We start from the raw sequence: 230,686 nt of genomic DNA, 5'->3' as shown, positions 1-230,686 counted from the left end.
GGCGGTGTTGCCGCAGGCGCCCAGCCGGCTGCGGCCGGACCGCCACCCGGAAGCGGCGCGCGCGGCGCGCGACAAGGTGCTGGCGCGGATGCGGGCGCTGGGCGCGTGGTCGGCACTGGACGTGGAGGACGCGCGGATCGAGCCGGTGGTCGCGCGCTCGCTGCAGGTGCCCGTGCACGCCGCGCTGCTGGCCCAGCGCCTGCGCCAGCAACGACCGCGGGCGTCGCGCATCGTCACCACGCTCGATGCCGACCTGCAGCGGGCGCTGGAGGAGCGGGTGACCGCCTACTTCGCCGCGCTGCCGCCGCGCACGTCGGCCGCGTTGCTGGTGGTGGACAACGCGACCATGGAGGCGCGCGCCTACGTCGGCTCGGTGGCCTTCGGCGACCGCGAGCGGCTGGGCCACGTGGACATGGTCCGGGCCTGGCGCTCGCCCGGTTCCACGCTCAAGCCGTTCCTGTACGGCATGGCCCTGGACGATGGCCTGATCCATTCCGAAAGCCTGCTGGTGGACGCGCCGCAGGACTTCGGCGGATACCGGCCGGGCAATTTCGGCGAGGCGTTCAATGGCCCGGTCGGCGCGGCCACGGCGCTGCGGCTGTCGCTGAACGTGCCGGCGGTGGACCTGCTCGACCGGGTGGGCCCGGCACGCTTCGCCGCCCGGCTGAACCATGCGGGCGTGCCGCTGCGCTTCCCGCGCGGGGCGCGGCCCGGCTTGCCGCTGATCCTGGGCGGCACCGGCGTGCGCCTGGAGGAACTGGTCGGTGCCTTCGCCGCCTTCCAGCGCCAGGGCGTGGCCGCGCAGGTGCGCCACACCCCGGAACAGCCGCTGGTCGAGCGCCGCCTGCTGTCGCCGGGCGCGGCCTGGATCGTGCGCGAGATCCTGCAGGCCAACCCGAGGCCGGGCCATGCCGCCGCATTCGCCACCGGCACGCGGCCGCCGGTGGCGTGGAAGACCGGCACCAGCTACGGCTTCCGCGATGCCTGGGCGGTGGGCGGCACGCGGCGGCACACGGTCGGGGTCTGGGTCGGACGCCCGGACGGCACGCCGCTGCCGGGGCAGTACGGCGCGATCACCGCGCTGCCGCTGCTGTTTGAGGTGGTGGACAGCCTGCCGCGCGCGCCGGGCGACGCCGACCCGGTGCCGCGCCCGGCGTCGGTGGACCGTGCCGAGATCTGCTGGCCGCTGGGGCTGGCCGCCGCGCAGACGCCGGCGGCGCTGTGCCAGCGGCGCCTCGATGCGTGGCGGCTGGACGGCACCACGCCGCCCACCTTTCCCGAGCGCGATGCGCGCCTGTGGAACGCCGGCCGCGAGCGCTTCCGGGTGGACGCCGCCAGCGGCCTGCGCCTGTCCGCCGACTGCGCGCGGCCGCACCAGGCGCGCGAAGCGGAGATCGCACGCTGGCCGGCGCTGCTGTCGCCCTGGCTGCCGGCCGGCGTGCGCCGCGCCGCGACCCTGCCGCCGCTCGCGCCGGACTGCGTGGCCGACGGGCGCGAGGCGATGGAGTCGCTGCGGATCGAGGGCATCGCCGACCGTGCCACCCTGGCGCCGCCGCCAGGCAGCCCGCGCGGCCTGCGCCTGCGCGTGCGCGCCCTGGGCACCTCCGTGCGGGTGCAATGGCTACTGGACGGGCGTTGGATCGCGCAGACCGAAGGGGCGCGCGGCTTCGAGTACGACTATGCGGCGGCGGGCCGCGGCACCCACGTGCTCACCGCGCTGGCCGAGAGCGGGGCATGGGCGCAGGTGCGCTTCGGCGTGGCGCACATCGGGCCGCGGCCCGGGCCGGCCTCCATCGGGTACGTACCCGGGCACGTACCGGTCGCCGCGATGGAGGGGACCGGCGAGCCGGCCCGGGACCGGCCGGCGCCGGCCGCGCGCTGAGCGCCGCCGTCGCGCCCGCCGCGCTGCTCAGGGCAGGTGCTGCAGCACGTTCTCGGCCGAGGACACCTTGAACTCGCCCGGCGCCTCGACGAACAACTGCCGGACCACGCCATCCTCGATGTACAGCGCGAAACGGCGCGCGCGCAGGCCCATGCCGTAGCCGCTGGCGTCCATCTCCAGGCCCAGGGCGCGGGTCAGGTCGGCGTTGCCGTCGGACACCAGTTGCAGGCCGTCCGGCGCGTTCAGGGTCTTGCCCCAGGCCTGCATCACGAACGGGTCGTTGACCGCCATGCAGACCACGTCGACGCCGCGGCTGCGGAAGTCCTCGAAGTGGGCGATGAAGCCGGGCAGGTGCTTTTCCGAGCAGGTGGGGGTAAAGGCGCCGGGCACCGCGAACAGCACCGCCTTGCGGCCGTCGAACAGGGTGCGGGTGTCCACGCTCTCCACGCCCTCGCGGATGCACTTGAGCACGACTTCGGGAATACGGTCGCCGATCTGGATGGTCATTGCGGGGTTCCTCGGGGGGAAGGCCGGTCGCGGACCGGAGGCTGAACGCAGTCTAGCCGCAGTCGTGTTGCGCGGGCGTGGCGGCTGTTGAAACGCGCGCGCCCACGCCCATCTTGCGTTCATCGCCGCGGCGCAACGCGGCCAATCCGAGCCAGGAGACCGACATGACCATTGTCCGCTACAACACGCACAGCAACTTCCCGGGCCGCCACCTGCAGGACGAGTTCAAGCAGGTATTCGACCGCTTCTTCGGCGAGGCCGCCGGCGACCAGTCCGACGTGGTGACCAGCCAGTGGGCGCCGCGCGTGGACATCCGCGAGGAGGCCGATCGCTTCGTCATCCTCGCCGACATCCCTGGCGTGGACCCCAAGGAGATCGAGGTGCAGATGGACAAGGGCATCCTCAGCCTGAAGGGCGAGCGCGCCGGCGAGCAGGAACGGGAGGACGCAGGCTATTCGCGCCGCGAGCGCGCCTGGGGCAGCTTCTACCGCCGCTTCGCCCTGCCCGACAGCGCCGACCCGGACGGGGTCACCGCCAGCGGCCTCCACGGGGTGCTGCGGATCGACATCCCCAAGCGCCCGCAGGCCACGCCGCGCCGCATCCAGGTGCAGTAGCGCGCGGCGCGGGCCGTGCCGGGGACATCGGCCGGCCGGTACCGTCCTCCGCCGCCGTTGTGAGGCGGCGGAGGGCGTAGCCTTTAGAATCCAGGCCCGTGGCGTCCGCGTCACGGGCCTCTTCTTCATGGGGCCGTGCGCTTCGTGCCGCGCGGCCGCGCCTGAGCAATGGTGAACGGATGGAATTCAAGGACTACTACGCGATCCTGGGCGTGGAACCCAGCGCCGGCGAGGCCGAGATCAAGTCGGCCTACCGCCGCCTGGCGCGCAAGTACCACCCGGACGTGAGCAAGGAGCCCGGCGCCGAGGAGAAGTTCAAGGCGGTGGGCGAAGCCTACGAGGCGCTGCGCGACCCGGCCAAGCGCTCGGCCTACGACCAGTTGCGTGCGCGCGGCTACCGGCCGGGGCAGGAGTTCCACCCGCCGCCGGACGGGTTCGACGGCGCGGGATTCGACTTCGAGGAAGTGTTCGGCGATGCGGGCGGCCGCGGCGGCGGGGGCGGTTTCAGCGACTTCTTCGAGAGCATCTTCGCCCGCCAGCGCGGCGCCGGCGGGCGCGGGCCGCAGCCGCGTGGCGACACCCGGGCCAGGCTGGCGGTGCCGCTGGAGGCGGTGTACCGCGGCGACAGCGTGCGCATCACCCTCAACGGGCGGCAGCTTGAGGTGCGGGTGCCGCGGGGCATCCGCGCCGGGCAGTCGATCCGCCTGGCCGGGCAGGGCAACGGCGGCGGCAACCTGCTGTTGGAGATCGAATACCTGGCCCATCCCCAGTTCGAGGTGGACGGGCGCAACATCCTCTATGCCCTGCCGGTGCAGCCGTGGCAGGCGGCGCTGGGCACCACGCTCAGCGTGCCCACCCTGGGCGGTGCGGTGGAACTGAAGATCCCGGCCGAGTCCGATTCGGGGCGCAAGCTGCGGCTGCGCGGGCGCGGCCTGCCGGCCGGCGCGTCGGGCGAGCAGGCGGCGGGCGACCAGATCGTCGAGCTGGAGGTGCAGGCGCCGGCCCCGGCCACCGAGGCCCAGCGCAAGGCCTACCTCGACCTGGCCCGCGCCTTCGGCGAATGAGGCGCCGGCTCAGGCCGCCGAAGGGGGCGGGTCCTCGTCGCCGCCGAGCAGCCGGCCGATGACGTCGGACAGGTCGGTCTCGGAGAACGGCTTGGTCAGGTAGGCGCGCGCGCCCTGGCGCATGCCCCACATGCGGTCGGTGTCCTGGTCCTTGGTGGTGACCAGCACCACCGGGATGCCGCGGGTGGAGTTTTCGCGGCTGAGCGTGCGCGTGGCCTGGAACCCGTTGAGGTTGGGCATCACCACGTCCATCAGGATCAGGTCGGGCAGTTCGGCCTTGGCCACTTCCACGCCGGCGGCGCCGTCCTCGGCGGTCAGGGTCTCATGGCCAAGCTTCTCGACGATGCGCTGGATGCCCAGCAACTGCGACGGAGAATCGTCGACGATCAGGATGCGTGCCATGGTGCGTTTCCCCGGAGTCTTTGCCTCATCGCCGGAGTGTAGCCGCCGCACGTGGCGGCCGGAAGCCTTCCATCGGCCGTATCGCCCGCCCTGCGCTTCGCGGTGCGGCCGGCGGCCGGCGCACTGCAAAGGGAGTCCGCCGGAACGCGCCTGGACGGTGCCGGTGCGTGGCCGTCCTGGCCGTGCGGTTCGGCGCGCGCGCATGCCTGCCGAAGCTGCGCCGCAAGGACGGGCCAATGTCGGTTGCAGTTGAAACGCTGCGCACCGCGGCCGGACCGACGCGTTAGCATGCTTCGCCCCGTTCCTCCGACGACTGAATGAGCGACAGCCTGGAAACCCACCTGGTCCACGAGCGCGGCAAGCGCCCCTCGGGGCCTATGCCGGTGGACCTGGTCTCGGTGCAGTCGCAACTGGCCTATGGCCATGCCGGCAACAGCGCCGCCGTGCCGGTGCTGCGCATGCTCGGTGTGCGCGTGGCCGAGGTGCCGACCACGCTGCTCAGCAACACGCCCTTCTATCCCACCCTGCGCGGCCGGGTGCTGCCGGCCGAATGGCTGGCCGACCTGCTGCGCGGGCTGGACGAGCGCGGCGTGAGTGCGCGCGCGCCGATGCTGGTATCCGGATACTTCGGCAGCGTCGCCAACGGCGAGGCCTTCGCCGCCTGGCTGGAGGACCGCCATGCCGCCGGCGCCGCGCCGCGCTACCTGCTCGACCCGGTCATCGGCGATACCCATACCGGGGCCTACGTGGAACCGGGGCTGGAGGCGGTGTTCGCGCAGCGGCTGCTGCCGCTGGCCTGGATGGTCACGCCCAACGCCTTCGAGCTGGAAAACCTGAGCGGGCGGCCGGCGCTGGGGCAGGCCGACGCGCTGGAGGCCGCGCGCGCCTTGCTGGCGCGGGGCCCGGAATGGGTGCTGGCGCACAGCGTGGCGGGCGAGGGCGGCGACCTGCTCACCCTGCTGGTCGGCCGCGATGCCGCCTGGCGCTTGCGCTCGCCGTGCCTGGACGTGGACGTGGCCGGCACCGGCGACGTGCTGGCCGCCCTGCTGGCGGCATTCCTGCTGCGCGGCGAGGCGCCGCCGCGCGCGGCCGAGCGTGCGCTGGCGGGGGTCCACGCCGCGCTGGAATCTACCCTGGCCCATGGCTGGGAGGAACTGGACGTACTGGCCGCTCCCGCCGCGGCGCTGGCCGATGGCCCGGCGCGCTTTCCGGCGGTGCCGTTTTGAGCACCGTGCGGGAGGCCGCGCAGACACCGGTGGTGGGCATCGTGGGCAGCGACGGCGCCTACGGCCGCTGGCTGCGCCGCTTCTTCGAGCAGCGCATGGGCCTGCGGGTGCTGGGCCATGACCCGGCCGACCCCGGCAGCGACCCGCCCGAGCGCCTGCTCGACCAGGCCCAGGTACTGGTGTTCGCCACGCCGATCCGGCACACCCCGGGGCTGATCGCCGACTACGTCGCCCGCTCGGCCGGGCGCGAACGCGGCCGGCTGTGGCTGGACATCACCTCGCTCAAGCAGATGCCGGTGGAGGCGATGCTGGCCTCGCAGGCCGAGGTGGTGGGCCTGCACCCGATGACCGCGCCGCTGAAGACGCCCACCCTGAAGGGGCGCGTGGTGGTGGTCTGCGAGGCGCGCCTGGCCGCCTGGCGGCCGTGGCTGCAGGAACTGCTGGACGCGCTGCAGGGCGAGTACGTGCGCGCCGCGCCCGCGCACCACGACCGGGTGATGGCGCTGGTCCAGGCCATGGTGCACGCCACCCACCTGGGCCAGGCGGGGGTGCTGCGCAGCTTCGCCGGCGAGCTGGGCGGCCCGGCGGCGCTGATGCCGTACCGCTCGATCGGCTTCGAGATGGACGCAGCGGTGACCGCGCGCATCCTCTCGCTGAACCCGGAGATCTACGCGGACATCCAGTTCTGCAACCCACACACCGGCGAGATGCTGGCCCGGCTGGCGGCGCAGATCGCAGGCCTGCAGGGCCTGGTCGAACGCGGCGACGAGGCGGCCCGGGCCGAGTTCCGCGCGCAGTACCTGGACGGCAACCGCCAGGTGTGGGGCGAGGCGGCGATGGCCGACGGCAGCTACACCTTCGAGCGGGTCGGCTACCTGCTGGCCGACCTGACCGAAACCCGCTCCCTGAGCGTGCACCTGCCCGCGGACCGGGCCGGCTCGCTGCGCACCCTGCTGCACGTATTCGAGCGGCACGGCATCAGCCTGTCCTCGATCCACTCCTCGCGCACGCCGGCCGGCGAGGTGCATTTCCGCATCGGCTTCGAGGACGGCGCCGACGTGGACACGCTGCGCGCGGCGGCGGCGGAGATCGACCGCGACGGCCTGGGACGGGTGCTCGAAAGCCCCTGAATGGAACCGCCGGCGGCCGCCCCGGCCGCTCTCGATCAATCGGCGGTCAGCACCAGGGTGCCGTCGGCGTTGGAGAAGCGCTTGGCATCGCGCTGCAGGCGCTGCCCATCGGCCAGTTCGTAGCGCAGCGAGGCCTTCCCGTCGCGCTCCTCGTGGAACTCGATGATGATGTAGGCGTTGCCGTCGTCGCCGGTGGCGGGGAACTGGCGGAAGGACATGGCGACCTCCTTTTTCCGTGCGGTACGGGAACCGATTGTTTCCGCCACCCGGTAAGGCGACGTTGAAACGGCGTGAAAATTTGGTGGCCTCGCCGCCGCCCGGGGCCGCGTCCGGGTGGGGACGGCCCGGTACAATGCGGCCATGTCTACCCAATTCGTCCTGTCCGGGCGCGCCCGGGCGCTGACCAGCTCGGCCATCCGCGAGATCCTCAAGATCACCGAGCGCCCCGAAGTCGTTTCCTTCGCCGGCGGCCTGCCGTCACCGGCCACCTTCCCGGTCGAGCGCATGCGTGAGGCCACCGAGAAGGTGCTGCGCGAGGCACCGCACGCGGCGCTGCAGTACGGCCCCACGGAAGGCTTCGCGCCGCTGCGCGAATGGGTTGCCGCGCGCCTGAGCCGCCCCGGCGCCGCCATTCCCGCTTCGCGGGTGCTGATCACCACCGGCTCGCAGCAGGGCCTGGACCTGCTGGGCAAGGTGCTGATCGACGAGGGCAGCAAGGTGCTGGTGGAGACGCCCAGCTACCTGGGCGCGCTGCAGGCGTTCTCGCTGTTCTCGCCGCGGTTCGGCGCGCTGCCCGCCGACGCCCAGGGCATCGTCACCGATGCGCTGGACGCCGCGCGGCTGTCCGGCGCGCGCTTCCTCTACTGCCTGCCCAACTTCCAGAACCCCACCGGCCGGCGGATGCCGCTGGCGCGACGCGAGGCGCTGGTGGCGCTGGCTGCCGAGGCGGGCGTGCCGCTGGTGGAGGACGATCCCTACGGCGAGCTGTCCTACGGCGGCGAGGCCCTGCCCAGCCTGCTGTCGATGAACCCCGACGGGGTGATCTACATGGGCTCGTTCTCCAAGGTGCTGGCGCCGGGCCTGCGCCTGGGCTACGTGGTCGCGCCGGAGCAGGTGCACGCCAAGATGGTCCAGGCCAAGCAGGCCGCGGACCTGCACACGCCCTCGTTCTCGCAGCGCATCGTCCACGAGGCGCTGCGGGACGGCTTCCTCGACGCGCACATCCCCTCCATCCGCAGCCTCTACGCGCAGCAGTGCGAGCGCATGCTGGCCGCGCTGGAGCGCGAGTTCCCGCCGCAGGCGCGCTGGAACCGCCCCGAGGGCGGCATGTTCATCTGGGTCGAGTTGCCCGAGGGCCTGGACAGCGGCGTGCTGCTGGCCAAGGCGGTGGAGCGCAACGTGGCCTTCGTGCCGGGGGCGCCGTTCTACGCCATCGAGCCGCGCGCCAACACCTTGCGCCTGTCCTTCGTCACCGTGCCCGGCGAGAAGATCGACGCCGGGATCAAGGTGCTGGGCGAGCTGCTCGCGGCCGAGATCGCCGCATTGCCGGCGGTGGCCTGAAGCTTGCGGGCGTGCATCGGCGGCGAGCGGGCAGGCGGTGGCGCCGTGCATGCTGGCCCGGTCGCCGCGGGCTGGATGGACGCGCGGCGGATTCCGTGCGGCCGGAGCGCCGCGCCATCGCCCGATGGTCGCTTGCCGATGAGGTAGCGGCCGTCGACCGCCTTCAGGCGTGGGCCAGCGCCTGGCCGGCCTTGCTGCCGGTGGGCCGGCCCAGGCGCGCGGCGAGCCAGCGGCCGGTCTCGGCCAGTGCCTCCAGGTCGATGCCGGTGTCGATGCCCATGCCGTGCAGCATGTACACCAGGTCCTCGCTGGCGGCGTTGCCGCTGGCGCCGCGCGCGTAGGGGCAGCCGCCGGTGCCGGCTACGGCCGAGTCGGCCACCCGCACCCCGGCCTCGACGCAGGCGGCCACGTTGGCCAGCGCCTGCCCGTAGGTATCGTGGAAATGCACCGCCAGCGCCGCCATCGGCACCTCGGCGGCCACTGCCCGCAGCATCGCCCGCGCCTTGCGCGGGGTGCCCACGCCGATGGTATCGCCCAGCGAGATCTCGTAGCAGCCCATGGCGTGCAGGCGCCGGGCCACGCGGACCACCTCGGTCAGCGGCACCTCGCCCTGGTAGGGGCAGCCCAGCACGGTGGAGACGTAGCCGCGCACGCGCACGCCGTCGCGCGCGGCCCGCGCCAGCACCGGGGCGAAGCGGTCGATCGACGTATCGATGGAGGCGTTGATGTTCTTGCGGGCGAACGCTTCGGAAGCGGCGGTGAACACCGCCACCTCCTCGGCGCCGGCGGCGCGCGCGCGCGCGTAGCCCTGCTCGTTGGGCACCAGCACCGGGTAGGACACGCCCGGGCGACGTACGATGCCGGCCATCACCTCGGCCGCGTCGGCCAGTTGCGGCACCCACCTGGGGCTGACGAAGCTGGTGGCCTCAATGCTGCGCAGGCCGGTGGCCGACAGGCGGTCCACCAGCGCAATCTTGTCGGCGGTGGCCACGTGCCGGGCCTCGTTCTGCAGTCCGTCGCGCGGGGCGACCTCGACGATGCGGACGAAGTCGGCCATCGCTCAGGCTTCCGCCACGATGGCGAGCACGGTATCGGCCTCGACGAAGTCGCCGGCGGCCGCGCGCAGGTCCGATACCACGCCGTCGCGCGGGGACTTGATCGTCAATTCCATCTTCATCGCCTCCATCACCAGCAGCGGCTGGCCGGCCTGCACCGCCTGGCCGGCGGCGGCCAGGAGCATGGCCACCTTGCCCGGCATCGGCGCCAGCACGCGGCCGTCGCCGGCCGGGTCGGCGCCGCCGCCGGCCTGCTCGGGCGGCAGCAAGCGTACCGGCAGGCGGCGCGTGCCGTCGTGCAGTTCCAGGGTATCGCCGTCGAAGCGCGCGGCCAGCCGGCGAGCCTGTCCGTCGATGCGCAGGTCCAGCGCCGTGCCCGAAAGCCTGGCGTCGTCGATGGCTTGTACATCGCCGCCGTCGACCGTCGCCTTCCAGTCGCCGCCGTGGCCGCTGGCGGCCAGCGCATGGACGGCGTCGCCGGCCTGCAGGCGCAGCCGGCGGACGGCGCGGCCATGCAGGCGCCAGCCGTCGGCCACCGCCCAGGGCGAGTGCGGGTCGCCGGCGGCGGCGGCTTCGCCGGCCTGCAGCCGCAGCAGCCAGGCGGCGCCCGCGGCGGCGAGCAGGGGCGCGGGCACCGGCGCGGCGGCGTCGAGGAATTCGTCCAGGTGCCGGTCCAGGTAGCCGGTGTCGATCCGGCCCTCGACCACGGCCGGATGCCGCGCCAGCGCTTCGAGGAAGGCCAGGTTGGTCTTCGGCCCGGCGACGTGGCACTGCGCCAGCGCCTGGCGCAGCCGTGCCAGCGCGCGCGGCCGGTCGGCATCGTGGACGACGAGCTTGGCGATCATCGGGTCGTAGAACACGGTGACGGTGTCGCCGGCCTCCACGCCCGCGTCGATGCGCACCTGCGGTGACGGCGGCGGCAGCTCCAGCGCGCGCAGGGTGCCCGATGCGGGCAGGAAGCCGGCATCGGCGTCCTCTGCGTAGAGGCGCACCTCGATCGCGTGGCCGTGCCGCGGTACCTGTTCCTGGGCCAGCGGCAGCGGCTCGCCGGCGGCCACGCGCAACTGCCACTCGACCAGGTCCAGGCCGGCGACCATCTCGGTGACCGGGTGTTCGACCTGCAGCCGGGTGTTGATCTCCATGAAATAGAAGCCGCCGTCCGGATCGACGATGAACTCGACCGTGCCGGCGTTGACGTAGTCGATCGTGCGCGCGGCGGCCACCGCCGCCTCGCCCATGGCCCGGCGCAGTTCCGGGGTGAGGAAGGGCGAGGGCGATTCCTCCAGCACCTTCTGGTAGCGGCGCTGGGCCGAGCATTCGCGCTCGTTGAGGTGGATCAGGTTGCCGTGGCGGTCGCCGAACACCTGCACCTCGATGTGCCGGGGCGAGGCCACGTAGCGTTCCAGCAGCACGCGGTCGCGGCCGAAGGCGTTGCGCGCCTCGCGCTGGCAGCTCTCCAGCGCCGCGGCGAAGTCCTCCGCGCGGTGGACCACGCGCATGCCCTTGCCGCCGCCGCCGTGGGCGGCCTTGACCATCAGCGGGAAGCCGGTGCGCGCGGCCTCGCGCGCGAGGGTGTCCGGCGACTGGTCCTCGCCGTTGTAGCCGGGCACCACCGGCACGCCCGCCTGCGCCATCAACTGCTTGGCGCCGGCCTTGCTGCCCATGCGCCGCATCGATTCGGCGCGCGGGCCGATGAACGCCAGCCCGGCCGCGTGCACCGCCTCGGCGAAGTCCGCGTTCTCCGACAGGAAGCCGTAGCCCGGGTGGATCGCCTGCGCGCCGCTGCGCAACGCGGCCTGGATCACCGCCTCGCCGCGCAGGTAGCTGTCGGCCGGGGCGGGGCCGCCGATGCAGTGGGCCTCGTCGGCCAGGCGCACGTGTAGCGCGCCGGCGTCGGCCTGCGAGTACACCGCCACCGTGGCGATGCCCAGGCGGCGGCAGGTGCGGATGACGCGGCAGGCGATCTCGCCGCGGTTGGCGATGAGGACCTTGCCGAACATGCCCGCCGCGGGGCCGGCGGCGGCGGGACCGGCACGTTCGAGCGTCGCCATCGGCCTACTCCCGGGGACCGGCCCAGGCCGGCGGACGCTTTTCCAGGAACGCCGCCAGCCCTTCCTGGCCTTCCGCGGAAACGCGCAAGCGCGCGATCAGGTCGGCGTTGGCGCGGTCCTGCGCGGTGGCGTCGGCCCCGGGGGCGGCGTCGCGCACCAGGGCCTTGGCGGCGGCGGCGGCGCGCGGCGCGGCGCGGTCGAGCAGGGCGAGCTGGGCGGCGACCGCCTGGTCCAGGTCCTCGGCGGCCACGACCTGGTGCAGCAGGCCCAGGCGCAGGGCGGTGTCGGCGTCGAACGCCTCGCCGGTGGCGAACCAGCGCCGCGCCTGGCGCGGCCCGATGGCCGCGACCACGTACGGCGAGATCACCGCCGGCAGCAGGCCCAGGCGCACCTCGGTCAGGCCGAAGCGGGCCTGCGGCGCGCCGATGGCGATGTCGCAGCAGGCCACCAGGCCCACGCCGCCACCGAAGGCCGGCCCCTGGACGCGGGCAATGGTCGGCTTGGGCAGTTCGTCCAGGGTGCGCATCAGCCGCGCCAGCTCCAGTGCATCGGCGCGGTTGGCGTCCTGGCTGGCGGCGGCCATGCCGCGCATCCATTGCAGGTCCGCGCCGGCCGAGAACGAAGGCCCTTCGCCGGCCAGCACCACCGCTCGCACCGCGTCGTCGACGCCGGCGGCGTGCAGTGCGGCGGTCAATGCGGCGATCAGTCCGGCGTCGAAGGCGTTGTGCAACTGCGGGCGATTCAGGCGCAGGCGCAGCACCGGGCCTGCGTGCTCGATCAGCAGTGGTTGCGCCATCATCGCTCCCGGGGGATTGCTGCCCGGGATGATAGCCGCCCCCACCGCCGCGGCCATGACGCAGCGCGGCGGTACGACGGGTAAGGGGCGCCCGGCGGCGGGCAGTGCGGTGGCGGCGATGATACAATTGAGAACAGTTCTTGATAAGCGGAAGACTCCGTGCTGCTGTCCGACATGCCGCTTCGCCGTTCCGTCACCGTAGAGTCCGTGGAAGACCGCCAGCCCAACGATCCCGTCGCCCGTCGCCTGCGCGAGCTGGGCTTCGTCGCCGGCGAGCAGGTGGAAATCGTCGCCCGCGGGCCATTCGGCGCCGAGCCGCTGCTGGTCCAGGTGGGCTATACCCGCTTCGCCCTGCGCCGCAGCGAGGCCGCGCGCGTCCAGGTGGCGCCGCCGGCGCGGGAGACGGTGGCGTGAGCGCGCAGGCCGAGCCGCTGCGCCTGGCCCTGCTGGGCAACCCGAATTGCGGCAAGACCGCGCTGTTCAACCAGCTCACCGGCAGCCGGCAGAAGGTGGCCAACTACGCCGGGGTGACCGTCGAGCGCAAGGAAGGCAGGCTGCAGTCCGCTTCCGGGCGCAGTTACGCGGTGCTCGACCTGCCCGGCGCCTACAGCCTCAACCCCGCCAGCCTGGACGAGGCGATCACCCGCGACCTGTGCCGCGGCTTCTATCCGGGCGAGCCGGCGCCGGACCTGCTGGTATGCGTGGTCGACGCGACCAACCTGCGCCTGCACCTGCGCTTCGTGCTGGAGGTGCGGCAGATGGGCCGTCCGATGGTCGTGGCCCTGAACATGAGCGACGCGGCGCGGCGGCGCGGCATCGGCATCGACCGCGCCGCGCTGGAACGCGAGTTGGGCGTGCCGGTGGTGGAGACGGTGGCCGTGCGCCACCGCGGCGCGCAGGAACTGGTCGAGCGCATCGACCAACTGGCCGGGCACCTGCGGCCGCCGTCGCTGCGGCTGCCCGATCCAGCCGACTCCGACTCCGACTCCGATTCCGGCATCGGGCAGGCGCTGCACGAGGAAACCCGCCGCCTGATCGCCGCCACGGTGCGCATGCCCGCGCGCACCGCCAGGATCGACGATGCGCTGGACCGCTGGCTGCTGCACCCGCTGTTCGGCCTGCTGACCCTGGCGGCGGTGATGTTCCTGATCTTCCAGGCGGTGTACGCCTGGGCCACGCCGGTGATGGACGCCATCGAGGCGGCCACCGGCGCGCTGGGCGAATGGGTGGGCGCGCGCATGGGCGAAGGCCCGCTGGCCAGCCTGCTGGTGGACGGCATCATCGCCGGCCTGGGCGGGGTGATCGTGTTCCTGCCGCAGATCCTCATCCTGTTCGCCTTCATCCTGGCGCTGGAGGAATCGGGCTACCTGCCGCGCGCGGCGTTCCTGCTGGACCGGATGATGGCCCGCGCCGGCCTGTCCGGGCGCTCGTTCATCCCGCTGCTGTCCAGCTTCGCCTGCGCCATCCCCGGGATCATGGCCACGCGCAGTATCCAGGACCCGCGCGACCGCCTGGCCACGATCCTGGTCGCGCCGCTGATGACCTGCTCGGCGCGGCTGCCGGTGTACGCGCTGCTGATCGGCGCGTTCATCCCCGCGCGCGAGGTCTGGGGCGGCTTCAACCTGCAGGGACTGGTGCTGTTCGGCCTGTACATGGCCGGCATCCTCAGCGCGCTGGCGGTGTCTTGGGTGATGAAGAAGTGGCGCCGCGACAAGGGCGAGCACCCGCTGATGCTGGAGCTGCCGTCCTACCGCGTGCCGCACCCGCGCGACCTGCTGATCGGCCTGTGGGAGCGCGGCATGATCTTCCTCAAGCGCGTGGGCGGGATCATCTTCGCCCTGACCGTGCTGCTGTGGGTGCTGCTCTCGTTCCCCGCCGCGCCGGCCGACGCAACCCTGCCGGCCATCGACTACAGCCTGGCCGGCCGCATCGGCCACGCCATGGCGGCGGTGTTCGCCCCGCTGGGCTTCAACTGGCAGATCTGCATCGCGCTGATCCCGGGCCTGGCCGCGCGCGAGGTGGCGGTGTCCTCGCTGGCCACGGTGTACGCGCTGTCGGCCGCCAACGACGAGGCCGCCGCGCAGGCGCTGACCCCGCTGATCTCCGACGGCTGGTCGCTGGCCACCGGGCTGTCGCTGCTGGTGTGGTTCATCTACGCGCCGCAATGCATCGCCACCTGGGCGGCGATCAAGCGCGAGACCGGCTCGTGGAAGACGATGTCGATCGCGGCCGGCTACCTGTTCGTGCTGGCCTGGCTGGCCTCGCTGCTGACCTACCAGGTCGCCGTGCGCCTGGGCGGGGGCTAGCGGAGATGCGCGGATGAACCTGGACCTGCCGTTGCCGCTGCAATACGCGCTGGTCGGCGCGGTGGTGGTGCTGGCGCTGTGGATCTTCGCCAAGAAGCAGCTCCCAGGCCCCCTGCGACGGGGACGGATCGCGCTGGCCGCGCCGCTGGTGCGCGAGGGCCGGCCGGCCTGGATGCGCGCGCTGGCGCGGCGCATCGCGCCGGCCGGCACGGGCCCGGGCGCCTCCGCCTGCGGGGGGTGCGACGGCTGCGGGCCGGAGCCGAAGCGCTAGCGCCGCCCGGCCGCGGTCAGGGGGCCTGCGGCTCCGGAATCCACGCCCGGTACTGGCCGCTGCAATGGAGCAGGGCCATCAGGTAGAGCATGCCGTCGTAGTAGCGGTGGTGTCCTTCCGGCACCGGCCGCTCCCACAGCGCGCGCACGAACTCCAGCCGGCGCGGGTCGTCGGCGGCCAGCGAGGACACCGCGTTCATGGCCACCAGGCCGGTGGTCTGGCCGCCGCCCAGCGGCTTGCCCTTCAGGGTGTACAGGCTCTGGTAGCGGTCCATGCCCTGGGAGCGGAAGAACGCCTGCAGGCGGTTGCTCAGCTCCACCTGGCGCGGGTCGGCGCGCCACCAGGACCAGTCCATCGACCAGTTCATCGCCGTGCGCCAGGCGTCGTAGCGGAAATCCACCGCCTCCGGACGCCACGGGGCTGCCCAGGGCGTGCCGTCGAAGTTGCCGTAGTCGGGCGTCAGCGCGGTGCGCGGGTGCGCGGCCTTGGCGAAGTAGTCGCGGCTGACCTGCGCGGCCTCGTGCCAGAACGCACGGTCGGCCTGCGGCCCGACCCGCGCCCAGACCTCGTAGAACGCCGGCAGGTGGTAGGAGGCGTCGGTGTGCCGGGCGTTGGGCAGGTCCGGGGTGAAGCGGACCATCTTTGCCTGCCGGTCGAACAGGTTGGTGGCCGTGGCCTTGGGGTTGGTCACGGTTGCGCCGCTGATCTGGCCGCGGTGCAGGATGTCGGCCAGCAGCCGGTCGGCCTGGGCGCGGTAGGCGTGGATGCCCTCGCCCTCGCCCCAGCGCGCCGAGGCGAAGTACAGCGCGGTGATGAAGTATTCCTCGCCGTCCGGGGCGGGCATCTCGTCGTTGGGCACGCCGTCGGTGGAGACCGACCAGGCGAAGTAGCCGTACGCCGGGTGCGCCGGGTCGTCCTGGTACATGTGGGTCGTGGCCCAGTTCCAGATCGCGTCGAACTCGTGCTTCCGGTCCAGTTGCACGGCGATCATCATCCCGTAGGACATGCCCTCCGAGCGCACGTCGCCGCTGTTGACGTCGTGGATGTAGGCCAGCGGGCCGCGTGCGTTGCGGCCGGTCTCGTAGTAGACGGCCTGCTCGCGCGGATCGCCGTGGAACAACTGCGTGAACGCGGCCTGGACCTTGGCCTGGACCGCATCGCTGTCGTAGCCGGTTTCGGTGAACAGGTCCGGATAGCGCCCGGTGGCGACCGCACCGGCCGCCTCCGTGGCGGGCGCGGCGCCCGCGGCGGCGTCGAGCGGGGCATCGGCGCCGCGGGCGCAGGCCGGCAGGGCCAGCACGAAGAGCAGGGCGGCGCAGAAGCGCAGGGCGGGCGAGGGCATCGGCAGGTCCGGTTTTTCGATTCGCCGGGACCATAGCAGATAGCGGTAACATCCGGCGCCGCAAGCCATCGGACGGCATGCACGCATGCGGCGCGGGCTCCGTCCAGGAGGCGGACGAGCGCCAGGCGAGCGGCGAGGCCGGGTTCCCCGGCCCGGCCGTCCTACATCCGGAACACGCCGAACTTGGCCGGCTCGACCGGCGCGTTGAGCGAGGCCGACAGCGCCAGGGCCAGTACGCGGCGGGTATCGACCGGGTCGATGATGCCGTCGTCCCAAAGGCGCGCGGTGGCGTACCAGGGGCTGCCCTGGTGCTCGTACTGTTCGCGCACCGGCGCCTTGAACGCCTCTTCCTCTTCCACGCTCCAGTTGCCGCCACCGGCCTCGATGGCATCGCGGCGCACCGTGGCCAGCACGCTGGCGGCCTGCTCGCCGCCCATCACGCTGATCCGCGCGTTGGGCCACATCCACAGGAAGCGGGCGCCGTAGGCGCGGCCGCACATGGCGTAGTTGCCGGCGCCGAAGCTGCCGCCGATGACCACGGTGAACTTGGGTACCGACGAGCACGCCACCGCGGTGACCATCTTGGCTCCGTCCTTGGCGATGCCCGCGTTCTCGTACTTGCGGCCGACCATGAAGCCGGTGATGTTCTGCAGGAACACCAGCGGGATGCCGCGCTGGTTGCACAGCTCGATGAAGTGCGCGCCCTTGAGCGCGCTCTCGGAGAACAGGATGCCGTTGTTGGCCACGATGCCCACCGGATAGCCGTGCAGGTGGGCGAAGCCGGCGACCAGGGTCTTGCCGTAGCGCGCCTTGAACTCGTCGAGCTGGCTGCCGTCCACCAGCCGCGCGATCACCTCGCGCACGTCGAACGGGCGCCGGGTGTCGGCCGGGACGATGCCGTACAGTTCCTGCGCCGGGTACAGCGGTTCGCGCGGTTCGCGCGTGGCCAGCGCGATGGTCTTCCTGCGGTTGAAGTGGCCGACGATGCCGCGCGCGATCCGCAGCGCGTGCGCGTCGTCCTCGGCGTAGTGGTCGGCCACGCCGGACACGGCGGTATGCACGTCGGCCCCGCCCAGCGCCTCGGCGTCGACCACCTCGCCGGTGGCCGCCTTCACCAGCGGCGGGCCGCCGAGGAAGATCGTTCCCTGGCCGCGCACGATCACGCTTTCGTCGCACATCGCCGGTACATAGGCACCGCCGGCGGTGCAACTGCCCATCACCACCGCGACCTGCGGGATGTTCTCCGCGCTCAGCCGCGCCTGGTTGTAGAAGATGCGGCCGAAGTGCTCCTTGTCGGGGAACACCTCGTCCTGCAGCGGCAGGAAGGCACCGCCGGAGTCGACCAGGTAGATGCAGGGCAGCCGGTTCTCGCGCGCGATCTCCTGCGCGCGCAGGTGCTTCTTCACCGTCATCGGGAAGTAGGTGCCGCCCTTGACCGTGGCGTCGTTGGCCACGACCACCACCTCCAGCCCGCACACCGTGCCGATGCCGCAGACGATGCCCGCGCCCGGCGCGGCGCCGTCGTACATGTCCTCGGCCGCCAGCGGTGCGATTTCCAGGAACGGCGAGCCGGGGTCGAGCAGGGCGTCGATGCGCTCGCGCGCCAGCAGCTTGCCGCGTTCGCCATGGCGCTGCCGGGCCTTGTCGCCGCCGCCGCGGGAAGCCTGCCGCAGGCGGCGGTGAAGCTCGTCGGCGAGCCGGCGTTGATGCTCGGCGTGGCGGGCGAATTCGGGCGAACGGGTGTCGAGCTGGCTGCGAAGGGCAGGCATGGGGTTCCCGGCGTGCATCTGCCGGCAGAGCATACGGCAGTTGCACGCCGGGGCATTCTGGCGGCGCAGCACGACGACGCGCGCGCTTCGTGCGCCGTCGGCGGGCCAGGGCGGAACGGACGGACGCGCTTGGACGCGCCGCCGGGAAGGCCGCGCGGGATCAGGGAGTGTCGGCGTTGCGTTCGGCCTTGTCCGCCATCTCCCTCGCGCGCTCGGCGGTTTTCTCGGCCGCGTCGGCGGTGGCGTCGGCGGCGCGGGCCGCGGCATCGCGGGTGGCCGCGGCGGCGCGTTCGGCGGTATCGCGGGTCGCTTCGCCGGCCCGGTCCAGCGCCTGTTCGCTCTGGTCGGCGGCGGCCTGGGCGCGTGCCTGGGCGGTGTCGCCGGCTTCGCGCGCGGCCTCCACCGCGGAAGCGGCGGCGGTTTCGGTGGCCGCCGCGGCGCGGTCGGCGGCGGCGGCGGCATGGTCGGCCGCGCGCGCGGCCTCGTCCTGGGCCTGCTGGCGCGCAGGGCGGTCGCAGGCGACGAGCGGCATGACCAGGACGGCGGCGGCCAGCAGGAGGGGAAGGCGGTTCATGGCGATGCTCCGGAGCGTGACGGAAGAGGGGCGCCTTGGTGGCGTGCGCCCAGCATGTCCGCAGGCGGTTCAGCACGCCGTGAATTCGCTCGCGGGGACGCTTGGGGACGCCCGAACGCGGCATGCACCGTCTCCATCCGGTTTGCGCGCGGGCTGGAGCCGGGTGCGAGCGGCGATGCGTTCGTGCAGGGCCGCGCTCCTGGCACGCCGTTGCCGCAGCGAGGCGTGGCCGCGCCTGCCGCGGGGGGCAAATCATTGAAAGCGCAGCGAAACGGGTGTTGTCAGAAAGCGCGGCGGTGGGCCATAATGCGGACGGATCGAGACTTCGCACCACCCTGCGGGAAGCGTGGGTCTCGGTGAGCCGCAACGGGGCCGTTCCCCGTTCCGGCCCACAGGCCCCGGCCATGGCGCATGGCATCGACGGGGAGCGAGGAAAGGCCCCGGCGACGGGGTTTTATTTTTGCCGGATGAACGCGTGCATCGCGCACTCCCGGCATGCGTCCACCGGCCTGGTGGCAGAGTGGTTATGCAGCGGACTGCAAATCCGCGTACGCCGGTTCAATTCCGACCCAGGCCTCCATCTGACGATTCCATGTCGTCTCACCTAGTCCCGAAACCCCCTTGGAAACAAGCAGTTAAGGGGTTTTTTCGTCCCACGGCGTGCCAGCAAAATCCATGCTAGCCCGCGGCGAACACGAGTAGATTCTGGGTAGAACGGCGTTCTACTCGTCTCCCGCGCGGATTTCTACTCGTGTGGGGTCGAAAAATGCTTACCGACAAAGGACTTAGGGCGCTACGCCCGCGCGACAAGCTCTATCGCGTCGCCGATCAGGACGGCCTGTGTATCGAGGTCACCCCCGCCGGGAAAAAGCTTCTGGCGGTTCCGCTATTGCTTCGGCAAGTCCGAACGGATGATCTCGCTGGAAGCGACTATCCAGGCACCAGCCTCGCTCAAGCCCGGGAACTGCGCGACGAGCAGCGTCGCCTCCTGCGCAGCGGCGTGGATCCCACCCTCAAGCGCAAGGCGGACCGGCTCACGCGCAACATCTCGCAAGCCAATACGTTCGAGGCCGTCGGCCGGGCGTGGCTGGAGAAGATGAAGTCGGAATGGATGCCCGACCAACTGGACAAGGTCATGTGTTGGCTTGAACACCATATCTTCCCCTGGCTGGGGCCGATGCCGATCGCCGAGATCGAAGCACCGGTGGTTCTCGCCGTCCTCCAGCGCCTGGTCAAACGAGGCACCCTCAACACCGCAGGCCGCGTTCGACAGGTTGTCAGTCGGATATTCCTACGCCATTGCGACCGGAGCGGCCAAGTACGACCCCGCGGGTCCCCTGGTCTACGCCCTTCCCAAGGCTATTGGGCGCCACTACGCCGCGCTGACCGAGCCCGAGGACGTGGGGGCCTTGTTGCGCGCGATCGACGGATACCAAGGCACGGTGGTCGTGCTCAGTGCGTTGCGGCTGGCGCCGTTGGTCTTCTGCCGGCCGGGTGAACTGCGTGGCATCGCCTGGGATGAGGTCAACCTGGAGACTGGCGTTTGGCGGATACCTGCAGTCCGACGGAAGCTGCGCCGGGCTGCGAAGGAAAACCCGCACACGCCGGTGCATTTCGTGCCGCTATCGAAGCAGGCATTGGCGATCTTGCGCGACTTGCATCGTTTGACCGGTCGCGGAAAGCTCGTCTTCCCCGGTATCAGGGACAGGCATCGTCCCATGTCGGAAAACTCGATCAACGGGGCATTGCGGCGTCTTGGCTACACCAAGGAGCAGATGACGGGCCATGGCTTCCGCCATACGGCATCGACGCGACTCAATGAGCTGGGTTGGAACCCGGACGTCATCGAACGGCAACTTTCCCAAAAGGACCCCAACGAGACTCGCGGAACGTACAACCTGGCCAAGTATCTGGAGGAACGGCGGAACATGATGCAGGCGTGGGCGGACCGCCTCGACGATCTGCGTGAGAACAGTGGGCAAGCCTCCGTTCGCCTGGAAGGCGATGGCTTGGCCGCTGTCCGGTCGGGCACCGAAGGCGCCTCGTCGATGCATTCGCCACCCATCAACGTGTAGGGACCGCACGGCGTGGGCCGCGATTTGATCGCATCGATCAGAGGCGATGCGCGAAGCGCGCCTATTCGACGATACTGCCCGCTGCGGCCAAGGAGCACCGGGAACGGATGAAGACGCTGGTACTGGGCGGCTACGGAAATTTCGGTGCCCGCATCTGTCGTGCGCTTGCGGGCGATGCGAACATCGACCTGCTCGTAGCGGGACGCAATGCCGGGCGGGCCCAGCGATTCGCAGACACCCTGGACGGGCCGGCCAGCGCCGTCCCGATCGACTGCAATGCTCCCGACTTCAGCCGAACCCTGGCTGCACTGGGCGTCGACCTGGTGATTCACACGGCCGGCCCGTTCCAGGAGCAGTCGTATGCGGTGGCACGCGCGGCCGCACGCGCCGGGACGCATTACATTGACCTGGCTGACGGCCGTCGCTTCGTTTGCGATTTTCCATCAGCATTGCAGGACGCATTCCAGCAGGCTGGAAGAGTGGCCATCAGCGGTGCGAGTACGGTGCCAGCGCTGTCCTCGGCCGTCGTCGATCACCTGTCCGCTGGTTGGCGGGCCCTGCATGCGATCGATATCTGCATCGCACCTGCGCAGACTGCGCCGCGGGGCAAGGCGACGCTGGCGGCGGTGCTGAGCTACTGCGGCAAGCCGATCTGCGTCTGGCGAGGAGGGCAGTGGACGCAATCACCTGGATGGGCCACACCCGAGCGCGTTGAGTTCAAGCGCTTGCGCCCGCGCATCGGCGCGTTGTGCGACATCCCCGACCTTGAACTGTTCCCGGCGCGATACGGCGTGCGCGACCGGGTGATGTTCCGCGCGGCGCTCGAGGTTGCCGCAACGCAGTGCGCCTTCGCCGTGCTGGCGGCGCTGCGCGGCATGGGCCTGCTGAAGCGGCCGGAGCGCCTAGCCGGGCTACTGGACCGCATCAGTGGCGTGTTTGACACGCTGGGTACACCGCTGGGCGGAATGGTCGTGCACGTCGAAGGGCTCGACCATGCCGGGTGCCCCGTACGGCGCGCCTGGCATATCGCCGCCGACAACGACGATGGCCCCGAAATCCCCTGCATGGCCACAATCCTGCTGGCGAGAAAGCTTGCCGCCGGCAAGACCGTGGCCACAGGTGCCTTCACGGCCGCGGGCCTGCTCTCGCTGGACGAGTTCGAACCCGAGTTCGCCAGATGGGGGATGGCGACCGACGTCGTCGACGAAATCCTTGAAGTCTCACAGCGGGCCCTCTCCGCAAGCGCAACGGCGGCCTTGCGATGAGCACCGGAGACGTAAAGCTGCTGCGCATGGGCGTGGTATTCGTGTGGCTGGCGACGGCAGTGGTCAGCCTGTGGGAGCTCAACGGCCAGAGCATGGAGCTCCTGGCGAGGGCAGGCATCACCGACCATCGTGTCGCCACGGCCCTGATCGTCTTGGGTGCAGGCGCCGACTTCCTGATCGGTATCGCGATGGCGGTGTGGCCGTCGCGGCGCGTCTATCTGACCGCGTTGCTGCTCATGTTGGCGATGACCATGGTGGCCAGCGTGCTCGACCCTTCGCTGTGGCTGCATCCGCTAGGGCCGCTGACGAAGAATGTCCCCATTGCCGCGGCACTATGGATCCTGATCAGAGGAGCAAAATGACGATCTATTTCGTAGTGAAGTGGATCCACGTCCTGTCCAGCGTCGTCCTGGTCGGTACCGGCTTCGGTACCGCGTTCTACATGTTCTTCGCCAACCGCAGTGGGAGCCTCGAGGCGCAGGCGGTCGTGTCGCGGCTCGTGGTCCGCGCCGACTGGTGGTTCACCACCCCGGCAGTCCTGGTGCAGCCCGCCAGTGGCCTATACCTGGCGCACCTGGCAGGTTGGCCGCTCACCACACCGTGGCTGGCGCTGTCCATCGGACTCTACGTGGTTACCGGCGCGCTGTGGCTGCCCGTGGTCTGGCTGCAACTGCGCATGGCGGCGATGGCCTCCACGGCACGGGCCGGCTCCGGCGAACTGCCCGCCAGGTATTGGCGCTATGCGCGCTGCTGGGAAGCACTGGGCTACCCGGCCTTCGTCGCGATGCTGGCGGTGTTCTACCTCATGGTGGCAAAGCCGATGTGACCTCCTTCAGGATCGCCACGACCTGAGACTCGTTGCGCATTGAGGACCTCCTTCGGCCTTAAGCCTGCCAGATGTTCTCCTTACGAATGACGACCAATCAGGAGGAAGGCTACACAGGTGCACAACGAGCTTTTGGAGAAATGGTGAGTGGCGGCAGTCCTGGCTGCGGGTGCGGGCAATGAAGCCTATCTGGTTGCTTGCGGTTATCTTCGCGCTGACATTTCCTGTCGGGTGACGGATACAATCGCAACCATTCCCGCCCGGAACCGTACCGCCATGGCCCTGCCTGCCCACGACCTGTTCGATGTGCGTTCCCTGCTCAGCGAGGAGGAGCGTGCGGTCCAGGAGGCCGTGGCGCGCTTCACCGACGAGCGGGTGCTGCCGATCATCGGCGACTGCTTCGACCAGGGCCGCTTCCCGGCCGAGCTGGTACCGGAGATCGCCGCGCTGGGCCTGCTCGGCTCCTCGCTGCCCGAGGAATACGGCTGCGCCGGGCTCAACGCGGTCAGCTACGGCCTGATCTGCCAGGAACTCGAACGCGGCGACAGCGGCCTGCGCAGCTTCGTCAGCGTGCAGTCCTCGCTGTGCATGTACCCGATCTTCGCCTATGGCAGCCAGGAGCAGCGCCGCCGCTGGCTGCCGGAGATGGCCGCCGGCCGGGTGATCGGCTGCTTCGGCCTGACCGAGCCGCACGGTGGCTCGGACCCGGCCAACATGAAGACCCACGCCAGGCGCGACGGCGGCGACTGGGTGATCGACGGCTCCAAGATGTGGATCACCAACGGCGGCCTGGCCGACATCGCCATCGTCTGGGCGCAGACCGACGAGGGCATCCGCGGCTTCGTGCTGGAGAAGGGCATGCCCGGCTTCAGCGCCCAGGAGATCAAGCACAAGATGAGCCTGCGCGCCTCGGTGACCTCGGCGCTGTTCTTCGACAGCGTGCGCGTGCCCGAGGCCAACCGCCTGCCGGATGCGCACGGCCTGAAGGGCCCGCTGGGCTGCCTGACCCAGGCCCGCTACGGCATTTCCTGGGGGCCGGTCGGCGCGGCCATCGCCTGCCTGGACGAGGCATTGGGCTACAGCAAGGAGCGCATCCTGTTCGGCCGTCCGCTGGCGGCCACCCAGAGCGCGCAGATCAAGCTGGCCGACATGGCCCGCCGGATCACCCTGGCGCAGTTGCTGGCGCTGCAACTGGGCCGGCTCAAGGATGCAGGCAGCATGCGCCCGCAGCAGGTATCGCTGGCCAAGTGGAACAACTGCCGCATGGCCATCGACATCGCCCGCGAGTGCCGCGACCTGCTCGGCGGCGCCGGCATCACCACCGAGCATGGCGCCATCCGCCATGCGCTGAACCTGGAGTCGGTGATCACCTACGAGGGCACCGAGACCGTGCACCAGTTGGTGATCGGCCGCGAACTGACCGGGATCAGCGCGTTCTGACGCGGGCTCCTTGCGCGCATGATTGAAGGGGCGTCCACAGGGGCGGACGGGGGAGGCGACGCGGCTGCGCTCCTCCGGCAACGACTCGATCGGGGGGAAGAGGTGGCAGCGATGGACCTGTCCGGATTGCAGCTTGAAACCCGGCGCCTGCGGCTGCGGCTGCCGCGGCAGGACGACTTCGAGGCCTGGGCGGCGTTCCTCGCCGACGAGGAGGCCACCCGCCACATCGGCGGCGTACTGCCGCGCGCGCTGGCCTGGCGCGGCCTGGCGACCATGCGCGGGGCCTGGCACCTGCAGGGTTTCGCCATGTTCTCGGTGATCGAGAAGGACAGCGGCCAATGGGTCGGGCGGGTCGGCCCGTGGCAGCCGGACGGCTGGCCGGGCACCGAGGTCGGCTGGAGCATCGTGCGCGAACGCTGGGGCCTGGGCTATGCGCCGGAGGCGGCGGCCGCGTGCATCGACTGGGCGTTCGCCACGCTGGGCTGGGACGAGGTGATCCACACCATCGCCCCCGACAACGCCAATTCCAAGGCCGTGGCGGCCAAGCTGGGCTCGGGTTTCCTGCGCATGGGGCGCCTGCCGGAACCGCACCGCGACAAGCCGGTCGAAATCTGGGGCCAGTCGCGCGCGCAATGGTCCGCACAGAAGGAGAACCGGGGATGATCACCATCCGCGGCATGTCCCAGTCGGGCAACTGCTACAAGCTGCTCCTGCTGCTGGAGCAGATGGATTCCAACTACCGCTGGATCGAGGTCGACGCGCCGTCCGGCGCCACCCGCACGCCGGAATTCCTCGCCCGCTATCCGCAGGGCAAGGTGCCGGTGCTGGAGCTGGACGACGGCCGGGTGCTGACCGAGTCCAACGCCATCCTGTACTGGCTGGCCGGGCAGGCGACCGCTTCCGGGCCGCGCTTCCTGCCCGAGGACCCCTGGCTGCGCGCGCAGGCGCTGAGCTGGATGTTCTTCGAGCAATACAGCCACGAGCCGTACCTCGCCGTGGCCCGCTTCATCCGCGCCTGGCTGCCTCCGGACTCGCCGCGCCGCGCCGAACTGCCGCGCCTGCGCGAGCGCGGCCACCAGGCGCTGGCGTCGATGGAGCGGCACCTGGCCGCGGCGGACTGGTTCACCGGCCCCGACTACGGCATCGCCGACGTCGCCTTGTTCGCCTATACCCACTGCGCCGCCGACGGCGGCTTCGACCTGGCCTCCTATCCCTGCCTGGAGCGCTGGCTGGCGCGGGTGCGCGCCACGCCCGGCTTCGTGCCGATGCCGGCGCTCGACGCCGAGACGGCCGCGCGGCTCGCGCTCCCGGACGCGGGCGCATGAGCGGTCCGGATACCGGGCAAGGCGCCATCCCGGCCTGGCGCAGGGGCATCAACCGCGCCGAGATCTGCGACCGCAACTTCACCGAGGCGGTGCGCGCCTGGCGCGGCATGCCCGCGCCGCGTCCGCGCGACGACGCGCCGGTGTCGCCGGGCAGTGCGCTGGACGCGCGCGGCTTCGGCGAGTTGCTGGAGTCGCAACTGGTCAGCCGCCACCTGGACCTGATGGCGCGCGTGCTGCGGGTGCGCGACAAGGTCTTCTACACCATCGGCAGCAGCGGCCACGAGGGCAACGCGATGGTGGCGCGGCTGGCCCGCCACACCGATCCGGCGTTCCTGCACTACCGCAGCGGCGCCTTCATGGCCGAGCGCTTCCGCAAGCTGCCGCACGCCGACGGCACGCCGCGCGACCCGGTGATGGACGCGGCGCTGAGCCTGGCCGCCAGCGCCCAGGACCCGGCCAGCGGCGGCCGCCACAAGGTCTGGGGCAGCAAGCCGCTGTGGGTGCTGCCGCAGACCTCGACCATCGCCTCGCACCTGCCCAAGGCGTTGGGCACGGCGGTGGCCATCGAGCAGGCGCGGCGCATCGGCCACGCTTTGCCGGTGCCGGCCGACAGCATCGCCATCTGCTCCTTCGGCGATGCCAGCGCCAACCACGCCACCGCGCAGGCCGCGTTCAACGCCGCGGCCTGGACCGCCTACCAGAAGCTGCCCGCGCCGGTGCTGTTCGTGTGCGAAGACAACGGCATCGGCATCTCGGTGAAGACGCCCGAGGGCTGGATCGGGCAACGCTTCGGCACCATGCCCGGGCTGGACTACTTCCACGCCGACGGCCTGGACCTGGCCGCCGGCTACGCCCAGGTGCGGGCGGCGGTGGAGCATTGTCGGCGCACCCGGCGGCCGACCTTCCTGCACCTGCGCACCACCCGGATCATGGGCCACGCCGGCACCGACTTCGAGATCGAGTGGCGCAGCATCGAGGAGCTGTGCGCGGTGGAGGCCACCGACCCGCTGCTGCGCAGCGCGGCGATCGCGCTGGAGTCGGGGTGGATGACGGCCGGCGAGCTGCTGGAACTGTACGAAGCCACGCGCAGGCGCTGCCTGGCCGCGGCCGAGGAGGCCGACCGCCGGCCGAAGCTGGCCTCGCTGGCGCAGGTGATCGCGCCGCTGGCGCCGTACACGCCGGAGGCGGTGGCGGCCGAGGCGATGCGGCCGGCGCCGCACGCCGCGCGCGTGGCCGCGTTCGGCGGGGCGGAGCGGCTGCCGGAGAAGCAGGCGCCGCGCCACCAGGCGATCCAGATCAACCACGCCCTGCACGAGCTGATGGCCAAGTACCCCGAGGCGCTGCTGTTCGGCGAGGACGTGGCGCAGAAGGGGGGCGTGTATACCGTCACCCGCGGCCTGCACAAGGCGTTCAAGAGTGCGCGCGTGTTCAACACCCTGCTGGACGAGACCACGATCCTCGGCCTGGCCCAGGGCTACGCCAACATGGGGCTGCTGCCGCTGCCGGAGATCCAGTACCTGGCCTATTTCCACAACGCCTGCGACCAGATCCGCGGCGAGGCGTGCTCGCTGCAGTTCTTCAGCGACGGCCGCTACCGCAACCCGATGCTGGTGCGCATCGCCGGCCTGGGCTACCAGCGCGGCTTCGGCGGCCATTTCCACAACGACAATTCCATCGCCGCGCTGCGCGACATCCCGGGGCTGGTGGTCGGCTGTCCCTCGCGCGGGGACGACGCGGCGGCCATGCTGCGTACCCTGGCCGCGCTGGCCAAGGTGGATGGGCGGGTGGCGGTGTTCCTGGAGCCCATCGCCCTGTACATGGCCAAGGACCTGTACGAGGCCGGCGACGGCCAGTGGCTGTTCCCGTATCCGGAGCAGGGCCGGGCCATGACCCTGGGCGAGGGCAGGGTGTACGCGCCCAGGGCGGGAAACGGGGCCTGCGACCTGGTGGTGTTCACCTACGGCAACGGCGTGCCGATGAGCCTGCGCGCCGCGCGCCGGATCGAGGCCGCGCATGGCTGGACGGTGCGCGTGGTCGACCTGCGCTGGCTGGTGCCGCTCAACGATGGCTTCATCGTCGAGCAGGCGCGTGATGCCAAGCGTATCCTGATCGTGGACGAGGGGCGGCGCAGCGCCGGGGTGGGTGAAGGAGTGGTAACCGCGATCATCGAGGGCGGGTTCGGCGGCAGGCCCTTCGGCCGGGTGGTCGGTGCCGACACCTACACGCCGCTGGCCGGCGCCGCTTTCCTGGTGATCCCGGGTGAGGACGACATCGTTGCCGCCGCGGCGAAGCTGGAGCGCTGAGCCATGTGCGGATTGACCGGATTGCTGCTGGCGCAGCCGCGGCTGCATGGCGACGCGCTGGCCGCGCAGGCGCAGGACATGGCCGCCGCGCTGCCCCATCGCGGCCCGGACGACGCCGGGGTGTGGGTGGACGGCCAGGCCGGCGTCGCGCTGGCGCATCGGCGGCTGAGCATCCTCGACCTGTCGCCGCTGGGCCGCCAGCCGATGGCCTCGGCCGATGGCCGCTACGTGCTGGCCTGCAACGGCGAGGTCTACAACTTCGTGGCCCTGCGCGCGGCGCTGGCCGCGCTGGGCCACCGCTTCCGCGGCCGCTCGGATACCGAGGTGCTGCTGGCGGCGATCGCCGAATGGGGCGTGGAAGACGCCCTGCGGCGCTGCAACGGCATGTTCGCCATCGCCCTGTGGGACCGGCGCGAGCGCTGCCTGTGGCTGGCCCGCGACCGCGTCGGCAAGAAGACCCTGTACTACGGCTGGGCCGGTGGGGCGCTGGTGTTCGGCTCCGAGCTCAAGGCGCTGTGGCGGCACCCGGACTTCGACAACGGCGTGGACCGCGACGCGCTGACCCTGCTGCTGCGGCTGGGCTACATCCCGGCGCCGCATTGCGTCCACGAGGGGGCCTTCAAGCTGATGCCCGGCTGCCTGCTGCGGCTGGATGCGGCGGCGGTGGCCGATGGCGCCGCGGCGCACGACCCGCACCGCGACCAGCGGCGCTGGTGGGATGGGCGCGAGCGCATGCGCGCCGTGCTGGCCGAGCCGTTCGCCGGCGGGGTGGACGAGGCGGAGTCGCGGCTGGACGCCCTGCTGCACGACGCGGTCGGCTTGCGCCGGGTGGCCGACGTGCCGGTCGGCGTGTTCCTGTCCGGCGGCACCGATTCGTCCACCGTGGCCGCGCTGATGCAGGCGCAGAGCGAGCGGCCGGTACGCAGCTTCACCATCGGCTTCGCCGGCTCGCGCCACGACGAGGCGCCGCTCGCGCTGGAAGTGGCGCGGCACCTGGGTACCGACCACACCGAGCTGTACCTGAGCGGCGCGGACGCCTCGGCGCTGGTGCCGGGGCTGCCGGCGATGTTCGACGAGCCCTTCGCCGACGCCTCGCAGGTGCCTACCGCGCTGGTCTGCCAACTGGCGCGGCGGGACGTGGCCGTGGCCCTCTCCGGCGACGGCGGCGACGAGTTGTTCTTCGGCTACGGCCGCTACCAGCGGGCGTTGCGCAACTGGGCCATTCTCAACCGCATCCCGCGGCCGGTGCGCGGCCTGCTGGCCAGGCTGCCGGGTGCGCGCGGCGAGGGCTCGCGCACCGGCGGCCTGGCCGCGTTGCTGGCGGAGATGGGCGCGCGCGGCATCGGCGACGTCTACCGCAACCGCATCTCGCGCTGGCGCGACCCGGCCGCGGCCGTCGTCGGCGCGCGCGAGCCGGACAGCGTCTACGGGCAGGCCGATCCACTGGGGCTGCCGGGGCGCGAGGCCGAGGCGATGATGCTGGCCGACTTCCTCGCCTACCTGCCGGACGATCTCCTGTGCAAGGTGGACCGCGCCAGCATGGCGGTGAGCCTGGAGGCGCGCGCGCCGCTGCTGGACTGGCGCGTGGTCGAGTTCGCCTGGTCGCTGCCGCTGGACATGAAACTGCGCGACGGCACCAGCAAGTACCTGCTCAAGCGAGTGCTGCGCCGCTACCTGCCCGACGCGATGGTCGACCGCGGCAAGCGCGGCTTCGGCGCGCCGGTGGGCGACTGGCTGCGCGGCGACTTGGCCGGCTGGGCCGGCGACCTGCTGCAGGCCCAGCGCCTGCGCGGCGAGGGCCTGCTCGACCCGCGGCCGATCGCCGAGGTCTGGCGCCGCTTCCAGGGTGGCGAGCGCAAATGGCATACGCACCTGTGGACGGTGTTGATGTTCCAGGCCTGGCACGCGCACTGGCGTGCCAGCCGCGACGCGCCTCGCCCCTAGGCGCGAGGCGCGAGGCGCTGGCCGGCGCCTCACCGGCCGTCGCGCCTTCACTCCGCTTCCGCGCCGGCCCGCCTAGCATCGGCGGCCTGTCCCCCCCCATGCGAGAAACCGGCCATGGACAAGTACAAGGTCGCGGTGTTCGTCGGCAGCCTGCGCAAGGCGTCGTTCAACCGGCAACTGGCGCGCGCGCTGGAGCGGCTGGGCGAGGACCGGCTGGAATTCCACTGCGTCGAACTGGGGCGCCTGCCGCTCTACGACCAGGATTTCGACGGCGACTACCCGGCTGAGGGCACCGCGCTGAAGCAGCGGGTTCGGGGTGCGGACGCGGTGCTGTTCGTCACCCCCGAGTACAACCGCTCGGTGCCGGGCGTGCTCAAGAACGCGATCGACCTGGCCTCGCGCCCATACGGCGACAGCGCCTTCGCCGGGCTGCCGGCGGCGGTGGCCGGCGCTTCGGTCGGCGCCATCGGCACGGCCATGGCGCAGCAGCACCTGCGCAACACCCTGGCCTACCTGGACATGGCGGTGCTGCCGCAGCCGGAGGTGTACATCCACTTCAAGGAGGGGCTGGTCGACGCGGAAGGACGGGTGACCCGGCAGGACACCCGCGAGTTCCTCGAGGACTTCATCGACCGCTTCGTGGCGTGGATCGACCGCCAGCGCGGTTGAACCGCGCCGCGGGCCGGCCGGCTCAGCCCAGGCGCAACTGCGCCAGGCCCGCGCGCACGCGCTGCAGCGGCGATGGGTCCACCGGCCCGGCGTCGGTGAGCGTGGCGGCGATGGCGCGCCGGAACGGTGGCAGCGCGGCGCCCGCGTGCAGCGCCGCGCCGCGCAGCCAGCGCGCGGGCAGGCGGTCGTCGGTGTACAGGCCGACGATGGCGCGGGTGGTCTGGAACAGCGGCCGGCAGCCGAGCCGGTGGCGGCGCTGGTAGCCCGCCAGCAGGGATGGGTCGGCGATGTCGCGCCCCTGGCGCAGCGCATCGGCCAGCGTGCACGACAGGCGCTCGACCCCGGCCAGGCCCAGGTTGAACCCATGCGCGGTCACCGGATGCATGCCCACCGCCGCGTCGCCGGCCAGGGCCAGGCGCGGCCCGACGAAGCGCCGCGCCCAGGTCGCCACCAGCGGGTAGACGTGGCGGGTGCTGGCCAGTTCCATGCGACCCAGGCGGCCGTCGTAGCGGCGTTCCAGCTCGGTGGCGAAGGCGCTCTCGTCCAGGCCGGCCAGCACGCGCGCCTGTTCGCCGGGCAGGGTGATCACCGCCGAGGCCAGGTGCTCGTCCAGCGGCAGCAGGGCCCGGGTCTGGCCCAGGCCGAACCATTCCCAGGCCGCATGCTCGTGCGGCAGCTCGTGGCGCACGCGGCACACCAGCATGCTCTTGCCGAAGTCGTGCAGGTCCGCGTCGATGCCCAGCGCGCGCCGGGTCTCGGAGAAGCGGCTGTCGGCGGCCACCAGCAGCCGCGCCTGCAGCCGCGGGCCGTCCTGCAGTTGTACCCAGGCCGAGTCCGCGCCGGCGTGCAGGGCCTGGATGCGGGCGTCGGGATAGAGGGTGACCCCGGGCGTCTCCTGCACCGCCTGCCAGGCCGCGCGCCGGATCAGGTGGTTGGGCACCAGGTTGCCCAGGCGGTCGCCATCGCCCGGCAGGACGCGCATCTCGCGGGCCAGGTCGCGATCCATCACCTTGGCGCTGCGCAGCGGGTGGATCCCCTCGGCCGGCAGGTGGCGCCAGACGTCGAGTTCGCGCAGCAGGCGCATCGAGGCGTGGGTCAGGGCGATCTCGCGACCGTCGAAGGCCGGCTGCGCCAGGGCGGCCTGCGGTTGGCGCTCGACCAGGGCCACCCGCAGCGACTGCCGGCCCAGCGCCCGGGCCAGGCACAGGCCGGTGGGTCCGGCGCCGACGATCAGTACGTCGTGGTTCATCGCAACGTGCTCCTTTGGCGTGTGCTCGGCAGGTGGCGGTCCATGTCCGGCGGGATTCGTTCCGAAGGGGAGACCGGCCTAGTCTAGGCAGGCCGGGGCGGGGCGTCCTGATCCCGGTCAAGCCGGGCCGGAATGACGGCCGCGGCGGTCGCGGGCGCCCCCGTTCGCGGCACCGCACCGATTCGGGGAAAGCCGGGCCGGCGGCCCGCGAGCATGGCCCCGGTGCCGCTATACTGCCCGGTCCGGCACCGTTTCGGTGGCGCCGACGTCATTGTGACTCAATCACTTGGCGTACTTTCTGGATACACGACTTCAACCCGGTGACGCCCTGCGCCGCGCCACCTCCCGGGGAACCGATCGCCGCATGCGCCTGTCCACGATCAAGCTGTCCGGATTCAAGTCCTTCGTCGACCCGACCACCCTGCACCTGCCGACCAACCTGACCGGCGTGGTCGGGCCCAACGGCTGCGGCAAGTCCAACATCATCGACGCGGTGCGCTGGGTGATGGGCGAAAGCTCGGCCAGCCGTCTGCGCGGCGACTCGCTGACCGACGTGATCTTCTCCGGCTCGGCCGCGCGCAAGCCGGTGTCGCAGGCCACGGTCGAGCTGATCTTCGACAACACCGACCACGCCATCGCCGGCGAGTACGCCGCGTTCAACGAGATCTCGGTCAAGCGCACGGTCAGCCGCGACGGCCAGAGCCAGTACTACCTCAACGGCACCAAGTGCCGCCGCCGCGACATCACCGACCTGTTCCTGGGCACGGGCCTGGGGCCGCGCAGCTACTCGATCATCGAGCAGGGCATGATCAGCCAGATCATCGAGGCCCGGCCCGAGGACCTGCGCGTCTACCTGGAGGAGGCCGCCGGCATCTCCAAGTACAAGGAGCGGCGCAAGGAGACCGAGACCCGCATCCGCCACACCCGCGAGAACCTGGACCGGCTCAACGACCTGCGCGAGGAAGTCGACAAGCAGCTCGATCACCTGCGCCGCCAGGCCCGCCAGGCCGAGCAGTACCAGGCGCTGGCCGCAGAGCGCAAGGTCAAGGACGCCGAGTGGAAGGCGCTGCAGTTCCGCACCCTGGACGTACAGTTGCAGGGCCTGCGCGAACGCCTGGCGCAGGAAGAGACCCGGCTGGAGCAGATCGTCGCCGGCCAGCGCGAGGCCGAGCGCGAGATCGAGACCGGCCGGGTGCGCCGCGAGGCCGCCGCCGAGGCGCTGGGCAAGGCCCAGGCCGAGGTCTACCAGGTCGGCGGCGTGTTGGCCCGGATCGAACAGCAGATCCAGCACCAGCGCGAGATGGCCAGCCGCCTGAACCAGGCCCGCGACGAGGCCGCCACCGCGCTGGACGAGCTGGACCGGCACATCGGCGATGACCGGCAGAAGCTGGAAGCGCTGCAGGCAACGGTGGAGGAGGCCGCGCCGCGCCTGGAGCAGTTGCGCGAGGACGACCTGTTCCGCCAGGACGCCCTGCGCGAGGCCGAGGCCGCGCTGTCGGACTGGCAGCAGCGCTGGGAGACGCACGGCCGCCAGGCCGCCGAGGCCACTCGCGCCGGCGAGGTCGAGCGCACCCGCGTGGACTACCTGGACCGGCAGTCGCTGGAGGCCGAGCGCCGCCGCGAGGCGCTCTCCGGCGAGCGTGCCGGGCTGGACCTGGACACGCTGGCGCAGGCCTTCGAGCAGGCGCAGGTCCAGCACGAGACCCAGAAGGCCGCGCTGGACGGCCTCAACGAACAACTGGAAGCCCGCAAGCAGGGCGTGGCCGGCCTGCAGGAACAACAGCGCACGGCGCAGGGCGAACTGGCCGAGGTGCGCAAGCAGGCCCAGGCCGCACGCGGCCGCCTGTCTTCGCTGGAGACCCTGCAGCAGGCCGCGCTGGGCCAGGAGCAGGGCGCGGCGGTGGCCTGGCTGAAGGCGCGCGGGCTGGATTCGGCCGCGCGCGTGGGCGAGCGGCTGAGCGTCGAGGACGGCTGGGAGAATGCGGTCGAAAGCGCGCTGGGCCAGTTGATCGAAGGCGTGCTGGTCGATGCCCCGGAGCAACTGGTGGAAGCGCTGGCCGACCTCGGCGACGGCCGCATCGCGCTGGTCGCCGACGACAACGGCGACGCCGTGTTCGCGCCGACCTCGCTGGCGGCCAAGGTGCGCGGCCCGCTGGCGGTGCGCCGCCTGCTGTCCCGCCTGCACGCGGCCGAGGACCTGGCGCAGGCGCGTGGCCTGCTGCCGCAACTGGGCGAAGGCGACTCGATCATCACCCGCGCCGGCGAGCGCCTGGGCGAGGGCTGGGTGCGGGTGTCGCGCTCCGGCGCGGCCAGGCAGGGCGCGCTGCTGCGCGAGCGCCAGATCCAGTCGCTGCGCACCGGCATCGAGGAGCTGCAGCAGCGCGAGGCCGAGCTGGAAGAACGCCTGGCCCGCCTGCGCGACCAGTCGCTGGCCGCCGAGCAGCAACGCGAGGACGCCCAGCGCCAGTTGTACATGGCCCATCGCAGCGTCTCCGAGCTGGCCGGCCAGTTGCAGAGCCAGCAAGGCCGGATGGACAGTGCGCGCCAGCGCATCGAGCGCATCGAGACCGAACTGGCGCAACTGGCCCAGACCCTGGACGACAGCCGCGAGCAGGCCCGGCAGGCGCGTGCGCGGCTGGAGGACGCGGTGGTCGCCATGGGCGACCTGGAGACCGCGCGCCAGGCGCTGGAGGCCGAGCGCCGCCAGCGCATCGACGCCCGCGACCTGGCCCGCGACGCGGCCCGCGCCAGCCGCGACGCCAGCCACGCGCTGGCCCTGGGCCTGGAATCGCAGCGCACCCAGATCGCCGCGCTCACCCAGGCCCTGCAGCGCATGGATGCCCAGCGCAGCCAGTTGGACTCGCGCCTGGGCGACCTGGCCGCGCAACTGAGCACCGGCGACTCGCCGGTGCAGGCGCTGGAGGCCGAGCACCAGGCCGCGCTGGCCGAGCGCGTGCGCGCCGACCGCGCCCTGGGCGAGGCGCGCGCGGTGCTGGAAGGCGTCGACCACGAGCTGCGCGGCTTCGAGCAGTCGCGCCAGCAGCGCGACGAACAGTCGCTGGCCCAGCGCGAGCGCATCGCCCAGCGGCGCATGGAACAGCAGGCGCTGGCGCTGAAGGCCGAGCAGTTGGTGCAGGCCATCGTCGCCGACGGGCTGGCGATGGAGGACGTGGTCAACACCTTGCCGGAGGTGGCCGACGCGCGCGAATGGGAGCAGGCGGTCGGCCAGATCGACGCGCGCATGCGCCGGCTGGAGCCGGTCAACCTGGCCGCGATCCAGGAATGCGGCGAGGCGGAGCAGCGCAAGGAATACCTGGACGCGCAGAACACCGACCTGACCACCGCGCTGGACACCCTGGAGGAGGCGATCCGCAAGATCGACCGCGAGACCCGCGGCCGCTTCAAGGATACCTTCGACCGGGTCAACTCCGGCATCCAGCAACTGTACCCGCGCCTGTTCGGCGGCGGCCACGCCTACCTGGAGCTGACCGGCGAGGACTTGCTGGACACGGGCGTGGCGATCATGGCCCGCCCGCCGGGCAAGCGCGTGTCCAACATCTCGCTGCTGTCCGGCGGCGAGAAGGCCATGACCGCGGTGGCCCTGGTGTTCGCCATCTTCCAGCTCAATCCCGCGCCGTTCTGCCTGCTGGACGAGGTGGACGCGCCGCTGGACGAGGCCAACGTCGGCCGCCTGGCCAGCCTGGTCAAGGAGATGAGCGAGAAGGTGCAGTTCCTGTTCGTCAGCCACAACAAGGCGACGATGGAGGCCGCGCACCAGCTCTCCGGCGTGACCATGCGCGAGCCGGGCGTGTCGCGCCTGGTCAGCGTGGACCTGGAGGAGGCCGCGCGCCTGGCCGGCGCGGCATAGCAGCGCGCGCGCCGATTCCGGCGGCCGTGTCGTGGATCTTCACGACATCCGTGCAGCCGAGTCCAGGCCGGCGACCGGCCCGGGGAGCGGAGAAGGCCCGGCGCTCCCCCGGCCGTTCCCTGTTCTCCATTCCCGGCTCTATGTCATCCTTGGGCCTTGATCCGACTCCGCGGAGACGCGCTTCATGTCCGACATCGCCTGGCTGCGCATCGGTATCCTGGCTGCCGGCCTGCTGCTGATCGCGGCGATCTTCTGGTTCGGCCGGCCGCGCAAGGAGCAGCAGGGGCGCCGCCGGGAATCGCCGGCGATGACGTCCGAGTACGGCCCCGCGCGCCACGAGCCTTCCCTGGGCGGCGCCGATGCGGCGCCTGCGGGCGCCGACAGCCGCACCGACGGCGACAGCCAGCCCGACCTGGGCCTGGCGCCGGACCCGGCTTCGTCCGGCAACACCCTGGGCCGGCGCGAGAGCCAGGACTTCGACAAGATCGTCTCGCTGTACGTGGCCGCGCGCGCCGGCAACACCCTGCGCGGCGAGGACATCGTGGTGGCCGCGGAGAAGACCGGCATGGTGTTCGGCCACATGAACGTGTTCCACCGGCTGCTGGAGGCCCACCCCGAGCGCGGCCCGGTGTTCAGCATGGCCAGCATCATCAAGCCCGGCAGCTTCGACATGGCCACCATCCGCGACCTGGAGACGCCGGCCATCGCCTTCTTCCTCACCCTGCCCGCGCCGGCCCCGGCGCTGGACGCCTGGGAGAAGATGCTGCCCACGGTGCAGCGCATGGCCGAACTGCTCGACGGCGTGGTCCTGGACGACAGCCGCAACGCTTTGGGCCGCCAGCGCATCGCCCACATCCGCGACGAACTGCGCGCCTACGACCGCCAGCACGACGCGCCGCCGCTGACCAAGGCGCCGCGCTGGTGAGGCGCGGGCCGGACGGGAAGGCGAACGGCCCGGACAGCCGGATGGGAGGGCACAGGGAGGGGAACAATCGTGGATGAGCGGTGCCTGCGTCTGCTGGAGGCGGCCCGCCGGGCGGACGTGGCCGCCGTGGACGCCTGCCTGGTGGCCGGTGCCGATCCGGCCGCCGTGGACAGCAATGGCTTCAACCCGCTGCACCATGCGGCGATGGGCGCCAACGGCGCGGAACCTTCCACGGTGGTGGCGGTCATGCGCCGCTTGCTCGATGCCGGCTCGCCGGCCGAGGCGCGCAGTGCCGACAGCCGTACGCCGTTGTACCTGGCCGCGGAGTTCTCGTCGTCGCCCGAGCCGGTGCTTTGCCTGCTCGACGCCGGCGCCGATCCGCGGGTTCGCGACAGGCACGGCAACAGCATCGTCGTCAACGCGATGGATCCGGACGTGCGGGCGCTGTTATCGGCGGCGACCGGCATCGTGGTGGAACCGCCGCCAGCCGCCCCGCCCTCGAGCCGACGGGGCGCGTGGAAGTGGAAGGCGACCAAGGCCAGGATCGAGGCGGTGTTCGAGGCGCTGCGCGGGGCCGGGATGGTGGCGCTGCACGAGGCCGGCAACACCCAGGAGGACGGTTTCGCCGACTGCGCCCAGGCCGGCGCGGCGAGTGGCGGCCTGGCCCCGGGCATCGACGGTTTCTGCTGGTACACCCGGCAGGACCGCGCTCGCGCTCGCCGCAATGGCGTTTTGCCGCTGGCGTTCTGGGGTGCGCCCGAGGGCGGCGAACCCGATATGCGACGGGTCGGGCGAAGGATCGTGGACGCCTTCCGTGCCGCCGGCTTCACCGTGGACTGGGACGGCTCGTCCGCAACCCGGCCGCTACTGCACCTGTAGCCGGCGTGCCGGCGGCCGCCATGGCCGACGGATCGCAGGCAGGCGGTTTCCCCGTGCAGTCGCCGGCAAGTCGGCGCCTGCACGCCACGGCGGGTAAAATCGCGGCCCCGACCCACGCCGCCGCCCGATGACCTCCAGCCCGGCTCCCGCCGACCGCGCCGCTGCCCTGCGCGCCCGCATCGAAGACGCCAACCGCCGCTACCACCAGCTCGACGCGCCGGACATCGCCGACGCCGAGTACGACGCGCTGGTGCGCGAACTGGAGGCGCTGGAGGCGGCGCATCCGGAGTTGGCCTCGGCCGACTCGCCGACCCAGCGGGTCGGCGCCGCGCCGGCGGGGCGCTTCCCCCCGGTCGTGCATGCGGTGCCGATGCTGTCGCTGGGCAATGCCTTCGGCGACGAGGAAGTGGTCGACTTCGCCCGCCGCATCCGCGAGCGCCTGGACCGCGACGAACTGGTCTTCTCGGCCGAGCCCAAGCTCGACGGCCTGGCCATCAGCCTGCGCTACGAGGACGGCGCGTTCGTGCAGGGCGCCACCCGCGGCGACGGCGCCACCGGCGAGGACGTGACCGCCAACCTGCGCACGATTTCCGGCATCCCGCAGGCGCTGCGGGACGGCGGCTGGCCGAAGGTGCTGGAGGTGCGCGGCGAGGTCTACATGGCTCGCGCCGACTTCGAGCGCTGGAACGAGAACGCGCGCCTGCACGGTGGCAAGGTGCTGGCCAACCCGCGCAACGGCGCGGCCGGCTCGCTGCGCCAGATCGATCCGAAGCTGACCGCGCAGCGGCCGCTGAGCTTCTTCGCCTACGGCGTGGGCCAGGCGGAGGCCGGCGCGCTGCCGGCCACCCATTCGGCCACGCTGGCCCGGCTGCGCGAGTGGGGCTTCCCGGTCAGCGAGTTGGCCACGGTGGTCCGGGGCGTGGACGGGTTGCTGGACTACTACCGCCGGATCGGCGAGGCCCGCGACGGCCTGCCGTTCGACATCGACGGGGTGGTCTATAAGCTGGACGACTACGCCGGCCAGCGCGAAATGGGCTTCGTCTCGCGCGCGCCGCGCTGGGCGCTGGCGCACAAGTTCCCGGCCCAGGAACAGACCACGGTGGTCGAATCGATCGAGGTCAACGTCGGCCGCACCGGCGCGGTCACGCCGTGGGCGCTGATGCAGCCGGTGCAGGTGGGCGGGGTGACCGTCACCCGCGCCACCCTGCACAACGCCGACCACGTCGCCCGCCTGGACGTGCGCAACGGCGACACGGTGATCGTGCGCCGCGCCGGCGACGTGATCCCGGAAGTGGTGCAGGTGGTGGCCGACCGGCGCCCGCCGGACGCGCGGCCATGGTCGATGCCCGCGGCCTGCCCGGTGTGCGGCTCGGAACTGGTGCGCGAGGAGGGCGCGGCGGCGTGGCGCTGCTCGGGCGAGCTGTCCTGCCCGGCCCAGCTCAAGGAGACCCTGTTCCACTTCGCCTCGCGCCGCGCGATGGACATCGAGGGCATGGGCGAGAAGTTCGTCGACCTGATGGTGGAGACCGGCGTGGTCGCTTCGCCGGCCGACATCTATGCGCTGTCGCGGGACGACCTGCTGCTGGTCCGGCTGGTGCTGGACGCCGCGCCGGAGGATGTGGAGGCGCAGGTGCGCACCCATCTGGCCGCCGGGCAGGAGGCGGCCGCGGCGGTGGCCGCCGCGTTCGCGCCGCAGGCGCTGCAGGCGCCGGACTGGGACAGGCACGTGATCCGCGCGCTGCGCCAGGGCCGGGCCGCGTTCGCCTGGAACGAAAAGAAGATCGCGACCCGGGCGGCGGACAACCTGATCGAGGCCATCGACCGCAGCCGCGACACCACCCTGGCCCGCTTCCTGTACGCGCTGGGCATCCAGCACGTGGGCGAGAGCACCGCCAAGACGCTGGCGCTATGGTTCGGCGACCTGGAACTCATCCGCCGCCTGCCGTGGCCGCTGTTCAAGCGCGTGCCCGACATCGGCGGCGAGGTGGCGCGCGCGCTGGGCCATTTCCTCGACCAGCCGGGCAACCAGCAGGCGATCGACCGGCTGCTGGAGCGCGGCGTGCGCATCGGCGGCGCGCATGCGCCCGATCCGCGCCTGGGCGAGGCGCTGGACCTGGCCACGCTGCTGGTGGACCTGGAAATCCCGAAGGTGACCCCGGTGCGCGCGGCGCAGGTGGGGGCCGCCTTCGCCGACGCGCAGGCGCTGCTCGACGCGCCGGTGCACAACCTGGTCACCGCCGGCCTCCCGAGCGAGACCGCCGCCGCACTGGTCGCCTGGCTGGAGGATGCCGCCCATGCCGGCCTGCTGCTGAGCGGTGCGCAGGCGCAAGCACGCCTGCGCGGCCTGCTGCCGCAACGCGCCGCGCGTGCGGCCGGGCCGTTGGACGGGAAGACGGTGGTGCTGACCGGCACGCTGTCGGCGATGGGACGCGAGGAAGCCAAGGAGAGGCTGGAAGCGCTGGGGGCGAAGGCCGCCGGCAGCGTGTCGAAGAAGACCAGCCTGGTGGTGGCGGGCGAGGCCGCCGGCTCCAAGCTGGCCAAGGCCGAGGAGCTGGGCGTCGAGGTCTGGGACGAGGCGCGGCTGCTGGCGTTCCTCCACGAGCACGAGTGAGGCGATGGAGCGCGTACGACAGTCCTGCGGCGATGCGTTGGCGTACGCGCGCGGCCGCCGTGGCCTCCCGCCGCGAGCGGCCCGCATCGGTGGCATGGCCGGCCCGGGGGCGGTCGCTGGTTCCATGCGCCTGACCCGTGGACCGGCGACAGTGCCGGGCGGCGGATGGCGGCAGCCCCGGCGTTGCCCGCGCCGCCGCGCCGCGGACCTGCGCGGGAGCGATTCGTGAACCGGAACCAAGGCGACTGGCAACCCAGTGCCGGCATCCAGGCGCTGCGCCTGCGCGCGCGGGCGTATGCGCTGTTCCGTGCGTTCTTCGCCGAGCGCGGCGTGCTGGAGGTGGAGACGCCGGTGCTGTCGGCGGCCGGCAACACCGAGCCGAACATCGACAGCTTCACCGCCCGCTTCGACGGCCACCGCGACGCCGGCGCGGCGGAGCGCTGGCTGCGCACCTCGCCCGAGTACCCGCTCAAGCGCCTGCTGGCGGCCGGCATCGGCGACTGCTACGAACTGGGCCGGGTGTTCCGCAACGGCGAGGCCGGCGGCCGCCACAACCCCGAGTTCACGATGCTGGAGTGGTACCGGGTCGGCTGGGACCACCGGCGCCTGGCCGAGGAGACGGTCGAACTGGTCCAGCGATCGCTGGCGCTGGTCGGTCGCCGCGCCGAGGTGGTGTCGCTGGGCTATCGCGACCTGTTCGTGCAGGCCGCCGGCGTGGACCCGTTCGCCGACGACGAGGCGCGGCTGCGCGCGCCGCTGGCCGGCATCGGCATCGATGGCCAGGGCCTGGGCCGCGACGACTGGCTGGACCTGCTCATGACCCATCGCATCCAGCCGCATTTTCCCGCCGACCGCATCACCGTGGTCCATGACTGGCCGGCCACCCAATGCGCGCTGGCGCGGATCAGGGCGGGCGACCCGCCGGTGGCCGAGCGCTTCGAGCTGTACCTGGGCCGTTTCGAGCTGGCCAACGGCTACCACGAACTGACCGACGCCGCCGAGCAGGGCGCGCGTTTCCAGCGCGACCGGCAGGTTCGCGCCGCGCGCGGCGGCGTGCCGCCGCCGGTGGACGCGCGCCTGCTGGCTGCGCTGCAGGCCGGCATGCCCGATTGCGCCGGCGTGGCCCTGGGGGTGGAACGACTGCTAATGGCGCTGTGCGGCACCGACCGGATCGGCGACGTGCTCGCCTTCGATTTCGCCCGCGCCTGAACGCGAGTTCACGCCGTTCACCGCACACTGTCCGGCGCCGGGCCAGAATCGGCCCGACGTGGACCGTAGCGGGGGTAGGGTGCATGCAGCCGGTGCGTGTGGCGGGCAGGATGGGAGCGGCGGTGATGGGACTGGCCTGTGCGAGCCTGTGGCTGGTGGCCGAGGCCACCGTCCCAGCGGCGGCGGCGACCGCCGGCGAAGTGGTGCGCTGCGAGTCGGAAGACCTTCGGCGCACCTATTGCGCGATGGAAGCCGGCGGCGGCGTCGACCTGGTGAGGCAGTTGTCCGAGACCCCGTGCATCCGCGAATCGGACTGGGGCGTGGATGGGCAGGGCGTATGGGTGACCCGCGGCTGCCGCGCCGAGTTCCGCGCGCGCGGCGCGTCGTCGTCGGCCAGCCGCCACGTGATCCGTTGCGAGTCGCCCAGCGGCCGCAGCCGCAGTTGCGCGGTGGCGCTGCGTGGCGCGCCGGTGCGGCTGCTGCGGCAACTGTCCTCGCCGCCCTGCCGGTTCGGCGAGAGCTGGGGCGTGGGCCGCAACGAGATCTGGGTCGCGCGCGGCTGCAAAGGCGAGTTCGAGGTCGGCGACCGGGATGCCGGCTTCCCGCCGGGCCCGCGGCTGCTCACCTGCGAATCGAAGGGCTTGATCAAGCGCACCTGCGGCACCACCATCGACCAGGAGGTGTTCCTGGTGCGGCAGTTGTCCGATACGGCCTGCGAGGAAGGGCGCAACTGGGGATGGGACGAACACGGCGTCTGGGTCGACGACGGCTGCCGCGCCGAGTTCGCCGTGCAGTAGCCGGGCGGCGTTCGCACGCCGGGTAGAATGCGCATCATGGACATCGCCTTCGACTTCGATCGCTACGACCACATCCGCCCGATCCTCTGGACCGGCGACACCCTGGAGCTGCTCGACCAGCGCAAGCTGCCGTTCGCGGTCGAGCACGTGGCCTGCGGCGACAGCGACGCGGTCGCGCAGGCCATCGCCGACCTGACCGTGCGCGGCGCGCCCGCCATCGGCATCGCCGCCGCCTGGGGCACGGTCCTGGCCGGGCGCGCGGCCGAGGCGCAGGATGGCGACCAGGCGTTGCAGAAGCTGGAACCGGCGCTGCAGCGGCTCGGCGCCGCGCGCCCGACGGCGGTCAACCTGGCCTGGGCGCTGGCGCGGATGCGCCGCGCGCTGGCCGGCGCCGGCGCCGATTGGCGCCAGGTTCTGGAGCGCGAAGCGCAGGCCATCGCCGACGAGGACCTGGCCGCCAACCGGCACATGGGCGCGCTGGGCGCCGCGCTCGTGGCCCCGGGCAGCGGCGTGCTGACCCATTGCAACACCGGCTCGCTGGCCACCGCGGGCTTCGGCACCGCGCTGGGCGTGATCCGCGCGGGCATGGCCCAGGGCCGCATCGCCCGGGTGTTCGCCGGCGAGACGCGGCCGTGGCTGCAGGGCGCGCGCCTGACCGTGTGGGAGCTGCAGCAGGACGGCATCGACGCCACCCTGATCGCCGACTCGGCCGCCGCACACCTGATGAAGACCGGCGCAGTGCAGTGGGTGGTGGTCGGCGCCGACCGGATCTGCGCCAACGGCGACACCGCCAACAAGATCGGCACCTACCAACTGGCCATCGCCGCGCGCCACCACGCGGTGAGGTTCATGGTGGTGGCGCCGTCCTCGACCGTGGACATGGGCACGGCGGACGGCGCGGCCATCGAGATCGAGCAGCGCGACCCGGGCGAGCTGCACGGCGTGGGCGGGGTGCGCACCGTGGCCGAGGGCATCGCCGCCTGGAACCCGGTGTTCGACGTCACCCCGGGCACGCTGATCGACGCGATCGTGACCGAGAAGGGCGTGGTCGAGCGCCCCGACGCGGCGAAGATGCGGGCGCTGTTCGGCGGCTGACGCCGGGGATGCCACGCTGCGGCGTTCCGGCACGATGCCTGCCGCCGCTCATGTCCCCCGATCCTGGCTTGCAGCCAGGATCTCCTCCTTTACTTCCCGTCGGCAGGCATCGCACCGGAATGCTTCGGCCCGGCCGGCCGCTCCTGCATGGGCAAGCCACACGAGGGCGGCTTCAGCCCTTGCGCGCCAGCCGCCAGATCGCCACCGCGCTGAACAGCACCGTGAACCCGACCATCCCGCCCGCCGCCGTCAGCACCGGCTCGAACTGCAGCTTGTCCACGCCGCCGGCGTGCATGGCCAGCTGGCCGACGTGGAACTGCGGCCACAAAGGCACCTGCCAGTACATCGACGGCGGCAAAGGGAAGAACATTCCCGACAGGTAGCAGCCGGGCAGGTAGGCGAGGTTGGCATAGCCGGGCGCGGCGCCGCCGCGGAACAGGGTGCCGATCATCAGCCCCATCGCGCAGAACGGGATGGCGCCGGCCAGCAGCGCCGCGCTCATCGCGGCGATGCGCCACGGTTCCAGCGGCAGCCGGTCCGCGGCCAGCGCGGCTCCCAGAACGGGAGCGTAGGCGATCGCGCCGAAGGCCAGCCCGCAGGCGATCTTGGCCACCAGCCAGGATCCGGCCGGCGCGGGCTGGGCACGCTTCAGGCGCAGCAGTCCCATCTCCCGCTCCATGGCCAGCGAGGTGCCGATGCCGAACAGCGCCGGCATGCTGACCGCCATCACCGAGAACGCCGAGAACAGGAACACCGCGGTGGCAGGCTCCCTGGCCGTGGCCTCGCCGGTGACCACCAGCGCGATCAGCGCGTACAGCGCCACCGGCATGACCAGGGTCGGGAAGGCCAGGCCCGGGTTGCGCAGCAGCCGCAAGGCCTCGCAGCGGATCTCCTCCAGGTAGGCGACGGCGACCCGTCGCGGCGAAGGCGCCGCCGTGGCGGCGGGGTGGTCCAGGGTATGGGCGTTCATGCGGCCTCCCGGGTGAGTGCGTCGAATGCTTCGTTGAGTCCGGCCTGGCGTACTTCCAGTCCGGCAAGGGTGGGGTCTTCGGCCAGCAGGCGACGCACCACCGCCTCGGCATCGCTGGCGGTCAGGTGCAGGCGGTCGGATTCGGAGCGGGCATCGAGCACGCCCGGCCAGCCGCCGACCTGCGCGGCCGTGAGCCGGGACTCGCAGCTGATCCGGCGCCGGGCCACTAGTGCGCGCATCTCGTCCACGCTGCCGGAGGCGACCAGCCGGCCCCTGGCAATCACCGCGACCCGGTCGGCCAGGGCCTCGGCCTCTTCCAGGTAATGGGTGGTCAGCACCACCGAGCACCCGGCCGCGAGCAGCCCGCGGATGCTGGCCCACAGCGCCTGGCGCGCCTGTATGTCCAGCCCGACCGTCGGTTCGTCCAGGAACAGCACCCGCGGCTGGCCGCAGATGGCCACGGCGAACTGGACCAGGCGTTTCTGCCCGCCGGAGAGCTTGCCGTAGGGCCGGGCGGCGAAGTCGGCGATGCCGGCCCGGCGCAGGGTCTCCTCGACCGGCAAGGGATCGGCGTAGTAGCTGGAGGCCAGCCGCACCAGGTCGCGCGGGCTCAGTTCCCGCGGCAGTTCCACGTCCTGCAGCATCGCGCCCAGGCCCTGCCGGCGCACGCTTTCCCGCGGCGGGCCGCCCAGCAGGACCGCGTCGCCGGCGTCGGCTTCGATCAGGCCCAGCCACAAGGCGATGGCGGTGGACTTGCCGGCGCCGTTGGGCCCGAGCATGGCCAGCAGTTCGCCGGCGCGCAGCTGCAGGTCGATCCGGTCCAGCGCGGTGACCCCGGCGAAGGTCCGGGTGACGCCGCGCAGCTCGGCCACGGGCGGGCCGTCGACCCGGCCGCCGCGCGTCGGCCACGGGGCGGGCGAAGGCGTGGAGGGCGGCAAGGGTGCGCCGCCGCCACGCGGATACCGGCGGCCATTGAGCAGCTGGCCGATGACCGTCGGCCGCACCAACCAGTGATAGCTGGCGAACAGCACGGCCAGGCTCACCGCCAGGATCAGCGGGAACTTGATGCCCCAGGAGAGCGGCCAGTGGCCCACCCAGACCTGCAGGGCGGCCACCAGCGGCAGGTGCGCCAGGTACACCCAGTACGAGGCATCGGCGAGGTAGCGGCGGACCGGGCTGTAGCCGGACAGGAAGCGCAAGGCGGCGCCGGTGATGCCCAGCGACAAGCCCCACGCCGCCACGCCGTGCATGAAGGCGAAGCCGGACTTGGTCAGGGTGGCGCCGTCGACCAGGGCAAACGGGTTGGCCGGGAATTCCGGCGGCGCCATCGGCGAGACGCGCAGGCCCAGCAGCATCCAGCCGGCGGCCAGCCCGCCCAGCGAAAGGTTCGGCAGCCAGGTCCGGGCGATCAGGGCCAGCGCGTCGCGGGACCGGTGCACCAGCCAGCCGAAGCCGAAGGCCACGCCATAACCCACCAGCGGTGCCGGCTGCGGGACCAGCGTCTGGTCAGGGGCGGGAATGCCCGACCAGTAGAACCATCCCGGCAGCGCCATCAGCGCCAGCGCCACCGGGATGGCGAGCACGAAGGCCGCCAGCGGGAACCTGAGCGCGCCGACGACCAGCGCATCGATCGCGCTGCGCAGCTTCTGCCCACGGTCGATACCTGCGACCGCGGCGCGGACCAGCAGGGCGACCGCGTACAGCTGCAGCAGCTGGTACAGGAACCACAGGTGCGCCAGCGGGAAGGCGCCGGCCACCCTGGGCAGTTCCGGCATCGGCGGCAGTTGGCCGCCGAAGGCCTTGGCCAGGCCGGCCATCCAGGCCGCGGAGATCAGCGGGTACAGCACCGGCCAGGCCACCAGCATCGGCACGGCGATGCGCATCAGACGGTTGCGGCAGAAGCCCGCGGTGCCCAGCCTTTGCAGCAGCAGGCGGGCGAAGAACCCAGCGATGAAGAAGAACAGGGTCATCCGAAAGCTGTGGGCGACGAACGCCGCGTCGCCCAGGAACGCGCTGGGCGAGTTGTCGACCATGGCCCACAGGCCCGGCGGCCATCCGGGCATGAAGGAGAGCGCGGCATGGAAGCCCACGCCGAGCAGGAGGGCGAAGCCGCGTACGGCGTCCAGCGCGTGCAGGCGCCGGGAATCGGGGGTGTCCATGGAGGCGATCCTTCAGATGAAGTCGCGGCGCCGCGCCGCGGTGAGTTGCGGCAGGACGAGGGCGATGGCGAGGACGGCGAGTTCGACCAGCAGGACGCCGAGGACGGTCCCGTTCCAGACCGGGACCGGGCCATCCAGGTGGTCCTTGATCCCGGGCAGGGCGCCGACGAGGAACAAGAACAGGCTGACCGCCATGTTGGTGACGATGATCAGCGCCGTGACCAGCGCCTCGGAGCGCGCATGCAGCGCGCCGCACAGCACCACCGCGAAGTTGGCCAGCAGGAAGCCGCAAAGCGCGACCACGTAGGGCAGCAGGCCGTCGTTGATGCCGGGCGAGAGCAGCACCAGCGCCACCGCCGAGGCGGTGGCCGCCAGCCAGGGGACCATGTAGCTGAGCAGCAGGCCGATGGTCTTGGCCAGCACGTACTGGCCGATGGAGATGGGCAGGCTGAGCACGAACTGCAGCGACTGCTCCTTGCGCTCGTTCATGACCCCGTAGATGGCCAGCATCACCCCGCATGCGATCAGCGCGGTCATCCAGGCCAGGGCACCGACGTTGAAGGCGGTCCTGCCGAAGGCGCAGAGGAAGGCGGAGGCAGCCGCGCCCGTGGCGGTGACCGTGATCATCCAGCGGTTGACGTACAGCTCCTTGAGCACGAGCTTGCGGACGACGATGTTCATTGGCCGCGCGCCTCCCGGTGGTGCATCACGTTGGCGACGAAGATCTCTTCCAGGCTCATGCGTTGCACGTTGGCCACGGCGGCGCCCAGCCGCGCCAGCTGCAGCTCGCTGAAGCGGTTGGTGGTGAGGGTGTGGAACCGGCCATCCCCGGCACGCTCGACGACGTCGGGGATGTCGGGCAGGGCCGCGCCGGCCGGCAGCTGGACCTCGATCCGGCGCCAGCGCTCCAGGAACTGCTCCTTGTCGCCGCTGTCCACGATCCGGCCGCGGTCGAGGAACACGATCCGGTCGCAGATCCGTTCCACGTCCACGGTGTTGTGCGAGGAGAACAGGATCGAGCGCTCCTCGTCGCGGACCACGTCCATGAACTCGGTGAGCAGTTCGTGGCGGGCCACCGGGTCAAGGCCGTTGCTGGGCTCGTCCAGGATCAGCAGGCGCGGGCGGCGGGCCAGCGCCAGCAGCAGGGCGGCCTTGACCTGCTCGCCGTGCGAGAGGCTGCGCGCCATCTGTTCCGGACGCAGGTTGAAGCGGCGGACGAGCAGGGCGGCGTAGTCCGCGTCCCATTCCGGATGGATCGAGGCCACCAGCCGCATGTGCCAGTCCAGGGTGGCATTGGGCATCAGCCGCATGTCCGCCGAGACGTAGCCGACGTCGCGCTTGGCCGTGGCCTGCGCCTCGGGCATGGGCTGGCCGAGCACGCGGATCTGCCCGGCATCCGGGGCCAACATGCCCATGGCCATGCGCAGGGTGGTGCTCTTGCCGGCGCCGTTGGGGCCGACGAAGCCCATGACCTGGCCCGGCTCGAGCCCGAACGAGAGGTCCTGAAGGGCGAAGAAGCGGAACGTCTTGCTGACACCGTGCATCTCGATGTGCCGGGTGGCGGTCATTTGGGTTCGGGCTTCCTCTGCGCGCGGCGCAGGCGCGCCGCCAGGTTTTCGGGGGACATGCCCAGTTGCCGGGCGATCCCCGCCGCGGCCTCCAGGTGTTCGTCCAGCTTCTGGTGCTGCAGTTCGCCGGCGAGGTGGCCGTCGTCGGCGACGAAGGAGCCCTTGCCGTGGCGGGTGACGATCAGGCCTTCCGATTCCAAGTCCAGGTAGGCGCGCTTGACCGTGATCACGCTGACGCTGAGCCCGGCCGCCAGCGCCCGGATCGACGGCAGCTCCCTGCCGGGCGGCCAGTCGCCCGCGGCGATGCGGGCCCGGATCTGTTCCATGATCTGGGCGTACATCGGACGGGCGTCCGTTTGCGAGATGTGGATTCCACTGTACATACTGTACATATAGTGTATGCACAGTTGGGCGGGCATGGGAAGCCCCCGGTGCAATCGTGTCGCCCACGGCGGGGAAATCCGGTTCTGCTCCCAAGGGCGGGGAGCCTCCGGATACAGGGCCGCGGCGCTTTGGCCCGCGGCCTGCTGCCGCTCATGTCCTCCGGTCCCGGCAAGCCGGGACCTCCCCCTTTACTTCCCGGCAGCAGGCCGCGGACCAAAGCGCTCCAGCCTGGCTGGCGGCCCAGGGAAAGCCGGAACCCGTCGGCCTTTCGTCTGGCGGCCGATGACCGTGAAGCGGTGCGGTGCGATGCCTGCTGACGGGAAGCAAAGGAGGAGACTGCGGCCGCAGGCCGCAGCCGGGGGACATGAGCGGCTGCAGGCATCGTGCCGCATCGCCGCGCCCCCACCTTCCGTCTTCTTGCTTTCGGCGTGTACCCCAGTCGGCAGAAGCGCCAAGCATCCGGCCCGGCCCGTTCCCGGCAACCTCTGCGGGCATACAAGTGCTTGTTTCTACGTGGAATGCGGGGCTTCGGGGTGCTGGGTTGTGCTACAATCCTGCGGTTCCGCAAATGCCTGCCGCCGCTCCATGGCGCGGGCGCCGATCCGCCCCAACGAAGCGTCCTGAATGACCGATCTCGCCAAAGAAATCATCCCGGTCAACCTCGAAGACGAAATGCGCCGCAGCTACCTCGACTACGCCATGAGCGTGATCGTGGGCCGCGCATTGCCCGACGTGCGCGATGGCCTCAAGCCGGTCCACCGCCGGGTCCTGTTCGCCATGCACGAGCTGGGCGCGCACAGCAACAAGCCGTACTACAAGTCCGCGCGCATCGTCGGCGACGTCATCGGCAAGTACCACCCGCACGGCGACCAGTCGGTGTACGACACCCTGGTGCGCATGGCCCAGCCGTTCTCGCTGCGCTACCTGCTGGTGGACGGGCAGGGCAACTTCGGCTCGGTCGACGGCGACTCGGCCGCGGCGATGCGCTACACCGAGGCGCGCATGTCGCGCCTGACCCACGAGCTGATGGCCGACATCGACAAGGAAACCGTCGATTTCCAGCCCAACTACGACGAGAAGGAACATGAGCCGACGGTCATGCCGACCCGGTTCCCGACCCTGCTGGTCAACGGCTCGGCCGGTATCGCGGTGGGCATGGCCACCAACATCCCGCCGCACAACCTCACCGAGGTGGTGAACGGCCTGCTGGCCCTGATCGACGATCCGGACATGGATATCGACGGCCTGATGCAGTACATCCCCGGCCCGGACTTCCCCACCGCCGGCATCATCAACGGCATCGGCGGCATCCAGCTCGCCTACCGTACCGGCCGCGGCCGCGTGCGCATGCGCGCCAAGGCCGAGGTCGAGGTGGCCGACAACGGCCGCGAGTCGATCATCGTCACCGAGATCCCCTACCAGGTGAACAAGGCGCGGCTGATCGAGAAGATCGCCGAGCTGGTCAAGGAAAAGAAGATCGAGGGCATCTCCGAGCTGCGCGACGAGTCCGACAAGGACGGCATGCGCATCTACATCGAGATCAAGCGCGGCGACTCGGCCGAGGTGGTGCTCAACAACCTCTACCAGCAGACCCAACTGGAGTCGGTGTTCGGCATCAACATGGTGGCCCTGGTCGACGGCCGCCCGCAGTTGGTCAACCTGCGCCAGATCCTGGACGCGTTCCTGCGCCACCGCCGCGAGGTGGTGACCCGCCGGACCATCTTCGAACTGCGCAAGGCGCGCGCGCGCGCCCACGTGCTGGAAGGCCTGACCGTCGCCCTGGCCAACATCGACGAGATGATCGAGCTGATCAAGACCTCGGAAAGCCCGCAGGTGGCCAAGGAGCGCATGCTCGGCCGCACCTGGGAGCCGGGCCTGGTCGGCGCGCTGCTGGCCGCGGCCGGCGCCGAGGCCTCCAAGCCAGACGACCTGCCGGCCGGCGTCGGCCTGGTCGAGGGGATGTACCAGCTCACCGAGGTCCAGGCCCAGCAGATCCTGGAAATGCGCCTGCATCGCCTCACCGGGCTGGAGCAGGACAAGCTCACCGACGAATACCGCCAGTTGCTGGAGACCATCCGCGGCCTGATCGAGATCCTGGAGGACCCCGACGTGCTGCTGGCGGTGATCCGCACCGAGCTGAACAACCTCAAGGAAGAATTCGGCGACGCTCGCCGCAGCGAGATCCGCGCCAGCGAGGAGGACCTGGACATCCTCGACCTGATCGAGCCGGAGGACGTGGTGGTCACCCTGTCCCGCGCCGGCTACGCCAAGCGCCAGCCGGTATCGGCCTACCGCGCGCAGAAGCGCGGCGGCCGCGGGCGCAGCGCGGCGGCGACCAAGGAAGAGGATTCCATCGAGCAGCTCTGGCTGGTCAACACCCACGACACCCTGCTCACCTTCACCAGCAGCGGCAAGGTCTTCTGGCTGCCGGTGCACCAGTTGCCCGAGGCGGGCTCCAACGCGCGCGGCCGGCCGATCGTCAACTGGATCCGGCTGGAGGAGGGCGAGCGGGTGCAGGCGGTGCTGCCGGTGCGCGAATACGCCGAAGGCTGGCACGTGTTCTTCGCCACCCGCCACGGCACGGTGAAGAAGACCCCGCTGGCCGAGTTCGCCTACCGCCTGGCGCGCGGCAAGATCGCCATCCACCTGGACGAGGGCGACGCCCTGGTCGGCGTGGCCCTGACCGACGGCGGCCGCGACATCATGCTGTTCGCCTCCAACGGCAAGGCGGTGCGCTTCGACGAGGGCGAGGTGCGGGCGATGGGCCGCACCGCCACCGGCGTGCGTGGCATCCGCCTGGCGCCGGGCGAGAGCGTGGTCAGCCTGGTGGTGCCGGAGGGCGAGGGCGACATCCTCACCGCCAGCCAGCGCGGCTACGGCAAGCGCACCCCGCTGGCCGACTATCCGAAGAAGGGCCGCGGCACCCAGGGCGTGATCGCGATCCAGACCAGCGAGCGCAACGGCCAACTGGTCGGCGCGATCCAGTTGTCCGAGCAGCACGAGGTGCTTCTGATCTCCGACGCCGGCACCATGGTCCGCACCCGCGCCTGCGAGATCTCGCAGGTCGGCCGCAACACCCAGGGCGTGACCCTGATCCGCCTGGCCGAGGGCGAATCGCTGCAGGCGGTCGAGCGCGTGGACGCGTCGCTGGAGGACGAGGACGCCGCCCCGGCCGACGAGTACGCCGAACGCACGTCCGAGGCGCCGCCGCCGCCGGCCGGCTGATCGCCGGTCTCCGGCTTATCGATCGGGAACCACGACGCCGGCCACGCGCCGGCGTCGTGCCATCCGGATCACATCGTGTAGCACTGCCGCCAGCGCACCGCCTCGCCACTGTCCGGGCGGGGGTTGAGCTGCACGCGCACGGTGCGCAGCGGCGTCGGATAGCGTTCGAGCTCGCCGCAGACCAGTGGCCAGATGAGCTTGCTGCTGCCGCTGCCGCTGCGGTCGATCACCAGCGTGGTGCGGGTTAGCCAATAGGCGCGGGAAATGCCCGCGCGGGTGGACAGCGTGCGCGCGATCTCGGCCTGGTGGCGGGCCATGGTGGTGGCGTCCGGGGTCTCGTCGACGGCATGGCCGGCCACGTCCGCGGGACCGGCGTCGGCGGCGGGTGTCGGCGGCGCGGGTGCGGCGGCCGCTTCGGACATCAGGGGCGGCGGTGCGCGTTCGCCGAGCATCAGGCGCGGCAACAGCAGCGCGACCAGCAGGCCCAGGGTCAGTGCGGCGAGCACGGCGATGATGCTGTGCCGGCGTGCCTGCGCATCGGCGTCGGCGACGATCCGGCGGGTGGTCGCCGACGCCAGGAACGGCTTGAGCAACAGCCACAGGCGGCGCCCGTCGATGACTTCGATGCCCAGCCGTTCGGCGGCGGCCAGCGCCTCGCGGTCGGCGCGCCCCTGAGTGAGCAGGATGCCGGCGCCGGCGCCGGCCAGATCCATCTCGGCGGCCAGCTCGTCGATGTTCGCGGCCTGGATGCGATAGGCCATCCCGTGCTTGCACGACAGCAGCCAGCGCCCGCTGCCGTCGCTCATCAGCATCTGGCTGCCGCCGTCGCCGCGCTTTTCGTCGGGCGCGTTGCCGCCGGTGTCGCGCAGCCCGCGCTGCTGCATGGCCTGCGCCACGAGGGTGGAGAATTCGCGCCAACGCAGTGCGGCGAGCGCCCGCAGGCCGGCCGCGTTTTCGACGTCCACGCGTCGCACGAGCCACAGGTAAAGCAACGCAAGGGTGGCTGCCAGTACGGTCAGTGCCGATCCCACTATCCAGCCTGAAAACATGCGTGTCCCTTGCAGACCATCCCCAAAACGAGAGGGATGTTACAGGTTTGGCGCAGCGCAGCGGAGGCGCGATCGCGGACACGAGAAGGCCCGCCTGCCCAGGAGCCGAGAGGGGAGGGGAGCAAACGGCAACGTATGGACAGGCGGGCCGGTTCCGATTCTGCCGCAACTTAATTGTGCTTTGCAACAAATTTGTTTCCGGAGCGGATTCAGCCAGCCGGAGGCGGGGGTCCGGCGCTGGATTCGGCAGCGTTGCGCTGCCGCAGTTCCATTGCCAGGGCGTCGATGCGGGCGCCCAGCAGGTCCAGGTCCTGGCGCGTGGGCACGTCCATCAGGCGCAGGCTCTGGCGGATGCGGCGCTCGAATACGCGGCTGACGCTGTCCCACGTCTCGTCCGCGCGCACGCGGGTGCGTTCCATCGCCGCGTCCAGGGCCTGGCGCAGGCCTTCCAGCCGGGCGGCGGCGCCCTTGGCATCGGCGGGCGACTGGGCGACGCCGCGGCCTTCCTCGGCCAGTTGTTCGAACAGGCGGCTGCCCTCGGCCTGGGCCCGGGCGAGTGCGCCGATCCCGGCCAGCCAGATCTGCCGCGCCGAGTCGCCGAGTTCGCCGACGATGCCGGCGGGGGTGTCGGCCAAGGTTTCGGTATCGTGCGGTTGATGCATGTCCGTTCCTCGCGGTGGTGGAGCCACCGCAGTATGGGAACGGCGCTGGAAAGACGGCGTGAGGCCGCCCGGCCCGCTCAGCCCAGCTTTTCGCGCAGGACGCGGCGGATCTCGTCTTCCACCAGGTCCTTCATCGCCGAGAACAGCAGGCCCAGCTCGGCCACCACCTGCACCTGGCCGGGCTGCATCCGGATGCGGCCCTGGATGCCGGTGCCCGACAGGCGGATCGCATCGTCGCCGTCGGCGGTGGACGCGACGCCGTAGCGCTCCTGCAGCTTGGCGGCGATGTCCGCCACCAGCCGGCGCACGTCCTCGGGCCTGCGCGCATGGGGATGGAGGATTTCGATGCGGGACAAGCGATGCTCCGAGCGGCGGGCGGGGGCGTGGTCCGGGTTGCCACCGGTGCCGGAACCCGGCCGCAGGCGCGGCTGGCGCCCCCGGCGACGGCGCTGATAGGCTGCCAAGCATGCCGGAACTACGCCTTCATTTCAGCCATCGCCAGCAGCCGGACCATCCGCTGCTGCCGGGCGTGCACCGCCTGGTCCGCCAGGCGTCCGGCATGGTCGCCATCGGCGACGCGGTGCCCGGGGCGCTGCTGGCCCAGTTCTGCGTGGACCGGCGCGGGCTGTGGCTGCAGGTCGCCAACGGCGCCCGCGGCATCCACGTCAACGGGCGCCCGGTGCGGCGCATGGCCCTGTTGCGCGCCGGCGACGCGGTGTACGCCGACGGCATGGAGCTGATGGTGCAGGCGCCGTTGCCGGCGTTCGAGATGCCGCCAGCGCCGCCGGAGGGCCATGCCCACGACATGCGGGGGGTACTGCGCGGCATCGGCGGCCAGCACCATGGCCGCAGTTTCACCCTGGGGCCGCCGCGCCTGGTCGGGTCGGCGCGCGAGGCCGACATCCGCATCGATGACGCCTCCTTCGCGGCGCGCCATGCCCGCTTCGAGCGCCATGGCGAGCGGGTGCTGCTGCGCGGCCTCGGTCCGGCCCAGGGCAGCGTGGTCAACGGTGTGGCGGTGAGCGAGGCGATCCTCTCGGCGGGGGACCAGGTGGTGTTCGGCGGCCAGCATCGTTTCGTGGTCGAATTCCCGACGGCGCCGGATTCGCCGCGCTTCCCGCCGCCGGCCGACGACCTGCCGCCGGCCGCGCCGGCGCCGGAAGCCGTGCCCGATGCCGGCGACGCGCGCCTGCCCTGGCTGTTGCTGGCCGCGCTGCTGCTGGCGGTCGGGTTCAGCGCGCTGCTCTGGTTCGGCGCGCGCTGAGCGGGCTCCGCTGCTTGCCGCTGGCCGGTATTGGCCAGTAACGGAGGCCGGCCCGCCCGGCATGCGCGGCGGGCCTGGCGGAGCAACGGCCGCGCGAACGATCCGCATCGCCGGCCGGCGTCATTTCCCGCGCCGGCTCCGGCCGTCACACGGCACGGATCGGGGTGTCGGTTGCGCCAGCAACCGCTGCACTGCGGCATACTACGAGCCCTTTTGCGATGGGTGGTTCATGGCGCGCGTCTACAACTTCAGTGCCGGCCCCGCGACGTTGCCGGAAACCGTCCTGCGCCAGGCGCAGGCCGAGATGCTGGACTGGAACGGAGTGGGCGCCTCGATCGTCGAACTGAGCCACCGCGGGGCCGAGTTCATGGGCGTGGCCGCGCAGGCCGAGGCCGACCTGCGCCGGCTGCTGTCGGTCCCGGACGACTACGCGGTGCTGTTCATGGCCGGCGGCGCCACCACCCAGCAGGCGCTGCTGGCGCTGAACTTCGCCGCCCCCGGCCAGACCGCCGACTACGTGGTCAGCGGCCACTGGGGCAAGACCGCCATCCGCCAGGTCAAGCCCTACGTGGACGTGCACGTGGCCGCCGACGGCGAGCCGGGCGGCTTCCGCCACATCCCGCCGCGCGAGGCTTGGTCGTTGAGCGAGGGCGCGGCCTACGTCCACATCACCGCCAACGAGACCATCCATGGCGTGGAGTACCGCGGCACGCCGCAGGTGGATACCGCGCCGCTGTTCGCCGACTTCAGCTCCTCCATCGCCTCCGAGCCGGTGGACGTGTCCAGGTACGGGCTGATCTACGCCGGGGCGCAGAAGAACCTCGGCCCGGTCGGCATCTCGGTGGTCATCGTGCGCCGCGAACTGCTGCAGCGCGCCGGCCAGCCGCGCGCGGACATCTTCACCTACGCCTCGCATGCGGCGCGCGACTCGATGCTCAACACGCCGCCGACCTGGAACTGGTACCTGCTCGGGCTGACCGTGAAGTGGATGCTGGACGAGGGCGGGGTGGAGGAATTCGCCCGCCGCAACGCGGCCAAGTCGGCGCTGGTCTATGGCGCCATCGATGCCTCCGGCGGCTTCTACCGCAACGAGGTCGCCCCGGCCGCGCGTTCGCGCATGAACATCCCCTTCTTCCTGCCCGACGACACCCTGACCGCGCGCTTCGTCGGCGAATCCAAGGCCGCCGGCCTGCTGGCGCTGAAGGGCCACAAGTCCGTCGGCGGGCTGCGCGCATCGCTGTACAACGCGCTGCCGCTGGAGGGCGCGCAGGCGCTGGTCGACTTCATGCGCGACTTCCAGCAGCGCAACGGCTGAAGCCGGCGCCTCGTGCCGGCGCGCGCGCATAATGCGCGGCCGCCGGCGAGCCACAGCACACGGACAACCGCACAGATGGCATCGAAGAAACCCGCCAAGCCCGCCCCCCGCAAACCGGCCGCCCGCACGGGCAAGGCGGCGCGGACGACGGCTCCCCCCGCGCCGGCGCTGGCCGACGTGCGCGCGCAGATCGACGGCATCGACCGCCACATCCAGGAGCTGATCGCGCAGCGCGCGCGCTTCGCCCTGCAGGTGGGCAAGGCCAAGGGCAAGCTGGCCGCGGCGGTGGACTACTACCGGCCCGAGCGCGAGGCGCAGGTGCTGCGCATGGTGGTGGACCGCAACGAGGGCCCGCTCAGCGACGAGGTGCTGGTCCACGTGTTCCGCGAGATCATGTCGGCCTGCCTGGCTCAGCAGGAGCCGCTGAAGATCGGCTATCTCGGGCCGGAGGGCACCTTCAGCCAGCAGGCCGTGCTCAAGCATTTCGGCCGCTCGGCGCACGGGCTGCCGCTGGCCAGCATCGAGGAAGTGTTCCAGGAAGTGGAGGCCGGCAACGCCGACTTCGGCGTGGTGCCGGTGGAGAACTCCGGCCAGGGCACCATCCAGGTCACGCTGGACATGTTCCTGACCTCGCAACTGAAGATCTGCGGCGAGGTGGAGCTGAAGGTGCACCAGTACCTGCTCTCGCGCAGCGGCCGGATCGAGGACATCGAGCGCATCTACGCCCATCCCCAGGCGTTCGCGCAGACCTCCGGCTGGCTGCGCGCCAACCTGCCCAAGGCGGAGAAGGTGCCGGTGTCCAGCAACGCCGAGGGCGCGCGCCGGGCGCGCGGCTCGGACGACGCGGCGGCGGTGGCCGGCGAGAGCGCGGCGCACGTGTACGGCCTCAAGAAGGTCATCATGCAGCCGATCCAGGACGACCGCGACAACACCACGCGCTTCCTGGTGATCGGCCGGCGCATCTTCCCGCCGTCGGGTCACGACCGCACCTCGATTCTGGTCTTCATCCACGACAAGCCGGGCGCGCTGTTCGACGTGCTCAGCCCGTTCGCGCGGCACGGCATCAGCATGAACCGGATCGAATCGCGGCCCTCGCACCAGGCCAAGTGGGGCTATGCGTTCTTCATCGACCTGGCCGGGCACGTGGAGGACGAGGCGATGAAGCAGGCGCTGGCCGAGCTGCAGGAGCACGTGGCGCAGGTGAAGGTGCTGGGGTCGTACCCGGTGGCGGTGCCCTAAAGGCAGAAGCAGGGACGGCGTTGGGGTGCAACGGATGGAGAGCGCCATGCCCCTCGCGGGACGCGCCGTGAATCCATCCATGGAGGTCCGGCGGCGCCATCCGCGGTGCCGGCGGTCCCGCCAGGCGCATGGCCGCTCTCCCACGACAGGGGAGCGGCAGTTCGCCTGAGGCGGTAACGGGCGGGCGGCTTGCGTCGCGCCCGCGGATTACGGGAGGCGTCCCCGAGACGCCCGGAAGTGTTCAAGCGGCCACGCCGCAGCGAAAGGTACGGAGCAGAGATGTCGCAGCAGTCGCAGCATTGGGTCGCAACCGCCGGGCAGCCGTTGCGCGGCACCCTGGATATCCCGGGGGACAAGTCGGTCTCGCACCGCTCGGTGATGTTCGCCGCGCTGGCCGATGGCGTGTCCACCATCGACGGGTTCCTGGAGGGCGAGGACACGCGCGCCACCGCGGCGATCTTCTCGCAGTTGGGCGTGCGCATCGAGACGCCTTCGCCCTCGCGCCGCATCGTGCACGGCGTCGGCGTCGACGGGCTCAAGGCGGCCGACGGCCCGCTGGATTGCGGCAACGCCGGCACCGGCATGCGCCTGCTGGCGGGATTGCTGGCCGCGCAGGCGTTCGACAGCGTGCTGGTCGGCGACGCGTCGCTGTCCGGGCGGCCGATGCGCCGGATCACCGGGCCGCTGGCGCAGATGGGCGCGAAGATCGACACCGAGGCCGACGGTACGCCGCCGCTGCGCATCCATGGCGGGCAGGCCCTGGCCGGGATCGACTTCGCCTCGCCGGTGGCCAGCGCGCAGGTGAAGTCGGCGGTATTGCTGGCCGGCCTGTACGCGCACGGGCACACCTCGGTGGTGGAGCCGCACCCCACCCGCGACTACACCGAGCGCATGCTGTCCGCCTTCGGGGCGGAAATCGAATTCTCGCCCGGCTACGCCCGGCTGCGCGGCGGCCAGCGCCTGCGCGCCACCGACATCGCGGTGCCGGCGGATTTTTCCTCGGCGGCATTCTTCCTGGTGGCCGCCAGCATCGTGCCGGGGTCGGAACTGCGCCTGCGCGCGGTCGGGCTGAACCCGCGCCGGACCGGCCTGCTGCAGGCGCTGCGGCTGATGGGGGCCGATATCCGCGAGGAGAACCCGTCTACCCACGGCGGCGAGCCGGTGGCCGACCTGGTCGTGCGGCACGCGCCGCTGCAGGGCATCCAGGTGCCGGAGGAATTGGTGCCGGACATGATCGACGAGTTCCCGGCCCTGTTCGTGGCCGCGGCCTGCGCGCAGGGGCCGACCGTGGTGACTGGCGCGGCCGAGCTGCGGGTCAAGGAATCGGACCGCCTGGCGGCGATGGCCACGGGCCTGCGCACCCTGGGCGTGCGCGTGGACGAGACGCCGGACGGCGCCACGATCCACCCCGGCCCGCTCGGCGCCGGCACCATCGAGAGCCATCACGACCACCGCATCTCGATGGCCTTCGCGGTGGCCGCGCAGCGTGCGAGCGGCGAGGTGCGGGTGAACGACGTGGCCAACGTGGCCACGTCGTTCCCGGACTTCGACCGGCTGGCCCGGGGCTGCGGGTTCGGCCTGCATCGCTGAGCCGCGGCACGCGGGGGAACGGCACTGCCGGTCCCCCGCGCATGGCCGTCGGGCCCGCCCGATCAGTCGTGGCGGAAGTCGACCGGAAGCCTGACCGTCGCCGCCACCGCGCGGCCGTCCCGCATGGCCGGCTCGAACCGCCACTGGCGCGCGGCCTGGACCGCGGCGCGGTCGAGCTCGCGGTCGCGGGCACCGTCGCGCTCGGCCACCTGCACGTCGGTGGGCACGCCGTTGGCGTCGACTGCGATGTTCAGCACCACGCGGGCCTCGGCGCCGTTGCGCAGCGCGGCGGGCGGATAGCGGGGGACGGGGTTGTCGGCCAGCGGTCGAGGCGCGCGGTCGGGCACGGACGCGCTTGCACGCTGGCTCCCGGCAGGTGCGGTGGAACGCGCAGTGGCGGCCGGAGCCGCAGTCCGGCCTGGCGCCGGTTCGACCAGCACCGGCGAAGTGGGAAGGACGGCCTGTGGCGCCTGCTGCGTGCGCTGGGCGTACCACCATGCCCCGAAGGCGATGAGCGCGACGGCCAGCGCGGCCAGCAGCACGGGCGAGGTGCGGCGTGCGGTATCGGCCCGCTGCGGTTCGGCCGGCGCGGCGGGGTGCGAAGGGGTGTGAATGGCCATGACGATCTCCTGTTGGGTGTGACGCGACCCGAGTCTCGGCCAGGGCGATGTGTGCAGGGAGTGGTTTGGCGGTGAACGCGGCGCGAACCGCCAGTGCCGGTTCACCTGCATCAGCGCAGCGTGCAGGCCAAGGCGGCGCGGTTCAGCGGGGAGCGGGCTTGCGCGAGGCGGCGGTCATTGCGCCTTGAAGTCGATCGGCACCGACACGCTGCCGGGTACCGGCTGGCCGGCGGCGTCGCGCGCCGGCTCGAAGCGCCAGCGCGCCACCGCCTCGACGGCGGCGCGGTCGAGGTCGCGCGATCCGCTGTTGCGTTCGATCCGGATCGAGGCCGGGTGGCCGTCGGTGCCGACCTCCACCTGCACCACCACCGTGCCGCTCTCGCCGCGCCGCAGCGCGCCGGCGGGGTAGCGCGGCGGCGGCTGATCGGGCAGGCGCCGCGCCGGCTGCACCGCCACCGGCGTGGCCGGTACCGGCTCGATGCTGGGGGGCAGCACCGGCGCGGCGTCGCCGGGCATCGGCGGTGGCGCGGGCGCCGGCTCCTCGACCAGGCGCGCGCCCGTGTCGTACGCGGGCAAAGGCGTGGCCGCACCGGCCGGCGCCGGCCCGGGCAGCGGATCGAAGGCGGGCTGCGCGGCCGCCGGCTGCACCGGCTGCGCCGCCGGTGCGGCGGCACGTTCGCGCGCACCCAGCCACACCAGCACGAACAGCAGCAGGCCCAGCACGAACGCGTAGCCGGCCATGGCCCAGCGGCCGTGCGGCACGTGCCGGAACCAACCGGGCAGGGAGCGGGCGATGGCAGCCATGCGCGGGGAAGCAGTCGCATCCATGGGGAGGAACCATGCCGATTCTGGCACAGCCGGAGCGAACCCGAGGCCGCGCACGCCGCCGATTGACGGATAATGGCCGGCCCATTCCATCCGCCGTGCCCGCCATGCTCGATCCCGCGCTGCTCCGCCACCAGACCTCCGCCCTGGCCCAACGCCTGGCCGCCCGCGGCTATGCGCTGGACGTCGCCGCGCTGGAGGCGCTGGAGACCGAGCGCAAGGCGATCCAGGCCCGCACCCAGGAACTGCAGAACCTGCGCAACACCCGCTCCAAGGCGATCGGCCAGGCCAAGGCCAAGGGCGAGGATGTTTCGGCGCTGATGGCCGAGGTGGCCGGCTTCGGCGACGAGCTGAAGGCCTCAGAGGCGCGCCTGGAGGAAATCCGCGGCCGCATCGATGCCATCGCCCTGGGCATCCCCAACCTGCCGGCCGAGGACGTGCCGCCGGGCGCCGACGAGAACGCCAACGTCGAGCAGCACCGCTGGGGGACGCCGCGCGCGTTCGATTTCCCGGTCAGGGACCACGTCGAACTGGGCGCGCGCCACGGCTGGCTGGATGGCGACACCGCGGCCAAGCTGTCCGGCGCGCGCTTCACCGTGCTGCGCGGCCAGCTCGCGCGCCTGCACCGTGCGCTGGCCCAGTTCATGCTGGACCTGCACACCGGCGAGCATGGCTACGAGGAAACCAACGTGCCGCTGATCGTCAACGCCGACGCCCTGTACGGCACCGGGCAGTTGCCCAAGTTCGAGGAGGACATGTTCGCCACCGAGCTGGGCGAACACCGGCGCTACCTGATCTCGACCTCCGAGATCCCGCTGACCAACACCGTGCGCGACGACATCCTCGAGGCCGAGCGCCTGCCGCTGCGCATGACCGCGCACTCGCTGTGCTTCCGCTCCGAGGCCGGCAGCGGCGGCCGTGACACCCGCGGCATGATCCGCCAGCACCAGTTCGAGAAGGTGGAACTGGTCTCGGTGGTCCGGCCGGAGGACAGCGACGCCGAGCACCAGCGCATGACCCGCGCCGCCGAGACCGTGCTGGAGAAGCTGGGCCTGCCGTACCGCAAGATGCTGCTGTGCACCGGCGACATGGGCTTCGCGGCGCGCCGCACCTACGACCTGGAAGTATGGCTGCCCTCGCAGGAGACCTACCGCGAGATCTCCTCGTGCTCGACCTGCGGCGACTTCCAGGCCCGGCGCATGCAGGCGCGCTGGCGCAACCCGGCCACCGGCAAGCCGGAACTGGTGCACACGCTCAACGGCTCGGGTGTGGCCGTGGGCCGCGCGCTGATCGCGGTGATGGAGAACCACCAGCAGGCCGACGGCTCGATCGCCGTGCCGGACGTGTTGCGCCCGTACATGGGCGGGGCCGAGCGCATCGCCTGAAACCGCGCGGCCGCGATGCGGCCGGCCATGGAACCGAAGTTCTGCCGGCGAGAGGATTTCCCGCTGCCGGGAAGCACTGAAGCTGGGTGAGCGCGGGGTGTCCCGTAGGAGCCGGTTTGCCGGTCGCCGCCGTGCTTCCGTCACGCAGATATCCGGCCATGCGATGAAAGCGGGCGCCCCGCTGTAGGAGCCGGGTATGGCCGGCGACCGCCAGGGCAGGGGAGGTCATCACCCTATCGTTTCATCACCACGGCTGGCGCATGACACGGCGGCCCCATCCGAAGCCGGCGCGCTTTTGTGCCTTTAAGCTTTTGCTCCTGGAGCGATCTTCGAGCCAGCCACCGGCGTTCCGGCGGCCGCAAAACCGGGCGTCAATCCAGGAACTGCAGCCGTGCCAGCTCCGCGTACAGGCCATCCTGGGCCAGCAGTTGCTCGTGGGTACCCTCGGCCACCACCCGGCCACGGTCCATCACCACGATGCGGTCGGCCTTGAGCACGGTGGCCAGGCGGTGGGCGACCACCAACGTGGTGCGGCCGCGCATCAGGTTCTCCAGCGCGTGCTGCACCGCGCGCTCGCTCTGCGCATCCAGCGCGCTGGTGGCCTCGTCCAGCAGCAGCACCGGCGCATCCTTCAACAATGCCCGGGCGATGGCCACGCGCTGCTGCTGGCCGCCGGAAAGGCGCGCGCCGCGTTCGCCCAGCTCGCTGGCGTAGCCCTGCGGCAAGGCGGAGATGAAGGCGTCGGCCTCGGCCGCGCGCGCGGCGGCATGCACGTCCTCGTCGGACGCGCCGAGCCGGCCGTAGCGGATGTTGTCCATCGCGCTGGCCGCGAACAGCACCGGCTGCTGCGGCACCAGCGCCAGCCGCTCGCGCAGCCGCGCCGGGTCGGTGTCGCGCAGGTCGACGCCGTCCAGACACACGGTGCCCGACTGCGGGTCGTGGAAGCGCAGCAGCAGCGAGAGCACCGTGCTCTTGCCCGCACCGGAAGGGCCGACCAGGGCCACGGTCTCGCCCGGGCGCACGTGCAGGTCGAAGCCGTCCAGCGCGGGAGCGTCCTCGCGTTCGGCATAGTGAAAGACGGTCCGTTCGAAGCGGATCTCGCCGCGCAGCGGCACCGGCAACGCCACCGGCTGCGCGGGCGCGGCCACCTGCGTGCGTTCCTGCAGCAGCTCCGAGATCCGGCCCATGCCGCCGGCCGCGCGCTGCAGTTCGTTCCAGACCTCGGCCAGCGCGCCGACCGAGCCGCCGCCGATCAGCGCGTACAGCACGAACTGGCCCAGGGTGCCGGCGCTCATCGTGCCGTCCACCACCTGGTGCGCGCCCAGCCATAGCACCAGCACGATGGCGCCGAACACCAGCACGATGGCCGCGGCGGTGACCGCGGCCTGGGCGCCGATGCGACGCCGCGCGGTGGCTACCGCCACTTCGAGCGCCGCGCCGAAGCGGCCGCGCTCGTAGGGTTCGCGCGCATAGGCCTGCACCGTGCGTACCGCGCCCAGGGTCTCGGCGGCCAGCGCGTTGGCGTCGGCCACGCGGTCCTGGCTGGCGCGCGAGGCCTTTTGCAGGCGGCGCGCGCCCAGGACAATGGGCAGCACCGACAGCGGGATGCCGAGCAGCGACCAGGCGGCCAGGTGCGGGCTGGTGACGAACAACATCGCCAGGCTGCCGACCACCGTGACCGTGCTGCGCAGCGCCACCGACATGGTGGTGCCGATCACGCTGCGCAGCAGCTCGCTGTCGGCGGACAGGCGCGAGACCAGTTCGCCGCTGCGGCTGCGGTCGTGGAAGGCAGGGTCCAGCGCCAGCAGGTGCGCGTAGAGCCGGCCGCGCAGGTCGGCCACGACCTTCTCCGACAGCAGCGACACGAAGAAGAACCGTGCCGCGGTGGCGATGGACAGGACCACCGCGACCACGAACAACAGGCCGAAGGCCTGGTTGATCTGGCTGCCGCCGCCGAAGCCGCGGTCGATCATGTACCGGACCGCCACCGGCAGGCTCAGGGTGGCAGTGGAAGAGGCGGCCAGCGCCACCAGCCAGGCGCCGAACAGGCCGCCGTGGCGACGCACGAAAGGCCACAGCGTGCGCAGGCTGCCGAGCTTGCGCAGGCGCCCGTCGCGCTCGTTCGATCCGTCGGCCATCAGTGGGTGCCTCCGGAGACGGGGGGGTGGAAGCGCACGCGGTCGCGGGTGCCGTCGCGCAGCCGCGCCTGCAGGGCTTCGGCCTGGGCCGCGGGCAGGCGCAGGGACAGGCGCGCGCCGTCGGCGTGGAAGGATTCCCCGGTCTTCTCGGCCGCGTGCGCGGGCAGCGCCGCGTGCACCGCGCCCAGGTCCTCGAAGGCGCAGCTCAGGGCCAGTTCGACCATCGGCACCAGCGGCCGGCGGGTGGCCAGGCGCAGGCATTCGGCGGCCGCACCGCCATAGGCGCGCACCAGCCCGCCGGCGCCAAGCTTGATCCCGCCGAACCAGCGGGTCACCACCACCGCGACGCGGTCGTAGCCCTGGCCGTCGATGGCCGCCAGGATCGGGCGCCCGGCGGTGCCGGCCGGCTCGCCGTCGTCGCTGGAGCGGTAGTCCTGGCCGATGCGGTACGCCCAGCAGTTGTGGGTGGCGGCGGGATCGGAAACGCCGGCGACGAAGGACAGCGCGGTGTCCGGGGTGTCGACGGGCGCGGCCTGGGCAAGGAAGCGGCTGTGCCGGACCTCGGTCTGGAGCGAGGCCGGCGCGGCGAGAGTGTCGGTCATCGCTGCAATTCTACATCCGACCGCCTCGCGGCCCTGGCGGCCGGGGCGATGCGATGCCCGGCATGCGCGATACGGGCATGGCCGGCCCGCGCCCTACGGGGGCGCGGGCGGCAGCAGCGGGCGCAGGTCGTGCGGGATGGGATAGCCCGGATGGCTGCGGGCGAAGCGGGCGAGGCTGGCCCTCGCGCCGTCCAGGTCCCCGTGTTCGCGCTGCTCGCGGATGCGCTGCAGCCAGTGCGCGGCCGGGCCGTCGTCATCGGCATGGAACGCGTCCGCCTGCAGCGCGCGGGCGGGCGCCGGAGCGGAAGCCGCGGGGGGCGGTTCCGCCATGTCCATCGGCGGCGGCGGGGCGGCCATCCGTGCGGTGTCCTCGGCGGCTCGCATCGTCGTGTCCGGGGCGGGCCGTGGTCTGGCCATGACGTCCGCCCGTGGCGACGGTACGGGCGCGGCCGGAGAGGGGACCGGTGCCGCCGGAGCAATGGGAGCCGGTGGCGGGGGGGGAGGTACGGGAAGGGCCCGTTCCGCCACGGCCTCGGCCGCGGCCTTCCCGGCGCTTCCGGCGGAGCGGGCCGCCGTCGCCTTTTCCGCGCCGGCGGGCGAGGGTGCAGTGGGCTCGATGGCGATGGGTGCCGCCGCACGCGTTGGCGCGCGTGCCGGCGCGATGGCCGATGGGATGTCCGCGGCCACGGCCTCGTCCCTGGCCGATGGCGCCCGCCGTGCGTCGCCGTTCACCGCCGCCGCCGGCAAGTCGGCGGCCGCCTCGGTGGCGGCTTGCGGCCGTGGCGGTTCGCGCAGTTGCCAGGCCACGCCCACGGCCAGCGCCACCGAGGCAGCCAGGCCCATGGCGGTCGGCCAGGCCCGACGCCGGCGCCGGTGCCGGGCAAGCGGGATGGGTGCGGCATGGCCGGTGGCCGCCTGCGTCGTATCCGTGTCCGCCCCGACCGCCTGGCGCGCGGCGGCCAGGATGCGGGCGTCGGCGGCCGGCGAAGGGCCGGCGTCGGCGGCCTGCGCCAGCCACGTGGCCAGCTCGCGTTCCTCGGGCGTCAGCGGGTCGTTGTGGTTCATGTCCCCAGCCTCGTGCGCAGCTTGTCCATCGCGTAGCGCAACCGCGACTTGACGGTTTCCCGCCCGACGCCGGTGATCCGGCCGATCTCCTCCAGGCTCAGTTCGCCCTGCAGGCGCAGCAGCACCACCTCGCGCTGTTCCTCGGGCAACTCGGCCAGCGCCCGGCGCAGCCGGAGCCCGGCCTCCTGGCCGGCGGCATGGCGCTCGGGGGTGTCGGGGTCGACGACCTCGGCGGTGCGGCGCTCGGCATCGGCCGGTGCCGGCGGGCGGTGCTTGAGCGCGCGCCAGTGGTCGTTCATGCGATTGTGCGCGATCCGGTACAGCCAGGTGCCGAACGGCGCATCCGGGCGCCAGTTCGCGCGCGCGGCGATTACCCGCTGCCATACGTCCTGGAACAGTTCCTCGGCCAGCGCGCGGTCGCGCAGGTGGCCCAGGAGGAAGCGGAACAGCCGGTCGCGGTGGCGCGCGTACAGCGCCTCGAAGGCGGCGGTGTCGCCGCCGGCATAGGCCAGCATCAGGGTTTCGTCGTCGGGAGCGGCGCTCACTGCCTGGTCCATGGCCGCCAGACTACGTGGATGCGGGGCCCGCGCAAAGCGGGGGCGGGCGGGCAGGGACAGGGCGAGTTGCATGCCGATGCAACGGATGACGGGCCCCGAAGGGGTCGACGGGGTGGCAGGGATGCGATAGGAGGGCATTATGCAGAGGCGGCCATGCGCTCGTTCGCGGCCCTTACGACCCGGGGAGCCATGATTTCAGCCAACTCAGCCGAAAGCACGGGTACGGGCGCCGCCGATGGCGGCCATGCGGCATTGGCCGAGGCGGCGGCGGCCCTGGACCGGGCGCTGCCGGGCGCCGCGGTGCTGGCGCTGGGCTGGAACGACCCGGCGCTGGGCGTGTGCACCTGGCTCGGGCCGGGTGCGGCCGCGCAGGCGGGACTGCTGCGCACGGCCCTGGAGTGCGCGGCTACGGAGCACGCGGCTACGGAGCACGGGACGGCGCCGCCGCCGGAACTGTGGGTCCACGCCTGGCGGGACGTCCCCGGCGGCGCGTGCCTGGCGCTGGTGGCGCATGCCGCCACGCTGCCGGGCGGCGACATGCGCGACGCCTGGCTGGTCACCGCGCGCGCGGTGCTGGCGCCGGTGCTGGAAGCGGCCCGCCTGCGGTCGCGGCTCGCGGCGCTGGAGAAGTCGCAGCGCGCGCTGTACGAGATCGCCGACCTGGCCGGCAGCGACGTCGGGGTGGAACCGATGCTGCACCGCCTGCACGCCATCGTCGCCTCGCTGATGCATGCCCCGGAGTGCAGCATCGTCCAGTACGACGAGGCGTGCGACACGGTGCGCGTCCTCTACCAGGCCGGCCTGACCAGCGCAGCGGACGCCGACCCTGCCCGCCAATGGCGGCGCGAGGAATTGCAGGACGACCTGGTCTTCGCCCTGCTGCGGCACGGGCGCGCGGTGCGCGGGCCGCCGGAACGCGTGCGCCGGGACCTGGGGCTTGCGCCCGATGCGGCGCACGGGCCGGACAGCCAGGACTGGCTGGGCGTGCCGATGCGCTGCGGCGGCCGGGTCTGCGGCGCCATCGTGGTGCGCAGCCCCGACCGCGCCGATTGCTACGGCGAGGAGGAGGGCGCGCTGCTGGGCTACGTCGTCCAGCACGTGCTCGATCCGCTGGGCTGGCGCCAGGCCCAGGTGCACCTGGAACAGCGCGTGCTGGAGCGCACCCTGGAACTGGAGCACGCCAACCGCGAACTCCAGGAAGAGGTGGTCGAGCGCGAGCGCGCCGAGAAGCTGCAGCACGCCCTGTTCCGCATCGCCGAGATGGCGATGAGTTCGGAGAGCCTGGAGCAGTACTACGCCAAGGTCCATGCCGCGGTGGACGAGCTGATCTATGCGCGCAACTTCTACATCGCCATGCTCAGCGAGTCGCAGGACGAGATCGAGTTCGTCTATTCGGTGGACGAGACCGGCGACCACCGGCCCGTGCGCCGGCTCAGCAATGGCCTGACCGAGTACGTGGTCCGCAGCCGCGAGGCGCTGCTGGTCGACCGCGAGGGCATCGACCGGCTGATCGCCGCCGGCCAGGTACGCGAGTTCGGCCAGCAGGCGCACAGTTGGCTGGGCGTGCCGCTCAAGCGCGACGGCGAGGTGGTCGGCGTGATCACCGCGCAGAGCTACAGCCCCGGCATCCGCTTCACCGCCGACGACCAGCGCCTGCTGGCCTTCATCGCCCACAACATCGGCAACGGCCTGGCCCGGCAGAAGGCGCAGGAACGGCTCAAGGCCGCCCACGCCGAACTGGAGCGGCGCGTCGCCGAGCGCACCGCCGAGCTGGAGGAGGCCAACCGGCAACTGGTCGCGCAGATCGGCGAGCGCCTGCGCGCCGAACGGCAGCTCACCCACCAGGCCCTGCACGACACCCTGACCGGGCTGCCCAACCGCGCCTACCTGCTGGACTGCCTGGCCGCGGCCATCGAGCGCGCCCGGCATGGCGACGGCCGGGCCTTCGCGGTGCTGTTCATGGACCTGGACCGGTTCAAGCTGGTCAACGACAGCATCGGCCACGTCGCCGGCGACGAACTGCTGGTGGAGGTGGGCAAGCGGATCGTCTCGGTGGTGCGCGCCGACGACATCGTCGCCCGCCTGGGCGGCGACGAGTTCGCCATCCTGGCCCGTTCGCCGCCCGGCAGCGACGGCAGCGCCGGGATGCGCGACCTGGCCCGGCGCCTGCTGGAAACGCTGGGCAGCCCGCTGTGGGTGGCCGGCCGCGAGCTGTTCCCTTCGGCCAGCATGGGCATCGCCCTGTGGCACCCGCGCTATCGCACCGGCGAGGAGCTGCTGCGCGACGCCGACGCGGCCATGTACCGGGCCAAGAACCAGGGCCGCGGCCGCCATGCCGTGTTCGACGAGGCCATGCGCGAGCAGGCGGTGCGCAGCCTGGACCTGGAGGCGGACCTGCGCCGCGCCATCAACCGCCGTCAGTTCCTGCCGTACTACCAGCCCATCGTGCGCCTGGACGACGGCGCGGTGGTCGGGCACGAGGCGCTGCTGCGCTGGCGCCACGAACGGCGCGGCATCCTGGCGCCGGCCGCGTTCATCAGCCTGGGCGAGGAGAGCGGGCTGATCGAGCAGGTGGACTGGCTGCTGTACGAGCAGGTCATCGCCGACCTGGCCCAGGGCGGCGAGGGCTATGTCTCGGTCAACGTCTCGCCGCTGCATTTCCGCTCGCCGGACTTCGCCGAGCGGCTGCTGGGCCTGCTCGGCGCGGCTGGCGCGGCGCCCGACCGGCTGCGGGTGGAGATCACCGAGGTGGCGCTGCTGGACGACGCCCCGCGCACGCTGCGCATCCTCGACACCCTGCGCGAGCACGGCGTGCTGGTGCAACTGGACGATTTCGGCACCGGCTTCTCGGCGCTGTCGTACCTGCACCGCTTCCCGATCTCCGGGCTGAAGATCGACCGCAGCTTCGTGGCCGGGCTGGGCGAGGAGGGCGGGCGCCAGGAGAGCCTGGCCCTGTTGCGCGCGATCCTGGCCCTGGCCGGCACGCTCGGCATCGAGACGGTGGGCGAGGGCGTGGAACTGGAGGTCCAGCGCCGGCTGCTGCAGGCGCTGGGCTGCCGCTACGGCCAGGGCTTCCTGCTTGGCCGCCCGCAGCCCCAGCGGGTCGAATGAGCGAGGGCGCGCGGCGCCCTCACGCCTTGAGCACCAGCAGCCGCACCTCGCTCATGTCCTCGATGGCGAAGCGCACGCCCTCGCGGCCCAGGCCCGAGCCCTTCACCCCGCCGTAGGGCATGTTGTCCATGCGGAAGCTGGGCACGTCGCCGACCACCACGCCGCCCACTTCGAGCCTGTCCCAGGCGCGCATGGCGTGGGCCAGGCTGTCGGTGAACACGCCCGCCTGCAGGCCGAATTCCGAATCGTTGACGGACTCCAGCGCCGCCTCGAAATCGTCGAAGCGCTGCAGCACGGCGACCGGGCCGAAGGCTTCCTCGCGCTGCAGCTCGCAGTGGCGCGGCACGTCTTCCAGCAAGGTGGCCTCGAGCATGTTGCCGCGGCGGGTACCGCCGGCGACCAGGCGGGCGCCGGCGCCGCGCGCGGCGGCGATCCAGGCTTCGAGCCTTTGCGCGGCAGCCTCGTCGATCAACGGGCCGATGAAGGTGGCCTCGTCCTTCGGGTCGCCGGCGGCCAGGCCGCGTACCTTCGCCGCGAGCCTTTCCCGGAGCGCGTCGTACACCGCGGCGTGGACCAGGATGCGCTGCACGCCGATGCAGCTCTGCCCGGACTGGTAGTAGGCGCCGAAGGCCAGCCGCTCGACCACCTGGTCGAGCTTGCCGCCCTGGTCGGCATCGACGATGCAGGCGGCGTTGCCGCCCAGTTCCAGGGTGACCTTCTTGCGCCCGGCGCGGGCCTTGAAGTCCCAGCCCACCGCGCCGCCGGTGAAGGACAGCAGCTTGATCCGCTCGTCCTCGACCAGCGGCGCGGCGTCCTCGTTGCTGCAGGCGAACACCGAGAAGGCCCCCTCGGGCAGGTCGGTCCCGGCCAGCACCTCGGCGATGATCAGCGCGCCCACCGGGGTCTTGGCGGCGGGCTTGAGCACGAACGGGCAGCCGGCGGCGATCGCCGGGGCGACCTTGTGCGCCACCAGGTTGAGCGGGAAGTTGAACGGCGTGATGAAGCTGCACGGCCCCACCGGCACGCGCTTCCAGACGCCGCGGTAGCCATGCCCGCGCTCGGAGATCTCCATCTCCACGGTCCGGCCCTCGATGCGCACCGACTCCTCGGCGGCGATGCGGAAGGTGTCGACCAGACGGGCGACTTCGCCCCGGGCGTCCTTGATCGGCTTGCCGGCCTCGATGCACAGCGCCAGGGCCAGTTCCTCGGCGCGCTCGCGGAAGCGCGCCACGCAGTGTTCCAGGATCGCCTGGCGCTTGTACGGGGGCAGGGCGGCCATGGCCGGCGCAGCGGCGGCGGCGGCGGCGATGGCGCGCTCCACCGTGGCCGCGTCGGCCATCGCCACCCGGGTGGCGGCCCGGCCGGAATACTTGTCCAGCACGGCCAGGTCGGCGTTGGGGGCTTCGGCGACGTTGGCGATGTAGAGGGGGTAGCGGGGTTCGAGCATGGGGGACGTCCTGTACGCGACGGCGCCGCGAGTATGCCGCGGGTGGGGGAAAGGCGGCGTGGGGATGAGCCGCGGGAGGCGTGGGAACACGGTGTGGGAAGCACGCGGCCTTCGGGGCGCCCGGGCCCTGGCTCCCTGAAGGCAAACCCACGGCCGATGCGCCCGCCGCGCACTGGGTTCGGCCGCGTTCGGCCGCGGGCGTCTAGAATGCGCAGATGCAGCACGATGCCGTCACCCGCCCCACGCCGCCTGCCTCGGCCGCGCCATGGCCGCGCAAGTCCACCCGCCAGGTCATGGTCGGGGGCGTGGCGGTCGGCGGCGGTGCGCCGGTGGTGGTGCAGTCGATGACCAACACCGACACCGCGGACGTGGCCGCCTCGGTCAAGCAGGTGGCCGAACTGTGGCGCGCCGGCTCGGAGCTGGTGCGGCTGACGGTGAACACCGCCGAGGCGGCGGCGGCGATTCCGCGCATCCGCGACAAGCTGGCGCTGATGGGCGTGGACGTGCCGCTGATCGGCGACTTCCACTACAACGGCCACCAGTTGCTGGCCGGCGAGCCGGCCTGCGCGGAAGCCTTGGCCAAGTACCGGATCAACCCCGGCAACGTCGGCTTCGGCAAGAAGAAGGACACCCAGTTCGCCGAGATCATCGAAAAGGCGCTGGAGTACGGCAAGCCGGTGCGCATCGGCGCCAACTGGGGTTCCCTGGACCAGTCGCTGGCGGCGCGCCTGATGGACGAGAACAGCGCCCGCGCCGAGCCCTGGGACGCCGGGCGGGTATTGCGCGAGGCGCTGATCCTGTCGGCGCTGGACTCGGCCGCGCGCGCGGTCGAGCTGGGCCTGCCGGCCGAGCGCATCGTGCTCAGTTGCAAGGTCAGCGGCGTGCAGGAATTGATCGCGGTGTACCGCGACCTGTCCGCACGCTGCGACTACGCGCTGCACCTGGGCCTGACCGAGGCCGGCATCGGCAGCAAGGGCATCGTCGCCTCGGCCGCCGCACTGTCGGTGCTGCTGCAGGAAGGCATCGGCGACACCATCCGCATCTCGCTCACCCCCGAGCCGGGCCAGTCGCGCACCGCCGAAGTGGTGGTGGCGCAGGAACTTCTGCAGACCACCGGCCAGCGCGCCTTCACCCCCATGGTCATCGCCTGCCCGGGCTGCGGCCGCACCACCAGCACCTTCTTCCAGGAACTGGCCAAGACCGTGCAGGAACACGTGCGGGCGCGGATGCCCGAGTGGCGCGTGTCCCACCCCGGCGCGGAGAACCTGTCGCTGGCGGTGATGGGCTGCGTGGTCAACGGGCCGGGCGAGTCGCGCCACGCCGACATCGGCATTTCACTGCCCGGCACCGGCGAGGCGCCGTCCGCGCCGGTGTTCGTCGACGGGCGCAAGACGGTGACGCTGAAGGGCGAGAACATCGCCGCCGAGTTCGTGGCCCTGATCGACGACTACGTCCGGACCCGCTATGCCCGCAAGGCCGGCTGAGGGCCTTCCGCAAGCCGCATCGCCCATCGCCACGCTGCGCGGCACGCTGCAACCGCTCGCGTTGCTGTTCGCCGGCGTGCTGCTGCCACTGTGGCTGTTCGCTGCGCTGGCCGGGCGGGTGCACGCGCTCGAGGACATGGGCCTGGACGACGCGCTGCTGCGGTGGCTCGACGGCCTGGCGAGCCCGGGCCTGGACGTCCTGGTCGTCGCGGTCACCCGGGCCGGCTACGAGTACGGGGTGATTCCCGCGGACGTGCTGCTCGCGCTCGGCCTGCTGGCGTGGCGGCGCTGGCGCGAGGCGGTGTTCGCCATCGCCGCGTTCGCCGGCTCGGCCGTGCTGAACGTGGCGACCAAGCAGGCGTTCCAGCGCGAGCGGCCCTCGCTGTGGGCGTCGGTCGCGCCGGAGGACACCTTCAGTTTTCCCAGCGGGCACGCGATGGGGTCGATGACCCTGGCCGTGGTCTGCGTGCTGCTGGCCTGGCATACGCGCTGGCGCTGGCCGGTGCTGGCGCTGGCCTCGGCGTTCACCGTGGCGGTGGGCGTGTCGCGGCTGTACCTGGGCGTGCATTATCCGTCCGACGTGATCGCCGGCTGGGCCGCCGGCCTGGCCTGGGCGGCAGGGGCCTACCTGGTGCTGTTCCGGCGATGCCGGCCGTGGCGCCGACGGGCGTCCTAGAACCTGACCCGGTTCACGAAACCGTTATCGTCCGGGAGCACGATCCGGCGACGCCGCACACCAGCTCCAACGTAGCCCTATGCTGGAACACCGGCGCGCTGAAGACCGCGTTCTGGTGCCTGAACACCGGCCTGGCGCTGATGGCGGCTGACCCTGCTGCCGCTGGGCACCCTGCAACTGCTGGCCGCGATCGAGCACGGCTACTACTACGCACGCCCGGCCGAGTTCATGCAGAAGCCCATCGTCGACATGCTGGTGTGGATGCGGGTGCCCGGCGGCGACGTCTTCAGCATCGGCGCGGTGGCGCTGGCCTGGCTCGTCGTGCGGCTGTGGATCGGGCCCCGCCCGGCGGCGGCCTGCCGGAGGACTCCCGCTGACCCCGGTCTTGGGGAAGGGCGGCCAGGGACGGCCACCCGACCGCGGATGGAGCAGGAACCGTCAGGCCGGAAAAGCGAAGGCCCGGGCTTGCCCGGGCCTTCGCTGGAAGATGGTGGGCCAGGGGCTACCTAACATTTCAAATAAATTTAAATAAAATCAATAGAATAGGATTATTGAATATTTTTAGTTGCCCCCGGTGTTGCCCCCGTTACAACTCGGGCTTTGCTGGACGATGTCGGACGATCCTGGAACCGGAGCGAGCACGAGCGGGAATCAGGGGAGACGTCGCCACTGGGGGTCATCCTGTGCATCGGCAAGAAGTCCGAACAGATCGAACTGCTTTAGTTGGACAAGTCGCGGATCCACGTCGCCGAGTACCTGACAACCCTGCCGCCGCGATCTGTGCTTATGGAGCGTTTGAAGCAGGCGACCCAGCGGGCACAGTCGCAGGTTGAACGGTGAACGCTTAGCCACACAGTGCCGGGGCCGGGGTGCGCCCGCGGACCGCAGCCCGTGGCTGGCGCAGGAGGGAGGAAGATTTTGTCCGTCTCGTTATTTATTGAGATTAGATGCTGGCGGGATGGGGTGTTGATGTGTTCTCCATAATGGAGTGCATATGTTCTCCATGAAGAAACTCAGTGATCGCAGACTCGCCGTACTGGCCTTTATCCAGGAACGGGTGGCCCGCCAGGGCCAGCCGCCGACCCTTGCCGAGATCGCGGAGGCCTGTGGGCTGGCCTCACGCAGCGCAGCCCGCAAGCACGTCGTGGCGCTGGAGGAGGCCGGGCTGATCGAAGTCGCACCCGGCCAGGCGCGCGGTGCGCGGCCGCCGCGTGCCAGGACCCGCAGCGACCTGATTCGGGAGAGCAGCTTGTTCGAGATCACCCCTCGCGATGTCGCCGAACTGGATGACAGCGCCCTACGTGAACTCCTCGCTAGGCTGTGCGACGCAAGTCTGGCGGCGAGCCGGCACCCGTCGCAGCACGTGACCTGGGGTGGCGATCAGCGCGCTTCGGACGGCGGGGTGGACGTGCGACTCGACGCACCGCAGGCAGTCGCGAACGAAGCGGGCTTCCCCCGGCCCGTGGTCGGCTACCAAGTGAAGAAAATGCGGATGCCCCGGTCCGAGATTCAGGGCGAGATGTGCCCGGGCGGCGTGCTGCGTCCGTCGATTCGCAACATCGTCCAGGCCGGTGGCGCTTACATCATCGTCAGCTCGGAAAGCACCTCCGACAGCAGCTATCAGGAACGCAAGAAGGCCATGCAGGAGGCCGTGGCCGGGGTGGAGGGCGCGGATGCCGCGCTCGTCGACTTCTACGACGCGCGACGGATCGCCGACTGGACCAATCGGCACCCCGGCGTCGTCACGTGGGTCCGGGAGCGTCTCGGCAAACCGCTGCAGGGATGGCGCCCCCATGGACAGTGGGTGATCAACCGAGGAGGCAAGGCCCATCCCTTCGTCGACGACGAATCCCCGCGCCTAGTCGACCCCGCGGATCGCGAACAGCATCGGTACTCGCTGCAGGAGGGACTCCAATACGTGCGCACGCTGCTGCGCAGGGGAGGCGCGTCCGTACGGGTCGCGGGTCTGTCCGGGGTGGGGAAGACCCGGTTCGCCCAGGCCTTGTTCGAGGGGGAGGCCGCGGAGAACGCCATTGATCCGTCACTGGCGGTGTACTGCGACGTCTCCGACGAGCCTTTGCCGGCGCCGCAGGTGCTGCTGGACGAGCTGGTCGCCGCCGGGCGCCGGGTCGTCCTCGTGGTCGACAACTGTTCGTCCGAGCTACACGCGAAGCTGGCGGCGAAGTGCAAGGGCTCCGATACCGTCAGCCTGCTGACCATCGAATACGACATCCGCGAGGATACGCCGAACGAGACGAGCGTCTTCCGCCTGGAGCCGGCGTCTTCGGAGCTGATCACCGAGGTGATCAAGCAGCAGTTCCCGCATATCTCGCTGGTCGACGCTGCGACGATCACTCGCTTCTCGGAAGGAAATTCCAGGGTGGCCATCGCCCTGGCCGACACGGTGGGAAAGGGTGAGTCGCTGGGCCGACTGAGCGACGACGCGCTCTTCAACCGGCTGTTCTGGCAGAAGCATGACAAGAACGACTCGCTGCTCCGCGCCGCACGAGCCTGTGCGCTGGTGTACTCGTTCGACGGCGAAAACGAGGCGAACGAGCTCCCCCGATTGGCCGTGCTGGCCGACATGGGGGTGCTCGCGCTCCACGGCGAAGTGGCCACGTTGCTCCAACGCGGCTTGGCACAGAAGCGTGGTCCCTGGCGCGCAGTGCTGCCGCATGCCATCGCGACCCGCCTGGCGAAGCAGGCGCTTTCGGCGATTCCCTACAGCTTCATCGCCCCGCAGCTGGTGGAGGGTAAGGGGCGGTTGCTCCGCTCGTTCTCGCGCCGGCTGGGCTACCTGCACGACAGCGAAGAGGCCGTCACCATCGTCCGCGGATGGTTGGCGGAAGAAGGACTCCTCGGTGACGTCGCCGGGCTCAACGAGCCGCTGGTTGAGGTGCTTCGCAACGTGGCGCCGGTGGATCGCAAGGCAGCGCTTGAATCGATCGAGCGTGCGGCGAACGGTGATGATGCCGAACAGTTCCTGGCTGTGGACAACTCGGCCAGGAGCACCATTACGCACCTGCTCAGGTCCATCGCGTACGAGGCCGAGCATTTCGATCGGTGCCTGGCGGTGCTCGTGCTGTTCGCGCTGGCCGAGCCAGCCGGGAACCGGATGGACCGTACCGACGAGCTCATCAAGTCGATGTTTACCATCTACCTGTCCGGCACGCACGCCACTAGGGACCAGCGCGCGTCATGGATCCGTGCGCACCTGGAGTCGGCAGACGAGCGCGTGCAGGGGCTGGCGATCCAGTGCCTGGATTCCGCCTTGGAGACAAACCATTTCTCCTCGCACTACGGTTTCGACTTCGGGGCGTGGTCGCGGAACTATGGATACACGCCCAAGCGCGGGCCGGAGGCGTTGGCGTGGTTCGAGTCTTTCATCGCGCTTGCGGTGGAGTTCGGCATGCACGAGTCTGCACTGGGCGCGAGGGTCCGGAACATGCTGGCAAGCAACTTTCGGTCCCTGTGGACCAATGTCCGCCGGTACGACCAGTTGGAGGATGCCGTCGCGAGGCTGATGCCGCTCGGCTGGGAAAAGGGGTGGTTGGCCATTCGCCAGACGATGCGGTTCGACAAGGACGAGAAGAATCCGGAGGGGGCGCGTCGCTTGGCGGCTCTTGAGCAACGAATCCGGCCAACGACCCTGGTCGCACAGACCAAGGCCGTGGTGTTGACCTCGTTCTCGGCCGGACTGGATATCACCGACGGGGACGAATACGACGGCCTGAAGCCCTATGAGCGTGCCGAGCGCTACGCGGAGGATCTTGGGCGGGCGGTGGCGACGGACGCCGAATCGCTGGAGGTACTGCTCCCGATGCTGGTCGAGAACAAGCAGGCACGCCAGTCGAGGTTCGGGTTCGGGCTCGCGAAGGGGTCGAACCAGCCGGAGCAACTTTGGCGTGCACTCGTGTCCTCCTTCGAATCGACCGATGCTGATGTCCGCGGCGTGCAGGTGCTGCTTGGGTTTCTGGGAGGCCTCCACGAGGTCGACAGGCCGCTGTTCGAACGACTTCTTGATGAAGCTCTAGACAGCCCGACGCTTTCCGAGTGGGTGCCCGTCCTGCAGACCTGTGCGCCACTGGACGAGCGCGGCAGCGACAGGCTCATGCGATCACTTGAGCGCGGCGCCGCACCTGCGCACCAGTACCAGTACCTCGCCTACGGGCGTGTAACGGAAGGATTGACCGATCAGGACATGGCGCGGCTGCTTCGTGGCATCGCCGACAAGGACGATGGCCTGCTGGTCGCGTTGGACGTGATGGCGATGCACCTATACGGCAAGCCGCAGGCAGGCCCAGGTATTACTGCCGCCGCCCGTGAGCTCGTGCCCAAGGTGCCGCTGACCGTACGGCGGAACCACCAGCTCGACTTTTCCCTCAAGTCATTGGTGGAGAAGTGCATGGCCGGCCCTGACGGAGAGCCGGCGGCCAGAGCGCTACTCCGGAGCCTCCGTGCAGGCATGGCGGACCATACGCTGTCTTCGTACGACTTCGAAGACGTTATTGGCGCACTGTTTTCGGTTCATCCGGTTACCGCGCTTGACGAACTAGTGGACGCCAGCGAGGACGACCCTCGAGGGTTCATCCGGACATTGACGCTCGAAGGCCTGCACGGTGGGAAGCACCCGCTTGCCAACGTCCCGTTGGAAACATTGCTGGCATGGTGCCGTGGTGGTGATTCCGAGCGTTGGGCACTACTGGCCGATTCGATTCTGGCGTTCGCCGAGGACGATGACAAACATGTGGTTTGGACCGAAGCCGCGTTGGAACTGATCCGGAACTCACCCGAGCAGATAAAGGTGATCCGGGCGTTGGCCCGCCGGATTAAGCCCATGAGTTGGAGCGGATCCCGGGCCACCATCATGTCCAAACGGTTGCCGTTGTTCGATGCGCTCGAGGTCTTCCTTCAAGGCGAGGATCCCGCTGCGCTCAGGCAGTATCGCGAGAACTTCGAGCGCCAGATTGAGCGCGAGCGTGCGTGGGAACAGCAGGAACGAAACCCTCGGGATAACAGCTTCGAGTAGTTCGGGTTTCCCGAGGCCCGGTCATGCAACATCAACTTTCACGGGAGCGTCCTGGGAGAGCGGGGATGAATGAAGAGTCCAAAGAGGCATCGGACGCGACAGCCAGCGACAATCCTGGGGGACAGCAGCCCCGGCTTGCTCCGCCAAAGCGAGTAGATCCTACTGAGGTTGCCGCCGGCCCGATCTTCGATCTCACCACGGCAGAAGGTGAGACCGAATCGGAACGTTTTCTCGCGCATCTTTGTAGGCACTCCTTTTTGAGTCTGTGGTCCTATCCAAATACCTTTACTGACGAAGGCGTTCGCGAGGACGGTGCCTCGAGTGGGAACGAGTTCGCTGACGTTCTCGTGGTTTTTGGAGATGACGTCATTCTGTTTTCCGACAAGCACATTCGCTTCAGAGAGGGCGTTGCACTCGATGTTGCGTGGCCGCGTTGGTTCAAGAGCGCGATAACGAAATCGGTGCGGCAGCTCTATGGCGCGATGAACTGGGCCAAGCGCTTTCCTGTCCGCGTCTATCAGGATGCAGCCTGCAAGAAACCCTTGCCGGTCCCGCTTCCTTCGCCAGATCGTGCGCGGTTCCATCTTGTCGCAACGACGCGTGGATCGTTTGTCCCTTGTTCAAAGCATTTTAAAGGGAGTCTTGGCACACATCAGATCAATACGGGGATTGTCGGAAAGGATCATCACCAGCACCCCTTTACCATTGGCGTAGTTGAGCCGCGCAAACAGTTTGTGCACGTCTTTGACGAATTCTCTCTCGAGGCGGTCCTACGCGAGCGCGATACGGCTGCTGACTTCATCGCTTATCTGAAGGCACGAGAGGAACTGCTTACATCGGGAACAGTTGTCATCGCCGCTGGGGAAGAGCAGATCCTTGCCGCGTACATGACGAACATGAGGGACGGTGAGCACTGGTTCTTGCCGCCACAAGACGGGAAGTCACTTCCCGGCATTATTTGGTTCGACGAATCTCATTGGCCAGGCCTCCACGAACGACCCGAGTACAAAGCAAAGAAGGTCGCCGATAGAACAAGCTATCTCTGGGACCGATTGGTTGATCGGTTCATCAAGGAAGGCAACCCAGGAATCATGGGTGCCACCACGAGCAACCAGGATCTGGAGGTCGCACTCCGCATCATCGCGTCTAAGAGTCGGTTCGAGAGGAGGCTTCTTTCGGATGTCTTACTGGCTGTATTCGAGATGGCCAAGGCACGGCCAGATGCCAGGCGGACGAGACTGTTCTCTACGTTGCAGCAGCCAGAGGTGGCGTACGCCTTCCTGATTGATCCGCTACCGCCTGGAGAAGGCTATGCCGAGTACCGCAGGCGGCGTGCTTCGTTCCTCCAGATTTATTTGCAATGCGCAAAGCTGCGCATGCCTGAAGCAACGACATTCATTGGTATGGCGTTCGATCATCCGGTGAAGGATTACGCTGGCTATTCCGAGGATTTGGCGGTTTACCTTTTGCCCGAAGATGCGGAGGTCGACTTGGTGGAATTGCGACGGTTGGCCGATGGGATGGGCATACTTGCTGAGGATCTGCCGTTGCAGCGCAGTTGGACTCAGGACTTCCCCCGCCAACGTCCGGAATCACCAGCGGCGCCTGTTCCACGATCGCAGAAGAAGGCGAAGAGCCGAAATAGAATGGCGAAGGCTTCTAGACGCAAGAATCGTCGAAAGTGAGGAGCTGATTCTGCTGACGGCTTCTAGCAGAGATCGGCGATTGATGGGGTCGATCTAAGTACGGATGCTGCTGGAGTGGCTGAAGACAACCTCTCTACCTGAAATCCCGCGACCTGGTTTCCAGCGTCCCCAGCAGTGGCGTCATGTCGTGCAGCCGACTGGCAATCAGGTGCTCGACTCCGTCGACCCGCTCCCATTTGCCATCCACGGCGAGCAGGCGCGAGCCGACCAGTTCCCGCCGCTGGCGCTCGGCCAGGTCGCGCCAGACCACGACGTTGATGACGCCGGCCTCGTCCTCGAGCGTCACGAATACGGCACCGCTGGCGGTGGCGGGACGCTGGCGCATGGTCACCAGGCCTGCGGCGCGCAGGCGGCTGCCGTGTTTGCGACTCTGCAGGTCGGCGCTGCCCAGGCAGCGTTCGCGGCGGAGCCGGTCGCGCAGCAGTGAGACCGGGTGGGTGCCGAGCGTGAGGCCCAGGCTGCGGTAATCGGCGACGACGTCCTGGCCGGCTGTGGGGACGGGCAGGGCGACGGCGTCCTCCTCGGGGCTGCCGTCGAACAGGGGTCGCTGCGGTTCAAGGCCCGCGACGGTCCAGTGGGCGTCGTGGCGATGGCCGGCCAAGGACTTGAGGGCGCCGGCCTCGGCCAGCAGGGAGGATGTGCGCTCGTCCAGTGCCGCGCGCATACACAGGTCTGCGACGCCGGCGAAGGGACGCTGCCGCCGGGCTTCGCTGATGCGATGGCCGGCATCTTCGGGGAACCCCTTGATCTGCCGGAAGCCCAGCCGGATTGCCGGCTGTTCGCCGCCAGGGATGCCGTCCTCGAGCGTATTGCCCCAGTCGCTGCGGGTGGCATCGACCTCCCGAATCTCGACGCCATGGCGGCGGATGTCCTGCAGCAGGCTGCTGGCGCTGTAGAAGCCCATCGGCTGCGCGTTGAGCAGCGCGCAGGTGAAGGCGGCCGGCTCGTGGCACTTGAGCCAGCACGAGACGTAGGTGATCAGCGCGAACGAGCAGGCGTGGCTTTCCGGGAAGCCGTAACTAGCGAAGCCCTTGATCTGCTCGAAAATTTGCGCGGCGAACTCGGGGGAGTAACCGCGGGCGAGCATGCCCTCGGTGATGCGCTGGTGGTGGATCTCCATGTCGCCGTGGCGCTTCCATGCCGCCATCGAACGCCGCAGCTGGTCGGCCTCGCCGGGCGTGTAGCCCGCGGCGACGATGGCCAGCTTCATCACTTGTTCCTGAAACAATGGCACTCCGAGCGTACGCTCGAACACCTCGCGCAGGTCCTCGGACGGGTAGGAGACCGGCTCCAGCCCCTGCCGGCGGCGCAGATAGGGATGCACCATCTTTCCCTGGATCGGGCCGGGGCGGACGATCGCCACCTCGATGACGAGGTCGTAGAACGTCTTCGGCTTCATCCGCGGCAGCATCGACATCTGCGCGCGCGACTCGATCTGGAACACGCCGACGGTGTCCGCCTTCTGGATCATGGCGTAGGTGGCCGGATCGTCGGCGGGGATCGTGGCCGGGGTCAGGTTGTGGCCACGGTGCTGGCGCAGCAGGTCCAGCGCCTTGCGCACGCAGGTCAGCATGCCAAGCGCGAGGCAATCCACCTTGAGCAGCCCGAGCACGTCGAGGTCATCCTTGTTCCACTGGATGACGGTGCGGTTCTCCATCGCCGCGGGCTCGGTCGGCACCAGTGTCGATAGAGGGGCATCGGAGATGACGAACCCGCCGACGTGCTGGGACAGGTGGCGGGGGTGGTCGATGAGCTCGCCGACGAGGTAGACCAGACGGCGCATAACCGGTGTCTCGGGATCGAACCCGGCTTCGATCAGCCGCTCGGCCGGTGGCGCCTCAGATTGCCACCAGTCGAAGCAATGGCTGAGCGCGTTGACCTGGTCGCGCGGAAAGCCCAAAGCCTTCGCCACGTCGCGGGCGGCGCTGCGGCCGCGGTAGCAGATAACGTTTGCGGTCAGTGCGGCACGGTCGCGGCCGTACTTAGCGTAGATGTACTGGATGACCTCCTCGCGGCGCTCGTGCTCGAAGTCGATGTCGATATCCGGCGGCTCGTTGCGCTCCTTGCTGATGAAACGCTCCATGAGCAGCTGCATGTGGGTCGGGTCGACCTCGGTCACGCCTAGCGCGAAGCACACCGCGGAGTTCGCGGCCGAGCCGCGCCCTTGGCAGAGGATGCCGAGGCTGCGGGCATGCCGGACCAGGTCGTGGACGGTGAGGAAATATGCTTCGTACTGCAGTTCGCCGATGAGCTGCAGTTCGTACTCGATTAGGCCACGCACCTTGGACGATTCGCCCTTTGGCCAGCGCCAGCGAATGCCGTCTTCGGTCAGTTTGCGTAGCCAGGAGGCCGGCGTCTCGCCATTGGGAACCAGTTCCTTCGGATAGCGGTACTTCAGCTGGCCGAGCTGAAACGTGCAGCGTGCTGCGACGGCGAGCGTCTCGGCGAGCAGGTCGGGTGGATAGACCTCGGCCAGCACCTCGCGCCGGCGCAGGTGGCGCTCGCCGTTGCGGAACAGGTGGGCGCCGGCCTCGGCGACCGGGACGCTTTGGCGGATCGAGGTGATCGTGTCCTGCAGCGCCCGGCGACGCTTGATGTCCATGTGGACGTCGCCGGTGGCGATCGGGCGCAGGCCGGTCTGGTCCGCGAGCGCGAGCAGTTCTCGCAGGCGCGCGACATCGTCGCGATCACGGTGCAGTTCGACCGCGAGCCAGGCGTGGGAGAAGGTGCGGCGGACCCAGTAGCCCTGCTCGGGATCGGGCCGGCTGCCGGGCACCCACAGCGCCAGCAGGCCGGGCAGGGGACGATCAAAATCCTCGCGCATCAGCCGGTACTCGCTCTTCTTCGCGCCGTGGCGGCCGAGGGTGATCAGCACGCACAGGGTTTCGTAGCCGGCCTGGTCCTCGACCAGCAGCACGAACTTGGTGCCGTCAGTCAGGGTGAACTCGCTGCCCACGATCAGCGGCACGCCGGTTTCCTGTGCGGCCTCGAACGCGCGCACGATGCCGGCCAGCGAACACTCGTCGGTGATCGCCAGCGCGGCGTAGCTGCAGGCCTTGGCGCGACGGAACAGTTGCTTGGCCGTCGCGGCGCCGCGCAGGAAGCTGAAGTCCGACAGGCAGTGCAGTTCGGCATAGGCGGGCGCACTCATGCGAACCACCCGTGCAGCATCCAGTTGCCCTGTTCACCCACCGGCGCGAAGGCCCAGGCGCGCTGGCCGAGGGCGAGTTCCAGCACGTAATAGTCGCGCTTGGCGTCCCCGCCGTCCCACCAGCCCGATTCCAGGCGCTCCGGGCCGCTGAGGATGCGGGGAGCGGGACCGCGCAACGGGATGGGCTGAGGCAACAACCAGGTCGGGCGTGGCGGCCGGTCCTCAACCCCATCGGCTGAACTGCCGTCGTCGCGTTGCCAGGCGCGCTCCGGGCGCGGGTCGGTGGCCTCGGCGATGCGGTACACCGCATCCGGACCCAGCCGCGCGCGCAGCCGTTCGCGCAGCTGTTCCCAAGGCACCCCGCCGACTGGCTGCTCGTCGAACAGGTCGCGGCCGGCCGGCACGAACGGCGGAAGGTGACTTGCGATCAGGCGCAGCGCGACCACCGGCGCGGGAATCTCGGCGCGTTCGAGCCGGCTGCGGGTCAGCTCGAACAGCAGCGCCGGATCGCGCTCGGCAGCGAGCAGGCCGATCTCGACCGGCGTGGACGGATGCTCTTCGTGTTCGAGCCGCAGCACGAACCGCTGTACGCCGCCGTCGCGGCCGGCGAGGTAGGCGGCCAGGTCCGCGGTGAGCCGGCGCACCGGGAACAGCAGGGCCTGGTGCTGTTCGACCTCATAGGCCAGTTCGATCCGGACATCGAAGGTATCCGGGGGGCGGTAACAATCGAGCAGCTCCGGCGCATCGCCGAGCATGCGATCGACCTGGTCGAGCAGGCCCTGCCCGAAACGGCGGCGTAGGCCATCGCGGGGCAAGGCAAACAGTTGCCGCAGCTCGCGCAGGCCGACATGGTGCAAGCGCATGCCGGCATCGTCCGGCAACGCCGCGCGCCGGATCTGCACGGCACCGAGCGCGTTGCGCAGGTGCTCGCGCTGCAGGATCGCGAGGCCGTCGCGCACGCCCGCCAGGACTCGCGCGCCATGCGCCGTCGGCGCCAAGGCGATGCGGTGGCGGAAGCCGAGCGCGGTGAGATCGGCGCGCAACTGGGCCTCGAACCGCGGCCAGTCGCCGACCAGGCTGAAGCTGCCCTGCGCCTCGAGCACGATCGCGTCGGGCCAGCCGGCGTAGACCTGCGAACTGTAGCGGTAGGCCCAGGCGGCGAGGAAGCGCTGCCAGCGCTCGGCTTCGCGTGGGTCTTGCTCGACCACGGCGAAGTCATGCAGGATCGCCTGCGCCAGCGTCATCCGCTGGCCGGCGTGGAGCCCGGCTTGTGCGGCCGCGTCGTTGACCGCGATCAGTTCGCGGCGCTGCGGGTGGCCGCCGACGATCGCGAACGGCTTATCCGGCTCAGGGTGGCGGCGGAGGACGCTGTCCAGCGCCAGGTGCGGCAGCACGATGCAGGCCCACAACATGGCCGGGCCTCACTGCAGCAACGCGAAGCTGCGCGCCGGCGGATTGCCGCCGCGGCACTTGCGGATGCGGACCTGTCGATCGTGGCCGAGTTCCAGCCGCAGCGCGGCGGGTGAGGCCTGTTCGGCATGGCGGCGGTCGCGCAGGGCGAAGCCGAGCGCCTGTCCGGTGTCGGCCGCGACCTGCAACCGGCGCAGGGCGTGGTGGTCGGCCTTGCGCGGCCAGCCGACCACGGCCGTGCAGCTGCCCGAGCGCAGGCACTGCTCGTAGGCCCACAGCGCCTGCTTGGGTTCGGCCTCGATGATGTCCAGGTAAGGGAGGCGCACGCCGCCTGCGCGCCACGCCGGCGCATAGGGGATGTAGGGTGGGGCGACCAGCACCACGCGCTGGCCGGCCTGGGTCAGCCGCGCGAACGTCGGCAGCAGCAGCGCGAGTTCGCCGAGGCCGTCGGCCGGCAGCAGCAGTTCGGTCAGCGCGCCTTTCGGCCAACCGCCCAGCGGCAACGCCTCGTCGAGCGCCGTGAAGCCGGTCGCAACGCCCTGGTCGAGCGGCCGGGCGCTGCGCCCGTGCCACACGCGCTGGGCGGCGACCAGCTCGTGCAGGGTGACGACCTGTCCCATCAGGCCCGCCTCAGCAGTCCGCAGTAGATCCCCTCGATCGCGAAGTCCTCGGTCGGATCGGGATCGATTGGCGCGTGGTGGGGGTTGCGCGGCAGCAGGCGCAGCGTGCGGCCACGCTTGTGCAGGCGCTTGATGGTGATGCCGGCATCGCCCAGGCGGGCGATCACGATCTGGCCGTGCTCGGCGTCGGGCGTGGCCTTGCCGGCAACCAGGTCGCCGTCGAGGATGCCGTCGTCGATCATCGAGTCGCCCTCGACCCGCAGCAGGAAGTCGGGGCTGGGCCGGAACATCCAGCGGTCGACGGCGACGGTGCGCTCGACCGAGCCGTCGGACAGGATCGGCTCGCCGGCGGCGACCCGGCCGACCAGCGGCAGTTCCAGGGTGTCCGGGCGACGCCGGGCGCCCGCCAGCTGGATGGTGCGAGCCTTGTGTGGGGCCATCTCGATGGCGCCGGCGGCGATCAGGGCTTCCAGGTGCTTACTGGCCGCCCGCGGGCTGGCCCAGCCGAAGGCCTGCATCAGCTCGTGGATGGTCGGGGGCAGGCCGGTGGTGTCGATCTGCTGGCGCAGGTAGTCGAGGACCTGTTGCTGGCGGTCAGTGAGGGTCATGGGTATAAATATTTATACCTTTTGGGGTGGGACTGCCAGCCATAGCGAAGCCAGTCTTCGTCTCAGGGGTGGAGACCGCTGTGCGATCAACTGTTTGCGCCCAGGAGCTGCAGCCTGGCCGCGAGCCCGTTCAGGCGGCCGGAACCGCGGATTGCGCGAACCCCGCCCGTTCAAGAAATGAGGATGAGATTCCGGACCTGCTACCTCTACGTGCTGCCGTTGGCTTACGAGGACATCCTCAAGCTCGGGATCTCGCACGACCCGCTAGCGCGGGCGCAGGCGTTCTCGCGACGCTACTACGAGTTCTTCGATCTCTCGCGCAGCCTGCTGGTGGAGTTCGACTCGCGGCGCGAAGCGCAGGCGCGCGAAACCGAACTGCATCGAAAGCTGCGCGATTGGAACGCAGTCCAGCCCATCACGGTGCCAGGCGTAGCGGAGGGGAAGACCGAGTGGTACCGCGGCGCTTATGCCGCACTGCTCGCCGACATCTCGGATGACGCCGCATCGGGCTATACAGTCCACGCACCCGCCTTGGGCTGGTGGTGAGCGCGCTTGTCCGAAGAGCGCGAGATGCTGCACGAGTGGGCCAGCCTGTTGTGACCAAGACCAAGACCAAGACCAAGGCGACGGACGACGGACGACGGACGACGGGCGCGCATTGGTTGCCGATGCACTGGATGCCTATGCTGCCCTTGGCGTAGCGTTGGATGATGCGTTGCCGCAGGATTTCGGACTATTGCGCGCGTATCGCGATGTGACTGGGCCTGGCAGCCGGATTTGTTAGACGAACTTCAACCTAGCGGAGAGGCCACGGGCCATGCGTCGTCCAACCTTCTTTATCTCTTCCACGATCTACGACTTTCGCGATCTTCGTTCCGCCTTGAAGTTCTACCTCGAAGACCATGGTTGCAAGGTGCTCGCATCGGAATGCAACGACTTCGAGAAGCCTCTGGACAAGCACTCTTACGATGCATGCCTGGAAGCGTTGCGCTCGGCCGACTACTTCATCTTGCTCATCGGCACGAGGGTCGGCGGGTGGTACGACCAAACCAACCAGGTCTCGATCACGCAACGGGAGTACCGAGAGGCGTACCAGATGCATCAGGCCGGCAAGCTAAAACTGCTCAACTTCGTCCGGTCCGAGGTGTGGCAGGCCAAGGAGGACAGGCGCGAGCTCGCCAAGTACCTGGAGACCATCGATCTTGAGCCGTCGACCCGGAAGGACATTGCGAACTACAGCGGAAAGACCGCTGCCAATGCCGAATTCCTGAGCAAGTTCATCGAGGAAGTCAGCCGGAACGAGGAAACCAAGCGGGCGGTCCGAGGCCAAGGCGCCGCCCCGTCGGGCAACTGGATTCACGTATTCCATGGGTTCAGGGACATCGTCGACGTCCTGAATGGCCATGTCTTCGCATCGATTCCGGTCGAGGACATGACCGCGCGCAGGCTGCTTCGTGGGGAACTCCGCGAGTTCTTGAGTCAAGGTCTGGTCAAGTCCAGGGGCGAAGTATTCTCGCCGAAGTTTCATATCGAGCTCTTCCACAAAGAACATCCGATCACCATGGCAACGAAAGGGAATGAGTTCACGAGCGTCGGTGCACGGAGGTGGGACATACTTTCCAGTTACGGCATACATCTACTGGACCGGAAGTTTCATCCGGTCGTGCTTCCGCAGGTGCTGTCCCGCCCGACGTTCCTTGAATTTGATCTTGGGTCCAACTCGTACGTGGAAACGCCAGTGCACAATGCACTGGTCCGGCTTCAGAAGGAGATCCGCAGATTCAATCGGTCGAGCACCGTGGACAATCTGGATGTTATTTTCGAGTACGGTCCCAAGCGGCGTCCGCCTGGAACGACTGTGGTCCATATCGAGACTATCAAGCTCGCCACTCTGCTTCACCTGTTCGACAGGTGGTCGAACATCGTCGATCTGTCGGCGGCCATCCTTCGGTACCTCGACGGGGCGCCATTTGTGCTTCCCGATCTCAGGTTGGATTCTCCCGTCCAAGGAATGCAGGAGCAGCTTGATGCGGAACGTCCCACGGAAAGCGACATCAGTGCATTCGTGGCGAATCCTGGGTAACAACCAGCCTGCTTGCAGGGAACTGCCGCGGGTTTTTGCTGAAGCAGATGGATGAAAGCGGCGCAATGAATGGAATGGAACGTATCCCCATGACGCAGCTTCCCGGTGCACTGCATGACGAGGCGATCGGGAGAATCGCCGGATTCAGCGTCGGGATTACTGGGATCGACATACGCGACAACAAGGAAGTGGCGTACCAGTCCGGTTCCGGAACGCTAGTCAATCTCGATGGCGCCTTGTGCATCGTCACCGCAGATCACGTCATTGAGGACATCATGCGACGCGATCGCATCGGCTTGCTCACCGACTGGCACGGTGGTCTCAGGCGGTGTGTTTTCGACAGGAACCACCTCAGATTCGTTAGGTTGGGACGTGGGGATGTCGTGGCTGATGGGCCTGATCTCGGCGCGATTCTTCTGCCAGACAGTGGCGAGGCGATCGCGTCCCTCAAGTCGCACAAGGTGTTCTACGACCTGGGCCAACGTGTTGCCCGCTTTTCCACAGGATATCTGCCGCTCGAGGAAGGCGTCTGGATGCCATGCGGGGTTCTCGGCGAAGGTTCGCACGCATTGCCATCGACAGGAGGCTTCGACACCGTTACCGGACATTGGGGGATGGTAGGTATCGCTCCTGCCCCCGATGAAACGCTTCGTGACGGATTCGATTACCTCGAACTGCGCGGGCGCCCCGGTGTTGATCCCGATATGCCGGGCACCTTCGGCGGCGCCAGCGGAGGCGGCCTGTGGCAGGCGCGGATTGCAAGGCGTGCGGATGGATCGCTGGCGCTGCAGGAAGTCATCTTGTCAGGCGTCATCTTTTACGAAACCGCTGTCAAGGACGGCGTTCGCGGACTTCGCTGCCACGGCCGGGCTTCCGTCCACGAACGCCTCGTCTCTGCAATTCGGCACTGCCTGTCCGGCGGTCCCGATTGACCAGGGACCCTAGTCCTTCTTCTGGGCCCCGTCTTCGCTGGCTGGATCCTTGTCGGGCGGCGGAGGCGGCTGATTGCCCCATCCGGGCTTCAATCTCATGGCCCTGATTTCGGCCAGCGAGATTCCCGGGGAGTCGATGTTGCCCAGACCAATGGCGCGCCAGCCTACCTGTTGAATCGGACCCTTGTCCCTGGCAACGCGGAGCAACCAGGACCGGAATGCCTCTGCGCTCTCCGACGTTGGAAACACCAAAGGCTCGTACTGGGGTCTGGCCTCCGGCGCCTCGATGACCACGGGCCGGCACACGTTTCCCTTGGCCGAGGATGCGCACGATTCGAGCGAGAAGAGCTGTACCTTAAGCTCGTTCGCCGGAACAAGCACAATGGTCTTCTCGGCGGTGGTGTGCGGCTTGTAGAAGACGGTATCGTCGCCCTCCATCACGGTGCTATCGCCCTCGAAGACGAGCCGCAGGTCGGCCTTGCTGGAGAGGGTTGCAGCCACATCCTTGGCTTGGGCCGGGAACAATGCGGCGCAGCGCTCCGTTTTGGCTGCGGCCGGATCGCTCATCGCTTGCGAGGTGTCGACCAGGTAAGCGATTCGGGTATCCGGTTGAGCTTGCAGCTTCAGCGTCACCGTTGCCGAGGCCGCTCCGAACAAGTTGAGGTTGGGCCCGCCCTCTTGGATGACCGTTGCCGTCCCGGCATCGAGCACGCCTGACAACGCCAGCCGTCTGGATGCGTACGCCACGGATTCGGTGAGCTGATCGGTCGTTTCGGCGCCAAGCTTGAGCAGGTTGACATCCGAGCCGGCGGAGGCAGGAAGATTCCGGGTGCCGGTTTCGTCCCGGCCGATGCTGAGTTTGTCGGTCTGGACGAAGGTGGCCGAGCCGAAGTTGAAGTTCGCGTAGACGGCGTCGAACTTGTCCCAGGATTCGAACGAGGCGCTGGCCGGGTCGTTCAATGCAATGGTTGTTTCGATCCTGTCGATGCGGTCGGCGACTTTGTCCAGGTTGCCCTTGACCGCCAGCACGAGGCGTCTGGAATGGGTCAGGCGGTTGGCCCAACCGCATGCCGGGGCGCCATCGCGCGTCCCGGAAAGAGCGGAAATCAGCTGGGCGGGAGCCAGCTTGCCCGAGCCGTCAGCGACGGAGGCAACCAACTGCGCCTGTCCCCGGTCCGACAGGCGGGTGATCAGGGGTGGTTGCGCCGCTTCCCGTGCGGGAAGGCTGAACACCGATACGTCGATGCTGCTGCCGGCATCCTTGGCCTTCGTCTTCTGTTCTTCACTGGCGGTTGCCTTGTAGTGCCGCAGCAACTGCGGCTTCGCGCCGCAGGCCGCCAGTGAGATTATGACTACCACAACGATGGGTCTGGCGATCATCTACCGGGCCTCCAGCAGGTACACCCACATCACGTAGCTGTTGTTGTTCGGCAACTCGACGCGGCGCTTGGTACCCGCCACCACGATGGCCTCGTAGTCGCCCTTGCTGATAGGGATAGGAGCGGTACCCACGTACTCGATGCCGTCGAGATCCTCGGCCTGGTCAGCGATCTCATAGGCTTGGTAGTAATTTGTGTCGCTATCGACCGACCGGCGCAGTACGTACTTCCCCGTATAGTCCAACGGCATGTCCCTTTCCCCATGTGCCGATTTCCCCTCCCAACGATGATAGAGCAATCACGAGGACACCGATGGTCGGCCAGTCATGCCGGGGGATTGCATGGTGGGACGGTCCCGGCCGACTGCGGCGGTGTGCTGGATCGGTCGCATGCACCCCTGCTTGGCGGCCGACGCAATCGTGCGAATCTAGTCGTTGATCTCGGATGTCTCGATGATCAGCGTGGAGACTCCTCCTTCTCCTGCCTGACCAGGTGATCGGGGCAAGTCGTCGATCCTGTCGCCGCCGTTGTCAGCCAAGGGGGCGGCTGCGAAGAAGCGACGCGAGAATGACCGAACGTGGGCCTGCGGAGGCACGCGGGCGGGAAGTGTTCCCGACGCCATGAACATGAGTCCGGCCGCGGCCGTTGGCCCGGCCGCGAGCCGAGGCGTATCGCCACGACCGATGTTCGTTCGCTTGTAGGTGCGCTTGCCGGTGACGCGCAGGAGTTCCAGGATCATCCTTGACCATTGATCGCGGGGTCTGTCCTGCCGGAACGGGCGGCCCTCCTTCCCGAGCAGCATGTCGCCGAGCAGCTTCGCCAGGGAACTGGCGGCGGAGAGCTGGCGGTTGGCCACGCTGGCCGCCCACGGGCACTGGTCGGCCCATGTGATCTGCTCGGGGTAGGCGCTGCCTTGAAGAATCAGCGCGTATCGGGAGCCTTTTCCTTTCTCGTTGAGATCCCTATCACCAGAGGCGAGGCCGCCGGTAACAAACCGGAATGGGGGCCATTTCGAATAGAGTTCCAACTGCTTGTCGTCCGATGCGAGCGCTAGCGTTCCATCCGTTGACATCTTCGCTTGCAGCAGGATTGCGCGCGCTGTGCTGCGGTTCCTGGATGCGTGTCGATGGACGATCAGCAGGTCAGCCAGTTCCACCTGGCTGCTCGAGTTGCCGAACGCGACCTGGGGATGCCCGTGGCAAAAGACGCCCGCGACGTGAATCGCGATCCGTCTGGGTTCCAGCAATTTGGACCATCGTTCGGCGAGGTGCAGCAAGCCATCAGTCACCAGCGTTGCAACATAGTCCTCTTCTCGTGCCGCCACCTTGGCCAGTCGGTTGGCCAGATGATGCGAGTACCAAATCGCTGCGTTGGCGCCTGAGTAAAGGCTGGCCTTTTCGTATGAGTCCAGGAGGCTGGAGATCGACATGGTCCTAGATTCGTTCCTTCTGTATGTGGTCTAGTTTTGTCAGCATACGCTCGATCGAGCATCGCAGACCTCCGAAGACGCCCCGGCGCAGCTTGACGACTTGCTCAAGGTCGCGACCAGTTTCCGTTGCTGAGCGGCGTCCGTGTTAGGCGCAAAGGTCGGGCTGCCGGGACGCAGACAGATTGCCGCAGGGGTAGGACTAGAGCAGTCGGCGGGAACCGTGGTGACTTGTAGGGATTCCCCGATGCATCCAACTGTCACCGTCGGCCCCATACCCACACATGACCATTCGGCGCTAATTTCCATCCTTCCGAGTCGGTCGAGCCTACGCGATCCGCTTGCCGTGGCGATGCTGGTCAGTAACTGTCCATTCTTACGGTACTACGGCGATCTTGCTATCGGGGGTGCCGACAGCAAGATCGCAGAACCTTAGTGGGTAGATTAGATCAATGAAATAAATCTGAAATCTATAATACTCTCTTGAAGCCAGTGTTACTGACTTCGCGTCCGGGCGCTGCGCCGTTAGCGTCTTTGCGAGAGCCCTTGAAGATGAAAAGCAAGGTCGAGCTGATCTATTGCGTGATGGTTGTGGCCACGGCGATCCTGGCCGGCGTCATGAAATGCACGGCGAGCACGACCTGCGGCAGATGCGGTGAATTGGTCGATCCGTTTGACTGATCCACCAATACCCTTGGTACCTCACACAAGGCCCGGCACCATCCGGGCCTTGTGCGTTATGTCGTCTACAACGAGGAAACGGCAATGCATTTAGTGGAGATGATGGCCTATACCGGTGAGAGGCCTTGGCATGGTATGGGTAACCAACTGGCGCCGCGGCAGTCGATTGATGTCTGGAAAAGGCAAGCTGGCATGGACTGGAAAATCGAGGAGGCGGAAGTCCGTTATGTGGCCGGCAACAATGCCATCGGTGCCATTCACGCCTTCCCGGAACAGAAGGTGCTGTACCGCTCCGACACCCGCATGCCGCTGTCGGTGGTATCTAAGCGCTTCCAGGTCGTGCAGCCGGGCCAGATCCTGGAGTTCTACCGGGACCTGACCGCCAGCAATGGCTTCGAGCTGGAAACCGCCGGCGTGTTGCGCCAGGGTCGCAAGTTCTGGGCGCTGGCCCGGACCGGACAGAGCACCACGCTCAAGGGCCGGGACAAGGTGGACGGCTACCTGCTGCTGGCCACCGCCTGTGACGGCACGCTGGCCACCACCGCGCAATTCACCTCGGTCCGGGTGGTCTGCAACAACACCCTGTCCATCGCATTGGGCAACGCCACCGGGGCGATCAAGGTGCCGCACCGCAGCCAGTTCGACCCGGATGTGGTGAAGCGGCAGCTGGGTATCACAGTGTCGTCCTGGGATGGGTTCGTGGCCCGGATGAAGGCGCTGGTGGAACGGCCGGTGGATCCGGATTCGGTGGAAGGGCTGCTGCGCCGGGTGCTCACCTACGCCGCACCGGACGGCAAGGCCATGGTGGTCAACGAGCAGGCCATGGCCAACGTGCGCTCGCTGTACGAGGGCAGTGGACGGGGTGCTCTGATGGCCTCCAGCCGTGGTACGGCGTGGGGCCTGCTCAACAGCGTGACCGAGTTCGTCGACCACCATCGCCGCGCACGCAGCGACGATCATCGCCGGGATGCAGCTTGGTTCGGGGCCGGTGCCCAGATCAAGCAGCGGGCCTGGGATGAAGTGATGAAGCTGGTGGCCTGATGCAGGCCCGGTCACGTGTACGTGCGCCGACCGCCGTCCGGGTGGTCTCCTCAATCGAGGCCCGGGCGCGGGAGGACCGGGCTATTGCCCGGGCGCTGCGGCTGCTGGAGCGGAGGATCCTGGGCCAAGGGGCTTGCCTGGGTGATGTGGCCACCTGCAGCGCCTTTTTCCGCATGCGGTTGGGAGGTGAGGGGCGGGAGCACTTCGAGGTCGCCTTCCTCGATACCCGGCATCGTCTGCTCGCGGTGGAGCGGCTGTTCTCCGGTTCCATCGATGGGGCCGAGGTGCATCCGCGCATCGTGGTCCAGCGGGCGTTGGCGTTGAACGCTGCTGCGGTCCTGCTGGCCCACAACCATCCCAGCGGCCACGCCGAGCCCTCCGAGGCCGATCGTGTCCTGACGACCCGGCTGAAGGCGGCCTTGGGGCTGGTGGATATCCGGTTGCTGGATCACTTCGTGGTGACGGCGGGGGATGCGATCTCGATGGCGGCCCGGGGACTGATATAGGACTGCAATCCGGGTACGGCATAGCGCCCGGCCTGCGGGCCGGGCACTTCTTGGGACAGAACGATGGTGAAGGTGGCCCATACGCTCGATCTGGCCTACGTGGCCATCGGAGCCAGGCAAGCGCTGGTCGACTATGGCGACATCGATAGCTCCCGCTTCGAGGGCGAGCTGGGATTCATCCAGGCATGCATCGATCCGGTCGAGTGCCTGGATCAGGCCTGGCAGGCAAAGGAGGGGCAGTTCCCGGGCATGTGGTGCTACGAGGTGGCCGAGCCGTTCGGATACGCCTACGGCACCCATCTGCTGCGGGGTGGTGAGTTGGCGGAGGCGGGGCGAACCTGCGTGGCATTGTGGATGCCGCGATTGAGCGGGGCTGACCTGCCGTCAGTCCTTGTCGGCCAAATCCTTCAGTGCCTTGGTCTGGTCCCGCTTGGGCAGCTGCAGCAGCTGGGCCAGCTTGGGCAACAGGGCTGGATCCTGAAGCAGCGCCGGGATCAATGCGGCCAGGACATCGCGCTGGCCTTCATCGGCCTGGGCCAGCGCCAGGATGGCATCGGCCATGGCGGCATCGTCGGCCAGCAGGTAGGCCACGGGCACGTCTAGCAGTTGGGCCAGCAGGCCCAGGTTGTCGAAGCCGATCGCCGTGACCTGGTGCTCGTAGCGGTTGATCCGCGACGAGCCCTTGTCCTTACCCAGGCCCATGCGATCGCCCAGTGCACGTTGGCTCAGGCCACGCAGCTGCCGCGCCTGGATCAGGCGAGCGGCGAACAGGGAGCGGGGCGAGGAATCGGGCACCGGGCGCAGGTGGGGTGGGTACGCCCCGGATCATGACGAAGCCTCTATTGGTGTGGCAGACTCTATTTTTGAGATAGAGGTCTGGATCGTGTCAAGCAGAGAGCCCGCCTGGCTGTAGCTGGGTGGGCGATGAGAAACAGGGGGAAGAAAGTCAGCATGGATCCTTACGACATTCTGGGCGTCCGTCCGAACGCTGGGCGCGATGAGATCGAACTGGCCTACAAGGGCCGACGCAGTCAGTACCACCCGGACCGCTACGCCCAATCCGACGCCGAAACCCAGGCGTGGGCGACGGGGAAGATGCAGGAGGTTAACCAAGCCTACCGGGTGCTCAACGAGCCGCAGACGCGGGCGGAGTTCGACCAGCGCGCGGCTTCAGCGCGTTCCGGGAGTCGGTCGCCTCCGGTGCCCGAGCCACAGACCTCCGCCGAGGTCGGTATTCCGGATGTGGCGTCCATTCTGTTGAAGCCGGAGTGGGAGTGGTTCCACGACAACATGTATGCGCGGCCCAAGATCCCACGCAAGAAGCTGGAAGGGGCTATTTCCTCTTATGCGCCGACTGTCTCGCCGCGTGATGTGCTTGTCCTTCTGGACGACACCGTATTCGGAGGGGCCAAAGAGGGCCTGCTGGTCACCGGTGATGCGATCTACTGCAAGCAGAAGTTCGAAGCACCGCGTCGGATCCTGTTCCGGGACATCCGGTTGGTGGAGCCGGGATCGCACAGCCGGGTGATGATCAACGGTGAGGAGTTCTTCAAGGCCGACGTGGTCGAACACCTGGCGATGCTGACCTTTTCCGCACGCCTGGCTAACGCGCTCAGCTCGTCACCGTCGTCGTCACCCACGGGTCGCGCCTCAGGCGAGGCGAATAGCCCATATGCCGGTTCGAGCGCAGAACGTCTATTGACCATCCATCGTCAAGCCTTAGGGGCGTTGCGGTCTGGGCTTGAGGATGGAGCGCTTCTCATTGATACGCTGATCGATCGCCAGATGCTCTGCGTTGCCGAGCATTCTTCTGAATTGAAGGCTGCACTTGAGGCTTTCCAGAAACAGAGGCGCGGACCAATTGATGCGTATGTCGTCGAGCTTTCATTGGCCATCTTGCTGATGTTGCACTACTACGGACTCTCCGGGCTTCCCCGGTCATTCAAGGAACTATTCGGGGAGGACTTCTCAGATCTACATGAGTTCAGCAATGCCTACAAGGGAGAGTTCCAAAAGGCTTTCTCCCGAGTATTCGGAAGAGGGCTTGAGACGGAAGAAGATATCCGAATGACGTCCCTCATGTTCTTTCATCGGGACGGAGAGGCGGATGGGATCGATCTGAAGAAGCCGCGCAGGGATGTCTTGTTTCACATCATGTCAAGTATGGGGTTGTCGGAGGTAAGTTGTCAGAAGCTTATCCGACAGTGTGAAGGCCACACCGGGGCGTGGCTCGAAGCTTTTATTGAGGGTGACAAAGGCCCTGAGAACTGGTCCAAGCATGACCGTGCGCAGGGACGTCGGTCTTCGCGCTCTGAGTCACCGCCTCCACAATCGCCGCCGCCGCGGCAGACGACTCTCCGGGAGGCGCTGAAGGGAATGAGATTCAATGCAGAACCTCTAGAGCGGGTGTTCGTAACCCCGAACATTCCGCTGAAGAAACTCAATGGCGCTTTGGGCAGCTATGGCTACGGGCTACACCCGAAAGAGGTCATCGCGCTGATTGACAACACCCTGTTCGGCGGGGCAGCCGACGGCGTGCTGATTACCGAATCGGAGATCCGGACCAAGGCACCTTTCGAGCCATCCGATGCGCGACTTTGGATGGATGTGTCCGAGATCGCCGCCGAAGGAAAGTACGTCTACATCGAAGGCCGTCGCTTCGCCGAACTGAACATGCCCGATCAGCGCGATCTCAGGCAGCTGTTCGGGGTCGTGAACCGGCATCTGCAGGACAGAAATTGATCAAAAGCCAATAGGGGGACGAATGAAGGCATTCTTCAAGATCTACGGCGTTACTGTAGTGATTGCGTTGATCTATTTCGAGATCTTCAGCAGGCATTCCCACGATGGATTCTTTGCCAACCTGGGTAGTGCCGTGGTGTGGCCGGCCGTCATGTTCCCGGCGCTCGGCCGCCTGATAGGTGGCGTTTTGATGCTCGTGGTGGTTACAGCAATCTTGCTGCATGGTCGGAGAAGGTGAATGAACGGAAGCAACGTGAAATTTTCTGCTGTAGCAGTGTTGATTCTACTTCTTTCGGGTTGTTGGAGTGGTCCAGAGGACAAGGTATACGAAGCCTTCAAATGCGCTAAGGCAGCGACACTTCTAGAGCAACCAAGGGAGGGTGACATTGCCATGCAGAAGGTCATTCCCTATATGAAGCAGATGGAAGCCGAAGGCGGAAGCCTTGCTCGCCGTGCGATGCTGATGAGTGAAAGGTTCCAAGACGATGTTCCACTGTATCGGATGACGACGGAGAGCCAGGTGGCTGTTCTTTCCCGCATCTATCATTCGGGCAAGTGCCAATCGTTCTATAAGGTCGAAGAGGTGCCGGTCTCCGCCAAGGCCAGCCCCGCCGATCTGTCCGGATGCGAAGTTCCGCTAGGGATGACGTTGGACGAGTCCAAGCAGTCCGAATGTTCCAAGATTGAAACTGTTGTCAATTCGTCCGAGTCGGCCGCCTCCGCCGAGCCGAAGCCGGTACAGGTAGCTACACCCGATGATGCGGTCATCGAGAGTGCCATTGCGGTCACGGCCAGTACCGTGATGGGCGATGAGTTCAAGGATGCCCGCCAAGTAGTGGCAGGAGACATCAACGGCGACAAGGTTGACGACTCGGCCGTCCTGTTCTCGGTCGAGATACCTTCGGAGAACATCTCGACACAGTACCTGGCCGTGTTCCTACGACAAGCCGATGGATTGCTGAAGTTTGCCAACGCCTTGCCGGTGGGTGGGACTGGGAACTCGACCAGCGACTTCATCATCGAGAATGAGACGATCAAACTGACGTCCCTGACACTCGGTCCGGATGATTCCGACTGCTGCCCCACGCTGAAACAGAAGACCCAGTACCTGCTGCACAACGGCAAGCTCAAGCCCGTCAACTGAGTCGGGGTGCTGCAGCCTTATTCTTAGCTAATGGCACCTTCAGCGTTCAGACTCCAACACCAAGGCCGCCTCGTGCGGCCTTTCTTCTTTCAGGAACTTCCTATGGCCCCGATCTGTGTTGTAGTCCAGGCCGGCAGCGGCGCGGACGGTGGTAGTGGTCAGTGGATCGAGGTGGATGACGCGGACGCGGTGCGCTGTGCGGTTGCCAAGGGGTGTCCAGCACTGGGGCAGGAAGATGCCCATACCTGGTCTGTGCTGGCCTACGACGGCCTGCCCGACTTTGGTCCGCGGCCGGACTTAGATGAACTGCTGGCCTGGCTGGACGCCGTGGGTGAATACGGCCTGCCGTTCCAGGCGCTCTGGGCCTCCGGCTCCTTCGGCTGCGTGTTGCAGGCGACCGGGGCGTTCGTCGACAGCTATCAGGGCATCTATTGGATGAGGTCGCGCGGGAGGGGATCGCGAAGGGGGCGTTCGAGGAGTTCTATCCAGAGGGTGGGGCGGCGGTGGATACCGACGTCGCGCAGCCAGTCTCGCCGACGAACCTGCGGGGCAAGCTGGAAGGCAAGGTTTCCTGCATGGCGACCGGGTAGGACGGCGCCATGGCGACAGCGGGAAGGGACCCAGATCCAAAGGGATGGTGCCAGAGGGAGGGGAAACGTTGAAGGTGATTGGCGTTTTCGTGGTGTACGAGTACGCCCTGTTCGGACTTGACGTGTATCTGCACTGCGTGCGTGTCTAGCGAAATGAAAAGCAAGCGCCATAGTTGAGTCTGCCGGTCCGCCTTCGGGCGGGCTGGCGGGAGTGATCGAATTCATCTATTTTTTGCGGGCGACGGCGCGTTCTACCCGGGTTCACCCTAACTTTCCGGACACCTGCGAGAAGGCCGATCCAGGCTATGGCGAGTATCGCCGCTTTGGCCAGTGGCTATCGCTGATTGCGAGCATGGGTTTAGGCAGGCTTATCGGGGGTAGGGAGGGCGGCTTCCGACCCGAGGAGGATAAGAAATTTCTCGCACTCGATGGCGAGCCATCCCGGCAGATGCCGCGGGTAGACAGTGGGAATCTGGTATCGGTCCGGAAGACCGTCGCCGTGATCACCGCCCCTCAGCCTGAGAAAGCGATCTGCCCTCGAGCAAGGCCAGGCTTCGCGGGCATCCCTTGCTTCCGACCTTCGGAAAAGTCGGGCACACTGACGCCGACTGCAGGGGGGGGCAGCACCATGGATGAACTTGGGATTGATTTCGTGGACGCCGTGCCGTGGTTCGCACACGCGCAGGACCAGCCATACGTCCTAATCCATGTCAGCCCGGCGAGTGCCGCGCAACTGGCGGAAAGCATCGGCGTGCCACTCAGGCGTTGCTACATCACCGACGCCGATCTCGATGCCGCCGCGCAGCGACCAGGCGTGACGCGTGCCGAGATCGTCCATTCGAAGCTTCCCGACGCCGGGGCGACCATGTCCGGCGATTTCGGCGAGGTGCTCGGCTATTTCTATCAGGCGGCCCGCGAACTGCCGGCCACCGCCATCGGTCCGAAGAAGTGGCGCCTGAAGCAGGACCGGACCAAGCCGGCGCCCAAGTCGGACGTGGTGCATTTCGTGATGCCGAACCGTCCGCATCCCAGTGAGGCGGACGCGATCCTGTGTGCCGAGGTCAAGGCCAAGGCCACCGCCGGCACGTCCACCCCGATCGCGGATGCCATTGCCGACTGCAAGAAGGATCGAACCAGCCGCCTGGCCAGCACGTTGGTGTGGTTGCGCGAGCGGGCCCTGACCACGGACCTCGGGGATGTCGACCTGCCGCTGCTGGATCGATTCATCCAAGCCGTGGACAGCCCGCCGGTCGCCAAGCGTTTTCGCGCGGTGGCTGTCATCTGCAACGCGCTGTTGACCAACGAGCTGGTCGCGGCGCCGAGCGTGGCCGATCCGGAGTTCACCCTCGTCGTGATCGGCGTGCCAAACCTGCATCAGACGTACACGGCGGCATTCGCTGCCGCGCAGGCCTCGGCTTAGTCATGCGCCCGTCCCTGCAGCGGTGGATCAACAATGCCGATACCGCCCGGCACCTGCGTCACTTCCAGTTCGCGCAACTGCCAATCGAGCTTGGGGCCATCGACCATCGCCTCGACGATTACTACATATCCCTGGTCGGGGAGCTGTTCGCCAACCTGCACCAACCCCAGGTCGTTCCCGCGGACTGGGCGCAGCTGGGTAACGCGTTCTTGCAGTTCTCAGTTGAGATGACCGAGGACCAATTGGGTGATCGGGGAATTTCCCGCGAGGACGCAACGTTGTTCGCCGCGGCGGCGTTCTATTTCGGCGATTTCCCCGCATCGGCGTGCTTGGTGATGCGGCGTTCTGCACGGCCGGCCAACCCGGCCAGCCTGCGCGCTGCCTGCTATGACTTTCTGGCGCGACCTGGGACGTTGCAGTCCGATTTTTCGCGTGCGGTCCAGGACGAGCTCAAAGCTGGCGACCTAGATCGCATTGCGTTGCGGGGCGCGGCACTGCGGGAGCGAGAGGCCCGCGCCTTGGAAGAGGGCCCCGAGATTTGGATCGTGGCGCGGCTGCTGCGCGGCCTGCTCGAGCGTTTCCAGCAGACCAACTTGCGTGCGGTCCTGCCTCAGGGCGCCAGCCCGTTCTGGACGCCGCTGGTGCGTTCGCTGGTCGACCGACAGCCCTCGAGCTGGGAGTTCTTTCCCTCGCAGATCCAGGCCATTCACGGCGGGTTGCTGACCAACGCGAACAGCTACGCGATGCAAATGCCAACCGGCGCCGGCAAGACGACGCTGTGCGAGACCCTGCTCTACTGGCACCTGAGCGCCCATCCCAATGATGTCGCTGTGCTGCTCGTGCCATTCCGCTCCCTCGCCTCGGAACTGAAAGGAACCCTCGTCACCCGCTTGAACGCGATGGGCTTGCCTGCGCGTTGCGCGTACGGTGGCACGGTGCCCTCGGGCGACGAAGTCCACGGCCTGGACCAGATCCGGGCAATGGTGGCGACGCCCGAGTCGCTGTCGGGAATCCTCAGCGCCGAGCCGGCCTTCGCCCAGCGCATTTCATTGGTGATCTGCGACGAGGGCCACTTGTTGGACAGCGATGCGCGGGGCATCGGCCTCGAGTTGCTGCTGGCGCGCATGAAGTCACGTGCCGGGGCCGCACCGCGCTTCGTCTTCGTATCCGCCATCGTGCCCAACATTGAGGAGATCAATGCGTGGCTCGGCGGCACCGACCAGACGGTCATTCGTAGCGCCTATCGCCCTGCGACCGCCGAGTTCGCCGTGCTTCAGCCGCTGGGCACCGGCGCGGCCGCGACCATTCGCTTGGCCATGCACCCGCACGAAGCGCCCGAGCGGCGTTTCACCCTCGATCGCTTCCTGGATCGCAACAGCTTCACCTTCGCCAATCCACTTACGCGGCGCCAGAACACCTACGGCTTCGCCTCTGTCAAGACTCAGGCTGTCGCCGCCGCCCGAAAGCTCCTGCCGATGGGGACCACCGCGATCTTCGCCGCCAACAAGCGAGGCGACCAGGGAGCCGAGGGCCTCGCGAGAGAACTCGTCAACCAGTTGGCGCAACCGCTGCCGTTGCCAGCGCCTATGAACTACGCGCAACCCGGGGCCTTGCCACCGTGCATCGCCTACATAGAGGCCGAGTACGGGGCCGCGTGGATCGGCTCGCAAGCCGTGCGCCATGGTGCAGTGCTTCATCACGGCGACATTCCGCAAGAGACACGCGAAGTCCTGGAGGCGTTGATCCGGGACAACGCGGTTCGTCTGGTGATCTGCACAAGCACGCTGGCCGAGGGCGTCAACCTACCCATCCGGAGCCTAGTCCTATACTCGGTGCAGCGTCGCAGACCCGGTAGGCAGCAGCCCGAAGCCATGCTCGCGCGGGACATCAAGAATCTGGTTGGCCGCGCCGGTCGCGCGGGCGTGAACACCAAGGGCTTGGTGATCTGTGCCAACCCCAGCCAATGGGGGCTGGTGCTGCCGGTCGCGGCGCAAGGCGCCGGTGAGTCGGTGCGCGGCTCATTGGTGAGCCTGGTTCGGCAATTGAGCAACTTCCTCGCACGACAGGGAATGGCGCTGAGCAACGAGTTCCTCGAGGGCGTCGGTGCCGTCTACCCCGTCGTGGACGGCGTCGACTCGACGTTGATCGACCTCATTTCCGAGGAGGTGGGAGAAGATCTGTTCGTCGCACGCGCTCGGGAACTCGCCGAGCAGACCTTTGCGGCTAGGCAGTTGGAACCCGCCCAGGCGGAGTTGCTGCGCGATGTCTTCGAGCTACGGGCTCGCCGGCTCATTGGCTTGCGACCTACCGGCCAGTTGGCATGGGTACGCGAGACGGGCGCTAAGGTGCGCATGCTCGCATCGGTATCGGCCGGGCTGTGGCCGGCTCGGCCGAATTGGCAGGATCCGGTCGATGTCCTGGATGATGGATTGCGCACGGTCATCCTAGAATGGGCCTGGACGCACGACGAACTGCAGCACGCGGTGCTGCAGGGGTTTCGTGTCGAGGCAGATCAGGCGGAAGTCGCGAAGCCGCGTTTCTTCGAGATCGTCCGACGCTGGATGTTGGGAGAGTCGTTCGTCGAGATCGGTCAACGACTGCAGATCGACATGGACGACTTGCTGGCCCTTCACACGCGAGCAATCACCTACACCCTGCAAACGCTGGTGGAGCAGGGCCTGAGCCTGCTGGCGCGCCGCCTGCAGGCCGATGGCTTGGAACTCGCGGCGGGCGTGTCGAACTTCACGCAACAGCTGCGCTTTGGTGCGCCGAATGTCGCTGCGCGATTGCTCGCGGAGTTGGGCGTGCGTCACCGTCGAGCCTACGTGGCGCTGGGCAACGCCATCTCTCAACGTGCGCCGCCGCCGGATCTCACGAATATCAAGGCCAACGCGCGCGACGGGCTTCGCCAGCATGAGGCCGAGTGGCGCGCCTATTTGGGCGACCTGATCTACGCCAACACGCTCAAGGATCTGGCCTGAGCCGAGTGATTCGGCTCAGGCCTTACGGGCACGAGTCGCTTTCGCGCGGAAGGCCGTCACGGTCTCGAGCCACTTCGCGTACTGCACCAGAAAAGCGCGTCGGCTGTCTCGCGGCCCAGCGCGGTGCGGTGCACGAGGGTCTCGGGACTGAGGCCCAATAGATCGCCCAAGCTTCCGGCAGTAGGATATTGATTACCTGCGGAACGGGTCGTCGCGCCACGGCACGCGTATGAGCGCGGAAGTGCAGGACTCTGGTGTTGCCTGCTCATCGATCTGAATGGCCGCTTGTGGCCGAGAGTGGCCTGTCGATTCGAATAGCGGCTAATCCATTAGCGGCCGTGCGATTTCAGTCAAGTTTGCTGCTTGCCCACCGGGCGCAGTCCAAATGAATCCACATCTAGAGTCTCACGCTTGGTCGACTGATCACTGATCGCGGCCGGTGTCTAGAGGCGCATGGGAGGGCGCATTAGCGCCTTCTAGGAGGTGGACGCATTGACTTGGAAGTTCACGTGCAGGGCCGAGGCCCGGCTTGGCTTGTATAGATGAAGGATTTGTGCTGAAATGATATGATATAACATTAAATATAAACAAGGGTCAATCTGATGCGTGGCGCACTATTCCTGCTGGCGTTTTGCACCTGTGCTGCAGTCGCCCGTGAACCGTCGGCCACCGATCTGGAACGTGTTGTCGTCACCGCCACACGTACCGAGCAGAACCTGGACGACGCACCTGCCTCGATCTCTGTCATAACCCGGGAGGAACTGCGCCAGCGGCCGGTGCAGGATCTGTCCGACGCACTGCGCGGGACGCCCGGTGTGGTCCTGAGCGGTATCGGCCTGACCCGCCGCGGCGTTCGAGTCCGCGGCATGGACAGCGAGTACACCCTGACGCTGGTCGACGGCCGCCGGATCAACGCCGCCAGCGATGCGATCGCCCATGCCGACTTCGACTTGGGCTGGATTCCAGCCGAGGCGATCGAGCGCATCGAGGTGGTGCGCGGGCCGATGTCGTCGCTCTATGGCTCCGAGGCGCTCGGCGGCGTGGTCAACGTCATCACCCGCCGTGCAACCGACGATTGGCGGGGCAGCGCCACCTGGAATGGCGGCAGTGTTGCCGGCGGGCGTGGCGGCAATACCTACCAGGGAGCCTTCTATGCGGGCGGCCCGCTGGTCGAGAACCAGCTTGGCCTGAGCTTCTACGGTGAGACCCGGCACAAGGGTGACATCGCCGATCCGGCCGACGAACGCGTCTCCGAGCAGGAGGGCCGAGACTCGCATAGCGGCAACCTGGTCCTGACCTGGACCCCGGGCGAGGCGCAGCGCATCGATTTCAGCCACCTTCAGGGCAAGGACAAGCGCTGGCGCAATGCATTGCAGGCAGGTGGCGCGCCCTACGTCTATGAAACCATCGACGACGTCGAGCGCAGGCAGACCTCGCTCACGCACCGCGGGCAATGGCGCTGGGGCGAGAGCGTCGCCCGCGCGTACCGGTCGACCCTGGACCGCGAGAACCGGCGCTCCCGTGGCGATGCCACACGCCCCCAGAGCCTGCTCGAGGACATCGTCGACGGGCACTTGAGCGTACCGCTGGGTGACCGCCACCGCGTCACGGTCGGTGGAGAATGGCGCCAGGAGCAGCTCGATGACAACACCGTGGCCGCCAGCGGCCATGCCGAAACCATCCAGCGCGCGGTGTTCGCCCAGGACGAGATCGACCTGACCGAGGCATGGTCGCTGGTTCTCGGCAGCCGTGCCGACCTCCACGAGAAGTTCGGCTGGCACCACAGCCCGCGTGCCTACAGCGTCTATCACGTCAACGACCGCTTGCTGATCAAGGGCGGCGTGGGCAGCGGCTTCAAGGCGCCGAGCCTGAAGCAGCTCTCCCCGGAGTACTCCGCGGTCGGCGGTGGTGGACGCTTCACCATCTACGGCAACCCGGACCTGAAGCCCGAGACTGTCACTACCTACGAACTGGCCGCCGGCTGGCGGCAGGGCGCATGGCAGCTGGAGGCTGCACTGTTCCGCAATGATCTGGAGGACCTGGTTCAGACACTGTGCGTGGCCCGTTGCGGCATCCGTGGCGCGGAGGTGCGCAACTACATCAACGTGGCTGAAGCCCGGATCCAGGGTCTGGAAATTTCGGCGAAGGCCGAGTTTTCGGCCGGGTTCGTCCTGGATGCCAACTACTCCTGGCTGGATCCGGAGGATCGCAGCACCGGCCTGCCGCTGGCCGAGCGTTCCCGTCACAGTGGTGCGGCGCGACTGGGCTGGAATGGCACCAACCTGCGTGCCGGCCTGCGCGGCGAGTACCACGGGACGCAGTGGCAGACCTCCGGCATGACCCAGGTGAAGCTGCCGGCCTACGCCCTGTGGTCGCTGGATCTGGGCTATCGCATCACCGACCGCGTGCGCCTGCGGGCCAGCGTCGAGAACCTGGCCGACGAGCGTCCGACCGAGCACTCGGCACTGTACGCCTACGCGGAGACCGGGCGCTACTTCAATGTCGGCATCGACCTGGGCTTCTGATGCGCAGGTGCTGGCACGCATTGGGCCATCCGGCGCCTGTATGGCTGTTGCTCCTGCTCGGATGGTGCTGGGCGGCGTCGGCGGCCGAGCCGCCGGTGCGGGTCAAGGTGCTCAGCAACGATTTCGTGCTGCCGGGCAAGGTCGCGCGGCTGCACGAATGGGGAGCTGAAGCCGGCGTGGCCTTCGAGCGCGTCGCCATCGAGCATGGTGGCGACCCGGGCGGGCGCGTCGCCGGTGCCGACCTGCTGCTGCTGGATACGCCACGTCCGTCCGACCGCGCCCAGGTGCAGGCCTGGTTGGACGGTGCGCTGGAGTCGACCCGGACGCCCTGGATCCAGGTCGGTGGCGGTCGCCCGGCCGCCGGTGGGCTGCCCGAGGACGTGGCGATGCGGCTTGCGGGCTATTACGCCGCCGGCGGCGAGGCGAACTTCCGCCATCTGGTCGACGCCATCGCGCGCTGGCGCCGCGGCGGCGACCTGGCCGCGGTGCCGCCTCCGCGGCCGTTGCCGCGTACCGGCTACTACGATCCAGCCGCGCCGACCGTGTTCGCCAGCGCCGCGGAATACCTGGCATGGCGTGGCGGCCCGGCCACCGACGACGGCGCCCGCGTGGCCGTGCTCGTGTCGCCGGGGTCGGTGGCTTCCATGCAGACCGCGGTGGTGGATGCGCTGATCCAGCGCGGTGCCGCGCACGGGGTACAGGTGTTCGGCCTGTGGTTCGACGACGACGATCCGCAGGGGCTGACCCAGGCGCTGCGCGGTCTTCCGGTCGCGGTGATCGTCAACCTCACCCACCTGCAGAACGACAAGGCGCGCGCTGAGGAATTCCTCGCGTTGGACGTGCCGGTGCTGCAGGCACTGAATTACCGCCAGGGCGATCCGGCGCACTGGCGCGGTGCCGCCAGTGGCGTCAGCCCGTCGCTGGTGGCCACCTTCCTGGCGGTGCCGGAAGGCTGGGGCGCGAGCGATCCAATGGTGCTAGGCGCGGTGGAGCACGGCGAGTCGGTGGCCATCCCCGAACAGGTCGAGGCGCTGGCCGCCAAGCTCGCCCGGCTGGTGGCGCTGAGGGCCAAGCCAGCGGCCGACAAGCACGTCGCGCTCATGTTCTGGAACGCGCCGGAAGGCGAGAAGAACCTGTCCGCCTCGCATCTCAACGTGCCGCGCAGCCTGGTCCGGCTGGGCCAGGACCTGCGGGCGGCGGGCTACCAGGTGCAGCCGATGGCCGAAGCCGATCTGATCGAAAAGGCGCAGGCGATGCTCGGCGGCTACTACCGTCCGCAGTCGCTGGATGCGCTGCTCGCGCGCGGCCTGGCGGCCGCCTTCCCGGTCGCGCGCTACCGCCGGTGGCTCGACACCCTGCCGCCGGCGCAGCGCCAGGCGCTGCTGCAGCGCTGGGGCGAGCCGGAAACCCACCCGGCGGTGCGCCGGATCGACGGCGAGCCGGCTTTCGTGTTCCCGCGCCTGCAGCTGGGACAGCTGCTGGTGATGCCGCAGCCGCCCCGCGCTGGGCAGGTCGGCCAGGCCACCCACGACACCGCCTCGCTGCCGAGCCACTACTACCTGGCCGCCTACCAATTCGTGCGCGAAGGCTTCGCCGCCGACGCCCTGATCCACTTCGGCACCCATGGCACCCAGGAATGGACCCCGGGCAAGGACCGCGGGCTGTGGGTCAACGATTACCCGTTCCTCGCCGTCGGCGACCTGCCGGTGTTCTACCCCTACATCCAGGACAACGTCGGCGAAGCGGTACAGGCCAAGCGGCGCGGCCGCGCGGTGACGATCAGCCACCAGACCCCGGCGTTCGCCCCGGCCGGGCTGTACGACGAACTGCGCGACCTCCACGCGCTGGTGCACGAGTACCAGCAACTGGACGAAGGGGACGTGCGTGAGCGCACCCGGGATGCGCTGCGCGACGCTGCGCTCGCGGCCGGGATCGCCGGCGACATCGGCTGGAGCCGCGCGGCGATCGATGCCGACTTCCCGAGGTTCTTCGGCGTCCTGCACGAGCAGCTGCACGAGCTGGCGCGCGGCGCGATGCCGCTGGGCCTGCACACCTTCGGCGAAGCGGCCATGCCCGATCACCGCCTGGGCATGGTCCTGCAGCAGCTGGGCGAACCCTACCTGCGCGCGCTGGGCGTCGATCCAGCCGAAGCGTTCGCCGAGGACTTCCAGGTGCTGGCGCAGGGCGAGCCGTACCGCCTGCTGCGAAGCCACCTGCGCGAGGGTATTCCGCTGGACACGGTGTCCGATCCGGCGCTGCGCGCGCAGTTGCAGCGCGCGCTGGAGCTGGACCGGGCCCTGGCCGATCCGCAGGAAGCCGAATCGCTGCTGCGCGGCCTGGCCGGCGGCTTCGTGCCTCCCGGCGCCGGCGGCGACCCGGTGCGCAACCCGGACCTGCGCAGCGGCCGCAACCTCTATCCGTTCGAGCCGGACCGGATCCCGACCCGGGCCGCCTACGAGGCCGGCGGCCAGGCGCTGGAGCAGCTGCTCGCGACCTACCGGGACGCGCATGGTGGCCGCGCGCCGGACAAGCTCGCCTTCAGCCTGTGGTCGTCCGAGGCGATCCGCCACCTGGGCGTGCTCGAAAGCCAGGTGCTGCACGCCCTCGGCCTGCGCCCGGTATGGGACCCCGGCGGCCGGGTGACGGCGCTGGAGATCGTGCCCGAGGTCGAGCTGGCGCGGCCCCGGATCGACGCGGTGGTGCAGGTCACCAGCGTCTACCGCGACCAGTTCGACGGTTTCATGCGCCTGCTGGCCGACGCGATCGACCGCCTCGCGGCGCAGCAGGCGCCGCACGCGATCGCACGCAATACCGGGGCCGTGGCCCGGGCGCTCGCCGCCCGCGGCCTGGACCCCGGCCGCGCGCGCCAGCTGGCGGCGCTGCGGATCTTCAGCAACGCGCCTGGCGAGTACGGCAGCGGCCTGCCCGATGCGGTCCTGAGCGAACGCACGGACAAGAGCGACGCCGCGCTGGCTGACCAGTTCCTCTCGCGGCTGCAGTACGCCTACGGCGCCCGCGACTGGGGCCTGAAGCTGGACACGCCGGGGCAGGGCAACCTGTTCGCCGAGCAACTGCGCGGGGTGCAGGCGGCGGTGCTGGCGCGTTCCTCCAACACCCACGGTCTGCTGTCGACCGACCATCCATTCGAGTACCTGGGTGGCCTGTCGCTGGCGGTGCGCCATCTCGATGGTGCCAGCCCGGACCTGTACGTCTCCGACCTGCGCGGCGGAACAGCCAAGACCACCACCGCCGCCCGCTTCATCGCGGACGAACTGCGCAGCCGCCAACTCAACCCGCACTGGATCGGCGAGATGCAGAAGGAGGGCTACGCCGGCACCCTGGCGGTGCTGGACACGGTGGACAACCTGTTCGGCTGGCAGGTGACCGATCCGGGTTCGGTACGCGCGGAGCAATGGCAGGCCCTGCATGACACCTACGTGCGCGACGTCCGCCGGCTGGGCGTGGACGCCTGGTTCGGGAAGCACAATCCGACCGCGCAGGCGCAGCTGATCGTGCGCATGCGCGAGGCGATCGCGCGTGGCTACTGGCAGGCGGATGCAGCGACTGTGGCGGAGCTGGAACAGCGCCTGCAGATGCTGACCCGGGCGAGCGCCGAGGCGGTGCAGTCCGCCGCACGCGGCTATGGCACCGCGCAGGTCCGCGCGCAGGTACCGCGCGCCGCGCAGCCCCCGGCCGATGCGTCTCCGGCCGCTGCCCCCGACGACACGCCCGCCGCCGCCGCCGACCCGGCCACCCCGGTGCGCGGCCGGATCATGCAGGAAACGCCGCTCGATCCACCGCCTGCGAGGTCGGCCTGGCACCCTCTGGCAGGCCTGCTGGCACTGGCGCTGTGCCTGCTCGCCGGAGTGCTGGCCCAGGCACGTGGCAACGCCCGACTTCCCCACCCGCAACCGCTCCGATGAACAGCCTCGAATCCAGCCTCTACGAACTCTCCCGCCTCTTCCTCGCGCCTGTACTGGTGCTGATCCTGGCCTCGCTGGCCTATGCCTTCTACGCGCTGGGGGCGTTCGCGCTGGAGGCTTGGCAGCGCCTGCGCGGGCGCTACCGTTCGCGTCTGGCCGCGCACCAGGCCGACCGCGGCGGGACCAGCGACGATCTCGAACTGTGGATCCTCAGGCGCTTGGAAGCCCTGCGCATCGTGTCCCGCACGGCGCCGATGCTGGGCTTGGTCGCGACCATGATCCCGATGGGGCCTGCCTTGCTGGCGCTGACCCGCAGCGACGCGCAGGCAGTGGGCGAAAACCTAGTGGTGGCGTTCTCGTCGGTGATCCTGGCGCTGGTCGCAGCCAGCATCGCCTTCCTGGTGCTGACCGTGCGCCGGCGCTGGCTGCTGGAGGAGATGCGCGCCATAGAGCGCGGCGGGGAGGGTAGCTGATGCGCTTCCTCGAGCATGACGAAATCGATGATCCGATCCTGTCCGTGGTCAACCTGGTCGACCTGTTCCTGGTGGTGATCGGGATCCTGATGGTGGTGGTGGTGCGGAACCCGCTCAACCCGTTCTCGCAGGACAAGGTGGTGGTGGTCGAGAATCCTGGAGAGGCGGATATGCGCATCACCGTGAAGGACGGCCAGGACCTGACCCGCTACGAATCGACCGGAGAGATCGGAGAGGGCGGCGGCGTGCGCGCCGGGGTCGCGTACAAACTGCCGGATGGGCGCATGATCTACGTGCCGGAAGAGGACGCCGCAGCCGCTCCAGAGCAATAGGCGTGGGCTAAACCACAGGGACCGCGGCACATGGAAATGCCTTCGCCTGCGAGTCAGCGCGTCCTAGGAACCGTCGTCTCCGGAGATGGCGATTCGGCGCCGCGGATCAGCTCACCTAGCAGAAGAGCTGTTTCCGTCGCAGCCGCGTCAGCCGCCTCGGTGATTGCCGTGAGCTGGAAGAACCCATGGGTCAGTGTGGGGTACTCGCGATACCAGGTCCGAACCCCGGATTCCCGTAAGCGCTTCGCATAGGCCCGATTCGAGTCGCGCAGTGGGTCGAAACCCGAAGCGGCTATCAGGGTGGGCGGCAGTTGCGCAATGCTCTTGGAAAAGAATGGTGAGATCTCACTGTGCTCCAGGTCCAGGCCAGGGAACACGCGTGCGAGGACGTACTCGGTGAATCCGTAGTCGAGCCCGAATCCGTCGCCGAACATTCGCGAAGACGCGTAATCAGTACGCATCGACGGAACTGCACGATTGTCGACGGCGGGATAGTAGAGGAGCTGGCAGGTCGGAGGTTTCTCCTTGGCCCGCAGCCGACGGGTACTCACGGAGATCGCCAGGTTGCCGCCAGCGCTGTCACCGCCGACGCAGATCCGGGACGCGTCGCCCCTGAGTTCGCCGGCGTTGGTGGTGACCGAGCGGTAAACGCTCTAGACGCTCACCTGACGCTCAAGGGGTAAGGCGACTTGCATCTTCGAGGACTGGAATCGGCGTGGATAGGGCTGAATCGACCGCGGTTCGACTCCAAGCGATGCGCTGCGGGGGCGTTCGCCTATCGGAAGAGATCGTACTCGACCTCATCAAGGCGGGGTGCAAGCCCAATAATTTCACAAATTATTGATTTTTAAATAAAAAATTGCCGGCGGCCTCCGGTCAGGAAGCTGACGAGGATAGTTCAACAAAACCTTGATTTTTCTTCCCTCGGCTTCTGCCACGACCTGAGATGGAATAAGCCCGGCTGGACCAGCTCCAGCCAGGAAATCCGGCCGGATTCCTTCAATCCAGAACATCAACTCGAAGGAATCCACTGTGGAACTTCATGCAAACCATCCGCGCTCGGTTGCGGACAGCACTCAACTCGCACCTGAACCCATGCCAGCTGGCGCCCGCTGGCCGGATAGCCCGACTCTGCGCTTCAAAGACCTACTCAAGGTGCTCTCAGTGAGCAGGAGCAAGGCCTACGAACTGATGAAGATCGACCCGGACTTCCCGAAAGGAATTCCGCTCTACGACAGCGACCAATCTCCCAAATTCTATTGGACGCACGAGGCGATCGCCTGGGTCGAAGGTCGTGCGAACAAGGTTAGCATCCGGCGCGAGGGCCGCTGATATGAACATCAGCGATGAAGCCTTCGCAGGCGCGAATAGCCCCCTAGAGAAACTGGAGCTAGCCCTGAAGCTGGAGTTGACCGGCGACAAGAGCAGGCTCGAACTCGACTTCAGGGAGGCCTATCCGGTCCTCGAGACACATCTTGCCCAAAAGAGGCGTAAGAGGACGCTGATGGAGCAGTTCAACGCCGCTTACAGGCACGACGTGAACCTGGTTCAGTTCCGCAAGCTGCTGAATGCAGAGCGCAATCGCCGTGGGGCAACCGGCGACTTGGTGGTTTGTACTGCCTGCGGGCAGCCGCTGCACTCGGTAACGGGTACGAATACCATGGAGGATGCGCGATGACCAGCATGTTTGTCAGGCAGACCCCTCAGTATCCGCTGGACGCGTTTCTGGTGGTCGCGCGGGATGCCGGGCACGAACTCGTCCGCAATGTACAGGCACCGGATGCGTTGATTGGCATGGGACTCATCAATGCGATTTCGATGGCCTGCCAAGGGCTGATTGACGTGAAGTTGCCGACGGGACAGGTACGGCCTGTTTCGCAGAACCTGCTGCTTGTGGCCGAATCGGGCGAACGCAAGACGACGGTGGCGTCGCTGTTGCTTGCCCCATTTCGAGAAGCCGACACGCAGGCACTGGTAGGCCACGCGCTGAAGATGGAACAGTATCGCGCGGAGCTCGGATCTTGGGTGGCCAAGGCCAAGGGGATACGTAGCGCCATTAGCCGGGCGACTGGCAAAGGCAAGGCAACAGCCGAGTTGGACCGTCAACTGTTGGAGCACGCCCGGTCCAAGCCTCGAGAGCCGCGTCTTCGTTGCTTCCTGCGGCAGGACATCACTGGTAAGGCTGTTATGGAGGCCTTGCAGGGCGATGGCGAGTCAATTGCGATCACCTCCGACGAGGGCCACTTGCTGTTCAAGAGCGAGGCCATGGCCCATCTTGGGCTGCTTAACCGCCTGTGGGACTCCCCGGAAGTGCTGCCTCGGGATCGGGCAGATCACGAACACCTACTGGCAATGAATCCTCGCGTCTCGATTAGCATCATGACGCAGCACGCGCCACTGAAGGCGTTCCTGGACAAGCGTGGATCGGTCGCCAGGGGAAGCGGGCATTGGGCGCGCTATCTCGTGGGGCGTCCCCAGTCGATGATGGGTTATCGCCAGGTCGATACCGAACCTGTATGGCAACGCCTGCCGATCTTCCAAACACGCATCCGGGAGTTGCTCGTCAAATACCGAACGATGATCGAATCGGGTGCGATCGAGCGCGAGCAGATCGGCTTCTCGGCTGATGCGAAGGCGCGCTGGGTTGAGGTGGCGGGCCAAACCGAAGGGATGTTGCGTGAGGGTGGCTATCTCAGCGAGATCAATGATTTTGCTTCCAAGGTGATGGAGATCCTTGCCCGGCTTGCAGCGGCGATGCACTACTTTGGCGGCGAGCGCGGGGATATCACGCTCGACACGTTCGAGCGAGCGTTTGCCGTCGTCCGTTGGCACGTAGAAGAGTATAGGTACCTGTTCTCACCGCAGTTCGTGGTCCCCCAAGACCTGGTCGATGCCCAGGCAGTCGCGGCATACCTCCGGTCTCGCCTCTGGCAAGGCCCGGCATCGGACACCCATGTTCCGAAGAACCACGTCTTGCGCAATGGACCCGTGCGAGATAGCGGGCGATTGAATGCGGCCCTGAGTATGTTGGAAGTTAGGGGGGCGATCTGGTTATCCAGAGGCTATCGGGACAAGAGGACCTACCTGCGGTTGAGCAATGCCTTCTTCAGCCAGAATCCCATGGCACTATAAGGACTACGCCAAGTGAGATGCTCCTGGTCCCGGCTCCGTGCCGGGACCTTTTTTGTGTCGGCTGGGGGCAGCGCGAAGCGCGATTCTGCGACTTAGTCGCAGAATCGCGCTGTTTCCGGGCCGAGGGCAGGCAACTCAGGTATCCAGGCCTGCCGCCGCACCATGGGCTCGGCACTCGGCATACCGCGCCTTCTCGAGGCCAGCCATGCCCTTGATGAAGCGTGGACCCAGGTGGTGTTCGGCGCGCCGTCGGACGCCCTGGTCACGCAGCGTGCGGTGGTCGACCCGGGCTTCGTGCCCGTGCTCGGCAAGTGCCTGGTTCTGAATGTCGGCAACCAGCTTGCGGCTGGCGATCACCTGCTGACGCAATTCCATCGGGCTCCTGCCTCCGCTGTCCTTGCGGCACCCTCCGGCACTCGGCTGCAAGGCGTTATAGCGCGCAAACATCCGATCCGGTGATCGATCGATCCCATCGGGGATCCTGTCCGAATGCATTAGATGGACATGGGGGTTCTGGATGCCCCCGAGCTTTCCCTCCGGCGCGTGGATCGCGTACTGGAACGGCTTGTTTCCGACTAGTTTGCGACTTAATCTTTCAGCCAGTTCGATCAGTTGCGCCACGGTCAGTTCGTTCGGTAGTGCGACCTCATGTTCGCGGTAGGCTGCGCCGTTGGCTCTCTCGTGCTGGTCGGCCATGCCCCAGAACAGGCTCGGGTCGTTCATAGCCCAAGTCGGCATGTTTCCGTAGCTTGAGTGGATCAGGTCTTCTTGTGCGCTGTGTGATCCTCGGCGCTCGATGTACATGGAGTGTCTGCGTGCACTGCCTTTCTTGCCGCTCTTGATGCTGTAGTGGAAGCTTGCCATCTGTGTATCACCTTTTCCCCGTGAATAAATAAAAAAGCCGGCCAGATCACTCTAGCCAGCTGCTTCGGAGATGGATTCCGGACCGATTCTGGATGCATTGGAAGAAAAGGTAAGTGCGCGTGCACACTCCCACCATTAGACGCATCAGTTCGTGGTCTGCCTTTACTGTCAGGTTGCGGTACATCTCCATACACTAAAGGATATGGAGTTGAAAAATTACATTCCTGCCCACGTAGTCATTTGCAATTTCCTTTGCTTTATTCCGGCATAGCGAGTCTAGGTCGAGCCAGCACGATGACATGGAGTAGATGTTATTGAGTTGGATGCAACGAGCGAATGCCTCCAGTCGAGACGCTTGGTACTTCACCCATGCCCTATGGCTTGCCGCTGCGCCAGTGAAGACGGCTCTGAACTCATAGAACCGATTGAGATAGGTGAAAATCACTCCTTGAGCCTGGTGCGGGTCGCCGGGCCTCAGGCCTTTGTCGAATTGGCGCTGCAGGTTCTTTCCTTGCTGGAGCTGTCCTTGGCGACGTGGTTCATATTTATCACCGGATTTTTGCTGATATCGGAATGAGCACAATGCGGCAACAATGTCGTATATGGACAGAATCTTGGCGTCAGGATTCGACTCGTCGAATGATCGGTATCCGTACGACGCAAGTAGTGCGCGTGCTCGCTTTGTGTTGTCCCTATGTTGTCGGTACGGAGTGTCGAAACCTGTGGCTCTTCTCACTAGGGAGACAAACTGTTTCGAGTGTTCTTGCACGAGCTCTCGGACTTCATTGACTGAATACTTCTGATCTGAGGGGTCAAGATTCCAAGCTATGCTCTGGCAAAGCCTATTGGCTTCGTCACGAATGTCTCCGATCTCGCGCTTAATCCATGTGTCTTCCAGAAGCTTCCGGTGATGTAGGGTGAAGTGCCGGAATGCCAGCAGTTCCACGTAGACGAACATTGCCTCGTCTGCAGGTGTGATGACCTCGAAGGTGTCATCGAAGGTTGCGGTGTCCATCACCTCGGTGAGTTTTAGGTACGCGTCGGCAAGCGCGTTGTCATCGTCTGAAATCACGTCTATCAGGATGTCCATCACATCGTCGTTTGTTATCTCTACGTACTTTTGCAAACTTTCCGTAGAAGTTTGTCTTGCCTTTTGGCCAATCATCAAAGAGAAGAGCTTCCATTTCTCTGGATCAATGCCGGCGGACAGCGTCTTACTCATGGAGTCTATGAGTGCATAGGTTTCCCTATCGCGATGGCGAGGAAGCGTATGGGTGGTAATAAACTCCATTGTGGCTTTTCCGACATCATCGGGCGGCGCGAGCAGGCGGAACAGCTGCTTTTTTGTACTTTCTTTCGTGAGATAGAGCAGCCTGATTGTCTTGAGCGTCGACATGGGTAGTGGCTGATCCTTGCTCTCTACCGTGAACCCGATGGCCTTCTCCATGAATTCGAGCGTGCTCTTGAGTGTGCGATAGCTGATTAGCTCGCCATTCTCTTTTTTTTGTTCGATGTTTAGCTCTGCAATGAGATCAGCAATGGTTCCAGTCTCGTCAGGCTGCTTGAAGTCGATGCGCCGGATATGCGGTGGGGGGGCTGCTTTTTTCTTGATCCGTGTCGCCATCATTTGACTCCATGTGATATGGGACGAGCAGCTTCGGGATCCGGGAGTGGGAAGCTAGGCCACTTCGCGCTTGATCGGGATGACATTGGTTCCGGTGCGGAGGGCGTCCAAATAGTCCGCCCACGCTTGCATCATTCGTCGCCGCTCATCTAGGTACTGAGCGCGCCCGGCATACACGCCACGGACGCCGGGCATCTTGTGCGTGAGCGCGGCCTCGATCGCATCCGTGTTCCATGTGCTCATTTCGTTCAGTCGCACGCTGGCGGTGTGCCGGTAGCCATGGATGGTCTGCTCTTCTTTGGAGATCCCCGCCCGGCGCAGCGCCTGGAGGATGGCATTGCTGGAAATCGGTTCCTTCCGATCCCTGCCTTTGCCCGGGAACACGTACTGGTGATGCCCGGTCAATGGCTTCAACTCGGTCAGGATTGCCACGGCCTGTGATGAAAGCGAAGCGATGTGCTGCCGTCGGGTCTTGCTGACCGTGTAGCACCATTGCCCGGCCTCAAGGTCGAGGTCTGTCCAGCGCATGTGCCGCAGTTCGCCTGTACGGGCAAACAGCAGGGGCACTAGACGCAGTGCGCAGAGCACCGGAAAGGTGCCCTTGCAGGCGTGGATCTTCCGCAGCTGTACGGCAATCTCCGCCGGCTCGACCACGTGCGCATACTGCTGGGTACGGTGAGGGGTGAGGGCGCCCTTCAGGTCATAGGTCGGGTCACGCTCGGCGCGGCCGGTCTGAATGGCGTAGCGGAAGATCTGCCCGCAGTTTTGTAGCGCGCGGTGGGCGGTTTCGACCGCGCCGCGCTTTTCGATGCGATCCAAGTGCTTCAGGAGCTCGGGAGCGGTGATCTCGGCGACAGGGCGGCTGCCGAGCCATGGGAGGATGTCGTTTTCCAGCCGGGCGATGACCTTGTCGGCATGGCTGGGTGCCCAGCCAACCTGTTGTTTCGCGAACCATTCGCGTGCCACGACTTCGAAGCTGTTAGCAGCGCGCTCCGCGCCCGCCGCCGTTGCCGCCTTGCGGTGCTGCCCAGGATCAACGCCTGCCGAGAGCAGCTTCTTGTGCTCGGCTCTCTTGTCGCGAGCCTCCACGAGACTGACTTCGGGATAAGTTCCTAGGGATAAGCGCTTTTCCTTGCCGCCGTGTCTGAACTTGAGACGCCACCACTTGCCCCCGTTGGGGGAGATTTCCAGATACAAGCCGCCTGCATCGAACAGGCGCTGAGTCTTTCCGTTCGCCTTGGCCTTGCGGATGGTCAGATCGGTGAGCATTGGGGGCAACTCCCTTGGCGGGACGGTCAGTTGCCCCCAAAGTTGCCCCCGGGCCTGCCGAATTGCAAGGGAGTGCCCGGGATGGTGCTGGACGCCAAGGGCGAAAAAAAACCCCTGATTTCTCAGGGGTTTTTTTCTCCCCGGACTACCCGGGATGGGATAAGTGGTGGAGCCAGGGAGGATCGAACTCCCGACCTCGTCATTGCGAACGACGCGCTCTCCCAGCTGAGCTATGGCCCCACGGTGTTGCAGGCTCGCGCGGGCAGGTGGCGCTGGATCGGCTGCGGTGGATGGGCTTGCGCCCGGCGACCGCCCCACGCGAGGCGCGGATTTTAGCCTGTCGCGGGTGCGCCTGCCAACAGGGGGGCGAGTACCGGTTCCAGCTCGTCGCGGCGCCAGCCCTGCAGCGCGGCCGGCCAGGGCCCGCCCTCGAGCAGGGCTTCCAGGTGCCGGCGCGAGGCCAGCACGCCATCGGGCAGGCCGCGTTCGGCGCTGCGCCGGGCCACGGCGTCCTGCAGCCGGCGCACGGCGTTGCGGTCGGGCTCGGCTGGGGGCGCGGGCATGTCGGCCTCGTCGGCCAGCGGCGTGGACAGGGCCTGCCAGATCGCGCTGCCCAGCCGGCGCGGCGACTTGGGCAAGGCGTCCAGGCGGCGCTGCAAGTCCGTGGCGTCGATGGGCGGGTCGCGGGCCAGGGCCGCGGCCAGTTCGTTGTCCAGTACCCAGTTGCGGGGGTGGTCGTGTTCGCGCGCATAGCGTTCGCGCCAGCGCAGCAGGCGCAGCAGGCGATGCTGGCCGTCCTCGTCCAGGAACTGGGCCATGCGCAGGGACAGGTGCGGCCAGCGCTCGCCCTCGTCGCGCGCGGCCTGGCCCAGCAGGCGCTGCACGTCCTCTTCCAGCCAGGCCTGGCGGCCCAGCTCGTGCAGGCGCTGGCCGGTGGCGTCGTGCACGGCGGCGAGGTGGCGTACGTCGTCCGCGGCGTAGTCGAGCTGGGCCGGGCTGAGCGGGCGGCGCAGCCAGTCCGAGCGCGTCTCGCCCTTGGGCAGGACCGTGCCGGTGATCCGCTCGACCAGCTTCTGGTAGCCCAGCCCGGCGCCGAACCCGGCCAGCGCGGCGGCGATCTGGGTGTCGTACATCGGCCGCGGCAGGGTGCCGCAGGTGCACTTGAACGCGACCAGGTCCTCGCTGGCGCTGTGCATCACCTTCAGCACGCCGGGCGCGTCCAGCCAGGCGGCCAGTGCCTGGGGCATGCCGGGCACCAGGGGGTCGACCAGGAGAATGTCCTCGCCCAGCGCCATCTGCACCAGGGCCAGGCGCGGCCAGTAGGTGCGCTCGCGGATGAACTCGGTGTCCAGGCCGATGCGGGCCGGGGCCGATTGCAGGCGGCCGAGGAGTTCGTCGGGGTGTTCGATCCAGATGGGTGAGGGCACGTGGGTTCCGGTGGTTTTCGCGATTGCCGTTGCGGGCTGCGATAGCCTAACGTCAAACCGGTGGATGCGGACCGGATACGAGGAGGGATCTTGCGCGCGAGCGGCCGGGCGATGATGTGGGCGATGCTGGCGCTGGCCTGCGCGTGCGGGCGTGCGCCGTCCGTGCCGGGAGACGCCGCGCGCGATGCGCCTTCCCGCGAGGCGCTGCCCGGCTCCGCGCGGGTCACCGCGGATGCGGTCGAGGGCGTCGACGAAGCCCGCCCGGCGCCGGCGCGCTGGGTGCCGCCGCCGGTGGCGTTGCCGCCCGAGGCGGATCGCGGGCAGTGGCGGCGCCAGGCGGAGCAGGCGCTGGAAGAGGGCCGCCTGTACCAGGATGCGCAGGCGGCGGTGCCGATCTACCTGGCTCTGCTCCAGGCCGATCCGGACGATGCGGTGGCCCGGCGGGGGCTGCAGCGCGCGCAGGGGGCGGTAGTGGCGGCCGGCACCCAGGCACTGGCCGCCGCCGCGGGCGGCGACGACGAGCAAGCGCTGCGACGTGCCCGGCAACTGGCCGCGGTGGCGCAGGCGCTGGACCCGGCGGACGAGGCGGTCGGCGCACTGGCGCGGGAAGTGGAGAGGGCGCAGCAAGTGGCCGTGCTCGCCGGCGCCGGAGAAGCGCAACTGCGCGCCGGCCAGTTGGGCGAGGCGGGCGAGGGTGCCCTGGCCTGGTTTCGCAATGCGCTGGCCCTGGCCCCGGGCGACGCGCGCGCGCGCCAGGGCGTGGCGGCGGTGGAGAGCGCGATGCTGGACCGGGCCGAGGCGGCCGCCCGCGCGCTGGACTTCGACGAGGCCGAGCGCTGGCTGGCGCATGCCCGCGCCACGCGCGAGGACGAGGCCGGGGCGGTCGCCGATGCGCGCCACCGGGTGGACGCGGTCCGCAGCCGTCACGTGGCCATGCTGCGCGATGCCGCATTGAGCGATCTGCTGCGCCCCGGGGGCCTGCGCGATGCGCGCGCGCGCCTGGCCGAAGTGCTGCGCATCGCCCCGCCGGGCGATCCGGTGGCGGTGCAACTGCGCGAGCGCGTCGTCCTGTTCACCCACTACGGCGCGTTCCGGCCGGGCCAGGTGTTCACCGACGCGCTGGCCGACGGCAGCCGCGGCCCGCAGATGGCGGTGGTGCCGCACGGCGCGTTCCGGATGGGCGCGGAGGCGACCGACCCGCTGGCCTCCGACGCGGAGCAGCCGGCGCACTACGTGCGCTTCGACCGGGGTTTCGCGATGTCGCTCACCGAGGTGACGGTGGCCGAGTTCGGCCGCTTCGTGGAGCTGGCCGGCGCGCGTCCGCGGGCGACCCGGCGCGGCAATTCCATCGTCTACGACGAGCGCAGCGGCAACTTCGTCCGGCGCAGCGGGGTGGACTGGCGTTCGGGGTACGACGGGCGCCCGGCCGCGCCCGGCGACCCGGTGCTGCACGTGAGCGTGCGCGACGCCGAGGCCTACGCGGCGTGGCTTTCGGAACAGACCGGCCGCCATTACCGCCTGCCGAGCGAGGCCGAGTTCGAATACGCCCTGCGCGCCGGCAGCCCGGGACGCTATCCGTGGGGCGATGCCGGGCTGCCGCCGGAGAACAGCGGCAACTTCACCGGCGGCAACGACGTCTCGCCCAGCGGGCGCACCTGGAACAACGCTTTCGTGGGCTACGGCGACGGCTACTGGGGGGTGGCGCCGGTGGGTCGCTTCCAGGCCAATGCATGGGGCCTTCACGACCTGGCGGGCAATGTCAGCGAATGGGTGGGCGATTGCTGGCATGCCAGCTACCGGCGCGCGCCGGCCGACGGCGCGGCCTGGTTCAACCCGGGCTGCCGCACCCGCGTGGTCCGTGGCGGCTCCTGGGCCGGGTCGCCGGTGCAGACGCGCTCGGCATGGCGTTCGCGCATGGATTCGGATATCACTAGCGGGCGCATCGGCTTCCGCCTGGTGCGGGGCATCTGAGCCGGGAGGGACCATGCGCAGGCAGTCATTCGGCGATTCCGGCGCCGCGCCGCGGCGCGGCGGCGGGCTGTTCGGCAACGTACGCTGGCTGGTGCTGCTGGGCTTCCTGGTGTACGGCGGCTGCTACTACCTCTCCAACCGCACCGAGGACCCCTACACCGGGCAGACCGTGCTGATCGACGGCGCCATCGGTCCGGAACAGGAGCGCGCCCTGGGCCTGCAGGCCTACCGGGAAATCCTGGCGCAGGAGCGGCCGCTGGACCCGGCCGATCCGGCGTCGCAGGAAATCCGCGAGATCGCCAGTCGCCTGATCGCCAAGGTCGACGTGGTCTCGGCCGCGCTGGCGAGCGAGCACGGGATGCGCGCGCAGGACCACTGGCGCCAGTTCGAGTGGGACGTCAACGTCATCCCGTCCGAGCAGGCCAATGCGTTCTGCCTGCCGGGCGGCAAGATGGCCGTCTACACCGGGCTGATCCCGGTGGCCCGGACCCGCGATGCGATGGCGGTGGTCATGGGCCACGAGATCGCCCACGCACTGCTGCGCCACGGCGCGCAGCGGATGAGCCAGCAGAAGCTGGCGCAGATCGGGCAGATGGCCGGCGCCGCCGGCGGGCTGGACGCGCAACAGCAGCAGATGATGATGGCGGCCATGGGCTACGGCTACCTGTTGCCGTACGCGCGCAGCCACGAGACCCAGGCCGACGAGGTGGGGCTGATGCTGGCCGCGGCGGCCTGCTACGACCCGAACGAGGCCATCGGCCTATGGGAGCGCATGGGCCAGTCCTCGGGCGGGCAGGCGCCCCCCGAGTTCTCCTCGACCCATCCCAACCCCGGCTCGCGCATCCAGAACCTGCAGGCGCTGATGCCCAAGGCGCTGGAATACAGGCAGCGCTTTTGCGCGCCGCCGCCGTCCTGAGCCCGGCGGCTCAGCGGTTGCGCGTCTTCGGGGCGTCCTTGCCGGCGCCGGCGGACGCGTCGCGGCCGCCAGCGAGGCTGCGCTGGAACTCCTGCCACAGCTCCATGTTGCGCTCGGTCAACTGGTTCATCGCCGTCCACGGCGTCTGCCCGAGCAGGTTGCCCATCTGCTGGCGGAAGGTCTGCTGCTGCTCCATGAACAACTGCATGCTGCGCTCCAGGTAGTTGCCCATGAAGCCCTGCAGCGAGTCACCGTAGAAGCGGATGATCTGGCTCAGCAACTGGGTGGAGAGCATCGGCTCCCCGTCCTGTTCCTGCTCGGCGATGATCTGCAGCAGCACCGAGCGGGTCAGGTCGTCGCCGCTCTTGGCGTCGCGCACCTCGAACGACTCGCCGTCGAGGATGAGCTGGCGCACGTCCTCGATGGTGATGTAGCTGGAGATCTCGGTGTCGTACAACCGTCGGTTCGGGTATTTCTTGATGATGCGGGTGGCGGCCATCTATAGCGCTCACTCATGGCTTCATGTGTCAGCGAGCATGGCGCACCGCAGCAGCGCATGCAACTGCCGCAAGTGCGCTTGACTTTCGTCACCAACCCATGTGGTGGCCGCCGTTGATGTCCAGGTTGGAGCCGGTGATCCACGCCGCCTCGTCGGCCACCAGGAAGCCCACCGCGTAGGCGATCTCCTCCGGCTTGCCCAGGCGCCCGGTGGGGATGTCGGCCACGATCTTGGCGCGCACTTCCTCGGGCACGGCCATGACCATGTCGGTGGCCACGTAGCCGGGCGAGACGGTGTTGACGGTGATGCCCAGCTTGGCGTTCTCGCGCGCCAGGGAAATGGTGAAGCCGTGCATGCCGGCCTTGGCCGCGGCGTAGTTGGCCTGGCCATACTGGCCCTTGAGGCCGTTGATCGAACTGATCTGGATGACCCGGCCCCACTTGCGCTCGCGCATGCCCTCGATCACCGGCCGGGTGACGTTGAACACCGAGTTGAGGTTGGTGTTGATGACCTCGTGCCACTGCTCCGGGGTCATCCGGTGGAAGGTGGTGTCGCGGGTGATGCCGGCGTTGTTGACCAGGATCTCGACCGGGCCCAGCTTCTCCTCCACCCCCTTGACCAGGGCCTGCGCCGCCTCGGGCGAGCCCACGTCGCCGGGCACGACGACGATGTCGTAGCCCTCGGCCTGCATCTTCTGCTGCCAGGCGCGCGCCTTTTCCTCGCTGCGGTAGTTGGTCGCCACGCGATGGCCCATGTCGGCCAGGCGCTTGCAGATGGAGGTGCCGATGCCTCCGGTACCGCCGGTGACGAGTGCGACGCGACTGCTCATGGTTTCCCTCCCGGGGATTGCGTTGTTCGATGTCGATGGGGCCGTCAGGCAGTTGTAGTGTCGCCTCGGCGAAAGTGCAAGCGCGCCGGAAGCAGTGCCGGATCGAAGCGCGCGCGGGCCTGGCGCAGCAGCGCATCGACGTCGCCGCAGCCGCGCACGTGCGCCGGGTCCTGGCCCAGCAGCGACCAGCAGGCACGCAGTGCCGGCAGCGGGTCGGCCGGGTCCAGCGGCGGCGCGGCGCTGGACTTGGAGAGCTTGTGCCCGTCCTCGTCCAGAAGCAGCGGCAGGTGCAGGTAGCGCGGCACGGGCAGGCCCAGCGCGCGCTGCAGCAGGATCTGGCGCGGGGTGGAGTCGAGCAGGTCGGCGCCGCGGACCACGTCGGTGATGCCCTGATCGGCATCGTCCACCACCACCGCCAGTTGATAGGCCCAGCAGCCGTCGGCGCGCAGCAGGACGAAGTCGCCCACCTCGGCGGCGACGTCCTGGCCCACCGTGCCCTGCAGGCCGTCCTCGAACGCGACCGTGGCGCCGTCGGCCACGCGCAGGCGGATGGCCGGGTGCGGCCGCGGCACGCCGGCTACGCAGCGGCGATGGATGCCGCCCTGCGCGGCCAGCGCGCTGCGGCTGCAGGAGCAGGCGAAGGCGTGGCCGGCGGCGAGCAGCCGGTCCAGCGCGGCGCGGTACAGCGCATGCCGCCGGCTCTGCCATGCCGGCGGCCGGTCGCCGGCCAGGCCGAAGGCGGCCAGCGCGGCCAGTTGCGCGGCGGCGGCGCCGGGCACCTCGCGCGGCGGATCGATGTCCTCGATCCGCACCAGCCATTCGCCGCCCGCATGCCGGGCCAGCAGCCATCCGCCGAAGGCGGCCAGCAGCGAGCCCAGGTGCAGGGGGCCGGTGGGCGAGGGTGCGAAGCGGCCGCGGTAGCCGGTCGCGGCAGGCTGAACGGAAGGGCCGGGCATCGCCGCATGGTCGCGGCATGCATGGCTTGATTTCAAGCCGCCACGCACCCATTGCAGCAGCGACAAGCCCGTTCCTCCACAGGAGACTTGCCGTGTTCGGCCGCATTGCCCTGTTCCTCGCCACCAACCTGGCCGTGCTGTTCCTGGCCGGCATCGTCATGTCGCTGTTCGGCGTCCACCCCGGGCAGATGGGGAGCCTGCTGGTGTTCGCCGCGCTGTTCGGCTTCGGCGGCTCGCTGGTGTCGCTGCTGCTCTCCAAGTGGATGGCCAGGCGCGCCACCGGTGCGCAGGTGATCGTACAGCCGCGCAACGAGACCGAGCGCTGGCTGCTGGCCACGGTGCGCCGGCAGGCCCAGGCCGCCGGCATCGGCATGCCGGAAGTGGCCGTCTACGACGCGCCCGAGATCAACGCCTTCGCCACCGGCGCCAACCGCAACAACGCGCTGGTCGCGGTGTCCACCGGCCTGCTGCGGCAGATGCAGGCCGACGAGGCCGAGGCCGTGCTCGGCCACGAGGTCGCGCACGTGGCCAATGGCGACATGGTGACCATGGCCCTGCTGCAGGGCGTGCTCAATACGTTCGTGATCGTGCTGGCGCGGGTGGTGGGCGGGCTGGTCGATGGCTACCTGTCGGGCAATCGCGACAACGGCGGCGGCCGCGGCCTGGCGTACTACGCCATCGTGATGGTGCTGGAACTGGCGTTCGGCCTGTTCGCGACCATGATCGCGATGTGGTTCTCGCGCCATCGCGAATTCCGCGCCGATGCGGGCGGCGCGAGGCTGGCCGGCCGCCAGAAGATGATCGCCGCGCTGGAGCGGTTGTCGCTCAACCAGGGCCGGAGCACGCTGCCGGCGCAGGTGGAGGCCTTCGGCATCTCCGGCGGCATCGGCCAGGGGCTGCGCCGCCTGTTCCTGAGCCACCCGCCGTTGTCCGAGCGTATCGCCGCGCTGCGCGCGGCCGGCTGAGCAGGCGCTGGTTTCCGCGCGGTGACGCGCACGCAACCGTCCGCCACGGACGAGGCCGCGGCGGGACGTTTCCCTGCCCTCGCGACGGTGCCGCGGCGCTCAATCGGCGGCGCCCACCTGCATGCATTCGCGTGCGGGGGTGCCGGAAAGGGTCAGCGTCCCGGCGGGGCCCTTGCTCCAGAATTCGTTGCCGTTGGCATCGGCATAGCGCGCACCGGAGGCGGCAACCGCTTGCGGCAGCATCAACTGGCCGCGGTCGTGGGTCAGGGTCACGGTGCCGGCATCGTTGTCGAAGCGCGCGGCCACGTGCTGGTCGTCGCACTGCCAATGGGTTTCCAGCACGGAGGCGACGGGGTCGGCGATGGCGGTGGGCGGGGTGGGCGCCGGCATCGGATCGACGCCGGCGGTCTCCGGCGCGCCTGCGGGATGGCAGGCGCCCGGCGCCAGGACCATGGCCGCGAACACGAGAACGGGCAGGCGGCGGCCGGTGCGGCCGGCGGCGTGCGTGCCGCTCATGCCGACCGGGCCTGTTGCGGATGGCGGCCTTCGGCGATCTCTTCCACCAGCTTGGCGCAGAACGCCGGCAGGTCCTTGGGCGTGCGGCTGGTCACCAGGCCCTGGTCGACCACCACTTCGCGGTCGACCCAGCGCGCACCGGCGTTCTCCAGGTCGCGGCGGATGTTGGGCACCGAGGTCAGTTCGCGCTGGTCGACCACCTCGGCATCCACCAGCACCCACGGCCCATGGCAGATGGCGCCTACCGGCTTGCCGGCCTCGAAGAAGGCGCGGGTGAAGCGGATGGCGTTGTCGTCGTGGCGCAGCGCGTCCGGGTTGAACAGGCCGCCCGGGATGACCAGGGCGTCGTAGTCGGCGGCGTCGGCGCCGGCCAGGTCGCGGTCCACGTCCACCGATCGGCCCTTGTCGAAATGCCGCAGCCCCTGGATGGAACCTCGCTCCGGCGAGACCACCTCGACCGTGGCGCCGTGTTCGCGCAGCGCGTTCATCGGTTCCAGCAACTCGGATTCCTCGAAGCCGTCGCTGGCGAGGATGGCGACACGTTTTCCGGTGAGATGGCTCATGCGTGGATTCCTTGGCGGGGCGGGGAGCGGCCAAGGTAGGGCGGTATGCGCGTGCGCGGTGCGAAGGCCGCGTGTGCGAATCATTAAGTCCCGTGCGGGGCGGGGGACGCTGGCTCGGCATCGTCCCGATCCTTGCCGTCTCCAGGATCGACGGCGAGTACGCGTATCAGCAGCCCGGGAGTCGGCGGGAGGCGGCCGGCGTCGCGCGTGTCGCTGCCTTCCTGGTCGGCGCGATTGCCATCGCCATCTCCATCGCTGTCGTTGGCGGCACTCGCATCCACGGCGACCTGGCCGGCATCGGCGTCGTCCGCGGCGGGGTCGGCCGCGTGCAGCATCAGTACGCTGGCTGCCAGCGGCAGCAAGCGCTCGCGTTCCACGAAGGCGTGGAGGGTTGCCGGTGCGGCGGCATCGGGATGGCCGGCTGCCGCGTGCAGCGGGCCGCAGGCCTCGTCCCAGCCGGCGCGCAGCAGCGCCAGTTCGGGCGCGTCGGCGGCGGCGCCGAAGTCGCCGGCGATCAGGCTCGGAGCGCTGCCCGCGGTGGCCCGGACCCAGGACAACAGGTCCTCGACCTGGCGCGCGCGTACGGCGCCGCCTTCGGCTGTGCCGTGCAGGCGGACCACGTAGAGGTTGAGCGGCCGTCCATCGGCCAGCACCGTGACCATGCCCGCCACCCGCCGGTCGTGCAGGGGATGCAGCAGGGTCTCGCCGCGCCCGGCCACGGGGGCGCGGGTCAGCAGCGCGTTGCCTTCGCGGCGCGGCCGGCTGGGCGGGTCGATGGTGGCGAAGTGCCAGTCGTAGCCCAGCTTCCGGGCCAGCCATGCGCCCTGGTTGAGCGTCGTCCCGTCCTGCAGCACGCCCTGCAGCGCCACCGCATCCGGCTGCAGCCCGCGCAGCGTCCCGGCGATGCGCGCCCGGTTCGCCGGCCAGTCGTCGCGCTCGCGGTGGAGATCGAGGACGGCCAGGGCGAATCCGGCGGCCATGCCCGCATCGTCCGCCGCCGCCACGGGCATGGCGCCCGCATGCGCGCCCGCCGTGCCGGCGGCGAGCACGAGCGCGAGCAGCGGGGCGAAGGACCTTCGCATGGCGTCAATCCGCGGCCGCCGTTTCCGGCGGCGGCTGCTCCAGCCGCAGGACCGGATAGAGGCCATGGCGTTCGTCCCAGGAACTATGGCGGCGATAGAAGAAGTCCAGGCGCGCGGCCGGGTCGCCGGCGAAGGCCGCATCCTCGGCCAGGCGCCGCTGGAAGCGGGCACGCAGCGCCGGGTCGGCATCCAGCATCTGCCGGGCGACGTCCTCGGCCACGTAGTCCTCCATGTATTCCTTGCGCTCGAAGGCGTTGTTGAACGCACCCCACGCGGCCATCGAGTCCGGCGCCTGCGGTTCGAGCAGGGCCAGCACCAGCCGCGAAAGCGGCTGGGTGATGGGGACGTAGAGCGCACCGGCACCGACGTCGCGGGTTTCCGCTCGCCAGCTACCGTCCAGTGCCAGGCGCTGGCGGCCTTCGCTGGAGCTGCCGGCGAACCTGGCCGCGTCCGCGCGGAAGGCCGCCACCGGCGCCTGCGTCCAGGCCGCCTCCAGGCGCTGGAAGATCACCCCATGCGTCTCCAGCAAAGGCCGCACCCGTGCCGCCCAGGCCGGTGGCACCAGGTAGCCGGCACCGGGTGCGGCGACGACGAGCGACGGCGCCAACTGGTCGCGCAGCGGCACGCGCCACAGTTGCGGGGTGGATTCGTCGTAGCGGGTCATCGGCGCGCCGGAAACCTCCGATGGCGTGTGGGTGTAGGCGTAGCCGCGGAATCGGATGGTCCGCGAGCGGTCGGTGGCCGCCCAGTCCAGCGGCGACGCGGTGCCGCCCAGCCGTGCGGCGCGGGCGTCGGCCGCCTCGGCCAGCCGCCGCCATTGCGCGCCGTGCGCGGCCATCCGCTCCAGCACCGAGACGATGGTGTTGCGGGTGATCCGCACGCGCTCGGGGTAGGGCTTCCACGAGTGGGTCTCCACCAGCATCCCGAGGCGGTTGCGCAGCAGGAAATAGCCGTGCGAGAAGCGCGGCGGCGGCACGTCGTCGACGAAGCCGGAGGCCGGGTCGTCCTCGACCACGAAGGAGGGGTAGAAATCCAGCGGCAGCGAACCCTGCCGGGCCAGGTCGGCGATCACCCCGTCGCGCCAGGCACGGCCGGCGGTGCGCAGTGCCTCGTCGCCGGCGTGCAGCGGCTCGACCTGGATGGACACGTCGTGCTCGAACTGGGCGCCGTCGGTCGCGTGCAGGTCGACCATGGCCAGCGGGTCCCACTCGCGCACCAGGCGCAGCATGGCCTGCATCTCGGGCGAGTCGGCCTTCAGGTAGTCGCGGTTGAGGTTGTAGCCCTGGGCGGTGGTGCGCCAGCCCATTTCCTCCGGGCCGCGCTGGTTGGGCCGGTTCCAGGCGCCGAAACGCTCGTGGCCATCGACGTTGAACACCGGCACGAACAGCCACACCAGGCGGTCCATTGCCCCCCGGGCGGCCTGGCCTTCCAGTACCTGGCGCAGGGCCAGAAACCCCGCATCCTTGCCGTCGATCTCGCCGGCGTGGATGCCGCCCTGGACCAGCACCACCGGCAATCCGCGGCGGCGCGCCTGGGCCGGGTCGAACGCGCCGGTGGCGGTGACCACCAGCACCTGCATTGGCCGCCCTTCCGGGGTGGTGCCGAAATCGAACGCGCGGACCCGGTCCGGCCATCGCGCCTGGAACGCGGCCGCCAGCGCCGGTACTTCCCCGTAGCGGCCGGTGCGCTGGAAGCCGGAGCGCTCGGCCACCGTGGACAGGGAAGCGTCGGCCATGGCCGGTGCCATGGCCGCCAGGCCGAACACCAGGCCGAACACCAGGCCGGACAACACCGGCAACGGGCGGAAGAACCGGAACACGGAACGCGACATGGGGGGCGGCACGGTGGGGAAAGCCGCCATGATGCCAGTGCGGCGCGGCATGGGCCGTGGCGCCGCGCACGGTTCCGGTGGCAACCGCCGATCGGGTACCCTCGGTTTCTTTTGCGACCGACCATCCGATGGCCACCACCACCGCCGGGCCGGGGCGCATGCCCCGCCAGATCGCCTACATCATCGGCAACGAGGCCTGCGAGCGCTTCAGCTTCTACGGGATGCGCAACATCCTGGTGCCGTTCCTGATCAGTTCGGTCCTGCTGGCCTACCTGCCCGAGGGTGCGCAGCGCGACGGCGCGGCCAAGGACATCTTCCACAGCTTCGTCATCGGCGTGTACTTCTTCCCGCTGCTCGGCGGCTGGCTGTCGGACCGCTTCTTCGGCAAGTACAACACCATCCTGTGGTTCTCGCTGGTGTACTGCGCCGGCCATGCCTGCCTGGCGCTGTTCGAGAGCCATGCCGGCGGCTTCTACACCGGCCTGTTCCTGATCGCGCTGGGCTCGGGCGGAATCAAGCCGCTGGTGGTGTCCTTCTGCGGCGACCAGTTCGACCGGAGCAACAAGGACAAGGCGCGGGTGGTCTTCGACGCGTTCTACTGGATCATCAACTTCGGCTCGTTCTTCGCCTCGCTGCTGGCGCCGCTGTTCCTGCGCCACTGGGGGCCGGCGGTGGCCTTCGGCATCCCGGGCGTGCTGATGTTCATCGCCACCGTCGTGTTCTGGCTGGGGCGCCGGCGCTACGTCAACGTGCCGCCGTCGGGCGACGATCCGCACGGTTTCCTGGAGGTGGTCAAGACCGCGCTGCGCACCCGGCGGCCCGGGCAGGGACGGCCCGGCTACGCGGTGGCCATGGCCGGCCTGGCGGCGGCGGCGGCGCTGCTGGGGCTGTGGGCGCTGTCGCTGGCCGGCCTGGTGCCGTGGTGGCCGGACTTCGGCTTCGTCATCTCCGCCTGCCTGGCGCTGGGCGCGGTGATCGCGCTGGGCGGCTGGGGCGCCTCGCTGCAGTTGGAGCGCGCCCGCGGCGCGCACCCGGACGCGGCGGTGGACGGCGTGCGCGCGGTGCTGCGGATCCTGATCGTGTTCGCGCTGGTGACCCCGTTCTGGTCGCTGTTCGACCAGAAGGCCTCGACCTGGATCATCCAGGGCCGGGAGATGACCATCCCGCACGGGGCGGCGTGGTGGCCGAGCTGGCTGGTGCAGGACGCGGCGCAGATGCAGGCGCTGAACCCGCTGCTGGTGATGCTGCTGATTCCGTTCAACAACCTGGTGCTGTACCCGGCCCTGCGCCGGCTGGGCTGGGAACCCACCGCGCTGCGGCGGATGGGCTGGGGCATCGCCATCTCCGGCGTGTCGTGGATCGTGGCCGGCGCGCTGCAACTGTGGCTGGACGGCGGCGCGCCGGTCTCGCTGGCCTGGCAGGCGCTGCCCTACCTGATGCTGACCTTCGGCGAGGTCCTGGTCTCGGCCACCGCGCTGGAGTTCGCCTACAGCCAGGCGCCGCACGCGATGAAGGGCGTGATCATGGCCTTCTGGTACCTGACCAGCACCTTCGGCAGCCTGTGGGTGCTGCTGACCAACTTCGGCGTGCGCAACGAGGCCGTGCTGGGCCGCATCGCCGGCACCGGGCTGAGCGAGAACGCGTTCCTGATGTTCTTCTTCGCCGGCTTCGCGTTCGCCGCCGCGCTGGCCTTCGCCGCCTACGCGCGCCGCTACCCGATGCAGGACAACTACCGCGCCGCCTGAGGAATGCCATGCCTTATCCCGTTACCCTCGTGCTGATCGCCGCCACCGCGCTGGTGTCCTGGCGCGCCTTCCACGACCGCCGCCTGGCCGACCGGCTGATCCTGTGGCCGCCGGCGATCTCGCAGCGGCACGAATACTGGCGCCTGGCCAGCTACGGCCTCCTGCACGCGGACCTGGCCCACCTGCTGTTCAACATGGTCACCCTGTTCTTCTTCGGGCGCCTGATCGAGCAGGTGATGGGGCAGCTCACCGGCAGCATGCTGACCTATCCGCTGTTCTACGTGGGCGCGCTGGTGGTCTCCATCCTGCCCAGCTACCTGAAGAACCAGAAGAACGCCGGCTATTTCAGCCTCGGCGCGTCGGGCGCGGTGTCGGCGGTGCTGTTCGCCTTCATCCTGATCTCGCCGTGGTCGCTGATCTTCGTGTTCTTCATCCCCGCGCCGGCGATCCTGTACGCGGTCTTCTACGTGGGCTACAGCCTGTGGATGGACCACCGCGGGGGCGACCGCATCAACCACAGCGCGCACCTGGCCGGGGCGGCCTTCGGGGTCATGTTCATGCTGGCGATGGAGCCGCGCCTGGCGCAGGTGTTCCTGGAGCAGTTGATGAATCCGCGCTTCGGCTGAACTGCGACGCTCACCGCGCCTGCATGTGGGGCGTGCCAGTCTGCCTGCGTCCCCCCAAGACGGAGGCGAAGATGGCAACCCGTACCGCATCCATCACCCATGCCGGAAAGGCCGCCGCGCGCAAGGCCGCCACCGGGCGCCGCCCGGCCGCGAAGGCCGGCACGCCCAAGGCGGCTGCGAAGACGGCCGCGGCCCGCAAAGCGGCTTCGAAGAAGTCGCCCGCCAGGAAGGCCGCAGCGAAGACGGGCACGAAGGCGATGCCGAAGAAGACGGCAGCGAAAAAGGTCACGACGACCCGCCAGGCGGCGAAGGAGAAATCGCCCGCGCGCAGCGCCGTGGCCGGGAAAGCCGCATCGAAGAAAGCCACAGGCGAAAAGACCGTGTCGAAGAAAGCCGTGGTGAAGAAGACTGCGGCGAAGAAGGCCGTGACGAAGAAAACCGCGACCGCCCAGGCGACGGCACGCCGCACCGCAGCCCCCAGGGCCGTGGCGGGGACGTCCCCGGCCAGGACGACGGCCGCTGCCCGCGGCGGCCATGCGGCGCAGGCGGCGACTGCCGGGCGCACTGCAACCCCGCGCCGCGCCGGCGCGCGCGCGCCGACCCCGAAGCAGGCGCTGGCCGCGACCCGCACGCTGTTGCAGGCCCAGCAGGAACAGGCGCGCCAGACCCCGCCCTGGCGCCAACTGGACCCGCAGGCGCAACCGCTCCAGGCCGAGGGCTACGTATCGCCGGAGGCCGCGGCCAAGGCGCAGGAACTGCATGCCGGCGAGAGCCGGATGCGCGCGATCCAGGGCAGCGCCAGCACCCACGACCGGCGCAACCAGCGCAAGCGCGACCACCGCTGAAGCGGCGTGGCATCGGAAAGGTGCGCGCCCGAGGGTGCGGGGCGGGGAGGAAGGGGCGTGCGCCCAGGCGCGCCCCGTGTGGCGTCAGACGGCTACCGAGTAGGTGGTCTTGAGACGCTCGTACACTTCGTGGGTCAGTTGCTCGAACTCCCAACTGTCGGTATGCCCGTCCATGACCAACTGGTACAGCCCTTCGAGCAGCGAGGCATCGCTGGCGGAATCGTTGGCGGCGTAGGCGTCGAGAACGTTCATGCTGGCTCCGTCACGGCGGCGGTACTGTCCCGGTGGGTCGCAGGACGCGTGCCAACCGCGGTGGCGGGCCCGGAAACCCATGCGGCGGACCGGATTCCTCACATGCCATTGCGCGGATGCCCGCCATAATGTGACGCTACACGTCGCCTTTTGCCGCATTCCACGGAGGCCCGACATGACCGATTCCCCCCCATCCCCCGCGATCGGGCACGATCCGGACCGGCACCGCTTCCACGTCCGGATGGACGGCCACGAAGCCGAACTGCTCTACCGGCTGGAGGACGGGGCCATGGTCATCGACCATACCGGCGTGCCCTTGGCCATCGGCGGTCGCGGCGTGGCCGGGCACCTGGTGCGCGAGGCCTTCGAGCATGCCAAGGCCCAGGGGTGGCGCGTGGTCCCGGCGTGTTCCTATGCTGCCGTCTGGGTGGCCAGGCATCCGGAATACGCCACCCAGGTAGCGGGATGATGCCGCGCAGCGCCGGGGTCGCGGCGCAATGACGGCCGGCGCCGCCCTGCGGCTATGTACGCGAAGATGCATGCGGCACAACGGAGGTCCGCAGACATGATCCGAACCAAGCTTCCCTTCCTGGTGCTGTCCGTGCTGGTGCTGCTGCCGTCCGCCTGCGGACGGCAGGCGGAGGCGCCGGCGCCGTCCATCGAGGCACCGCCCGTGGCGGAGGCCGCCGTGCCGGAAATGCCGGCGCCGGTATCGATGGAGGACGTGATCGAGCACGACCCGCGCTATGTGGTCGGCATCAGCTATCCGCCTTCGGCGGCGGCCTATCCCGGCCTGGCCAGTGCGCTGCACGCCTATGCCGCCGCGGCCCGCGCGGAACTGATGCAGGCGGTCGAGGGCCTGGACGGGCCGCCCAGGGCGCCCTACGAGTTGTCGCTGGGGTTCCGCGGCCTGATGGAGACGCCGGACGTGGTGGCGGTGGCGGCCGAGGGCAGCCTCTACACCGGGGGCGCCCACGGCCAGCCCCTGGTGGCGCGTTTCGTCTGGTTGCCGCGGCACGAGCAGATGCTGACCTCGGACCGGCTGCTGGCCTCGCCGGCGGGATGGCGCACGATCGCCGACCATGCGGCCGAGCAATTGGGCACGGCGGCCCATACCCGGGCCGCGGACGAGTCGCTGGAGCCGGGCGACCGCCAGCGCCTGCTGGGCGCGGCACTGAAGACCATCGCCCAGGGCACCGAGCCGCGGCCCGAGAACTTCGCCCAGTTCGAGCCGGTGCCGGCGCAGGACGGCAGGATCGCCGCGCTGCGCTTCGTGTTCGCGCCCTACCAGGTGGGGCCGTACGCGGACGGGGTGCAGTACGCCGAGGTCCCGGCCGCGGTACTGCTGCCGTACCTGGCCCCGGACTACCGCGAGCTGTTCGCGCAATAGGCGGCGGGCATGGCACGCGCCTCCCTCGCCGGGCGTCGCGTCGAAGCGCTGCTGGGCGAGGCGGGCGTGCGCATCGGCGGCGACCGCGACTGGGACATGCAGGTCCATGACGCGCGCCTGCACGCGCGGTTGCTGGTCCACGGATCGTTGGGGCTGGGCGAGTCGTACATGGACGGCTGGTGGGACGCGCGCGCGCTGGACGGCCTGCTGGAGCGGCTGATGCGTGCGCGCCTGGACGAGCGCGTGCACGGCATCGGCGAGCTCCGGCGCGCCCTGCTGGCGCGGCTGACCAATCCGCAGACGCGCGGCCGCAGCGGCGAGGTCGGGCGCCGGCATTACGACCTGGGCAACGACCTGTATGCGGCGATGCTGGGCCGGCGGCTGGTCTACAGTTGCGGCTACTGGCGCCAGGCCGGCGATCTGGACGCGGCGCAGGAGGCCAAGCTGGACCTGGTCTGCCGCAAGCTCGGCCTGCGCCCGGGCATGCGCGTGCTGGACATCGGCTGCGGCTGGGGCGAGGCGCTGGAGTATGCGGCGCGGCGCTACGGCGTGAGCGGGGTGGGGGCGACCATCTCGCGCGAACAGGCCGGCTACGCGCGCCGGCTGTGCGCCGACCTGCCGGTGGAGATCCGCCTGCAGGACTACCGCGAGCTGGACGAGCGGTTCGACGCGGTGTTCTCGATCGGCATGTTCGAGCACGTGGGCGTGCGCAATTATCGCGACTATTTCCGGGTGGCGAGGCGCTGCCTGGCCGACGACGGCCTGTTCCTGCTGCACAGCATCGGCCGCGACGTCTCGGCCCGGCGCACCGATCCGTGGATCGCCCGCTATATCTTCCCCAACTCGATGCTGCCTTCGGCCGCGCAACTCACGCATGCCTGCGAGGGCGCCTTCGTGATCGAGGACTGGCACAACTTCGGGGCCGACTACGACCGCACCCTGCAGGCCTGGCGCGACAACGTCGAGGCGGCCTGGGAACGGCTGGACCCGCGCTACGACGAGCGCTTCCGGCGGATGTGGCGGTTCTACCTGGCCGGGTCGATGGCGGCCTTCCGCACCCGCCGTGCGCAGTTGTGGCAGGTCGTGCTCTCGCCGCGGGGTGTGCCCGGCGGCTACGTCGCGCCGCGTTGAGCGCACCGGCGCGGAAAGCACCGCGCCGCCCGGAGGCGGCGCGGTGGCAGGTCGCCCCGGGAGGCGGGATCAGGGCGCGGCGGCGTCCAGCCCGCGCTTGGCCAGCAGCGGCTCGATCCTCGGATCGTGGCCGGCGAAGTCGCGGAACAACTGCATCGCGTCCTTGCTGCCGCCGCGCGAGAGCAGGGTGGCGCGGAAGCGGTCGCCGTTCTCGCGCTTCAGGCCGCCGTGCTCGCGCATCCACGCCTGGGTGTTGGCGTCCAGGACCTCGGACCAGATGTAGGCGTAGTAGCCGGCCGAGTAGCCGCCCATGATGTGGCTGAAGTACGGCGTGCGGTAGCGCGGCGGCACCGGGGCATAGGCGATGCCGTCGGCGGCCAGCGCGTCGGCCTCGAACTTCATCACCCCGTCGGCGGCCGGTACCTGCCCGGCGTCCATCTGGTGCCAGCGCTGGTCGAGCATGGCCGCGCCCAGGTACTCGGTGGTGGCGAAGCCCTGGTTGAACCTGCCCGTGGCCAGCACCTTGTCCAGCAGCGCCTGCGGCATCGGCTCGCCGGTGTCGTGGTGCTTGGCGTAGTTGGCCAGCACGCTCGGCCAGTCGGCCCACATCTCGTTGACCTGCGAGGGGAACTCGACGAAGTCGCGCGGCACGCTGGTGCCGCTGAAATACGGGTAGGCGACATCCGAGAACATGCCGTGCAGGGCGTGGCCGAACTCGTGGAACGCGGTGGTGACCTCGTCCCAGGTCATCAGCGTGGGCTCGCCGGCCGGCGGCTTGGCGATGTTGAGGTGGTTGGCCACCACCGACCGCGTGCCGCGCAGGCCGGACTGGGACACGTACGAGTTCATCCAGGCGCCGCCGCGCTTGGAGGCGCGCGCGTAGGGGTCGAAGATGAAGATCGCCAACAGGCTGCCGTCGGCGTCGAACACGTCGTAGGTCCAGGTGTCCGGGTGGTACTTGGGCAGGTCGGTGCGTTCCTTGAAGGCGATCCCGTAGAGCTGGCTGGCGGCGAAGAACACGCCGTTCTCCAGCACGTTCTTCATCTCGAAGTAGGGCTTGAGCTGGGATTCGTCGAAATCGTACTTTTCCTGGCGCACCTTCTCGGTGTAGAACGCCCAGTCCCAGGGCTCGAGCCGGAAGCTCGGCTCGCCCTTGGCGGCCTGCTCCCGGTCGATGGTCTTCTGCAGCTCGGCGGCCTCGCGCCTGGCATTGGCCACCGCCGCCGGGGCCAGCTTGGCGAGCATGTCGTTGACCGCCTGCGGCGTCCTGGCGGTGGCCTCCTCCAACTGGTAGGCGGCGTGGTTGGGGTAGCCGAGCAGGGCGGCGCGCTCGGCGCGCAGCTTCGCCACCTGGGCTACGATGGCGGTGTTGTCGAATTCGCCGCCGCGGCTGCCGCGGGCGATGGACGCCTCGAAGATCTTCTGCCGCGCCTGGCGGTCGGTCAGGTAGCTCAGCGGCGGCTGGCCGGTGGTGTTGAGCAGGGCGACCACGTACTTGCCGTCCAGCCCCCGCTGCCCGGCTTCATCGGCGGCCGCGGCGATCTGCGCTTCGGTCGAGCCGGCAAGCGCCTGCGCGTCGTCGAAGACCACGGCCGAGGCGTTGACCTCGTTGAGCACGTTCTGGTCGAACCGGGTGCCCAGCCGGGCCAGTTCGCCGTTCATTTCCTTCAGCCTGGTCTTGTCGGCGTCGGACAGCCTGGCGCCGGCGCGGACGTAGTCGGTGTAGTAGCGCTCGACCAGGCGCAGGCCCTCGGCGTCCAGGCCCAGCGAGTCGCGGGTGTCGTACAGGGCCTGGATGCGGGCGAATAGCGGGCCGTTGAGCACGATCGCGTCGCGGTGCGCGGCGAACCGGGGCGAGTAGTCGGCCTGCAACCGCTTGCGGGCGTCGTTGGTGTCGGTGCCGACCAGGTTGGAGAACACCGCGCGCGCGCGGTTCAGGGTCTGGCCGCTGTTCTCCAGGGCGACGATGGTGTTGTCGAACGTGGGGGCCTGGGGATTGCCGGCGATCGCCTCGATCTCCTGCAGTTGCTCGGCCATGCCCGCGTCGAAGGCCGGCGCGAAATCGCCGTCCTGGATCCGGTCGAAATGCGGGTATTGCAGCGGCAGGTCGCTCTGGACGAGGAACGGGTTGTCCTGGCGGGCGGTGGCGGCCGCCTGTCCGGCCTCGGTGCCGGCCGCGGGGGCGTCGGTTCGGTTGCACGCGGTCATGTTCAATCCAAGGGCGGCGGCCAGGGCCAGGGAAAGTCCGGTTCTCATCATCACAACGGTTCCTGCGGAAACGAATCCGGCCAGCGTAGCGCAGCAACCGGGTGCGGACCCGTGACAAAAGGCACGGGCGGCCGCACGGGCCGCGACTTGGCGTGGAGAGGGTCGACCCCAAAAGGAGCCGCGCCGGGCCGGCGGTCGCTGGCTTCAGTTGCCGGCGCAGGCGCATGGCCGCCATCGCCGGAAGCGCCAAAATCTCTTTTTGGCATGAGACGTGGGGCGTGGCTTTCGCACCGCGCCACGCCACAGGGGCATCCCGCCATCGCTGCCGCGACCGGGTCCGGACTACTTCTCGACGAAGGCGCGCTCGAACACGTACTGGCCAAGGCTGCCGATCCGCGGCGAGGCGGCGAATCCACGGCCGTCCAGCAGGGCGCGGAAGTCGGCCAGCATCTGCGGGCTGCCGCAGACCATGGCGCGGTCGTACGCGGGGTCCAGCGGTTCCAGGCCCAGGGCGCGCATCATTTCGCCGCTGTCCATCAGGTCGGTGAGGCGGCCGCGGTTCGGGAAGTCCTCGCGGCTGACCGCAGGGTAGTACAGCAGCTTCTGCCGCACCGCCTCGCCGAGGAACTCGTGCCGCGGCAGCTCCTTCTCGAAGTAGTCGCGGTAGGCCAGGTCCTTCGCGTTGCGCACGCCGTGGCACAGGACCACGCGCTCGAAGCGCTCGTAGGTCTCCGGGTCCTTGATCACCGACAGCCATGGCGCCAGGCCGGTGCCGGTGCCCAGCAGGTACAGGTTGCGTCCCGGGTGCAGGTCGCTGATCAGCAGGGTGCCGGTGGGCTTGCGCCCCACCAGCAGGCCGTCGCCGGGCCTGATGTGCTGCAGGCGCGAGGTCAGCGGGCCGTCCGGCACCTTGATGCTGAAGAACTCCAGTTGTTCTTCCCAGTTGGCGCTGGCGATGGAGTAGGCGCGCAGGATCGGCTTGCCGCCCTCGGTGGGCAGCCCGATCATCACGAACTGGCCGTTCTCGAAGCGGAAACCGTCGTTGCGGGTGGTGGTGAAGCTGAAGTAGTCGTCGGTCCAGTGACGGACGTCGAGCACCGTTTCGGTGCCGTAGGCGGAGGACATCGGCAGGGCGTCGTGGGGAGGCTGTTCGCCGCTCATTGTAGCCGACGGCCGCCCCACGGCCTTGCGCTGGATCAACTCCGCGCCACGGCAGCGCCTGCTCAGGCCTGCGGCGGCTCCAGCCTCAGCAGCTTGCCGTCGTCCTCGTCGGTGACCAGGTACAGGTTGCCGTCGGCGGCCACGCGCACGTCGCGGATGCGCTCGCCCAGGTCCTGCAGCAGGCGCTCCTCGGCGACGACGCGGTCGCCCTCCAACTGCAGGCGGATCAGGTTGCGCTGGGCCAGCGCACCGAGGAACAGGCTGTCGTTCCACGGCTTGCCCGGCCGGCCGGTGTAGAAGGCCATGCCCGACAGGCCGGGCGAGACCTCGAACACGAAGTGGGCCGGTTCCATCCCCGCCCGCTCCTTGCCCACCGCCTCGGGAATCGGCTGGCCGGAATAGTCGATTCCGTGGGTGACCACGGGCCAGCCATAGTTCAGGCCCGGCCGGGGCAGGTTGATCTCGTCGCCGCCGCGCGGGCCGTGCTCGCTTTCCCACAGCTTGCCGGTGCGCGGGTCGAACGCCAGGCCCTGGGAATTGCGGTGGCCGTAGCTCCAGATCTCCGGGCGCGCGTCCTGGCGGCCGACGAAGGGGTTGTCCTTGGGCACGCTGCCGTCCAGGTGCAGGCGCACCAGCTTGCCCTGCAGCTTGTCCAGCTCCTGCGACATCGCCCGCAGGGTGCGCTCGCCTTGGCTGATGAACACGTGGCCCTGGTCGTCGAAGGCAAAGCGCGAGCCGTAGTGGTTCTCGGTATTGACCTTCGGCTCCTGGCGGTAGATCACGCTCACGTCCGTGAGGCCATCGTCGCCCAGGGTGGCGTAGGCCGCGGCGGTGCCGGACAGGCCGCCGTCGCCGGGCTCGGCGTAGCTGAGGTAGATGCGCCGGCTCTGCGCGAAGTCGGGCGCCAGGGCCACGTCGAGCAGTCCGCCCTGGCCGCGCGCGGAAACTTCCGGCACTCCGGCCAGCGGCGCCGAGACGCTGCCGTCGGCGCTTACCCGGCGCAGCGCGCCGCCGCGCTCGGTGACCAGGAAGCTCCCGTCCGGCAGCGGCGCCACGGCCCAGGGATGGGACAGGCCGCGCGCGACCACGGTGAGGTTGGCGTCGCCCTGGTCGCTGGAAACCTCCTGCGCCGGTGCTTCGGCGGCGGAGGCCGGTGCCGGCGCGGGCTGGCAGGCCGACAGGGCGGCGGCGAGGACGAGGGCGGCGGGTACGGGCGAGGACGGACGCATGCGGGGACTTCCGGTCGGCGACGAAGGCTCAACGATAGCCGGCGGCCTGCAGTTCGAACAACTCCGCATAGCGCCCGCCCTGGGCCATCAGCTCCGTATGGGTGCCGCTGGCCTCCACCCGGCCGCCGGCCAGCACCAGGATCCGGTCGGCCATGCGCACGCTGGAGAACCGGTGCGAGATCAGCACCGCGGTGCGCCGGTGGGACAATTCCTTGAAACGCTGGAACACCTCGAACTCGCTGCGCGCGTCCAGCGCGGCGGTGGGTTCGTCCAGGATCATCACCTGGGCATCGCGCATGTAGGCGCGGGCGATGGCGATCTTCTGCCACTGGCCGCCGGACAGGTCCACGCCGGTCTTGAAGCGGCGCCCGATCAACTGTTCGTAGCCCTGCGGCAGCGCGTCGATCACCTCGTCGGCCATGGCCCGGCGCGCGGCGCCGTGGACGCGGGCGTCGTCGTCCATCGCCTCCACCCGGCCCACGCCGATGTTCTCCCCGGCCGACAGGTGGTAGCGCACGAAGTCCTGGAAGATCACCCCGGTATTGGCGCGCAGGTCGTCCAGGTCGTAGTCGCGCAGGTCGCGGCCGTCGAGCAGGATGCGGCCCTCGTCCGGGTCGTACAGCCGCGCCAGCAGCTTGACCAGGGTGGTCTTGCCGGCGCCGTTCTCGCCGACCAGGGCCAGCACCTCGCCGGCGCGCAGCTCGAACTCCAGCCCGCGCAGCGCCCAGTGCTCGGCGCCCGGGTAGCGGAAGCCGACGTTCTCGAACGCGAAGCCGCGCTCGATCGGGCGCGGCACCGGCAGCGCGCCGGGCCGTGAGGCGATCTCCGGCTCGATCTCGAAGAAGGAGAACAGGTCGTCCAGGTAGAGCGCCTGCCCGGCCACCTGCGAGAAGCCGACCAGCAGGCCTTCCAGCAACTGGCGCAGGCGACGGAAGCTGCCGGCCAGGAAGGTGAGGTCGCCGATGCTGAAATCGCCCTTGACCGTGCGCCAGGCGATGTAGCCGTAGGCCACGTAGTAGCCCAGCGTGCCCAGCGCGGTCAGCGCCGCGCCCCACAGCGCGCGGCGCCGGGCCAGGGCGCGGTTGGCCAGGTAGAACCTGTCCGCCAGTACCCGGTAGCGGTCGATCAGGAAGCGGTGGAGGTTGAAGATCTTCACCTCCTTGGCCGTTTCCACGCTGGCGCCGGTCTGGCGCAGGTACTCGAGCTGGCGGCGCTCCGGCGTCCACTGGTGGTTGAGCGAATAGCCCAGCGCGTTGAAGTGCGCCTCGCCGACGAACGCCGGCACCAGGGCCACGGCCAGCAACCCGATCAGCCAGGGCGCGTAGACCAGCAGGCCGATGCCGAAGCTGACCACGGTGATGGCGTCCTGGAGCTGGCCGAACAACTGGCTCATCAGGTTCATCCGGCTCATGGTCTGGCGCCGGGCGCGGTCGAGCTTGTCCTGCAGGTCCGGGTCCTCGAAGTCCTCCAGGTCCAGGGTCGCCGCGTGCTCCATCAGGCGCACGCTGCTGGCGTTGGTGAACAGTTCCGAGAGCAGGCCGTCGGCGTAGCTCACCAATCGGCCCAGCAGGTCCGAGCCCACCGCCAGCACGAGCTCCAGGCCCAGCAGCCACAACAAGGAGTCGAGTCGGCCTTCGCGCAGGGCTGCGCCCAGGCTCTCGAACTCCAGCCCCAGCCCGACCAGCCGGATGGCCTCGTCGATGATCAGCTTGCCGATGTACAGGGTGACCACCGGCATCAGCGCGCGTACCAGGCGCAGGCCGAGGCTGGCCAGGGTCAGGCCCGGGCTGGTCTGCCAGATCTGGCGCAGGAACGGTGGCAGGTTGCGCATCGCATCGAAGCGCTCGCGCAGGCTGGGGGTGGAGCGCTCGCGGCGCGGCGCGGCGGAAGGGGGTGTCGAGGGAGAGGCCATCGGCCCATTGTGCCGGCTCGCGGCGCCGGAGGGTCATGGCCGCGGGCGGCGGAAGCGCCCGGCGGCGCGATGGAGCTTTCCCGGGATGCCGGACGCACGCCGTCGCGGCCCAGGCCATCCCTGTGACCCGGGCACGGGCGGAAAAAGCGAAGGCCCGCCGAGGCGGGCCTTCCGCTGTCCTGCTGGCGCCGCCGGCCGCGGCCGGTCAGTAGACGCCGTGCAGGTCGCGCAACTGCGAGGGGCGCGAGGCGAACCACGCGGCCAGGTCGGCGATGTCCTGGTCGCTCAGGCCGGTGGCCTGCGGCGTCATCAGTGCGTGGTCGCGGTCGCCCTTGCGGTAGTCCTGCAGGGCGCGGGCCAGGTAGTCGGCGTACTGGCCGCCGAGCTTGGGGTAGGTGGCGTCGATCGGCACGTTGCCGTCCGGGCCGTGGCAGTCGATGCAGCTCTGCCCGGTGGCCTTGCCCTTGGCGTTGGCCAGTTGCTCGCCGATGGCGATGCGGCCATCGGGCAGGCCAGCCGAGGAACTGCGGGTACCGCCCTCGGCGGCATGGGAACCGTCCTGTCCGGAACAGGCCGCCAGGGCGAGAAGGGCGGTCAGGGCGATGGCGAGACGCGAGGCGTGCACGGCTGTCGACATGGGTTGCTTACTTGAGGGTGGACAGGAAGGCGGTGATGTCGGCGATGTCCTGGGCCGAGAAGCTCTCGGCCTGGGCGCGCATCGTCGGGTGCTTGCGCTTGCCCTGCTGGTACTCGTGCAGGGCCTGCGACAGGTACTCGGCCGACTGGCCGGCGATCTTCGGCACCTTGTAGCTGGGGTAGGCGTTCTTGTAGCCGGTGATGCCGTGGCAGCCATGGCAGGTGTAGCTCAGCAGGCGCCCGTGTTCCACGTCGCCGGCCGTGGCCGCGGCGGGAGCGGCGGCGGCCGGCGGCGCGTCGGCCGGAGCCGGGTCGGCCTCCTGGGCGGCGGTGGCGAAGGGCAGGGCGGTGACCAGGGCAAGGCAGGCGGCTAGCGGCAGCGGGCGCATCATTCTGTGGTCCGGATCGGTCTCGGATGGAGTCGTTCGCGGCGATCAACCCCTCCACCGCGCAGTTCAGCCAGTATAGCCGCGCGTCACCGCAACCGGAAACTCGCGGGCTCGCGCTCGATCCCGCACCATCCCCCGGCGGTCACCATGACCTTCGGCGCATGGCGTCGATCCGGGTGGGTGATCTACTTGCATACAACACCTGATCACATCGCTTCGGACCTACCCCGCATGCATATCGCCACGGCCCGTCCCGCCCTCCGCCACTTCCGCGCAGGGATGCGCATCGCTGTCCTCGCATCGGCCGTGGCCGTGCTGGCGGCCTGCAAGGGCGCGCCGGGCGACGCCCAGCCCGGGGCCGCCGACAAGGCCGCCGACGCGATCCCGGTGGAGGTGGCCACCGCCAGCCACCGTCCGATCGCCGCCAGCTACACCGGCACCGCCGCGCTGGAACCGCGCGCCGAGGCGCAGGTGGTGGCCAAGACCTCCGGCGTGGCGCTGGCGGTGCTGGTGGAGGAGGGGCAGCAGGTCAAGGCGGGCCAGCCGCTGGTGCGGCTGGACCCGGACCGCGCGCGCCTGGCCATGGCCCAGGGCGAGGCGCAACTGCGCAAGCTGGAGAACAACTACAGCCGCGCGCGGCAACTGGTTGCGCAGCAACTGATCAGCGCCGGCGAGGTGGACCAGATGCGCTACGACCTGGAGAACGTGCGCGCCCAGTACAACCTGGCCGCGCTGGAGCTGTCCTACACCACCGTGGTGGCGCCGATCTCCGGCATCGTGGCCTCGCGCGACATCAAGCCCGGCAACTTCGTGCAGATCAACTCGCCGATCATCCGCATCGTCGACGGCAGCAGGCTGGAGGCCACGCTCAACGTGCCCGAGCGCGAGATCGCCAAGCTCAAGCCCGGGCAGAAGGTGGAACTGTCGGCCGACGCGCTGCCCGGCCGCAGCTTCGCCGGCGCCGTGGACCGGGTCTCGCCCGTGGTCGATGTCGGCACCGGCACCTTCCGCGTGGTCGCCGCCTTCCCGGGGGACGGGGAGCTGCAGCCCGGCATGTTCAGCCGCTTGAGCATCGGCTACGACCAGCGTGCCGATGCGCTGGTGGTGCCGCGCACCGCGTTGCTGGAGGACGGCGGCGTGCCGGCGGTCTACGTGGTGCGCGACGGCAAGGCGTCGCGCACCGAGCTGAAGCTGGGATACGACGACGCGGGCTGGGTCGAGGTGCGCGAAGGCCTGAAGGCGGGCGACGCGGTGGTGGTGGCGGGCAAGGCCGCGCTGCGCGAAGGCAGCGCGGTGCAGGTGCTGGAGCACGACGGCCAGGGCAAGGCGGTGGTCGCCTCTCCCGCCGGCCAGGCGGTGCGCTGATGCCGGCGCACGACCTGCGGGCCGCGGCGGGCGGGTTCGACCTGGTCGAGTTCTCCACTCGCCGCCGCGTCACCGTCGCGATGATGACGCTCACCCTGGTGCTGTTTGGCCTGATCTCGCTGTCCAGCCTGAAGGTCGAGCTGCTGCCGGACCTGAGCTATCCCACGCTGACCGTGCGCACCGACTACGAGGGCGCGGCGCCGGCCGAGGTCGAGACCCTGATCTCGCGGCCTGCCGAGGAGGCGCTGGGCATCGTCAAGGGCCTGCGCAGGCTGAAGTCGATCTCGCGCACCGGCCAGAGCGACGTGGTCCTGGAATTCGCCTGGGGCACGGACATGCAGCAGGCCGGCCTGGACGTGCGCGACAAGATGGAGACGCTGGAACTGCCGCTGGATGCCAAGCCGCCGATGCTGCTGCGCTTCAATCCATCGACCCAGCCGATCATGCGCCTGGCGCTGTCCTCCAGGGAGGAGGGTGGCAGCGAGGCCGATGCGGTGCGCCGGCTGATGGAGCTGCGCCGCTACGCCGAGGACGATCTCAAGCGCAAGCTGGAGCCGGTCAGCGGCGTGGCCGCGGTAAAGGTGGGCGGCGGCCTGGAGGACGAGGTCCAGGTCGAGATCGACCAGCGCAAGCTGGCGCAACTGGGCCTGTCGCTGGACACCGTCATCCAGCGCCTGCAGCAGGAGAACGTCAACCTGTCGGGCGGCCGGCTGGAAGAGGGCACCCAGCGCTACCTCGTGCGCACCGTCAATCAGTTCGCCACGGTCGAGCAGATGCGCGAGCTGCTGCTGACCACGGCCGGCGGCTCGGCCGCTTCCGCCTCGTCGGCCGGCGAGAACCAGCAGTTGATGTCGGCCATCCTCGGCAGCCGCGACCCTACGGTGATCGCGGCCCTGCGCGGAGGCGGAGGCGGCAGCGCTACCGTGCCGGTGCGCCTGAAGGACGTGGCGCAGGTGCGCCAGGGCTACAAGGAGCGCGAGGCGGTGATCCGCAGCGGCGGCCACGAGGCGGTGGAGCTGGCGGTCTACAAGGAGGGCGACGCCAACACCGTTTCCACCGCCGATGCGCTGGAGGCGAGGCTGGCCTCCATCCGCGGCGAAATGCCCAAGGACATCGAGCTGACGGTGGTGGAGGACCAATCCGTATTCATCCGCCATGCCATCAGCGACGTCAAGCTGGACGCGGTGATCGGCGGGATGCTCTCGATCCTGGTCATCTTCCTGTTCCTGCGCGATGGCTGGAGCACCTTCGTCATCTCGCTCTCGCTGCCGATCTCGATCATCACCACGTTCTTCTTCATGGGCCGGCTGGGGCTGAGCCTGAACGTGATGTCCCTGGGCGGCCTGGCCCTGGCCACGGGCCTGGTGGTGGACGATTCGATCGTGGTCCTGGAATCCATCGCCAAGGCCCGCGAGCGCGGGATGGGCGTGCTGCAGGCGGCCATCGCCGGCACCCGCGAAGTGTTCATGGCGGTGGTGGCCTCCACCCTTACCACCATCGCGGTGTTCCTGCCGCTGGTCTTCGTCGAGGGCATCGCCGGGCAGTTGTTCCGCGACCAGGCGCTCACCGTGTCCATCGCCATCGCGGTGTCGCTGGCGGTGTCGATGACCCTGATCCCGATGCTAAGCGCGTTGAAGGGGCGGCCGCCGCTGGAGTTCCCGCCGGAGACGCCGGCATCGCCGTGGCGCCCGGAAAGCCGCTGGCAGAAGCCCGTGGCGCTGGCCGGCCGCGGGATCGGCGCCCTGGTCCGCGGCGGCTTCTACGCGGTGGTCTGGACCGTGGTCCGCGTCTTCCGCGGCATCGTCGCGGTGGTCGGGCCGGTCATGGGCAAGGCCAGCGACCTGGCGATGGCCCCGTACCGGCGCGCCGAGGCGGCCTACCTGCGCGCGTTGCCTGCCGCATTGGTGCGGCCCTGGCCGGTGCTGGGCATCGCCGCGCTGGCCTTCGCGGCGACCTTGGCGGTGGTCCCGCTGCTGGGCATGGACCTGATCCCGCAGTTGGCCCAGGACCGCTTCGAGATGACCGCCAAGCTGCCGCCCGGCACGCCCCTGGCGCAGACCGACGCGCTGGTCCGCAGCGTACAGCACGCGCATGCGGACGAGGCGGGCGTGCGGCTGCTGTACGGCGTGTCCGGCACCGGCACGCGCCTGGATGCCAGCCCGACCGAGAGCGGCGAGAACATCGGCAAGCTGTCGGTGGTGATGAGCGACACCTCGCGCGAGGCCGAGCTGGTCGGCCGACTGCGCGAGACGGTGCGCGCCTGGCCCGCCGCGCAGGTGGACTTCGCCCGGCCGGAACTGTTCTCGCTGTCGCCGCCGCTGGAGATCGAGGTCGAGGGCGACAACCTTGAGGAGATCCGGGTGGCGGGCACGCGCCTGGCCGGGCTGCTGCGCGGCAACTCGCACTACGCCGACGTGAAGTCCACGGTTGAGCAGGGCTTCCCCGAGATCCAGGTGGTGTTCGACCAGGAACGCGCCGCCGCGCTGGGCCTGACCACCCGCCAGATCGCCGATGCGGTAGTCAACAAGGTGCGCGGCAGCGTGGCCACCCGCTACAGCTTCCGTGACCGCAAGATCGACGTGCTGGTGCGGGTGCGCGAGTCGGAGCGCTCCTCGGTCGAGGACATCCGCCGCCTGGTGGTCAACCCCACCGGCAGCACCCCGGTGGAACTGGCCTCGGTGGCGCAGGTGGTCTCCACCACCGGGCCCAGCGAGATCCACCGGGTCAACCAGCGCCGGGTGGCCATCGTCTCGGCCAACCTGCGCGGCATCGACCTGGGCACGGCCATCGCCGAAGTGCAGAAGATGGTGGCCGACGCGCCGCTGGGCACCGGCGTGGACATGCACATCGGCGGCCAGGGCGAGGAACTGGACGCGTCGATGCGCTCGCTGGTGTTCGCCTTCGGGCTGGCGGTGTTCCTGGTCTACCTGGTGATGGCCTCGCAGTTCGAGTCGCTGCTGCACCCGTTCGTGATCCTGTTCACCATCCCCCTGGCGCTGGTCGGCGCGGTGGCCGCGCTGCTGCTGTCGCGCTCGCCGGTGTCGGTGGTGGTGTTCATCGGCCTGATCCTGCTGGTCGGCCTGGTGGTGAAGAACGCGATCATCCTGGTCGACAAGGTCAACCAGTCGCGCGAGCAGGGCCTGGCCAAGCGCGCGGCCATCGTCGAGGGCGCGCGCTCGCGCCTGCGCCCGATCATGATGACCACCCTGTGCGCGGTGTTCGGCTTCCTGCCGCTGGCGCTGGCCTTCGGCGAGGGTGCCGAGGTGCGCTCGCCGATGGCCATCACCGTCATCGGCGGCCTGCTGGTGTCGACCCTGCTGACCCTGCTGGTGATCCCGGTGGTCTACGACCTGCTGGATCGCAAGCCCGATGCGTACTACGCCGAGCGCGGCCGGCGCGCCCGCAGGGACGCCGAGCAGGCAGCGCAGGTGCTGGCGCACGAGCACGACGCCCTGGGCGGCGACGCGCGCGGGGGCTGACGCGGATGAACATCACCGAGTTGTCCATCCGCCGGCCGGTCACCACCATCATGCTGTTCGTGTCGATGGTGGCGATCGGCCTGATCGCCACGTTCCGGCTGCCGCTGGAGGCCGAGCCGGAGGCCACCATCCCGTTCTTCTTCGTCTCCCTGCCCTATGCCGGCTCCACTCCGGAGGAAGTCGAGCGCAACCTGCTGCGCCCGGTCGAGGAAGCCATCGCCACGATGCCGGGCATCAAGTCGATGAACTCGCGCGCCAACGCCGAGGGTGCGCAGATCCAGGTGGAATTCAGCGACTGGAGCCGCGACATCGCCATGGCGGCCTCCGAGGCGCGCGAGCGGATCGATGCCATCCGCGACCAGCTCCCGGACGACTTCCGACGCTACTACGTGCAGCGCTGGAGCACCGGCGACCGCGAGGCCATCAGCCTGCGCCTGACCAGCGACGTCGACCTCACCACGCGCGCCGACCTGATCGAGCGCAGCATGAAGCAGCGCCTAGAGCGCCTGCCCGGCGTGGCCCGCGTCGAGGTGGAGGGCGTGGCCAGCCGCGAGGTGCTGGTGGCTCTGGACAAGGATCGCCTGAGCGCGCACGGGATCGCGCTCAACGACCTGGTGCAGCGGCTGCAGGCGGCCAACTTCTCGGTGTCGGCCGGCCAGATCACCGAGGCCGGGCGGCGCCTGCGGGTGCAGCCCCGCGGCGAGCTGCAGGAACTGCAGGCGCTGCGCGACCTGCGCGTGAACGATTCCGGCACGCGGCTCTCGGACATCGCCACGGTCGGCCTGCGGCCGCAGCGCATGAGCTACGTGCGCCAGATGGAAGGCAAGCCCAGCGTCGGGGTGGACATCTACAAGGAGCGCTCGGCCAACCTGGTCGACCTGTCGCGCGCGGTGCGCGCCGAGATCCAGGCGCTGGAACAGGACCCGGCCATGCACGGCGTCGGCATCGAGGTCACCGACGACCAGGGCCAGGCCGTGACCGGCTCGCTGATGGCCCTGGCCGAGGCCGGGGCCATCGGCCTGCTGCTGTCGGTGATCGTGCTCTACGGCTTCCTGCGGCACTGGCCGTCGACGCTGATGGTCAGCCTGGCCATCCCGATCTGCTTCATCATGACCCTGGGCTTCATGTACTTCGTCGGCATCTCGCTGAACATCATCTCGATGATGGGCCTGCTGCTGGCGGTGGGCATGCTGGTGGACAACGCCGTGGTGGTGGTGGAGAGCATCTACCAGGAGCGGGAGAAGTTCCCCGGGCGGCCCTCGCTGGCCTCCATCGTCGGCACCCGCCACGTGGCCATCGCCCTGTCCGCCGGCACCTTGTGCCACTGCGTGGTGTTCATGCCGATGATGTTCGGCGAGAAGAACATCATCACCATCTACCTGTCGCAGCTCGCGGTGACCATCTCGTTCTCGCTGCTGGCCTCCTGGCTGGTGGCGGTGAGCCTGATCCCGATGCTGTCCGCGCGGATGAAAACCCCGCCGGCGGTGAATTCGCCGATGATCTCGCGCCTGCAGGACCGCTATGCGCGCGCCCTGCGCTGGACCCTGAAGCATCGTGGCTGGAGCGTGGCCGGCATCCTCGTCATCTCCCTGGCCAGCCTCTGGCCCATGACCCACACCCAGGGCGGCGGCGACGACAGCGACCCCAGCCAGATCAACATCTACTACCAGTGGCGCGGCGCCTACTCCAAGGAGGAGATGGGCAGGGAGGTGGCCCGGGTGGAAGCCTTCGTCAACGCGCACCGCGAGCAATTCCACATCGAGCGCGTCTACAGCCGCTATGCGGAGCAGGGCTGGTCGCAGACCCGCCTGTTCCTGGACATCAAGGACCGGGAGCTGAGCCGGAAGATCGCCGAGGAGGTGCGCAAGGGCCTGCCGCAATCGGCGCGCGCCAAGATCGGCATCGGCTGGCCGGGCGGCATGGGCAGCGACGGGCAGGGCATCCGCTTCAGCCTGGTCGGCGACTCGACCCGGACCCTGCAGGAACTGGCCGACGACATCGTCCCGCTGCTGGCGCGCAACCCAAAGCTGCGCGACGTGCGGGTGGACACCGGCGACGCCAACACCGAGCTGTCGGTGCGGGTCGACCGCGAGCGCGCGGCCGCCTACGGGTTCAACGCGCAGCAGGTGGCGCAGTTCGTCGGCATGGCGCTGCGCGGCGCGTCGTTGCGGGATTTTCACATGGACGGCGTGGAGATCCCGGTCAACGTGCGCTTCGCCGGCTCGGAGGACTATGGCGTCGAGGACCTGTCCACGTTCATGGTGCGCGCCGGCAACGGCGTGGAGGTGCCCCTGCTGGCGATGGTGGACGTGGGCATCGACCCGGCGGCCACCTCGATCCAGCGCCTGAACCGGCAGACCATGCTGCGCGTGGAGTCCGGCGTGGCCCCGGACGTGCCGATGGAGGAGGCGCGCAAGTCCATCGAGGCCATGCTCGACGGCGTGCAGTTCCCGCCGGGGTACGGCTACACCTTCGCCGGCGGCGGGTTCAACATCAACTTCGATGGCACGGACCAGATGCTCAGGAGCATCGTCATCGCGCTGGTGCTGATGCTGGTGATCATGGCGGCGGTGTTCGAATCCATGCTGTTCCCGGCCGCGATCATGTCCTGCGTGCTGTTCTCGATCTTCGGCGTGTACTGGCTGTTCTGGATCACCGGCACCGAGATGAACATCATGGCCGTGATCGGCATCCTGGTGCTGATGGGGGTGGTGGTGAACAACGGCATCGTGATGATCGAGCACATCAACAACCTGCGCCGGCGCGGGCTGTCGCGGCTGGACGCGCTGGTGGAGGGCAGCCGCGAGCGCCTGCGCCCGATCATGATGACCATGGGCACGGCGATCCTGGCGATGATCCCCATCGCCCTGCATACCGACACGGTCAGCGGCATGCCGCCGTACTACCCGATGGCGCGTGCCATCGCCGGGGGGCTGGCCTTCTCCACGGTGGTCAGCCTGCTGTTCCTGCCCACCATCTACGCGATCCTGGACGACCTGCGCAGCGGCACGTCGCGCCTGGTGGCGCGCGCACGCGGCGTGCGCGCCAGCGGCAAGACAGCGGCGGTGCCGACGCAGCCGGCCTGAACCGGCACCGGGCCCGTCCCGCAGACCCGTAACGGGGCATGGACGCGGCGCGGCGGTGATCCGGCCAGTGCGTGTCGCGCGGGCTTTTCCAGGGAAGGCGTCCCCGGCGGCGGCGGGCAACCGCGCGGGTCCGGGCGCCGCAAGAGGGGGCTATACGCATCCCGCCCCCTGATCGATGCGCTGCGCCAGCTCACCGGGCTGACGAACCTGGTCCTGGAGCCGATCGACGCCGCGTCCCGATCGTCGCCCGGCCCGGAGCGGCTGCAGGGCCGTCTCTGGCCAGGGGGCGCGATCAGCCGAACAGGCGCGCCAGCATCCTCGCGCCGCCGGTCCACACGCCGATGGCGGTACCCAGCGAGGTCAGGAAAAAGTTGAGCAGGGTGCGGGCCACCCGGTTGCGCCACCAGCCCTTCAGGTGCTGCACGTCGTCGCGCAGGGCCATGAAGTCGGCGTAGGTCGGCTTGCGCAGGCTGGCCTCGACCAGCGCGCTGACCGTGCCGGAGGCCAGCGCCGGATGCAGCGGCGTCAGCGGCGAGGCGATGAAGGCCGCCAGGATGCTCAGCGGATGCCCCCCGGCGATGGCGCAGCCCAGTGCGCCGAGCACGCCGGTGGCCAGCACCCATTGCACGATCAGCTCCGAGCCCACGTCCACGCCGCCGCGCCAGAAGCCCCAGGCGAACCCGCCGAGCAGGAACGCGCCGATGATCGTCTCCATCCACGGGAAGCGCGACTTGCGCTTGACCGATTCCAGCTCGGCCAGCGCCTGTTCCGGCGCATCGGTGTCCTGCGCCAGGTGCCGGGCCAGCCCGGGCAGGTGGCCGGCGCCGACCACGGCCAGCACCCGGCGCGCCTCGCCGGTGTCCTGGCGCAGGCGCGCGGCCATGTAGCGGTCGCGCTCGGCGATCACGGCTTCGTAGAGGGCAGGGCTGTGCGAGGCGAACTCGCCGAAGCTGGCTTCGAGCATGTCGCCCTGCTTGAGCTTCTCGATCTCCTCGTCGCCCACTTCCTCGTCGCCGAACATCGCCATCAGGATGCCGGCGCCGGTCTTGGCCCGGCTCCACCAGCCCAGCCGCTGCATCGCCCGGCGGAAGGTCAGGCCGACCTCGCGGTCGATCAGGTGCACCGGCAGGCCGCGTTCGCGCGCGTCCATGACCGCGGCCTTCAGTTCCGCGCCCGGCTCCACGTCCAGTTGCTCGGCCAGGCGGCGCTGGTAGGCGGACAGGGCCAGGTTGGCGGCGAACAGGTGGGTCTTGCCCTCGCGCAGCACGCGCACGATGTCCAGCCGCGCCAGAGCGTCGGGATCGGCCAGCGATTGCAGGCGGCCGCTGTCGAGCTCGACCGCCACCGCGTCGTAGCCGCCGCTGGCCACCGCCGTGCGGACGGCCTCCACGCTGGCGCGCGAGATGTGCGCGGTGCCGAGCAGGGTGTAGCGCACTCCATCGCGCTCGACGATCCGGTGCGGCTGGTCGTGCAGCGGATCGGCCTGCGGTGCGGGAGCGGCGTCGGCGGCCATCGTGCCGTCGTTCGTGTCGTGGCTCATGCGGAGGCTTCCTGCCGGCGGGGTCCGATGTGTTCCATGCGGTATCCGATCGGCAAGGACGCCCTCGGGCGGTCCGGCCGGTAGCGTGGGGCGGGCCAGGGCCGGGGGCCGCGGTCACCGGCCCTGCGGATGCGGGCCGTTGCGGCCTGGCGTGAGGAGAGGGACACGCGGCGGCTCAGTCGATGTAGCGCTTGAGCAAGTCGCCGTAGGCGTCGATCCGGCGGTCGCGCAGGAACGGCCAGATCCGGCGCACGTGCTCGCTGCGCTCCAGGTCGACGTCGCAGACCAGCACGGCCGGCCCGGTGCCGGCCTGCGCGATGAACTCGCCCTGCGGGCCGAGCACGTGGCTGTGGCCCCAGAAGTCGATGCCCGACGCGCCCACGGGCTTTTCCGAAGCCAGCGGGGAGGGCTCGTGGCCGACGCGGTTGCAGCTCAGCACGGGCAGGCCGTTGGCTACCGCGTGGCCGCGATGGCTCAGCACCCAGGCGTCGCGCTGGCGGTCCTTCTCGTCCTGGACGTCGTCCGGGTCCCAGCCGATGGCGGTGGGGTAGAGCAGCAGTTCGGCGCCGGCCAGGGCCATCAGCCGCGCCGCTTCCGGGTACCACTGGTCCCAGCACACCAGCACGCCGAGGCGGCCGACCGAAGTGTCGATCGGGTTGAAGCCCATGTCGCCGGGGGTGAAGTAGAACTTCTCGTAGAACCCCGGGTCGTCCGGGATGTGCATCTTGCGGTACTTGCCCAGCAGGGTGCCGTCCTTCTCCAGGACCACGGCGGTGTTGTGGTAGAGGCCGGCGGCGCGGCGCTCGAACAGGGAGCCGACGACGACCACGCCATGCTTCTTCGCCAGCGCGCCCAGGCGCTGGGTGCTCGGGCCGGGGATCGGCTCGGCCAGGTCGAACTCGCCCACCGCCTCGTGCTGGCAGAAGTAGGCGCCGTTGTGCAGTTCCTGCAGCAGCACCAGCCGGGCGCCCTGCGCCGCGGCCTCGGCCACGCGCTGCTCGATCACCGACAGGTTGGCTTCGGCATCGCCGTGGTTGCGCTCCTGGATCAGGGCGACGGAGAGGGTCTTGGTCTTCATGGGGGGGATTGTAGAGCGATACGCCCCTGGGCAAGGGCGATCCGTGCCGGATGGCACGAAGGCGGGGCCCGAAGTTTGCGCTGTGAACCTCGGGGGCTTTCCGGCTCAGCCGGGAAGCCCGCTCGGCAACTGCATGGTGATGCAGTGCAGGCTGCCGTTCTGCCAGATCAGCGGGCGGCAGGGCACCTGCACGATCTCGCGGCCGGGGAAGGCCTCGGCCAGGACGGCGGCGGCGCGCGCGTCGGCCGGGTCGCCGTAGGCGGGCATCAGTACCGCGCCGTTGAGGATCAGGAAGTTGGCGTAGGAGGCGGCCAGGCGCCGGCCCTGGTCCAGGATCGGCGCCGGCCAGGGCAGGGAGTGGAGCCGGTATGGCCGGCCGTCGGCGGTGCGCAGGGTGGCGATCTGCGCGGCCATGGCCTGCAGTTCCCGGTAGTGGCTGTCGGCCGGGTCGTCGCAGGACTGGAACACGATGGCGTCGCCGGGCGCGAAGCGGGCGAGGGTGTCGATGTGGGCGTCGGTGTCGTCGCCTTCGAGGTAGCCGTGGTCCAGCCACAGCACCCTGTCCTGGGCCAGCCACCGGCGCAGCTTCGCGTCCAGCTCCTCGCGGCTGGCCTGGGGGTGGCGTTCGTGCAGGCAGTGCCAGGTGGTCAGCAGGGTGCCGGCGCCATCGGTCTCGATGCCGCCTCCCTCCAGGGCGAAGTCGATCCGCTGCCGCGGCGCGTCGCCGAACAGGCCCTGCGCGGCGAGCGATTCCACCAGGCGGTCGTCGCGCCCGGCCTCGAACTTGCCGCCCCAGGCGGTGAAGCGGAAATCCAGCACGCGGAAGCCGCCGCCCTGGCGCAGGACGATCGGGCCGGAATCGCGCAGCCAGGTGTCGTCGTAGTCGAACGGGACGAAGCGGACCCGTCCCATGTCGATCCGGGCCGAGCGCAGGCGTACCTCGGCATAGATCTGCAGGTCGTCGTCGGCCACGCAGATCCAGGCGTCCTGGAAGCGGGTGATCGCCGCGATCAGGGCGATGTAGGTGTCCTCGACCTCGGCCAGGCGCTCGGCCCAGTCGGTGCCCGGGTGCGGCCAGGCGATCAGGATTGCGGACTGGGGTTCCCATTCCGCGGGGAAGCGCAGGGGGGCGGTCATTCCGAACGGATGCTCACATCACGCCGGATCGAGACCCGGGCTTTTCAATGGAATCCCGCAGGGGACGTGCGGGCTGGTGCGGGAGGGGCTCGCGGCGTTCGATTCCCGCACACGGATGCGCGGGCCATGGCGCCGGGCCCGCATCAACGAATCGGCGGCTTCGGCCCGACCTCGTTGGGACTGGCCTTGTGCGCGACCACGTCGATCACCCGGTTCTTCTCGAAGTAGACGACGTAGTCGGGGTAGACCCAGCGGTTGATGGTCGGCCACTGCCGCTTCTGCCCGCCACGCGGGTCCAGCTTCTGCTGCGGGGTGCCGTAGCGGGCCTCCACCTCGGCCATGGTCAGGCCGCGCGCCGGCTCGTCGCCGGTGGGCTGGTGCACGCGCTCGATCAGCAGGGTATCGGCCTGGGCGGCGGCGGGCAGGGCCAGCAGGGCCAGCAGCGGCAGGATGTACAGGCGGTGCTTCATCGCGGTGTCTCCCCGGTTGGACCGCCGCCGGCGGCGGTGGCGTGGTCGAGCGGCGATTGTAAGCAGAACCGGGCGCGCCGCGCTGCGGCGACGATCATGGTCCCGGCGACCGGGACACGGACCGGAGCGATGGCGGGCATGCCGGATCGCCGCGCCCCTTCCTGCGCCGGAGCCGGTGTCCGCGCCGCAAACGCGAAAGGCCGCATCGCTGCGGCCTTTCCGTCGGTCCGCGGCCCGCGGAGGCGGGCCACCGTCCGCTTCAGCGCTGGCGGGCCTTGAAGCGCGGGTTGGACTTGCAGATCACGAAGACCTTTCCGCGGCGGCGGATCACCTTGCAGTCGCGGTGACGGGTCTTCGCCGACTTCAGGGAGGACAGGACTTTCATGACACACCTCGGAGGACGACGGATGGGAAGCCAGGGCCGGCATGGCCGAGGCGTTGCAGACAAGCCCGCCATTCTAGCGGCCTTTCCCCTGGCGCTTCAAGTGTTTGCACGGCCGTGCGGGCGGGTGCCCGGGCCCGCGCTACAATCCCGCCCCCCCTGCAGCCGCCCGGAACCGCCATGACGCCTCCCGCCCCGGTCCTCACCATCGATGGCCCTTCGGGCGCGGGGAAGGGCACGGTAAGCCGGATCGCGGCCTCGCGCCTGGGCTGGCACTACCTGGACTCGGGCGCGCTGTACCGGGCGGTCGGGGTGGCGGCCAGTTGGGCGGACCTGGACCTGTCCGATCCGGCCGCCCTGGTGCGCTGCACCTTCGACACCTCCATCGAGTTCCGCGACGGCGCCGAGGGCCTGAGGGTGCTGGTCAACGGCACCGACGCCACCGGCGAGCTGCGCCTGGAGACCACCGGCACCCTGGCCTCGGCGATCGCCGCGATCCCCGAGGTGAGGGCCGCGCTGAAGGAGCGCCAGCGCGCTTTCCGCCGGCCGCCGGGCCTGGTGGCCGACGGCCGCGACATGGGCACGGTCATTTTCCCCGACGCCACGGCCAAGGTGTTCCTGACCGCCAGCGCCGAGGAACGCGCCCGCAGGCGCCATAAGCAGTTGAAGGAAAAAGGAGTTCCGGTTACATTCGCCGGTCTGCTGCGGGAGATCCTCGCCCGCGACGCCCGCGATGCCCAGCGCGCGGTGGCGCCCCTGAGGCCGGCCGAAGACGCCGTCCTCATCGATACCACCGGCCTGTCCATCGAGGCGGCCGTCGAGCGCGTGCTGGCCCTGGTGCCGGTCCGTTCCGTCTGACCGTCGCGCCCGGCGTCGCATGGCCGGGTATACGCAGCAGGTGGCGCGCAGGCGCCAAAAGGCGCCGCCGTGGATTCCCCTCGGCGGTTTTTCCAATCCAACCACACAAGGCGCCCGTACGGGCCTGACAGGGGGACGGGGAGCGCGGCCCGAATGCCGCTTTTTCGCCGTCCGTGTGTTCAACCGAGTATTCACTAATGACCGAATCTTTTGCCGAGCTGTTCGAACAGAGCCAGACCAACCTGGCCAAGCTGAAGCCGGGCGCCATCGTCACCGGTACCGTCGTGGAAGTCCGCAGCGACGTGGTGGTGATCAACGCCGGCCTGAAGTCCGAAGGCATCGTGCCGATCGAGCAGTTCCGTAACGACGCCGGCGAGATCGACGTCGCCGAGGGCGACCTGGTCAAGGTCGCGCTGGACTCCATCGAGAACGGCTTCGGCGAGACCGTGCTGTCGCGCGAGAAGGCCAAGCGCGCGATGGTGTGGGACGAGCTGGAAGAGGCGCTGGAGAAGAACGAGACCATCACCGGCCGGATCAGCGGCAAGGTCAAGGGCGGCTTCACCGTCGACATCAAGGACGTCCGCGCGTTCCTGCCCGGTTCGCTGGTCGATGTGCGCCCCGTGCGCGACCCGGCCTACCTGGAAGGCAAGGAGCTGGAGTTCAAGCTCATCAAGCTGGACCGCAAGCGCAACAACGTGGTCGTCTCCCGCCGCGCGGTGGTCGAGAGCGAGCACTCGGAAGAGCGCGAGCAGTTGATGGAGAAGCTGCAGGAAGGCGCCGTGCTGAAGGGCGTGGTCAAGAACCTGACCGACTACGGCGCGTTCGTGGACCTGGGCGGCATCGACGGCCTGCTGCACATCACCGACATGGCCTGGAAGCGCGTGCGCCATCCGTCCGAGGTGGTCAACGTCGGCGACGAGCTGGACGTGCGCGTGCTGAAGTTCGACCGCGAGCGCAACCGCGTCTCGCTGGGCCTGAAGCAGTTGGGCGAGGATCCGTGGGACAACATCGCCCGCCGCTACCCGGCCAACAGCCGCGTCTACGGCAAGGTCTCCAACGTCACCGATTACGGCGCGTTCGTCGAGATCGAGCCGGGCGTCGAGGGCCTGGTGCACGTGTCCGAGATGGACTGGACCAACAAGAACGTCAACCCGTCCAAGGTCGTGCAGGTCGGCGACGAGGTCGAGGTCATGGTCCTGGATGTGGACGAGGAGCGCCGCCGCATCTCGCTGGGCATGAAGCAGGTCGCCGCCAACCCGTGGGAGACCTTCGCCGCGATCCACAAGAAGAACGACAAGGTGTCCGGCCAGATCAAGTCGATCACCGACTTCGGCATCTTCATCGGCCTGGACGGCGGCATCGACGGCCTGGTCCACCTGTCCGACATCAGTTGGAACACCACCGGCGAGGACATCCTGCGCAACTACAAGAAGGGCGACACGCTCGAGGCGGTGGTACTGGCGGTCGACCCGGAGCGCGAGCGCATCAGCCTGGGCCTGAAGCAGATGGAGCAGGACCCGTTCGGCCAGTACATGGCCGCGCACCCGAAGGGCTCCAAGGTCGAGGGCACGGTCCGCGAAGTGGACGCCAAGGGCGCCACCATCGAGCTGGCCGACGGCATCGAGGGCTACGTCGCCGCGCGCGACATCAGCCACGATCGCGTGGACGATGCCAGCCAGCACCTGAAGGTCGGCGACAAGGTCGAGGCCAAGTTCGTGGGCATGGACCGCAAGGGCCGCAGCCTGCAGCTTTCGATCAAGGCCAAGGACGAAGCCGAGACCGCCGAGGCGCTGGCCGAGTACAACAAGTCCGCCGCCGAGGCCGCCGCCGGCACCACCAGCCTGGGCGCGCTGCTGCGTGCGCAGTTGGGCGGCAAGTCCGAGTGATGCCCGCGGTAACCTGAAGTGGTACCACGGCGGCCCGGAGACCCCGGGCCGCCGTGGCGCATCGTCCTGTCGCAGCCATGCCGAGATGACCAAGTCCGAACTGATCGAGATTCTGGCCCGCCGCCAGTCGCACCTGAAGGCCGAGGACGTGGACCTGGCCGTCAAGTCGCTGCTGGAGATGATGGCCGGTTCGCTGGCCTCGGGCGAACGCATCGAGATCCGCGGTTTCGGCAGCTTTTCGCTGCACTACCGCCCGCCGCGCATGGGCCGCAACCCCAAGACCGGCGACTCGGTGGCACTGCCGGGCAAGCACGTGCCCCATTTCAAGCCGGGCAAGGAACTGCGCGAGAAGGTCAGCGAGGTCGTTCCCGCCCCGGCCGAGCCGTAACGCGCCCGGGTCGTATCCCTCCTCCGCCCGCGCTCGGCTAAGCTTGTGCGCGACCGTCCCGGGAGAAGCGGGTCATGAATATCCTTCGTTTGCTGGTCCTGCTGGCCTTCCTGGTCGCGGGTCTGGTCGTGGGTTCGCTCAATTCGCAGCGCATCCTGCTCGATTTCGGCATTGCGGAGCTGGTGACCACCTCGGGGATCGCCATCGTCGTGGCCTTGCTGGCCGGCGTGCTGCTGGGCGGCGGGCTGGTGGTGGCGACCACCGTCATCCCTCTGCACGCCCGCCTGCGCCGCGCCTGCCGCCCGCCGGCGCCGGCCGCTCCCATCGCACCGGAGGCCGAAGACGCCCGCCCCCGGGTTCCCTACCCGGAAGGCGACTGAGCCGATGGAATTCCTCAACGAGTGGTTCTGGTTCTTCCTGTTCCTGCCGCTGGCCGCGCTGACCGGCTGGGTGGTGGGGCGCCGCGGCGGCCAGCGCCACGGCGACACCCAGGTCAGCCGCCTGTCCACCACCTATTTCCGCGGCCTGAACTACCTGCTCAACGAGCAGCCGGACAAGGCCATCGAGCTGTTCCTGCACATCGCCGAACTGGACAAGGAAACCTTCGAGACCCAGGTCGCACTGGGCCACCTGTTCCGTCGCCGCGGCGAGGTCGACCGCGCCATCCGTCTGCACCAGGGGCTGGTCCAGCGCCACGACCTCAGCGACGCGCAGCGGGTGCAGGCGCTGCTGGCGCTGGGCGAGGACTACATGAAGTCCGGGCTGCTGGACCGCGCCGAGACCGTGTTCACCGACCTGGCCAGGATCGACCAGCGCGCGCCGCAGGCGCTCAAGCACCTGATCGGCATCTACCAGGCCGAGCGCGACTGGGAGCGGGCGATCGACAACGCCACCCGCTACGAGGAGGCCACGGGCGAGCCGATGGGCAAGCTGGTGGCGCAGTTCGAGTGCGAGCTGGCCGAACGCCACCGCGGCAACGGCAACCTCGACGACGCGCGCGCGGCCATCGGCCGTGCCTACCAGGCCGATGCGACCTGCGTGCGCGCCGGCATCCTGGAAGGACGGATCGAGTCCGACGCCGGCCATCCCGAGGCGGCGATCCGCGCGTTCGAGCGCGCCGCAAGGCACGATCCGGACTACCTGCCGGAAGTGCTGCCCAGCCTGCTGGCCTGCCATGCGCAAGTGGGCGACATCGCCGGCGCGCGCGCGTTCCTGGCCGAGATGAGCGAGCACTACCGCGGCATCGCCCCGGTGCTGGCCCTGACCCGGCTGATCGAGCAGCAGGAGGGGACCCAGGCGGCCCGCGACTACCTCGGGCGCCAGCTCAAGGACCGTCCTTCGGTCCGTGGCGAGGCGGCGCTGATCGACCTGACCCTGGCGGTGGGCGCCGACAGCACCGCCACCCTGCACGACCTCAAGCACATCACCGACCAGTTGCTGGTGCGCAACCCCAGTTATCGCTGCACGCGTTGCGGTTTCGGTGCACGCACCCACCATTGGCAGTGTCCCAGTTGCAAGGAATGGGGGACGGTCAAGCCGCTGCTGAACTACGCGGTGGTCTGATGCCCGCATCGGCGTGGCCGCTGCTGGCGCTGTGGGCCGCCGCCGCGCTCGGCACCTGGGCGACCCTGCGCTACGCACGCCGGCGGCGGCTGATCGACCTGCCCGGCGAACGGCGCAGCCATGCGGTGCCGACCCCGCGCGGCGGCGGCCTGGGCATCGCATCGGCATTGCTGCTGGGGTGCGCGTGGGCCACGGCGGCCGGCATGGTCGCGCCGGTGGCCGCGCTGGCCTTCGCCGCGGGCCTGGTGCTGGTGGCGGGGATCGGCTGGGTCGACGACCACCGGCCGCTCTCGCCCGCGCTCCGGTTGCTGGTGCAGTGCCTGGCCGGTGCCGTCCTGGCGCTGGGCCTGTTCGGCGCGGATGGGTGCCGGGGCTGGGCGCTGCTGGCGTTCGCCGCGGTCCCGGTGCTGGTCAACGTCTGGAACTTCATGGACGGCATCGACGGGCTGGCCACCACCCAGGCGCTGATCTGCGCCTGCGTGCTGGCGTTGCTGGCCCCCGCGCAGGCCGGCCTGCCCGGCTGGGCGCTGGCGGCGGCCTGCTGCGGGTTCCTGCCCTTCAATTTCCCCAAGGCCCGCATCTTCCTCGGTGACGTGGGCAGCGGCGCGCTGGGCTACGCGCTGGCCGCGATTGCGGTCGCGGCCGCGGCGCGGACGGGTCGCATCGACGGGGCGACGCCGGTCGTGCTGCTGCCGCTGTCGGCCTTCCTCGTCGATGCCTCGATGACCCTGGGCGGACGCATCCTGGCTGGCGAGCGCTGGTGGCTGCCGCACGTCTCGCATCTGTACCAGCGCTGGGTCCGGGCCGGGCGCAGCCACGTCGCCGTCACTCTCGTCTACGCTTCGTTCAGCCTGATGGCTGGTATCCTTGCGCTCGCTTTGAATCAGGCCGAACCGTGGCTCGCAGGGGGAGTGGCGGTTCTCTGGCTGCTGCTGGCAGCCATCACGTGGCTCCTGCTGCGCAGGACCGCAACGCACTGACAGGAACGTCTAAGCAGGATGAAATTCTGGGACAAGCTGCCGACGCTGCTCCCCCGTGGCGCGATCGTGCTCCACGACATGTTCATGGTCCTGCTGGGCTGGCAGTTGCTGCACGTGCTGCGCTACGCGACCCGGCACGAGCGCTACGACTGGATCGACTTCGCCCCGACGCTGGCCATCGTCCTGATCGCGCAGGCGCTGGTGTTCTGGCGCGTGGGCCTGTACCGGGGCCTGTGGCGCTTCGCCAGCGTCCCGGACCTGTGGAACATCCTCAAGGCCAGCCTGTTCGGGCTGGTGGCCATCGTCCTTGGGCTGGCGATCTACAACCGCCTGGAGACGGTGCCGCGCACGGTGCTGGTGCTGTATCCGCTGGCCCTGACCGTGTTGCTGGGCATGCCGCGCCTGCTGTACCGGGTATGGAAGGACTACCACGTCGGCCGCGGCGACTTCGTCGTGCGCCGGGTGCTGATCATGGGCGCGGGCCGCGCCGGCGAGGCCCTGGTCCGCGACCTGCGGCGTTCGGGCGCCTACCAGCCGGTCGGCTTCCTCGACGATGCACCGCAGCTCAAGGGTTCCTACCTGCAGGGCCTGCCGATCCTGGGCCGCCTGGAGGAAGCTCCCGGCGTGGCCAAGGAGGTGGCCGCGGGCATGCTGGTCATCGCCATCCCGTCGCTCGACGCGGCCGGCATGCAGCGCGCGGTGTCCATCTGCGAGCGCACCGGGCTTGCGTTCCGCACAGTCCCGCGCCTGACCGACGTGCTCGAAGGACAGGCGCTGCCGGGCGAACTGAAGGAAGTGGCCATCGAGGACCTGCTCGGCCGCAAGCCGGTCACGCCCGACTGGAAGCTGATCCGGGGCTGGCTGGGCGGACGCACGGTGATGGTGACCGGCGCCGGCGGGTCGATCGGTTCCGAGCTGTGCCGGCAGTGCGCCCGCCATGGCGCGCGCAAGATCGCGCTGCTGGAAGTGGACGAGCTGGCCCTGACCACCATCCATACCGAACTGCTGCGCGCCTTCCCCGACCTTGAGGTGGAGGCGGTGCTGGGCGACTGCGGCGACCCGGCGGTCACCGCCCACGCCCTGCGCCTGGCCCAGCCGGACGCGGTGTTCCATGCCGCGGCCTACAAGCAGGTGCCGCTGCTGGAGCGGCAACTGCGCGAGGCGGTGCGCAACAATGTGCTGTCCACCGAGACCGTGGCGGGCCTGTGCCGCGACATGGGCGTGGGCACGTTCGTGTTCATCTCCACCGACAAGGCGGTCGACCCGGCCAACGTGCTGGGCGCGACCAAGCGCTTCGCCGAGATGATCGCCCAGTCGCTGGACGCCAAGGTCGAGGGCACCCGCTACGTGACGGTGCGCTTCGGCAACGTGCTCGACTCGGCCGGCAGCGTGGTGCCGCTGTTCCGCGAGCAGATCCGCCAGGGCGGCCCGGTGACGGTGACCGACCCGGAGGTCAGCCGCTACTTCATGACAATCCCGGAGGCTTGCCAGTTGATCGTGCAGGCCGCCGCCTCCGCTTCGCACGCGGCCATCTACACCCTGGACATGGGCGAGCCGGTGCCGATCCGGCTGCTGGCCGAGCAGATGATCCGCCTGGCCGGCAAGCAGCCGGGCCGCGACATCGCCATCGTCTACACCGGCCTGCGTCCGGGCGAGAAGCTGCACGAGACCTTGTTCTACGCCGACGAGCACTACCGTCCGACCTCGCACTCCAAGATCCTGGAGGCCGGCCCGCGGCAATGCCCCGCCGAGCTGGTGCGCACCGGCGTGGAGCGCATGCGCGACGCGGTGGCCCGCTACGACGAGGTGGCGCTGCGCCAGGTGCTGCGCGAGGTCATTCCCGAATTCACTCCCATGGACACGGCGCAGCCGCAGCTTCCCGGTGCCATCGTCGTCCCGTTCCCGGCCCGCGAGGCCAGAAGGACCCGATGACCAGCAAGCGCATTCGCAAGGCGGTATTCCCCGTGGCCGGGCTGGGCACGCGTTTCCTGCCGGCCACCAAGACCGTGCCCAAGGAGATGCTGCCGATCATCGACAAGCCGCTGATCCAGTACGCGGTCGACGAGGCCATCGAGGCCGGCTGCGACACGCTGGTGTTCATCACCAACCGCTACAAGCATGCGGTGGCCGACTACTTCGACAAGGCCTACGAACTGGAGCAGAAGCTCGAGCGCGCGGGCAAGCTGGTGCAGTTGGAGCAGGTGCGCAACCCGCTGCCGTCCCATGTGCGCACGGTCTTCGTGACCCAGCAGGAGGCCCTGGGCCTCGGGCATGCCGTGCTCTGCGCCAAGGAGGTGATCGGCGACGAGCCGTTCGCGGTGCTGTTGCCGGACGACCTGATCTGGAACCGTGGCGAGGGCGCGCTCAAGCAGATGGCCGACCACGCCGAGCGCATCGGCGGCGGCGTGATCGCGGTGCAGGACGTTCCTCGGGAAAAGACGTCCAGCTACGGCATCGTGGCCACCCGTGGCTTCGAGGGCCGTGCGGGCCGGATCGAGGCGATGGTGGAGAAGCCGGCGCCGGAAGATGCGCCCAGCACGCTGGCCGTGGTCGGGCGCTACGTGCTGCCGCCGGGCATCTTCGGGGCGCTGGAATCCACCGGCCGCGGGGCGGGCGGGGAAATCCAGCTTACCGATGCGATCGCCTCGATGCTCGCGTCAGGCAGTCATTATGATGCCTACCGCTTCCGGGGCACGCGGTTCGACTGCGGCACGCACATCGGCCTGATCGAGGCCACGATCCGCTTCGCGCTCGACCACGAGAAGCTGAGCGAGCCTGCGCGCATCAGCATGCAGAAGGCCCTGGACGAACTGGGCGTGACCGACAACGGCTGAGCCGGTCCGTTCTAACAACGACGGCGCCAAGGGGCGCCGTTGTGGTTGATACCGCCGGCTGGGCGGGCATCACAATGCCTCGAAGATGCCTGCCGCCCCCATGCCGGTGCCGATGCACATGGTCACCATGCCGTACTTCTGCCTGCGCCTGCGCAGGCCGTGGACGAGAGTCGCGGTACGGATCGCGCCGGTCGCGCCGAGCGGATGGCCCAGGGCGATGGCGCCGCCCAGCGGGTTGACCTTGGCCGGATCGAGCCGGCTGTCGCCGATCACCGCCAGCGCCTGCGCGGCGAAGGCCTCGTTGAGTTCGATCCAGTCCAACCGGTCCTTGGTCAGGCCGGCCTGCTTCAGCGCCTTGGGGATCGCCGCGATCGGCCCGATACCCATCACTTCCGGGCGCACGCCGGCCACCGAGAAGCTGACGAAGCGGGCGAGGGGCGTCAGCCCGTAGTCCTTGATCGCCTGCTCGGAGGCCAGCAGCACCGCGCCGGCGCCGTCGCTCATCTGCGAGGCGTTGCCGGCGGTGACGCTGCCGCCGAACTGGCCGTTGCGGAACACCGGGCGCAGCCTCGCCAGCCCTTCCAGCGAGGTATCCGCGCGCGGCCCCTCGTCGGTGTCGACGAGCCGCTTCTGCAGCCGGATGGTGTTGCCGGCCAGGTCGGGCACGTGCGAATGGATCTCGTACGGGCTGATCTCGTCGCGGAATTCGCCGGCCGCGATCGCCGCCAGCGCCTTCCGGTGCGAGGCCAGGGCGAAGGCATCCTGCGCCTCGCGCGAGACCTTCCATTCCTCGGCCACCTTCTCGGCGGTGATGCCCATGCCGTAGGCAATGGCGACGTGGTCGTCGCGGAATACCGACGGCGACAGCGCGACCTTGTTGCCCATCATCGGCACCATCGACATCGACTCGGTGCCGCCGGCCAGCATCAGCTCGGCGTTGCCCAGGCGGATCTGGTCGGCGGCCAGGGCCACCGCCTGCAGGCCCGAGGAGCAGAAGCGATTGACGGTCTGCGCGGCGATGGTGTCGGGCAGGCCGGCCAGCAGCACGCCGATGCGCGCCACGTTCATGCCCTGCTCGCCCTCGGGCATGGCGCAGCCGATGATGGCGTCGTCGATGCGGCCGACGTCGATGCCCGGCGCCTGCGCGACCACGGCCCGGAGCACGTGGGCGAGCATGTCGTCCGGACGGGTGTTGCGGAACACGCCCTTGGGCGCCTTGCCGACCGGGGTACGGGTGGCGGCGACGATGTAGGCGTCCTGTACTTGCTTGCTCATTGGAATTCTCCGGAGTCTGTAGTCGGCGTCGATCGGGGAGGGCGCGCCGGCGGCGCGCCACGGTTCCGGATCAGTTCCTCAACGGCTTGCCCGTCTTGAGCATGTGGCCGATGCGCGCCTGGGTCTTTTCCTGCTGCGCCAGCTCGACGAAGTGCTTGCGCTCCAGGCTAAGCAGCCATTCCTCGTCCACCCCCGCGCCGCGGTCGATCCCGCCGCCGCTCAGGACGGTGGCGATGCGGGTGGCGATCTCGTCGTCGTACGGACTGATGAAGCAGCCCTCGAGCATGTTGACCAGCAGCATGCGGAAGGTGGCGATGCCGACGTCGCCGGCGGCCTGGATGCGGCGCGCCGGCAGCGGCGGCCGGTAGCTGGCCTCGGCCAGCGCGCGCGCCTGCGCCTTGGCCACGTGCAGCAGCTCGAAGGCGTTGAACACGACCACGTCGTCCGGGCGCAGCAGGCCCAGCTCCTTGGCTTCCAGCGCCGAGGCCGAGACCTTGGCCATGGCCACCGTCTCGAAGGTCTTCTTCAGTTCGGCGAACACGTCGCCGCCCGGGCCGGCCGCGCGCGAGGCGCGCACCGCCAGTTCCTTCAGCCCGCCGCCGGCCGGCAGCAGGCCCACGCCGGCCTCGACCAGGCCGATGTAGCTCTCCAGGTGGGCCACGGTGCGGGCGGCGTGCATCTGGAACTCGCAGCCGCCGCCCAGGGCCAGGCCGCGCACCGCCGCGACCACCGGCACCAGCGCGTACTTGATCCGCTGGCTGGTGCGCTGGAAGTTGGCGACCATCGCCTCGAACGCGTCGACCTTGCCGGCCTGCAGCAGGCCCAGCGCGCCGGCCAGGTCGGCGCCGGCGGAGAAGGGCTCCTTGTGCTGCCAGATCACCAGGCCCCGGAAGTCGCGCTCGGCAATGGCGATCGCTTCCTGCAGGCCGTCGAGCACCTGGTCGGAGACGGTGTTCATCTTGGTCTTGAACGAGACCACGGCGATGCCGTCGCCGTCGTGCCACAGGCGCACGCCGTCGTTCTCGAACACGGTCTTGCCGGGGTCGAAAGCCTCGCCCAGCAGCGGGTCGGGAAAGCGCTGGCGCTGGTACACGGGCAGGCTGGAGCGGGGGATCAGCGCGTTCTCCGACGGGCTGTAGCTGCCGGCGTCGGCATGCACGCCGTCGCGGCCGTCCAGCACCCAGGCGGGCAGCGGCGCGTCGCTCATGGCCTTGCCGGCGGCGATGTCGTCGGCGATCCATTGCGCCACCTGCTTCCAGCCGGCGGCCTGCCAGGTCTCGAACGGGCCCAGCGACCAGCCGTAGCCCCAGCGAATGGCCAGGTCGACGTCGCGCGCGGTCTGCGCGATGTCGGCCAGGTGGTAGGCGCTGTAGTGGAACAGGTCGCGGAACGCGGCCCACAGGAACCGCGCCTGCGGATGCGCGCTCTCGCGCAACCTGGCGAACTTCTCTGCCGGGTTCCTGATCTTCAGGATATCGACCACTTCGGCGGCGGCGGTGCGGTCGGCCGCACGATAGTCCTGCTTCTCCAGGTCGAGGACGACGATGTCCTTGCCGACCTTGCGGAAGATCCCGGCGCCGGTCTTCTGGCCCAGCGCGCCCTTGGCGATCAGCGCGGCCAGCCAGTCCGGCGACTGGAAGTACCGGTGCCAGGGATCGTCGGGCAGGGTGTCGGCCATGGTCTTGACGACGTGGGCCATGGTGTCCAGGCCGACCACGTCGGAGGTACGGTAGGTGGCCGACTTCGGCCGCCCGACCAGCGGGCCGGTGAGGGCGTCGACCTCGTCGAAGCCCAGGCCGAACTGGCGGGTGTGGTGGATCACCGACAGGATCGAGAACACGCCGATGCGGTTGCCGATGAAGTTCGGGGTGTCCTTGGCGTAGACCACGCCCTTGCCGAGCTGGGTGGTCAGGAACGTTTCCAGGCCTTCCAGCACGGCCTTGTCGGTCGTCTTCGCCGGGATCAGCTCGGCCAGGTGCATGTAGCGCGGCGGGTTGAAGAAGTGCACGCCGCAGAAGCGGTGGCGCAATTGCTCGGGCAGCACCCCGGCCAGGGCGTTGATGCCCAGGCCGGAGGTGTTGGAGGCCAGCACCGCGTGGGCGGCCACGAACGGGGCGATCTTGCGGTACAGGTCCTGCTTCCAGTCCATCCGTTCGGCGATGGCCTCGATGATGAGGTCGCAGTCCCTGAGCGCGTCCAGGCCAGTGTCGTAGTTGGCCGGGGCGATGGCCTCGGCCAGGGCCTTGCTCGCCAGCGGGGCGGGGCTGAGCTTGCCCAGGTGGGCGATGGCCTTCAGAACCACGCCGTCGGCGGGGCCCTCCTTGGCGGCCAGGTCGAACAGGACGGTATCCACGCCCGCATTGGTGAGGTGGGCGGCGATCTGCGCGCCCATGACACCGGCGCCGAGGACGGCGGCACGGCGTACAAGCAATTTCTCGGACATGTCTTTCAACCTATTGATTGCAAATTCAATTTGCGGGTGCCTGCAGCCCCGCGGCGGCGAACCGGATCAGTTCGCGCGCCGCGCGGGCACGGTGATTGGACTCGCTGGCGCCAGGGGGGCGCTTGATCAGGCCGAAGTCGGACATGGCATAGGTCAGCGCGCCGGCGAGGAAGTCCAGGCGCCAGTACAGGGTCTGCTTGTCCAGCGCGGGCAGGCAGGCCGACAGCGCCTTGCCGAACTCGCGCAGGACGTGGCCGTAGTGGTCCGACAGGAACTTGCGCAGGCTCTCGTTGTGCTCGGCGTAGGCGCGGGCGATGACCCGCACGAACGAAGCCCCGCCGTTGCGGTCCTGGGCCAGGGCCAGGGCCGGCTCGATGAAGGCGGCCAGGACCGGCTCGAGTTGGCCGGGATGCTCGCGCAGGGCCGCTTCCAACTGTTCCAGGCGCTGCGCGGTCATCCCGTCCATGCGCCGGCGGAAGACCTCGTTGACCAGGTTTTCCTTGGAGCCGAAGTGGTAGTTGACCGCCGCGATGTTGACCGCCGCCAGGCTGGTCACCTGGCGCAGCGAGGTCCCGGCGAAGCCGTGCTGGGCGAACAGTTCCTCGGCCGCGCCCAGGATACGGTCCTTGGTGGAAAAGTGTGCTGGCCTGCCCATGACACCTGAATGAATCAAACGATTGTTTAATTCTAGGCCAGGGCGGAGGCGGGGTCATTTTGCGTCGCAGCATTCCTGCCGCTGCACACCTGCCGGGCCGGATGCTAGAATCCCGCTACGCATTAGATGCTAAGCCCGCGTCCCCACGCGGGTTTTTTGACCCCCAGCTTCGGGCCGTCCCGGTCCGGAATACCCCGTCCGTCAGCAGAAGAAGTGAAGTCCAATGGCGCTGGAGCGCACCCTTTCGATCGTCAAGCCCGATGCCGTCGCCAAGAACGTCATCGGCGAAATCTATTCCCGCTTCGAGAAGGCCGGCCTGAAGGTCGTGGCCGCCAAGTACAAGCAGTTGTCGCGCCGCGAGGCCGAGGGCTTCTACGCCGTGCATCGCGAGCGCCCGTTCTTCAACGCGCTGGTGGAGTTCATGATCTCCGGCCCGGTGATGATCCAGGTGCTGCAAGGCGAGAACGCCGTGGCCGCGCACCGCGAGCTGCTGGGCGCCACCAACCCGAAGGACGCCGCGCCGGGCACCATCCGCGCCGACTTCGCCGAGTCGATCGACGCCAATGCCGCGCACGGCTCGGACTCGGTCGAAAACGCCGCGATCGAGGTCGCCTATTTCTTCGCTGCCACGGAAGTGGTTTCGCGCTGAGCGAGGCATAGCGACGTGGCCGGCCTGCAGTCCCTTCCCGTCATTCCGAGCGTCACCACCGCCGGCGAGCCGATCGTCGGCGGCGGGTTGCGCCAGAACCTGCTGGAACTGGACCGCGCCGGGCTGGAGCGTTTCTTCGAGGAGATCCTCGGCGAGAAGCGCTACCGCGCCCACCAGGTGATGAAGTGGATCCATCACCGCTACGTCACCGACTTCGACCGGATGACCGACCTGGGCAAGGCGCTGCGGGCCAAGCTGCACGCGCATGCCGAGGTCGTCGTCCCCAACGTCGTATTCGACAAGCCCTCCGCCGACGGCACCCACAAGTGGCTGCTGGCGATGGGCGAGGATGGCCGCAACGCCATCGAGACCGTGTACATCCCCGACAAGGGGCGCGGCACCCTGTGCGTGTCCTCGCAGGTGGGCTGCGGCCTGAACTGCACCTTCTGCTCCACCGCCACCCAGGGCTTCAACCGCAACCTGACCGCCGCCGAGATCGTCGGCCAGGTCTGGGTGGCCGCCCGCCACCTGGGCAACGTGCCGCACCAGCAGCGCCGCCTCACCAACGTGGTGATGATGGGCATGGGCGAGCCGCTGATGAACTTCGACAACGTCGTGCGCGCGATGAGCGTGATGCGCGACGACCTGGGCTACGGCCTGGCCAACAAGCGGGTCACCCTGTCCACCTCCGGCCTGGTGCCGATGATCGACCGCCTCTCCACCGAGAGCGACGTGTCGCTGGCCGTATCCCTGCACGCGCCGACCGACGAATTGCGCGAGACGCTGGTGCCGCTCAACCGCAAGTACCCGATCGCCGAGCTGATGGCCTCCTGCGCCCGCTACCTGCAGGCCAACCGCCGCCGCGAATCGGTCACCTTCGAATACACCCTGATGAAGGGCGTCAACGACCAGCCCGAACATGCCCGCCAACTGGCCAGGCTGATGCGCCAGTTCGACAACGTGGTGCAGGCGCGCGATTCGGGCAAGGTCAACCTGATCCCGTTCAACCCGTTCCCGGGCACCCGCTACGAGCGCTCGGACGAGGCGCAGATCCGCGCCTTCCAGAAGATCCTGCTCGACTCGCAGGTGCTGACCATGGTCCGCCGCACCCGCGGCGACGACATCGACGCGGCCTGCGGCCAGCTCAAGGGGCAGGTGATGGACCGCACCCGGCGCCAGGCGGAATTCCAGCGCAGCCTCGTCGAGCAGGGGCAAGGCCCCGCACAGGCCGGGGGCCATGCGCCGGCCTGAGCTGCCGGCGCTCCTTTCCTGCTGCGCGCTGCTGCTGGCGGCCTGCGCCACGCCTGCCACGATCAAGCCGCCCAAGATCAAGGGCAGCGAGCGGATCGCACCGACGTACCAGTTGGAGGACAGCGCCGCGACCAAGCGCCGCGTCCAGGTCGGCGACTTGCTGGGCCGGGCGGCGCAGCGCTATGCAGGCGGCGAGTTCGCCGAGGCGGAGAAGCTGGCCCTGCGGGCGCTCAAGCTGGAGCCGTCGGCGGTCGATGCGCTGTCGCTGCTGGGTGCGGTCGATTCGGTGCAGGGCAATGCCGCGCGCGCGGGCGAACGTTACCGGCGTGCCGCCGAGCTGGCGCCGCAGCGGGGCGACGCGCTCAACAACTACGGTGCCTGGCTCTGCGCCAACCAGCATCCGGCCGAGGCCCTGATCTGGTTCGATCGCGCCCTGGCCGCGCCGGGCTACGCCACGCCGGCCGCGGCCCTGGCCAATGCGGGCGGCTGCGCACTGGAGAGCGGGCAGGTGGAGCGCGCCGGCCAGGACCTGGACCGCGCCCTGGAGCTGGACCCGGCCAATGCCTACGCCCTGGCCAGCATGGCCCGGCTGCAGTTCCGCCAAGGGCGTTACCTGCATGCACGCGCTTTCAACGAGCGCCGGTTGGCGGCTGCACCCGCGGACGCATCCGTGTTACAACTCGCTGTCAAGATCGAAGAAAGGCTCGGCGACAGGGTGGCCGCCAGCCGATATCAACAGCGGCTGAGGGAGGAGTTCCCCCATGCCGTCACTGCGAATCCCGGGGAAGATCCAACGTGATCCAAGAATCCAACGCGAACGTCGGCGGCGACGCGCGAGGCTGTGGGGAACGGCTGCGCGAAGCGCGTCTGGCCGCCGGGCTGGGCCTGCAGGAAGTGGCTGCGCGCCTGCACATGCCTTTGCGCGTGGTGGAGGCGCTGGAGCAGGGCAGGTGGCAGTTCATAGGCGCGCCGGTATTCGTGCGCGGCCAGTTGCGCAGCTACGCCAGGCTGCTGGGCATCGACCTGGAATCCCTCCTGGAGACCGAGGTCGCCCCGGTGGTGCCGGTGGAGCTGGTCAGCCATTCCCATACCTCGCGTGTGCGGCGGGTGATGGAGAGCGCTGGCCGCCGCGCGGTCTACGTGGTCATCACCGCGGCCATCGTGGTGCCGGTCTGGCTCGCCACCCGCTCGCACTTCATCGAGCAGCCGCCGGCCACCGCCTCGCTGGATGCCGTGCCGCCGGCCGTCTCTCCCGAGGACGCCCGCCCGCAGCCGGCGACGACCGTCGCCCCGGCCGTGCCGCCTCGGGCCAGCGACCGCTCGCCCTATGTCGCCTCCCTGGCGCCGCCGGTGGGCCGCAGCCAGCAGGCCGCGACCGCCAGCGCGGCGCTCAAGCTGGATTTCGAGGGCGACAGTTGGATGCAGGCGACCGGCAAGGACGGCCGGGTGATCGAGCAAGGCCTGATGCGCGGCGGCGACGAGCGCAGTTTCGAGGCCGGCCAGGTGCAGGGCATCGTGCTGGGCAACGCCGCGGTGGTACGTGTTCAGCAAGGCGGAAGTATCGTCGATTTGACGCCGTACCAGCGGGCGAACGTGGCCCGCTTTGCGGTATCCTCTGACGGTTCCGTGGCGCCGGCCCAGTAGCCGGCGCGCGGTTCGCCATTCCATTGGTACACACGACCCCGCCGCCCACGGCGCGGGGCAGGATTTCGCATGGCAATCGACGACCTTCTGGACGAGCATGAACAGGGCGAACGCGTCCGTAGCTGGCTGCGCAACAACGCCCTGACCCTGGTCGGCGGCGTGGTGCTTGGCATCGCCGTCATCTACGGCTGGCGCTGGTGGGGCGAGCACCGGCTCAAGCAGGACCATCAGGTGCATGCGGCCTACGAACAGGCCATCAGGCAGACCGAGGCGGGCGCGGACGGTGCCAGCGCCGCGCTCTCGGGCCAGGAGGGCGTCTATGCCACCCTGGCGGCGCTGCGCGTGGCCAAGGTCCAGGTGGAGGCCGGCAAGGTCGACGAGGCGGTCGCCACCCTGCGCGGGATCGACGCCGACCCGACGCTGCAGCCGCTGGTGACCCAGCGCCTCGCGCAACTGCTCAACGCCACCGGCAAGCAGGACGAGGCGCTGAAGCTGCTGGAGGGCGAGACCGACAGCGCCGCGCTGGAACTTCGCGGCGATGCCCTGCTGGCGTCGGGCAAGCGCGACGAGGCGCGCGGGGAATACGGCAAGGCGCTGACCGCGCTGGACGTGGCCTCGCCGGCGCGCCGGCGCCTGGAACTGAAACTGCAGGACGCCGGCGGGCACGTGCCCGACCCGGCCGAGCCGATCTGACATGGGACGCACCGACATGATGAAGCGGATGGCGGTGGTCGCAGCCCTGGTACTGGCGCTGGGCGGCTGCAGCACGATCAAGGGCTGGTTCGGCGGCAAGGATGCGTCGGCCAAGAAGGCGGCCGAGCCTGCCGAACTGGTGGATTTCCAGCCGACCGTGCGCCCGGCCAAGCTCTGGTCGGTCGGCCTGGGCGATGGCGAGCGGCGCTTGGGCGCCCGGCAGGTGCCGGTGGTGGCCGATGGCCGGGTCTATGCCGCCGCGGCCGAGGGCAGCGTATTCGCGCTGGACCTGCAGACCGGCAGGCAGGCCTGGAACCACAAGACCGACAAGAAAGAAGGCCTGCGCCTGGCCGGTGGCCCCGGCGTGGGCGACGGCCTGGTGGCGGTGGGCAGCCTGGGTGGCGACGTGATCGTGCTGGATGCCGCCGACGGCAGCGAGCGCTGGCGCGCGCAGGTGAGCAGCGAGGTGATCGCGCCGCCCGCGGTGTCCCAGGGCCTGGTGTTCGTGCGCAGCAACGATGGCCGCATCACCGCCTTCGACGCCGCCAGCGGCGAGCGCCGCTGGTTCCACGAGCACGAGCTTCCGAGCCTGACCGTGCGCGGCAACGCGCCCCTGGTCGTCGGCCCCGGCGTGTTGTTCTCCGGCAACGACGACGGCACCCTGACCGCCTTGACCATGCAGGACGGCCGCGTGCTGTGGGAACAGGCGATCGGCCTGCCGGAAGGCCGCAGCGAGCTGGAGCGCATGGCCGACGTGGACGGCGCGCCGGTGCTGGAAGGCACGACCCTCTACGCCGCCAGCTTCAAGAGCCGTACCCTGGCCATCGACGGTCCCAGCGGCCGCCCGATGTGGCAGAGCGACCACGGCGGCGCCGGCGGCATGGGGGTGACCTCGTCCAGCCTGCTGGTCTCCACCGCCGCCGGCAGCGTCTACGCGCTGGACAAGACCAACGGCACCGCGACCTGGTCGCAGCCGGCGCTGGCGCGGCGCTCGCTGACCGGTGCGGCGGTGCAGGGCGACTATGCCGTGGTCGGCGATTTCGACGGCTACGTCCATTGGCTGCGCCTGGACAACGGCGAGTTCGCCGCGCGCGCGCGGGTGGGCCGCAAGCCCATCAAGGGCCAGCCCCTGGTGGCCGACGGCATCCTCCTGGTGCAGAGCGTCCAGGGCGAGCTGACCGCCTTCCGCCTCGACTGACCCCAGGCAGGCGAACGCCATGCTGCCGCTGGTCGCACTGGTGGGACGGCCGAACGTCGGCAAGTCCACCCTGTTCAATGCGCTCACGCGCAGCCGCGACGCGCTGGTCCACGACCAGCCGGGCGTCACCCGCGACCGCCACTACGGCGTGTGCCGACTCGACCCGGATCGCCCCTTCCTCCTGGTCGACACCGGCGGCATCGCGGGCGACGAGGAAGGGCTGGCGGGGGCGACGGCGCGCCAGGCGCGCGCGGCCGCCGCCGAGGCTGACCTGGTCCTGTTCGTGGTCGACGGGCGCGAAGGCGCCTCGGCGCTGGACGACGAGATCCTGGCCTGGCTGCGCAAGCTGGCACGGCCGACGCTGCTGGTGATCAACAAGATCGACGGCACCCACGAGGATGCGGTGCGGGCCGACTTCGCCCGCTACGGCCTGCCCGAGATGCTCACGGTATCGGCGGCGCACCGGCAGGGGCTGGATGACCTGCACGACGAGGTCCAGGCGCGGCTGCCGGAGGAAGGCACGACCGAGGCGCTGGACTCGGACCCGGCACGCCTGCGCATCGCCTTCGTCGGCCGCCCCAACGTGGGCAAGTCCACCCTGGTCAACCGCCTGCTGGGCGAAGAGCGGATGATCGCCTCGGAAGTGCCGGGTACCACCCGCGACTCGATCGCCGCCGACCTGGAGCGCGACGGGCGCCTGTACCGGCTGGTCGATACCGCCGGCCTGCGCCGCCGCGGCAAGGTCGAGGAGGCGGTGGAGAAGTTCAGCGTGGTCAAGACCATGCAGTCGATCGAGCGCTGCCAGGTGGCGGTGCTGATGCTGGACGCCACCGAGGGCGTGACCGACCAGGACGCCACCGTCCTGGGCGCGGTGCTGGATGCCGGGCGCGCGCTGGTGGTGGCGGTCAACAAGTGGGACGGCCTGACCACCTACCAGCGCGAACAGGCCGAGACGATGCTGGAACGCAAGCTGGTCTTCGTGCCGTGGGCCGAATCGGTGCGGATCTCGGCCACGCACGGTTCGGGCCTGCGCGAGCTGTTCCGCGCCATCCATCGCGCCCATGCCTCGGCCATCCGCAGCTTCAGCACCAGCGAGGTCAACAAGGCGCTCGAGGCCGCCTGCGAGGCCAACCCGCCGCCGAGCGTGCGCGGCCACGTCTCCAAGCTGCGGTACGTCCATCCGGGCGGGGAGAACCCGCCCACCTTCGTGATCCACGGCACCCGCCTCAAGGCCCTGCCGGACTCCTACAAGCGCTACCTGGAGAACTTCTTCCGCAAGCGCTTCAAGCTGGTCGGCACGCCCGTCCGGCTGCAGTTCCGTGAGGGCGCCAATCCCTACGAAGGCAAGAAGAACGAGCTGACCGATCGCCAGGTCGCGCGCAAGCGCAGGCTGATACGCCACGTCAAGCGCGGCAAGTGATGCGCGAGCTGCCGGCCGCCGGGGAGATCACCCTGGGCCTGCTGGCAGGAGGTCGCGGCGGGCAGCGGGACGGGGCCCCCGGGGTGCCGGAGCACGAGGACGATCTGGCGCGGGCGCTGCGGTTCTCGCGGCGCTTTCCCGGCGAGACCGGCCCGGTCCTGATCCGTGTGCACGGCGATGCTCGGCGCTATGCCGAGGCGGGTATGCAGGCGGTCGCCAGCCATGCCGGCGCGGATGCGGGCCCGTTCGCGGACGTCGCCGCGTTGGCCGCCGCCTGCGTCACTCCTTGGCTGCTTACCTTGCCGGTGGACGTGTTCGACGTGAACGACTGCCTGGTGCGCACGCTCGTGCGGTGCGCCGCCGGGAACGGGGCGGTGGCCGAGGACGATGAGGGCGTCCAGCCACGGGTCGCGCTGTACCGGAGCCAGGCGCTGCGCGCGCTTCTTTCGGCATCGTCCGCCGGCGCGGGCCGGTCGCTGTCGGCCCTGCAGGAACGGTTGGGATTGGCGCCGGTGCGCCTGGCAGGGGTGCGTTTCGGCCAGGCCTGCAGGGCGGGCGGACCGCCTCGGCCGCTCGTCGCGCTGCCGAGGCGTGCCCGGGATGCGTAGGCGCTTCCCGGCGGCATCGGTGCGGCCATAACGGATGCTGCTTGCCGGACATGCCGCTTTCGCGGCCGCGACATGCAGCCGATAATCCATCCATGTCCATTCCCGAGATCCCGCCGCGGCAGGCGCGCGAACGCCAGCGCCAGGGTGCGCTGCTGGTCGACATCCGGCAGGCGCACGAGCGCGTCTCCGGCCAGGCCGAGGGCGCGCTGGCGATCGAGCGCGATGCGCTGGAAGCCGAGCCGGCCCGGCACCTGCCCGCCCCCGATGCCGAGGTGCTGCTGATCTGCCAGGTGGGCAAGCGCTCGCAGGCCGCCGCCGGGGCGTTGCGCGCGGCCGGCTACGCCCGGGTCGCGTCGGTGGCCGGCGGCACCGTGCGCTGGGGCGAGGAAGGGCTGCCGCTGGTACGGCCGTCGCTGGACGCGGACGAGGCCGACTTCCTGGAGCGCTACTCCCGCCACCTGCGCTTGCCCGAGGTGGGGATGGAGGGGCAGCGCCGGCTGCAGGAGTCCCGCATCCTGGTGGTGGGGGCCGGCGGGCTGGGTTCGCCGGCGGCGTTCTACCTGGCCGCGGCCGGTGTCGGCCATTTGCGCCTGGTGGACGACGACGTGGTCGACCGCAGCAACCTGCAGCGCCAGATCCTGCACACCGAGGCGTCCATCGGATCGGCCAAGGTCGACTCGGCCCGCGAGCGGCTGGGCGCGCTCAATCCGCGGGTGCGGGTGGAGGCGGTCGCCGAGCGGGTGACCTCGGCCAACGTCGAGGCGCTGCTGGAGGGGATGGACGCGGTGCTGGACGGCTCGGACAACTTCCCGCTGCGCTACCTGCTCAACGATGCTTGCGTGAAGCTGAGCAAGCCGCTGGTGTACGGCGCGGTGCAGCGCTTCGAGGGCCAGGTGAGCGTGTTCGACGCGGGCCGCCACCGCGGACTGTGCCCGTGCTATCGCTGCCTGTTCCCGGAGCCACCGCCGCCGCAGTTCGCGCCCAATTGTTCCGATGCCGGGGTGCTGGGCCTGCTGCCGGGCATCGTCGGCCTGCTGCAGGCCACCGAGGTGGTCAAGCTGCTGCTGGGAATCGGCCGGCCGCTGGCCGGGCGCCTGCTGCAGTTCGACGCGCTGGCCATGCGCTTCCGCGAGGTCGGCCTGGCGCCCGACTCGGACTGCGCGCTCTGTGCGCCGGGGCGGCCGTTCCCCGGCTACATCGACTACGCACGCTTCTGCGCGGGCGGCGGCTGACGCGCGGACGCACCGCGGCCGATGGGGCGCGGGGAGCGGGATCGGCCCCGCTCGCTACCTCGCCGCCGCCGAATCGGGGACAATGCGCAATCCCGTGCAACGCCACCCAAGCATTTCCCCGATGACCGCCCGCATCCTCGATGGCCGCCGCGTCGCCGACGCCCTGCTCGACCAGCTCAAGGCCCGGGTCGACGCCCGGCTCGCTTCCGGACGGCCGCGGCCGGGCTTGGCGGTGGTACTGGTGGGCGAGGACCCGGCCTCGGCCGTATACGTGCGCAACAAGCGGCTGGCGGCGGAGAAGGTGGGCATCGAGGCGTTCGACCACGACCTGCCGGCGGGCACCTCGCAGGCGCAGATCCTGGCGCTGATCGACCGGCTCAACGCCGACCCGAAGATCCACGGCATCCTGGTGCAGTTGCCGCTGCCGGGCATCGCCGATGCGTCCGGCCTGATCCGCCGGATCGACCCGCGCAAGGACGTGGACGGCTTCCACCCGGAGAACGTCGGCCACCTGGCCCTGCGCCAGTTCGGCCTGCGCCCGTGCACGCCGCGCGGGGTCATGACCCTGCTCGCGCATACCGACCGCCCGGTGCGCGGCCGCAACGCGACCATCGTCGGCGTCAGCAACCACGTCGGCCGGCCGATGGCGCTGGAACTGCTGATCGCAGGCTGCACCGTGACCAGTTGCCACAAGTTCACTCCGCCGCAGGTGCTGGAGGCGCGCGTGCGCGATGCCGACGTCCTGGTGGTGGCGGTGGGGCGGCCCGGGATCGTCCCGGGCGAGTGGGTCAAGCCGGGCGCGGTGGTGGTGGACGTGGGCATCAATCGCCTGGAGGACGGCCGCCTGGTCGGCGACGTCGGCTACGAAGCGGCGGCGCAACGGGCAAGCTGGATCACCCCGGTGCCCGGCGGCGTCGGCCCGATGACCGTGGCCACCTTGATGCAGAACACCCTGGAAGCGGCCGAGGCGCTGGAAGCGCTCGCCTGAGGCGCGTGTGGCCGGGCCCCGGTGCGGCCTCCGGCCCCGGCCGGCCGGCGGAATCGGCCATGCCGCCATCAAAGGCAGGCGAGGGCGCCTGGATCGCAGGTATAATGGCGCGCTTCCCCACTTTCCGGGTATGCCGATGCTGCGCATCCAGGCCGAAGCGCTCACCTACGACGACGTCTCGCTCGTCCCCGCCCATTCCACCGTGCTGCCCAAGGACGTGTCCCTGGCGACCCGGTTCACCCGCGACCTGCGCATCAACCTGCCGATCGTCTCGGCGGCGATGGACACAGTCACCGAGGCCCGCCTGGCCGTGGCCCTGGCGCAACTGGGCGGCATCGGCATCCTGCACAAGAACATGGGCGCCGAGCAGCAGGCGGCCGAGGTGGCGAAGGTCAAGAAGTTCGAGTCCGGCGTGATCCGCGACCCGATCACGGTACGGCCCGACACCACCATCCGCGAGGTGCTGGCCCTGACCCGCGCCCGCAACATCTCCGGCGTGCCGGTGGTGGATGCCGACGGCCAGCTCACCGGCATCGTCACCCGCCGCGACATGCGCTTCGAGACCGAGCTGGACGACCCGGTCCGCCACATCATGACCAAGAAGGACCGGCTGGTCACGGTGGGCGAGGACGCCAGCGACGAGGACGTGCTCAAGCTGCTGCACCGGCACCGCATCGAGAAGGTGCTGGTGGTCAACGGCGATTACGCCCTGCGCGGCCTGATCACGGTCAAGGACATCCAGAAGAAGACCGACAACCCCAACGCCTCCAAGGACAGCGCCTCGCGCCTGCTGGTCGGCGCCGCGGTGGGCGTGGCCGGCGACACCGAGCAGCGCGTGGAAGCGCTGGTGGCCGCCGGGGTGGACGTGATCGTGGTCGACACCGCCCACGGCCATTCGCAGGCGGTGGTCGATCGCGTGGCCTGGGTGAAGAAGAACTTCCCGCAGGTGCAGGTGATCGGCGGCAACATCGTCACCGGCGAGGCCGCGCTGGCGCTGTACGACGTCGGCGCCGACGCGGTGAAGGTCGGCGTGGGCCCGGGCTCGATCTGCACCACGCGGGTGGTCGCCGGCGTGGGCGTGCCGCAGATCACCGCCATCGACCTGGTCGCCGAGGCGCTGCAGGACCGCATCCCGCTGATCGCCGACGGCGGCATCCGCTATTCGGGCGACATCGGCAAGGCGATCGTGGCCGGCGCCTCGACGGTGATGATCGGCGGCCTGTTCGCCGGCACCGACGAGTCGCCGGGCGAGACCGAGCTGTTCCAGGGCCGCACCTACAAGAGCTATCGCGGCATGGGCAGCCTGGGCGCGATGGAGCAGGGCTCCAAGGACCGCTACTTCCAGGATGCTTCCGACGCCGACAAGCTGGTGCCGGAAGGCATCGAGGGCCGGGTGCCGGTGCGCGGCCCGCTGTCGGGCGTGGTCCACCAGTTGATCGGCGGCCTGCGCGCCACCATGGGCTACGTCGGCTGCGCCGACATCGAGCAGATGCGCAGCAAGCCCAAGTTCGTGGTCATCACCGGCGCCGGCCAGCGCGAGAGCCACGTCCACGACGTGCAGATCACCAAGGAACCGCCGAACTACCGGATGGGGTGAGCGGACGCGCTTGCGAGGCACCGCCTCGCGCGTCCGCGAACGCCCGGCCAAGGATGGCCGGGCCGGGCTTCCCGGAGCCGACCACGTCCCGCCATGGATGGCCACCACCACTCCAAACGAAGCCGAGCCCCGGCCGCCGATGACCGACATCCACAGCGACAAGATCCTCATCCTCGACTTCGGCGCGCAGTACACCCAACTGATCGCCCGCCGCATCCGCGAGCTTGGCGTCTACTGCGAGATATGGGCCTGGGACCATGATCCGGCACAGATCGCGGCGTTCGCGCCCAAGGGCATCGTCCTTTCCGGCGGCCCGGAATCGACCACCGTCGAGGGCTCGCCGCGCGCGCCGCAGCAGGTGTTCGACGCCGGCGTGCCGATCCTGGGCATCTGCTACGGCATGCAGGCCATGGCCAAGCAGTTGGGCGGCGAAACCGAGGCGGCCGACCAGCGCGAGTTCGGCCATGCGGAGGTCGCGCTGGTGGCGGCCGACCGCCTGTTCGAGGGGCTGAAGGACCACCCGGGCTCGCCGCCGCGGCTGGACGTGTGGATGAGCCATGGCGACCACGTTTCCGTGCCGCCGCCCGGCTTCACCGTCACCGCCCGCACCGACCGCATCCCGGTGGCCGCCTTCGCCGACGACGCGCGCCGCTGGTACGGCGTGCAGTTCCATCCCGAGGTCACCCACACCAAGCAGGGCCAGGCGCTGTTGCGCCGCTTCGTGGTCGACATCTGCGGCAGCCGCACGCTGTGGAACGCCGCGCAGATCGTCGAGGACCAGGTCGCGCGCGTGCGTGCGCTGGTCGGCCGGGACGAGGTGATCCTGGGCCTGTCCGGCGGCGTGGATTCCTCGGTGGTCGCCGCGCTGCTGCACAAGGCCATCGGCGACCAGCTCACCTGCGTGTTCGTCGATACCGGCCTGCTGCGCTGGCAGGAAGGCGACCAGGTGATGGCCACCTTCGCCGGCGCCTCCGACACCCACGGCCTGGGCGTGAAGGTGGTCCGGGTGGATGCCGCCGAGCGCTATTTCGATGCCCTGGCCGGCGTGCAGGACCCGGAGGCCAAGCGCAAGATCATCGGCAACCTCTTCGTGGAGATCTTCGAGGAGGAATCGCACAAGCTGAAGAACGCCAAGTGGCTGGCGCAGGGCACCATCTACCCGGACGTCATCGAATCGGCCGGCAGCAAGACCGGCAAGGCCCACGTCATCAAGAGCCACCACAACGTCGGCGGGTTGCCCGAGCACATGAAGCTGGGCCTGGTCGAGCCGCTGCGCGAGCTGTTCAAGGACGAGGTGCGGCGGCTGGGCGTGGAACTGGGCCTGCCGCGGGAGATGGTCTACCGCCATCCGTTCCCGGGCCCGGGGCTGGGCGTGCGCATCCTCGGCGAGGTCAAGGCCGAGTACGCCGAGCTGCTGGCGCGCGCCGACGCGATCTTCATCGAGGAACTGCGCAAGGCCGACCTGTACGACAAGACCAGCCAGGCCTTCGCCGTGTTCCTGCCGGTCAAGTCGGTGGGCGTGGTCGGCGACGCGCGCGCCTACGAGTGGGTGATCGCGCTACGCGCGGTGGAGACGGTCGACTTCATGACCGCGCACTGGGCGCACCTGCCGTACGAGTTCCTGGGCAGGGTGTCCAACCGCATCATCAACGAGGTCCGCGGCGTCTCGCGCGTGGTCTACGACGTCAGCGGCAAGCCGCCGGCGACCATCGAGTGGGAGTGAATTGACGTCCTTCGAGGACTATCGCCAGCTATCGAAAAATCGTCGTAACGTGTTGATTGTTTGATAAAATACGTCGCGGCATCTATCGGTGGCTATCACCGGCCAGCAAAAAAGATTGACGGTAGCGCTGACGGTAAGAATCGAGGCCGGATTAAGACATTCTCGTTCACTATTCAGACTTTTACCGTCTTTGACGGTAAAAGTTTTCTCGGCAAAGCTTGTTTCATGCGGCTTTCCGGGCATCAGCAGGTCTCCAGTCCTTAGACGGTAAAACCCGACGGTAAAGCCGTCAATGACCTCCTCCCCGTATTAGGCCCGAGCAGAACTGGAAAATTCGGCCTTGGGTTGGGGGGTGAATCGGGCGGCGAGCTCGGCGGGCGGGACGTCGCCGATCGAGGCATTCGTCCCTGAAGCTGCCGTTGAACGACTCGATGAACGGATTGTCGGTGGGCTTGCTCGGGCGGGAATAGTCCATGGTCACGCCGTGGTCGTAGGCCCAGCGATCCATCGTGATCGAGATGAACTCGCTGCCATTGTCCGTCTGGATCCGCTGCGGCACCCCACGTGGGTGCCTGAGCCGTTCCATGACCGCCACGACGTCCTCGCCCTTGAGTTGCTGGTCGACTTCGATGGCTAGGCTCTCCTTGGTGAAGTTGTCCACGACTTGCGCCAGGCATAGAACGTGGCTTGGCTGATGCCCATCTTGCGGCAGATCTCCTCCACGGTCGTGCCGCTCTGGGCCTGCTTCAGGGCAAACGCGATCTGCTCTTCGGTGAACTTCGACTTCTTCATGGCGACGGGCCCTCCTCGGGGCGGAGTGTCGCCGAATCCTCTACTTCTGGATGGTCCAAATTACAGGGAGGAAGTCACGGCTCCGGCGCGCTCCACGCTGCCGCTCAGCCTTGCGGCACCGGTCCGGTCGAATGGCGGATCTGCAACTGGTAGGGGACGCGTACCATCCGCGCCGGGTCGTGGCCGGCGATGGCATTGAGCAGTTGCTGGGCGGCGATGCGGCCCATCTCGCGGCTGGGCTGGCGCACCGTGCTCAGGCTGGGCCAGACCTGGCGCGACATCGGGGTGTCGTCGAAGCCGAACACCGACAGGTGCTCGGGCACCTTCAGGCCGCGCGCGGCCGCTTCGTACAGCACGCCGCAGGCGGTGTCGTCGTTGGCGCCGAAGATCGCGGTGGGCGGGTCGTCCATGTCCAGCAGGCGGCGCGCGCCGGCGATGCCGGACTCGAACGAGAATTCGCCCTCCACCACCAGCTCCGGGTCGGCCTCGATCCCGGACCGGCGCAGGCCGTCCAGGTAGCCGGCCAGGCGCCAGACCCGCGCGCCATGGCTGCGGTGGCCGGTGATGTGGCCGATGCGCCGGTGCCCCAGCGAGGCCACGTGGGCGGTCATGTCCGCCACGGCCGCGCGCTCGTCCAGGGTGGCGCCGATGCCGGCGTTGTCGCGCTTGGCCGAGATGGTCGCGTAGCGCACGTCCATTTCGCGCAGGCGCCGCAGCAGCGGGCCGTCGTCGGTCAGCGGCGGGGTGAGCACCAGGCCGTCGGGGCGGTACTGGGCGATCAGCGTCTCCACCGATTCCACGTGGCCGCGGCGGCTGAAGTCTATCGGGCGCAGGGTCAGCCCGTAGTGCGCCTGCTCGCAGGCCGCCAGCACGCCCTCGATGACTTCCATGACGTAGTTCGGCGAGGGGTTGTCGTATAGCAGCGAGATCAGGTACGAGCGGCGGCCGGCCAGGCTGCGCGCGGAGGAATTGGGCCGGTACTTGAGCTGGCGCGCGGCTTCCTCGACCTTGAGCCGGGTCTCCTCGCGGACGTTGGGCTCGCGGTTGAACACGCGCGAGACGGTCTTGATGGACACGCCCGCTGCCGCGGCGACATCCTCGATTCTGGCGCGCATGCCTTGGCTTCTCCGCTGCCCGCCGGACATCCCTCGGGACCGGCGGCATTCTAGCAATGCGCGGCCGTGCGCGCGCCGGTGGCACAATGGCGGCGCCGTCGCCTCCGCCCGGGTGGTGAAACTGGCAGACACAGGGGACTTAAAATCCCCCACCCGAAAGGGTATGCGGGTTCGAGCCCCGCCCCGGGCATTCTCGCGGCGCGCGTTTTCATGTGGTCCCTCTGGACGGCGGGGCGTCCGGGCGGCATCGGGCGGCGGCTAGACTGGCCGGCATCCGCGCCGCCCGGGAGGACCCATGAGTCGATACCTCGCCTATGCCGCCAGTTGGCTGTTGCTGCTTGTCTCCCTGCCGCTCGCGCTGCGCTGGCCGCAGTGGGGATGGGGCGCGGCGGTCGCTGGCGCGATGGTGGCGCTGGGCACCTGGGACCTGCTGCAGCGGCGCAGCACCTTGCGCCGCAACTATCCGATCCTGGCCCATTTCCGCTACGGGCTGGAATCGGTCGGGCCGGAAGTGCGGCAGTACTTCATCGAGAGCGACACCGCCGAGGCGCCGTTCTCGCGCCAGCAGCGGTCGCTGGTGTACCGCCGCGCCAAGGGCGTGATGGACGTGGTCCCGTTCGGCACGCTGCAGGACACCTACGCGGTGGACTACGAATGGATCAACCATTCGCTGGCGCCCGCCCAGGTCGAGGACCACGACTTCCGGGTGACGATCGGCGCCGATGCCGCGCAGCCGTATTCGGCCAGCGTGTTCAACATCTCGGCGATGAGCTTCGGCTCGCTGTCGGCCAACGCGATCCGCGCGCTCAACGCGGGCGCGCGCCGCGGCGGTTTCTACCACGACACCGGCGAAGGCTCGATCTCGCCCTACCACCTGGAGCACGGCGGCGACCTGGTCTGGGAGCTCGGCTCGGGCTATTTCGGCTGCCGCGACGCCGACGGCCGCTTCGACCCGGCGCGCTTCGCCGAACAGGCCGCGCGGCCGCAGGTGCGGATGATCGAGGTCAAGCTCTCGCAGGGCGCCAAGCCCGGCCACGGCGGGGTACTGCCGGCGGCCAAGGTCAGCACCGAGATCTCGGTCACCCGCGGCGTGCCGATGGGCGTGGACTGCGTGTCCCCGGCCCGGCACTCGGCGTTCGACACGCCGCTGGGCCTGCTGCGGTTCGTCGCCCGCCTGCGCGAGCTGTCCGGCGGCAAGCCGGTGGGCTTCAAGCTGGCCATCGGCCATCCCTGGGAATGGTTCGGCATCGCCAAGGCCATGAGCGAGAGCGCCTCGCGGGAGCCGGGCCTGTTGCCGGACTTCATCGTGGTCGACGGCGCTGAGGGCGGCACCGGCGCGGCGCCGGCCGAGTTCATGGACCACATCGGCGTGCCGATGCACGAGGCGCTGCTGCTGGTGCACAACACCCTGGTCGGGCTGGAGCTGCGCGACCGGGTGCGCGTGGCCGCGGCCGGCAAGATCACCAGCGCCTTCGACATGGCGCGCACGCTGGCGATGGGCGCGGACTGGTGCAACGCCGGGCGCGGCTTCATGTTCGCGCTGGGCTGCATCCAGTCGCTGAGCTGCCATACCGACCGCTGCCCCACCGGGATCGCCACCCAGGATCCGCGGCGCTGGAAGCACCTGGACCCGGCCGACAAGGCCACCCGCGTGCACCAGTACCACGCCAACACCCTGCGCGCGCTGCGCGACCTGCTGTGCGCGGCCGGGCTGTCGCATCCATCGGAGCTGGGGCCTGAGCACGTTCTGCGCCGGGTGTCCCCGGTGGAGATCCGCTCGCTGGCCGCCCTGTATCGCTACCTGCGGCCGGGGGAGCTGCTGCGGGGCATTCCCGACCACGCGGTATTCCAGGCGTTCTGGGCCGAGGCCCGGTCCGACGCCTTCCTGCCGCCCGGGCGGGTGGATGCATTGCGCCGCAGCAAGCTGAGCTGAGGGCGATGTTGCACTGCAGCTTGCTTGTCTTATATATGCACGTAAATTTCATTAGAGAAACGGAGGCGTGGCGAGGGGCGCAATGGGGGTCATCGCGAAGGAGGCTGCCCAGAACGGGGAAGAAGGGCAGCGTGCGTCCGTACCGGCGGCCGCGCGGGTGGCCCGGCTCGGCTTCGGCGGGGCGCCCATCGGCAATCTCTATGCACCGGTAACCGAGGCCGATGCGCGGGCCGCGGTCCAGGCCGCGTGGGAGGCCGGCGTCCGTCATTTCGACACCGCGCCGTTCTACGGCTACGGCCTGAGCGAGCAGCGGCTGGGGCGCGCGCTGGCCGGCCGCGACCTGGGCGATCTGTACCTGTCGACCAAGGTCGGCCGCCGCATCGAGGACGACGCCTCCGCCGCGCCGGGAAGCGACGGCTTCGCCGTGGCCGGGCGCCGCGCGGTGTTCGACTACAGCCGCGACGGCGTGCTGCGCTCGTTCGAGGGCAGCCTGCAGCGGCTGGGAGTGGAGCGGGTCGGAGCGCTGCTGTTGCACGACATCGGCCACGATACCCATGGCCGGCGCCACCCGGACGTACTGCGCCAGGCGCTGGCCGAAGCGCTGCCGGCGATGGCCGAACTGAAGGCCGCCGGCGCCTGCACCGCGATCGGCCTGGGCGTGAACGAGGAAGCGGTGTGCCTGGAGGTGATGGAGCGCTTCCCGCTGGATTGCATCCTGCTGGCCGGCCGCTACACCGTGCTGGAGCAGGCCGGCTCGGCGCGCCTGCTGGAACAGGCGCTGTACCGCGGCGTGGCCGTGTACGCGGCCGGGCCCTACAACTCCGGCCTGCTGGCCGACCCGCAACGGCCCGGCGACACCTACGACTACCGCCCGGTCGGCGCCGGCATGCTGGCCCGCGCCCGCCAGGCCTACGACATCTGCGCCGGCCATGGCCTGGAACCGGGCACGGCGGCGCTGCAGTTCCCGCTGGCGCACCCGGCGGTGGCGGGCGTGGTCGCCGGCATGCGCAGCGCCGCCGAGGCGCAGTGCGCGCTGCGGCGCATGCGCGTCCCGGTGCCGGCGGCGCTGTGGGACGCATTGCGCCAGGCCGGCCTGATCGCCGGCGGCGTGGCGGTGCCGGCATGAACAGGCTCGACGCCCACCAGCACTACTGGCGCCCGGCGCGCGGCGACTACGGCTGGCTGACGCCGGCGATGGACGTGCTCTACCGGAACTGGCAGCCCTCGGACCTGCGCCCGCTGCTGGCCGCGCACGACGTGGCTGCCACGGTCCTGGTGCAGGCCGCGCCGACCGAGGCGGAGACCGAGGAACTGCTGCGCATCGCCAGCGAGGAACCGACCGTTGCCGGCGTGGTCGGCTGGGTGGACCTGGAAGCCGGCGATGCGCCGGCGCGGATCGGGGCGCTGGCGGCGCGCGCCGGAGGCCGCCTGCTGGGCCTGCGCCCGATGCTGCAGGACCTCGACGACCCGGACTGGGTGGCGCGCCCGGCCCTGGATGCGGCCTTCGAGGCGATGGCCGCGCACGGCCTGGTGCTGGACATCCTGGCGCGGCCGTCGCACCTGGCCGCCGCGCGCACCCGCCTGCTGAGGCATCCGCACTTGCGCGCGGTGCTGGACCATTGCGGCAAGCCGGACATCGCCGCCGGCGAAGATCCGGCCTGGAGGGCAGGCGTGGCCGCGCTGGCGCGCGACACCGGCGCGTACTGCAAGTTGTCCGGCCTGCTCACCCAGGCCCCGGCCGGCGCCGGCATCGAGGACCTGTCGCCATGGGTGGAGCACGTGTTCGCCTGCTTCGGGCCGCAGCGCGTGCTGTGGGGCAGCGACTGGCCGGTGCTGAACCTGGCCGGCGACTACGCCGGCTGGCTGCGGCTGGCCACCGGGCTGGTGAGGCGCCACGCGCCGGGTGCGGAGCGGGCGGTGTTCGCCGGCAACGCGCGGGCGCTGTATCGGCTTGAAGAAAGGGAACGCGCGTGAGCGGACGCCTGTGGGACAAGTCCGTGCTGATCACCGCCGCCGGCGCCGGCATCGGCCGCGCCAGCGCGCTGGCCTGCGCGGCCGAAGGCGCGCGCGTGCTGGCGGCGGACATCGATACCGCCGCGCTGGCCTCCCTCCGCGACGAGCGGCCGGCCATCGCCACGGCCGTGCTGGACGTCACCGACGCGGCGGCCATCGCCGCGCTGGCCGCCGCGCATCCGCACGTCGACGTGCTGTTCAACTGCGCCGGCTACGTCCACCAGGGCGGCATCCTGGAATGCGGCGAGGACGCCTGGCGGCGCACCTTCGACATCAACGTCGATGCCATGTACCGCCTGTGCCGCGCCCTGCTGCCGGGGATGGTCGCCCGCGGCAGCGGCAGCATCGTCAACATGTCCTCGGTGGCCTCCAGCATCAAGGGCGTGGCCAACCGCTTCGCCTATGGCGCCAGCAAAGCGGCGGTGATCGGCCTGACCAAGGCGATCGCCGCCGACCACGTGGGCGATGGCGTGCGCTGCAACGCGATCTGCCCGGGCACCGTGCGCACGCCCTCGCTGGCCGCGCGGGTGGCTGCGCTGGGCGGCGACGAGGACGCGGTATGGCGCGCCTTCGCCCAGCGCCAGCCGATGGGCCGGCTGGGCCGGCCGGAGGAGATCGCCGCGCTGCTGGTCTACCTGGCTTCGGACGAATCGGCCTTCACCACCGGCCAGATCCACGTCGTCGACGGCGGCTGGACCAACTGATCCCCTGAAATGCAAGACGTACCTTCGAGGAAATCCGCATGAAGCTGCTGCGCTATGGAGAGCCGGGACGCGAACGTCCGGGAATGCTGGACGCCGCCGGTCGCATCCGCGACCTGGGCGGCGTGGTCGAGGACATCGCCGGCGATGTCCTCACCGCCGCCGGCCTGGCGCGGCTGCGCGCGCTGGATGCCGAGTCGCTGCCGCAGGCCGCGGGACGGCCGCGCCATGGCGCGGCCGTCGGCCGGGTGGGCAAGTTCATCTGCGTGGGCCTGAACTATTCCGACCATGCCGCCGAGACCGGCGCGGCGGTGCCCGAGCAGCCGATCCTGTTCATGAAGGCCACCAGCGCCATCTGCGGCCCCGACGACGACGTGGTGCTGCCGCGCGGCTCGGTCAAGAGCGACTGGGAAGTGGAACTGGGCGTGGTGATCGGCGACCTCGCCCGCGACGTGCCGGTGGAGCGCGCGCTGGAGCACGTGGCCGGCTACCTGGTGGTCAACGACCTGTCCGAGCGCGAGTTCCAGCTCGAGCACGGCGGGCAGTGGGTGAAGGGCAAAAGCTGCGACACCTTCGGCCCCATCGGCCCGTGGCTGGTCACCCGCGACGAGGTGCCCGACCCGCAGGACCTGGCGATGTCGCTCGCCGTCAACGGTTACCGCTACCAGGACGGCAACACCCGTACCATGGTGTTCGGCGTGGCCGAGCTGGTCAGCTACATCAGCCGCTACATGAGCTTGCACCCGGGCGACATCATCAGCACCGGCACCCCGCCGGGCGTGGGCCTGGGGCAGAAGCCGCCGGTGTACCTGAAGCCCGGCGACGTGATGGAGCTGCAGATCGCCGGCCTGGGCCGGCAGCGGCAGCGCGTGGTGGCATGCCCGTGACCCGGATCGTCGCGCTGGATACTTTCGACGTCCGCTTCCCGACCTCGCGGATGCTGGATGGCTCGGATGCGATGAACCCGGACCCGGACTATTCGGCGGCCTACGTGGTCCTGCGCACCGACGACCCGGGCCTGAGCGGCCACGGCCTGGTGTTCACCATCGGCCGCGGCAACGACGTGCAGGCCGCCGCGCTGGCCGCACTGGCCCCGCACGTGGTCGGCCGCCGGGTGGACGCGCTGGCCGCCGACCTGGGCGGCTTCGCGCGCGCGCTCACCGACGATTCGCAACTGCGCTGGCTCGGCCCGGAAAAGGGCGTGATGCACATGGCCATCGGCGCGGTGGTCAACGCCGCCTGGGACCTGGCCGCGCGCCGCGCCGGCAAGCCGGTGTGGCGCCTGATCGCGGAGATGGCGCCGGAGCGGATCGCCGACCTGGTCGACTACCGCTACCTCGGCGACGCGCTCACCCGCCAGGAGGCACTGGACATCCTGCGCCGGGCCGAGCCGGGCAGGGCGGCGCGCACCGCGCAACTGCTGGAGGAAGGCTACCCGGCCTACACCACGTCGCCGGGCTGGCTGGGCTATCCGGACGAGAAGCTGGCGCGGCTCGCGCGCGAGGCGGTGGACGCGGGTTTCCGCACCATCAAGATCAAGGTCGGCGCCAGCCTCGACGACGACGTGCGCCGCTGCCGCATCGCCCGCCAGGCGATCGGCCCGGACGTGGCGCTGGCGGTGGACGCCAACCAGCGCTGGGACGTGGGCCCGGCGATCGAATGGATGCGCGCGCTGGCGCCGTTCGGCATCGCCTGGATCGAGGAGCCGACCAGCCCGGACGACATCCTCGGCCACGCGGCCATCCGCCGCGGCATCGCGCCGGTGCCGGTATCCACCGGCGAGCACGCCCACAACCGGGTGATGTTCAAGCAGTTGTTCCAGGCCGGTGCGGTGGACCTGGTGCAGATCGACGCGGCGAGGGTGGGCGGGGTCAACGAGAACCTGGCGATCCTGCTGCTGGCGGCCAAGTTCGGCGTGCGCGTGTTCCCGCATGCGGGCGGGGTGGGCCTGTGCGAGCTGGTCCAGCACCTGGCGATGGCCGACTTCGTGGCCATCAGCGCGGCCAAGGAGGACCGCGCCATCGAGTTCGTCGACCACCTGCACCAGCACTTCGACGACCCGGTGCGGATCGAGCGCGGCCGCTACCGGGCGCCGACCGCGCCGGGATTCTCCGCGCGCATGCGCGAGGACTCGGTGCGCGACCACCTGTTCCCCGGCGGCCGCGCCTGGCGCGAGGCGGACGCACCGCTGCCGGCCCGCGTGGGCACCTGACAAGCCGGGCCACGGCCCGCGGGAGGATTCCATGGCCGAGCCGATCACCTGCGTCGAGGACCTGCGCCGGCTGGCGAAGCGCCGGGTGCCGCGCGCCTTCTTCGAGTACGCCGACCGCGGCGCCTACGACGAGACGACCCTGCGCGACAACCGCGCCGCGCTGGAGGCGATCCGCCTGCGCCAGCGGGTGATGATCGACGTGGACCGGCGCACGCTGGCCACCACCCTGGCCGGCCAGCCGGCCTCGCTGCCGCTGGCCATCGCGCCCACCGGTCTGACCGGGTTGCAGCACGGTGCCGGCGAGATCCTCGGCGCGCGCGCCGCGGCGCGTGCCGGGGTGCCGTTCTGCCTGAGCACGATGTCGATCTGCTCGATCGAGCAGGTGCGCGCCGCCTCGCCCGAGCCGTTCTGGTTTCAGGTATACGTGATGCGCGACCGCGGCTTCGCCCGCGAGCTGATCCAGCGCGCCGCCGACGCGCGATGCCCGGTGCTGATGCTCACCGCCGATCTCACCGTGCAGGGCCAGCGCCACCGCGAGATCAAGAACGGGCTGACGGTGCCGCCGAGGCTGACTTTGCACAACCTGCTGGACATCGCCGGCAAGCCGCGCTGGGCCTGGAGCGTGCTGCGCGCGCCCGGCCGCTCCTTCGGCAACCTGCACGGGCGCATCGGCGGCGACAGCCTGAGCACGCTGGCGCAGTGGATCGCCCGCCAGTTCGATCCCACGTTGAACTGGAGCGACCTGGAGTGGATCCGAGCATTGTGGCCGGGAAAGCTGGTGCTCAAGGGCATCCTCGACCCGGAGGACGCGCGCCTGGCCGCCGAGCATGGGGTGGACGCCCTCGTCGTCTCCAACCACGGCGGCCGCCAGCTCGACGGTGCGCCGGCCAGCATCCACATGCTGCCGCGCGTGGTCGAGGCGGTGGGCGGGCGCTGCGAGGTCATGTTCGACGGCGGCGTGACCAGTGGCCAGTCGCTGCTCAAGGCGTTGGCCCTGGGCGCGCGCGGCGCGCTGATCGGCAAGGCCTTCCTCTACGGCCTGGGTGCGATGGGCGAGGCCGGCGTCGACTACGCCATCGACATCATCCGCCGCGAGCTGGACGTGAGCATGGCCCTGACCGGCCAGACCGACGCGCGGCGGATCGGCCCGGATATCCTGCTGAAGGCCGACGGCAGCCCGTGGCTGGCGTGATCGCCTTCCCGCAACAGGCCAAGGCAACAAAGGGCGACCCAGGGCAGCGAAGGCAACGGACGGCGCGACCGCCACGCCATCGTCCGGCCGAGCGGCATCTGCGTGGGCTGCGGCTGGGGGCTGCTGGATTGGGTTGCGTCGGCTTCGGAAGGAGCCGCGCCAGTGCCGGGGTGTCGCGCTCCCCTCGGGCGGGCATCCAGCCCGCACTCGGGGTCGCGGGCCATCCATGGCCCGCTTGCCGCGCTGCCCCGGCACTGACGCGTCTTCGCAGGTGTTAGGAGCTTGGATTTCGTTGCCGGCGGACCCCGGAAGAAAACCGGCCCGCACGCGCTACCGGCCCCGCCGCCGCGCGCGCAATGCGAATGCCAGGATCACGGCAAAGCAGCCCAGCGGCACCGCCACCGCCTTGTGGATGCCGGCCAGGTCCGACACCAGGCCCATCAGCGCGGTCAGCGCCGCACCGCCGACGATGGACATCACCAGCAGCGAGGCGCCCAGCTTGCGTGCGTCGTCGCCCAGCCCCTCCAGGCCCAGGGCAAAGATGGTCGGGAACATCACCGACATGAAGAAGCTCAGCGCGACCATGGCGTACAGCCCCGTCATCCCGGGCACGAGGACGGCGAGGGCGGCCAGCGGCACGTTGGCCGCGGCGAAGGCGGCCAGCAGCGGCGCCGCGGCCACCTTGCGCAGCAGCGCGGTGCCGGCGAAGCGGCCGATCATGAACAGCACCAGCGAGACGGTGAGGTAGTCGGCGGCGGTCTTCTCCGGCATCCCCGGCACGCTGTCCTGCGCATAGCGGATCAGGAAGCTCCACACGCACACCTGCGCGCCCACGTAGAAGAACTGCGCGGCCACGGAGAACACGAAGCGGCCGTTGCCCAGCAGCCGGCGCAGGGTGGTGGCCGGGCCGCCCTGCATGGCGGTGGACGCGGCAGCATCCGCGTCGGCCCGCGTGCGCGGGAATCGCGCCAGCAGCACCAGCACCGCCCACAGGCACACCACCAGGCCGATCACCAGGTAGGGCACCTGCACCGCCGCCGATTCCGAGGCCAGGTAGGCCTCGCGCGCGGCTGGCGCCATCGCCGCCAGTTGCGCGGGCGTGTGCTCCACCCCCGACAGGATGAAGTGCCGCCCGACCAGCACCCCGGTGATCGCCCCCAGCGGGTTGAACGCCTGGGCCAGGTTGAGCCTGCGTGCCGCGCCCTCGGGCGGGCCGAGCACGGTCATCAGCGGGTTGGCCGAGGTCTCCAGGAAGGCCAGGCCGCTGGCCAGCACGAACAGCGCCAGCAGGAACATGCCGTAGGTATGCACGCTGGCCGCCGGCCAGAACAGGAAGGCGCCGGCGGCGTACAGCGCCAGCCCGGCCACGACCGCGCCCTTGTAGCCGTAGCGGCGCATGAACATGCCCGCGGGCAGCGCGAACACGAAGTAGCCCAGGTAGAAAGCGCTCTGCACCAGCCCGGCCTGGAAGTCGGACAGCTCGAAGGCCTTCTTGAACTGCTTGATGAGGATGTCGTTGAGGCTGTTGGCCACGCCCCACAGGAAGAACAGGCTGACGATCAACGCCAGCGGAATCACGGCCGCGCGTGCGGCACGGGCGATGCGCGTACGCGCCGCGACCACGCTCTCCTGCATGCCACCCCTCCCAAGGTCCGCCGCAGCGATGTCCTGGCCGAGGATACGGAGGTCGAGGGGGTTATATCAAATATGGAAATATGTTTTATATGTGCCCCGGGCGCCGGGGTGGCTATCCTCGACGCATCGTCTTTATGCCTTAGCCGGCAACATCGAGAGGAGAGGGTTCTGGCCAGTTCCGAATACGCCGACGCACCGACGGCCAAGTATCGGGCACCGGCCCTGGAGAAGGGCCTGGACATCCTGGAACTGCTCGCCCGGTCGCCGGCGCCCCTGAGCATGGCCGAGATCTCCGAGGGCATGGGCCGTTCCAAGGGCGAGATCTTCCGCATGCTGCAGGTGCTGGAGGACCGCGGCTACATCGCCCGCGCCACCGGCGAGAGCGGCTATGCGCTGACCCACCGGCTGTTCATGCTGGGCATGGAGCAGCCGCCGGTGAAGGGCATGATGGAAGCCGCGCTGCCGGTGATGCATCGCCTGGCCGACGCCATCCAGCAGCCCTGCCACCTGAGCGTGACCTCGCGCGAGGAGATCGTGGTGGTGGCGCGGGTGGACGCGCCTGGCGAGATCGGGCTGGTGGTCCGGGTCGGCCACCGCCGGCCGATGGCGCACTCCACCTCGGGCGTGGTCCTGTTCGCCTTCCAGGGCCCGGCCATCCGCGAGCGCTGGCTGGCCCTGCTGCGCGAGGCCGAACCGGGCCTGGACGCCGACGCCTTCCGCAAGCGCACCGAGCAGGCGCGCGCCGACGGCTACGCCAGCGCAGCCAGCGACGTGGTCCATGGCGTGGTCGACCTGTCTGCCCCCGTGCTGCGGCACGACCATGCGGTCTGCGCCCTGACCGTGCCGTTCCTGGAAACCAGCAATGCCCGCTCCAGGGCGACGGCGGCGCTGGCCCCGCTGCGCGAGGCGGCCGCGGCCATCTCGCGGGCGCTGACCTACGGCGGCCACGATTGAGGCTGCCACCGGCGTTGACCGGATCGCCACGCCCCATTAACATGCGCAGCCCGCACCGGCCGGTGCGGATCGGGCGGTTAGCTCAGCGGTAGAGCATTGCCTTCACACGGCAAGGGTCGCAGGTTCGATCCCTGCACCGCCCACCAGATACTTCAACGACTTAGACCACCTTTCCGGGTGGTCTTTGTCGTTTTCTGAAGAGTACTGGTTCCGGAGTCTCGGGTAACCCTCGGCTCCTCACCATTGGCCTACGCGCCCTCAGCAGCCGGATCTGGCTAGCGCGGTCTACGACACCGGCGAGGCATTGCTGCAAGCGCCGCGCACCACTGGGGTTTGTTGACCGATCCGAAAACTGATGAGGGCATCATCGCCCCTTCCCGCCAGTGCGCGGTCTGCCCCGTGCCCCCATGAGCCCCTGCGGATTGCCGATGGAAGCACGCGAGGCGAATCGGTCGCAAAGAGCCGTCCCGATTTTGTGATTTCGTTTCACGAAACTGCATTTCAGATTCGAAGAACAGCCTGTGGAGTGACCTAGGCACTTCGTTCGGGTGGCGGTGGCCATTGGCCGCATGGCTTGGCCGGCACGCCGGGTGACCATGCATGCCGTACACACGGTTTTAACGCAAAACATGATGGGATAAAAATGTTCTCGCCGCGCCATCGATGGTGGGCGATGGACAGGGAAGTCAAGTTGGCCTTGGATATGGCTTAGGGGGCGAGAGTTGGCCGGGATATGCACCGTGCGTCGTTACGCAGGGTCGTCCGTGCTTATCGGTGCGGCGGGCCAAGATATTCCGTTTATAGACGAAGCAGGTGCAGCACGCATGCTGCGGCCGGAGCGTGCGCGTTCCGTAAAGCGGTAAGGCTTTCTGCGTCTCAAAGGCCGAAGGTCGTTCGTACTCGATGATGTCGGAATCCGGGTCTGGCTTGACACCGATCACTCACGGAAAGTCAGCAAAAGAGGGCTATCATGAGCACCACTGAGCAAGAGATCATTGGCGAGATCAGTAGGGCCAGCGCCGGAGCAACGCAGTTCAACCAGTACATGACCGCCAATGTGACGGTAACCGGCACCGCCGTTGGGCCGGGCGTCACTATCTACGTTAAGTCTGATAACTCGCTCTATCCGATCGCATTTAGCTCCGGTCCGCCGTCGGACAACACCAGCGGGCTGCAACTGACCTCCACGTCCTCCAGCGGTGCTCTGCCTCTGTCGCAGATCAACGTGACGCCGGACAACGTCTATTTCCAGACGGCTTCCAGCGGAAGCGGCGGCAATCAGTGGAGCTTCGTGCTGCAATGCTACCTGGCTGGCGAGTCGGGCTTGAGTAGCTTCGAAATGAGCACGAACGCAGATTCGACCGTAGCCGTCAGCATCTCGTTGAACAGCGGCATTCCGCAGACGCTGGGGCGCGGCTGGACCACCTTCAAGTGGCAGCCTAAGTAAGCGCGCTTTCCAACTGCGCCTCTTGTAGCACGCCCGAGGCAGGGGCGGTTCATCCGCACGGCCAGCCCGTGCGGATTGGACTGATCGTGGACATGGACATCAAGGAGGATGACGGCCGTGCAGACCTATCAAGTCGCATTCAAGTTCCAGTTCCAGCAAGACTTCACCAATCAGCAGGTGCAGATTCAGATCGCCGACACGAACAATTTCGTGATGCAGAGCAACGAGCGGGTGCAATTGCAGCCGTATCAAGACAGCTATACGCCGCCGCTATTGAATTTCAGTGTGTCCAACAAGCTGATGTTCTTCAATATCGCCAAAGGTTCGGCAGCCCAGGGGCTGCAAGGCCTGGCTTGGGCGACGTTCACGGATGCGGGTAACAACGAGACCTTGAATCTCGATCTGCAAGTGCCGGGCGGCCTGATGAACGTCTACTACGCGGTGCTGAACACCTCGTCGAGTGGGCAGTTGAAGCCCGGGCAAAACACTATTTCCGTGGTGCAATAATCATGGCCGCTTCCAGGTCAACGTCAGTGCCGGGAGGGACGAATCCTGCGGCCGAAGCGCCCATCATCGCGCCGCCGCACGTGGGGCCTGCTGCAGCACAGCAACCAAACGAGGAAGAAGACGCCGGGCTCGTCGCCGCAGTGCGCGAGGCTCCGCCTCTAACCCCGGAGCAACGACAGCATCTTCGCTCGTATTTGGGCGAAGAGGCTTTGTTTGCCAGCCTGTTCCGGCCCGGTGCGGGGGTGAACTACCAGCCGTTGACTGTCGTGCTGCAAAACGTCCGCGCCAACAGCAAGGTTTTCGTCACCATTCGCGATGATCAGCATGCGGTCTGGAGTGAAGGCAAGGGCCGGGGCCTGGTGGGGCTCAGTTTTTCCGCGACGCGCGATCCTGCCCTGTATGTGCGCAATTTTTTGATCAATGCACGGGAGTTCTTCGTGCAGACGTACAACAACAGTCAGGAGATCCAGGTGCAGCTTTACGTGCGAACCGCACAATCCGATTTGCGCGGACGCGTGGATTTGCCGCCCGGCGCCACTGTAACCCTGCAGACCCGCGCCGATCGGACCAGTCTCATCGGTTTGAGCGCTTTCGCCATCGACTTCTGAACCTGAGGAACGAGGGTCATGCCCAATAACGTGATTCCCGTGGTGCTGCAGTTCAGCAACGTGGCCAGTGATTCCAACCTCAGCCTTACTTTCACCACACCGGGCGTGCGCTGGTCGCTGGGTCATCGCATCGGCGACAGTCTTGGCTTCTCCTACAACGTTCTGCCGGACGGCGTGTACGATTCCGCGCCTTGTCTGCAGAGCGTCTCGTTCAACGACGACCTGTTGTCGCTGACGACATCGAGCGCTGCATCGTCGCTGATGGGCTTCACTCTGACTTTGTTTATCGAGGTCGACGAAGGAATCAACTCCCTAGCTGGCTATTGCACGCTCAACAACGAGGCGGTGGTGCTGGCCTACTTGGGCAATCAGCGCCCGGCCTTGTGGCGCAATGGCCGAATCAGCGCGGTGATCGGTGTGCCAACGGCAAGTTACCGCAGCGTGCTTTTCACCATCAAAGGGCTCAAGCCGAGCACGCAGGTGGACATCGCTCTGGGAACTGATTCCAGCATCAAGGGTGGGGCATCATGGGTGCTGGGATCCGCCAATGGAAATGCGCTTGGTGTCTCGATAGGCAGCAAAGACGGCGGCAGTGTTCCCTTGTCCATGCTCTCCTACACGGACAACCGCATCGTGATGCAAAGCGGGGCCGAGAGCGGCAGCAGTGCCACCGCCGTGGTCATGCTTGCCTACGTGGCTTGGCAGCCGGAAGATCTAAAGCACATCTACTTGAGGGCTTCCGCCGACCCGGCTGTATCCGTGTACGCGCAGGTCGGGGCCCGCCAGCCGCAGTGGGTGAGTCCTGCCTATACGTTATTCACCCTGTAGTCGGGCTGCCCAGACAGATGCCAGTTGCCGAGCCAGCCCAGCCGCGGACGAATCCGCCCGCTTGTGACAGCGGCCAAGTCGTGCGCTGGGTGAGCGAATCGCTGCGCAATCTGGTGCGTGAGCACATTCCTCTGCTGTCCTCCGAATCGGCCGTGGTATTCGATTCGCCTGCTGAAATCGAGGCGGTCGGTGAAAACAAGCTGTCGCTATTCCTGTACCAGATCGAGCACAACACCTGGTTGCGAAACCTGCCGCCTGGCCTGAGCAGGCGGCAGCAACAGCCGCCCCGAGTGGAAGTTGCGCCGCCGCCGATGGCGGTCGATCTGGTCTACGCGATGGTGCCATACGCCAAATCGGCTTCGATTGAATTGGTGCTGGCCAACGAATTGATGCGCCTGTTCCACAATGCCCCGGTGTTGCGCGGCCCATTGTTGCATCCGGGGCTGCGAAAATCCGGCAATGAGCACATCGAAATCGTACCGCGCGATGCCTCTATCGACACCTTACGCGACCTGTGGGCTGGGTTCGGCGGTAAGCCATACAAGCTGACCAAGCTGTACCTGGCCTCGCCCGTGCGCATTCCGTCCAGGGAGCCGTTCGAGACCGGCATGGTGACCCAGACCGAGTGGTCTATCGCCAATACCCGGCCCTTGCCGCCCAGTTTTCGGGATCAGGAGCCATGAGACGCGCGAGCACAGCCAGATGCGTGCCGTACGGACGACGAGCCGTCGTAAGCCGCGCTTCTGCATCGTCCAGAGCAAAGGCCCTTGCGGACAGAGCCGAACGCAGAACCCACTCATGCAAGGAAGAGGATCGTGGCTAATTACCTGCATCCCGGTATCTATATCGAAGAAATACCGAGCATCCGGAGCATCCAGGGCGCTCCGACCTCCGTTGCCGCCTTCGTCGGCGTGACGGAGAGCGGGCCCTTCAATACGCCCACGCTGATTACCAGTTGGAACGCCTACACGCGTCAATTCGGCAACCTGATCTGGTTCGGAATGAACTCCTGGGCGGTCTACGAGTTCTTTATGGAGGGCGGCGCCAGCTGCTACGTCGTGCGAGTCGGCGATCTCGGCAACGGCAAGGTGGCCGCCGTCACGCTCCCTTCTTCCGGCAGCGGTACCAAGATCAACACCGCCAGCGCCGGCGACTGGGGCAACAGCCTGCTGATCAACATCAGCAACAACACGTCGACGACTCCCAGCGGTGGCAAGACCACCCAGTCGCCGGTATTCAACCTGCAGGTGGTGGTCGAAGCCCAGACGATCGATGCGGCGGGCGCCAATCCTTCGCTGGCGACGCATATGCTGGTCGCCTACGTGACTCAAAACGGTTTGACGACGACCGTCATCAACGGCCAGAACTATTACGTGCTGGAGTCGTTCAACGGTTTTACCGATGCCGGTGCGGGCTTTGTCGGTCGGATCAATAGCCATTCCATGTTTATTCGAGTGGAGACCACCGACGGAAAACGCCCCAACAACACAGCCTCTCCGACCAAACTGCAAGGCGGTGCGGCGTCCAACTGGGACCTGCTCAGCGGCATGAACGCGCTCAAGACGGTCCAGGGCCTGAGCCTGCTGGCCGTCCCGGACACCGTCACTATTGTCAAAAACGGCGTTACCGATACCGCCGCACAGAGTCAGATGATCAATCAGGGACTGTCGCTCTGTCAGGATATGGGAAGCCTGTTCTACGCCACTGACCCGCCTTACGGACAGAGCGTGCAGAACATCGTCGCTTTCAAAACCGGCACGCTGCAGAACGGCCAGGCGCTCAATTCCAGCTACGGCACGCTGTACTATCCCTGGGCTTGGATCTTCAATCCGCTGAGCAACAGCAATGTTCCGATACCGCCGTCAGGACCGGCCCTGGGGCGCTACGCCTACACCGACGGCACGATAGGGGTATGGAAATCGCCGGCCGGTGTAAATGACGGCGCCATGCGTTCGGTGGTGTCGCTTGCGCTGCCGCTCACCGATGCCGATCAGGATACGCTCAATCCCAACGGCATCAACACGCTGCGCAACCTGATCAACTACGGAAACGTCATCTATGGCGCCCGCACCGTGTCGCAAGACACACAGTGGACCTACTTGAGCGTGCGCAGGCTCTTCATATTCGTCGAGCAAAGCCTGAAAAATAGCTTGCAATGGGTGGTGTTCGAACCCAACGACCAACAGCTCTGGGCCGGAGTGACGCGTGATGTCAGCGCCTTCCTGAACACCTTGTGGCAGCAGGGCGCGCTATTCGGCGCCACACCACAGGAAGCGTTCTTCGTCACCTGCGACTCCTCCAATAATCCGCCGGAGACGCGCATGCTGGGACAGCTCTACATCGACATCGGCCTGGCGCCGGTGTACCCGGCCGAGTTCGTCATCATCCGAATTACGCAGAAGACCGCCGGCCCGGATTCGGGCGGCTGAGGAAGAGGCGATAACGCATGGCTACCGAACTGACCAACCCCTACCGCGGCTTCCGCTTCCGCGTCGAGATTTCCGGCATTCAAGTCGCCGCGTTTTCGGAAGCAAGCGTGCCGGATGTCAACGTCGAGACCGTCGATTACCGCGAAGGCACCGACCCCAACTACAAGCGTCCCCTGTCCGGGCTGACCAGCTACGGCCGGCTCAACCTCAAGAAGGGGCTAACCGACGGCCTGGACCTGTACAACTGGCAGCAACAGATATCTCAACTCGGCTCCGGCAGCCCCGGCGCGCGCAAGAACATCTCGCTGGTATTGATGGATGCCGACGGCAGCGAAAAGGTGCGCTGGAACATCATCAACGCCTGGCCGGTGAAGTACGAGACCAGCGGGCTCAACGCCGGCAGCAGCGATGTGATGGTGGAAACGCTGGAGCTGGCGATGGAGTACATGAACCGCATAAAGTAAGGTGGTGCCGCGCCATATTTTGCCAAGGGGAAGGACACCAATGAGCATAATCAGTACGGAAGTCGAGTTCACTTTGCCGATCGGCTACCGCGACGAGGACGGCAACCTGCATCGCAACGGCGTGATGCGGCTGGCTACCGCCGGCGATGAGATCCTGCCGCTGAAAGATCACCGCGTGCAGGCCAATCCGGCCTACCTCTCCATCATCGTCCTGGCGCGTGTGGTAGTGAAGCTGGGCACGCTGGACATGATCAGCACGCGGGTCATCGAGGACCTGTTCTCCGCGGATTTCGCTTATCTGCAAGATCACTACAACCGCATCAATCAAGTAGAAGGCGCCGGTGCCAACGTTGCCGAGGAGGCGGCCGCCCCGCAGGGAAAAGCGGAAGTGGGCAGGGTAGATGGCCGGCTGCATCCGATCAGCTCTATGCAGAGATAGCCTTCCTTGCCTACCACTTTCATTGGTCGCTAGACGACGTGCTGTCGCTGGATCACCAGGAGCGCCGCCGTTACTGCGATCACATCAGCCGCATCAACAAGACGGTGAGCGCCGAGCAGGAACGGCGCGGCATCGAACTGGGGGAATGACATGGCACTCGGTGTCAACACCGCGGCTGCGGCGGCGCAACGGATGGGCGTGCACCTGGATCCGTTCAAGGCCTACAACTTCTTCGTCGAAGTCGAGGGCATCCTGGTTGGCGGCTTTACCTCGGTGCGTGGCCTGGAATCGAAGATGGAAGTGCGCACCGTGCGCGAGGGCGGCGTGAACGACAAGGAGTACAAGCTGGGCGGACAGGTGACCTACAGCGACATCACCCTGGAGTCCGGCATAACCGCGCTCGATCCGGTATGGCTGTGGTACCAGTCCACCTTGCAAGGCCAGATCAAGCGCAGGAATGGCTCGATCTACATGCTCAACGACATGGGCATTCCTTACGTCTGGTACGACTTCTACAACGCCTGGCCGATCTCGTGGGAAGGGCCGGCACTCGACGCCAGCCAAACCTTGGTGGCAACCCAGCGTTTCGTCCTTGCGCACGAAGGCATCAAGAAGAGCCTGGCCGCCACGGGCTATGCCGCGGCGGCCGGCACAGCCGGTGCAGTAGCCGGAGCGATCTGAATGCTACGCAAGCTTACCGGTCGCTGGCTTTCACCAAGGCAGCATCTGTCGATCAGGCAGGGCATGCGGTTCTTGACGCATCGCCCGTGGACGGGTGTTCCGGACTCTCGGCTGGAGCTTCATTACCTGGAGCAATCCGCGCCGTCATTGCTGATCCACTATCGCGCCGATTGGCGGCTTCAATGGCGTCTCATCGCGGCGGAACGTTTTGCATCAGGACCTTGGCGGCGCGAGTCACGAGGCACGTCGCACGAACGTTGGGATGTGCGACCAGGTCGTCCCGCGCGTGCTCCGTCAAACAGGCGCGGAAAGTTGAATTCATCGGCGTTTGCTCTAAGCTGCGCCGCGCCGGGCTTCTTCACGAATTCAAATCTGGCATCCCGAGGGGAGTCCGCAACGCTTTGGTTCCGCTGCGCATCGGCGGGTGCAAGTTGGCTTCAGCGCCAGCAAAGTTCAGCCATGCAGGTCGGGATCGGACGCTGGCTCACGTTCGGTCTGAACTACGCTGACTCGCTGAGCTCGTTCGCCAGTGGTGCTCGCCCACCAAGGGATGCTTTCGGAATTCGAAGTTCCCGTGGCGCATCGGTGAACGTGTACCGGCGAAGTTCCATGCCTGCGGCGCGAGCAGGCTACGGAGTCCGGAATTCGCATGGGCTCGAATCAGACTACGCTGCCGTGGTTTCGGATGGGCCACGGCTAGGCCAAGGTGGGCGCACAAGCAATGCGCGCGGGCGGGGGGCGGTTCCAAGTCGCCATCGCCTGTCTCAGTTCGTACTCGGGCGTAGTGCGGATGCTCGAAACGCCTCATCCGTTGCAGATCACGACCTGCGGGCCATGCCTGCTCCCGGCACGCCGCAACTTGAGTCGAGACCGCAACACGCGATGCTGGTTCGCGCATCTTCAATCGTTTTTCGACACGGTGTGGACGTGCGCAACCAATTCGTCGCAGGTCGCCGCCGGCAGTTGCAAGGCATGAAACGGAGCTACCGGTTTGCACGGGAGCCTTTGAGTTCGCCAGCGCTTGCCCAAGTTGCCGTCGCGGAATCCAGGCGCATCTCCGGCATGGCGGAAGCAAGCAAGCCGTCATCCGGGCCGGGCAGGGGCATTCGCCATTATGGCGTCGTCGGGCCTGTCGCAGGGTTTGTCTATCGCAAGCCGGCGGTAACGCCGACGGCGACTCCCGAGCACCAAGTCCAGCGCATCGAACAGCAGATCACCCGTAAGGTCATCCAGGAGATCGCGCAGACGGCGCCATGGCGCGCCCAGATGGAACAGGCGGTGGTCACGCCGCGGCTGCTCCATACGCTCGCCGATCAGGTCGCCGGGGAGCTGAATCGGCGGGTCGGGCTCCAGCGTTATCGACGGGGGCTGTGATGCTGGAGAAGGCAAAGATCATCGTGCAGCCGACCGGAGAGAGCATCCCGGTGATGTACAACCCCACCGAGCTGTCATTGAACAAATCGGTGGTGGTGCAGGGCGAAGGATCGAACATCCAGTTCCAGCGGGTCAACGACGACGACCTGGTGGTCAACCTGTTTTTCGATACCTACGACAGTAAAACCGACGTGCGCCGCTACACCAACCGCATTGCTGCTCTGACGCAGCCCACGGCGGGAACGGGCATGCGCAAGGAGCCGCCCACTGTGGTGTTCTCCTGGGCAGGTGCCTTGTTCACCGGCTTGATCGTGCGATTGGAGCAAAAGTTCACGCTGTTCCTCGAATCAGGCATTCCGGTACGGGCCGAATTGGGCGTGACCTTCAAATCGGTGCTGACCCCGCAACAGGATCTGACCGCGCGTGGCTACTTCAACTGCCGTCAGTTCTGGACGGTGGCGGAGAACGACCGGCTCTATCTGATCGCCCATAAGACCCTGGGGGATGCTTCGCTATGGCGGCTGATCGCCGACGCCAACGGCATCTACGACCCGCTCGATTTCCCCACGCCGGCAGACATCGGCAAGACCCTCGTGATCATCGACGTGCACAACGAGTCCTATTCGCCGTCGGCGAGGGTATGACCATGGTCAATGGCGCACGCGCGGAAACCGCCGCCTTTCAACTGCTGCTCAACCGCTCGCCGCTGCCTTCGTCCATGCTGGCTGCGGTGCATTCGGTCGAAGTGTCCAACGAGATCGATGTGCCGGGCATGTTTAGCTTCAAATTCAACATGCTGTCTCAGCAGGGCAATTGGCAGGGCGCGGATCTCGACACCTTCAAGCCCGGCGATCAGGTGAGCGTGCAGATGGGCGTCGGCCAGCCCAGGACGCTGATCAATGCGCAGATCTATTCGATCGACCCGGATTTCGATGCCTATTCGCTGGCCACCATCAGCGGATTCGACACCATGGCCAGTCTTCGCTTCGGCAATCACAGCCGCGTGTTCAAGGGGCGAAACGAAAATCAGATCGCGGAGGAAGTGGCCGCATCTTCGCGCGTGCGCATCTCCGCACAAGGCCCGCCGGTGACGCTCAATGCCTGCGTTTGGCAGCGCCAGCAGACCAATTACCACTTCCTGCTCAGTCGCAGCAAGCTGCTCAATTACGAGTTGGTCGTGGACGGACTTACCCTGCTGTACCGGCCCAGCGCGGCGGGGCTGAGTCCGGTGAAAACTCTGAACTTTCCACGCGACGTAAAGCGAGTGAATCTTCGTCTGCGCGTACCTACCGAGGGCAGCGAAGTGAAGATGCTGGGTTTCGATCCCGCCACCAATCGTGCGATCAGCGCGCAAAGCAATCCCAATACGGTGCGGGCGCGCATGGGCGGCAGCGAATCGGGCTACGATTTCATCGACTCCTTTCCGAGCGCGGCGATCACCGTCATGGACCCGACCATCACCCGGGTCGAGGCACTGCAGTCGCGCGCCAATGCCGAGTACATGCAGAACCTGAATGGCTTTATCGAAGGCGATGCGGAGCTGGAGGGCGATCCCAGTCTGGTCGCAGGAGTGAACGTGCGTCTGTCGGGCCTGAGCCAGCGTTTCGACGGCATCTACTACGTGCGCGCGAGCAGGCATCGCTACGACGACAGCACCGGATACCACACCAGTCTTCAGTTGAGGAGAACAGGTGCATGAATACGGAATTCGCCATGCCGCGAGTCGAGCCGGGTCGGTCGTTGGGAGGTATCACCGTGGCGCAGGTCAACCGTACCGATGACCCGCAGGGCCTGGGGCGCATCACCGTCAATTTCCTGGTCGACGGCGCACTGATCGAGTCGGACTGGCTGCAGGTGATGAGTTTCCACGGCGGGGCGGATTACGGTGCGTTCTTTCTCCCGCGCAAAGACGATTCCGTGCTGGTGGCTTTTGCCGATGGAGATGTCAATCAGCCTTTCGTGCTCGGTTCCCTGTGGAACGGCGGGATCAAGCCGCCGGTGGTCGGCGCGGAGCGGCAGCAGGATGTGCGTGTGATCAAGACCAAGCAGGGAAAGCAGTTGATTTTCGACGACAGCAAGGAGGGCGAACTCACCTTGATCGACGAAAAGCAGAACAAAGTGAAGATCGACACGGCAAACAACCGCATCGTGGTGGAGAGCAAGGGCGAAGTCACCATTACCGCCACGACCAAGATTACCTTGAAGGCGAATGAAGTGGTGATCCAAAACACGGCCGGCTCGGTGAAGCTGGATTTGAGCGGAGCCGGATTGAAAGCGAGCGGCGGGCCGAACATCAAGCTCAACGCCGCGATGATCGAGCTCAACTGATACGACGGAGCATCGCAGATGGGAAAACCGGCCGCTCGCTTCGGTGACAGCATCGTCAATTCTGGCGATATCCATATCGTATTGATCCCTTCGCCGGGAGGGCCGGTGCCCACACCGCAGCCTTGCCCGTTCAATGGCAGGATCGCCCTCAACGTGAGCCCCAACGTGCGCATCAACGGTCAGCCGGCCGCGCTGCTCGGTTCGATGGCGCAGAACATGCCGCCGCACGTCCCGCAAGGTGGGCCGTTTCAGGTGCCGCCGACCAATATGGGGCGGGTGATTCTGGCCAGCATGAGCGTGCGCATCAATGGCCGCGGCGCAGCACGCGCCGGCGATTTTTGCGAGACCTGCCACGACATTCCGCCTGCCGGGCCACAGGCGCCCATGCCGGTAGTGGTGGTCGCAGGCGCTGCGAACGTGTTGATCGGATGAACACGACCCGCAACCGAGGCGACGATTTCCTGGGCCGCGGCTGGGCCTTTCCGGTCCAGGTGCAAGGCGGGCGTGTGCAATTCGCTGTCGATGCCGAAGACATCCGACAGGCGATCCTGCTGATTCTGCAGACGGCACCGGGCGAGCGGGCGCTGCTGCCGAACTTCGGATGCCGCATCAATGAGCTGGTATTCGCGGCCGGGAATGCATCTACCTTGAGCCTGGGTGAGCTGTACGCGAGAGAAGCGCTGGAGCAATGGGAGCCGCGCATTCAAGTCATCGCCGTGACCGCAGCCATCGATCCGCGCCAGACCAACTGCATGCTGATCACCATCGAATATCTGATCCGCGACCGAAATCGTCCGGACAACCTGGTCTATCCGTTTTATCTGAAGAGCTGACGTGACAAGGAGCGAGTCGATGGAAGCGAGCGAGGCAAGCATTCTGAAAGAACTCCACTGGGAGCCAGTTTCGGGTTCCGAGAGAATTGAGCGAAAACTGGCCGCACTGCGGCAGGAGTACTTGTCCGGACAGGATCAGGCGCGAGCGCTGGATGCGCGCACGCGTGAGTTGCAACAAGTCATGCTGCGCATCCAAGGGGCGATTGCGGTATTGGAGGAATTGCTGAGCCAGGAGCAGCCCCTGAGGGGCTGATGCAAGCAGCAGCGTGAACGATCCCACTCTCGACTTCCGCACGGCCGAGCAGTTCTACCGGCAGGCACTGGCGCTGGCGCGCACCTATGCGCCGGAGTGGACCGATCCGTGGGTCGGCGCTGAGCCCACCGCCGAGGACGTCAACCAGGACCCGGGTTTGGTGCTGCTGAACCTGTTCTCGTTGCTGGCGCGCTACATCGGCGAGATGGAGAACCAACTGCCCCGGCAGCGTCAATTGGCATTCTACCAATTTCTCAATTTGCAGCTGCGGCCGCCGCTGGCGGCCAAGGTACCGCTCACCTTCACTCTGCAGGAGGGGCAGGGGCCGTGCGAGGTGCCGCAAGACAGCGCCGTGCTGGACACCGAGACGCAGAAGATCCGCTTCGAGACCAATGAATCGTTGCTGGTGGTGCCAGCCACCTTGAGTGCCCTGCTGACCATGATTCCGTCGCAGGATCGCTACATCAATGCCTTCGATTCCCTGGGTGGCGGATGCGCGGTGCCCTTGTTTCTGGCGCAGCAGAACGACGCGTTGGAGATCCCCTTGTCGCACTGGTTCATGCTCGGCGATCCGGAACTGTTCAAACCCGATCCGGCCTTGCAGCGCATCACCGTGAACCTCAGCGGCGTGCGGCTGGCGCCGGAATATTTCGAGCAATGGGCAGACGGTGCACTCAATCCGCTGGGCGCCACCGTCACCGGCACGCACGACGGCTTGAATCTGCAGATCGAGTTGCACCAGCCGCCAAGCAGTGCCGCACTGAGCCCGACTCAACTGGAAGCCGAGCTGTATGCCGCCGATGGCCGCCTCAGCGGATTCACCGAAACGGTGCAGACAGGTGCGCAGCAAGGTGCCACGGATAGCCAGACCCGGCAGGCAACGGATGGGCAGGACGCCTCGGAACCTTGCTATTGGCTGCTGACGCAGCCTGCACCGATGCTGCGTATCACCAACAGCATGCTCAATCAGCTACCGGTGATCACCGGCTTGAGCTGCACGCTGTCTGGAGACGGCATCATGCCCGAGCAGGCCGCCAGCGGTCAGGTGCAGATCAATATCCGCAATGGCGCGTATCCGTTCGGGCAGACCCCGGCAGCGGAGGATGCGTTCTATCTGCGTTCGGATACGCTGTTCACACGCCAGGGCGCCGAGATCGCGCTCAATTTCGACCTCGGCGATGTGGCCGCCGACTACCCTGTGACCTTGTACTGGCAATACTGGGATGGCTCGGCTTGGCAGTCCTTCAACGAGACGCCGACGCAGATCAGCACCTATCGTTTCGTCGACACCACCAATGCCCTGCGCAATGACAATCCGCTGGGGCCGACGTGGGTGCGCTTTCTGTGTCCGGACATCCAGCCCACCACGGTGGCCGGTGTCGAAGGCTATTGGATCCGGGTAGTGATCGCCTCAGGCGGATACGGCGATATCGGCGGCATCACCACGCAGGGCGTGGCTGCCACGATCAATGCCATTCCCGACACCATCCTCACGACCGAGCAAAAGCAGCAGGTAACGGCCTATCTCAAGGATGTGGAGGGCGCGAATTTTTCCTACAGCTACACACCCAGCAGCTATGCGCCGCCCTACATTAAATCGCTGTGCCTGAGCTACGCCTATACCGCTGTTCCCAGCAACTTGTGGTCGTATAACGCGTTCACCCTGAGCCGCTTTCTGTTCAGTCCGTTCAAGCCGATGGAGGAGCGCTACACCGGTTGCTACCTCGGCTTCGCGCCGGACGATTTCAATCGCTACACGCTGGGGCAAAGGCTGTGCTTGTATTTCCACCTGGCGCAGGAATCGGCCGGCGAGTCGCCGGCCTTGCCGTGGCAGTACTACGACGGGTTGAACTGGCGCGCCTTGGCGGTGGACGACGCTACGGCGGGACTGACGCGTTCGGGCATCGTCAGCTTCACCGTGCCTGAGGATCTGCGCGCGGCCACGCTGTATGCGCAGGCGGCTTGCTGGTTGCGGATTCAAAGCGCGCGTCCGAGCCAGGATGTCACGGTGTACGGGGTCTATCCGAACACCGTGATGGGAAGCAACCGCAGCACGGTGCTGGACGAGACGCTGGGTTCGAGCAACGAACAGCCCAGCCAGGTGTTCGAAATGGCGTATACGCCCGTGCTGGCCGGCATGGAATTGGAGGTCGGCGAACCCGCAGGCATGGAGCCTGCGCCGGGCGAGGAAGAGGATCTGTCGCTCACCGTCACCTCGCCCGGTACCTCGGTGCAATCCAGCGACGTAGTGTGGCGGCGCTGGGATCTGGTGGACAGTTTCAGTTTCAGCGGACCCGCCGATCGGGTGTACACGCTGGACAACGAAAACGGGATGATCCGCTTCGGTGACGGATGTCACGGCATGATTCCGCCACGTGGCTACAACAACATCGTCGCTGCTTTCTACCAATACACACAGGGCCTGGCCGGCAACGTCGGGGCTGACGAGCTCACTGTGCTGCGTCCTGGCTTCAACGCGATCGCCTCGGTGAGCAATCCGGCCGCGGCCCTTGGGGGCGTCAATGGCGACACCCGGCACGAACTTCTGGCTACGGCGCCGCCGCAGGTGAAGGCCAACGGCCGTGCAGTGCAATTGGACGATTTCGACACGCTTGCGCGCGCCGCCAGTTCCGAGGTGAGCCGCGCGCACGCCGTGATCGCCGCCGACGGTCGCATCGCGGTCGGCGTTCTGGCGATTTCGCAGGCGGCGCAACCTTATGCATCGCCTGCGTTGCTCGACGAGGTGGCGAACTACCTGCGCGAGCGTTGCCTCGCCCCGTTGGCCACGCGCATCTATACCTGCGAGCCGCGCTACCTTCCCATCGACGTGGTCGCCCAAGTCGGCGTGAATGTCGCGCCCGACCAGCGTCTGACGGTCCAGCAGGATTTGACCCGGCAGTTGCAGGCCTTTCTGCAGCCTGTATTCGGAGGGCCGGAAGGGCAGGGATGGGACTTCGGGCAGACCGTGCAGGCTGCTCAGGCGACTCGTTTCCTGCGGCGTGACCCTCGTGTGACCGAGGTGATGGGCCTGTCTTTGAACGGCGTACAAGGCGGCAACATCGCGCTGGCACCGGACCAGGTACCGGTGGCGGGAAGCATCAGCGTGCTCGCATATGCGCGGCCGGGTGGCGAGGTGGCGCGATGAGCTTCGAGCTACCCGATCTCGACACGCGCGACAGAGCTGCGCTCCAAGCCGAGCTGATCCGACGCATACCGCAATACACACGGCTGTGGACCGACTACAACGACTCCGACCCCGGTATCACGTTCTTGCAGATGTTGTGCTGGATCGGAGAGTCGCTGCTGTATCAGGCCAATGCCATTCCGAACGAAACGCAGCAGAACTTCCTGCGCGAGGTGCTCGGCCTTGCGTATACCACCAACAGCACGCCTTATAGCGAAGCGGCCGATGCCGACTGCGACTTTGCCTTCCAGCGCCTGCGCGCGGTGCTGGGACAGGTGGAAACGGGCGCGGCGCTCGATCGCGCGCAACTTCAGAACGCGGTGTTGGAGTACCTGGATAATCCGTATCTGGCCTTGTCCCTGAGCGATGTCGAGACTCTGGCGCGGGAAACCAACCAGATGATCGCGTACAAAAATATGCAGCATGCCTCGTCATCGGCGCCGTTGCTTGTCAAGCGCGCCGACGCGAAGGCGCGCGACGAAGCAATCAGCGTGTACGTGCTCAGCGACGCACACTGGGCCTATCAATATCCGCCCTATCCGAATAGCGAGGCGACCGATGCGCGTGGCGGAATGAGCCGCGTGCTGATCCTGCAAAAGCCAAGCGGCAGCGCCGCGCAGGAGGCGGACAAGGCCGAACGGACCCTGCTCGAAAACGTGAGGGCTTACCTGGCGCCGCGGGTGCTGCTGGGCAACCGGGTCAACGTCGCACCGGCCCAGCTCACCGAGATAAATCTGAGCGTGGCCGTGCGCTGCCCGCCGCAGGTGCAGCTTGATTTCGTACTCGATACCCTGCTGGCGACCTTGTTCGCCTACTTTAAACCGGATCAGATTTGGGCTTATGACCAGCCGCCGGCAATCGATCGGTTGCAGTGGATTATCGAGACGGTACCGGGCGTGGCGGCGTTGGAGCGGATCGAGCTGAACTACGCACCCACCGTGCGGCTGCCGAGCTATGCCCGGCTGGGCGTCAATTGCTTGCTCGCCGATCTGCCGCCAGGTCCGCCTGCCATGCTTTACCGCGGCCTGCCACAGTTGCGTTGCCTGGAGCTGTACGCGAGGAACGCGCAATGAACGATGTCGCACAGATCGTCACATCCGGGTACCTGCGCTACCTGCCGTCGGTGTTCGCCAAAGCCGACAACGGTTTCGTCGCGGGCTACCTGAAGATATTCGAGAAGCTACTGACCGGACTCAACGACGACACGCTGGACGGACGGCGCGGCATCCAGGAGCTTCTCGCCGCCGGAGTTGTCGGCAACCTGTTCTACAGCCGCTTCAGCTTCCTGTTTCCCGCCGGCGATGAACAATTCATTCCGCCAATCTCCGGTCTTCCTCAGGAGCAGCGTGACGTACTGCTCACCTTGTTCAACAGCTATATCGGCGTGCCAAAGCGACCCGATCCCCTGGCCAACCACGTTGCCGCACGGTCGGGCGACGACGACTTGGAAGCCTTCACCGTCTGGCTGAACGAATTCCTCGGCTGGCTGGCGAGCTGGGTTGACCTGGTGCTCGATCAGGCATGGAGCCTGGATAAGAAGCGTACGGTAATTGCCCAGATCATGGCTTTGTACCGACTGCGTGGCACGGCACAAGGCATGAGCATGCTGCTCAACCTGATGCTCGATTTGCCGTGGGCCGAGGTGGAGTGCTACCAGCCCGGCAGCAGCGCGCCCGTCAAGATCGGCCAGTTGAGCGTGAACGTGTTCAACCCGTCTCCGCCACCCATCGTGGTCAATGGGCGGGCCGATGTGCCTGGCACGTTCGTATTGCATGCGTCCTACCAGCCAGGATTTCCACTGGTTTCCGGTTACGCGCCCTGGCTGTTCGTAGTGCAGGTGCTGTTGCCCGCAAAGGTCGATACCGATCTGGTGCTTGCTCCCGCTGGCGCGCAGAAAGTGCAGTGGTTGTTCGGCCAGCTCGCCATCCTGCTCGATGCGCTCAAGCCGGCAACCAGTCGCTACCAGTGGCAGATTCAAGGCGGCATGTGCCTGCGTGCCGACGACACGGGCCTGTCCGCGGAATGTCCGCGGCCCAGGGCGCCGCAACTCAACATCAATGCCGTTCTCGGAACACGGATGCCCTCATGACACAACCGCCAAGTCCGACCATTCCGCAAGACACTGCCTACACCCTGAAGTACGAGGACGGCATGTTCCTGACTTCCGGGGAAATGACCCTGGCGCAGAACTACTTCGTCAACTGGTTGCAACTGCAGAACCAGTTGTTGTTCACCCCGGGTGTGCTGAGCGGCTTGATGGTTACCAATCCGAGCGGCAACACCTTGGCCGTCGAAAGCGGCGCGGGTTTCGATTCGGCAGGACATTTCGTGATCCTCCCGGAGGGGGCGGGCAACACCATCACCGTGCCGGCCAATGCGGCCAACCCCAGTTTCATCGGCCTGGTTTATCCCAGCACGCCCCAATCCGTAAGTGGACAGCCCTATGTCGTGGACATGGCGGGCACGCTACAAGTAGCCAACAGCGTCGACCAGCTTCCCGGCGGCAGCATCGTGTTGGCGCAAATCAACCTACAGAACGGCGGCATCGAATCGTTGCAGGATATGCGCGCGCCGGTGACCAGCCGCCTGCCGGCCGATCTGGGCGTCGAGCCGGTAGCGAATCGAGCGACGGCGCTTGCGATCCCGGGTACCCATGGCGTTGCCAGCATTCCCGCGACTGGCTTGCGCCGACAGGGCGATAGCGTGACACAGTCCGTCTACTACCGTTCGCAACAGACGGCGGCCTTCGACCGTAATCCGCAAGTGCTGATCACAGTGTTGGGCAACTTGCCTTACGCCACGTCGGTAAGCGACGTCGGCCCGGAGAAATTCTCCCTCACGCTGACCTCCGTGCTCGCACCGAGCGCGGACAGCGAAGATCCTATTCGTGTCAGGTGGTTTGCCTATGTCTGATCCCAACAATACACCGGTAGCCCGCACGAATTATTTTTCAGGCGAATCGTTGCTCACTGCCGACTTCGTGTGCGAGCAACAATACAACATGGGCATGCGAGCCCTGCTCAACAGCAGCCTGCGCACCTACGGCATCGCCAGCGGACTGGAGGTGGTCTGGCAGCCCGGCTCTGACCAGGTGAGGGTGGGCGCGGGCATGGCCATTGATCGGCTGGGGCGGCAGATCGTGCTCGCCGGTGCCCAAGTGCTGCGGCTTGCCGACGTAACCGCGCGCGAGGTGGTCTATTTGACGATCCGCTACCACGAGGTCTATGCCGATTACAGCGTGGAGAGCGGGGTTCCCGGTTACAAGCGTATCGTGCAGCAGCCGCTCATCGAATACCTGCCCACGCTGCAAGATCCTGGCATCAACATACTCCTGGCCATTGTGAACTTCTCCACCCAAGGCGGCGTCGACACGCTGAGCTTCAAGCTGGGCCAGAACGAGCGGCGCTATGTCGGCTCTCGATTGGGCGTGGTGGAACTGGTCACCGAGGGGAACGGAATTCGAGCGCAAAACGGCGCGATGTCCGACGTGGCCGGCGAACCTTTCATCGGCATCAGGATGCTGGCCTTGAGGGAGGACGGAAGCCAGAGCGATTACCTGGATGTGCAGGCCAGGCGCAGCCAGTTCGACGGCATGCTTACGACACGAGACAGCCTGGGTGTCGGCATCGATCAGCCACAGGCTACCTTGCAGGTTCAGCGCATTGTCGCCAAGGGCGTGGGCACACTTACGACGCGCGGCCGCTTGCTCACGCTGCAGAGTCCGTTGTATCCGTCGTTGCAAGTCGGCGATGTGATCATTCCCGAGCTGCCCGTCGGCACGGCGGCGCTGGTGCCGCGCCAGGCTGTGGTCGAGAGGATAACCGGAGAGGGGCAGTACCAGATCGAGCAGGCATTTCAGCAGGACATTCTGCTGCCTTGTCGCTTCAGCTACATCCGCATGACCCTGGTGCGCTTCACCGCGGGCGATGTGGGCGAAGTGCTCAGCATCGACGGTCAGGGCAAGGTGGAATTGGGAGTGAGGTCCGCGGTGCAAAGCGGCACGCCGGGTCCGGCTGCATTGCAAATTACCTCGGGCCGGCGCGTGGGCATTGGGCTCACCAGCGACGTGGGGCCGCAGGCCGCGCTGGACGTGAACGGCAGCGTGCTGGCCGACAGCCTCACTTGCACCGGCGCAGTCAAGGCGCAGTCCTTTGAAGGCAATGGATCCAAGTTGCAGAACCTGCCCATCCTCAGCTATTGGACCAAACAGGATGTCACCGCAACTTATAGCAGTATCTACTACGCCTCGGGCAATGTAGGCGTGCAGGCACTCGATCCGCCGGCATCGCTGACCGTCGGCACGGGCCCTGGATTCATAGGTTCCGGAACCGTAACGGCCGACAGCAAGGACATTGCGAAGCTCAACGGCTTTCAAACCGCTTTCAAGTCGCAGGTCGGCTACGGCGATTGCATCGTGCTGGGCAGTCTGATGCAGCAGGCGCATCAAATCAGAACGATCACCAGCAATACCACGCTTGAACTGACCGATCAGTTCGCGACTATCCTGCAGAAGTCGGCCTACAAATTCCGAGTCAATGGCAGCAGCGAAGCAAAGCCAGGCAACGGCACTATCAGCAGCAGCGGCACCGTCGTCACCGGCACGGACCCGGAATTCACCAAGAATCTCAGGAGCGGCGACTGGCTGGTGGTGGATCAGTTCAAACCCGATACCGTCGTGGGCTACCAGCGGCAATGGGTGGTCGACGAGGTGATCGACGACATCACGCTGATCGTGATCAACAAGAGCGGCAACCCGCTTCCGGCCAATATCTCTGCGTACATGGTGGTGCCCACGCTGATGGGCATGTTTCGCAGCAATGTCGACTCAGCCGTGCCTGCTCCACCGCCTGCGATGTTGTTGCAAAGCAATGGTCCGGATTGGCAAACGAACAAACTTGCGGCCAATACGGTAGGTATTAATGCCGAGCTTGACGAGCTTGATCCCAAATATTCGCTTCAGGTCAATGGCGATGTGAACTTCAGCGGTTCCAGCAATTTCAACCAGCTTGGCGCCAAACGGCTGACCGTGACGGAATGGGCCAGCATCACGGGTGCCGGAAATGGCGGCACAGTGCTGATGGTTGGACCGACTAGCAGCACGCCGCTGTTGAGCGTGACCCAAAGCAATGTCGTGATCGGCCCCACGGCGGGTGCCGGTACAAGCATGCTTGAAGTAAGCGGCGATGCGAACGCGACGGGCAACATCATTGCTGCCAAGCAACTGCAAGGCGCCAGCGTGAAGGTGACGGGCGCCGTTTCCGCTGGCTCGCTGGAAGCGAAGTCGATGGATGTGTCGGGCGTGCAAGTGGACGAGGGCGGGAACGTGGCCTTGTTCGGGGCCCGGGTCCAGATCGGCATCAGTAGCAGCTCTCCAATCCAGAGCCAGGTGGCCAAGACCGATGGCTTCATCGTGGCAACCCTCTATCCAAACGGCAACCCGTTCGCCGGTTCGCTCACCTGCACGACGTCGACGCAGCAGGGGGGCAACGCGATCAGCTATTACGCCTCTGCCAGCACTACCTCTTATATCACCTCGTCCGAGAAGGGCGGAACCAGCTCAGTTACGATTCAACAATCAACGTCACTGTGCGTACCAGTGCGCAATGGTGAGCTATGGCGGCTGCAATTCTCTTTCGACAGCCGCATAAACCCTGCCAACATTCAGGCGTATTGGGTGCCGCTTGGGCCCGGCAACAGCCAGATGCTGAATGCCATGGCTGCGGGCACGCCGACACAGCCGTCAATGGCTGCGGCTCCAGCCTTCGATCCGGCGACGCAGTTGGTTCACGAGATTCGTTCGCTTCCGGTAGGGGGCGGGGCGTACGGGCAGGGGTCATCGCTTGCCGATGCCCAGCGCGAGATCGATCAACGCGTGGGCGATCTCACCCAAATCCTTGGCGATGCAACGAATATGCCAGCGGACCAGGCCGCACGCGAGGATTTCATCCAGAAGCTGCAGAAGATCGTCTGCTCCGCTTCGCCGCCCGGCACGCAACCCCATAATCGCGTCGACCCGAAGCTCATTGCTGACCTTATCGACACGTTTGCCCGGATCACCAAACTAGAGTTCACGTCCACGCAGAAAGCATTGCTCGCCCTGGGCGTGCGCGCCCTGGTGGCGATCAACGACAACGAGAAGAATCGCAACGACCTGAACCTGATCCGAAACAACATCAACATATTCCAGGAGAATTTGCAGAAGGCCACCGGAATTACGCTCGATAACGGGCAAAGGCGTCTGATGACACGTGCTTTGGTGAGGCTGGTTGGCAATGGCACGCAGGACCCGAACAAGGTGGGTTCGGATGCGCCATCTGTTTAGTCGGTCTGTCGACGCGCCCGTCGTCGAAGATGGAATGCTGCCGGTGTGCAGTACGGATGATTGCGCGAAACACTACGAGCAACTACTGGATCTGCAGGCCTTCTGGATAGCCCGCCATCCGCGGCTTCCTTTTTATACGCTTGGCGCAACCAACTACTACGATCTAGTGGGCAGCGTCAGTGGGCCGTATTTGCAATTGGCGCGGCAATACAACGCCTTGCTGCGGGAGTGCTTTGCCAAATTGTACGAACAACTCCGGGAGGCACTTGAAACGCACCTGAGGCAGCCTGTCGGCTGGTTGGCCGATGTCCGGCCGTCGGCATTGCCAGGCTTCCATCTGTTCCTGGGCCATCAACGCTTCACGGCTGGCGAAAAAATGGACGTGACCCATGCGCATTGGTTCGCGCGGCGCGACGGCGAGGACTTTCCCGGAAATCCTGTGCATGCGGACACGGCACACATGGCATTGGGTCTGGACGGGCTAACGCTATCGTTCACTTTGCCGATTGCGCTGCCTCGATTGGGGTCGGGTATGCGCATATGGCGAATGTGCCGGGCAGAGGCGCAAGGTCTGGCTGACGCCGAATTCCTGGCGAAGCTGGCCGAGCGTGCATGCGCCGACGTGAGCTACACGCCCGGTCATCTGTGGCTGCACGACGGCAACGCCTACCACAAGGCGCTTGGCCTTCCGCGGCATGAGAAGGAGGTGCGCTTTACGTTGCAAGGCCACGGTGTGTGGGATGGCGACCACTGGCAACTTTTCTGGTGATGACCATGTTCTTTCCGACCGGCAACGTGATAGCCGCCGCGGTATTGGAAGCGCATTGGCAGTCGATACGCGACGAATGCCTGGCCTTGCCCCGCGGCGAATTCACCGCCTGGCCGGAACAATCTATCTACAACCAGGGCTGGGACGTTTACGGCCTGTACGCCAATGGGTGCACGTTGAGGGAGAACTGCGTGTTCTGCCCGCGCTCGGCCACCTTGCTGGGTGGGCTGCATGGCGTCGTCAATGCGGGATTTTCACGCATGGCGCCGGGCGCGCGCATCCTGCCGCATGTCGGTTACACGCGCGCGGTATTGCGCCTGCACCTGGCACTGTACGTGAAGGGCGATTGCGGTCTGCGCGTGGGGTTCGAACGAAGGACGTGGCAGGAAGGGCGCTGTCTGTTGTTCGATGACACAGTGGAGCACGAGGCCTGGAACAACGGTGCGCACGATCGCCTGGTGCTGCTGCTGGACCTCTCGCGCACCGCACTGGAGAGCGCAGCATGATGAACTATGCTATTCCGCCCTTTGCCGACAACGCGGCCTTTCTCGAAGCGTTGTGTCACTATGCCGATCTGCTGATCGATCGGGCGCTCTCGCGGCGGCAGGCGGTATCCATGTCCAAGACGCCTGGGTCAACGGCGGCCCGTCAAGTCAGCTTGCGCGAGCAGCACGCACGCGAGCTCGACGTCGTGCTGCAAACGAACTGGCGACAACTCGACGATCGCATGCAGGCCACGCTGGCGCACGATTGCTTCATCCCCTGGATTCACCTGGCACAGCTCTTCCAGCTAACGCCGCTGGAGCAGCAGGTGGTATTGATAGCGCTGCTCCCGGACATCGACCCCGAGTATCGCGGCATACTGGCCGAACTCTCCGATGGCGAAGCAGTGGCGGAACCGGATCTCCCGCTCTCGGTCGTGGCCCATCTGTTGGGTGTCCCGTTCGCGTTGCAGGCGTCATTCTTGGCGGATGGTGCGCTGCGGCATTGGCGCTTGCTTGAGATCGGCCCTCAATGCGACGTGCTCCGGCTGCGGGGCGCGTTTCACATCGATGCGACGCTGGCAGCGTACCTGTCCGGGCGCGCCGTCCCACAACTTCGGCTTTATGAAGCACTTCCGGAATTGCCGGCCGCCGATATGCTGGAGACACTGCAGGTCGACGACTCGTCGCGTCAGCTCGCCGAGCGCTTCGTGCAACGGTGCGGTGCCGGTGCCCCTCAAGACGCTGCCTTCCTGTTGCAGCTGCAAGGGCCCGACGCGCGCATGCTGGAACGGCTGTGCGCGGCGATCTTCACCCCCCTTCGCATGGGTTGTGCGCGCCTGGACTGCGGTCTGCTGACGGGAAGGGCGGCAGGGGAAGGGCGCGCGGCGATGCTGGATCGTTTGCGTCAGTTGTGCCGGGACGCGTTGCTTTGCAATCGAGTGCTGGTGCTGGTCGATTGTCATCGCATGAGTGGAAACGCGGTAGATGATGAGACACAAGCGCTGTTCTCGGCGACATTGGATACGCTCATGGAGAGTCAACGGTATGTGGTTGCCATCAATGGGCCGGCGCGCGTGCTGAGCGAGCATGCGCACCGGTTCACGCGGCACCGGATGACGCCGTTGACGATCCAGGTGCCGATGCCGGACGCTGCTCTGCGCCGAAGCCTTTGGCAGGTCGGTGCAAAGCAGCAGGCGATCGATGTATCGGAGGCCCTGCTCGGAAAACTGGTGAACAGCTACCTGTTCACCCAGTCGCAGATCGACTCGGTGTTGAAAGAAGCAGCCAGCCGTCGCGTGCTCGATGGCGGCGACAGCGCACCTGAAACATTGCTGATCGATGCCTGTCGCGATGCCAGCGTGACCGAGCAGTTCAGCGTGGCCGAAGAGGTCAAGACACGCTACCGCCTGGATGACATCGTGCTGCCAGAACCCACGCGAGGCTGGCTGGAAGAGGTGCTGCAATATGCCACGCACCGGCACCGAGTGATCGAGGACTGGGGATTCGATCGCCATAACCCGAACAGCCGGAATCTATGCGTGCTGTTCTACGGGCCGTCCGGCACCGGCAAGACCATGGCGGCCTCGATCGTCGCCAATGAGCTCAATCTTGGCCTGTATCGGGTGGATCTGGCCGGCGTGATGAGCAAGTACATCGGCGAGACCGAGAAGCACTTGGCGCAGTTGTTCGACCAGGCTGAGTCGATGAACGTGGTGCTGTACTTCGACGAGGCCGAAAGCCTGTTCTCCAAGCGCACAGAAACCCACGATGCACACGACCGCTACGCCAATATCCAGACCGGATATTTGCTGCAACGGATCGAGACCTATCCGGGCATCGTCATCCTCTCCACCAACATGCTCAAGAACCTGGACCAGGCCTTCACGAGGCGCTTCAAGTTCATGATCGAGTATCCGTTCCCGGGCGCTGCCCAGCGCCGCCAACTGTGGCACAAAGCCTTTCCGCCCGATGCGCCGTTGGCCGCCGATCTGGATTTCGAGCTGCTGGCTGCGAAGGCGGCCCTCAGCGGCGGCAACATCAACAACATCGCCCTGCGCGCGGCCTTCTACGCGGCGGCCGGCCAGCGGGCGGTAGGTATGGAAGACGTGATGCGCGCATTGGAGCGCGAGTACGACAAACTGGGCAAGGTGTTTGCGCCCGCCGACTTCGTCTTGACTGAGACCGAATGAATGCTCGCGCGGCCGTTTCGATCCTTGCAAGACCCTCGCCGCCAAGACCCCGGCGGCCGCCTGCGACAAAAAATTCAAGCAACAGGGTTGAAGCGCCGGAACTTCCACATGCCTACGCTGTACACCTTTACCAATGCCGGGACCCACGACAAGTTGAGTCGTGAGCTGTGGGGTCCGCACGCGGTTGCGCATCGCCTGATCCTAAAGGCGATGCGGGGTGCGAAGTCCATCGGCGACCTAAAGATCGTCTTCGACAGCCAAGTACTATCGCCCGACGACGTAGACGAGGTGATCGGCGACGAGGCTCCTGCCAGCGATTACGACGCGCAGATGCTGCCGCGCATCAGACGCCGCCTCTACGAAGATACCTTCTGATGAAGCATGCAACGCTAGAAGCATCGCCGCGAACGACGGCCACGCGATCTTACCCATCGGACCTGTCCGTTCCGGCCACGCCGGTCTTCCAGAAGCGCGCGCAAGGTGAATTGGTTTCTGTGGGGAGCTTGCACTACTCCAGCGGTCCCCGCCGCCATGCCGCGGCAACCGACGCCGTGGTGCAGCGGATCAGGGCAGTGAGAGACGAGGAATGGGACAAGCTCGAGGCCATCTACGAAGTGTTGGATCACTTCGATGACGTGCTCAGCTACAGTTCGTCGATCCCACCACGCCTGCAGAGGGAGTTCTTCGAACTGTACGCCAGGGCAGAAGACGCGTACTGGGCCATCCACGATAGCGGGGAAGTACAGGACGAGGAGAGTATAGGCAGCCTGGAAGCCATGGTAACCAGCCTCTGCGAGATGATGAATTCCGCCAAACAGCAAGCAGCGTTCGATCGCGCGGCGCTGACGCGAGGTATAGACCGGCCGCCGTCGAAGCTGTCGAGATACATGCCGGACAACGCGAAGTCCAAGGCGATGGAAAAGGCCGAAGATCTGAACCTAAATCTGAACGCCCTAACCAATTTCGAGCGAAATCTGGCGACGCTCAAGCTCAACCCCAAAGCCATCTACTACGTGATGGGCAAGAGTGCGATGGGGCAGGGCGACACGGCATTCGTAGTCCGCACCGTCACCATGCTAAATCGCCTAGGTTTAAGCGCTTTTGGCGTGAAATATGCCAAGGAAACCCATGGCGGAGGTACATCCTTCAGCGGCAGTCTCGCGTTCATTACGCCCCAGCGAATGAAGGAGTTGGCGCGTCCGGGCGACTTCATCATCGAGGGGCCGCTATCCGATCCAGTACTTCCGCCGATTGGGTCGGAGATGTCCGCCTTAGCCGTCTCCACGGTGTTCGACACCATGGAAGGATTCACCGAAGACAAGCGCAGCATCCACAACCTGCGCCTGTACGAGTACGGCACGTTGGGTTACAGGGGCGGGCAGGCCGTGTCGAATCCCGGCGACAAGAATAACGTCATTTACCACGCTGACCGCATCCACCATGGCTTCATGGGAATGGGGCATGGCGAAATGGGTGCATTCTACAACGCCAGCGATACGCGCTCGATCGGGTCGCTGGATCGAGTGCTCCATGACTACGCCGCCGAAAACATGGCATCAGCAGTACTGCTTGAGCTGATCGCGAAATACCCGGATGCCGAGATCTATATCGGATACGCCAATCAGCGCACTTCCGTTGCAGGCTGGGTCACGGCTGTCAGCGCCGTCGCCCCGCAGCGGGCTCCGTTCGCCATCGTGGTAGGAATCTACGGCGAGCTACGCCCTCCCGAGGAAACTCCGGTGAAGGGGGCGCAAAGCACTACCTACATTCGTAGTAAGTCGGATCACCACGCCGAGCCCGGTGTGAGAGCCCTGACGGGAGAGGGAGGCCGATGCGCTGTGGTGATTGCCGATGGCGTGCCGGCGCCTGTGATGGCGGCTTTGCAGGCACGTGCCATGCCGCTCACCCTGACGACAGGCAACTACTCTCTATCGGAGGCTGTGGAGAACAGTCATTTCCCGATTTACGAGACGTTGGCGTTCAATGCTAGTGTTGAGACCGCGCTCCAATTCCAGATTGCAAACGCCTTGAACAGACTTGGCCTGACAGGCACCGCATTCGGCCGGGCTGCCATTGCGTTGTCCAAGAGCAGCCCGGAGTCGATCCAAAAGATGACCGATGAGATTGCCGTGATACTCGCTCATCCTTACGAGATCCGGTTGGTCATGGGGGTGATCCGCGCCAATACCGATATCAAGGAGAATCTGATCGCCCGTTTGGCGGCATTGTCAATGCACTGACATCGCTTTCGAGGAGCATCGTGTGATACGCAGCGTTCATCAGCAAACTGCCACAAGGGCTGCCGACGTCCATACGACAGCAGCACCTGCATTGCAGCGCTGGGCCGCGCATGCCGCCAGCACTCCGCCTGGCTTACATTATTCGCCGGGCATGGTGCAGCACGCCTCGGGAAGAGGGCAGGCACTTCCCGATGGTTTGCGCACCGGCATCGAGTCGCTCTCGGGCTTGGATATGAGCGGCGTGCGCGTGCATTACACGTCGCCATTGCCTGCGCGATTGAACGCGCTTGCCTACGCGCAAGGCTCGGACATTCATCTGGCCCGTGGCCAGGAAAAGCACCTGCCGCACGAAGCCTGGCACGTGGTGCAGCAGCACATGGGACGCGTTAGGCCGACCTGGAGTGCCCAGGGTGTGGCGATCAACGACGATCCAGCATTGGAGCGCGAGGCAGATGCGATGGGCGCGCGCGCCATGCAATTCAAGGCCGACGATAGCGCCCCGCGAGCGCTTGGCCGCGGCCATCAGGAAGGGAGGGTCGTTCAACGCTACCTCATCGTCAATGGCACCGATTTCACCGACGAGGTCAAAACCAACGGCGCCAATATCGATGTCGAAACCGCCGCTGTTCTGGGCCAGATGGAGGCCGCGGTTTCGCCAGCGAGTTTTGCATTGGGAACGCTGGAGAACACCGCCTATAACTTCCTGGTTGCCGATACCGGCGGCCTGGTATCACGACAGGTAAAGAAGTGGATAGAAGACAACCAAGGTGAAATGGGCGGTGCCAGTCGAAACACCGTTTTTGGCCGCAAGCAGCAAGCGCGCGCGTATACCAATTATCGTGATCTTGCCATGGCGATCTACGGCTGGGTGTCGTCGAAAGAAGGGCGACGTGAGGAGAAGCGCCTGGCGCACATGACCTATGCGAGCCCGATCATCGAAGAGCGCCTCAACAGTGTGTTGGGCAGGATAGTGACGTGGATCGGTACGCAAGCTGCCAGCGCGGGCATCTCCGCTGAACTGAATACGGTCACGCCAGCGGGAACGCGTTGGGCCGATTATGCGAACTGGTTCAATCATATCCGTGCTGCGGATAGGCGGCCGATACCGCCGAGTTTCTACCCGGTACTGCAGAATCCGGGAAACTATTCCATGCGCGAAAAAATCGCAACGCTGCACGACGTGATGAGATATTTCATGGCTGGCACTGGTACGCAGGGTCAAGGCTTGCTCGACGAAAGCAACGCGGGAGGCCGCGCAGATTTTACTACTTTCGAGAGTACGAACATTGGTGGAAGGGCTGGCTACGCTCGTCCCGATAGCACGATTATTCACCGCGATCCGCTGGCGCGTGAACTGGCCACCGGGAAATTTTTCAGGCCGGCCAATGAAGAGCAACACGCCAGCTATATCTATGCCCGCACGCACCAGATTCCCATGTGGGCTAGGCACTCCTACACCGCGGCACGCATGATGCGCCTGGCCGAACAGGCTGGTGCCACCGTGCCCGAGATCACCGCCGTGGCGTATTCGATCATGTCGTTTTGGCGTAAGGATTACGACCATCGTTCCTTGCCTTACCACACCATGCACGAAATCATGGATTTCCTGCCGCATTTCGGCGGCGCGTACAACCCATTGACGCGATATGCCGATATGCGCACGGCCATCGACCCCTTGCCGCGGCTCATGCCCAGGTTGACCGCGGTCGTCAACTCGGCCAACTGGAACGGCAGAGCCAAATTCAACAAGGGCAGCAAGGCCCCCGAATCGATTGTGGCCATCCGCGGCTTCTTGGGGGGAGCCTTGACAGATGTGGACAAGCTGCTGCAGATCAAGAACGAGATCAGGGACAAGACCGGATGGAGCCTGTTGCGCAGCACGAAGGCGCGCGACCTCTACACCATCCTGGCGAAGATTCCCGACAACGTGAACGTATATCAGCAAGGTGGTACGAGCGCTTATGAAAATTCGCGGATCGCGATTCGACTCAGCGGTGTGCTGCGGGAATTGCAGGCGTTCAATCCATGAAGGTTTCCATGGTTCGATCAGGCCGAGGTATGCAGGGTTCATACGAAAAGCGAAAGGCCGGTTTCGGCCGTCTTTTTTTGGCGGCAGCCGTCCTTTCCTATGGCTGCCGATCAGCATGGGCCAGTTGATCGGATCCGCCCTCCGCCCGGCTATCGGCCGACCACGGTGAAGTGGTGGGACGATCGATACCCCGGATGTGGTGGCGGATCGGGCTGAGCCCTTATCCGCCGAAGTTCGATCGGCGGGTACGCCAGAGTGGAGAGGGGTGGGCGGTGCGGCTTCTGATGGCCCCGTATGAGGCGGCCTGAAAGGTCATGAAGGCAGACCCCCGTTACCGGTTGTTGCCGTCCTCCTGGGGTGGCTGCCACCACGAGGAGACTTCGGCACGGATGCGGGACAGGCATGAGCCGTTCGCCGACCCGTGGGCCCCGGGCACACTAAAAACACACCGCCGAGCTTCAGATTCGGCTGGGTCCTTGCAAGTCCTGATCAGGCGTGGAATATTTCACAAAATTATTACAGAACAATGGGTTGGGAAATGGTGCCGGCCCGGGATCGTGTGTTGTTTCAAGGGGCTGAGAAGGGTGGGCTGGTTTCGTCCGGCAAGGGTCGCAGGTTCGATCCCTGCATCACCACCAGGTTTTCCTCCAAGACCGGCGGCCGGCGGCAGGCTTAACAGCGCGGGACTTTGCCTGCATCATCGCCCGGCCGGTGCCGCGCGCGGCGCACGGCCCGTCTCCCGCAGCCAAGGAGGTCGACTCCCATGCAGGCCAACGTGCTGGAACGTTCCTTCGTCCGTTGGCGCCTGCCGATCCTGTTCTCGGTGATGGTGCTGATCCTGCTGGTGCCGTACCTGCTGGTCAGGCAGTGGACGGCCTACAGCCGCCAGGCCGATACCTGGGTCACCCATACCCTGCAGGTGGAGGCCAGCGCGCAGCGCCTGCAGGCCGCCATCCGCGAGATCGACTCGCTGGGCCTGGCCATCGGCGGCGGCCACGGCGACGACGAGCTGAAGCGGCGCCTGGAGGCGGCGGTCGCGGCGGTGGACCCGATCCTGCGGCAACTGGCGGCGATGACCCGGGACAACCCCGAGCAGCAGGTGCTGATCGGGCGCCTGCAGAACACCGTGGAGCGGCGCGCGGAGATCGCCCGCCTGTTCTCGATGGGCGTGTCGGGCGACCGGCGCGCCGACCTGGTGGATGAGGTCCACGGCCGCTACCGGGTGAACGACCTGTTCGAGGAATTCGCGCGCAACGAGCGCGAGCTGATGGCCGAGCGCGCCGGCTACGCCGAGACCCAGCGGCTGCGGGTGCGCTGGGTGAGCCTGGGCGCGATGCTGCTGCAACTGCTGCTGATGGGCGGCGTGATCTGGCTGCTGCACCGGGTGGAGCGGCGGCAGTCGGCCTCCGAGCTGGAACTGCGCCGCGCCAGCGCACGCGCGCTGGCGGTGCTGCAGACCGTGCGCGAGCCGATCGTGCTGCTGGACGGGGGCATGCGCCTGCTGATGCACAACGCCGCCTTCTCCGAACTGTATGCCGAGGAGGAGGGCGGGGACGAGCGCCAGGAGCGGCTGGAGGACGTCGGCCAGGGCGCCTGGAGCGACCCGGTGGTCCGCCAGCGCCTGTCCGACGTGCTCACCCGCGACCGCGAGCTGTGGGACTACGAGCACGTCCAGCGCACCATCGACGGGCAGACCCGGACGATGCTGGTCAATGCCCGGCGCATGCAACTGCCCGACCGCGACGACGACGTGGTGCTCATGACCGTCAGCGACATCAGCGCGCAGAAGGCGGCCCAGCAGCGCATCGGCGACCTCAACCGCCAGCTCGAGGGCAAGATCGAGCAGGTGTCCGAGGTCAACCGGGAACTTGAAGCGTTCAGCTATTCGGTATCGCACGACCTGCGCGCGCCCCTGCGCCATGTGGCAGGATTCGCCGACAAATTGTCGCGGCACCTGGGGGAGGGCATCGACGCCAAGGGACGGCACTATCTGGAGGTGATCGGCGGCTCCGCGCGACGGATGTCCACCCTGATCGACGACCTGCTGGTGTACTCGCGCCTGGGCCGCAGCGCGCTCAAGCTGCAGGCGGTGGACATGCAATCGCTGGCCGAGGAGACGCGCGCGGTGCTGGACGCCAACCTCGCCAGCGACGCCGCCGACGCCGGGACGGCCGAGCATCGCATCGAGTGGAATATCGCGCCCCTGCCCATCGTCATCGCCGACGAGAACATGATGCGCCAGCTCTGGCTCAACCTGCTCGGCAACGCGGTGAAGTATTCGTTCCAGCGCGAACCGGCGGTGATCGAGGTCGCCCACCAGACCATGGCCGACGGCAGCCACCATTTCAGCGTCTGCGACAACGGCGTGGGCTTCGACATGGACTATGCCGACAAGCTGTTCGGCGTGTTCCAGCGCTTGCACAAGGCCAGCGAGTACCCCGGCACCGGCATTGGCCTGGCCAGCGTGCGCCGCGTGCTGGGCCGCCACGGCGGCCGCATCTGGGCCGATGCCGAGCCCGGGCGCGGCGCCACCTTCCATTTCGTCCTGCCGCCGGCGCAGGATTCCGCCATTACCCGAAGGAGCATGACCGCATGAGCGCGATCCGCACCATCCTGCTGGCCGAAGACAGTCCCGCCGATGCCGAGATGGCCATCGACGCGCTGCGCGAGGCCAACCTGGCCAACCCCATCGTCCATGTGGAGGACGGGGTGGAGGCGATCGAGTACCTGGAGCGGAAGGGCCGCTTCGCCAACCGCACCGACGAGGAGCCGGCGGTGCTGCTGCTGGACATCAAGATGCCGCGCATGGACGGCCTCGAGGTGCTGCGCCGCATCCGCGCCAACGAGAACCTGCGGCGCCTGCCGGTGGTGATCCTGTCCTCCTCGCGCGAGGAAAGCGACCTGGCCCGGAGCTGGGACCTGGGCGTGAACGCCTACGTGGTCAAGCCGGTGGACGTGGACCAGTTCTTCGCCGCGGTGAAGACCCTGGGCAAGTTCTGGGCGGTGATCAACACCACGGTCGACGGCGAGGGCTGAAGCCGTGCCGCTGAGCGCGATCGGCCGCGACGCCCCGGTCCGGGTCCTGTTCGTCGAGGACTCGGCCGAGGACGCCGAGCTGATCCAGGCGCAACTGGAGGATGCGCACCTGCGGGCGGAGTTCGTGCGCGTGGAGGACGCGCCCGGCCTGCGCGAGGCGCTGGAGTCGTTCGGCCCGGACATCGTCCTGTCCGACCTGAGCATGCCGGGGTTCTCCGGGCACGAGGCCCTGTCCATCGTGCGCGCCCATTCGCAGGCGCTGCCCTTCATCTTCGTATCCGGGACCATCGGCGAGGACGTGGCGGTGGCGGCCCTGCACGAGGGCGCCAGCGACTACATCCTCAAGCACAGCAGCGCGCGCCTGCCGATGGCGGTGGAGCGCGCCCTGCGCGAGGCGCGCACGGATGCCGAACGCCAACGGGTGGAACAGGAGCTGATGCGCAGCCAGCGCCTGGAGAGCCTTTCGCTGCTGGCCGCGGGGCTCAGCCACGACCTGCGCAACATCCTGCAGCCGTTGCTGATCGTCCCGGACCTCATCGCCCAGCGCAGCGACGACCCGCGGCTGCGGCAACTGGCCACGGTGGTCGCCGAGTGCGGACGCCGCGGCCACGAAATGGCCGAGTCGATGCTGTCGTTCGTGCGCGGTTCGCGGCGCGCCAGCGAACGCTGCCGCGTGGCCGACCTGTTCCATGCCGTGCAACTGCTGCTCAAGGGCAGCATGCCGCCGCGGGTGCGGCTGAAGGTCCGCCTGGCCGACCCGGCGCTGGCGCTGGACGGCAACTACACCGAGCTGCAGCAGTGCCTGCTCAACCTGTCGCTCAATGCCATCCAGGCGATGCCGTCCGGCGGCCTGCTGGAGCTGACCGCCGAAAGCGTGGACGGGCGGGTCTGCCTGTCCGTGTCGGACACGGGCGCCGGCATGGACAGGCAGACGCTGGAGCAACTGTTCACCCCGTTCTTCACCACCAAGCCCAACGGCACCGGCCTGGGGCTGGTGTCGTGCAAGCGGATCGTCAACGCGATGGGTGGGCAGGTGGAGGTCTCCAGCCGCCCCGGGCAGGGCACGCGCATCGTGTTGTGGCTGCCGCTGCCCGGCGAGGAGGCGGTCGAGGTGCGTCCCGTTGCGGTGGCCGGGCATGGCGAACGCATCCTGCTGGTGTTCCGCGAGGCGGCGCGCCTGTCGCTGGTCGGCAATGCCCTGGCCAGCCAGGGTTACCGGCCCGACCCGGTCGGCGACGGCGCCGCCGCCCTGCGGCGCTGGGCCGAGTCCGGGGCGCCCGATGCGGTGGTACTGGACAACGGCATCGCGCTGTTCCCGGCGGCGGCGTTGCTGTCCACCATGCACGAGTCGGGCTACACCGGCCCGGCGATCGTGATCGAGGACCGGGCCGCGCCGTTCGATCCCTCCCAGGTGCCGGCCTCCCTGCCGGTGCGCTGCCTGCAGCATCCGCTGGACATGCATCGCTTGTTCGCGGCGGTGGCCGAGGCCATCGCGACCCAGGGCTAGGGCGCGCCAGGCGGGCGCGCCCTTTCGCGCGTGCCCCGCCTGCCGCGCGACTACGGCGGCGGCAGCGCGAACAGGCGTTCGGCGTTGGCGCCGGTGGCGGCGGCGATCTCGTCCGCCGCCTGGCCGCGCAGCGCGGCCACCGCATCGAGCACCGCGCGCAGCCGCGCCGGCTCGTTGCGCTGGCCACGGATGCCGGCGTCCGGCTGGTCGGGTGCGTCGGTTTCCAGCAGCAGGCAGTCCAGCGGCATGCCGGCGACCAGGCGATGCAGGCGTTGCGCCCGCGCATAGGTGAGCGGGCCACCCAGGCCGATGAGGAAGCCGAGCTTCCACAACTGCCGGGCCTGCTCCTCGCTGCCGGAGAAGCTGTGGACCACCCCGCGCAGGCGCGCTCCACCGTGCCCGTCACCGCCGATGCGGCGGATCGAGGCGATCACCGCATCCACCGCCCGGCGCGCATGCACGATCAGCGGCAGGCCGGTGTCCAGCGCCAGCCGCAACTGGCCCTCGAAATACCCGGTCTGCGCATCCCGGTCCAGGTCCTGGGCGAAGAAGTCCAGCCCGCACTCGCCGATCGCCAGCGGCCGCTCGCGTTCGACCCACGCGTGCAGTTCGCGCAGGTGCGAGGGACGGTGCCGGGCCAGGAACACCGGATGCAGCCCGTAGGCCGGATACAGCCCCGGCGCGGCGGCGCAGACCTCGCGCAGCTTCGGCCAGCCGGCCGCGTCCACCGCCGGCACCACCTGCCTGAGCACGCCGGCCGCGCGGGCGCGCTGCACGACCTGGGCGCGGTCGGGGTCGAACTCCTCCGCGTCCAGATGGCAGTGGCTGTCGACCAGGTCCATGGCGGCGGCGCTAGCGAGGCGGTTCGCGTCCCTGGCCGGGCAGCGGCGGGGGCTTGCGCTGCTTCCAGTTGGCCAGCAGCAGCGTACCCAGGCCGAGCACGATCTCGTCGATGAAGGGGATCGGATCGAACGGCCACAGCACGCTGACCGCGAAGGCCGCGGCGGTCAGCTTGAACAGGGTAGGGAAGCGCAGGCGGCGTGCCCATTCCATGAAAGGCAGGATCAGCGGATTGGTCATGGCGCGGTCGTGGCCTCCCGGGTGCGTGCAGGAAAGCTAGCACGCCGCGCGCGCGGCCGAGGCGCGGATCGTTCCGGGTGCGGTTCAGCTTGGCCGTGATGCAATGCGGCCAACGAACACGCGGGGCCACCCCGCCAGGAGTGCGACCATGAAGCAAGCTTCCACCGTGTTGATCGCGGCCGGTGCCCTGCTGGTCGGCGGCATCGCCACCGCCGCCTTCATGAACGGCCGCGAGCGCCAGCCCGAGGCGACCGCCCCCCTATCCGCCGAGGCGGCGCAGGCCGGGCCGGATACGGCCGGCGACGCCAGCGTCGACGACGTGCTGGAAACCGCGGGCCTGCAGTACGCCGACGTGCTCAAGGTCGAGCCGGTCACCGAGAAGGAGAAGGTCTACGCCACCGTGATCGGCACCGAGCCGGTGCGCGAAACCACCCAGACCAGCGTGCCGCACGAGGTGTGCGAGGACGTGGTGGTGCAGGAACGCCTGCCCGAGAAGGACGGCAACGTCGGCGGCACCGTGGCCGGCGCGGTCATCGGCGGCCTGCTGGGCAACCAGGTTGGCGGCGGCAGCGGCAAGAAGGCCGCCACCGCGGCCGGTGCCGTGGCCGGCGGCGTGATCGGCAACCAGGTGGACAAGCGCCACGTCGGCGGCAAGGTGGTCACCCGTACCGAGCGCCAGTGCCATACCGAGAACGCCGTGTCCGAATCGACCCGGGTGACCGGCTACAACGTTACCTATCGCAACGCCGACGGTACCACCGGCACCATGCGCATGGCCTCCAAGCCCGGCACCCGGGTGGCGATGGGCAACGCCGACAAGGTGGTCGGCTACCAGGTGACCTACCGCTACAATGACCAGGACGGCACCTTGCGCCTGGACGAGAAGCCGGAAAGCGACCGCCTGCCGGTGGTCGACGGCAAGATCGTCACCTCCACCGCGGTGGTCGAGGTGCCGCAGGCCGCCATCCGCCAGTAGTCCGCATGCAATTGCGTCCCGCAAAAGGCCGGCCCAGCGCCGGCCTTTTGCGTTGCGGGCGCTATTCGAACCCCGCATACGTGGGCGGCCTTGCGGTGCTTGCCGTCCGGAATCGGCCAGTAAGGAATTTCCTACAAGAAGGCAGGGGATTCTCTCCAGAGTCCGAAGATCGCAAGCCGATAGACTTGTCCGCGTCCAATCAAAGGAATGAGCCTCATGCGGGCCGGGATCTTCAGTACGGGATTGGTAGTGTCTTCAGCTATGCTGCTCGCAGCGTTCGTGCCCGGCGATGCCTCTGCGCAGTCCACACGGGTCGCTACTCTTCCCGCTGCGCACGCAACTCCGGGCCCCGTCTTGGGAACCGTGGAGGTAAGAGGCGTCAGGCCCCCCAACAATGAAAGCATTCACGGCACGTTTTCCTATCGTCCGTTCGTGCAGGATCAATTGGCCCAGCTCAGGTATCCCATCTCGTTTACGCAGCGTCCTTACATTCCGGCTACCGACGCGTTTGGCGCGGCCGAAAATTGCGAAGAAATCTCAGGAAACCCGGTTGTCCTGTCGAGCGGCAACAAGATCGATGTGGAGTACCTGTTTGAAATTCCCGAAGAGATGGGGCTCTATGCGCGGCTTGCCTGGAACGGTCGATCTGCCCAGCGCGGGATCTTTGGCCAGAATTTCCTCAGCAATTTCGACAAGAAGCTGATCTTCCAGTTCACGGATGGCTCCCAGTGCCTGCCGGCCCCGGGCGAAGGTCCCTGTCCACACTCAGGCAAGACATTGAAGCTGGCGTTTGCGGTCCGGCCCGATGGTGCCGTCAGGGAGGTCTATACATCGTCCGGGTATAACGATCCGAATGGAATGTACAAGCTGGATGGAAATTTCAGCAGTGGCTGGACGCTCAGGGTCGATGGCGAATCCATCGAGACGTACTCCGGGAATGGATTCATCACGGAGGAAGCGAACCCCCAAGGCATCAAATGGACCTACGGGTACGACGTAACCGGCACTTACCTGCAAAGCGTGACTCATGGCAACGGACGGATTGTGCAGTTCACCTGGTCCTCCGGGCGGCTGGCGTCGATGATCGATCCTGCGGGAGGCACGTATCTGCTGTCGGAGACGTCCACGCAGACGCAGTTGACGTACCCGGGGTCTCCTTCCACGACGGTGACCTATCATCTCACGGGTAATGGGACATCGACACGGCTGCTGGGGAAGTCGTACAACGGTATCCGGTACTCGACGTTCACCTATGACGGTGCGAAGCATGTCCTCAGCGGGGTGCATGCAGGGGGTGTCGACAAGTACGAGTATGTCTACACGTTCAACAACTATGGTGAGGTAACCAAGGTCGTAGAGACCAATCCCTTGGGAAAGAAGGCGACCTACACGGTTAGCTCGGGAAGAATCGTGAAGGTGGAGGGGCATGCCAGTACGCACTGCGCGGCGACGGTAAGGAGCCGATCGTTCGATGCATCGGGTAGGGCTGTACAGCTCGGCAACGGCAATGGCGGCATTATCAGTCTCAACCACAATGGCCATGGCCAGTTGCTCAGTACCACCGAGGGAATCGGTTCCCCATTGATACGGGTGACGTCCAACACCTGGGACGCGGCACCGAAGAACCGGATGCTCAAGGAGACGCTCCCGAACCAGTGGGAGCGCGCGTACACCTATACGACCAATGGCCGGATAGCGTCGTATTCGGAGCGCAACCTGAGCAGTGTCGGTATTGCCAACCAGACCAGGACCACCACCTACAGCTACACCCTGCACGGCAACGGCCTGGTCAAGACCATGATCGTGGAGGGGCCGGTCGACAAGCTGACCTATACCTACACCGCAAAGGGCGAGCTGCAGTCGGTCAGCAATCGCCTGGGGCATACCACCACCTACCAGGACTTCAATGGCCTGGGCCAGCCGGGCCGGGTGACCGGCGCCAACGGCGAGGTGACGGAGTATCTCTACGATGCCCGTGGTCGCGTGACGCGGGTGCGGACCTTCCCGAATGGAAGTTCAGCGGCGGACACGACGTATGCGTATGCCGCCTCGGGGCTGCTGGATTCCGTCACCCGCCCCGATGGCGTGCAGCAAAAGTACATCTACGATGCCGCGCGCAGGCTGATGGTCGAGTACGAGGTCAATGGCTCCGGCCTGTATCCCTATCGCCTGCTGACCCGGGACCTGGCCTCGAACATCACCGTGGAACGCATCGGCGCATCGTCCACCGTCCCGACGCTCGGGACCACGGAGGGGCTGACCGGCAGGTCCTACTTCGACTACGACGAGCTCAGCCGGGTGATGGCGGTCAGGGGCAACAACGGCCAAAACGTCAGGTACACCTATGACCTGTACGACAACATCAAGACCATTACCGATTCTTTGGGCAAAGTCACCGAGCTTACCTACGACATCATGGGCCGGATCACCCAATCCAAGGACCCTCTTGGAGGACTGGCGGAATACGAGTACGACGCGGCCGATCACCTGACCCAGGTCAGCGACCCGCGCGGCAACGTCACCACGTATGCCTACGATGGCCTCGGCCAGATGTGGAGCCGGACCAGCCCGGAGACGGGTACCACCACCTTCACCCACACCGCCAGCGGCCTGATGACCCAGATGACCCGCTCCGGGGGCGGTGTCACCGACTACGCCTATGATTCCGTGGGACG

At 68.4% G+C, this 230,686-nt stretch carries 192 protein-coding genes, 4 tRNA genes and 5 pseudogenes (1 of these 201 cut by a window edge); 132 read left to right on the top strand and 69 right to left on the bottom strand.

Going from position 1 to position 230,686, the window contains the following annotated elements; translation table 11 throughout:
• On the top strand, positions 1–1,882 hold the 3' portion of the coding sequence (gene pbpC / locus HNR76_RS08015; protein WP_162309588.1) for a penicillin-binding protein 1C. 623 nt of this gene lie to the left of the window's left edge; 1,882 of the gene's 2,505 nt are visible here — the last part of the coding sequence; the start codon falls outside the window, past its left edge; its stop codon occupies positions 1,880–1,882.
• Between the two features lie 27 nt (positions 1,883–1,909).
• On the opposite strand, the gene HNR76_RS08010 is transcribed toward pbpC, so the two are convergent.
• Complete coding sequence (locus tag HNR76_RS08010; protein ID WP_162309587.1) at positions 1,910–2,389, bottom strand: peroxiredoxin; 480 nt, start codon at positions 2,387–2,389, stop codon at positions 1,910–1,912.
• Between the two features lie 164 nt (positions 2,390–2,553).
• Between HNR76_RS08010 and HNR76_RS08005 the strand changes: the two genes are divergently transcribed.
• Both HNR76_RS08005 and HNR76_RS08000 read left to right on the top strand, forming a co-directional pair.
• Complete coding sequence (locus tag HNR76_RS08005) at positions 2,554–3,003, top strand: Hsp20/alpha crystallin family protein (RefSeq protein ID WP_162309586.1); 450 nt, start codon at positions 2,554–2,556, stop codon at positions 3,001–3,003.
• A gap of 179 nt (positions 3,004–3,182) precedes the next feature.
• Positions 3,183–4,067 carry a DnaJ C-terminal domain-containing protein gene (locus HNR76_RS08000; protein ID WP_162309585.1) on the top strand — a complete coding sequence of 295 codons (885 nt, stop codon included), beginning with the start codon at positions 3,183–3,185 and terminating at the stop codon, positions 4,065–4,067.
• A 9-nt stretch (positions 4,068–4,076) separates the two neighbouring features.
• Here the strand turns inward: HNR76_RS08000 and pilH are convergent, their stop codons facing one another.
• Positions 4,077–4,469: a twitching motility response regulator PilH gene (pilH, locus tag HNR76_RS07995; RefSeq protein WP_162309584.1), complete on the bottom strand. Its 393-nt coding sequence runs from the start codon at positions 4,467–4,469 to the stop codon at positions 4,077–4,079.
• A 317-nt stretch (positions 4,470–4,786) separates the two neighbouring features.
• Between pilH and pdxY the strand changes: the two genes are divergently transcribed.
• Positions 4,787–5,695, top strand: a complete 909-nt coding sequence (pdxY, locus tag HNR76_RS07990; protein WP_162309583.1) for a pyridoxal kinase — start codon at positions 4,787–4,789, stop codon at positions 5,693–5,695.
• 5 nt (positions 5,696–5,700) lie between these two features.
• Positions 5,701–6,825 carry a prephenate dehydrogenase gene (locus HNR76_RS07985; RefSeq protein WP_162309765.1) on the top strand — a complete coding sequence of 375 codons (1,125 nt, stop codon included), beginning with the start codon at positions 5,701–5,703 and terminating at the stop codon, positions 6,823–6,825.
• A 35-nt stretch (positions 6,826–6,860) separates the two neighbouring features.
• Here the strand turns inward: HNR76_RS07985 and HNR76_RS07980 are convergent, their stop codons facing one another.
• Positions 6,861–7,043 (bottom strand): hypothetical protein, encoded by a 183-nt coding sequence (locus HNR76_RS07980; protein ID WP_162309582.1) that lies wholly within the window; start codon positions 7,041–7,043, stop codon positions 6,861–6,863.
• A gap of 142 nt (positions 7,044–7,185) precedes the next feature.
• On the opposite strand from HNR76_RS07980, the gene HNR76_RS07975 reads away from it, so the two are divergent.
• Positions 7,186–8,385 (top strand): aminotransferase-like domain-containing protein, encoded by a 1,200-nt coding sequence (locus HNR76_RS07975; protein WP_162309581.1) that lies wholly within the window; start codon positions 7,186–7,188, stop codon positions 8,383–8,385.
• A gap of 163 nt (positions 8,386–8,548) precedes the next feature.
• Here the strand turns inward: HNR76_RS07975 and HNR76_RS07970 are convergent, their stop codons facing one another.
• Genes HNR76_RS07970 through HNR76_RS07960 form a run of 3 tightly spaced genes read right to left on the bottom strand, consistent with a single transcriptional unit; the run spans position 8,549 to position 12,287 of the window.
• A complete protein-coding gene (locus HNR76_RS07970) occupies positions 8,549–9,442 on the bottom strand; it encodes a hydroxymethylglutaryl-CoA lyase (RefSeq protein WP_162309580.1) in 894 nt (297 codons plus the stop codon).
• A gap of 3 nt (positions 9,443–9,445) precedes the next feature.
• Entirely contained in the window at positions 9,446–11,440 is a 1,995-nt protein-coding gene (locus HNR76_RS07965; RefSeq protein WP_162309764.1) for an acetyl/propionyl/methylcrotonyl-CoA carboxylase subunit alpha, read from the bottom strand.
• A gap of 55 nt (positions 11,441–11,495) precedes the next feature.
• Positions 11,496–12,287 carry an enoyl-CoA hydratase-related protein gene (locus tag HNR76_RS07960; protein WP_162309579.1) on the bottom strand — a complete coding sequence of 264 codons (792 nt, stop codon included), beginning with the start codon at positions 12,285–12,287 and terminating at the stop codon, positions 11,496–11,498.
• Positions 12,288–12,446: 159 nt separating this feature from the next.
• Here HNR76_RS07960 and HNR76_RS07955 point away from each other — a divergent pair, with 159 nt between their 5' ends.
• Genes HNR76_RS07955 through HNR76_RS07945 form a run of 3 tightly spaced genes read left to right on the top strand, consistent with a single transcriptional unit; the run spans position 12,447 to position 14,864 of the window.
• The gene (locus HNR76_RS07955) at positions 12,447–12,701 is read left to right on the top strand and encodes a FeoA family protein (RefSeq protein ID WP_162309578.1); all 255 of its coding nucleotides are present in this window, start codon (positions 12,447–12,449) and stop codon (positions 12,699–12,701) included.
• Positions 12,698–14,593, top strand: a complete 1,896-nt coding sequence (gene feoB / locus HNR76_RS07950; protein WP_162309577.1) for a ferrous iron transport protein B — start codon at positions 12,698–12,700, stop codon at positions 14,591–14,593. Before HNR76_RS07955 ends, feoB begins: the two co-directional genes overlap by 4 nt.
• A 13-nt stretch (positions 14,594–14,606) precedes the next feature.
• A complete protein-coding gene (locus HNR76_RS07945; RefSeq protein WP_425501747.1) occupies positions 14,607–14,864 on the top strand; it encodes a DUF6587 family protein in 258 nt (85 codons plus the stop codon).
• A gap of 16 nt (positions 14,865–14,880) precedes the next feature.
• Here HNR76_RS07945 and HNR76_RS07940 read toward each other — a convergent pair whose 3' ends face one another.
• The 3 genes from HNR76_RS07940 to HNR76_RS07930 form a co-directional block, all read right to left on the bottom strand.
• Positions 14,881–16,206 (bottom strand): family 8 glycosyl hydrolase, encoded by a 1,326-nt coding sequence (locus HNR76_RS07940; RefSeq protein WP_162309576.1) that lies wholly within the window; start codon positions 16,204–16,206, stop codon positions 14,881–14,883.
• Between the two features lie 161 nt (positions 16,207–16,367).
• Positions 16,368–17,975, bottom strand: a complete 1,608-nt coding sequence (locus HNR76_RS07935) for a carboxyl transferase domain-containing protein (RefSeq protein ID WP_162309575.1) — start codon at positions 17,973–17,975, stop codon at positions 16,368–16,370.
• 160 nt (positions 17,976–18,135) lie between these two features.
• Entirely contained in the window at positions 18,136–18,549 is a 414-nt protein-coding gene (locus HNR76_RS07930) for a hypothetical protein (protein ID WP_183982186.1), read from the bottom strand.
• 506 nt (positions 18,550–19,055) lie between these two features.
• On the opposite strand from HNR76_RS07930, the gene HNR76_RS07925 reads away from it, so the two are divergent.
• From HNR76_RS07925 to HNR76_RS07875, 12 genes are all read left to right on the top strand, one after another.
• Positions 19,056–19,129 (top strand) — tRNA-Cys (locus HNR76_RS07925).
• Between the two features lie 186 nt (positions 19,130–19,315).
• Entirely contained in the window at positions 19,316–20,047 is a 732-nt protein-coding gene (locus HNR76_RS15745; protein WP_211373150.1) for a tyrosine-type recombinase/integrase, read from the top strand.
• Positions 19,950–20,624: a tyrosine-type recombinase/integrase gene (locus HNR76_RS15290; protein WP_282959738.1), complete on the top strand. Its 675-nt coding sequence runs from the start codon at positions 19,950–19,952 to the stop codon at positions 20,622–20,624. Before HNR76_RS15745 ends, HNR76_RS15290 begins: the two co-directional genes overlap by 98 nt.
• A gap of 107 nt (positions 20,625–20,731) precedes the next feature.
• Complete coding sequence (locus tag HNR76_RS07915; RefSeq protein ID WP_162309573.1) at positions 20,732–21,889, top strand: saccharopine dehydrogenase family protein; 1,158 nt, start codon at positions 20,732–20,734, stop codon at positions 21,887–21,889.
• Entirely contained in the window at positions 21,886–22,251 is a 366-nt protein-coding gene (locus tag HNR76_RS07910; RefSeq protein WP_162309572.1) for a DoxX-like family protein, read from the top strand. The genes HNR76_RS07915 and HNR76_RS07910 overlap by 4 nt, the downstream gene beginning before the upstream one ends.
• A complete protein-coding gene (locus tag HNR76_RS07905) occupies positions 22,248–22,715 on the top strand; it encodes a DUF2269 family protein (protein ID WP_162309571.1) in 468 nt (155 codons plus the stop codon). The genes HNR76_RS07910 and HNR76_RS07905 overlap by 4 nt, the downstream gene beginning before the upstream one ends.
• A gap of 276 nt (positions 22,716–22,991) precedes the next feature.
• Positions 22,992–24,155: an acyl-CoA dehydrogenase family protein gene (locus HNR76_RS07900; RefSeq protein WP_162309570.1), complete on the top strand. Its 1,164-nt coding sequence runs from the start codon at positions 22,992–22,994 to the stop codon at positions 24,153–24,155.
• Positions 24,156–24,266: 111 nt separating this feature from the next.
• Positions 24,267–24,818, top strand: a complete 552-nt coding sequence (locus tag HNR76_RS07895; protein WP_162309569.1) for a GNAT family N-acetyltransferase — start codon at positions 24,267–24,269, stop codon at positions 24,816–24,818.
• On the top strand, positions 24,815–25,480 hold the full coding sequence (locus tag HNR76_RS07890) for a glutathione S-transferase family protein (RefSeq protein WP_162309568.1): 666 nt from the start codon (positions 24,815–24,817) through the stop codon (positions 25,478–25,480). The genes HNR76_RS07895 and HNR76_RS07890 overlap by 4 nt, the downstream gene beginning before the upstream one ends.
• Positions 25,477–27,783, top strand: coding sequence for a thiamine pyrophosphate-dependent enzyme (locus tag HNR76_RS07885; protein WP_162309567.1), 2,307 nt, complete (start codon positions 25,477–25,479; stop codon positions 27,781–27,783). The genes HNR76_RS07890 and HNR76_RS07885 overlap by 4 nt, the downstream gene beginning before the upstream one ends.
• 3 nt (positions 27,784–27,786) lie before the next feature.
• A complete protein-coding gene (asnB, locus tag HNR76_RS07880) occupies positions 27,787–29,727 on the top strand; it encodes an asparagine synthase (glutamine-hydrolyzing) (protein WP_162309566.1) in 1,941 nt (646 codons plus the stop codon).
• Between the two features lie 114 nt (positions 29,728–29,841).
• Entirely contained in the window at positions 29,842–30,396 is a 555-nt protein-coding gene (locus tag HNR76_RS07875; protein ID WP_162309565.1) for an NADPH-dependent FMN reductase, read from the top strand.
• 22 nt (positions 30,397–30,418) lie between these two features.
• Here HNR76_RS07875 and ubiM read toward each other — a convergent pair whose 3' ends face one another.
• Positions 30,419–31,645: a 5-demethoxyubiquinol-8 5-hydroxylase UbiM gene (ubiM, locus tag HNR76_RS07870; protein WP_162309564.1), complete on the bottom strand. Its 1,227-nt coding sequence runs from the start codon at positions 31,643–31,645 to the stop codon at positions 30,419–30,421.
• 364 nt (positions 31,646–32,009) lie between these two features.
• Here ubiM and smc point away from each other — a divergent pair, with 364 nt between their 5' ends.
• The 7 genes from smc to mtnA all read left to right on the top strand — a co-directional run bounded on the left by smc (position 32,010) and on the right by mtnA (position 43,029).
• Positions 32,010–35,513 (top strand): chromosome segregation protein SMC, encoded by a 3,504-nt coding sequence (smc, locus tag HNR76_RS07865; RefSeq protein ID WP_162309563.1) that lies wholly within the window; start codon positions 32,010–32,012, stop codon positions 35,511–35,513.
• A 184-nt stretch (positions 35,514–35,697) separates the two neighbouring features.
• On the top strand, positions 35,698–36,438 hold the full coding sequence (zipA, locus tag HNR76_RS07860; RefSeq protein ID WP_162309562.1) for a cell division protein ZipA: 741 nt from the start codon (positions 35,698–35,700) through the stop codon (positions 36,436–36,438).
• A 69-nt stretch (positions 36,439–36,507) separates the two neighbouring features.
• The gene (locus HNR76_RS07855; RefSeq protein WP_211373148.1) at positions 36,508–37,317 is read left to right on the top strand and encodes an ankyrin repeat domain-containing protein; all 810 of its coding nucleotides are present in this window, start codon (positions 36,508–36,510) and stop codon (positions 37,315–37,317) included.
• A gap of 127 nt (positions 37,318–37,444) precedes the next feature.
• Positions 37,445–39,928: an NAD-dependent DNA ligase LigA gene (ligA, locus tag HNR76_RS07850; protein ID WP_162309561.1), complete on the top strand. Its 2,484-nt coding sequence runs from the start codon at positions 37,445–37,447 to the stop codon at positions 39,926–39,928.
• 225 nt (positions 39,929–40,153) lie between these two features.
• A complete protein-coding gene (epmA, locus tag HNR76_RS07845) occupies positions 40,154–41,137 on the top strand; it encodes an EF-P lysine aminoacylase EpmA (protein ID WP_249065562.1) in 984 nt (327 codons plus the stop codon).
• Between the two features lie 110 nt (positions 41,138–41,247).
• Positions 41,248–41,934 carry a DUF3011 domain-containing protein gene (locus HNR76_RS07840; protein ID WP_162309761.1) on the top strand — a complete coding sequence of 229 codons (687 nt, stop codon included), beginning with the start codon at positions 41,248–41,250 and terminating at the stop codon, positions 41,932–41,934.
• 36 nt (positions 41,935–41,970) lie between these two features.
• Complete coding sequence (gene mtnA / locus HNR76_RS07835) at positions 41,971–43,029, top strand: S-methyl-5-thioribose-1-phosphate isomerase (RefSeq protein WP_162309559.1); 1,059 nt, start codon at positions 41,971–41,973, stop codon at positions 43,027–43,029.
• Positions 43,030–43,201: 172 nt separating this feature from the next.
• Here the strand turns inward: mtnA and HNR76_RS07830 are convergent, their stop codons facing one another.
• The 6 genes and pseudogenes from HNR76_RS07830 to HNR76_RS07810 all read right to left on the bottom strand — a co-directional run bounded on the left by HNR76_RS07830 (position 43,202) and on the right by HNR76_RS07810 (position 48,067).
• The gene (locus HNR76_RS07830; RefSeq protein WP_162309558.1) at positions 43,202–43,999 is read right to left on the bottom strand and encodes an ABC transporter permease; all 798 of its coding nucleotides are present in this window, start codon (positions 43,997–43,999) and stop codon (positions 43,202–43,204) included.
• Positions 43,996–44,871 carry an ABC transporter ATP-binding protein gene (locus tag HNR76_RS15740; RefSeq protein ID WP_249065573.1) on the bottom strand — a complete coding sequence of 292 codons (876 nt, stop codon included), beginning with the start codon at positions 44,869–44,871 and terminating at the stop codon, positions 43,996–43,998. Before HNR76_RS15740 ends, HNR76_RS07830 begins: the two co-directional genes overlap by 4 nt.
• Positions 44,872–45,030: 159 nt before the next feature.
• Positions 45,031–46,158, bottom strand: a pseudogene (locus HNR76_RS15735) (acyltransferase family protein); the annotation flags it as partial.
• A 12-nt stretch (positions 46,159–46,170) separates the two neighbouring features.
• A complete protein-coding gene (locus HNR76_RS07820) occupies positions 46,171–46,839 on the bottom strand; it encodes an ABC-2 transporter permease (RefSeq protein WP_162309556.1) in 669 nt (222 codons plus the stop codon).
• Complete coding sequence (locus tag HNR76_RS07815; protein ID WP_162309555.1) at positions 46,836–47,726, bottom strand: ABC transporter ATP-binding protein; 891 nt, start codon at positions 47,724–47,726, stop codon at positions 46,836–46,838. The genes HNR76_RS07820 and HNR76_RS07815 overlap by 4 nt, the downstream gene beginning before the upstream one ends.
• A complete protein-coding gene (locus tag HNR76_RS07810; RefSeq protein WP_170298585.1) occupies positions 47,723–48,067 on the bottom strand; it encodes a GntR family transcriptional regulator in 345 nt (114 codons plus the stop codon). The genes HNR76_RS07815 and HNR76_RS07810 overlap by 4 nt, the downstream gene beginning before the upstream one ends.
• 667 nt (positions 48,068–48,734) lie before the next feature.
• Here HNR76_RS07810 and gyrA point away from each other — a divergent pair.
• The gene (gene gyrA, locus HNR76_RS07805; RefSeq protein WP_162309553.1) at positions 48,735–51,335 is read left to right on the top strand and encodes a DNA gyrase subunit A; all 2,601 of its coding nucleotides are present in this window, start codon (positions 48,735–48,737) and stop codon (positions 51,333–51,335) included.
• A 68-nt stretch (positions 51,336–51,403) separates the two neighbouring features.
• Here the strand turns inward: gyrA and HNR76_RS07800 are convergent, their stop codons facing one another.
• The 3 genes from HNR76_RS07800 to HNR76_RS07790 all read right to left on the bottom strand — a co-directional run bounded on the left by HNR76_RS07800 (position 51,404) and on the right by HNR76_RS07790 (position 53,402).
• Positions 51,404–52,300: a restriction endonuclease gene (locus HNR76_RS07800; RefSeq protein WP_249065558.1), complete on the bottom strand. Its 897-nt coding sequence runs from the start codon at positions 52,298–52,300 to the stop codon at positions 51,404–51,406.
• 293 nt (positions 52,301–52,593) lie between these two features.
• A complete protein-coding gene (locus HNR76_RS07795; protein WP_162309551.1) occupies positions 52,594–53,046 on the bottom strand; it encodes a phasin family protein in 453 nt (150 codons plus the stop codon).
• 77 nt (positions 53,047–53,123) lie between these two features.
• Positions 53,124–53,402, bottom strand: a complete 279-nt coding sequence (locus HNR76_RS07790; RefSeq protein ID WP_162309550.1) for a polyhydroxyalkanoic acid system family protein — start codon at positions 53,400–53,402, stop codon at positions 53,124–53,126.
• A gap of 110 nt (positions 53,403–53,512) precedes the next feature.
• Here HNR76_RS07790 and HNR76_RS07785 point away from each other — a divergent pair, with 110 nt between their 5' ends.
• From HNR76_RS07785 to aroA, 4 genes are all read left to right on the top strand, one after another.
• Entirely contained in the window at positions 53,513–54,310 is a 798-nt protein-coding gene (locus tag HNR76_RS07785) for an FHA domain-containing protein (protein ID WP_162309549.1), read from the top strand.
• Between the two features lie 229 nt (positions 54,311–54,539).
• Positions 54,540–55,625: a phosphoserine transaminase gene (gene serC / locus HNR76_RS07780; RefSeq protein ID WP_162309548.1), complete on the top strand. Its 1,086-nt coding sequence runs from the start codon at positions 54,540–54,542 to the stop codon at positions 55,623–55,625.
• 75 nt (positions 55,626–55,700) lie between these two features.
• On the top strand, positions 55,701–56,864 hold the full coding sequence (gene pheA, locus HNR76_RS07775) for a prephenate dehydratase (protein ID WP_162309547.1): 1,164 nt from the start codon (positions 55,701–55,703) through the stop codon (positions 56,862–56,864).
• Between the two features lie 279 nt (positions 56,865–57,143).
• Positions 57,144–58,454, top strand: a complete 1,311-nt coding sequence (gene aroA, locus HNR76_RS07770) for a 3-phosphoshikimate 1-carboxyvinyltransferase (protein ID WP_162309546.1) — start codon at positions 57,144–57,146, stop codon at positions 58,452–58,454.
• Between the two features lie 62 nt (positions 58,455–58,516).
• Here aroA and HNR76_RS07765 read toward each other — a convergent pair whose 3' ends face one another.
• On the bottom strand, positions 58,517–59,074 hold the full coding sequence (locus HNR76_RS07765) for an energy transducer TonB (protein WP_162309545.1): 558 nt from the start codon (positions 59,072–59,074) through the stop codon (positions 58,517–58,519).
• A gap of 174 nt (positions 59,075–59,248) precedes the next feature.
• Entirely contained in the window at positions 59,249–59,878 is a 630-nt protein-coding gene (locus tag HNR76_RS07760; protein WP_183982184.1) for an energy transducer TonB, read from the bottom strand.
• 128 nt (positions 59,879–60,006) lie between these two features.
• On the opposite strand from HNR76_RS07760, the gene serS reads away from it, so the two are divergent.
• Positions 60,007–61,284 carry a serine--tRNA ligase gene (gene serS, locus HNR76_RS07755; protein ID WP_162309544.1) on the top strand — a complete coding sequence of 426 codons (1,278 nt, stop codon included), beginning with the start codon at positions 60,007–60,009 and terminating at the stop codon, positions 61,282–61,284.
• Between the two features lie 371 nt (positions 61,285–61,655).
• Here the strand turns inward: serS and HNR76_RS07750 are convergent, their stop codons facing one another.
• The 4 genes from HNR76_RS07750 to HNR76_RS07735 form a co-directional block, all read right to left on the bottom strand.
• Complete coding sequence (locus HNR76_RS07750; protein WP_162309543.1) at positions 61,656–63,422, bottom strand: ABC transporter transmembrane domain-containing protein; 1,767 nt, start codon at positions 63,420–63,422, stop codon at positions 61,656–61,658.
• On the bottom strand, positions 63,422–64,024 hold the full coding sequence (locus tag HNR76_RS07745; protein WP_162309542.1) for an IMPACT family protein: 603 nt from the start codon (positions 64,022–64,024) through the stop codon (positions 63,422–63,424). Before HNR76_RS07745 ends, HNR76_RS07750 begins: the two co-directional genes overlap by 1 nt.
• 93 nt (positions 64,025–64,117) lie before the next feature.
• The gene (locus HNR76_RS07740; protein ID WP_162309541.1) at positions 64,118–65,089 is read right to left on the bottom strand and encodes a hypothetical protein; all 972 of its coding nucleotides are present in this window, start codon (positions 65,087–65,089) and stop codon (positions 64,118–64,120) included.
• Positions 65,086–65,646, bottom strand: coding sequence for an RNA polymerase sigma factor (locus tag HNR76_RS07735; protein WP_162309540.1), 561 nt, complete (start codon positions 65,644–65,646; stop codon positions 65,086–65,088). Before HNR76_RS07735 ends, HNR76_RS07740 begins: the two co-directional genes overlap by 4 nt.
• Positions 65,647–65,835: 189 nt before the next feature.
• On the opposite strand from HNR76_RS07735, the gene HNR76_RS07730 reads away from it, so the two are divergent.
• Positions 65,836–68,757, top strand: a complete 2,922-nt coding sequence (locus HNR76_RS07730; RefSeq protein ID WP_162309539.1) for a bifunctional diguanylate cyclase/phosphodiesterase — start codon at positions 65,836–65,838, stop codon at positions 68,755–68,757.
• 19 nt (positions 68,758–68,776) lie between these two features.
• On the opposite strand, the gene HNR76_RS07725 is transcribed toward HNR76_RS07730, so the two are convergent.
• Complete coding sequence (locus HNR76_RS07725) at positions 68,777–70,204, bottom strand: aldehyde dehydrogenase family protein (protein WP_162309538.1); 1,428 nt, start codon at positions 70,202–70,204, stop codon at positions 68,777–68,779.
• Between the two features lie 215 nt (positions 70,205–70,419).
• Between HNR76_RS07725 and ispG the strand changes: the two genes are divergently transcribed.
• From ispG to HNR76_RS07705, 4 genes are all read left to right on the top strand, one after another.
• Complete coding sequence (ispG, locus tag HNR76_RS07720) at positions 70,420–71,688, top strand: flavodoxin-dependent (E)-4-hydroxy-3-methylbut-2-enyl-diphosphate synthase (protein WP_162309537.1); 1,269 nt, start codon at positions 70,420–70,422, stop codon at positions 71,686–71,688.
• Positions 71,669–72,364: a phosphatase PAP2 family protein gene (locus HNR76_RS07715; RefSeq protein ID WP_162309536.1), complete on the top strand. Its 696-nt coding sequence runs from the start codon at positions 71,669–71,671 to the stop codon at positions 72,362–72,364. The genes ispG and HNR76_RS07715 overlap by 20 nt, the downstream gene beginning before the upstream one ends.
• Positions 72,365–73,358: 994 nt before the next feature.
• Positions 73,359–77,393: a LexA family protein gene (locus HNR76_RS07710; protein ID WP_162309535.1), complete on the top strand. Its 4,035-nt coding sequence runs from the start codon at positions 73,359–73,361 to the stop codon at positions 77,391–77,393.
• Positions 77,394–77,458: 65 nt separating this feature from the next.
• The gene (locus HNR76_RS07705) at positions 77,459–79,078 is read left to right on the top strand and encodes a hypothetical protein (RefSeq protein ID WP_162309534.1); all 1,620 of its coding nucleotides are present in this window, start codon (positions 77,459–77,461) and stop codon (positions 79,076–79,078) included.
• Positions 79,079–79,172: 94 nt separating this feature from the next.
• Here HNR76_RS07705 and HNR76_RS07700 read toward each other — a convergent pair whose 3' ends face one another.
• The 4 genes from HNR76_RS07700 to lexA are packed head-to-tail and all read right to left on the bottom strand — an operon-like array spanning position 79,173 to position 84,888.
• A complete protein-coding gene (locus HNR76_RS07700; RefSeq protein ID WP_162309533.1) occupies positions 79,173–82,250 on the bottom strand; it encodes an error-prone DNA polymerase in 3,078 nt (1,025 codons plus the stop codon).
• Positions 82,247–83,662, bottom strand: a complete 1,416-nt coding sequence (locus tag HNR76_RS07695; RefSeq protein WP_162309532.1) for a Y-family DNA polymerase — start codon at positions 83,660–83,662, stop codon at positions 82,247–82,249. The genes HNR76_RS07700 and HNR76_RS07695 overlap by 4 nt, the downstream gene beginning before the upstream one ends.
• Positions 83,663–83,671: 9 nt before the next feature.
• Positions 83,672–84,280: a translesion DNA synthesis-associated protein ImuA gene (gene imuA / locus HNR76_RS07690; protein ID WP_162309531.1), complete on the bottom strand. Its 609-nt coding sequence runs from the start codon at positions 84,278–84,280 to the stop codon at positions 83,672–83,674.
• Positions 84,280–84,888: a transcriptional repressor LexA gene (gene lexA, locus HNR76_RS07685; RefSeq protein ID WP_162309530.1), complete on the bottom strand. Its 609-nt coding sequence runs from the start codon at positions 84,886–84,888 to the stop codon at positions 84,280–84,282. The genes imuA and lexA overlap by 1 nt, the downstream gene beginning before the upstream one ends.
• Positions 84,889–85,071: 183 nt before the next feature.
• Here lexA and HNR76_RS07680 point away from each other — a divergent pair, with 183 nt between their 5' ends.
• The 3 genes from HNR76_RS07680 to HNR76_RS07670 all read left to right on the top strand — a co-directional run bounded on the left by HNR76_RS07680 (position 85,072) and on the right by HNR76_RS07670 (position 87,903).
• Entirely contained in the window at positions 85,072–85,434 is a 363-nt protein-coding gene (locus HNR76_RS07680) for a GIY-YIG nuclease family protein (protein WP_162309529.1), read from the top strand.
• Positions 85,435–85,705: 271 nt separating this feature from the next.
• Positions 85,706–86,971, top strand: coding sequence for a DUF4062 domain-containing protein (locus HNR76_RS07675; RefSeq protein ID WP_162309528.1), 1,266 nt, complete (start codon positions 85,706–85,708; stop codon positions 86,969–86,971).
• Between the two features lie 89 nt (positions 86,972–87,060).
• Positions 87,061–87,903, top strand: a complete 843-nt coding sequence (locus HNR76_RS07670) for a hypothetical protein (RefSeq protein ID WP_162309527.1) — start codon at positions 87,061–87,063, stop codon at positions 87,901–87,903.
• 9 nt (positions 87,904–87,912) lie between these two features.
• Here the strand turns inward: HNR76_RS07670 and HNR76_RS07665 are convergent, their stop codons facing one another.
• The 3 genes from HNR76_RS07665 to HNR76_RS07660 form a co-directional block, all read right to left on the bottom strand.
• Positions 87,913–89,283, bottom strand: a complete 1,371-nt coding sequence (locus HNR76_RS07665; RefSeq protein ID WP_162309526.1) for a hypothetical protein — start codon at positions 89,281–89,283, stop codon at positions 87,913–87,915.
• Positions 89,284–89,415, bottom strand: a complete 132-nt coding sequence (locus HNR76_RS15580) for a hypothetical protein (RefSeq protein ID WP_281383373.1) — start codon at positions 89,413–89,415, stop codon at positions 89,284–89,286. It abuts the gene before it with no gap.
• Between the two features lie 294 nt (positions 89,416–89,709).
• Positions 89,710–90,711 (bottom strand): hypothetical protein, encoded by a 1,002-nt coding sequence (locus tag HNR76_RS07660; RefSeq protein ID WP_162309525.1) that lies wholly within the window; start codon positions 90,709–90,711, stop codon positions 89,710–89,712.
• Positions 90,712–91,260: 549 nt separating this feature from the next.
• On the opposite strand from HNR76_RS07660, the gene HNR76_RS15575 reads away from it, so the two are divergent.
• The 3 genes from HNR76_RS15575 to HNR76_RS07650 all read left to right on the top strand — a co-directional run bounded on the left by HNR76_RS15575 (position 91,261) and on the right by HNR76_RS07650 (position 92,936).
• Positions 91,261–91,389 carry a hypothetical protein gene (locus tag HNR76_RS15575; protein WP_281383372.1) on the top strand — a complete coding sequence of 43 codons (129 nt, stop codon included), beginning with the start codon at positions 91,261–91,263 and terminating at the stop codon, positions 91,387–91,389.
• A gap of 84 nt (positions 91,390–91,473) precedes the next feature.
• Positions 91,474–92,430, top strand: coding sequence for a DUF932 domain-containing protein (locus HNR76_RS07655; RefSeq protein WP_162309524.1), 957 nt, complete (start codon positions 91,474–91,476; stop codon positions 92,428–92,430).
• Positions 92,430–92,936, top strand: coding sequence for a JAB domain-containing protein (locus tag HNR76_RS07650; RefSeq protein ID WP_162309523.1), 507 nt, complete (start codon positions 92,430–92,432; stop codon positions 92,934–92,936). Before HNR76_RS07655 ends, HNR76_RS07650 begins: the two co-directional genes overlap by 1 nt.
• A gap of 384 nt (positions 92,937–93,320) precedes the next feature.
• Here HNR76_RS07650 and HNR76_RS07645 read toward each other — a convergent pair whose 3' ends face one another.
• Entirely contained in the window at positions 93,321–93,731 is a 411-nt protein-coding gene (locus HNR76_RS07645) for a helix-turn-helix domain-containing protein (RefSeq protein ID WP_162309522.1), read from the bottom strand.
• Positions 93,732–93,887: 156 nt separating this feature from the next.
• Here HNR76_RS07645 and HNR76_RS07640 point away from each other — a divergent pair, with 156 nt between their 5' ends.
• The 9 genes from HNR76_RS07640 to HNR76_RS07600 all read left to right on the top strand — a co-directional run bounded on the left by HNR76_RS07640 (position 93,888) and on the right by HNR76_RS07600 (position 109,066).
• Positions 93,888–95,678 carry a J domain-containing protein gene (locus HNR76_RS07640; RefSeq protein ID WP_162309521.1) on the top strand — a complete coding sequence of 597 codons (1,791 nt, stop codon included), beginning with the start codon at positions 93,888–93,890 and terminating at the stop codon, positions 95,676–95,678.
• Between the two features lie 22 nt (positions 95,679–95,700).
• Positions 95,701–95,916 carry a hypothetical protein gene (locus HNR76_RS07635; protein WP_162309520.1) on the top strand — a complete coding sequence of 72 codons (216 nt, stop codon included), beginning with the start codon at positions 95,701–95,703 and terminating at the stop codon, positions 95,914–95,916.
• On the top strand, positions 95,917–96,822 hold the full coding sequence (locus HNR76_RS07630; RefSeq protein ID WP_183982182.1) for a hypothetical protein: 906 nt from the start codon (positions 95,917–95,919) through the stop codon (positions 96,820–96,822). It abuts the gene before it with no gap.
• Between the two features lie 801 nt (positions 96,823–97,623).
• Entirely contained in the window at positions 97,624–98,832 is a 1,209-nt protein-coding gene (locus tag HNR76_RS07625) for a Hachiman antiphage defense system protein HamA (protein WP_211373147.1), read from the top strand.
• A 2-nt stretch (positions 98,833–98,834) separates the two neighbouring features.
• Positions 98,835–101,813, top strand: coding sequence for a DEAD/DEAH box helicase (locus HNR76_RS07620; protein WP_162309519.1), 2,979 nt, complete (start codon positions 98,835–98,837; stop codon positions 101,811–101,813).
• A 602-nt stretch (positions 101,814–102,415) separates the two neighbouring features.
• Positions 102,416–104,338, top strand: coding sequence for a TonB-dependent receptor domain-containing protein (locus tag HNR76_RS07615; protein WP_162309518.1), 1,923 nt, complete (start codon positions 102,416–102,418; stop codon positions 104,336–104,338).
• Positions 104,339–104,385: 47 nt separating this feature from the next.
• On the top strand, positions 104,386–108,261 hold the full coding sequence (gene cobN / locus HNR76_RS07610; protein WP_246429055.1) for a cobaltochelatase subunit CobN: 3,876 nt from the start codon (positions 104,386–104,388) through the stop codon (positions 108,259–108,261).
• Positions 108,258–108,734: a MotA/TolQ/ExbB proton channel family protein gene (locus HNR76_RS07605; protein ID WP_162309516.1), complete on the top strand. Its 477-nt coding sequence runs from the start codon at positions 108,258–108,260 to the stop codon at positions 108,732–108,734. The genes cobN and HNR76_RS07605 overlap by 4 nt, the downstream gene beginning before the upstream one ends.
• Positions 108,734–109,066 (top strand): DUF2149 domain-containing protein, encoded by a 333-nt coding sequence (locus HNR76_RS07600; protein WP_162309515.1) that lies wholly within the window; start codon positions 108,734–108,736, stop codon positions 109,064–109,066. Before HNR76_RS07605 ends, HNR76_RS07600 begins: the two co-directional genes overlap by 1 nt.
• A gap of 53 nt (positions 109,067–109,119) precedes the next feature.
• Here the strand turns inward: HNR76_RS07600 and HNR76_RS07595 are convergent.
• Both HNR76_RS07595 and HNR76_RS07590 read right to left on the bottom strand, forming a co-directional pair.
• A pseudogene (locus HNR76_RS07595) lies at positions 109,120–109,704 on the bottom strand (alpha/beta hydrolase fold domain-containing protein); the annotation flags it as partial.
• Between the two features lie 192 nt (positions 109,705–109,896).
• Positions 109,897–110,097 (bottom strand): hypothetical protein, encoded by a 201-nt coding sequence (locus tag HNR76_RS07590; protein WP_162309514.1) that lies wholly within the window; start codon positions 110,095–110,097, stop codon positions 109,897–109,899.
• A 1-nt stretch (position 110,098) separates the two neighbouring features.
• Here HNR76_RS07590 and HNR76_RS07585 point away from each other — a divergent pair, with 1 nt between their 5' ends.
• Genes HNR76_RS07585 through HNR76_RS07575 form a run of 3 tightly spaced genes read left to right on the top strand, consistent with a single transcriptional unit; the run spans position 110,099 to position 112,198 of the window.
• Positions 110,099–110,398, top strand: coding sequence for a helix-turn-helix transcriptional regulator (locus HNR76_RS07585; RefSeq protein WP_162309513.1), 300 nt, complete (start codon positions 110,099–110,101; stop codon positions 110,396–110,398).
• A gap of 1 nt (position 110,399) precedes the next feature.
• Positions 110,400–110,744: a hypothetical protein gene (locus tag HNR76_RS07580; RefSeq protein WP_162309512.1), complete on the top strand. Its 345-nt coding sequence runs from the start codon at positions 110,400–110,402 to the stop codon at positions 110,742–110,744.
• Positions 110,741–112,198, top strand: a complete 1,458-nt coding sequence (locus HNR76_RS07575; protein WP_162309511.1) for a YfjI family protein — start codon at positions 110,741–110,743, stop codon at positions 112,196–112,198. The genes HNR76_RS07580 and HNR76_RS07575 overlap by 4 nt, the downstream gene beginning before the upstream one ends.
• 135 nt (positions 112,199–112,333) lie before the next feature.
• Here HNR76_RS07575 and HNR76_RS07570 read toward each other — a convergent pair whose 3' ends face one another.
• From HNR76_RS07570 to rnd, 5 genes are all read right to left on the bottom strand, one after another.
• Positions 112,334–113,062, bottom strand: a complete 729-nt coding sequence (locus HNR76_RS07570) for a MobA/MobL family protein (protein WP_162309510.1) — start codon at positions 113,060–113,062, stop codon at positions 112,334–112,336.
• Between the two features lie 193 nt (positions 113,063–113,255).
• Positions 113,256–114,686 (bottom strand): hypothetical protein, encoded by a 1,431-nt coding sequence (locus HNR76_RS07565; RefSeq protein WP_162309509.1) that lies wholly within the window; start codon positions 114,684–114,686, stop codon positions 113,256–113,258.
• Between the two features lie 54 nt (positions 114,687–114,740).
• The gene (locus HNR76_RS07560) at positions 114,741–115,955 is read right to left on the bottom strand and encodes a tyrosine-type recombinase/integrase (protein ID WP_343059280.1); all 1,215 of its coding nucleotides are present in this window, start codon (positions 115,953–115,955) and stop codon (positions 114,741–114,743) included.
• Positions 115,956–116,119: 164 nt separating this feature from the next.
• Positions 116,120–116,195 (bottom strand) — tRNA-Ala (locus HNR76_RS07555).
• Positions 116,196–116,287: 92 nt separating this feature from the next.
• Positions 116,288–117,382: a ribonuclease D gene (rnd, locus tag HNR76_RS07550; RefSeq protein ID WP_162309507.1), complete on the bottom strand. Its 1,095-nt coding sequence runs from the start codon at positions 117,380–117,382 to the stop codon at positions 116,288–116,290.
• A gap of 111 nt (positions 117,383–117,493) precedes the next feature.
• On the opposite strand from rnd, the gene HNR76_RS07545 reads away from it, so the two are divergent.
• Both HNR76_RS07545 and HNR76_RS07540 read left to right on the top strand, forming a co-directional pair.
• Positions 117,494–119,353 (top strand): formylglycine-generating enzyme family protein, encoded by a 1,860-nt coding sequence (locus tag HNR76_RS07545; protein WP_162309758.1) that lies wholly within the window; start codon positions 117,494–117,496, stop codon positions 119,351–119,353.
• Between the two features lie 13 nt (positions 119,354–119,366).
• Positions 119,367–120,269 (top strand): M48 family metallopeptidase, encoded by a 903-nt coding sequence (locus HNR76_RS07540; RefSeq protein ID WP_162309506.1) that lies wholly within the window; start codon positions 119,367–119,369, stop codon positions 120,267–120,269.
• A 10-nt stretch (positions 120,270–120,279) separates the two neighbouring features.
• On the opposite strand, the gene phaR is transcribed toward HNR76_RS07540, so the two are convergent.
• The 3 genes from phaR to gluQRS form a co-directional block, all read right to left on the bottom strand.
• Positions 120,280–120,768 (bottom strand): polyhydroxyalkanoate synthesis repressor PhaR, encoded by a 489-nt coding sequence (gene phaR, locus HNR76_RS07535; RefSeq protein WP_162309505.1) that lies wholly within the window; start codon positions 120,766–120,768, stop codon positions 120,280–120,282.
• 88 nt (positions 120,769–120,856) lie between these two features.
• A complete protein-coding gene (gene phbB / locus HNR76_RS07530) occupies positions 120,857–121,597 on the bottom strand; it encodes a beta-ketoacyl-ACP reductase (RefSeq protein WP_162309504.1) in 741 nt (246 codons plus the stop codon).
• A gap of 44 nt (positions 121,598–121,641) precedes the next feature.
• Positions 121,642–122,553 (bottom strand): tRNA glutamyl-Q(34) synthetase GluQRS, encoded by a 912-nt coding sequence (gene gluQRS, locus HNR76_RS07525; protein ID WP_162309503.1) that lies wholly within the window; start codon positions 122,551–122,553, stop codon positions 121,642–121,644.
• Positions 122,554–122,645: 92 nt separating this feature from the next.
• Here gluQRS and htpX point away from each other — a divergent pair, with 92 nt between their 5' ends.
• Complete coding sequence (htpX, locus tag HNR76_RS07520) at positions 122,646–123,518, top strand: protease HtpX (RefSeq protein ID WP_162309502.1); 873 nt, start codon at positions 122,646–122,648, stop codon at positions 123,516–123,518.
• 99 nt (positions 123,519–123,617) lie between these two features.
• Here htpX and HNR76_RS07515 read toward each other — a convergent pair whose 3' ends face one another.
• From HNR76_RS07515 to HNR76_RS07500, 4 genes are all read right to left on the bottom strand, one after another.
• Positions 123,618–124,034 (bottom strand): MliC family protein, encoded by a 417-nt coding sequence (locus tag HNR76_RS07515; RefSeq protein WP_162309501.1) that lies wholly within the window; start codon positions 124,032–124,034, stop codon positions 123,618–123,620.
• Positions 124,031–124,597: a type 1 glutamine amidotransferase domain-containing protein gene (locus tag HNR76_RS07510; protein WP_162309500.1), complete on the bottom strand. Its 567-nt coding sequence runs from the start codon at positions 124,595–124,597 to the stop codon at positions 124,031–124,033. The genes HNR76_RS07515 and HNR76_RS07510 overlap by 4 nt, the downstream gene beginning before the upstream one ends.
• A gap of 83 nt (positions 124,598–124,680) precedes the next feature.
• Positions 124,681–125,679 carry an endonuclease/exonuclease/phosphatase family protein gene (locus tag HNR76_RS07505; protein ID WP_162309499.1) on the bottom strand — a complete coding sequence of 333 codons (999 nt, stop codon included), beginning with the start codon at positions 125,677–125,679 and terminating at the stop codon, positions 124,681–124,683.
• A 4-nt stretch (positions 125,680–125,683) separates the two neighbouring features.
• Positions 125,684–127,477, bottom strand: coding sequence for a M14 family metallopeptidase (locus HNR76_RS07500; protein ID WP_425501753.1), 1,794 nt, complete (start codon positions 127,475–127,477; stop codon positions 125,684–125,686).
• Positions 127,478–127,638: 161 nt separating this feature from the next.
• Between HNR76_RS07500 and HNR76_RS07495 the strand changes: the two genes are divergently transcribed.
• Genes HNR76_RS07495 through HNR76_RS07485 form a run of 3 tightly spaced genes read left to right on the top strand, consistent with a single transcriptional unit; the run spans position 127,639 to position 130,726 of the window.
• Positions 127,639–129,255 (top strand): POT-type proton-dependent oligopeptide transporter, encoded by a 1,617-nt coding sequence (locus tag HNR76_RS07495; protein WP_162309498.1) that lies wholly within the window; start codon positions 127,639–127,641, stop codon positions 129,253–129,255.
• A gap of 8 nt (positions 129,256–129,263) precedes the next feature.
• Entirely contained in the window at positions 129,264–129,881 is a 618-nt protein-coding gene (locus tag HNR76_RS07490; RefSeq protein ID WP_162309497.1) for a rhomboid family intramembrane serine protease, read from the top strand.
• A gap of 23 nt (positions 129,882–129,904) precedes the next feature.
• Entirely contained in the window at positions 129,905–130,726 is an 822-nt protein-coding gene (locus tag HNR76_RS07485) for a histone H1-like repetitive region-containing protein (RefSeq protein WP_343059278.1), read from the top strand.
• 84 nt (positions 130,727–130,810) lie between these two features.
• Here HNR76_RS07485 and HNR76_RS07480 read toward each other — a convergent pair whose 3' ends face one another.
• Complete coding sequence (locus HNR76_RS07480; RefSeq protein ID WP_170298584.1) at positions 130,811–130,978, bottom strand: hypothetical protein; 168 nt, start codon at positions 130,976–130,978, stop codon at positions 130,811–130,813.
• 175 nt (positions 130,979–131,153) lie between these two features.
• Between HNR76_RS07480 and HNR76_RS07475 the strand changes: the two genes are divergently transcribed.
• The 3 genes from HNR76_RS07475 to cfa all read left to right on the top strand — a co-directional run bounded on the left by HNR76_RS07475 (position 131,154) and on the right by cfa (position 133,499).
• Positions 131,154–131,447 (top strand): GNAT family N-acetyltransferase, encoded by a 294-nt coding sequence (locus tag HNR76_RS07475; RefSeq protein ID WP_162309495.1) that lies wholly within the window; start codon positions 131,154–131,156, stop codon positions 131,445–131,447.
• Positions 131,448–131,543: 96 nt separating this feature from the next.
• Entirely contained in the window at positions 131,544–132,368 is an 825-nt protein-coding gene (locus HNR76_RS07470; protein ID WP_162309494.1) for a DUF3298 and DUF4163 domain-containing protein, read from the top strand.
• 9 nt (positions 132,369–132,377) lie between these two features.
• On the top strand, positions 132,378–133,499 hold the full coding sequence (cfa, locus tag HNR76_RS07465) for a cyclopropane fatty acyl phospholipid synthase (protein WP_162309493.1): 1,122 nt from the start codon (positions 132,378–132,380) through the stop codon (positions 133,497–133,499).
• Positions 133,500–133,568: 69 nt separating this feature from the next.
• On the opposite strand, the gene HNR76_RS07460 is transcribed toward cfa, so the two are convergent.
• The 6 genes and pseudogenes from HNR76_RS07460 to HNR76_RS07435 all read right to left on the bottom strand — a co-directional run bounded on the left by HNR76_RS07460 (position 133,569) and on the right by HNR76_RS07435 (position 141,034).
• Complete coding sequence (locus HNR76_RS07460; protein WP_162309492.1) at positions 133,569–135,755, bottom strand: M3 family metallopeptidase; 2,187 nt, start codon at positions 135,753–135,755, stop codon at positions 133,569–133,571.
• Positions 135,756–136,049: 294 nt separating this feature from the next.
• The gene (locus HNR76_RS07455; RefSeq protein ID WP_162309491.1) at positions 136,050–136,832 is read right to left on the bottom strand and encodes a ferredoxin--NADP reductase; all 783 of its coding nucleotides are present in this window, start codon (positions 136,830–136,832) and stop codon (positions 136,050–136,052) included.
• A gap of 98 nt (positions 136,833–136,930) precedes the next feature.
• Positions 136,931–138,097 (bottom strand): PQQ-dependent sugar dehydrogenase, encoded by a 1,167-nt coding sequence (locus tag HNR76_RS07450; RefSeq protein ID WP_162309490.1) that lies wholly within the window; start codon positions 138,095–138,097, stop codon positions 136,931–136,933.
• A gap of 28 nt (positions 138,098–138,125) precedes the next feature.
• Positions 138,126–140,009, bottom strand: a complete 1,884-nt coding sequence (locus HNR76_RS07445) for an ABC transporter ATP-binding protein (protein WP_162309489.1) — start codon at positions 140,007–140,009, stop codon at positions 138,126–138,128.
• A 205-nt stretch (positions 140,010–140,214) separates the two neighbouring features.
• Positions 140,215–140,535, bottom strand: a pseudogene (locus HNR76_RS07440) (c-type cytochrome); the annotation flags it as partial.
• A 118-nt stretch (positions 140,536–140,653) separates the two neighbouring features.
• Complete coding sequence (locus HNR76_RS07435) at positions 140,654–141,034, bottom strand: c-type cytochrome (RefSeq protein ID WP_162309756.1); 381 nt, start codon at positions 141,032–141,034, stop codon at positions 140,654–140,656.
• 279 nt (positions 141,035–141,313) lie between these two features.
• Between HNR76_RS07435 and HNR76_RS07430 the strand changes: the two genes are divergently transcribed.
• The 3 genes from HNR76_RS07430 to HNR76_RS07420 are packed head-to-tail and all read left to right on the top strand — an operon-like array spanning position 141,314 to position 148,964.
• Entirely contained in the window at positions 141,314–142,399 is a 1,086-nt protein-coding gene (locus tag HNR76_RS07430) for an efflux RND transporter periplasmic adaptor subunit (protein WP_246429054.1), read from the top strand.
• Complete coding sequence (locus tag HNR76_RS07425) at positions 142,399–145,878, top strand: efflux RND transporter permease subunit (RefSeq protein WP_162309486.1); 3,480 nt, start codon at positions 142,399–142,401, stop codon at positions 145,876–145,878. Before HNR76_RS07430 ends, HNR76_RS07425 begins: the two co-directional genes overlap by 1 nt.
• 5 nt (positions 145,879–145,883) lie before the next feature.
• Complete coding sequence (locus HNR76_RS07420) at positions 145,884–148,964, top strand: efflux RND transporter permease subunit (protein WP_162309485.1); 3,081 nt, start codon at positions 145,884–145,886, stop codon at positions 148,962–148,964.
• Positions 148,965–149,256: 292 nt separating this feature from the next.
• Here the strand turns inward: HNR76_RS07420 and HNR76_RS07415 are convergent, their stop codons facing one another.
• The 5 genes from HNR76_RS07415 to ykgO form a co-directional block, all read right to left on the bottom strand.
• On the bottom strand, positions 149,257–150,477 hold the full coding sequence (locus HNR76_RS07415) for a TraB/GumN family protein (protein WP_162309755.1): 1,221 nt from the start codon (positions 150,475–150,477) through the stop codon (positions 149,257–149,259).
• Between the two features lie 202 nt (positions 150,478–150,679).
• On the bottom strand, positions 150,680–151,582 hold the full coding sequence (locus tag HNR76_RS07410) for a carbon-nitrogen hydrolase (protein ID WP_162309484.1): 903 nt from the start codon (positions 151,580–151,582) through the stop codon (positions 150,680–150,682).
• A gap of 105 nt (positions 151,583–151,687) precedes the next feature.
• Complete coding sequence (locus tag HNR76_RS07405; RefSeq protein ID WP_162309483.1) at positions 151,688–152,719, bottom strand: agmatine deiminase family protein; 1,032 nt, start codon at positions 152,717–152,719, stop codon at positions 151,688–151,690.
• A 143-nt stretch (positions 152,720–152,862) separates the two neighbouring features.
• A complete protein-coding gene (locus tag HNR76_RS07400; RefSeq protein WP_162309482.1) occupies positions 152,863–153,189 on the bottom strand; it encodes a hypothetical protein in 327 nt (108 codons plus the stop codon).
• Between the two features lie 259 nt (positions 153,190–153,448).
• Complete coding sequence (ykgO, locus tag HNR76_RS07395) at positions 153,449–153,574, bottom strand: type B 50S ribosomal protein L36 (RefSeq protein ID WP_162309481.1); 126 nt, start codon at positions 153,572–153,574, stop codon at positions 153,449–153,451.
• Positions 153,575–153,751: 177 nt separating this feature from the next.
• Between ykgO and cmk the strand changes: the two genes are divergently transcribed.
• The 8 genes from cmk (at position 153,752) to galU (ending at position 162,080) form a co-directional block, all read left to right on the top strand.
• The gene (cmk, locus tag HNR76_RS07390; RefSeq protein ID WP_162309480.1) at positions 153,752–154,429 is read left to right on the top strand and encodes a (d)CMP kinase; all 678 of its coding nucleotides are present in this window, start codon (positions 153,752–153,754) and stop codon (positions 154,427–154,429) included.
• Between the two features lie 197 nt (positions 154,430–154,626).
• Positions 154,627–156,315 (top strand): 30S ribosomal protein S1, encoded by a 1,689-nt coding sequence (rpsA, locus tag HNR76_RS07385; protein WP_162309479.1) that lies wholly within the window; start codon positions 154,627–154,629, stop codon positions 156,313–156,315.
• Between the two features lie 85 nt (positions 156,316–156,400).
• Positions 156,401–156,703 (top strand): integration host factor subunit beta, encoded by a 303-nt coding sequence (locus tag HNR76_RS07380; protein ID WP_162309478.1) that lies wholly within the window; start codon positions 156,401–156,403, stop codon positions 156,701–156,703.
• Between the two features lie 74 nt (positions 156,704–156,777).
• The gene (locus tag HNR76_RS07375; protein WP_162309477.1) at positions 156,778–157,083 is read left to right on the top strand and encodes a hypothetical protein; all 306 of its coding nucleotides are present in this window, start codon (positions 156,778–156,780) and stop codon (positions 157,081–157,083) included.
• A gap of 4 nt (positions 157,084–157,087) precedes the next feature.
• The gene (gene lapB / locus HNR76_RS07370; RefSeq protein WP_162309476.1) at positions 157,088–158,266 is read left to right on the top strand and encodes a lipopolysaccharide assembly protein LapB; all 1,179 of its coding nucleotides are present in this window, start codon (positions 157,088–157,090) and stop codon (positions 158,264–158,266) included.
• Positions 158,266–159,246, top strand: coding sequence for an MraY family glycosyltransferase (locus tag HNR76_RS07365; RefSeq protein WP_162309475.1), 981 nt, complete (start codon positions 158,266–158,268; stop codon positions 159,244–159,246). The genes lapB and HNR76_RS07365 overlap by 1 nt, the downstream gene beginning before the upstream one ends.
• A gap of 18 nt (positions 159,247–159,264) precedes the next feature.
• Entirely contained in the window at positions 159,265–161,178 is a 1,914-nt protein-coding gene (locus HNR76_RS07360) for a polysaccharide biosynthesis protein (RefSeq protein ID WP_162309474.1), read from the top strand.
• Complete coding sequence (gene galU, locus HNR76_RS07355) at positions 161,175–162,080, top strand: UTP--glucose-1-phosphate uridylyltransferase GalU (protein WP_162309473.1); 906 nt, start codon at positions 161,175–161,177, stop codon at positions 162,078–162,080. The genes HNR76_RS07360 and galU overlap by 4 nt, the downstream gene beginning before the upstream one ends.
• 69 nt (positions 162,081–162,149) lie before the next feature.
• Here galU and HNR76_RS07350 read toward each other — a convergent pair whose 3' ends face one another.
• The 3 genes from HNR76_RS07350 to HNR76_RS07340 all read right to left on the bottom strand — a co-directional run bounded on the left by HNR76_RS07350 (position 162,150) and on the right by HNR76_RS07340 (position 166,453).
• Positions 162,150–163,355, bottom strand: a complete 1,206-nt coding sequence (locus HNR76_RS07350) for an acetyl-CoA C-acyltransferase (RefSeq protein ID WP_162309472.1) — start codon at positions 163,353–163,355, stop codon at positions 162,150–162,152.
• 70 nt (positions 163,356–163,425) lie between these two features.
• Positions 163,426–165,798 (bottom strand): 3-hydroxyacyl-CoA dehydrogenase/enoyl-CoA hydratase family protein, encoded by a 2,373-nt coding sequence (locus HNR76_RS07345; RefSeq protein ID WP_162309471.1) that lies wholly within the window; start codon positions 165,796–165,798, stop codon positions 163,426–163,428.
• A 25-nt stretch (positions 165,799–165,823) separates the two neighbouring features.
• Entirely contained in the window at positions 165,824–166,453 is a 630-nt protein-coding gene (locus HNR76_RS07340) for a TetR/AcrR family transcriptional regulator (RefSeq protein ID WP_162309470.1), read from the bottom strand.
• A 223-nt stretch (positions 166,454–166,676) separates the two neighbouring features.
• Between HNR76_RS07340 and ndk the strand changes: the two genes are divergently transcribed.
• The 12 genes from ndk (at position 166,677) to guaA (ending at position 179,456) form a co-directional block, all read left to right on the top strand.
• Positions 166,677–167,102: a nucleoside-diphosphate kinase gene (gene ndk, locus HNR76_RS07335; RefSeq protein ID WP_162309469.1), complete on the top strand. Its 426-nt coding sequence runs from the start codon at positions 166,677–166,679 to the stop codon at positions 167,100–167,102.
• A 42-nt stretch (positions 167,103–167,144) separates the two neighbouring features.
• Entirely contained in the window at positions 167,145–168,353 is a 1,209-nt protein-coding gene (gene rlmN, locus HNR76_RS07330) for a dual-specificity RNA methyltransferase RlmN (protein ID WP_183982202.1), read from the top strand.
• Positions 168,340–169,152, top strand: a complete 813-nt coding sequence (gene pilW, locus HNR76_RS07325) for a type IV pilus biogenesis/stability protein PilW (RefSeq protein ID WP_162309468.1) — start codon at positions 168,340–168,342, stop codon at positions 169,150–169,152. Before rlmN ends, pilW begins: the two co-directional genes overlap by 14 nt.
• Positions 169,149–169,997, top strand: a complete 849-nt coding sequence (locus HNR76_RS07320; RefSeq protein WP_162309467.1) for a helix-turn-helix domain-containing protein — start codon at positions 169,149–169,151, stop codon at positions 169,995–169,997. Before pilW ends, HNR76_RS07320 begins: the two co-directional genes overlap by 4 nt.
• A 69-nt stretch (positions 169,998–170,066) precedes the next feature.
• Positions 170,067–170,690, top strand: a complete 624-nt coding sequence (locus HNR76_RS07315) for a YfgM family protein (protein ID WP_162309466.1) — start codon at positions 170,067–170,069, stop codon at positions 170,688–170,690.
• A 1-nt stretch (position 170,691) separates the two neighbouring features.
• On the top strand, positions 170,692–171,888 hold the full coding sequence (gene bamB, locus HNR76_RS07310) for an outer membrane protein assembly factor BamB (protein WP_162309465.1): 1,197 nt from the start codon (positions 170,692–170,694) through the stop codon (positions 171,886–171,888).
• A 19-nt stretch (positions 171,889–171,907) separates the two neighbouring features.
• Positions 171,908–173,308, top strand: a complete 1,401-nt coding sequence (gene der / locus HNR76_RS07305) for a ribosome biogenesis GTPase Der (RefSeq protein ID WP_162309464.1) — start codon at positions 171,908–171,910, stop codon at positions 173,306–173,308.
• Entirely contained in the window at positions 173,308–173,916 is a 609-nt protein-coding gene (locus HNR76_RS07300) for an NTP transferase domain-containing protein (RefSeq protein WP_183982180.1), read from the top strand. The genes der and HNR76_RS07300 overlap by 1 nt, the downstream gene beginning before the upstream one ends.
• Before the next feature lie 92 nt (positions 173,917–174,008).
• Positions 174,009–175,148, top strand: coding sequence for a molybdopterin-synthase adenylyltransferase MoeB (gene moeB, locus HNR76_RS07295; protein WP_162309463.1), 1,140 nt, complete (start codon positions 174,009–174,011; stop codon positions 175,146–175,148).
• A gap of 121 nt (positions 175,149–175,269) precedes the next feature.
• Entirely contained in the window at positions 175,270–176,136 is an 867-nt protein-coding gene (folD, locus tag HNR76_RS07290; protein WP_162309462.1) for a bifunctional methylenetetrahydrofolate dehydrogenase/methenyltetrahydrofolate cyclohydrolase FolD, read from the top strand.
• Positions 176,137–176,272: 136 nt separating this feature from the next.
• The gene (guaB, locus tag HNR76_RS07285) at positions 176,273–177,733 is read left to right on the top strand and encodes an IMP dehydrogenase (RefSeq protein ID WP_162309461.1); all 1,461 of its coding nucleotides are present in this window, start codon (positions 176,273–176,275) and stop codon (positions 177,731–177,733) included.
• Positions 177,734–177,872: 139 nt separating this feature from the next.
• Positions 177,873–179,456 carry a glutamine-hydrolyzing GMP synthase gene (guaA, locus tag HNR76_RS07280; RefSeq protein WP_162309460.1) on the top strand — a complete coding sequence of 528 codons (1,584 nt, stop codon included), beginning with the start codon at positions 177,873–177,875 and terminating at the stop codon, positions 179,454–179,456.
• A 391-nt stretch (positions 179,457–179,847) separates the two neighbouring features.
• On the opposite strand, the pseudogene HNR76_RS07275 reads toward guaA, so the two are convergent.
• The 3 genes and pseudogenes from HNR76_RS07275 to HNR76_RS07265 form a co-directional block, all read right to left on the bottom strand.
• A pseudogene (locus HNR76_RS07275) lies at positions 179,848–180,120 on the bottom strand (DDE-type integrase/transposase/recombinase); the annotation flags it as partial.
• Positions 180,114–180,248: pseudogene (locus HNR76_RS07270) on the bottom strand (transposase); the annotation flags it as partial. The pseudogenes HNR76_RS07275 and HNR76_RS07270, both read right to left, overlap by 7 nt.
• A gap of 104 nt (positions 180,249–180,352) precedes the next feature.
• A complete protein-coding gene (locus HNR76_RS07265; protein WP_162309458.1) occupies positions 180,353–181,363 on the bottom strand; it encodes a LacI family DNA-binding transcriptional regulator in 1,011 nt (336 codons plus the stop codon).
• A 106-nt stretch (positions 181,364–181,469) separates the two neighbouring features.
• On the opposite strand from HNR76_RS07265, the gene HNR76_RS07260 reads away from it, so the two are divergent.
• From HNR76_RS07260 to HNR76_RS07225, 8 genes are all read left to right on the top strand, one after another.
• Positions 181,470–181,553, top strand: a tRNA-Leu gene (locus tag HNR76_RS07260).
• Positions 181,554–181,658: 105 nt separating this feature from the next.
• Complete coding sequence (locus HNR76_RS07255; protein WP_162309457.1) at positions 181,659–183,296, top strand: FMN-binding glutamate synthase family protein; 1,638 nt, start codon at positions 181,659–181,661, stop codon at positions 183,294–183,296.
• An 82-nt stretch (positions 183,297–183,378) separates the two neighbouring features.
• The gene (locus HNR76_RS07250; RefSeq protein ID WP_162309456.1) at positions 183,379–184,422 is read left to right on the top strand and encodes an aldo/keto reductase; all 1,044 of its coding nucleotides are present in this window, start codon (positions 183,379–183,381) and stop codon (positions 184,420–184,422) included.
• Positions 184,419–185,270, top strand: coding sequence for an amidohydrolase family protein (locus tag HNR76_RS07245; protein ID WP_162309455.1), 852 nt, complete (start codon positions 184,419–184,421; stop codon positions 185,268–185,270). Before HNR76_RS07250 ends, HNR76_RS07245 begins: the two co-directional genes overlap by 4 nt.
• Positions 185,267–186,013: an SDR family oxidoreductase gene (locus HNR76_RS07240; protein WP_162309454.1), complete on the top strand. Its 747-nt coding sequence runs from the start codon at positions 185,267–185,269 to the stop codon at positions 186,011–186,013. The genes HNR76_RS07245 and HNR76_RS07240 overlap by 4 nt, the downstream gene beginning before the upstream one ends.
• Before the next feature lie 38 nt (positions 186,014–186,051).
• Positions 186,052–186,897, top strand: coding sequence for a fumarylacetoacetate hydrolase family protein (locus tag HNR76_RS07235; RefSeq protein ID WP_162309453.1), 846 nt, complete (start codon positions 186,052–186,054; stop codon positions 186,895–186,897).
• Positions 186,894–188,222, top strand: a complete 1,329-nt coding sequence (locus HNR76_RS07230) for an L-fuconate dehydratase (RefSeq protein ID WP_162309452.1) — start codon at positions 186,894–186,896, stop codon at positions 188,220–188,222. The genes HNR76_RS07235 and HNR76_RS07230 overlap by 4 nt, the downstream gene beginning before the upstream one ends.
• 31 nt (positions 188,223–188,253) lie before the next feature.
• On the top strand, positions 188,254–189,414 hold the full coding sequence (locus HNR76_RS07225) for an alpha-hydroxy acid oxidase (protein WP_162309451.1): 1,161 nt from the start codon (positions 188,254–188,256) through the stop codon (positions 189,412–189,414).
• Between the two features lie 330 nt (positions 189,415–189,744).
• On the opposite strand, the gene fucP is transcribed toward HNR76_RS07225, so the two are convergent.
• Positions 189,745–191,049, bottom strand: a complete 1,305-nt coding sequence (gene fucP / locus HNR76_RS07220; RefSeq protein ID WP_162309450.1) for an L-fucose:H+ symporter permease — start codon at positions 191,047–191,049, stop codon at positions 189,745–189,747.
• A gap of 168 nt (positions 191,050–191,217) precedes the next feature.
• Between fucP and HNR76_RS07215 the strand changes: the two genes are divergently transcribed.
• From HNR76_RS07215 to HNR76_RS07060, 33 genes are all read left to right on the top strand, one after another.
• A complete protein-coding gene (locus HNR76_RS07215) occupies positions 191,218–192,003 on the top strand; it encodes an IclR family transcriptional regulator (RefSeq protein ID WP_246429072.1) in 786 nt (261 codons plus the stop codon).
• A gap of 71 nt (positions 192,004–192,074) precedes the next feature.
• A tRNA-Val gene (locus HNR76_RS07210) sits at positions 192,075–192,149 on the top strand.
• 824 nt (positions 192,150–192,973) lie between these two features.
• Entirely contained in the window at positions 192,974–193,450 is a 477-nt protein-coding gene (locus HNR76_RS07205; RefSeq protein ID WP_162309448.1) for a hypothetical protein, read from the top strand.
• Between the two features lie 117 nt (positions 193,451–193,567).
• Complete coding sequence (locus HNR76_RS07200; RefSeq protein WP_162309447.1) at positions 193,568–193,957, top strand: hypothetical protein; 390 nt, start codon at positions 193,568–193,570, stop codon at positions 193,955–193,957.
• A 2-nt stretch (positions 193,958–193,959) separates the two neighbouring features.
• On the top strand, positions 193,960–194,565 hold the full coding sequence (locus HNR76_RS07195; protein WP_162309446.1) for a hypothetical protein: 606 nt from the start codon (positions 193,960–193,962) through the stop codon (positions 194,563–194,565).
• A gap of 18 nt (positions 194,566–194,583) precedes the next feature.
• Positions 194,584–195,393, top strand: a complete 810-nt coding sequence (locus HNR76_RS07190; protein ID WP_162309445.1) for a hypothetical protein — start codon at positions 194,584–194,586, stop codon at positions 195,391–195,393.
• An 89-nt stretch (positions 195,394–195,482) separates the two neighbouring features.
• Complete coding sequence (locus tag HNR76_RS07185) at positions 195,483–196,076, top strand: Pvc16 family protein (protein ID WP_162309444.1); 594 nt, start codon at positions 195,483–195,485, stop codon at positions 196,074–196,076.
• 132 nt (positions 196,077–196,208) lie between these two features.
• A complete protein-coding gene (locus tag HNR76_RS15665; protein WP_211373146.1) occupies positions 196,209–197,822 on the top strand; it encodes a phage tail sheath family protein in 1,614 nt (537 codons plus the stop codon).
• Between the two features lie 17 nt (positions 197,823–197,839).
• Positions 197,840–198,286 carry a phage tail protein gene (locus HNR76_RS07175; protein WP_162309443.1) on the top strand — a complete coding sequence of 149 codons (447 nt, stop codon included), beginning with the start codon at positions 197,840–197,842 and terminating at the stop codon, positions 198,284–198,286.
• 40 nt (positions 198,287–198,326) lie between these two features.
• A complete protein-coding gene (locus HNR76_RS07170) occupies positions 198,327–198,725 on the top strand; it encodes a hypothetical protein (protein WP_211373145.1) in 399 nt (132 codons plus the stop codon).
• A 38-nt stretch (positions 198,726–198,763) separates the two neighbouring features.
• Positions 198,764–198,874: a hypothetical protein gene (locus HNR76_RS15660; protein WP_343059273.1), complete on the top strand. Its 111-nt coding sequence runs from the start codon at positions 198,764–198,766 to the stop codon at positions 198,872–198,874.
• Between the two features lies 1 nt (position 198,875).
• A complete protein-coding gene (locus HNR76_RS07165; protein WP_162309442.1) occupies positions 198,876–199,406 on the top strand; it encodes a phage tail protein in 531 nt (176 codons plus the stop codon).
• Positions 199,407–200,288: 882 nt separating this feature from the next.
• Positions 200,289–200,780: a hypothetical protein gene (locus tag HNR76_RS07160; protein WP_162309441.1), complete on the top strand. Its 492-nt coding sequence runs from the start codon at positions 200,289–200,291 to the stop codon at positions 200,778–200,780.
• Positions 200,780–201,424 carry a CIS tube protein gene (locus HNR76_RS07155; protein WP_162309440.1) on the top strand — a complete coding sequence of 215 codons (645 nt, stop codon included), beginning with the start codon at positions 200,780–200,782 and terminating at the stop codon, positions 201,422–201,424. Before HNR76_RS07160 ends, HNR76_RS07155 begins: the two co-directional genes overlap by 1 nt.
• Positions 201,421–202,479 (top strand): phage late control D family protein, encoded by a 1,059-nt coding sequence (locus HNR76_RS07150; protein ID WP_211373144.1) that lies wholly within the window; start codon positions 201,421–201,423, stop codon positions 202,477–202,479. The genes HNR76_RS07155 and HNR76_RS07150 overlap by 4 nt, the downstream gene beginning before the upstream one ends.
• Positions 202,476–203,108, top strand: coding sequence for a phage baseplate assembly protein V (locus HNR76_RS07145; protein ID WP_211373143.1), 633 nt, complete (start codon positions 202,476–202,478; stop codon positions 203,106–203,108). Before HNR76_RS07150 ends, HNR76_RS07145 begins: the two co-directional genes overlap by 4 nt.
• An 18-nt stretch (positions 203,109–203,126) precedes the next feature.
• Positions 203,127–203,540, top strand: coding sequence for a PAAR domain-containing protein (locus HNR76_RS07140; protein WP_162309439.1), 414 nt, complete (start codon positions 203,127–203,129; stop codon positions 203,538–203,540).
• The gene (locus HNR76_RS07135; protein ID WP_162309438.1) at positions 203,537–203,941 is read left to right on the top strand and encodes a GPW/gp25 family protein; all 405 of its coding nucleotides are present in this window, start codon (positions 203,537–203,539) and stop codon (positions 203,939–203,941) included. The genes HNR76_RS07140 and HNR76_RS07135 overlap by 4 nt, the downstream gene beginning before the upstream one ends.
• Before the next feature lie 19 nt (positions 203,942–203,960).
• Positions 203,961–204,194: a hypothetical protein gene (locus tag HNR76_RS07130; protein WP_162309437.1), complete on the top strand. Its 234-nt coding sequence runs from the start codon at positions 203,961–203,963 to the stop codon at positions 204,192–204,194.
• A gap of 13 nt (positions 204,195–204,207) precedes the next feature.
• On the top strand, positions 204,208–207,339 hold the full coding sequence (locus HNR76_RS15655; RefSeq protein WP_162309436.1) for a putative baseplate assembly protein: 3,132 nt from the start codon (positions 204,208–204,210) through the stop codon (positions 207,337–207,339).
• Positions 207,336–208,451 (top strand): hypothetical protein, encoded by a 1,116-nt coding sequence (locus tag HNR76_RS07120; protein ID WP_162309435.1) that lies wholly within the window; start codon positions 207,336–207,338, stop codon positions 208,449–208,451. The genes HNR76_RS15655 and HNR76_RS07120 overlap by 4 nt, the downstream gene beginning before the upstream one ends.
• Positions 208,448–209,467 carry a phage tail protein gene (locus tag HNR76_RS07115; protein ID WP_162309434.1) on the top strand — a complete coding sequence of 340 codons (1,020 nt, stop codon included), beginning with the start codon at positions 208,448–208,450 and terminating at the stop codon, positions 209,465–209,467. Before HNR76_RS07120 ends, HNR76_RS07115 begins: the two co-directional genes overlap by 4 nt.
• Positions 209,464–210,291: a hypothetical protein gene (locus HNR76_RS07110; protein WP_162309433.1), complete on the top strand. Its 828-nt coding sequence runs from the start codon at positions 209,464–209,466 to the stop codon at positions 210,289–210,291. Before HNR76_RS07115 ends, HNR76_RS07110 begins: the two co-directional genes overlap by 4 nt.
• Positions 210,284–213,700, top strand: coding sequence for a hypothetical protein (locus HNR76_RS07105; RefSeq protein ID WP_162309432.1), 3,417 nt, complete (start codon positions 210,284–210,286; stop codon positions 213,698–213,700). Before HNR76_RS07110 ends, HNR76_RS07105 begins: the two co-directional genes overlap by 8 nt.
• Entirely contained in the window at positions 213,684–214,469 is a 786-nt protein-coding gene (locus HNR76_RS07100) for a hypothetical protein (RefSeq protein ID WP_162309431.1), read from the top strand. Before HNR76_RS07105 ends, HNR76_RS07100 begins: the two co-directional genes overlap by 17 nt.
• Before the next feature lie 5 nt (positions 214,470–214,474).
• Positions 214,475–214,975, top strand: a complete 501-nt coding sequence (locus HNR76_RS07095; protein WP_162309430.1) for an aspartyl/asparaginyl beta-hydroxylase domain-containing protein — start codon at positions 214,475–214,477, stop codon at positions 214,973–214,975.
• The gene (locus HNR76_RS07090) at positions 214,972–217,143 is read left to right on the top strand and encodes an ATP-binding protein (RefSeq protein ID WP_211373142.1); all 2,172 of its coding nucleotides are present in this window, start codon (positions 214,972–214,974) and stop codon (positions 217,141–217,143) included. The genes HNR76_RS07095 and HNR76_RS07090 overlap by 4 nt, the downstream gene beginning before the upstream one ends.
• Positions 217,144–217,251: 108 nt before the next feature.
• Positions 217,252–217,518 (top strand): hypothetical protein, encoded by a 267-nt coding sequence (locus HNR76_RS07085; protein ID WP_162309429.1) that lies wholly within the window; start codon positions 217,252–217,254, stop codon positions 217,516–217,518.
• On the top strand, positions 217,518–219,383 hold the full coding sequence (locus HNR76_RS07080; RefSeq protein ID WP_162309428.1) for a hypothetical protein: 1,866 nt from the start codon (positions 217,518–217,520) through the stop codon (positions 219,381–219,383). Before HNR76_RS07085 ends, HNR76_RS07080 begins: the two co-directional genes overlap by 1 nt.
• Before the next feature lie 22 nt (positions 219,384–219,405).
• Positions 219,406–221,412, top strand: coding sequence for an eCIS core domain-containing protein (locus HNR76_RS07075; RefSeq protein ID WP_211373141.1), 2,007 nt, complete (start codon positions 219,406–219,408; stop codon positions 221,410–221,412).
• A gap of 763 nt (positions 221,413–222,175) precedes the next feature.
• Positions 222,176–224,008 (top strand): sensor histidine kinase, encoded by a 1,833-nt coding sequence (locus tag HNR76_RS07070; RefSeq protein ID WP_162309427.1) that lies wholly within the window; start codon positions 222,176–222,178, stop codon positions 224,006–224,008.
• On the top strand, positions 224,005–224,448 hold the full coding sequence (locus HNR76_RS07065; protein ID WP_162309426.1) for a response regulator: 444 nt from the start codon (positions 224,005–224,007) through the stop codon (positions 224,446–224,448). Before HNR76_RS07070 ends, HNR76_RS07065 begins: the two co-directional genes overlap by 4 nt.
• Positions 224,449–224,452: 4 nt before the next feature.
• A complete protein-coding gene (locus tag HNR76_RS07060; protein ID WP_162309425.1) occupies positions 224,453–225,955 on the top strand; it encodes an ATP-binding protein in 1,503 nt (500 codons plus the stop codon).
• 50 nt (positions 225,956–226,005) lie between these two features.
• Here the strand turns inward: HNR76_RS07060 and HNR76_RS07055 are convergent, their stop codons facing one another.
• Both HNR76_RS07055 and HNR76_RS07050 read right to left on the bottom strand, forming a co-directional pair.
• Positions 226,006–226,797, bottom strand: coding sequence for a TatD family hydrolase (locus HNR76_RS07055; RefSeq protein WP_162309424.1), 792 nt, complete (start codon positions 226,795–226,797; stop codon positions 226,006–226,008).
• Positions 226,798–226,807: 10 nt separating this feature from the next.
• Positions 226,808–227,035, bottom strand: a complete 228-nt coding sequence (locus HNR76_RS07050; RefSeq protein ID WP_162309423.1) for a DUF6116 family protein — start codon at positions 227,033–227,035, stop codon at positions 226,808–226,810.
• A 148-nt stretch (positions 227,036–227,183) separates the two neighbouring features.
• On the opposite strand from HNR76_RS07050, the gene HNR76_RS07045 reads away from it, so the two are divergent.
• Together HNR76_RS07045 and HNR76_RS07040 are read left to right on the top strand one after the other, a co-directional pair.
• Positions 227,184–228,011: a glycine zipper 2TM domain-containing protein gene (locus HNR76_RS07045; RefSeq protein WP_162309422.1), complete on the top strand. Its 828-nt coding sequence runs from the start codon at positions 227,184–227,186 to the stop codon at positions 228,009–228,011.
• A gap of 207 nt (positions 228,012–228,218) precedes the next feature.
• Positions 228,219–230,686, top strand: a 2,468-nt coding sequence (locus HNR76_RS07040) for a DUF6531 domain-containing protein (RefSeq protein ID WP_183982178.1), incomplete at its 3' end; no start/stop codon positions are given.

The sequence above is a fragment of the Pseudoxanthomonas broegbernensis genome, from assembly GCF_014202435.1.
Taxonomy (GTDB): Bacteria; Pseudomonadota; Gammaproteobacteria; order Xanthomonadales; family Xanthomonadaceae; genus Pseudoxanthomonas; species Pseudoxanthomonas broegbernensis.
The sequence above is the reverse complement of the archived record's forward strand: the minus strand, read 5'-3'. Positions and strand labels throughout refer to the sequence as shown.

Excerpts from the sequence above, each read along its gene's own strand:
- HNR76_RS08010 (WP_162309587.1), bottom strand. The coding sequence starts at position 2,389 with ATGACCATCCAGATCGGCGACCGTATTCCCGAAGTCGTGCTCAAGTGC.
- HNR76_RS08005 (WP_162309586.1), top strand. The coding sequence starts at position 2,554 with ATGACCATTGTCCGCTACAACACGCACAGCAACTTCCCGGGCCGCCAC.
- HNR76_RS08000 (WP_162309585.1), top strand. The coding sequence starts at position 3,183 with ATGGAATTCAAGGACTACTACGCGATCCTGGGCGTGGAACCCAGCGCC.
- pilH (WP_162309584.1), bottom strand. The coding sequence starts at position 4,469 with ATGGCACGCATCCTGATCGTCGACGATTCTCCGTCGCAGTTGCTGGGC.
- pdxY (WP_162309583.1), top strand. The coding sequence starts at position 4,787 with ATGAGCGACAGCCTGGAAACCCACCTGGTCCACGAGCGCGGCAAGCGC.
- HNR76_RS07980 (WP_162309582.1), bottom strand. The coding sequence starts at position 7,043 with ATGTCCTTCCGCCAGTTCCCCGCCACCGGCGACGACGGCAACGCCTAC.
- HNR76_RS07975 (WP_162309581.1), top strand. The coding sequence starts at position 7,186 with ATGTCTACCCAATTCGTCCTGTCCGGGCGCGCCCGGGCGCTGACCAGC.
- HNR76_RS07970 (WP_162309580.1), bottom strand. The coding sequence starts at position 9,442 with ATGGCCGACTTCGTCCGCATCGTCGAGGTCGCCCCGCGCGACGGACTG.
- HNR76_RS07965 (WP_162309764.1), bottom strand. The coding sequence starts at position 11,440 with ATGTTCGGCAAGGTCCTCATCGCCAACCGCGGCGAGATCGCCTGCCGC.
- HNR76_RS07960 (WP_162309579.1), bottom strand. The coding sequence starts at position 12,287 with ATGGCGCAACCACTGCTGATCGAGCACGCAGGCCCGGTGCTGCGCCTG.
- HNR76_RS07945 (WP_425501747.1), top strand. The coding sequence starts at position 14,607 with ATGAACCTGGACCTGCCGTTGCCGCTGCAATACGCGCTGGTCGGCGCG.
- HNR76_RS07940 (WP_162309576.1), bottom strand. The coding sequence starts at position 16,206 with ATGCCCTCGCCCGCCCTGCGCTTCTGCGCCGCCCTGCTCTTCGTGCTG.
- HNR76_RS07935 (WP_162309575.1), bottom strand. The coding sequence starts at position 17,975 with ATGCCTGCCCTTCGCAGCCAGCTCGACACCCGTTCGCCCGAATTCGCC.
- HNR76_RS07930 (WP_183982186.1), bottom strand. The coding sequence starts at position 18,549 with ATGAACCGCCTTCCCCTCCTGCTGGCCGCCGCCGTCCTGGTCATGCCG.
- HNR76_RS15745 (WP_211373150.1), top strand. The coding sequence starts at position 19,316 with ATGCTTACCGACAAAGGACTTAGGGCGCTACGCCCGCGCGACAAGCTC.
- HNR76_RS07915 (WP_162309573.1), top strand. The coding sequence starts at position 20,732 with ATGAAGACGCTGGTACTGGGCGGCTACGGAAATTTCGGTGCCCGCATC.
- HNR76_RS07910 (WP_162309572.1), top strand. The coding sequence starts at position 21,886 with ATGAGCACCGGAGACGTAAAGCTGCTGCGCATGGGCGTGGTATTCGTG.
- HNR76_RS07905 (WP_162309571.1), top strand. The coding sequence starts at position 22,248 with ATGACGATCTATTTCGTAGTGAAGTGGATCCACGTCCTGTCCAGCGTC.
- HNR76_RS07900 (WP_162309570.1), top strand. The coding sequence starts at position 22,992 with ATGGCCCTGCCTGCCCACGACCTGTTCGATGTGCGTTCCCTGCTCAGC.
- HNR76_RS07895 (WP_162309569.1), top strand. The coding sequence starts at position 24,267 with ATGGACCTGTCCGGATTGCAGCTTGAAACCCGGCGCCTGCGGCTGCGG.
- HNR76_RS07890 (WP_162309568.1), top strand. The coding sequence starts at position 24,815 with ATGATCACCATCCGCGGCATGTCCCAGTCGGGCAACTGCTACAAGCTG.
- HNR76_RS07885 (WP_162309567.1), top strand. The coding sequence starts at position 25,477 with ATGAGCGGTCCGGATACCGGGCAAGGCGCCATCCCGGCCTGGCGCAGG.
- asnB (WP_162309566.1), top strand. The coding sequence starts at position 27,787 with ATGTGCGGATTGACCGGATTGCTGCTGGCGCAGCCGCGGCTGCATGGC.
- HNR76_RS07875 (WP_162309565.1), top strand. The coding sequence starts at position 29,842 with ATGGACAAGTACAAGGTCGCGGTGTTCGTCGGCAGCCTGCGCAAGGCG.
- ubiM (WP_162309564.1), bottom strand. The coding sequence starts at position 31,645 with ATGAACCACGACGTACTGATCGTCGGCGCCGGACCCACCGGCCTGTGC.
- smc (WP_162309563.1), top strand. The coding sequence starts at position 32,010 with ATGCGCCTGTCCACGATCAAGCTGTCCGGATTCAAGTCCTTCGTCGAC.
- zipA (WP_162309562.1), top strand. The coding sequence starts at position 35,698 with ATGTCCGACATCGCCTGGCTGCGCATCGGTATCCTGGCTGCCGGCCTG.
- ligA (WP_162309561.1), top strand. The coding sequence starts at position 37,445 with ATGACCTCCAGCCCGGCTCCCGCCGACCGCGCCGCTGCCCTGCGCGCC.
- HNR76_RS07840 (WP_162309761.1), top strand. The coding sequence starts at position 41,248 with ATGGGAGCGGCGGTGATGGGACTGGCCTGTGCGAGCCTGTGGCTGGTG.
- mtnA (WP_162309559.1), top strand. The coding sequence starts at position 41,971 with ATGGACATCGCCTTCGACTTCGATCGCTACGACCACATCCGCCCGATC.
- HNR76_RS07830 (WP_162309558.1), bottom strand. The coding sequence starts at position 43,999 with ATGAACGCCCATACCCTGGACCACCCCGCCGCCACGGCGGCGCCTTCG.
- HNR76_RS07820 (WP_162309556.1), bottom strand. The coding sequence starts at position 46,839 with ATGAACATCGTCGTCCGCAAGCTCGTGCTCAAGGAGCTGTACGTCAAC.
- HNR76_RS07815 (WP_162309555.1), bottom strand. The coding sequence starts at position 47,726 with ATGACCGCCACCCGGCACATCGAGATGCACGGTGTCAGCAAGACGTTC.
- HNR76_RS07810 (WP_170298585.1), bottom strand. The coding sequence starts at position 48,067 with ATGTACGCCCAGATCATGGAACAGATCCGGGCCCGCATCGCCGCGGGC.
- gyrA (WP_162309553.1), top strand. The coding sequence starts at position 48,735 with ATGACCGATCTCGCCAAAGAAATCATCCCGGTCAACCTCGAAGACGAA.
- HNR76_RS07795 (WP_162309551.1), bottom strand. The coding sequence starts at position 53,046 with ATGCATCAACCGCACGATACCGAAACCTTGGCCGACACCCCCGCCGGC.
- HNR76_RS07785 (WP_162309549.1), top strand. The coding sequence starts at position 53,513 with ATGCCGGAACTACGCCTTCATTTCAGCCATCGCCAGCAGCCGGACCAT.
- serC (WP_162309548.1), top strand. The coding sequence starts at position 54,540 with ATGGCGCGCGTCTACAACTTCAGTGCCGGCCCCGCGACGTTGCCGGAA.
- pheA (WP_162309547.1), top strand. The coding sequence starts at position 55,701 with ATGGCATCGAAGAAACCCGCCAAGCCCGCCCCCCGCAAACCGGCCGCC.
- aroA (WP_162309546.1), top strand. The coding sequence starts at position 57,144 with ATGTCGCAGCAGTCGCAGCATTGGGTCGCAACCGCCGGGCAGCCGTTG.
- HNR76_RS07765 (WP_162309545.1), bottom strand. The coding sequence starts at position 59,074 with ATGGCCATTCACACCCCTTCGCACCCCGCCGCGCCGGCCGAACCGCAG.
- HNR76_RS07760 (WP_183982184.1), bottom strand. The coding sequence starts at position 59,878 with ATGGCTGCCATCGCCCGCTCCCTGCCCGGTTGGTTCCGGCACGTGCCG.
- serS (WP_162309544.1), top strand. The coding sequence starts at position 60,007 with ATGCTCGATCCCGCGCTGCTCCGCCACCAGACCTCCGCCCTGGCCCAA.
- HNR76_RS07750 (WP_162309543.1), bottom strand. The coding sequence starts at position 63,422 with ATGGCCGACGGATCGAACGAGCGCGACGGGCGCCTGCGCAAGCTCGGC.
- HNR76_RS07745 (WP_162309542.1), bottom strand. The coding sequence starts at position 64,024 with ATGACCGACACTCTCGCCGCGCCGGCCTCGCTCCAGACCGAGGTCCGG.
- HNR76_RS07740 (WP_162309541.1), bottom strand. The coding sequence starts at position 65,089 with ATGAACCACAACGACCCGCTGACGCCCGAGGAACGCGAGCTGGCCACG.
- HNR76_RS07735 (WP_162309540.1), bottom strand. The coding sequence starts at position 65,646 with ATGGACCAGGCAGTGAGCGCCGCTCCCGACGACGAAACCCTGATGCTG.
- HNR76_RS07730 (WP_162309539.1), top strand. The coding sequence starts at position 65,836 with ATGATTTCAGCCAACTCAGCCGAAAGCACGGGTACGGGCGCCGCCGAT.
- HNR76_RS07725 (WP_162309538.1), bottom strand. The coding sequence starts at position 70,204 with ATGCTCGAACCCCGCTACCCCCTCTACATCGCCAACGTCGCCGAAGCC.
- ispG (WP_162309537.1), top strand. The coding sequence starts at position 70,420 with ATGCAGCACGATGCCGTCACCCGCCCCACGCCGCCTGCCTCGGCCGCG.
- HNR76_RS07715 (WP_162309536.1), top strand. The coding sequence starts at position 71,669 with ATGCCCGCAAGGCCGGCTGAGGGCCTTCCGCAAGCCGCATCGCCCATC.
- HNR76_RS07710 (WP_162309535.1), top strand. The coding sequence starts at position 73,359 with ATGTTCTCCATGAAGAAACTCAGTGATCGCAGACTCGCCGTACTGGCC.
- HNR76_RS07705 (WP_162309534.1), top strand. The coding sequence starts at position 77,459 with ATGAATGAAGAGTCCAAAGAGGCATCGGACGCGACAGCCAGCGACAAT.
- HNR76_RS07700 (WP_162309533.1), bottom strand. The coding sequence starts at position 82,250 with ATGAGTGCGCCCGCCTATGCCGAACTGCACTGCCTGTCGGACTTCAGC.
- HNR76_RS07695 (WP_162309532.1), bottom strand. The coding sequence starts at position 83,662 with ATGTTGTGGGCCTGCATCGTGCTGCCGCACCTGGCGCTGGACAGCGTC.
- imuA (WP_162309531.1), bottom strand. The coding sequence starts at position 84,280 with ATGGGACAGGTCGTCACCCTGCACGAGCTGGTCGCCGCCCAGCGCGTG.
- lexA (WP_162309530.1), bottom strand. The coding sequence starts at position 84,888 with ATGACCCTCACTGACCGCCAGCAACAGGTCCTCGACTACCTGCGCCAG.
- HNR76_RS07680 (WP_162309529.1), top strand. The coding sequence starts at position 85,072 with ATGAGATTCCGGACCTGCTACCTCTACGTGCTGCCGTTGGCTTACGAG.
- HNR76_RS07675 (WP_162309528.1), top strand. The coding sequence starts at position 85,706 with ATGCGTCGTCCAACCTTCTTTATCTCTTCCACGATCTACGACTTTCGC.
- HNR76_RS07670 (WP_162309527.1), top strand. The coding sequence starts at position 87,061 with ATGACGCAGCTTCCCGGTGCACTGCATGACGAGGCGATCGGGAGAATC.
- HNR76_RS07665 (WP_162309526.1), bottom strand. The coding sequence starts at position 89,283 with ATGATCGCCAGACCCATCGTTGTGGTAGTCATAATCTCACTGGCGGCC.
- HNR76_RS07660 (WP_162309525.1), bottom strand. The coding sequence starts at position 90,711 with ATGTCGATCTCCAGCCTCCTGGACTCATACGAAAAGGCCAGCCTTTAC.
- HNR76_RS15575 (WP_281383372.1), top strand. The coding sequence starts at position 91,261 with ATGAAAAGCAAGGTCGAGCTGATCTATTGCGTGATGGTTGTGGCCACG.
- HNR76_RS07655 (WP_162309524.1), top strand. The coding sequence starts at position 91,474 with ATGCATTTAGTGGAGATGATGGCCTATACCGGTGAGAGGCCTTGGCAT.
- HNR76_RS07650 (WP_162309523.1), top strand. The coding sequence starts at position 92,430 with ATGCAGGCCCGGTCACGTGTACGTGCGCCGACCGCCGTCCGGGTGGTC.
- HNR76_RS07640 (WP_162309521.1), top strand. The coding sequence starts at position 93,888 with ATGGATCCTTACGACATTCTGGGCGTCCGTCCGAACGCTGGGCGCGAT.
- HNR76_RS07635 (WP_162309520.1), top strand. The coding sequence starts at position 95,701 with ATGAAGGCATTCTTCAAGATCTACGGCGTTACTGTAGTGATTGCGTTG.
- HNR76_RS07630 (WP_183982182.1), top strand. The coding sequence starts at position 95,917 with ATGAACGGAAGCAACGTGAAATTTTCTGCTGTAGCAGTGTTGATTCTA.
- HNR76_RS07620 (WP_162309519.1), top strand. The coding sequence starts at position 98,835 with ATGCGCCCGTCCCTGCAGCGGTGGATCAACAATGCCGATACCGCCCGG.
- HNR76_RS07615 (WP_162309518.1), top strand. The coding sequence starts at position 102,416 with ATGCGTGGCGCACTATTCCTGCTGGCGTTTTGCACCTGTGCTGCAGTC.
- HNR76_RS07605 (WP_162309516.1), top strand. The coding sequence starts at position 108,258 with ATGAACAGCCTCGAATCCAGCCTCTACGAACTCTCCCGCCTCTTCCTC.
- HNR76_RS07600 (WP_162309515.1), top strand. The coding sequence starts at position 108,734 with ATGCGCTTCCTCGAGCATGACGAAATCGATGATCCGATCCTGTCCGTG.
- HNR76_RS07580 (WP_162309512.1), top strand. The coding sequence starts at position 110,400 with ATGAACATCAGCGATGAAGCCTTCGCAGGCGCGAATAGCCCCCTAGAG.
- HNR76_RS07575 (WP_162309511.1), top strand. The coding sequence starts at position 110,741 with ATGACCAGCATGTTTGTCAGGCAGACCCCTCAGTATCCGCTGGACGCG.
- HNR76_RS07570 (WP_162309510.1), bottom strand. The coding sequence starts at position 113,062 with ATGGCAAGCTTCCACTACAGCATCAAGAGCGGCAAGAAAGGCAGTGCA.
- HNR76_RS07565 (WP_162309509.1), bottom strand. The coding sequence starts at position 114,686 with ATGGCGACACGGATCAAGAAAAAAGCAGCCCCCCCACCGCATATCCGG.
- HNR76_RS07560 (WP_343059280.1), bottom strand. The coding sequence starts at position 115,955 with ATGCTCACCGATCTGACCATCCGCAAGGCCAAGGCGAACGGAAAGACT.
- HNR76_RS07545 (WP_162309758.1), top strand. The coding sequence starts at position 117,494 with ATGATGTGGGCGATGCTGGCGCTGGCCTGCGCGTGCGGGCGTGCGCCG.
- HNR76_RS07540 (WP_162309506.1), top strand. The coding sequence starts at position 119,367 with ATGCGCAGGCAGTCATTCGGCGATTCCGGCGCCGCGCCGCGGCGCGGC.
- phaR (WP_162309505.1), bottom strand. The coding sequence starts at position 120,768 with ATGGCCGCCACCCGCATCATCAAGAAATACCCGAACCGACGGTTGTAC.
- phbB (WP_162309504.1), bottom strand. The coding sequence starts at position 121,597 with ATGAGCAGTCGCGTCGCACTCGTCACCGGCGGTACCGGAGGCATCGGC.
- gluQRS (WP_162309503.1), bottom strand. The coding sequence starts at position 122,553 with ATGCCCGGCCCTTCCGTTCAGCCTGCCGCGACCGGCTACCGCGGCCGC.
- HNR76_RS07515 (WP_162309501.1), bottom strand. The coding sequence starts at position 124,034 with ATGAGCGGCACGCACGCCGCCGGCCGCACCGGCCGCCGCCTGCCCGTT.
- HNR76_RS07510 (WP_162309500.1), bottom strand. The coding sequence starts at position 124,597 with ATGAGCCATCTCACCGGAAAACGTGTCGCCATCCTCGCCAGCGACGGC.
- HNR76_RS07505 (WP_162309499.1), bottom strand. The coding sequence starts at position 125,679 with ATGCGAAGGTCCTTCGCCCCGCTGCTCGCGCTCGTGCTCGCCGCCGGC.
- HNR76_RS07495 (WP_162309498.1), top strand. The coding sequence starts at position 127,639 with ATGGCCACCACCACCGCCGGGCCGGGGCGCATGCCCCGCCAGATCGCC.
- HNR76_RS07490 (WP_162309497.1), top strand. The coding sequence starts at position 129,264 with ATGCCTTATCCCGTTACCCTCGTGCTGATCGCCGCCACCGCGCTGGTG.
- HNR76_RS07485 (WP_343059278.1), top strand. The coding sequence starts at position 129,905 with ATGTGGGGCGTGCCAGTCTGCCTGCGTCCCCCCAAGACGGAGGCGAAG.
- HNR76_RS07480 (WP_170298584.1), bottom strand. The coding sequence starts at position 130,978 with ATGAACGTTCTCGACGCCTACGCCGCCAACGATTCCGCCAGCGATGCC.
- HNR76_RS07475 (WP_162309495.1), top strand. The coding sequence starts at position 131,154 with ATGACCGATTCCCCCCCATCCCCCGCGATCGGGCACGATCCGGACCGG.
- HNR76_RS07470 (WP_162309494.1), top strand. The coding sequence starts at position 131,544 with ATGATCCGAACCAAGCTTCCCTTCCTGGTGCTGTCCGTGCTGGTGCTG.
- cfa (WP_162309493.1), top strand. The coding sequence starts at position 132,378 with ATGGCACGCGCCTCCCTCGCCGGGCGTCGCGTCGAAGCGCTGCTGGGC.
- HNR76_RS07460 (WP_162309492.1), bottom strand. The coding sequence starts at position 135,755 with ATGAGAACCGGACTTTCCCTGGCCCTGGCCGCCGCCCTTGGATTGAAC.
- HNR76_RS07455 (WP_162309491.1), bottom strand. The coding sequence starts at position 136,832 with ATGTCCTCCGCCTACGGCACCGAAACGGTGCTCGACGTCCGTCACTGG.
- HNR76_RS07450 (WP_162309490.1), bottom strand. The coding sequence starts at position 138,097 with ATGCGTCCGTCCTCGCCCGTACCCGCCGCCCTCGTCCTCGCCGCCGCC.
- HNR76_RS07445 (WP_162309489.1), bottom strand. The coding sequence starts at position 140,009 with ATGGCCTCTCCCTCGACACCCCCTTCCGCCGCGCCGCGCCGCGAGCGC.
- HNR76_RS07435 (WP_162309756.1), bottom strand. The coding sequence starts at position 141,034 with ATGCGCCCGCTGCCGCTAGCCGCCTGCCTTGCCCTGGTCACCGCCCTG.
- HNR76_RS07430 (WP_246429054.1), top strand. The coding sequence starts at position 141,314 with ATGCGCATCGCTGTCCTCGCATCGGCCGTGGCCGTGCTGGCGGCCTGC.
- HNR76_RS07425 (WP_162309486.1), top strand. The coding sequence starts at position 142,399 with ATGCCGGCGCACGACCTGCGGGCCGCGGCGGGCGGGTTCGACCTGGTC.
- HNR76_RS07420 (WP_162309485.1), top strand. The coding sequence starts at position 145,884 with ATGAACATCACCGAGTTGTCCATCCGCCGGCCGGTCACCACCATCATG.
- HNR76_RS07415 (WP_162309755.1), bottom strand. The coding sequence starts at position 150,477 with ATGGCCGCCGACGCCGCTCCCGCACCGCAGGCCGATCCGCTGCACGAC.
- HNR76_RS07410 (WP_162309484.1), bottom strand. The coding sequence starts at position 151,582 with ATGAAGACCAAGACCCTCTCCGTCGCCCTGATCCAGGAGCGCAACCAC.
- HNR76_RS07405 (WP_162309483.1), bottom strand. The coding sequence starts at position 152,719 with ATGACCGCCCCCCTGCGCTTCCCCGCGGAATGGGAACCCCAGTCCGCA.
- HNR76_RS07400 (WP_162309482.1), bottom strand. The coding sequence starts at position 153,189 with ATGAAGCACCGCCTGTACATCCTGCCGCTGCTGGCCCTGCTGGCCCTG.
- ykgO (WP_162309481.1), bottom strand. The coding sequence starts at position 153,574 with ATGAAAGTCCTGTCCTCCCTGAAGTCGGCGAAGACCCGTCACCGCGAC.
- cmk (WP_162309480.1), top strand. The coding sequence starts at position 153,752 with ATGACGCCTCCCGCCCCGGTCCTCACCATCGATGGCCCTTCGGGCGCG.
- rpsA (WP_162309479.1), top strand. The coding sequence starts at position 154,627 with ATGACCGAATCTTTTGCCGAGCTGTTCGAACAGAGCCAGACCAACCTG.
- HNR76_RS07380 (WP_162309478.1), top strand. The coding sequence starts at position 156,401 with ATGACCAAGTCCGAACTGATCGAGATTCTGGCCCGCCGCCAGTCGCAC.
- HNR76_RS07375 (WP_162309477.1), top strand. The coding sequence starts at position 156,778 with ATGAATATCCTTCGTTTGCTGGTCCTGCTGGCCTTCCTGGTCGCGGGT.
- lapB (WP_162309476.1), top strand. The coding sequence starts at position 157,088 with ATGGAATTCCTCAACGAGTGGTTCTGGTTCTTCCTGTTCCTGCCGCTG.
- HNR76_RS07365 (WP_162309475.1), top strand. The coding sequence starts at position 158,266 with ATGCCCGCATCGGCGTGGCCGCTGCTGGCGCTGTGGGCCGCCGCCGCG.
- HNR76_RS07360 (WP_162309474.1), top strand. The coding sequence starts at position 159,265 with ATGAAATTCTGGGACAAGCTGCCGACGCTGCTCCCCCGTGGCGCGATC.
- galU (WP_162309473.1), top strand. The coding sequence starts at position 161,175 with ATGACCAGCAAGCGCATTCGCAAGGCGGTATTCCCCGTGGCCGGGCTG.
- HNR76_RS07350 (WP_162309472.1), bottom strand. The coding sequence starts at position 163,355 with ATGAGCAAGCAAGTACAGGACGCCTACATCGTCGCCGCCACCCGTACC.
- HNR76_RS07345 (WP_162309471.1), bottom strand. The coding sequence starts at position 165,798 with ATGTCCGAGAAATTGCTTGTACGCCGTGCCGCCGTCCTCGGCGCCGGT.
- HNR76_RS07340 (WP_162309470.1), bottom strand. The coding sequence starts at position 166,453 with ATGGGCAGGCCAGCACACTTTTCCACCAAGGACCGTATCCTGGGCGCG.
- ndk (WP_162309469.1), top strand. The coding sequence starts at position 166,677 with ATGGCGCTGGAGCGCACCCTTTCGATCGTCAAGCCCGATGCCGTCGCC.
- pilW (WP_162309468.1), top strand. The coding sequence starts at position 168,340 with ATGCGCCGGCCTGAGCTGCCGGCGCTCCTTTCCTGCTGCGCGCTGCTG.
- HNR76_RS07315 (WP_162309466.1), top strand. The coding sequence starts at position 170,067 with ATGGCAATCGACGACCTTCTGGACGAGCATGAACAGGGCGAACGCGTC.
- bamB (WP_162309465.1), top strand. The coding sequence starts at position 170,692 with ATGGGACGCACCGACATGATGAAGCGGATGGCGGTGGTCGCAGCCCTG.
- der (WP_162309464.1), top strand. The coding sequence starts at position 171,908 with ATGCTGCCGCTGGTCGCACTGGTGGGACGGCCGAACGTCGGCAAGTCC.
- HNR76_RS07300 (WP_183982180.1), top strand. The coding sequence starts at position 173,308 with ATGCGCGAGCTGCCGGCCGCCGGGGAGATCACCCTGGGCCTGCTGGCA.
- moeB (WP_162309463.1), top strand. The coding sequence starts at position 174,009 with ATGTCCATTCCCGAGATCCCGCCGCGGCAGGCGCGCGAACGCCAGCGC.
- folD (WP_162309462.1), top strand. The coding sequence starts at position 175,270 with ATGACCGCCCGCATCCTCGATGGCCGCCGCGTCGCCGACGCCCTGCTC.
- guaB (WP_162309461.1), top strand. The coding sequence starts at position 176,273 with ATGCTGCGCATCCAGGCCGAAGCGCTCACCTACGACGACGTCTCGCTC.
- guaA (WP_162309460.1), top strand. The coding sequence starts at position 177,873 with ATGACCGACATCCACAGCGACAAGATCCTCATCCTCGACTTCGGCGCG.
- HNR76_RS07265 (WP_162309458.1), bottom strand. The coding sequence starts at position 181,363 with ATGCGCGCCAGAATCGAGGATGTCGCCGCGGCAGCGGGCGTGTCCATC.
- HNR76_RS07255 (WP_162309457.1), top strand. The coding sequence starts at position 181,659 with ATGAGTCGATACCTCGCCTATGCCGCCAGTTGGCTGTTGCTGCTTGTC.
- HNR76_RS07250 (WP_162309456.1), top strand. The coding sequence starts at position 183,379 with ATGGGGGTCATCGCGAAGGAGGCTGCCCAGAACGGGGAAGAAGGGCAG.
- HNR76_RS07245 (WP_162309455.1), top strand. The coding sequence starts at position 184,419 with ATGAACAGGCTCGACGCCCACCAGCACTACTGGCGCCCGGCGCGCGGC.
- HNR76_RS07235 (WP_162309453.1), top strand. The coding sequence starts at position 186,052 with ATGAAGCTGCTGCGCTATGGAGAGCCGGGACGCGAACGTCCGGGAATG.
- HNR76_RS07225 (WP_162309451.1), top strand. The coding sequence starts at position 188,254 with ATGGCCGAGCCGATCACCTGCGTCGAGGACCTGCGCCGGCTGGCGAAG.
- fucP (WP_162309450.1), bottom strand. The coding sequence starts at position 191,049 with ATGCAGGAGAGCGTGGTCGCGGCGCGTACGCGCATCGCCCGTGCCGCA.
- HNR76_RS07205 (WP_162309448.1), top strand. The coding sequence starts at position 192,974 with ATGAGCACCACTGAGCAAGAGATCATTGGCGAGATCAGTAGGGCCAGC.
- HNR76_RS07195 (WP_162309446.1), top strand. The coding sequence starts at position 193,960 with ATGGCCGCTTCCAGGTCAACGTCAGTGCCGGGAGGGACGAATCCTGCG.
- HNR76_RS07190 (WP_162309445.1), top strand. The coding sequence starts at position 194,584 with ATGCCCAATAACGTGATTCCCGTGGTGCTGCAGTTCAGCAACGTGGCC.
- HNR76_RS07175 (WP_162309443.1), top strand. The coding sequence starts at position 197,840 with ATGGCTACCGAACTGACCAACCCCTACCGCGGCTTCCGCTTCCGCGTC.
- HNR76_RS07170 (WP_211373145.1), top strand. The coding sequence starts at position 198,327 with ATGAGCATAATCAGTACGGAAGTCGAGTTCACTTTGCCGATCGGCTAC.
- HNR76_RS07165 (WP_162309442.1), top strand. The coding sequence starts at position 198,876 with ATGGCACTCGGTGTCAACACCGCGGCTGCGGCGGCGCAACGGATGGGC.
- HNR76_RS07160 (WP_162309441.1), top strand. The coding sequence starts at position 200,289 with ATGCTGGTTCGCGCATCTTCAATCGTTTTTCGACACGGTGTGGACGTG.
- HNR76_RS07155 (WP_162309440.1), top strand. The coding sequence starts at position 200,780 with ATGCTGGAGAAGGCAAAGATCATCGTGCAGCCGACCGGAGAGAGCATC.
- HNR76_RS07150 (WP_211373144.1), top strand. The coding sequence starts at position 201,421 with ATGACCATGGTCAATGGCGCACGCGCGGAAACCGCCGCCTTTCAACTG.
- HNR76_RS07145 (WP_211373143.1), top strand. The coding sequence starts at position 202,476 with ATGAATACGGAATTCGCCATGCCGCGAGTCGAGCCGGGTCGGTCGTTG.
- HNR76_RS07140 (WP_162309439.1), top strand. The coding sequence starts at position 203,127 with ATGGGAAAACCGGCCGCTCGCTTCGGTGACAGCATCGTCAATTCTGGC.
- HNR76_RS07135 (WP_162309438.1), top strand. The coding sequence starts at position 203,537 with ATGAACACGACCCGCAACCGAGGCGACGATTTCCTGGGCCGCGGCTGG.
- HNR76_RS07130 (WP_162309437.1), top strand. The coding sequence starts at position 203,961 with ATGGAAGCGAGCGAGGCAAGCATTCTGAAAGAACTCCACTGGGAGCCA.
- HNR76_RS07120 (WP_162309435.1), top strand. The coding sequence starts at position 207,336 with ATGAGCTTCGAGCTACCCGATCTCGACACGCGCGACAGAGCTGCGCTC.
- HNR76_RS07115 (WP_162309434.1), top strand. The coding sequence starts at position 208,448 with ATGAACGATGTCGCACAGATCGTCACATCCGGGTACCTGCGCTACCTG.
- HNR76_RS07110 (WP_162309433.1), top strand. The coding sequence starts at position 209,464 with ATGACACAACCGCCAAGTCCGACCATTCCGCAAGACACTGCCTACACC.
- HNR76_RS07105 (WP_162309432.1), top strand. The coding sequence starts at position 210,284 with ATGTCTGATCCCAACAATACACCGGTAGCCCGCACGAATTATTTTTCA.
- HNR76_RS07100 (WP_162309431.1), top strand. The coding sequence starts at position 213,684 with ATGCGCCATCTGTTTAGTCGGTCTGTCGACGCGCCCGTCGTCGAAGAT.
- HNR76_RS07095 (WP_162309430.1), top strand. The coding sequence starts at position 214,475 with ATGTTCTTTCCGACCGGCAACGTGATAGCCGCCGCGGTATTGGAAGCG.
- HNR76_RS07090 (WP_211373142.1), top strand. The coding sequence starts at position 214,972 with ATGATGAACTATGCTATTCCGCCCTTTGCCGACAACGCGGCCTTTCTC.
- HNR76_RS07085 (WP_162309429.1), top strand. The coding sequence starts at position 217,252 with ATGCCTACGCTGTACACCTTTACCAATGCCGGGACCCACGACAAGTTG.
- HNR76_RS07080 (WP_162309428.1), top strand. The coding sequence starts at position 217,518 with ATGAAGCATGCAACGCTAGAAGCATCGCCGCGAACGACGGCCACGCGA.
- HNR76_RS07070 (WP_162309427.1), top strand. The coding sequence starts at position 222,176 with ATGCAGGCCAACGTGCTGGAACGTTCCTTCGTCCGTTGGCGCCTGCCG.
- HNR76_RS07065 (WP_162309426.1), top strand. The coding sequence starts at position 224,005 with ATGAGCGCGATCCGCACCATCCTGCTGGCCGAAGACAGTCCCGCCGAT.
- HNR76_RS07055 (WP_162309424.1), bottom strand. The coding sequence starts at position 226,797 with ATGGACCTGGTCGACAGCCACTGCCATCTGGACGCGGAGGAGTTCGAC.
- HNR76_RS07050 (WP_162309423.1), bottom strand. The coding sequence starts at position 227,035 with ATGACCAATCCGCTGATCCTGCCTTTCATGGAATGGGCACGCCGCCTG.
- HNR76_RS07045 (WP_162309422.1), top strand. The coding sequence starts at position 227,184 with ATGAAGCAAGCTTCCACCGTGTTGATCGCGGCCGGTGCCCTGCTGGTC.